A 230,686-nucleotide genomic window follows, 5' to 3' on the forward strand; every position below is an offset into this window, starting at 1 on the left:
TCAGCTACAAGATAACAGGCAAGAAGTGCAACCACACCATAGCCTTCGAAGGTCTCAACCTCTTGCAGAAAAAAGTGCCTTACGAGAACACTTACAACTACAAGAAGAACACTGTGGAGACATACGACTCAGGCATCTCACTGCCAAACGTGTACTACCGCATCAGCTTCTAATGGTGGGTTCTATTAATTCCCACCGTCAAAAGGCTTTAGGTGGGTTCTATTAATTCGCTTTGTCAGATTTTTGATTTATCTCTGAGTGCAGAGTGTCTGTTTTGAGGGAGCGATGCGGGCTATAATTTCAGGCTACGGCTGCTGCACACGTTACACCATCAGCGCCGACTATGTTTCGAATGGCTGGACTTTCCGAACAGAGTATATCCACTCCACCGGCAATGCTTTCGCAAAAACGTTAACAGACTCCGATGAAGCAAGTGCTACAGACTGCAATCTGTCGAAAAACGGCAATAAGGCTGACGGATTCTATGCATTGGGCATAGCACCGATCGTTGCAAACAAGATTAACGTAAAGGCAAGGTATGATCTGTATAGGAGCAATGGGGAATGGAACGCAGCAAAAACATTCTATGAAGTGGGTGCCGACTACTTGTTCACGAAGAATTTGAAGCTGTCTGTAGAGTATGCGCTCGTCAACGACCGTACGCTCGACAAGCATAATTACAGCTTGGCAAATGCAGAACTTTCCATAAAGTTCTAATGTATGACATGCCCGTCATGCAAATCGAGTAGGAGGAAAACGAAGCAGTTTTCTTCCTACTTTCGTTTTCCGACCTCTCACACCACCGTACGTGCCGTTCGGCATACGGCGGTTCTCTAATTGCTATGCAATTTGGTATAGATGCCAAGAAGTGAGGGATAACCTTGCCTAACAAGTCCATCGTTCGTTATGGCACACTTTAGAATAGGGCTCGTCGCTATGCGCCAATACCCCTTGCGGGTATTTGCCCATTGCCATGCCCTCCATCTGCCAATACCACATTTCATGAGGTTCGTGAAACGAGTATGGACTCGTTTCCAACATTTCCAGATATAACACCGTATGCGTCTATGATACCATTCCTCCGTTCTTTGGAGAAATGTTTTCATATCTGCCAGATAGTAATATCCTATCCAACCACGGATGTATTCCGTCAAGCGGTTCTTCAACCACGATAAACCTTTGCCGTTACTGCGCTTGGTAATGGATTTCAGTTCGCGAAGGAACTGCTCCTTACTCTTCTTGTGCACAGTGATCATCTGCGTAGCGGACAAAAGGATGTCCCCTACGCTCGAGTTCCTTATCAAGCTCATTCAGTATGACGTTGCTCAATATTGGGCTCAGTTGTCCACCTTGCGGGACTCCTTCGGTGGTTTCCTCGTACTTATGTCTTACCATCACTCCGGCATTCAAGTATTTATGGACAAGCGAAACTACTCGGCCGTCCTTTATCCTTTCCGATAATACTTGTATGAGTTTGCTATGGTTGACCGTATCAAAGAAACGTTCCAAATCCAAGTCCACGAAATAGCGGTAACCTTCTTCTGCATATTGCTGCACTCGTTGTATGGCATCTTGTGCGCTACAGTTGGGGCGGAAGCCGAAACTGTTGGGGCTGAACAGTGGTTCATATTCTTCCATCAGCACCTGGCTTATCGCCTGTTGAACAAAGCGGTCAACTACAATTGGATTAATAGCTGTTCTGTGAACAGAAGGTAAATGAAATGTGTATTAGATTTCGTTTAATGGCTTGGGATGTGATGCGACATCATGTTCCAGATCAAATTCACCCCTTGAGGTACAATGTTCAGTATCTCTTGGGGTGTTTTTTTGTCAATATAGTAACGTACGATCACTAACATATTTATGGTATTCCACTTTACCCTGCCCAGTCCTCGCGGTCGAGGTTGCGGTAGCCGATGGCTTCTGCCAGGTGGTGCGACTGAATCTGCTCGCTGCCCTCCAGGTCGGCTATGGTGCGAGCCACCTTGAGGATACGATCGTAGGCTCGGGCGGAGAGGTTGAGGCGGTGCATGGCGTTCTTTAGCAACTGGAGACCCCGTTCGTCGGGCTGGGCAAACTGGCGGAGCAGCTTGCTGTTCATCTGGGCATTGCAGTGTACACCAGGCATACCTGCATAGCGCTGCTCCTGAATCTGACGGGCACGGATCACTCGCTCACGAATCACGGCACTTGGCTCGCCAGGCTGCAAGTCGGCCATCTTCTCGAAAGGTACAGGGATAACTTCTATCTGCAGGTCGATACGGTCGAGTAGCGGACCGGAGATGCGGTTAAGGTATTTCTGCACCTGACCCGGACTGCAGACGCAGGCTTTGGTGGGATGGGTGTAATAGCCGCATGGGCAGGGATTCATCGAAGCTACAAGCATGAAGTTGGCTGGGTATTCTACGTTGAAACGGATGCGAGAGACGCTTATCTTGCGGTCTTCGAGCGGTATTCCTGCGCGTGGTCTCCAGCCACTTGTCAAGCTCATCCTGATACAAGATCCATCTTCTGCCAGGCTTGGTGGCTGGGATGGTGCCGTCCTCCAGTTTCATGTACATCGTTCCCCTGGGGATGTGCGTGTACTCGATGGCCTCTTCCACAGTCATTGGCTTATGGCGGTTCTCCTTTACGGGTTTACTACTCTCTACCTGCTGTCTGGTCAGCATGGCTCTCATGCCCATCACCTCATCCCGAAGCTGGGCGACGACCTGCGGGAGGTCGTTGAATGTCAGAATTTCTTTTTCCATAATTTATCACAGTTTTAGTGATTCGGCTGCAAAGGAACTCAATGATGCCATGCTGATTCCGATTATTCACGATAATCCACGAATAATCATATCAACATGAAATAATTGTGGAAAAAAGGGGTCACCAGTAAAAGTGTGTGGATTAGGCATAGATCTTCATTAGTCTGAAGAGAAAGAACTTACGGTCAATAATACCTCTGAGTTGTGCTCTGAAATGCTTGATCTTTGCATTGAGGGATTCAGCTGATGCATTGGTAGAGCGATTGACAAAATAGTTAAGGATCTCATCCTCACGGTCGTACATGGCGGCAGCAATATCATTGAACGCTTTGTTGCCGAACTCACCGACCTTCGAGTACCATGAATGCAGGCTGACAGCACCTTGCTCCTTAGTACACCTCTGCGAGAAAATCATTCGAAGAGAGTGGGTAAGCGAGAAAGCCGTCTTTATGTCCGGAAACTCACGGAACAGTATTTCTGCACGTTCCTTCTGTGTGTCTGTCCATTTCTCGGGTGACATCATAAGTAGCCCCTTACTGCGTGCAAGGAGTTCTGCACGAGTCTCTCCGTTCTCAAGTCTTTCGGGATAGTACCTTGCATTGCGCCTTATGGCATTGCCCTCCTCATCCACAAATGGACCATCGTTCTCCTGCAGCTGGCGCATCATCAGACGGTGCTCTTCCCTAGCATGGGCATCAAGTGTCATCTGCTCACGCCTATACTCTCTGCGTACCTCTTGCAAGGCTTCAAGACAAAACTGCTGATGATGGAACCGGTCGAGCGTACGCATAGCCTTCGGAAAGCATTTCTCTACTATGTTGTGCATACTCTCAGAGAAGTCGAGAGTAACCTCTTCCACGCTCATTCTCAACGCTTCTGGTATCTTCATCAATGCCTTTATGACATCCTTTGCCTTAGTGCCCTTGACTACAGCAATAAGGCATCCCTTGCGACCATGTGCATCCTTGTTCGAGGCTATTGTGTATACCTCTCCCGTGGACAAGCATGTCTCATCTATGCTGACGTGAGGACTTATGTTCTCTGGGAAGATGAGCCACTCGTCAGCATGGCCTAGTTCAGACCATTCACGATAGCCGCTTAGGTGGTCCTTGTAGGCTCTGCCATACTCATCACCGTCTATGTGATAGTCATCCTCAAACGAACGGGCCGTTATAGGGTGCGTCTCCAAACGCTTCTTTTAAAAAATCCGCCAACTCGGTTGAGCAGCGGGTGGACTCCTGAATGAGATTGCATTCGGTCATCACGTTGTGACCATCTGCATCAAGCCATCTGCGACGGCGCACGTGAAGCAGTACTTCATGACCTCTAATCGGAAAGTCGTGAAACACACTTTCGCGTGTAAATCCATTGGGGCGCAGGTCTTCTCCGTCGTCAGGTTTCTGCTCGTTCTCATCGAGATAAAGGTGAATCACCTGTGTGTCACCTTTCTTCTCGACACGTACAGTCTTCAAGTCAAACCAGTCAAGCATGCGGGCTGGCAACAGGCATTCCGCTAAGAGTCTATACTGTTCCATTTTGTTCTAACGTTTACTCTATAAACGTACACCTGCTTGCTTTTATTGTGCTATGCTATCCACACGCTTTTGCAAGTGACCCATTGATATTCTTCTTATTTTCTTTCTTCGATAAGATTATACTCTTTCTTCGATGAAGTATCGTGGGCGACGCTTCACCTCGGTATAAATCTTGCCGATATAAACACCCGTAATGCCCACACCCGTGGTGATGATGCCACCGATAAACCACATGGAAACAAGCATAGAGGTCCAGCCCTGAATGGTCTTGCCCTGGAAATATTCTACCAAGGCAAAGATTATCATGATGACTGCTACCAAAGTCATCGCCAAACCCAGGAAGGTGATAAACCTAAGAGGGGCTACGGAGAACGAGGTGATGCCATCTATACTGAAACTCAGCATCTTGGTAAACGGATACTTACTCTCACCCGCCTCACGAGCCTTGCGGTCGTAATAGACGAATCCCTCACGGAAACCCAACTGGCGTACAATGGCTCTAAGGAAGAGATTGCGCTCTGAATACTGCATCAGCGCCTTCAGGGTGCGGTTGGTCATCATGCGGAAATCGGCATGATTGTAAACCGTCTCCTTATCCACACTCTGCATCAACTTATAAAAAGCCTGGGCGGTAAAGCGCTTGAAGAAGGTATCGGTCTTGCGCTCCTTGCGCACACCATAGATGATATCCTTGCCTTCCTGCACCTGGCGCACCATATCCACGATAACATTCTCATCGTCCTGCAGGTCGGCATCGATACTTACCATCGCATCACAATGGTCTACCGCAGCTTCCATACCTGCCCAGAGCGCATTCTGATGGCCCCGGTTATGCGACAGTTTGATGCCATGCACATATCCATGTTCCTTGGCAACATCCGAAATCATCTGCCAAGTATGGTCACGACTGCCATCGTCGACAAGCAGCAGTTCTGTGTCGGCATCAGTCTCTTTCTTAATCTTTCTGATCAATGCCCCCAGCACATCTAAGGTCTTAGGCAGCACTTCTTCCTCGTTATAACAAGGGATAACTATCAATATCTTCATTTGTAAGCCAGTATTTATTTAGATGCAAAAGTAACTCATTTTTTCTATTTAAACAAGAAAAACGTTTAATATTTTTTATTCTTGATATATATTTCCCGTTTTTCTCCATTCTTTCTTACCATTTCCACTTTACCTGTATCTCCAGATCGGTTTGCGAAGAGCGGGAGATTTCCTGCAAACCAGAAGAGATGTGAGAACGGTCGAAATAATCGGTTGTACCCAATTTGGCGATAAGCAGCAGATGGGAACCTATCTCAGAGCGTGCCACCAAGGCGTAACGGATGCCCTCGCCGTAGTAGCTGCCGAAACTCATCTGATAGAGCAGACCAGGCTCATAAGCATAGATACGGGAGGCGAAATCGGAAGTATGGAAATAGCCCAGACAGCCTCTCAACGTTCCTTTCAACTGCTTCTTCCATTTCCATTCCCATCCTATATGCTCGCTCACCATATAGCCTTTACTAAGCTCATCGCCCTCATTCTTCATCGTGCTTTCCGCCTGGCTCATCGTATAGTCGAAACTGGTTTTGGCGCTCCATCGTTTTTGGACTATTGTGGTATAGAGGCGCAGACGGCCGATCGTGGTTCCCGCCTTATCCTTATAACGGAACCTTCCTCCTACCGTCAGGACTCTTGAGGGCTGGAAGAGAATATTCACCAGATTATCCCAACTCTGAGTGCTCTCCCTGGTCTGATACTTAGGCCAGGCAAAATAGGCGAAATCGCTATAGGCTGTGATGCTCCAATGATGGGCAGGAATCCAGGTAAAGCCCAGATATACGCCGTTTTCATCCTGCACATCGCTCCCCTCGGAAAAGCTGTTGCTGAAGAGAGAATAGTAACGGGCAGAATAGAACCTGTGAAGAGCCATGAGCGTGAAATGATCGGAACAGAGATAGGAGGCTGCATTGAGCGTGGCTATGGAACCGCAATCGCCCGTAGCCGTTTCGCCGGAGAGAGTGAGGCGATGGGAGATATAACCATAGCTGATGCTGGCATTCCAGAAGGCATTCCCCTCTGGAGCAAAACGCTTGTAAAGCTGGCTTTTATTGGGCGTGAGCGGCAGGGAGAAAGAGGTATAAAAGGCTGTACCTCCGATGTGCCAGCCCTGATGCCGGTAACTGATGTTGCCTCCCACAAGTGTATTGGATGCTACCTTCTGTTTGGCAATCTCATTCACCGTGCGATGCAAACCGGTCTTCAGGATGGTCTTGATGCCCCCGCCGCCAGCAGAAAGCGTAGCATCTATCTGGCGATAAGAAAGAAAGCCGGTCAGTTCGAGGCCCTTTAATAAGGTATAGGTGGCTGCTGCGCCTTGCAGATAATTGGCTGAAGAACGGGAAGAATGACCGCGGATGATGCAGGAAGATGATCTGCCCAAGGAGGTTAAGGCTGAGAGTTTGCCGAAGCCGAAATCATTATTGAGTATCAGTCCCAATCCTGCGTTCAGTCTGTATCTGCCCAGGGTGATATTCTTCCACCTGCCCAGGTTCTTTACCTGAAGATAAAAGGAATAGAAGTCGTAACCCATCGTGTTCCTGCCTCCGAAGAATGGTTCGCCGGCATCCTGAGAAGCTACGAATCCCAGTTTGACGGAATTGCCGTAGCGAAACTGGTAGCGCAGTACGTGCTTGTAAGGATAACCCAGATAGCCGTCGGTTCCGCTCGCATCGCCCTTGCGCTCATAAAAAGGAACCTTCAGCATGCCCATCACCTCGTGCTTGCCATACTGGGCGATGTTTTTAAGACTGGGGAAAGCCGGCTTGCTCCCGTCATCGGCCACATAGAAGAAACAACTCATCAGCTGGCGCTGGTACCAGCCGATACTGCTTATCAGGGTAAGCTCGCTCATACTCTTCAGCTGTCCATAGCGGTAGATATAGAACAGGATGTCTTCTACCTGCGATGCAGTAAGAAACGGCATACGCTCCAGTTCTTCTCTCGTTGCCGTATTCAGATTGACGGGATGCTGCGCCATCTCCTCCAAATCTTCTTCATAGTCCTGCCAGGCTACTTGCTCAAAATCTTCGGATGAAGAAAGGTCGGACAGCAGTTGCTGCCAAGGGGGCAAAGCGGAAAGAGAATCTTCGGGCACAGCGCCCAGTTCTGAAAGAGAGGAAGATTGGGCTTGAGCCCATGAGGCACAGAAGATTTGGGAGCTGCCTACAAGAAACAGTTTCAACAAGAGGGATGTTATGGAATGGGCATGCTTCATCTGCAGTAGGCACTTCATTTATTAAATTAAGACAAAGTTACTGCTAAAATATGAAAAAGAGAAAGAAAAAGCCAAGAATCTTTCTCAATTTGAGAAATAATCTGTAATTTTGCGGCGTAATTAGTAACACAAAGGGGCTTACACCTCTTTATATATAGAAGAAGCTCCACGAAGAAAAGGAGCTGGACAAAGAACTTTGAGGAGATTTACATGAAACAGAAAATATGCTTTTTACTGGCTATGCTCTTCTGCATCACCCTGCAAACCATGGCGCAGACCGATGGCGACAACCCTGAAGACAGGGAGGTGGACATGGATACTCCTACCTTTGAACCGATGGTGAAGGTAGGAAAAGTGCTCCTGGATCATGACAGCGTGCAATATGTTCAGGTGAACAACGTGTACGTTTATCCGCAGCCGGTATTCAAGAACGCCAAGGAACGAATGGCTTACAACCGTTTGGTATACAACATCAAGAAGGTGCTGCCGATAGCCAAAGAGGTAAGAAAGATTATCATCGAAACGGGTGATTATCTGGAAACGCTGCCTAACAAGAAGGCAAAGGATGCACACATGAAACTGGTGGAGAAAGGTATCAAACAGGAATATACCCCAAGAATGAAGAAACTCACCTATGCACAGGGTAAACTCTGCATCAAACTGGTGTATCGCGAATGCAATTCCTCATCCTATCACCTGATTCAAGCCTTCCTGGGTCCTATCCGTGCCGGATTCTATCAGGCATTTGCAAGCCTCTTCGGTGCCAGCCTCAACAAGAAGTACGACCCGAACGGCGTTGACAGATTAACAGAAAGAGTGGTAAGACAGGTAGAATCGGGGCAGATTTAACCAGCTCATCTTATTCAGAAAGCCCATACACTTAGGTATAAAAGCATTTCCAGTCAATAGGAATTGCTTTTATACCTAAGTTTTTTTGTTGATACAAGCAGAAGAAATCTCCGTTCATCGACATTGAACCGCCGTTCAAAGACATTGAATGTCGGTTCAAAGACACTGAACGGCGGTTCAACGTCTATGAACGAAGATTTAAACAGGCTGAAAAAAGAAATGTTCCTAAGAAAAGCAACAACTTTTCCTAGGAACATTTCCTTTTATATTCGAATGGGATGCCCACCTATTCCTCAGTATAAAGCACCTGAATCATGGTCTGACCAACCGCCTTAAGCACATTCTTATCCAGATGAGCCATATCATCGCTCACGGTGTGCCAGGTAGGACCGAAACTGCTCTGCTGGCAGTCTGGATAATAAGCTATCACATCTACAGTAGGAATCTTAGCCTTCTCGTTGACCGGAATATGATCATCAGTAATCATTCCGCCATCGCTCTTAGGGAAGTAAGAGCCAAAACCAGCCTGACGGGCTGCAGCCCAAACCTTCTTCACGATGCCACCCGCATACTGCATAGACATGCCTTCACGATAGAACTTGGCTCCCTGTCCGCCCACCATATCGAGGAGGATTCCGAAACGTGGATTATATCCCTCAGGCTTGTTCTCGCTCCAGTACTGGGCACCCAATGCCCAAGTATCGCCATCGTCCTGAACATCAGCCCACTGAGGTGTTCCCCAGTCTTCGGTATCGAAACATACGAAATCTACGCCGATGTTAGGATTCAGCTTCTTGTCAGCCTGCAGCTGGCGGGCAATCTCCAACATGACGGCTACTCCGCTGGCTCCATCGTTGGCAGCCATTACAGGCTTGCGCCAATTGGTACTGTCGGGATCGTTATCCGCCCAAGGACGGCTGTCCCAATGGGCACAGAGCAAGATGCGGGTTTCAGCCTTCGGGTTGTAATGGGCGATGATATTGGTATTCTTCAGGATGGTACCATCATAGCCCTTGAGGTCAGCCTTCTGGGTTTCTACCTCACAACCAAACTGCTTGAACTTGCTCACAATCCATTCGCCACACTTGTCGTGCGCCTCGCTGTTCATGACGCGAGGGCCGAAATCGCATTGTGCGGCACAATAAGCCAACGCCGAATCGGCATTAAAGGCAGGACCTACAGGATTCAGCTTCTCTGCTTCCTCTACCTCCTGGATTTCCGGCGAACTGGTGTTGGCATTCTTATAGCTGATAGCTCCAGCTACCACTCCGGCAGCAACTACCAAGCCTAAAATTATCTTCATTTTCTTCGTCATAACATTAATGTTTAAAGTTCTGCACCTGCGTCATCACTCTGAGCCAGTTGCCTCCCCAAATCTTGACAATATCCTGCTCGCTATATTTGCGGCGCAACAGCTGGAGGGTGAAATTGATGAGTTCAGAAGAGTCGGCGAGCCCCCGGATGCCGCCGTCTCCATCAAAGTCGGTACCCAGACCTACGTGGTCGATACCCATCACATCGATGGCATGCTCAAGATGGGCGATAGCGTCCATGATGTCGGCTTCACCCTCTTTACGCAGGAATCCGTGATAGAGCGTGGTATGAGCCACACCACCCTTTGCTGCGAGGGCACGCATCTGGTCATCGGTCAGATTACGAGGCACATCGCAGAGCGCACGGCTGCTGCTATGACTGCAGACAATAGGCGTCTGGCTGATATCAAGTGCATCGTAGAAACTCTTCTCGCCACCATGACTCAAATCTACCATGATGCCCAGACGGTTCATCTCATGAATCACCTTCTCGCCAAAACTGCTCACACCATTATGGGTATTGCAGCCGCGGGCACTATCGCAGATATCATTATCGCCATTATGGCAAAGCGTGATATAAACGATGCCGCGCTGGGCGAAATGCTTCACGTTACTGATATCGTGCTCCAGGGCGAGACCGTTCTCGATGCCGAGCATGATGCTCTTTCTGCCCTTCCGCTTATCGCTATAAAGATCGGCAGGAGTGCGGGCTATGCTGAGATACTGACTGTTCTTGCTCACAATCTCTTCTATCTTGTCGAAGATGAGGTCGGCATACTGCGCAGGTCCCTTTACATCGAAAGCCACCTTGCTGCTGAAGCTCTCGCCTATCTGAGGCTGTGGCAGGTAAGCTACCATCGTGGTAGCATCCTGATGACCGTCGGTCATCTTATGGAGATCAACCAGGATGCGGGAATCGCGATGATCAAACTTGATGCCCTGAGGGAAGAACATTGGAGTATCACAATGGGTATCGAGCGTAAGGATGCGCTTATGCAACTGCTTGGCTGCATAAAAGTTGTTAGCCTGATTAACCAGCCATTGGAAAATCTTCAATCCTTCTTCTTCCAGCCATTCCGGATGCCATTGCACACCGAGAATCTGCTTATATTCGCTACTCTCTACTGCCTCTATAATATGGTCAGAAGATTTGGCGATGGTGCGCAGATGAGTGCCTGGCTCGCTTACCGCCTGATGGTGGAACGAGTTGACAAAGATCTTCTCCTTATTATATATATTATATAAGGTGGAATCTTTCCTGATTTCTACGATGTGGGTAGGTTCGGTACGGTCGGCATCCTGGCTGTGCTTTACCAGTTGCTTGATATCCTGACACACCTTTCCGCCCAGTGCAATAGCGAGGGTCTGGATGCCCCGGCAGATGCCAAGCATCGGAATCTGGCGGTTGAAAGCCAATCGGGTAATCATCAGTTCGGCAGCATCACGTTCCTGATTGATGTTGTGAAGACGGGGAGAAGGCTCTTCGCCCATCCACAGCGGATTATGGTCACCGCCACCCGTCAGAATCAATCCATCAAGATGCTCCAGGGTATTGACGATGACCTGAGCATCGGCAACAGGAGGAATAATGACCGGCGTACCGCCAGCCGCTATTACCTGCTTATAATAACGGTCGCGAAGCGTAGCATCGATACCTTCATAATTGGCAGTAAGGCCAATTACAGGCTGATGCTTCGCTTCGGGAAATCTAGAGTATGCATCCTGGAGATGCGACTCTAAGTCAAATGTTTCCATTTGTTTATCTTTCAAAAAATAATGATTCAAGATCTTCTAAAAATCGTACTCAGGTATGGAGACTCTTATTAATCTTCATCGAGAAGTACAGGAATCTCACGCTTGATGCTCTGCTCAAGAGAGATAAGCGTTTCGGTAGAAACCACACCAGGGATAGCCTGAAGCTTATTGTTGAGCAGATCCATGAGCTGCTCGTTGTCGCGGGCATAAAGCTTGATCAGCATGGTGTATGAACCGGTTGTAAAGTGGCACTCTACGATTTCAGGAATGTTCTGCAAGCGCTCTACCACCTTTTTATACATATTACCGCGCTCCAAGTTCAAGCCTACATAAGTGCAGGTAGAATAGCCCAGGCTTTTAGGGTTTACATCAAAACCGCTACCGGTGATGAAACCATCCTCCATCAAGTGCTGAACACGCTGATGGATGGCAGCGCGAGACACGCCACATTCTGCGGCTACGTCTTTGAAAGGAATACGGGCATTCTTGGAAAGGATGCCGAGAATCTTTCTGTCTAGATTGTCTATTTTCTCCATTTCGTTTTGTTTTATATTATTCTATTTATAAGGTACTTTGCTATACCAGATAGCAAAATTAATAAAATCTATTGAAACTGCAAACAAAATGCACGAATATTTTGCAATATCCGTGCATTTTGTTGTTTTTTATACTGTTTTTAACCAAAAACCTTGGCATTTTGCTACTTTTAGTAGAAAAATCATACGCTTATCTGATAACCTCGGAAAAGTAATGATCACGCAAAGGTTTCACCACTTTATCACCCGTCAATACTATCTGCTGCTTAAGACGGATATCTTGAGAAGAGGCTCCAATCTTCAGTTCATACGTTCCTGGAGCTATGTTCCATTGACGATTGCCTCGATGAGAATAATAACCAAACTGATCAGTATAGAACTTGATGCATACTCTCTTGGTTTCGCCAGGATTGAGAGAGATGCGGGTAAAGCCCTGCAACTGAATAGGATGAATCTGCTGGTTGCTCTGAGTTGGCGACAGATATACCTGCGCTATCTCATCGGCACGAACCTTACCCGTATTGGTAACCTCAAAGTAGATATTGCTCGACTCTGAAGCCGTAGAGAGTTCCTTAACAGCCTGCAAGTTCTTATAGGCAAAGGTTGTATAGCTCAATCCATAACCGAAAGGCCACTCTACACGGGCATCCTGACGGGTGGAATAATTATAGCAGATAGGCTCATAAACCTCAGTATTAGGATAGCTGACACTCAGCTTGGCAGATGGTGAAATCTTGCCATAAAGAATGTCAGCCACAGCTGTACCACCCTCTTCACCAGGATACCAGGCCTGGATGACTGCTGCACAACGCTTGGCTATCTTGGAGATAACCTGCGCACGACCGCCGAAGACTACCAGGACTACAGGTTTACCCGTAGACAAGAGTTCCTCAACATATTCCTCTTGCTTACCAGGAAGCTTGAGACCATCTCGTTCACGGTTCTCACCACAGAGCATCACATTCTCGCCTACAGCAGCAACGATAACATCGCTTTCCTTTGCCATCGCCAAAGCTTCTGCCTTGTCTGCCTTCTCGCCAGAATCAACCTTGCGATGCAGGAGCTGATACTCCCAAGCACGCTTATCGCCAGACTCTTCAAACTTGGTCTCTATCTCCTCTGTCCAGTCACAACCACGAGAATACTTTATATTAATACCCTCAGGTTTACTTGCCTGCATTGCCTCTAGCAATTTAACGATATGTGGCAAGTGGCTATCATCCCACTTTTTCTTCCAACTCTGCCAGAAATAGAACATTGAAGGGAAAGAGTAGTCACCACACATCGCCCAGATAGAATTGGCATTAGGACCCGTAAGCAAGATATTCTTAACCTGCTTGGCGCTGTTAACATCAGCCTCCTTCACAAGAGGCAAAACACCATTATTCTCCAACAAGACGATAGACTGGCTGGCAATATCGTAAGCCGTCTGCCGTTCTTCCTTAGTATCAAGCTTTACATCCTCCGCACTATACAGATATGGATTCTTATCCATCAGTCCTGCACGAATCTTATAACGCAGAACATCCTTTACAGCACGCTCAAAGACTTCTTTCTTAACAAGTCCCTTATCCAAGGCTTCCTGTAAATACTGATAATTTTCACCTCTAGGGAAATCAACATCATTGCCACCATTGATAGCAGCCACAGCTTTCTGAAGAGGAGTATCTAGTCCCGGCAACTGGTCAATGGCAGTATAATCGCTCACCACCATTCCATCGAATCCGAGATAATCTCGCAAAATATCGTTGAGGATCTCACTATTTGCCACGCACTTGGTACCATGAACAGCATGATAACCCGGCATCAAAGCCTTGCTACCTGCCAGACGAATCATCGTCTCATGAGGCAAAAGGATATCTTCCATCATCTCCTTCTCATCAGCATCACCGCCACCACCATATCCCAGATAGTGTTTAGAGCAAGCTCCCACTCCCTTCTTGAGGTCGCCCTGCTGAAGACCCTTGACAAAAGCAGTACCCATAACGGCAGAAAGATAGCCATCCTCACCGTATGATTCTTCCAGACGATTAAAACTTGGAGTACGGCAGACGTCTACCATAGGGGAAAGCGACAATACGCCACCCATCTTGCGAAGAGCGGTACCTGTCTGCAAAGTCTTGAGCTCTGCCAACTCTGGATTGAATGAGCAAGCCTGACCTATCTGCTGTGGATAGACTGTTGCATCTTGCGTATTGATACCCGAAAGAACTTCCTCGTGAAAAAGAGCCGGGATACCATTTGGGGTATGATGTATCAACCAATCTTGTACAACAGCCACACGCTTTCGCAAGAAATTGGCATCAACCAATTCCTGACTGGCGTACTGAGAAAAATGTCCAATACCATAAGGAATGAGCTGCTTGCATTTGACGGTATCCAAATTGCCTTCCGCATCAAAAAGCTCATCCATATACCCACTTCTCAACTGAGCGATACGCTCTGGCTGTGACATTCTGTTGTAGAGTTCATCTACCTGTTGGTTCACTTGCTGCTCCGTATTGTTTATGTTACAGCAACTAGCCATCAGCACAGTTGCACATACGGTTGTTGTAATTTGTTTCATCATTATCTTTTAGGTTAAAAAAATGATTATTGAAGTTGTTTATTATCATGTGCAAAGATAATGCAAACGAGCGCAGAATATCAAGCTTGCTTGAATATTTTGCCGAGTGCAGTTTATCTTCTGCAAAGATAATGCAAATAAGGGAACTAACAGATTCGCTTTCCCGTTTTTTATGCAAAAGCAACAAACACAAACGTAAAAGAAACAAAAGAGCCAAAGATAACACTCTATCCTTGGCTCTTACCTTATTATATTTTAGTAGTAATTACTTGTTGACATGAATTCAGTAATTACTTTCTCTTCTTTGAATGCGCAACTTTCTTGGCTGCAGGTTTAACAACCTTCTTGTCGGCACTCTTTACTGCAGCTGCATCTTCTTTCTGTTCGCCAGCAGGCTCTGGCTTAACCTCTGGCTTTACGATGCTAACCAGCTCAAGATCGAACACCAAAGTAGAGTATGGAGGAATCTGACCAGCCTGACGCTCGCCGTAAGCCAACTCGTAAGGAATGTAAACCTGCCACTTACTGCCCACAGGCATCAGAGTAAGCGCCTCGGTCCAACCCTTGATCAAGCCATTGGCACGGAACTTATCTGTCTTGCTGCCACCATGCTTGGATGTAGCATCAAAAACGGTACCATCAATCAGACGACCCTCGTAGATAACCTCTACCTCATCGCTTGCCTTAGGCACCTCGCCATGACCTTCGGTAATCACCTTATACTGCAAACCGCTAGGCAACACCTTTACACCAGGTTTCTTGGCATTAGCAGCAAGGAACTTCTCGCCGGCACCAGCCAAAGCTTCCTTCTGGAAATCGGCAGCAGCCTTAGAGGTAAAGAATGTTGTATCATTAGCCAAAGCTGCGATAAAACCATTCTGGAACATAGCATGGCTGATAGAATCGCCTGTGCTCTTCAACTCTTCCTTTGTGCCAGGATATACGCGCTTCTCTACCAGTTTGGCAACCTCCATACCTGCAGAATAAGCTACGGTCTGAGGATTGATACCCATGGCAAGCGCATCCTTGTAACCACGAAGGAAATTCTCCATATAGGCAGTATCTACCTGAAAACTCTGCTGGATATAAGGAATCAGTCCACGAGTGGCATTCATACCAGCTACATAACTCAAAGAATCGGCTGATGATTTCAACTCAACAAGAGTAGCCGCCTTCTTAACCTTCTTCTTGCTTGCAGCACTAGCTGTAAACAAAGAAGCACCCGCCACGAGGACGAGTGCTGTCATTAATATTTTCTTCATTTATAAGTCCTCTATAAAAATGAGTTCCCACAAAAATTACTTGCCACCTACTGAAATCAACTCAATCTTGAAGATCAATACAGAGAATGGCTTGATCTGACCCTGCTCGCGCTCACCATAAGCCAACTGCTGAGGAATGTAAACCTCCCAAACAGAACCTGCTGGCATGTGAACCAAAGCCTCAGTCCAACCCTTGATAACCTGGTTAGCACGGAGATCTACGGCCTGACCACGCTTGAAAGAAGAATCGAATACCTTGCCGTCGATTGTCTTACCCTCGTAGTTAACCTTAACCATAGAAGTATCCTTTGGCATAGGGCCGTTACCCTCCTTGATTACCTTGTACTGAACACCTGAAGGCAGAGTAACAACTCCTGGCTTCTTCTTGTTGGCAGCGAGGAACTTCTCACCAGCAACCTTGTTTGGACCATATTCCTTCTCCATGTTCTTAGCCTTGATAGCCATCATCTTAGCCTGAGCTATCTGAGCAGCCTGCTCAACTGTCATCAAGCCCTTCTTGCCTGTAGTACCTGTGATGAAACCAGCCATGAAGTTCTTCAGAGAGATAGACTTTGTAGAATCCTCACCGAATACCTCGTGATTGATGCCCTTAACCATCTGGTTGCTGATCTGCTGACCAATCTGAATACCTGCATAGTAAGCAGCCTTCTTCTTGTCGTCACCAGCGTTGGCACCATCGTTAAGACCCTTGATGAAATCATCCATGTAAGCAGTATCAACGCCCATGCGCTCTACCATAAACTCCTTCAGACCCTGAGTCTGAGACATACCCATAGCATAGCTCATAGTATCTACATCAGTCTTGAGATCTGCCTTAGGAGTAGAATTGCCACAACCTACAAATGTAGCAGCAGCACAAGCCACGAGGGCTCCGAAAAATAACTTTTTCATTTCCTTATTTATATTTTAAATCTTTATTTTTATCTATTATATTCCAGGATTGCCTTTACTTCGTTTAAATATATCTACTAACAGATTACTTAACGGCAACGAGTTCTACATCGAAAATCAAGGCTGAGAATGGAGGGATAGATGCACCAGCACCACGCTCGCCATAACCCAACTGATAAGGGATGAAGAAACGGAACTTGGCACCCTCGGTCATGAGCTGAAGACCCTCTGTCCAACCAGCGATAACCTGGTTCAATGGGAAGGTAGCAGTCTGACCACGGTCGTAAGAACTGTCAAACTTAGTACCGTCGATAAGCGTTCCCTCATAGTGGCACTCAACCTGATCGGTAGCCTTAGGAGCCTTGCCATTACCTTCACGCAAAACCTGATACTGCAAACCGCTCTTAGTAGTGATGATACCATCCTTCTTGCCGTTCTCGGCGAGGAACTTCTCACCAGCTTCCTTAGCAACCTTGCCCTTCTCGGCAGCAGCAGCCTGAGCCTTAGCCTCCTGCTCAGCAAAGAAGTTCTGTACCAACTCCTGAGCCTCCTGCTCGCCGAGCTGAAGCTTACCTGCGATGGCATCCTTTACGGCCTGTGCAAAATCATCAATATTCAAACTCTCTGCACCCATAGAAGCCAACTGGCGACCGATGCCGATGCCCAAAGCATAACTTACTTTATCCATAAAATTTATTTATAATAATGTATTAATAATCTTAAAATGTACTTTTTGTCCTTAAAACGAGTGCAAAGATAACATTTTTCTCGCTTAAAACGATGTTATTTGCAGAAAAATTGCTAAATTTGTGCATTCTTAATAAAAAGATTAAGAAAATATGAATAATTAAAACGTGATAAGATGAAGAAACTCGTATTTTTAACCGGTGCAGGCATGTCTGTGGAGAGTGGTTTCAAAACTTTCCGTGGCAATGATGGATTATGGGAAAACTATCCTGTAGAACAGATAGCTACCCATGAGGGATGGGAAGCTGACCCTACCCTAGTAACAAACTTCTATAATATGTTGCGCCATAAACTCTATGCTGCGCAACCTAACGAGGGACATAAACTTATCAAGGAACTGGAAAAAGACTTCGATGTGACGGTAATCACCCAGAATGTAGATAATCTGCATGAGAAGGCAGGTTCCAAGAATGTAATCCATCTGCATGGCGAACTGTCAAAGGTTTGCTCTTCACGCGACCCTTACGACTATCGCTACATCAAGGAATTACCTGAGGATGACTGCGAGGTAAAACCGGGAACCGAAGCTGGAGATGGAAGCCTGTTGCGCCCATTTATCGTTTTCTTCGGCGAAAGCGTTCCTATGATTGAGCCGGCAGCCGAAGCTGTACAGCAAGCCGATATCTTCGTCATTATCGGAACCTCACTCAACGTTTATCCTGCTGCAGGTCTGATTTCTTATACCAAGCCTCACATTCCTATCTATCTGATAGACCCGGGTGCCGTAAACACCAATGGATATTACAAGATAGAGCACATCATGAAAGGGGCTTCAGATGGTATGAAGGAACTGAAGGAAATATTGGAAAAATAAAAACATTCAGAATATATAAACAACAAAAGCAAACGGGGAAGCATCCATTGATACTTCCCCGTTTGCTTTTATTACTTTTATTTTCTTTCTATCAATAACATTCTGTATTACACAGCCTCAGATGTTCTGACTCCCATGCGGGCCTCGGCTACATTAACCACATAATCACCCAGTTTTTCGCATTCCTGAATGATATCCATGTACAATGTACCTACACCATAGGTATAAAGATGGTTATCCACATCATCCAGGTTCTGGTTTCTCAACTGAGTACGATAATTATTAATCTCAGTCTCAATATTGTACGTATGGTTGAGACTGATAGAATGGCGTTCATGAGCAAACATATAGTTCATCTGAGTCAGCGCCTCATCTACCAACTTAAACATCTGATGAATGTTTTCACTCTGCTTGGCAGTAAACTCCTCCTTGTTTTCACCCTTGCGCTTAATGGTGCGGGCAAGATTAAAGCAACTGTCACCAATACTCTCGATTTCAGAAATCTCACGCAACATCGCACGGATCTTCGCCTTGGTATCATCACTCAGATGAGCATCGCTCACCTGATCAAGATACTTGGCAATCTCAATCTCCATATTATCAGAAATACCCTCATACTTCTCGATACGCTCATAGAGCTTGTCGAAAGTCTTGGAATCCTGAGTATCCAGCAACTCTCTCACCATACTAAACATACGATGGATACGCTCGCCGAAACTGCCGATTTCCTGCTGTGCCTCGAAGACAGAAAGTTCTGGGGTCTTCATGATGCCAGCCTGGATAAAGCGCAAACGGAAATCTTCATCCTCCTTATCTGCCTTAGGCTTGATAAGTTTGCAGACAACTTTTTCCAACTGTGGGATAAACCAAATCAGAACGCCCGTGTTGCAAACATTGAAACAGGTATGGAACATCGCCAAAACAATTGGCAACAACTTTGCCTTCTGTGCCGCAGACATACCACCATCAGGATCATACCCCACGATAGAGCAAACGAAATCTACAAATGGATAGAACAGGCAGAGAACCCAGATTACACCAAAGACATTGAATACCAGATGGGCCAAGGCTGCACGACGAGCCTGGGCATTGGCACCCAAAGCGGCAAGATTGGCTGTAGCGGTAGTTCCGATATTCTCACCCATCACCAAGGCAATACCCAGATAGATAGGGAGTACACCCGTAGAACAGAGTAAGATGGTAATGGCCATCACAGCTGCCGAACTCTGTACGATACAGGTTATAAGTGTACCGATCAGGAGGAAGACCACAATCGTAAAATGACTCTTCGTATCAAAAGATCCAAAGAAATCGATAACCGCCGGATTATGTTCCAGATCGAGAGCCTTACCCGCACTACTCAACAGAACGAGCGAGAAGAAGAGGAAGGCGATACCAAAAAGGAAATCTCCGAAATAACGGCGCTTCTTACTATAAATCAGCATAATGCCGAGGAAGAACGCAGGGAATACGACAATCGTTAAATCTACATTATAACCCAGCGACATAATCCAAGCCGTAAACGTGGTACCAATGTTGGCACCCATAATAACGGAAATTGCTTGGGCTAAGGTCAGCAAACCTGCATTTACAAAAGAAACCGTCATAACGGTAGTTGCAGAGGAACTCTGAACGGCACAGGTAATAAAGGTACCTGTAAGCATTCCCGTAAATCGGTTGGTTGTCATAGCACCCAAAATGTGGCGCAACTGAGATCCTGCCATCTTCTGCAAGGCCTCACTCATCACCTTCATACCATAGATGAGCAAAGCTAAAGAACCGAGAATCTGAAAAAAAATCACAAGATATTGACTTGTATCCATATTCATTTGTATTTGTGGAAATATTTGTTACGTTTCGGTTGCAAATATAATAAGAATTTCCGTTTTTACGAAATATTTGTTACCGATATTTCAAGTTGTAACAGTATTGTAACATCCAAGACCCCCTAAATACAATTTTGAAAGAACTACATTTACGAACAGACACAAAGAATCAATAAGCTATATTCTGCTCTGAAATACGAAAAATGAAGACATATTATGGTCTGTTTTGCCTCATATTTAATAAAAAACGAAAAAAGATGCCAAGAAACTTTGTTTTCTCCTTTTTTTTTTGTTTCTTTGCCTTATAAAACTAATAATAGTCATAATTTATGGGAAAAGGTAAAAAAGGTGGCAAAAGAATGAACAAAGCGCAGCTCACTGAGATGCTGCAGCAATTCTTTGCCGAAAGACCGGGCGAAACGCTCAGCTTTAAAGAGATATTCCGTTCCCTCCATCTTACGACGCATCCGCTCAAGATGCTGGCGATTGACATTATGGAGGAAATGGCATGGGATGACTACCTGGCTAAGGTAAGTGATAATTCTTATCGCCTGAATCAAAGCATACAGGTGATGGAAGGTAAATTCGTTAGAAAGGCAAATGGCAAAAACTCTGTTATCCCTGATGATAGCGAGAAGCCTATTTTCGTTTCTGAACGTAATTCGATGGGAGCACTTAATGGCGACAGGGTGGAATTCACCTTCCTGGCTCGTCGTAAGAATCACATCAAGGAGGCACAGGTCAACAAAATCCTTGAACGTGCCAAAGATACCTTTGTAGGGCGTCTGAAAGTGGATAAGGATCTGGCTTACCTCGTGACACCTGGCGATGTCTTTGCTCACAACATCATCATTCCTAGAAGAAAAGTAAAGGGAGGAAAGACCGATGACAAGGCAGTAGTCCGGATTATCGAGTGGCCGGATGGAGAAAACAAGAGTCCTATTGGCGAGGTTGTTGACATTCTTGGCCAGATGGGTGATAATGATGTTGAGATGAATTCTATTCTTGCTCAATATGGATTACCTTATAAGTATCCAAAGAATGTAGAAGATGCAGCCAACAAGATAAGCGGCGAAATCACAGAACAGGATTACAAAGAACGAGAGGACTTCCGCAAGGTATTCACTTGCACCATCGACCCGAAGGATGCCAAGGACTTTGATGATGCCCTCAGTATCCAGAGATTGGAGAATGGTAACTGGCAGGTAGGTGTTCATATCGCAGATGTGTCACATTACGTCACAGAGGGCAGTATCATCGACAAGGAAGCTGTGAAACGTGCAACATCTGTATATCTCGTAGACCGCACCATCCCAATGCTCCCAGAGCGTCTCTGTAACTTTGTCTGCTCGCTTCGTCCTAATGAGGAAAAACTTGCGTACAGCGTCATCTTCGAACTCGACAACAATGCCGAAGTCAAGAACTATCGCATCGTACATACCGTCATTGAGAGCGACCGCCGATATAAATATGAAGAGGTACAGGAACTCCTCGAAGCAAATGGTGTGATTGATGGTACTGGCGAACCTGCTCCAGCCGAAACCAAGGAACATCCTTATCAGGGAGAAAACGCACTTCAGCTCATTACGCTTGACAGACTGGCTAAGAAACTGCGTGCCGCAAGATTCAAAAATGGTGCTGTTAAGTTTGACCGCGAAGAGTTGCATTTCGACGTTGACGAAAAGGGGAAACCAGTAAGCTGCTACTACAAGCGCTCTAAGGATGCCAATAAACTCGTAGAGGAATTCATGCTACTCGCCAACCGTACGGTGGCTGAAAGTATCGGAAAGGTAAAGAAAGGAAAGAAGCCAAAGACGCTTCCTTATCGTATTCACGACAATCCTGACCCACAAAAGTTGGAAACCTTGCGTGAATTCGTTGTGAAGTTTGGTTATAAGTTGAAAACAGAGGGTACAAAAGGCGCTACAGCAAGAAGTCTCAACAAGTTGATGTCTGATTGCGAAGGCAAACCAGAGAACAATCTCATCCAGATGGTTGCACTCCGTGCCATGATGAAGGCAAAGTACTCCGTTCACAACATCGGACACTTTGGGCTGGCTTTCGAATACTATACCCACTTCACCTCACCTATCCGCCGTTATCCGGATACGATGGTTCATCGCTTGCTTACCAAGTACGCAGATGGCGGCAGAAGTGCCAACGAGAAACATTACGAAGAACTCTGTGAGCATTGCTCTGAAATGGAACAGATTGCACAGAATGCAGAACGTGACAGTATCAAATATAAGATGGTAGAATTCATGGGAGATAAACTCGGCGAGGAATTCGATGCCCATATAAGCGGTATTACTTCTTACGGAATTTATGCTACCATAGACGAAAACCATTGTGAAGGAATGATTCCAATGCGCGACATCGCTGACGATTATTACGACTTCGACGAAAAGAACTTCTGTTTGATTGGTCGTCGTCATCACAACAAGTACCAATTAGGTGATGCTATCCGCATCAAGGTGGCGCAAGCCAACCTGGAGAAGAAGCAGCTAGATTTCGCCCTAGCCGGCGATTCTGCTCCTGTACGCAAGGAAAAGCCTGCAGCCAATACTTCTTCCAGCAAAGCGAAAAAGTCAAAGCAGAAGACACGAAATCACCGTAAAAACAAATAATATCAAATTGGGCTGACCTTATTGGTCAGCCTTTTTTATTTTGAATCTACATTTACAAAATCCAAGACGGATATAAAGGTAAAAAAGTAAAAGGGTAAAAAAGTAAAAGAAGCTGCGCCCATTCTGCAAAATACCAGACCGAACAGGTCAAAAATCTGCGTCATCTGCGAAATCTGCGTGACCCAAAAACCATCTGCGTGACAAAGAACCAATCCGCGTGAAAACAAAAAAGCCTCAGAAATCTTTCGAAATCTGAGGCTTTGGTAAAAGGAGGCGGCTACCTACTCTCCCGCATTGCATTGCAGTACCATCGGCGCAAGTGAGCTTAACTTCTCTGTTCGGAATGGGAAGAGGTGGGACCTCACCGCAATAACCACCTGATAATGGGTTATGACGTATTTGCACACAAGCAAACTGTATTGATTAGTAAAGAACCACCGTCCCTCTCGATTCAATCGAGAGTCAACAGCTGAAACTATGAACTTTCATAAAGAAAGTGTTCGGGCAATTAGTAATGCTCGGCTTTGACATCGCTGTCTTTACACCTGCATCCTATCAACGTCATCGTCTCTGACGACCCTCAATGGAGTTCTCATCTTGCGGCTGGCTTCGCACTTAGATGCTTTCAGCGCTTATCCAATCCAGACTCAGATACCCAGCGGTGCGCCTGGCGGCACAACTGGTAAACCGGAGGTCTGTCCATCACGGTCCTCTCGTACTAGTGACGGCACCACTCAAAACTCCCACGCCCACGATAGATAGAGACCGAACTGTCTCACGACGTTCTGAACCCAGCTCGCGTGCCACTTTAATGGGCGAACAGCCCAACCCTTGGGACCTTCTCCAGCCCCAGGATGTGACGAGCCGACATCGAGGTGCCAAACCACCCCGTCGATATGAGCTCTTGGGGGGGATCAGCCTGTTATCCCCGGAGTACCTTTTATCCTTTGAGCGACGGAGTTTCCATACACATCCGCCGGATCACTATGCCCCAGTTTCCTGCCTGCTCGGCATGTCTGCCTCCCAGTCAAGCGCCCTTATGCCATTGCACTCTTTGAGGTCGGTTACCAATCGACCCGAGGGCACCTTTGGAAGCCTCCGTTACGCTTTTGGAGGCGACCACCCCAGTCAAACTACCCACCAAGCAGTGTCCGCGTTATCACGCGTTAGACCTCAGACAGCCAAAGGGCCGTATTTCAAGGATGGCTCCACGAAAGCTGGCGCTCCCGCTTCGAAGCCTCCGGCCTATCCTACACATCGGATGACCAAGGTCAATGCTAAGCTGTAGTAAAGGTTCACGGGGTCTTTTCGTCCCATCGCGGGTAATCGGCATCTTCACCGATACTACAATTTCACTGAGCTCATGGTTGAGACAGCGTCCGGATCATTACACCATTCGTGCAGGTCGGAACTTACCCGACAAGGAATTTCGCTACCTTAGGACCGTTATAGTTACGGCCGCCGTTTACCGGGGCTTCAATTCAATGCTTCCACATAAGTGTGACATCTCCTCTTAACCTTCCGGCACCGGGCAGGTGTCAGGCTGTATACGTCATCTTTCGAGTTTGCACAGCCCTGTGTTTTTGTTAAACAGTTGCCTGGACCTATTCTCTGCGCCTCGCTCATCACGAGGACCCTTTATCCCGAAGTTACAGGGTCAATTTGCCTAGTTCCTTAACCATGAATCTCTCAACGCCTTAGTATGTTCTACCCGACCACGTGTGTCCGTTTGCGGTACGGGTGCCGCATGGGTTAAGCTTAGCGGATTTTCTCGGGAGTATGATTACCCACACTATCAGATTCCTCCGAGGAGGACTCCGTACTCTCAAGTTCAGCTCGGACGGTGGATTTGCCTGCCATCCTCAACACCTACACTCTTCAACGGGGACTTCCGTCGCCCCGCGGTGGTTTCACTGCTCCGTCTCCACGTCGCCCCATGCGGCAGTGACGGAATATTAACCGTCTCTGCCATCGCCATCGCCGTTCGGCTTAGACTTAGGACCCGACTGACCCCGGGCTGATTGGCATTGCCCGGGAAACCTTGGTCTTACAGCGGGAGGGAATCTAACCCTCCTTATCGTTACTTATTCCTACATTTGCTTTACTCACCGCTCCAGGATAACTTACGTACACCATTCGACGCTGTGAGTATGCTCCCCTACCGATACTTTCTTAAATGCTATCCCGCGCCTTCGGTGTCTGCCTTATACCCGATTATTATCCATGCCCGGACCCTCGACTAGTGAGCTGTTACGCACTCTTTGAATGAATGGCTGCTTCCAAGCCAACATCCTAGCTGTCATAGGGACCAGACTTCGTTAGACTAACTCAGGCAGAACTCCGGGACCTTAGACGGCGGTCTGGATTCTTCTCCTCTCGGGGACGGACCTTAGCACCCGCCCCCTTACTGCCGGACTGCAGACCGTGAGCATTCGGAGTTCGTCAGGACTCGATAGGCGGTGAAGCCCTCTTGTCCTATCGGTCGCTCTACCTCTCACGGTGACCATCCGACGCGGCACCTAAATGCCTTTCGGGGAGTACGAGCTATCTCCAAGTTTGATTGGCCTTTCACTCCTACACTCGGCTCATCCAGAAGCTTTTCAACGCTTATTGGTGCGGACCTCCATCCCGTGTTACCGGGACTTCATCCTGGCCAAGTGTAGATCACTTGGTTTCGCGTCTACCCCCACTGACTGTGCGCCCTATTCAGGCTCGCTTTCACTGCGGCTACGTGTCTCGTGACACTCAACCTCGCCAGTGACGATAACTCGTAGGATCATTATGCAAAAGGCACGCCGTCACATCTTACGATGCTCCGACCGCTTGTAGGCGTATGGTTTCAGGAACTATTTCACTCCCCTGCTCGGGGTTCTTTTCACCTTTCCTTCACAGTACTCGTTCGCTATCGGTCTCACGGGAGTATTTAGCCTTACCGGATGGTCCCGGCAGATTCGCGCAGGATTCCTCGTGTCCCGCGTTACTCAGGATACCGCTATGCTGCATTTCGCTTCACATACTGGACTATCACCGTCTATGGTCACATTTTCCAAAGTGTTCTGTTCACGATTTGCATACAATGTCGCGGTCCTACAACCCCGCTGGCGCCTTGCGACGTCAACGGTTTGGGCTGTTCCCCGTTCGCTCGCCACTACTGGGGGAATCATTCATTTATTTTCTCTTCCTGCAGGTACTAAGATGTTTCAGTTCCCTGCGTTAGCTCTCTTACATTGGCAAGAGTAACCGTCCTTCAGACGGCTAGGTTGTCCCATTCGGAAATCTCCGGATCAAGGGTTATTTGCACCTACCCGAAGCTTATCGCAGCTTATCACGTCCTTCATCGCCTCCGTGAGCCTAGGCATCCGCCATACGCCCTTTCTTACTTTCTTTACGACTGTATTCTTGTTACTCGTTTCCGAATAACGAATAAGTAGCTCATACTTTCAGCTGTATTCTAACAAAGTGAAATCTCATCTTGCGATTTGATTTACTTTAGTCTGAACTAAAGTTCATTACTTACAGTTTTGCTTGTGTCAATATGTCAAAGATCTTTTCGTGGTGAAGTTTTTATGATTGGCTCCTTACTGTCGCCTATCCTAAAAATTCCCACTGTAGTGGAGAATAACGGATTCGAACCGTTGACCCCCTGCTTGCAAAGCAGGTGCTCTAGCCAACTGAGCTAATCCCCCAAATCGAGAAGTAAAGAATGAATCAAAGTTGAACTTTGATTACACATTGGCTGCGCCGATGTGTAGTCCCAGGCAGATTTGAACTGCCGACCTCCACATTATCAGTGTGGCGCTCTAACCAACTGAGCTATAGGACTGTGTTGGTAAAGAGTAGCATCTCTGCCGAACATTCTCTATCTCTTATTTAATTAAACAGATGGTGCGTACAAGAAGAGAAGCGAACTTTTAAGTCCTGTTCCTAAATCTTCTATAGGAAATTCGTCTCTCCAGAAAGGAGGTGTTCCAGCCGCACCTTCCGGTACGGCTACCTTGTTACGACTTAGCCCCAATTACCAGTTTCGCCCTAGGCCGCTCCTTACGGTCACGGACTTTAGGCGCCCCCGGCTTTCATGGCTTGACGGGCGGTGTGTACAAGGCCCGGGAACGTATTCACCGCGCCATGGCTGATGCGCGATTACTAGCGAATCCAGCTTCGTGGGGTCGGGTTGCAGACCCCAGTCCGAACTGAGACAGGCTTTAAGGATTTGATCGTACTTACGTACAACCGTCTCTCTGTACCTGCCATTGTAACACGTGTGTAGCCCCGGACGTAAGGGCCGTGCTGATTTGACGTCATCCCCACCTTCCTCACACCTTACGGTGGCAGTGTCCCCAGAGTGCCCAGCTTGACCTGATGGCAACTAAGGAGAGGGGTTGCGCTCGTTATGGCACTTAAGCCGACACCTCACGGCACGAGCTGACGACAACCATGCAGCACCTTCACAGAGGCCCCGAAGGGCGTCATTGTCTCCAAATCCTTCCTCTGCAATTCAAGCCCGGGTAAGGTTCCTCGCGTATCATCGAATTAAACCACATGTTCCTCCGCTTGTGCGGGCCCCCGTCAATTCCTTTGAGTTTCACCGTTGCCGGCGTACTCCCCAGGTGGGATGCTTAATGCTTTCGCTTGGCCGCTGACCTGTTCAGACCAACAGCGGGCATCCATCGTTTACCGTGCGGACTACCAGGGTATCTAATCCTGTTCGATACCCGCACTTTCGAGCTTCAGCGTCAGTTGCGCTCCAGTGAGCTGCCTTCGCAATCGGAGTTCTTCGTGATATCTAAGCATTTCACCGCTACACCACGAATTCCGCCCACTTTGTGCGTACTCAAGGAAACCAGTTCGCGCTGCAGTGCAGACGTTGAGCGTCTACATTTCACAACACGCTTAATCTCCGGCCTACGCTCCCTTTAAACCCAATAAATCCGGATAACGCCCGGACCTTCCGTATTACCGCGGCTGCTGGCACGGAATTAGCCGGTCCTTATTCATAAGGTACATGCAAAAAGTCTCACGAGACTAACTTTATTCCCTTATAAAAGCAGTTTACAACCCATAGGGCCGTCTTCCTGCACGCTACTTGGCTGGTTCAGGCTCTCGCCCATTGACCAATATTCCTCACTGCTGCCTCCCGTAGGAGTTTGGACCGTGTCTCAGTTCCAATGTGGGGGACCTTCCTCTCAGAACCCCTACTGATCGTCGCCTTGGTGGGCCGTTACCCCGCCAACAAGCTAATCAGACGCATCCCCATCCATCACCGATAAATCTTTAATCTCTTTCAGATGTCTTCTAGAGACGTCATTGGGTATTAGTCTTACTTTCGCAAGGTTATCCCCAAGTGGTGGGCAGGTTGGATACGCGTTACTCACCCGTGCGCCGGTCGACGCCCATCAAAAGCAAGCTTTCGATGTCGTTTCCCCTCGACTTGCATGTGTTAAGCCTGTAGCTAGCGTTCATCCTGAGCCAGGATCAAACTCTCCATTGTAAAATATCATTTTTACCTAGCCTTGCGGCTTGGTTTGTTTGTTGTCTGTACTTAGGACGAATATCCTTTTCGTTTATTGAAGCTTAGTAAACCTGACTTGTCAATTGCTTGACGGTTCGTTTCTTTTACCCAGTTTCTTCATATTCCCTGTATATAATAAGGTGTAATCCAAAACCGCTTCTTGTACTACTTGTCTGTTTATGTAAAATCTTTCAAAGAACTCTTTCTTCGCAAGTTAGGCTGCGCCTCAACAATTGAAATTAATTTCATTGTATTCGACTTGCACTAACTTTCTTTAATCGCTTGAGATATTGTATTTCTCAAAAGCGAGTGCAAAAGTACAAACATTTTCCGAAACCGCCAAACTTTTTCCGGAAAAAGTTTTGAAATTAACAGTGTTTTAACACTTTCGTCTTATTTTGTACTTCTTTTGGTGCCAAACACTTTATTATATACATACACGCGCTCGTATCTGCGTGTGGGCACACAAGCATGCGCATATACATAATGGTAACACTCCCGAAATCAAAAGAATTCCTAAAAGATAGTCCACTTTAAGAAATTCTTAGTATCTTTGCAATGTTATAGCTGATAACGATTTAGGTATAGTGGCTTGAATGCCCTATTTCTCAAAATCAGCAGAATGTGTAACGAAAAGATATATAGAGATATGAAACTAAAGATACATTTCAATCATAAAGAAGAACTTTGGAACTCATGGTCGCATGCAGGAGGAATCCTGATGGGCATTGTCGTGGGAGCCATCTTCTTATATTGGTGCTTTACGATGCATAACGGATGGGCTACGGCGGGAGTTATCCTCTATCTGTTCGGCATGCTGATGTCTTACATCGCCTCAACGGTTTACCATGCCGTTTCTGCCTGGAGTAAATGGAAGGAGCGACTGCGCAAATGGGACCATGCCGCCATCTACTGGCATATTGCCGGTTCTTACTCGCCAATCACGCTCATTGCGATGCGAGACCAGGGATATTGGGGATGGAGTCTTTTTATCTTTATTTGGGCTTGTGCCATTGCCGGAACCATCATGAGTTTTGCCAGACTCAAGGATCACAGCAACCTGGAGACCATCTGCTTTGTAGGCATGGGATTGTCGGTACTGGTTGCTTTCAAACCTTTGATTGACTCCGTATCCACCGCCACAGTCTGGTGGATTATTGCCGAAGGCGTCTGCTACATTACGGGCGCCGTATTCTACAGTATCAACAAGAAGAAATACATGCATTCCGTGTTCCATTTCTTCGTTTTAGCTGGTAGTATCTGCCACATCATTGCAGTTTGGGATATTCTCATGAAATATATCTAAACGACTTAATAAAAAGCATCAAGGCATCAGGAAGTTTTTGCTTTCCGATGCCTTTGTTTTTTTATAAAGTTCTATATTACAAGACATTTATCCATATCATACTCTTCTTATAATATAATAAGGTGGAATTGTTAACAATACGTTAAAGTATAAAAATAATTGCCCAAAAATTTGGAACTTATCGCAGAAAAGCATACCTTTGCAGTGTTCTATTGAAGTAGTACACTAAAACATTAAAGATTATGATACAGATTAAAGACATTGATTTCAGATACCCAGGTAGCAAGCACCTTGTATTTAGAGATTTCTCTTTGGAATTCAAGGAGAACAACATTTATGGCTTGCTTGCCAAGAACGGTACAGGCAAGAGCACCCTGCTCTACCTCATCAGCGGATTGCTCCGCCAGCAACAAGGTACCGTTCTCGTGGATGGCATTTCGGCACAAGATCGCAAAGCCGAGATGCTGAAGGACATCTTCATGGTGCCCGAGGAATTTGAACTGCCCAACGTTTCCCTCGCCACCTACGTGAAGATGAACCAGGGGTTCTATCCTAACTTCTCGCAGGAAGTGCTGGACCGTTGCCTCAAGGATTTTGATTTACCACTCTCTCTCAAGTTGAACGAACTCTCGATGGGACAGAAGAAGAAGGTATTCATGAGTTTCGCACTCGCCACGGGTACCCGTTTTCTTCTGATGGACGAGCCAACCAATGGTCTCGACATCCCATCGAAGAGCCAGTTCCGTAAGGTCATCGCCAACAACATGACGGAAGACCGCACCCTCATCATCTCAACTCATCAGGTGCACGATGTAGAGTCGCTGCTCGACCACATCATCATCATGAACCAGAGCCAACTGCTGCTCGACGCATCGGTTCCAGACATCTGCGAGAAATACACCTTCGAATATCGCAACCCACAGGAAATGGACGACACCGTGCTCTACGCCGAGCCAACCCTGCAGGGCAATGCCGCCATCTGCAAGCGTCAGGAGGGAAAACAGGAAACACAGATGAACCTGGAGTTGCTCTTCAATGCAGTAATTAATGGAAAATTAAACGATTAAAAATTAGACGATTATGAAAAAGAATCTCGATTTAAATAGATTAGGAATGGTTATCCGTTGGGATGTATTAAACAACTGGACCTATAATTTGGGAATCATTGCAGGACTCGCCATCTGTTTTTCAATTGCAAACATCATCCGGCTTTACAAAATTAGTGGCTTTATTGCAGCATCCCATGAACTAGATGCCCTGACCGACAGTTATAAGAAATCCGCATATATGTTCTTTGGATTCATTTCTTTTATGGTCATTTACATATTGGCATCTTGCATCTTCAGAAACATGAAGACCAAGTTACAGCGCAAAAGTTTCCTGATGCTTCCTGCCACTAACCTGGAAAAATATGTGGCTCGATTCCTGGTTGTTACCGTTGGTGGTCTTGTGACTTTGCTAGGAGCCTTGGTCATTTCAGATATTATCCAGCTCATCTTTAGCTTTTTCATCACTCCAGGCTTCCATATCAGCCTTACATGGCCAGTACTCAGCCACACCATTTTTGCCCTTTCACCAATAGACAATTCTTGGCAAACAATTCTGGCAGTCTACTCCTTCCTGATATTTGCCCATTCCTTCGCAACCCTGGGAGGAGCCTTCTACCGTAAGTTTCCTGTGCTTCTGACAGCATGTACGGGATTGGCACTTTGTCTGATTTTGGGTTATATTATCAACGAACTGGGTGAAGCCGGATGGCTTGATTTCGTAGGAACCTTGCACATCGAAGAGGGTTCTTCTGCTCAATATTGTGCTGTATTCACCTCGTCTGCAGTATTTCTTGCTTTGGCTGCCTTCAACTATTGGGCATCCTACAAGCTCTTCACCCGTATGCAGGTTATCTGCAACAAGTGGATCAACATCTAAGAATTAAAATTTGAAGATTATGAATTTCAGTAACGATAAAGCAATATACGTACAGATAGCCGAGCGACTGAGCGATGAGATTCTGGCGGGCAAGTACAAGGAAGACGAGCGAATACCAAGCGTCAGGGAATACGCCGTGCTGCTGGAGGTGAATGCCAACACAACCGTGAAGGCATACGACCTGCTTGCCACCGATGAGATTATCTACAACAAGCGAGGTCTGGGCTACTTTGTTTCCGCTGGAGCCAAGAAGCAGATTAAGAAAACCCGCAAAAAGGAGTTTATGAAAGAAAGACTCCCGGAACTCGCCCGACAGATGCAGCTTCTCGACATCTCCATCGATGAAGTGAAGGAAGAGTTGGAGAAGAATCTCAAAAAGATAAAGATATGATGACACTATTCATCCTCAAATATATATTTATAGCTTCTGTCTTTGCCTTATATATAATTAAGGTGTATGTAATAACGTTTTAAAAAATAGTTACGCTTGCAACTTTCAGAAAGTAGCAAGCGTCTAATGGTTTAAATTGATATCCATAAAACGAAAGTAATATGTCATTAATTCATCTAAAAGACGTCAACAAGACCTACCAGGGTGCTCAGCCACTCCATGTGCTGAAGGGCATCGACCTCGACATCGAACGTGGCGAGTTCGTCAGCATCATGGGTGCTTCCGGCTCGGGAAAATCCACCTTATTAAATATACTGGGTATTCTCGACAACTACGATACGGGCGAATACCGACTCAATGATGTGCTCATCAAAGACCTCTCGGAAACCCGTGCTGCCGAATACCGCAATAAGATGATAGGCTTCATCTTCCAGTCGTTCAACCTCATCTCGTTCAAGACGGCGGTGGAAAACGTAGAGCTTCCACTCTTCTACCAGGGCGTGAGCCGCAAGAAGCGCCACGAACTGGCGATGGAATATCTAGAAAAACTGGGCTTGAAGCAATGGGCCAACCATTATCCTAACGAGATGTCGGGAGGACAGAAGCAACGTGTAGCCATCGCCCGTGCCCTCATCACCAAACCCGAAATTATCCTTGCCGATGAGCCTACCGGAGCTCTCGACTCCAAAACGAGCGTGGAAGTGATGGACCTGCTGAAGGAACTGCACCAGAAAGAGGGAATGACCATCGTGGTAGTAACCCACGAAAGCGGTGTTGCCAACGAGACCGATAAGGTTATCCATATCAAGGACGGACTCATCGGAAGCATCGAAGACAACAGAGACCATCATCTCGTATCGAAAGACTACGTGAAGTAAGAAGTTTATAGTTTAAAGTTTATAGTTAATAGGGCAGAACTGCTGATGGCGCCAGCCCTCTATAAACTATCAACTATTAATTATTAACTAAAAATAATGAGAGAATTAATCAAAGAAATATGGAGCACGTCGAAGCGCAACAAGCTCCGCACTTCGCTCACGGGATTTGCCGTTGCCTGGGGAATCTTCATGCTGATATTCCTGCTGGGCGCCGGCAACGGACTGATTAATGCCCAGTTGCAGCAAAGCACCCGATTCCTTGCCAACTCCATGCGAGTATTCCCGGGCGAAACCTCCAAGGCTTACAAGGGACTGAAGGAAGGCAGAAGCATCATGCTCAACGACAAGGATATCCTCATCAGCAACAAGACCTACGGCCAGTACGTGGATGATGTGGGTGGAAGACTGGAACAGTATAACGTGAACATCAACTATGGTGATAATTATGTGGCAAGCCAGTCATTGGTGGGTGTGGCTCCTACACATCCCAAAATCGACAAGACGGAGCTGATAGCCGGACGATTCATCAACGAAATCGATATGAAGGAGCAGCGCAAGAATGTGGTGCTGAGCCGAAGCCAGGCCAAGGAACTCTGCAAAGACTACCGTTCGCTGGTGGGCAAGAACGTAAAGATCAGCAACCTCAACTTCCAGGTGGTGGGAATCTACAAGGATGATGAATCGCGCAATAATACCGAAGCCTTCATCGCCTACTCCACCATAAAGACCATCTACGCCAAGGGCGATGATGCGGGAAGTCTGGAGTTTACCATCAAGAACCTGAAGACCAAGGAAGATAACGAGCAGTTTGAGAAGAACTATCGTGCCAGCATCAACAACAACCATCAGGCAGCACCTGATGACGAGCGAACCATCTGGCTCTGGAACCGATACGTAGACAACATCCAGATGAACCAGGGAATCGCCATCATGCAGACGGCCCTATGGATTGTGGGTCTGTTCACTCTGCTGAGCGGAATCGTGGGCGTAAGCAACATCATGCTCATCACCGTGAAGGAGCGAACCCGAGAGTTTGGCGTAAGAAAAGCCATCGGAGCCAAGCCTTGGTCGATACTGAAGCTCATCATTACCGAGAGCATCATCATCACCTCGTTCTTCGGCTACATCGGAATGGTCTGCGGTGTGGCGGCAAACGAAATCATGGATGCAACCATCGGCCACACCACCGTAGATACCGGACTGTTTAAAGCCGCCATGTTTGTGAACCCTACGGTGGGCATCGGCACCTGTATCGGTGCCACCATCACCATCGTCATCGCAGGCACCATCGCCGGACTCATCCCAGCCATCAAGGCTGCAAGAATCCGACCGATAGAGGCGCTGAGAGCGGAATAATGCAAAATGTTGAATGTTAAGTGTTGAATGTTGAATTCATTCTTGCTTACACCTTAATTATATATATAGAATAGGCTATGCGATTAGATTTAGATACATATAAAGAGATTCTCGACACCATCACGAGGAACAAGAGCCGCAGTCTGCTTACGGGCTTCGGCGTGTTCTGGGGCGTGTTTATGCTCATCGCCCTGATGGGTGGCGGACAAGGACTGAAGGAGATGCTGCAAAACAACTTCACAGGCTTTGCCACCAACACCGCCATCATCTGGGCGCAGAACACCACCAAACCCTACAAGGGATTCAACAAGGGGCGCTCCTGGCAGATGGAAGAGAAAGACCTGGACAGATTGCGCCACCAGGTGCCCGAACTCGATGTCATTACCCCGCTGCTCTTCGGCGGCAACAAGTCGGTGGTGTTTGGAGACAAAAAATTCAGCGGCAGCACACAGGGCGTAAATCCTGACTACGCCAAAGTTTCTGCGCCACAGATGTTTTACGGCAGATACATCAACGAGATGGATGTGCGCCAGCAGCGCAAGGTTTGCGTCATCGGCAAACAGATTTACAAGAATCTCTTTCCTGGCGGCGGTGATCCGTGCGGCAAGAGCGTAAGAGTAGACTCTACCTATTATATGGTGATAGGCGTAGATTACCGTTCGGGCAACGGCATCAATTTCGGCGGTCGTGCCGATGAAACCATCACCCTGCCCCAATCGGTTTTGCGCAGCGCTTATAACCGGGGTAAGGCGGTAGACATCATAGCCACCACCGGCAAAACGGGCGTAGTGATGAGCAGCATTGCCCAACGGATGAGAGAAACCGTAGCAAGAGCCCACAGCATAGACCCTACCGACGAAAAGGGCATTATGGTGTTCAATACCGAAGTACTCTTCCAGATGCTCGACAACCTGTTCAAGGGCGTCAACTTCCTCATCTGGCTGGTAGGCATCGGCACCCTTCTCGCCGGCGCCATCGGAGTTTCCAACATCATGATGGTAACGGTAAAGGAGCGAACCACCGAGATAGGCATCCGCCGAGCCATCGGAGCCACGCCTAAGATGATTCTTTCGCAAATCATCTCCGAGAGTATTCTCCTCACCCTGGTAGCCGGCATGAGCGGCATTCTCTTCGGTGTTGCCATCCTGCAGATGCTGGAAGTAGGAAGTACCACGGACGGCATTCTTACCGCCCACTTTCAGGTAGATTTCTGGACGGCCATCTCTTCAGCCATCCTCATCTGCATTCTCGGCGGCCTAGCCGGACTCGCCCCTGCATGGCGAGCCATGAGCATCAAACCAGTAGATGCAATGAGAGACGAATAAAAGAAAATATAAGATATAAAAGATATGAAAAAGTATTCAAAGTTGATTGTTGCGGCGATTGTCGCCTTGATTTTCATCGGAACCTTCGTGTTCCTTTATGAGAAATCGCAGCCTAAGCCTGTAGAGTATACTGAGTTTACTCCCAAGATGGCTGATGTTTTGAAAACTACCGTCATCACGGGCAAGATTGAGCCTCGCAACGAGGTGAGCGTAAAGCCTCAGATTAGCGGTATCATCACCGAGATTTGCAAAGAAGCGGGTGATTATGTTCAGGCGGGCGAGGTTATCGCCAAGGTAAAGGTGATTCCAGATATGGGACAGCTCAGTTCGGCTCAGGCACGTGTGCGCCTTGCAGAAATCAACCTGAAACAGGCACAGGTGGATTACGGCCGCGAGGAACAGCTCTTCAAGAAACAGCTGGTCAGCGCCGATGAGTTTGATAAGGTAAAGCAGGCGATGAAACAGGCACGCGAGGAGGTTACCGCTGCCGAAGATGCTCTCCAGGTGGTGCGCGATGGTGTAAGCAAGAGCAATGCCAGCGCTTCTTCCACCCTCATCCGTTCTACCATCTCGGGCATTATCCTCGATATTCCGGTCAAGGTGGGTAACTCGGTAATTCTTGCCAACACTTTCAACGATGGTACTACCATCGCCAGTGTGGCCAACATGAACGACCTCATCTTCCGTGGCAATATCGATGAAACCGAAGTGGGAAGTCTCGTTACAGGAATGCCGATGAAGATTACCATCGGAGCCTTGCAGAACCTCAACTTCGAGGCAAACCTGGAATATATCTCACCTAAGGCTGTAGAAAACAATGGTGCCAACCAGTTTGAGGTAAAGGCAGCCATCCGCTCTACCAAGGGCGGCAAAATCCGTTCCGGTTACAGCGCCAATGCCGAGATTGTACTGGCAAAGGCTACCCATGTACTCACCGTTCCGGAGAGTGCCATCGAGTTTAGCGGCGATTCTACCTTTGTATATATCATAAAAGGTAGCGACAAGAAGAAGACTTATGAGCGCAAACAGGTAACCACCGGTTTGAGCGATGGAGTAAATATAGAAATCAAGAAAGGTCTGGGACTCAAGGACAAGGTTCGCGGTCCTCAGGTAATAGCAGAAAATAAGGATGATGACGAATAGTCATCATCCTTATTCTTTTTTATAGGCATCAGATAACTTAGATGTTATCTTTCTCGATATCCTTGAAGTAGCGGTAAGTACCCACCTTCAGTTCATCGCAGGCAATCTCATCACAAACGATGATGCCATGCTGGTGCTGCTGCAGAGCGCTGATGGTCCAAGCCTGAGTAACAGGACCTTCGATGGCAGCCTGCAGGGCGCGGGCCTTGTTATGACCGTTGCAGAGAATCATTACCTCTCGGGCAGCCATCACGGTACCCACACCTACGGTCAGAGCCAGACTAGGTACCTTCTCAGGATCATTATCGAAGAAACGGGAGTTGGCAATCTTGGTGTCTGTAGTGAGCGTCTTTACTCGTGTGCGTGAGGTTAGAGAAGAGAATGGCTCGTTGAAAGCGATATGGCCATCAGGACCGATACCACCGATAAAGAGGTCGATGCCACCCGCTTCTTCTATCATCTGCTCATAATGACGGCACTCCTCTTCCAGATTCTCGGCATTACCGTTCAGGATATGAATATTCTCCTTAGGACAGTCGATATGATTGAAGAGATTGGTAGCCATGAAAGAATGATAGCTCTCAGGATGAGATTCCGGCAAACCTACATATTCATCCATATTGAAGGTGATGACATGCTTGAACGAAACCTTGCCTTCTTTTACCGCCTTTACCAGATTGGCATACATGCCCTGAGGTGAAGAACCGGTTGGCAAACCCAGAACAAAAGGACGTTCAGCAGTTGGTTGAAATCTGTTAATTGTTTCAATTACATGATCAGCTGCCCACTTTGACAGCTTCTCATAATCTTTTTCGATAATAACACGCATAATCTATTTCTTATTGTTTAGTTGTAAAATTCAGGAAACAAAAATAATAAAAATCTGTTTCATTACCGCTAAAAGATGGAAAAAATTATATTTTTTTACAGTTTGCGGTATCTACTTCTTCATAGCCCTCCTGCTCTACATATTCATCAAAACCGATGCTGATATCGGCGCCATTCTGCTCGAAGAGACGCAGTAATTTCTGCTGCATATCGGGTGCGATGAGGATGGCGCCGCGCTTCGCCTTGCAATAGGTGCTTTCGCTGATATAGGGCGAAAAGTGCCAGAAATGAGGCGTATTGGCAGAAGGTATCGTACCGAACATGCGGCGGAATCCGCGTGCCATGCGTATGATCTTCTTCTGAAGACGATAGGCACAGCCCTGCTCGCTGCAGGCTATATGGTCCGGGTTCAGAATACTGAACACCTTCTCCGACTTACGCAACTTCTGATAACGCTCAAAACGAGCACAAAGATGATGTACCGGGCACGCCTCCTTGAGACATACCGTATCAATGGAATGGATTGAAATATTGTTCATGTTCTTTATTTTTTAAGTTGGATAAATAATTTTTTCTTCGAAAGATTGAGAGGCTGTTATCGGCAAATAGCCAACTGGCAAACCACAGACAGCCAACTAGCCGCTATGAGAACAGTGGGCTGTTCTAGTCAGACAGCTATCGGAAAAGCCTGAGAAAGAATATTAAGAAAGGAACTGCGAAAAACTCTTCACTCTTCACCTAACCCCCGGAAATGCCGATAAACAGAGGGGATTCGAGGGGTGAAGAGTTGTTTCTCACTCTTCACCCACTCTTCACCACTCTTCACCCATCTGCCGCTTAGCTATATTTTCAGATTCTTACAAGCAGATAGGCCTGACCCTTCTTGGTATGCTTCATCTTGCAACCCAGGAGTTTGAGCGACTGGCCGATGCGAATCTTGGTGCTCAGATTGCTGATCAGCATCGGAAATCTTTCGTGCAGAACCTCGAAAACATCCGAACAGATGAGCCATTCGCCCGTTTCATTATCTTCAGGAACACGGAAGCAGCTCTTCAGCATCGATTCAAAATCATCTACCTTGAAGAAAGGAAGATTGCACTTCTGAATGCGATCCACCTCGGCATTGGTAAACCAGTAAGGGGTCTTCTTATGGCAAAGCTCATACATAACTTGTGCATAGAGCTGGTCATAAATGATGGGTGAACCGTTGTCGATATATTCACCTGCCGGAATGTGCAGACAGACGAATCGGCGGCTACCCGTAGGGTCGCAGAGCGGATGCTCATCATTGGTGGTTGCCAGGAAGGAAGCGTAGCGCGGACGGTCATCCTGACTCTTGCCGAAGATAGGGCGCCCATTCACCTTCACCTTTGAAAGCATCTGCTTCAGCTTGCCCTGCTGCGATGGTCCCATATTCGCAAACTCATCTATGTTGACAAAGAGATTATGAGTGAGCGCCATCTCGGAGTCAAACTTATTGGCAAAGTTGATGTGGTCGAGGAAATACTGTCGCAGATGATCCGGCAGCAGGCGATAGGCAAAGGTACTCTTGCCGCAACCCTGCTTGCCGATAAGCACAGGAGTGGTTTCGTTGCCATGAAACATATCCATCTGCAACCAGTGGGCGACAGCAGAACGGAGCCAGGTGGCGCACCATCCCAACTGTTCACTTGTAAGCCCCGGAATTCTGCCAAAGAGTTCAGCCACATGGTTCTTACCATCCCATTCCGGCAGGTTTTCGAGATATTCCCTGATAGGGTCAAACTCCGGAACCTCTTCAGAACGTACGAACTCCTCAATATCCTGTCGGGGCGACTTCTTACCTCCTACACCCAACCGTTTGGCATGACGGACGATGGAATTGAAAGCCTCCGGAGTCAGCACCTTCCAGGTTGAGTCAGAAGATTCCTCCTCTTCCCCACCGGTTTCCGGTTCCTCTTCTACGGGCTCCTCAGTTTCGTCCTCATTCTTTGAGAGAGTGAGATACTCGGTTTTACCACTTAGCACATTTCTACGGAAGAGATAATACTCATCGAGAAAACTCTCAACAAGAGAGAGTGCTGAAATTTCGTTTGTCATCTTATCTGATGACGATAAGGTTTTTAAATTTTCCATTATGTGTAAATTTTAAGATTAATAATAATCATCCTTTTTGTCCTTATATATAATAAGGTGAAGAGTGGTGAAGAGTGGGTGAAGAGTTGTCTCTGACTCTTCACCTCTCGAAACCCCTCTGTTTATGGGCATTTCCGGGCTTCAGGTGAAGAGTGAAGAGTTTCAGCTCATTCATGGCTCAGCATTTCGCCGCTCTTTCGTTTTCGATGGCAAAGTTAATACTTCCCTTCGCCGATTCCAAATTTTCCCCGCCACCTTCCCGCTACTTTTCTGAAATCAGGGAAGAAACAAGGGGGCTACGGGGAAAAGTATGGGGAAAAAAGAGGAAAAACAAGCGCATATCCTTGCATAATCCGAAAATAAATCTTACCTTTGTGGCAAAACTTATTTTCTTAAAACAGACTGACAATGAATGAAGATAAAGATGAAATAGAATTCAGCTACGAAGTCTTCGACCGACAGCTCGACAACTTCTGCCGAATGCTCAGCATTCTGGTAGATGCATGGGAAGATTACAGTCCGCAGGAACTTACCTTCGATATCCGTTCGCTCTGCACCAAAGCCACCCGACTCTGCTATATGGCAGAGAAAGATATGGTACTGCAGCACAACGACATAGCCAAACAGCGAAAGGAGCAGAACGAAACCCACGAAGTAAGCATCAGCATCATCGTAATGCAGAAGTTTACACCCCTGATGGCGCATATCATGGAAGACATGAAAAAGGGAAAACAGATAGAAGGAAAACGGATGAAAGTGGCGCCGCTGGATATGACCCGCATCCTGCCGAAACTCAACGAATTTTTCGAAACCGATGAACTGGGCAAAGGAAGTACTATCGACGTAAACGAAGTAACCAAACTCCAGAAAGAACTGTTACGCCAGGTAAAACCCACTCATATCCCCGGCGTAAAACCCGTAGAGCGCCTCTGGAATCTCTTCCAGCTATACAGCATGGCATGTTATCTGATGCTCCACTTCCGCCAGCTGAGCCATTTCACCAACCTCGCCATGAGCGAAGAGCAGACCACCCGCCTCTTCGAAATGTCGCTACAGGAATATCAGGAAGAACCAAAGGGCATCAGCGACATAGACCGATACTTTACAACCCTGGAATATGATAACAACGGAAAGCAGCTCTCCGTCAGCCAATTGCTGGAAGTAAGAAAAACGCTAAAAGACGAGGTACCGGAAAATCTGCGCCTCGACTTTATGAAATATATAAGAGACACCCAACTGCTGGGCGCCCAGCTTGCCCACGTCAATTTTACAGCACAAGAATATCTCAAGCTGGTATCAGCCACCGTAAAATGGCACATCATAGAGCAGGAAATCTACGATTTGGAACATCCCGAAGGCATTCCGGAAACCCTTCCCAACGAGGTTTTCTACAAAGTAAAAGACGGCAAATACATCGACATGCAGAATCTGAAGGCTCAGATAGCCAATATGTTGAAATTTGTTACCCGCAAGAACCATTGGTTCTGCGTATGGTGTGTATTGAATCACAACTGCATGCTTCAGGACAATCAGAACTTCGAAGCCTTTGCCACCCAGATGATGACTCCCGAATGGTTTGGCGACATCGACGATTATCTCCATTTCTCAGGCGACAATCTCCGCGACTACCGCCGTTATTTCTCAGAGATAGATTATCCGCAATGGGATGAAAAGAAGTTTAAGGAAATCAAGGACCTTTACAACATGACGAAATGGTCAGACAAGCTCCTCAGCAAGTTCCAGCATCTCTGCATCACAATGAATGGTGTGTTTGATAAGAAAAGCCTCTGATTACGGCTTGTTTTATGCATAAAAAACAGCTTTTAAATACCTGATTTACAAAATAATATTAAAAGTTCACAAGTTTGTGGTCCACAACCTTGTGAACTTTCATTTTTTTACTTATCTTTGCATCCGTAATCAAGCAAAAAAACAATGGAAAAGGCATTCGTATATGGTATGTCGGTTGCCGGAAACAACTTCACCGACCGAATAGAAGAAACCAAGCGCATCAAGGCAGACTTTGAGCATGGCATCAACGTCATTCTCATCTCTCCCCGACGCATGGGCAAGACTTCGCTCGTCAAAAAGGTAATATCCGAAATTGATAATCCAGAGATAATAGTGGTGTATATGGACATCTACGATTGCCGAAGCGAATATGATTTCTATAATCGCTTCGCAGAAGCCATTATGAAATCTATGGGTAATAAACTGGAACAAGTCGTGGAAAACATTAAGCAGTTCTTGGTAAGAGTTTCACCAAAAATCTCTTTTAGTCCGGATCCTACATCCGAATATTCTTTATCCCTGGGAATTACTCCTAAGGACTATTCCCCAGAAGATATTCTGAATCTTCCGGAAAGAATAGCTCAGGAAAAGGGAATCCGCCTGGTAGTCTGCATCGACGAATTCCAGCAAATCGGAGAGTTTCCAGATTCGTTGACGGTGCAGAAACGCTTGCGTGGTGCCTGGCAGCATCATCAGAATGTATCATACTGCTTCTTTGGAAGCAAGAAGCATCTGATGGAAAACATTTTCCAAAACCGACGCATGCCTTTCTATATGTTTGGCGAGATGCTGCACTTGGATTGCATTCCTACAGAATATTGGGTACCTTTCATCTGCTCGCGATTCGAGAAATACGGCAAGAGCATATCTAAGGATTTTGCTACAAGAATCTGTGAAACCGTAAAGAACTATTCTTCTTATGTGCAACAGTTGGCATGGAACGTGATGGCTGAGACCGAGAAAGAGGTAAACGAAGAAACCTTGCAAAGCGGCATCAGCGCCTTGCTGCAACAATGTCATGGTCTCTTCGTACAGCAAACCGAGGGCTTAACCACCTATCAGCTCAACTTTCTGCGCCTCCTCTGCAGTGGCGTTCACTCCGGCTTCACCGCCCAGGCAGTAGCAGAAACCTATCCGCTGGGCAGCAAATCCAACATCGACCGCATCAAGAAAGCCCTCATCGACAAGGAATTGATCACCCTGGAGAAGGATGGCATCTTCATCGCCGACTGCGTGTTCGAGCTTTGGTTTAAGAAGGAAATGATGTAAAATAGTACAGAATATAATCCCAAAAGTACTTGCCATATCCAAAAGAAATTCTTATCTTAGCCTCTAACACCTATATGACAAAAGCTCACAAGCCTGCAATATTCTGCAAACTTGTGAGCTTTTTACTATATATTTTAGCTTATCTTACCAATACTTTCTTATGATTAATAATGTATACTTGACCAGGCTGTAAAGCGGCAGCCTTAGTACCATCAAGATGATAAGCCTGACTTATCTTAGAAGGTAGAGCCACCTGACTGATACCCGTATCCACATTATCTTGTCCTGGACCACTAGGGTCGGCAGGACTCTCAGGACTATACGCCACATGGGCAGTAATCCTAACGTCCTCGGTAGGCATGGTATAATAGAAACTCTGTTCCTTATTTATCAGTTCTTCACCCTTATACCATCCCAAGAACTTATACCCCATACTAAGATAGGCATTAAGCCATACGGACATACCCGCCTCTACTTTCTCGCCACTCGCCCGATTAAACGAACAGTTGCCACTGTCGTCACTATCCAGATAAAGGCGATATTTGTTCATTGGCGAAGGTTCGGCAGGGTTGACAGGCACATAATCGTATACAGCCTCAAACACTACGTTCTCATCGGTCATTGTGTATGAGAAATACTGCTGGTCGGTATATCTTTCACCATCCTTCTTCCAATAAGAAAACTGGTAGTTCTCATTGCTGGAAGACGTACTGATATAAACATTCTCCCCCTGCAGATACTTACCACTGCCCGAAGAATAGGCATAAGGAGAAGAAACGACTTCTACCTTAAACCTCACATTAGGCTCTGGTGGGCTAGAAGGGTTGAAATCATCGTCTGCGGGTAGCGATGCCATCAGCATGGTGCTGCCCAATAAGAGCAGCAACCATGTGATAAAACTATATCTTATAATACTTTTCATAGAAAATGTACTTATTTTACCATAACCTTAGTGGTCATACCGTCTACCTTTACGAGATATACGCCAGTAGAAAGATTGAGCATACCATCAAAGTCTCTTGTGGCGAGCAACATACCGTTGGTAGAATATACGGAAACAGTCTTGCCATTCAAGCCACTGAAGTTGATCCCCTGCTCTGTAGGCATTATATTAACACCAGTCTTGTTGATGATATCGGCTATGCCTGTAGTACCTCTTGTAGGAACTAGAACGAAACGGCTGTTATATGAACCTGCATCGGCAGCAAACTGATAGTCACCATCAGTTAAGTCGTAAGTTGCACCTGTCTCATTGTCTTGCAGCAACATAGGCTGGTCCATACGAGAAGCAGAGATGGAATAATTACCAGACTTCTTCACAGCGAAGCCAAGGTTTACACTACCCATTGGTCGCTCGTTGATAGCAAGGTTGCCTGCCTGGGCTTCAACAGAATAGAGTTGAGGAGCATCTGATACTGCCTCAAACTTAGCTGCATCACATTCCATTTCGTATGCCTGGCTCTTCTTGGCATTAAACACAACACGAGTTTTATCTGTATTCTTGCCATCCGTGATAGCGAGATTAATAAGCAAACGGTCTGGGGTTATACCCTTCTCCAGTCTTCTTGCTCTTGCCTTGCCCGACTTGGCAGTAGCTTCCTCCTTGGTCTGGCGGTCTTCAGCCTTAAACTCGATTTTGTCTACATCCGCAGGTTTCTGAACAAAGAATGCCTGGAAAGGATGCAATATCAGTTCATCATCACCTGGACGAGCTGCCTCATAGGTAGAACCATTCCAATAAGTGATAGGCGCATCATAACCCAAGTCAGCAACATCCATATAACTGGTCTGCACATTACCGATAAAGTTCCAGCTGGCATCCTGTACATTGCGAGCAGAGTAATTTCCTAACTTCTGAGAAATATCCTTAGCCTCCATGTTGCCAAATTGGTCTTTCTCTACGTTCAAGACAAATACACCTGCTGTAGATGTCTGGAAGATATAGCCTACACCTCGACGGAGAGAATCCTCGTTCTCAGCCAAGTCTACCCAACCGCCATAACCCTTGTTGGCACGTGCTTCGCCATCATATTTGCGGATAACATACTTGCCAGGAGCCTTGATGTTGGCAAACTTAATATTGAATGGGAAGCTCAGGAAGTACCACTGGTTGGCATTCATAGTGATTTCAAACTTCAGTTGCTTAGCATCCAAGTTGCCATCAGCGATGATAGTACCACCACCACCATTGCCTGAGTCTGAGCCTGTATTAGCTCCACCATTACTCTTTACTGTAACAAGGTTAGCCTCCTGTCTGTCTGTGCCTACAACCTTCAAGGCACCATTGTCCTTGATGTCGATGTTTGGGTCGCCCTCGAATCGTTTAGAGAGAACGAACACGTTGTCAAGATAGAAAAAGTCATAAGGCTCATCAAACTCCTTAATCTCACGGAACTGGCTCCACTGGGTATTCCAATAGTAGTTGTCAAAACTCTGTGTTGGCACCCAAAGAGTAGTAGCCTTGAAATTGGTAAACGTATTCTGGTCGATGTTGATAGGGAGAACGGTATAAGTATATACGTTGTTCAAATTGTTGCAATTATTGAAAGCCTTGTCACCGATACGCTCCAATGTGCTAGGTACTCTTACTTCCTGTAGTTTGCTACAACCATCGAAAGTACTCTCTTCAATAGTGGTTAAGCCTGGGAGACTGATACTCTCAAGATTTGAGCAAGACTGGAATGCATGATTAGCAATTGTTCGTAATGATGGAGGAAACTGAATAGACTTCAGATTAAAGCAATTATAGAATGCATAAGAACCTATTGATTCTACACTATCAGGAAGAATAACACTCTTTAATGAACTACAGTTCTCAAAAGTATTACTACCTATATGTTTGAGATTTTTAGGAAGAACAATTCCTTCTAAGGCATAACAGCCGAAGAATGTTTTATAACCTAAATTTTGACAAGAAGGCATAATGACCTCCTTAAGCATTGAGCAACCAGAAAAAGAGCCTTCTTCTCCCATAGGATGGTACATACCACCCATATTATAATCATTACCATAATAGTTCATAGAGATTAAACTTTCTGGAAGAACAACAGACTTAAGATTCCTACAATTAGCAAATGCGCAATTTATGTACCTTACACTATTAGGCAACTTAACAGTAAGCAGTTTACTGAGGTCTGCAAAAGAGTGAGGTCCAAGCACACTATCTTGTGAACAATAACCTGTATAGTATTCGTAAGGATTAGCTACAACATCTACCTCTGACAAATCCAAATAATGGAGATTATCCATCTTGTTACGCATAATCATAATGTCGTAACTATTAATGCTACCCTTTACTTTCAGAGAAACAACACTTCTCAGTTTATCTTGTGGAATAGCTTTCTGAATACCAGAGGTTGTTGCCTGTGCAGTCGCCTCAATATTATAATCGAATTGAGTTCCCATTGGGAATATCCTATCCTTTATGTCTTTCCAAACTTCTGCATTCTGATAACTAGAAAGCATTGCTTCAGGAACTATAACTAATACATTCTTGCCAAGAGACAATGTATCAGCCACCTCCTCACTAGACATAACATAATTATTACCCTTATCCTCTAATTCAGGAATCTCTGTAGAATTGAGAGTCAACAAAGTATTTCCATCAAAGCATCGATAACCAAGGCTCCTGATAGTAGCAGGAAGAGCCACTTCGTTCAAACTATTGCAAGAACCAAATGAGTAAACGCCTAATGATTGGCAAACAGGAATATTGAGGGATGCCAAGTTTGTACAATTTTGGAAAGCATATCCAGAAATATTTGTACACTTAGGCAAATCTAACTTCTGTAATTTGGTACAGTTTGCGAATGTACCATAAACGCTGCTCCATTGGTTAGTTTTCACTCCACCATTTATTGTAGTACAGATAGGCAAAGAAATTGATTCAAGTTTTGAGCAGTTATAGAAAGCACCATCACCAACAACTTCACAAAGAGGCAAATCCAAAGAAGTTATGGCAGTATTACTGAATGCAAAAGATGGAATTATAGTAAATTTATCTAAGCCTTTTATATCCTTAAGATTAGAGCAATTTTGGAAAGCATATTCTCCAAGATATTTACTACTAGAAATATCAATACTTTCTAGTTTCTTACATTCATAAAATGCATATTTATCAATTGCTGTACAATTAGACAGATTGACTGTTTTAAGATTAGAACAACCAGAAAAAGCATATTCACTTATTGAAGTAAGTAAAGATGTATTACCTACAGATGTAAGACTATTACAATCAGAAAAAGCATATTCTCCAAGAGTAGCACAACTACTAAGGTCCACTGATTTTAAAGAGTAACAACCATTAAAAGCGTAGGGATCAATATTCTTACATTTTGAAATATCTCCAACTGTAGTAAGAGAACTACATCCTTGAAAAGCATTTGAACCTATACTCTTACAATCTTTTAATGTAACAGTTTGAAGATTATTACATTGATAAAAAGTCATACTAGCAACATTCTCACAAGAACTTAAATCGATAGACTTAAGAGAGCTACAATTATAAAAAGCATTATAGCCGCAACTAGTTATTTGCTCAGTATTCTCAACCTCAGTAAGAGCACTACAATTCTGAAAAGTATCCCCCAAAAGAGTTTTCAAAGTCTTTGGTAAAGTAACTTTCTTCAAAGTCTTATTATCTCGAAAGATACTACCCATTTGTAATACAGGATAGTCTTTTCCTTGATAAGGAATATACGAAGGCACAAACACCTCATCCCCATATCCAGAAGCCCCATTAATTTGGACATTCGGGGCATTCACCCAAGTACCATCAGATAAGTTATACCCGGACGAGGCGTAACAGTTCCACGTTACTCCATTTTCGTCTGCATAATCAAAGTTTTGCGCCAAACTATGCAAAACTCCGATACAGAACATGACTGATAAAAGTAAAAATCGTTTCATATTCAAAAGTTTTAATTAATATTTTTTCAGTTATGGTAATCGTTGCGGTGGCTAATGCTATTCCGTTTTTAGGTGAAAAGTAAAAGGCGTGCAACCATTCCTTCAGTTTGTTACATCTATCGGTTACCACCAAGTGACTTACACAACAACAAACGACAGAACAGTTCACACCTATAAGCGTGGAACTCCAGTCTGCTTGTCCTTGTTGTCAGAATATTGGCGGTATTTATAGATGATGGGACAAGAGCCTAAAAGCTCAATACCTTATTGTAATATGTATATAGTCTCTAGCTTTCTTTTTCTTAACTATTTAAAATGTTCGACAATCTTGATTATCCGTTTTCTTGCCAAAGAAGACATATTCCGCTCCTCAGCAATACTCTATGCTGCAAAATTAATAAAAACTTTCGAAAGTATATATAAAAACAACGTAAAAAAACAACTTTTCCTCCAAAATATTTGGTTTTTCGGATAAAAACATTCCGCAATTTTGCCAAATCGTAGTATTTTAGCATAGATTTGACAGAATTATATCTCACTCATCCACCATTATCCAAATATTAGCCTTATCCTTGCACCTAAATAATTATAACTGAAGAAGAAGATATGACTATCAATATAATCCATTCATCGTGACGGGAAGCATCCTGCTGCCAATTTTTCTTACCGTGTAGAAGAATCAAAGACGCAGAATCAGGTTGTACCAACTTGGTAAATCGAAGAAACATTTAAAATATCATTAGCGCAAATTATCCGCGGATAATTTGCGCTAATGGTATGAAAAAAGCACGTTAGCGCTGATTATCTGCATACTATACCTATATAATTATCCAAATATTGCAGACACGGAATATAATGGATAATTGGCAAGCCAATCCTGCTCTCTATAAGGTGACATGGATAGGCGCATACCTTTCAATCCCTGATTGCGCTCTACAAACACCCTCAAACTCTTAGCCTGCAAATTCTCCTCAGCCTTTACTTCTATCGGAATGATTCTTTCTTCATCCTGCACTAGAAAATCTATTTCACCACGTGAATTTTCTGCCGACCAATAATAGATAGACAAGGAAGATTTCTCCTTAAGCTGCTGCAGGACATACTGCTCTGTCAGCGCCCCCTTAAAATCTGAAAACAGCACATTTCCTTCCAGCAAGCTTTGGGCAGGAATATTGCTCATGGCACCCATCAGTCCCACATCAGACAGGAATAATTTGAAAGCAGAGAAATCCTCGTATGCAGCCAATGGCAACAAGGCTTTCTTACAGCGGTTTACCTTATAGACCAACCCTGCATCTTTCAGCCATTCAATGGCGAGTTCAAAATCCTTTGCTCTGGCACCTTCCTTCACGGCACCATAGATGAATTTCTTGTTTTCCTTGGCAAGCTGGGATGGGATGGATTTCCAAACCATTCGGATACGTGGAACTTCTATAGCCGGGGCATGTTTGGAAAAATCACGCTCATACGCTTCAAGGATTCCTTTTTGAATGCTTCTGACTTTAGCCAGATTCCTCTCGCTGGCAAAAGACTGGACTACAGCCGGCATTCCCCCGACCAGATAATACTGTCGCAGGCATTCTTCGAATTTATTCCGGAACATAGTTATCATATTCCAATCCTTTGACATAAGCAGTTCTACCATACGGCTTTCACCGATTGCATCTAGAAATTCAAAGAATGTGAGGGGATATAAATGCATGAAATCTACCTTACCTACAGGAAAAGAGTCATTCTGATGCATCGCAATTCCGAGCAATGAACCTGCAGCTACGACATGATATTGAGGTGCTTTTTCTGCAAAATACTTTAATGCGGTGATACCCCTGGGTGCTTCTTGTATCTCATCAAGGATAATAAGCGTATTTTCATCAATAGAAACTCCTGTACTCCATTGTATGCTATTGATAATACGGGGAATATCAAAGTCATGTGCAAAAACTTCCCGGAGCATTTCATTGTCTTCGAAGTTTACATACGCACTACGGGTATAGGCCTCTTTGGCAAATTCCTGCATCAGCCAGGTTTTGCCAACCTGGCGGGCTCCAAGCATAATCAACGGCTTTCGGTCGTTGCTTGCTTTCCATTGATATAGGTATTTGATGGCATTTCTCTTCATAACTATCTGATTATTTGATATTTCTGAATGCAAAGATACATTTTTTATTTCAAAGAGCACAAAAAGTCGTCCTTAAAAATGTATAAAACTACAAAAAGTCGTCCTTAAAAGTGTAGAAAATCACAAAAAGTCGTCCTTAAAAGTGTATTTGTATCATACATCTAACAAAATCAAAGCGGACAAACTGTAGAATTACTTCTTTCTGATTGAAGCAGAACAAACATAGCGACACCGTACAGAAACAGATTACGATGAACGATTTGTTTAAAAGAAAGTCTCCCGACAGGTGTCAATAGAAAGTCTCCCGACAGGCGTCCCGGCGGATTTGAAATCGCCGAACGCGTAACGGGATAATCTGCGCTAATAAGCTTTTTTCATACCGTTAGCGCAGATTATCCAAGAATAATTTGCGCTAATGGGTATTTTTTTATATCTTTGCGCAGAAAATAAGCTGCACTCGCAATTTGAAAGCAAGCTTTCATTGCGCTCGCTTGCATTATTCTTTGCAAAAAGAAAATAACGAAAGATATGGAACAGAGACTGATAGGAAGAGAAGCAGAACTCAAACTGCTCAATGAATATATAAACTCCGATAGATCAGAGTTTATCGCCGTCTATGGAAGACGACGTGTAGGCAAGACTTTTCTCATCAGAAAAGCCGTAGAGGACCATTTTGCCTTCTTCATTACAGGAATGAACGGAGTTGCTAAAGGCGAACAGCTTGTCAACTTCAGCATTTCCCTGCAAAAATATACCCACTCCACCACTCTTCAGACATTCAAGAGCTGGCTGCTGGCATTCTATGCCCTGTCACAATACATAGAAACACTTCCGGAAGGCAAGAAAGTAATATTCATCGATGAATTGCCATGGATGGATACCGCCAAATCGGGATTCATACCAGCACTGGAAAACTTCTGGAACAGCTGGGCTGTACTGCGCAACGACATCAAACTCATCGTTTGCGGATCCGCCACCTCCTGGATGATCAACAACCTGATTCGCAACCGTGGTGGCTTGCACAACCGACTGACCCATCATCTGATTGTAAAACCATTCACCCTGCACGAATGCGAAGAATACTTCAAGGCTTACCACTTCGGCTACAGCCGAAAACAGATAGCAGAATGCTATATGGTTATGGGAGGAATACCTTATTATCTGTCTATGATGGATAAATCGAAAAGTCTGGCACAGAACATCGACCAGCTTTTTTTCGCAGACAATGCAGAACTGAAAGATGAGTTCAACGACTTATACAGAGCTTTGTTTAAGAAATCAGCCGACCATATCGCCGTGGTTACTGCCCTTGCTACCAAAGGAATGGGTATGACCCGACAGGAACTGGTCAAGGCATCGGGAGGAAAAGATAACGGAGCCTTCTCTACTGTACTGGAAGAATTGGAACAATGCGGATTCATCCGTCTGTATGAACCATTCAGTACAGCCAACAAGATGACTTCCGACATTCGCCAAAAGCGAAACACCTTATTCCAGTTAGTAGATTTCTATACGCTCTTCTACTTCCGTTTCATCAAGCACAACAAGTATCAGGATTCCTGTTTCTGGTCATCCTCCCAAAACAGTCAGCTATACCATACTTGGGCTGGCTTGTCTTTCGAGATGCTTTGTCTAAACCATATAGACAAAATCAAGCACGCCCTGGGAATTTCGGGAGTACAGACCTTGGTTTGCTCATGGCGAAGCAGCAATACAGAAAAGGGAACTCAAATTGACTTGCTGATAGACCGGAAAGATGAAACCATCAATATCTGTGAGATGAAATTCTACAAGAGCGAATTTGAAATCAGCAAGGAATATGAGGAGAAGTTGTCGGAGAAACTGCGTATCTTCACAGAAGAGACAAAGACTTCCAAATCGCTTCTCCTCACATTGATTACTTCTTTCGGATTGAAGCAGAACAAACATAGCGACATCGTACAGAAACAGATTACGATGGATGAATTGTTTATTTAATTGGCAAGCCAATTATATTGAATATTTTTATTAAAAGAATTTTCGAATGTGGTGAAGAGTGGGTGAAGAGTGGCTAAGAACTCTTCACCACGCCAAATACCTTGTTTATAGGCATTTACAAAGGAAAGGTGAAGAGTGAAGAGTTTTTGGCACAGGGACTCCTCACCGACCGCTATCTCAACAGAATACCGGCAGACAGCCGTATGACAAAAGAGCATTAAATTCATAAAAAACTTGCATTTTATTTTGTTATGTGCCAAAATAAATGTAATTTTGCACCTTGAATAGGGTTATACCTTATTATATTTAAGAAAAGAAACATAATTATTAGATAAAACAATGGAATACAACTTCAGAGAAATCGAGAAGAAATGGCACCAGAAATGGGTCGAGAACAAGACCTACAAGGTGACTGAGGATGAAAACAAGAAGAAATTCTATGTGCTCAACATGTTCCCTTATCCATCAGGAGCTGGTCTGCACGTAGGTCACCCACTTGGTTATATCGCTAGCGATATCTATGCACGCTACAAGCGTTTGAACGGATTTAACGTACTGAACCCTATGGGTTACGATGCGTACGGATTGCCTGCTGAGCAGTATGCTATCCAGACTGGTCAGCACCCAGAGGTAACTACCATAGCCAACATCAACCGCTATCGTGAGCAGCTCGACAAAATCGGCTTCTCTTTCGACTGGGTCCGCGAGGTTCGTACCTGCGACCCTAAGTATTACCATTGGACTCAGTGGGCTTTCCAGAAGATGTTCAACTCATTCTTCTGCAACAGCTGCCAGAAGGCTCAGCCTATCGAGAAGCTCATCAAGCGCTTCGAGGAGAAGGGTTCTGCTGACTTGAACGTAGCTCAGAACGAGCAGATTGACTTCACTGCCGAGGAGTGGAACAGCTACGACGACGTGAAGAAGCAGCAGATTCTGATGAACTACCGCATCGCTTACCTCGGTGAAACCATGGTAAACTGGTGCCCAGGTCTGGGTACTGTGCTTGCCAACGACGAGGTAGTAAACGGCGTAAGTGAGCGTGGCGGTTATCCTGTCATCCAGAAGAAGATGCAGCAGTGGTGCCTGAGAACATCAGCCTACTCTCAGCGTCTGCTCGATGGTTTGGAGACCATCCAGTGGAGCGACAGTATCAAGGAAACCCAGAAAAACTGGATTGGCCGTTCTGAGGGTACAGAGGTAGTATTCTCTGTAAAGGACAGCGACGTGAAGTTTACCATCTTTACCACCCGTGCCGATACTATGTTTGGTGTAACCTTCATGGTTCTGGCTCCAGAGAGCGAATATGTTCAGCAGGTAACTACAGCCGAGCAGAAGGAAGAGGTGGAGAAATATCTCGACTACGTGAAGAAGCGTACCGAGCTTGACCGTATGGCTAACCATAGTGTAACCGGTGTATTCTCAGGAAGTTATGCCATCAATCCATTCACTGGCGAGGCAATCCCAATATGGATTTCAGAATATGTATTGGCTGGATATGGTACAGGTGCCATTATGGCTGTGCCAGCTCACGATAGCCGTGACTATGCCTTTGCCAAGCACTTCAACCTGCCTATCATTCCTCTTATCGAGGGTGCTGATGTTTCAGAGGAGAGCTTCGATGCCAAGGAAGGTATCGTAACCAACTCACCTGTAGCAGGCAAGAGCAGCATGGATGGCTTCTCTCTGAACGGACTCACCGTGAAGGAGGCTATCGCAGCTACCAAGAAATTTGTTACCGAGAAGGGCATCGGCCGAGTAAAGGTAAACTATCGTCTCCGCGACGCCATCTTCTCACGCCAGCGCTACTGGGGTGAGCCATTCCCAGTATATTACAAGGACGGAATGCCACAGATGGTTCCTGAGGAGTGCCTGCCACTCGAATTGCCTGAGATTGAGACCTATAAGCCAACAGAAACTGGCGAGCCACCATTGGGCAGAGCCAAGAAGTGGGCTTGGGATGCCGAGAAAAAAGAGGTGGTTGACAAGAGCCTCGTAGATAACAAGACCGTATTCCCACTGGAGCTCAACACCATGCCAGGTTTCGCAGGTTCTTCTGCTTACTATCTGCGCTACATGGATCCTCACAACGATGAGGCACTCGTAAGCAAGGAGGCTGATGAGTACTGGCAGAATGTAGACCTCTACGTAGGTGGTTGCGAACATGCTACCGGTCACTTGATTTACTCTCGTTTCTGGAACAAGTTCCTCTTCGACCTCGGCGTAAGCTGCAAGGAAGAGCCATTCCAGAAGCTGGTGAACCAGGGTATGATTCAGGGCCGTTCTAACTTCGTTTACCGCATCAACAGCAATGACCACGACAAGGCTCCTGTATTCGTAAGCTTGAACCTGAAGAAGGATTACGACGTAACTCCTATCCACGTAGATGTAAACATCGTAAGCAACGATGTTTTGGATATCGAGGCATTCAAGGCTTGGCGCCCTGAGTATCAGAACGCTGAGTTCATCCTGGAGGATGGCAAGTACATCTGCGGATGGGCTATCGAGAAGATGTCTAAGAGTATGTTCAACGTAGTAAATCCAGATATGATTGTCGAGAAGTATGGTGCTGATACCCTACGTCTCTACGAAATGTTCCTGGGTCCTGTAGAGGCCAGCAAGCCTTGGGATACCAACGGTATCGACGGTTGCCACCGCTTCCTGAAGAAGTTCTGGGGTCTGTTCTACGAGAACCGTACCGACAACTTCCTTCCATCAGCCGACGAGGCAGCGAAGCCAGAGAGTCTGAAGAGCGTTCACAAGCTCATCAAGAAGGTAAGCGAGGATATCGAGAAGTTCTCTTACAACACATCTATCTCAGCCTTCATGATTGCCGTGAACGAACTCGGTCAGCAGAAGTGCCGCAACAAGGAACTCCTGACAGATCTCGTCATCCTCATTGCTCCATTCGCTCCACACATCGCAGAAGAGTTGTGGGCAGCACTTGGCGAGCAGGGCAGCGTTTGCGATGCAGCATGGCCTAAGTATGATGAGCAGTATCTGAAGGAGAACGATATGCAGCTCACTATTTCCTTCAATGGTAAAGCTCGTTTCCAGATGACTTTCCCTGTGGATACTCCTAACGAGGAAATCCAGAAGCAGGTATTGGAAGACGAGAAGAGCCAGAAGTACTTGGAAGGATTCAACGTGTTGAAGGTGATTATCGTACCAAAGAAGATCGTCAACGTAGTGTTGAAAAAGTAATTTATAGATAACAGGAAGTTAAGGAGTTAAGGAGTAAAAGGAGTTAAGACAATTGTATATCCTGTCAATAGAAGATATACGAAAAAAAAAACTGTTGTCTTAACTTCTTGACTCCCTTTAACTCCTTAACTACTTTTAAAATACGAGGAAAATATAATGCAAATAGCAATCAGTCAAACAATTAAGAATGAGTGCAAGGATTATTTCTACATTACCCTTGGACTCTTGCTTTACACATTTGGATGGACCATCTTTCTGCTTCCATACCAGATAGTAACGGGTGGCGTAACGGGTATCGCAGCCGTGATTTACTACGGCACGGGGATACCTATCTATTTGTCTTATTTTCTCATCAATGCAGCCTTGCTGCTTGCCGCGCTGAAGATACTGGGATTCAAGTTCATGGTGAAGACCATCTATGCCATCATCATGCTCTCCCTATTTTTGGCTCTGGCGCAAGACTGGATGATAGGTGAAGATGGCAAGATGGTACAGATATTGGGAGAGGGACAGGACTTCATGTCGCTCATCATCGGCTGTCTGTTTACGGGTTTATCACTCGCCATCGTCTTTCTGCATAATGGAAGTACAGGTGGAACGGATATCATTGCTGCCATCGTCAACAAATATCACAACATCTCGCTGGGCCGTGTGCTCATCTTCGTGGATCTCCTCATCGTGGGCAGTTCATTCTTCGTCTTCAATGCGAAACCAGAGTTTACCACGATAGACGCTGTTAGAAAGGTAGTATTCGGTCTCTGTACGATGGTGATAGAAAACCTGGTACTCGACTATGTGATGAATGCCAAGCGAGAAAGTGTGCAGTTTATGATATTCAGCAAGAAATATCAGGAGATAGCCAATGCCATCGGTATGCAGATGGATCATGGCGTAACCATTCTCGATGGCCATGGCTGGTACACGGGAAACGAGATGAAGGTGCTCTGTATTCTGGCAAAGAAGAACGAGAGCGTCACCATCTTCCGTATCGTCAAGATCATCGACCCAAATGCCTTTGTAAGTCAGAGTTCCGTTATCGGTGTGTATGGCGAGGGATTTGATGAGATGAAGGTGAAAATCAAAGATAAAGACATTAAAACAATTAAAAGTTAAAAGTTTATAGCGGCTTCGCCGTATAGCAAGAAGCACTATTGCAAGAATGCCCTATAAACTATTAACTATAAATTATAAACTTATGAAAAGGATAGTATTTGCAACCAATAACCAGCATAAACTCCAGGAGATTCGCGACATCCTGGGTAGCGACTACGAGGTAGTATCGCTGAAGGAGATAGAATGCGATGTGGATATTCCTGAAACAGGCAACACATTGGAAGAGAATGCCTTGCAGAAGGCGCAGTATGTTTATGACCATTACCACGTAAGTTGCTTTGCCGATGATACCGGTCTGGAGGTAGAGGCACTGGATGGTGCCCCTGGCGTTCACAGTGCCCGCTATGCCGAGGGTACCGACCACGACAGTGAGGCTAACATGGCTAAGCTGTTGAGAGAACTGGATGGTAAGGAAAACCGCCAGGCCCGCTTCCGCACCGTTATCTGCTACATCGAGAAGCAGGATGTATGTCCTTGCGGCTGCACCAGCATCAAGAAAATTCACCAGTTCGAGGGTATCGTAAACGGCCATATCGCCACCGAGAAGCGTGGTACCGAAGGCTTCGGCTACGACCCAATCTTCGTTCCTGAAGGATATGACCAGAGTTTTGCTGAGCTGGGTGAGGAAATCAAGAACGGCATCAGTCACAGAGCCAGAGCCGTGAAAAAACTCGTGGAATATCTGAAGAAATAATATGATCAATTCTCTTTCGATACTAATCCCTACATATAATAATGTATGCCTTGAGCTTGTAAAGTCCTTACAAGCTCAAGCCGCTGCATTGCCCGATTTCGAGTACGAAATCCTGGTGGCAGACGATGGCAGCACCGACCGCCTCACCATCTATGAAAACCGCGAGATACGCTCGCTACCCTACTGCCGCTATATCGAAAGAGAAAAGAACGTGGGCAGGGCGGCCATCCGCAACATTCTGGCAGAAGAAGCCCTGCATCCCTGGTTGCTGTTCATAGATAGCAATATGCAAGTAATTCATCCTCAATATCTTACCACATACCTGCAATCAGAAGAAAGCGACGTTATCTATGGTGGATACCAGATTAAGCGAAACGATGAGAAATACCAACACAATCTGCGCTACATCTTTGAGTGCATCGGTACCCAGAATGCTGACTACAAGCAGCGCCAAGCCAATCCATACGGAGATTTCCATACCTCCAACTTTATGGTAAGGCAAGACATTATGCTGCAATATCCACTGGATGAGCGATTTATCACCTATGGCTACGAAGACGTGCTATGGGGAAAAACGCTCCAAGAAAACCAGATCAAGATATTGCATATAGACAATACATTGGGATATGAGAATTTCATCGGCAACATGAGTTTCCTCTATAAGACAGAAGAGAGCCTGCGCACCCTCAACCAGTTTAAGGAAGAACTGCAGGGCTACTCCAAAGTACTGGATTATGCCCTGAAAATGAAACGCTGGCATCTCTATCCATTCTGCCAAAAACTATATCCCCTGCTCAGTTTGCCAATAAAAGCTAGGCTCACAGGCAATAAACCCAGCATTTTCTGGTTTAATATATATAAGTTATTATACTATATACATTTAGACAGAAACATATAAAAACGTAGCATAACCCAATATGAACAAGAAGATATCAGTCATCATCATAGCGCTGCTGCTTCAGGTAGTACAACTGCAAGCAGCCATAGGCGACTGGAAAGCCTACATGGCGTACCACAACGTACAGGAGATAGAACAAGCCGGAAACCTGGTATTTGTCCAGGCTTCCAACAACCTATATGTCTACAATCAGAACGACCAGAGCATCCAGACATTCAGCAAGATAGACTATCTGAGCGATTGCGACATCAAGCACATCGCCTACTGCCAAGCTGCCCATCGCCTGCTCATCCTCTATAGCGACTCCAACATCGACCTCATGAACACGAGTAATTATGAGGTTACCAATCTGGCAGATTACTATAATGCCTCTACCACAGGCGACAAGACCATCTATGATATCTATGTAAACGACAAATATGCCTACATGAGCAATGGTTTCGGCATCGTAAAAGTAAACGTGGCAGATGGAGAAATCAGCGATACATACAACTTAGGCTTCAAGGTAAACTGGTGCGAAATCAAGGATAATTGCATCTATGCCTATAGCCAAACAGATGGTCAATATCGCGCTCCCCTCTCAGTTAACTTGCTCGATAAGAACAACTGGAGCAAGGTGGGAGGCTATGCTGCAAAACAGCAAGCAGACAAGAGCGAACTCAAGCAGATGGTAAGCACGCTGAATCCTGGAGGACCAAAGTATAACTATTTTGGCTTCATGAAGTTTGCCAACAATCAACTGTATACTTGTGATGGTGGATTTGCAGTAGGCATCTCTAGAAAAGGCTGTATCCAGATGCTAAAGAATGAAGAATGGAACATCTATCCAGACGACAACATAAGCTCTAAGACAAATGTAACTTATGAAAATTTGGAATGTCTGGACTATGACCCTACTGATACAAGTCATATCTTTGTAGGAGGCAGAAATGGTCTCTACGAATACAAAAATGGAAACTTCGAAAAATATTATAACTACGAGAACTCTCCAATAGAAAGATATAATAACAGAAGCAAAGAATACGAGCTCATAACGGGAGTGAAATTTGACAAAGAGGGCAATCTTTGGATGCTGAATAGTCAAGCTCCGACTCAATCGCTTATAGAATTTACTAAAGATAAGCAATGGATAAGCCATCAGCTACCCGACTTGATGAAACTTGACGATGCAGGTTTTACCAATAAGAGTCTTGGCTTATTGGGAAATATGCTGATTGATAGCAGAGGCCTCTTATGGTTTGTCAATAACCACTGGATTGTACCTTCTCTCTATTGTTATCAGTTTTCTGAAGACAATTCGGAAGAAAGACTTAACGCTTTCACTAGTTTTGTAAATGAAGATGGAACAGAAGTATCAGTAGGTGCTGTGAGATGCGCAGCAGAAGACAAGGATGGCAATATCTGGATAGGCACCAGTGCTGGTCCTTTATTATTAGATCCTAACCAGATAACAGCATCTGCACCAACATTTACCCAAGTGAAAGTACCTAGAAATGATGGCACTAACTATGCAGACTATCTGCTGAGTGGAATAGACGTTTCTTGTATAGCTGTAGATGGAGCCAACCGCAAATGGTTTGGTACCAAAAAAAATGGCATATATCTTATCAGTGAGGATAATCTATCAGAAATACATCATTTCACCACACTTAATAGTCCTCTGCTTTCCAACGGAATAGAATCTATCGCCATCAATGAAAAAACGGGCGAAGTATTTATTGGAACAGACAAAGGTCTATGCTCATATATGTCTGACTCCAGTACTCCAAACGAAAGCATGACTTCTGATAATGTGTGGGCTTATCCTAATCCTGTAAAACCTGACTACACAGGACTTATAACCATAGTAGGACTGAGCCAAAACGCCGATGTCAAGATACTTACTTCGAATGGTAGGATAGTAAATGAAGGCAAGAGTAATGGCGGTACATACACCTGGAATGGTTGTGATGCTAATGGGAAAAAAGTAGCCAGTGGCATATATATGGTTGCTACTGCCACTAATGATGTGGAAAAAGGCACTGTCTGCAAAATAGCTATTATAAAGTAATAATGAGACAACTGACGTATGTAAGTTATATAAAAATATGGGCAATGATAATCGTGGTATTTTATCATTGCCTTTGCGGCTATAGCAATATATGGGGTGAAGAATATTCTTGGCAAACAGTACCCACATGGTATCATCTATCCCATATATTGGTATATTTCCACATACCCATTTTTACCCTAATGAGTGCATATTTATACGGACATTTAAGTTGCTCAGGCAGATACCAAAGTTCGTGTTCCTTTATCTGTAAAAAGACAAAACGCCTCCTTATACCATATATCGTGTGGGGCTTACTCATCTGTATCATTCAAAAATGGGACTTGACATATTTACTATGTGGAATATCCCATCTATGGTACTTATTCTTTTTATTTGAAGCCTTTATCATATTCCATTTCACCAATAAAATTCCTCATTGGAGCAAATACATTTTACTTATATCCTTATATTCAGCGTGTTGTATTATCAACTATTATAATCCGACTCCCTTTATGGGAATAGGTTATTTTGTTAGATATATGCCCTATTTCATCATAGGCTATTATATATACTTCATCTTAGAAAGAGACATCATAAAGAAAAAGGTTGCTTCTTATACAGCAATCGCATGCTCACTTCTATTTGCACTAGAGTATGTATTAGACAACAACAAATTCATACTCGCAGGATTGAGCCTCCTCCTCATTATCTGCATCACCATCCTAAGCAAACAAAATGAAACACAGCTGGTAGGCAGAAAAAGAATATTAAAACTGGATAAATATGCGATGGGTATATATATCATACACCATATCATCATACTGGAGACCAATAATTCCACCCTAGGACAGCAATCTATGGAGCATTACATCCTTTATCCCATCGTGCTATTCATTATGAGCCTTGGCATATCTTGGCTCATCACATACATCTTGCAAAAGTCAAAACTTGGAAATATTATAATCGGCTCTTAATAATTCACATAACAATGTATAATAACAAAAGATTCATAACATTTATCATCATAAGCGCACCAATCATCTTATTGGGAATTTTGCAGATATTACCAACATTTGATGATTGGACAACTTTGTCGGCTCCCAACAGAGATCCAAATTTCCTACAATATTTTCTTCCTTATGGAATGACTTGGCGACCAGGAGATGCCCTCATTGGCTATGTCAATGGATTAAGCCCTAAGTTTTTTCCTACCTTGAATCATATCCTTGTATTCACCTCACATATAGGAAGTATGATTATGGTATATCTTATCATACAAAAGCTAGGATTTAAGCCAATATCCAGAAATATCGCCACCATATTTTTCTATATATCCCCCTGTGTACTAGGAAATATCCTTAGTTGCGATGCTACCAACCAAAGTTTTGCACATTTCTTTGGAATCCTATCTGTATATCTATATTTAAGTATCAACAACAAATATAAATATATAGCATGGACCATTTGCGTCTATCTATCAGCAGCCTTCAAGGACAATGGCATAGCCTGGGCCATTATTCCCCCTATCGTAAGCTTTGCCTTCCTAAAAATAGAGAAAGAAACATTTAGGGAAGACTTGATGATAGGCTTAGCCATTGCCATCATATATGGCGTGATAAGACTCACCATTCCCCATAACCTATTTATCAATGCCAGCTATGCTGATGATGTAGTCAGCCTACACAGCCGTATTAAAGGATTTGTTACTTGGATAGGATATACATGGTTTTCTGCTGATTATATATGCATTGTACATCAGCCTAGCAGAAATCTTCTTGTGGCAACATTAACTCTATTCCTGTCTCTTCCACTTATGATAATATTGTGGAAAAACAAAAATATATGGCAAGGTAAGACCATCTTTTGCTTATTGGCAGCTTTCACTCTAGTAGTATCTCCTAATCTACTCATCAGCATGACCATCATGAACGCTTATGGCTCACTGGGCATAGCTGCTATTATTATGGCCTACTTAATAGAGAAAAGTCAGTTATCAAAGAAAAAGATATCTACCTTATTATATTTATATATTTTATCTGCAGCCATTGTAGATATTCACCATTGGTATAACGCATGGCAAACTTCTCTTCCTGAAAAGAGCATATCACAAGCCATCGTTCAAAAGACAGGAAAACCTGTGGATAAAGCATACTGCATATTGATAAAAGATGATTATCCCAAGTACTCATCCTTCTGCGTACCAAAAGATGAAACTATAGGTTGGGGAAGGTCTATTTGGCATGCCACAGGATACAAATGGCCCCAATACGTAAACGATACTACCATCGACAGAACTCATAAGGCTAAAGAAATAGCTTATAGCATAGCCAACCATAAAATAAAACATGGCTATAAAGCTGTTTGGATAGTAAACAAAGAAGAAGTAACAGTCATTAAATAATCATAAATTAAAAACATCATTATGAAAAGAATAATTAGTCTCTATACATTCTGCATGCTGACTATAACAATGCATGCCCAATTTATGGTGAATGGACACCAAGCAGTATATGACGCATCAACCAATACTTATCTCATCAGTATTGGGGAAGAAAGTTTTCAAACTGACTTTCAATCAGATATTACTCTAGAAAAAGATTCTCTCTGGACAGAAATATCTATAGATAATATTCCTGTGAATGACAGTTACACCTTTAAGAATATAGAAGGTGGCAAGAAATATTCACTGAATGGTAAAAGAAATGAAGTTACCTTTAGTTCATATATTACCTTTACATCTCTCCCTATCATCAACTTAGCGGGAGATTTTGGATATGATTATGCCAATGGTAGCATAGAAATCATGCTGCCCACATCAGCAAATAGTGAACATTCTCTCATCAAAGCAAAATGGAGAGGAGGATCCACAAACTATTATGACAGACATAAAAGAAACTATAAAATTAAGACACTAAACGAAAAAGGAAAAAGCAAGGATATATCATTCCTTGGACTAAGAGAAGACAACAACTGGATTTTAGATGCAGGACAAATAGACTTGTTCAGGCTGAGAAACAGAATAGCTACCGAGATATGGCAAGATATGAGCACCAAGCCTTATTATGTAGACAAGGAACCAAAGGCACAAAGTGCGGTTAATGGAAAAGTAGTAGAGGTGATTCTCAACCATCAATATGCAGGAATCTATTCGCTGACAGAAGCTATGGACAGAAAGCAAATGAAACTAAAAAAATATGATAGCAAAAATCAAGAGTTTCATGGTATGTTTTGGAAAGCCAGCGAATGGGGAAATGCTTTGTTCTGGGGAACAGAAGGTGAATATGACAACAACTCAGAAACATGGAATGCCTTCGAGGTAAAATATCCAGATATAGAAGATGTATGTCCTACCGACTACAGCCTACTATATCAGGCTATAGATTTTGTGGCAACTAGTGATGACGATACTTTCAAATCACAAGTTGCCCAATACTTCGACATTCCTGTTCTTATAGACTATTACATCTTCCTGCAATTTACCAATGCTGTAGATAATACTGGCAAGAATATATACTGGGCTATCTATGACCAAGCTCAAGACAAGAAAATGACACTGGCTGTATGGGATTTGGACGCAACAGTAGGCAGTAATTGGTCTACCAATCCACTTCATCCAGATTATGTTAAGCCAGATAATAACTTATCCATCATGAACTTTTATATCTATAACAGACTCTTATCACTTAATGTTGATGGATTTAAGGAAAAAGTAGCTCTCAGATATAAAGAGTTGAGACAAGACAAATTGAGTTTGAGCGCTTTACTAGATAGATATAATAGCTACTATCGGAAGTTAGCTCAAAGTGGCGCAGCCAAAAGAGAAGAAAATAGATGGAGCAAAGATACCGACCTGAATGGTAATGAACTAAACTTTGAGCAGGAAATATCATATATCAATCTATGGATAGAAGCTAGATTAGCCTATCTAGACCAATCTTTACTTCCTGCATCTACAGGTATCAATAATACAATTTTAGACTATCAAGCAAAACAATACATATACAATATACAAGGACAAAGACTAGACAAAATTCCATCACAAGGAGTTTACATCATAAATGGTAAAAAGTATATCAAATGAGCAATAATAGAATCATCAATATCGCAACCATAGCATACTTGGCTTTTCTGCTTATCATTCTAGCCATATTTGGCTATACTCCAACGAATGATACAGATGGATATTTGGAATATGCCCAAGTATGCCTGCATCAAGGAGAAGCATATCCATGTAGTACTCTTATTAAGGGCACTCCTTTTATATGGAACATTGGCTCCATCAACTTAATAGTATTTTCACTTTGGTTGTTTGGTAGTTTCTATCCGATACTTGTTTTGATGTGTATATGTAAAGCTCTGACAGCATGGCTGATAGCCAAAATTGCCCAATATATAAGCAATGACAAGATAGCCATTGCTACACTCTTTATATATATTCAATATCCCAACAACTGGGGGCAATCCACCACATTGCTTAGTGAAATACCCATGATATTCTTGGCTTTGCTTTCACTATATATTCTATTGAGCAAAAACAAAGTATACACACTCATCCTTTCGGGCGTTATCATGGCTTGGGCCAACTGGTTTCGCCCTATAGCAGTACTCTTCATCATTTCCCTATTCATCTATATCCTCCTATTTCAAAGAAAAGAGATATGGAAGAAAAACATTCCTTTCTTAATAGGATGTGGAAGTATGCTAATATTGTTTGGCACAGAATGCTATCACCGAACAGGCTACTTTGTATATCAATGTGACTCATTCTGGTATAATATGGCAGATGATGCCTATAGTGGCGCCACTCCTGATCCACATTTTGGTGAACCTCTCTTCAAAAAAGGCACACCTAGATATATAGACAATATGCAAGACAAAACTTGTTTTGAATGTCGTGAGATTTGGAAGCAAAGATGCATACCATGGCTATTGAACCATAAAATGGAATATCTTTCAAAGATTCCATATAGACTATATTATATGTATCAGAACGACATAGATAATATGGCAGCATTTTTACCCAATAAGCAAAAAGCTGAAGATAACTATATAGTATTACCCTACAGAAATATCATACAAGAAATAGGCAATCTGAGCAATGCTCAATACCTGGCATTATTATGTACTGTTTATTATTATCTTATCTTACTGACAGCTTTGCTTGGCGGAGTTTACGTCATCTATAAAAAGTTATGGCAACAGGGATTCCTGCCTTTATTTATACCCATATTTGGTACGCTCAGCCTAGTTTTGCTAGTACAGGGCGAAACAAGATTTAAGGCTCCCTATATGCCATTTGTCATGATGCTCTCAGCGTACTGTATTATGTGGATAAATAGCAAACTCAACAATTATAAGAAAAAACTATAGAAAATAGTATCTTTTTCAAAGAATTATAACTATCTTTGCATCTATGAAATTGAGCATCATCATACCAGTATATCAAACGCAAGACACTATTGATAGATGTATAGAGAGTATCTTGCAACAATCATTCACCGACTATGAGATAATCCTCGTAGACGATGGATCAGATGACGAATGCTCTCTGCTTTGCGACAAATATTCGCAAAAAGATAGGAGAATAACTACTATCCATAAGAAAAATGGCGGATTAAGCGATGCTAGAAATACAGGAATCAAGCATTCCAAAGGAAAGTATATCACCTTTATCGACAGCGATGATGCTATCCAAAACTACACATTGCAAGCATTGATGGACGAAATCAACAAATATCCAGAAACAGATGTTTTGGAATATCCCATTATGGAAAGAATAGGGCATCCATACAAAGAACAACTGCTGGCATTCACTCCTCGCAATTACAACAACTGCTGGGAATATTGGCTCAATGAACAAGGATACCTTCATACCTATGCTTGCAACAAAATATTCAGAAGATGCTTATTCAAGAACGTCTACTTTCCAAAAGGCAAAACCTTTGAGGATGTACAAACCATCCCCTTTCTAATAGGTCTAATCCCTACGGAAGGAACTTTCCAACAGAAAGTAAAGATAAGAGTTACCAACAAAGGCTGCTATCTATATTACTGGAACAATAAGGGAATAACAGCTAGCGCCAAATACGAAGATTTGCTAAGTCTATACATAGGACAGAGCATGGCACTTATCCACACATTCAAGACAATAGGTAATCGAGATGATATTATGCAGAAATATCAACTTTCTATCAACATTTATCTGACGCAGATATTAAATGTTTTGATGGATCTCTTCGAAGTATCGGGAAAATATGAGAATTGTGCTCCACTTATCAAATATACCAAGTTGATAAATAACAAAGGACTAATCAATTCTCTAAAACTCAAGTTATTATTAATTATAGGATATAAAAGATTATGCAAACTCAACAGACTTATACACAAGATATACAGGCACCACTAGTAAGTTTTATCATCACCACTTACAACCTGCCTATCCAATATCTCAAAGAATGCATTGACAGCATTCTCCAGCTCTCACTCAATGCCAAGGAGAGAGAAATCATCTTGGTAGATGATGGCAGCGACATCTGTCCGCTCAACGACTTACCAGAATATCTTGTCCATATCATCTATCTGCGCCAAGCTAACCAGGGAGTAAGCGTAGCACGCAACTATGGTATGATGATTGCAAAAGGAAGATACATACAGTTTGTAGATGGAGACGATTATCTCATACAATCGGCTTATGAACACTGCCTTGACATCGTGAGATACCACCAGCCAGACATCGTTACCTTTAAATTTTCCAAGGATGATTCTGCAGAAGCAACATACGAACTTCCTGTTCCTATATCTGGCACAGAATACCTGTCAAACAATAATTTGTATGGATCTGTTTGTTCATATATTTTCAGACGAAGCATTAAAGGTACCTTGGAATTCACACCAAATATTGTGTATGGCGAGGACGAGGAATTCACGCCACAATTGTTCTTACGTGCCGAACGCATCTTTAAGACAAATGCCGAAGCTTACTATTATCGGGTAAATACAAACTCAGTAAGTCATCAGCTAAACAAAGAAAAGATCAATCAGAGAATGGACAATAGTCTAGAGGTTATTTTGCATCTACAAAAGTTGCTTGATAAGATTCCTGTAGCCGACCGTCAGGCACTAAGCCGTCGCATAGCCCAACTGTCCATGGATTATCTCTACAATAATATTCGGCTCTATCATTCATTGATTTCTCTCAATCAAGCTATCAAGACATTGAAGAAATATGGCTTATATCCTCTTCCTGACAAGGATTACACCAAGAAATATACCATGTTCAGAAAAATTATAAGTACTTATGTAGGCAGAATAGCTCTATTGTTCTTTATAAAAAAATAAATATTCAAACTATCAAGAAGATAAGAAATGAAAATATTACTCATGGGAGAATATAGTAACGTGCATGCTACACTTGCCGAAGGACTTCACAAGTTGGGGCATCACGTTACCGTGCTCTCTAACGGCGACTTTTGGAAGAATTATCCACGAGATATTGACCTAGTAAGAAAGCCTGGAAAACTGGGCGGAATCATGTATATGATAAAGTTATACACAATAATACATAAGTTGAGAGGATACGATATTGTTCAACTCATCAATCCTATGTTTCTGGAGCTGAAGGCAGAACGCATCTTCCCAATTTACCAATATCTGAGAAAGCATAACAAGAAGGTAATCTTGGGTGGATTCGGAATGGATTACTATTGGGTAAATGTTTGCTGTAAAGACAAACCATTGAGGTACAGCGATTTTAATATGGGCAAAGAATTAAGGACTAATGCTGATGCCTTAAAGGAAAGAAAAGATTGGTTGGAAACAGAAAAAGGAAGACTCAACCTGATGATTGCCGAAGACTGCGACGGCATCGTAACGGGACTCTATGAATACTGGGCATGTTATCAACCTAGTTTTCCACAAAAAACAACATTTATTCCCTTCCCTATCAAACCGCAATTTATAACTTCAGAAAACAGCAACTCGTATATTCATGTGGATAATCATCAGGTCTTACCATTGGATACTCCCAAGAAGGTAAAACTCTTCATCGGTATCAACAAAAGCAGAAGCGAATATAAGGGCACCGATATCATGCTGAAGGCTGCACAAGCCATTGCAAAGAAATATCCAGACAAAACGGAACTCCAGATAGCCGAAAACATCCCTTTTGTAGAATATGTAAAAATAATGAATGGAAGCGATGCTATACTCGACCAACTCTACAGCTACACACCATCCATGAATCCACTGGAGGCAATGGCAAGAGGAATCATCTGCATAGGCGGCGGAGAACCTGAAAATTATGAGATTATACACGAGGATAAACTACGCCCTATCATCAATGTACTTCCTAACTACGAAAGCGTTTACCAAGAACTGGAGCACCTTGTATTGCATCCAGAACTTATTCCTTTACTCAAGCAGCAAAGCATCGAATACATCAACAAGCATCACGACTACATCAAGGTTGCTGAAAGATATGAAGCATTCTATCAAAAACTGCTTATCCAATAAGGGAAAATAAGAATATCATCAAAGGAAAATGTTGATAAACAAAAATAGAGCATTCAAATCACTTGAACGCTCTATCTTTATAATTAGATTAAATTTTCTAATATTATTTGTATAAGTAAAAGATGATGAAATGACGTTTCACAACGTCCGTTTGTTTTAACTGATGCAAAGATACGACGATATTTGTCTATAAAGTCGTAAATTATACATTTTATGGTAGCGAAATATGATTTTTCACCCATAAAAAAACAAATTTTACCACCAATCTTATAATTTTCACCACACTATTCTACGATAGTGATAACATCTTTTCTATTGGTTTGACCGCTTTTTTCGCTATTTCAGGAGCCACTTCAACTGTTGGCCAACCAAATTTCAATGCATTGTATATCTTCTTGAGCGTATTCATCTTCATATACTCACACTCGTTGCAGCTGCAACCTACTCCACCCTCGCTTACCTCTGGAGGTACGGGATAGAAAATTACGTTAGGACAATTACGCTCCAGCTCATGCAGGATACCAGCCTCTGTAGCGATAATATACTCCTTGATTTCAGGATGCTCTTGGGCATAATGCAACATGGTGGCTGTAGAGCCCTTTACATCGGCTACAGCAAGTACTGGTGCCTTACACTCCAGGTGAGCCATCACAACAGCCTCAGGATGCTTCTGCTTCAGTTTAACGATAGCCTCTACAGAGAATTTCTCATGTACATGGCAACCACCGTTCCAAAGCAACATATTGCGGCCTGTAACGCTGTTTATATAGTTACCGAGATTATAGTCTGGACCAAAGATGATTTTTTCGTCCTGTGGGAAACTGTCAATTACCTTCTTAGCATTACCGCTTGTCACTACACAATCAGTCAGCGCCTTCACTGCAGCCGTGGTGTTTACATAACTCACAACCTTATATCCTGGATGCTCTTCCTTGTACTTTATCAAATCCTCAGCCTTACAGCTGTCAGCAAGCGAGCAACCAGCCTTCAAGTCAGGACAGATTACGGTTTTGTCAGGACTCAAGAGTTTGCATGTCTCAGCCATGAAGTGCACGCCACACATAACCATTACCTGGGCATCGGTTTCAGCTGCTTTACGAGCCAAAGCCAGAGAGTCGCCCACGAAGTCAGCAATGTCCTGAATCTCACCTACCGTATAGTAGTGGGCGAGGATAATAGCATCTTTCTCCTTGCAAAGCTTTCTGATTTCAGCTTTCAAGTCCAAGGCTTCGTCAACGGGTTCGTCAACGCATCCTTTCTCAATCCATTCTTTTTTCACCATAACATTCATATTATATTTCTTATTTTTTATTTTTTTTAAAAGAGAATATAGAGATGATGATATCCCGTGGATAAGTGGATAACATTCTGCATAAAAACTTGCGTATTTCGTTATCCAAGTCTTATTCCAGTTTATCCGCAGAGGCCTTTGAAATCTTTTTCTTGTCTCTTAATGCATTAACCGGTTTATCAACATTTCCCCAATTCGGTGCAAAGTTAATAAGTTTATATCTTTTTTCGGTCAAAAACTGCGAAAAAGTTTCTAAAAACTTAATAATATCTATGTGGATATCCTCTTTTCGTTGGTTTGAGATAGCTATGTGTGGATATTTACAAACTTATTAAAAAGTTATTATTGGGGTTTTCCGTACACTTATCCACGCTTTTGTGGAAAACAAAAAAGATGGTGTGGCATTAAGTCTGGATAATAGTTGGCGCATAACAGTTGACCACCGCATGCACAACAGCTGTTGGACATGCGCATATCAGCTGTTATGCAAGTGCACAACAGCTGTTGTGCGACCGATGATACTGACTATCTCAACAACATATTCTGTCTCTTCCAACAACATATCCTGTCTCTTCCAACAACATGAAGAGGGTGAATCATAAACTTATGATACACCCTCCTGGTCTGAGTTATTTATATGGTAGTTTTTGGTTATAGGGTTTTCATCTGTTTCTTTCTATTCTATACCTATTTATATATAGGTTTCTGATATATTATTATATATAGAAGTTCTGATTCCCTATCTTTTGTTCAAAACAGAATCAATTTTTTCTGTTACCAGTTCAGGAGAGATATTCTTCATACATGCGAAGTCTCCCCTAGCGCAAGGCTTGTTACCATAGATACTGCAAGGGCGGCAAGGTAAGTCAAGCTGTACGGCATTGGCAGGATCCTGATGCCAGCCCATGAAACCTGCGTATGGATGTGTAGCTCCCCAGATGCTTACTACAGGAGTGTTTACAAGCGATGCCAAGTGCATATTGGCACTATCCATGCTCACCATAACGTGCAGATGACTCATCAGGATGAGTTCCTGTTTCAATCCGTTAAGATGAGAAGAAGCGTTAATGAGCTGTGGATACTTCTCAGCCCAGTCGTTCATCACTGGTGTTTCGTCTTTGCCTCCACCGAAAAGGAAGATATGAGCGTGTGGATGATTGTGGATAAGTCGCTGGATAACTTTTTCCATCAGTTGTATCGGATATATTTTTCCCTCGTGTGCAGCGAAGGGAGCAATACCAATCCACGGCTCTGTTATGTGCTTGTCTTCTAGTGAGATAGAATTCTCTCCTACTCCGAATACCTCCTGTGGTAAGATACTTAAATCTCCTTGTTTTCCATCCCCATAGATAGATGTGAAATCCATGTGGATAGGATATCCAAGTTGTGCAAAAACATCAGCATAGTTTTGGAACGATGTAGGTTGCTGCACAAGTTTTTTACCATTAGAAGCTACCAGCTTGCGTTTTCCCTTGCGATGTTTGTCAATATGTGCTACCTTGAAGTTATCCAGATTGAAGCGCATACGCAGATAATCGGAACGCAGCACGCTATGTAAATCGGCAATTGCTGTAAACTGTTTGGCTATCAATCGGCGATAGAGTGCGTTGAGTCCTTTCACCCCTTTGTATTCCCCCTTGATATCAGCTTCCATAAATCCAACGTTAGGAGCCAAGTCTTCAAAGAAAGGACGGGCAAAGGGACGACTGAGCACAGTAATTCTTACTTTCGGGTATTGTTTGGCCAAAGATTGAATTACAGGTACGGTCATGGCAACATCGCCCATGGCTGAAAATCTAATTACCAGGATATGCTCAGTTTTCATCGTTTTTTTCTTCTATATATAATATAAGGTGAAAAAAGAGAGCCATACCTCTTATTATATAATAAGGTATATGCGCTCTCCTATTCTTTTTTTTATTTCTTGTAGAGTACAGGATTGGTTGAAGGATCGTTGTACATCTTCATCTGTCGGTAAACCTTCATGTATTTGCGTCCAGCCTCGATATCTTCCAAGAGTTGGTCGATAGCTGTAGAAAGGTCTACCTGCTGTTCCAGGAGTACATCCAGTTTGGCTTGGCATTTTGCTTTGTGCTCAGCCGAAGCTTCCGGGCGTTCCACCTGCTCCTTCATGTGATAAATCTTGAGGGCAAGAATACTCAAGCGGTCAACAGCCCATGCAGGACTCTCAGTGTTGATGCGTGCATCATCCTGAACCTTCACGTCTTTGTATGTTTCGCGGAAGTAAGTATCGATTTGCTCAACGAGGTCTGTTCTGTCCTGGTTGCTCTTGTCGATTCTGCGCTTCAATACGAGTGCTTCAGCCGGGTCTATCTGAGGATCACGGATAATATCCTCGAAATGCCACTGTACTGTGTCAATCCAACACTTCAGATAAAGGCAGTTCTCGATGCTACCTTCCTGGTACGGATTATTGATTGGTGTATCAATGTTGTCTTTGATATGATAATCGGCTATCGCCTGATTAAATATCTTATTGGCTTTTTCTGTAAATGTCATAATGGATTTAAATGTTTAATTAATACCGTACAAAAGTAACAAAATAATCTGAAACGACCAACAAAAAAGGAAAAAAAAGCCAAAAATATGCACAATTAGGGGGTGTTTGTGCACAATAATGCACTTTTTTCGCCAAAATATTTGTTTATCTCAAAAAAAAAGTGTTCCTTTGCACCCAGATTTTTAATTAGAAATTTATTTATAAACATTTTAAAAGTTACAATTATGTCAGAAATTGAAAGCAAAGTAAAGGCAATTATCGTTGATAAACTCGGTGTTGATGAGGCTGAAGTTAAGCCAGAGGCAAGCTTCACAAATGATCTTGGTGCAGATTCTTTGGATACTGTAGAGTTGATCATGGAGTTCGAGAAGGAGTTCTCTATCTCTATCCCAGACGATAAGGCTGAGAAGATTGCTACTGTAGGTGACGCTATCTCTTACATTGAGGAGAACGCTAAGTAATTTAGCAGCTAAATTATACTAAATGGAATTAAAAAGAGTTGTTGTAACAGGTCTCGGTGCTGTGACTCCAGTTGGTAATACTCCTGAGGAAACTTGGGAGAGCCTCCTTGCTGGTAAGAGCGGTGCTGCGCCTATTACTCATTTCGATACAACCCTTTTCAAGACCAAGTTCGCTTGCGAGGTTAAAGGCCTAAACATCAATGATTGGATTGATCGTAAGGAAGCTCGCAAGCTTGACCGTTATACCCAGTTGGCTATGATTGCTGCCATGCAGGGTGTAAAGGATGCTAATATCGATCTTGAGAAGGAAGACTTGAACAACGTTGGCGTTGTATTCGGTGTAGGTATCGGTGGTATCAAGACTTTCGAGGATGAGGTGAAGTACTATGGTACTCACGAGGAGAATGGTCCTAAGTTTAATCCATTCTTCATCCCTAAGATGATTGCAGATATCGCTTCTGGTCAGATTTCCATCCACTTTGGATTCCACGGACCAAATTACACTACTACATCTGCATGTGCTTCTTCAAGCAATGCATTGGCTGATGCCTTCAACCTGATTCGTTTGGGTAAGGCAAACATCATCGTTAGCGGTGGTGCAGAGGCTGCTATCTGCGCTTGTGGCGTAGGTGGTTTCAATGCTATGCATGCATTGTCAACACGTAATGATGACCCAGAGCATGCTTCACGTCCGTTCAGCGCAAGCCGTGATGGATTTATCATGGGCGAGGGTGCAGGTTGCTTGATTCTCGAGGAACTTGAGCACGCTAAGGCTCGTGGTGCGAAGATTTATGCTGAGATGGTAGGTGAGGGCGAGAGTGCCGATGCTTATCACATCACAGCATCTCATCCTGAGGGTCTTGGTGCTAAGCTCGTTATGGAGCGTGCACTTGCTGATGCCAATCTGAAGCCAGAGGACATTGACTATATCAATGTTCACGGTACATCTACCCACGTAGGTGATATCTCAGAGGCTAAGGCTATCAAGGCTGTCTTCGGTGATGCAGCTTACAAACTCAACATCAGTTCTACCAAGTCAATGACTGGTCACCTCCTTGGTGCTGCTGGTGCAGTAGAGGCTATGGCTTGTGTTCTTAGTGTGAAGAACGATATCGTTCCTCCTACTATCAACCACGAAGAGGGTGATGATGATCCAGAGCTCGATTACAACTTGAACTTTACCTTCAACAAAGCTCAGAAGCGTGAGGTTCGTGCTGCATTGAGTAATACTTTCGGATTCGGCGGTCACAACTGCTGTGTAGTATTTAAGAAGTATGCTGAATAATTTTATAGATAGGATAAAGCTCTCTTTCCGCAAGGATAAAGAGCTTTATTTGTCTTTATATGAAATCCTCGGTTTTTATCCTCACGACATCAGCTACTACAAGATGGCGCTGTTGCACAAGAGCATCATGCACCGCAATTCTAAGGGAAAACCAGTGAACAACGAGCGGTTGGAGTTCTTGGGTGATGCGGTTTTGGATGCTGTAGTAGGAGATATCGTGTACCAGCATTTCCCTGGCAAGCGTGAGGGATTCCTTACCAATACCCGAAGCAAGTTAGTGCAGCGTGATACGCTGAATAAACTGGCACAGGAAATGGGCATCAACCAGCTGATTCTTTCTAATGGCCACAGTTCTTCTCATAACAGTTATATGGGAGGAAATGCGTTCGAAGCTTTGGTAGGTGCCATTTATCTGGACCGTGGTTACGATGCCTGCATGTATTTTATGCAGAAACGTATTCTGGCACAAATGATAAACATCGATAAGGTGGCTTATAAGGAGGTTAACTTCAAGAGCAAACTCATCGAATGGAGCCAGAAAAACCGCGTGAAGCTGGATTTCGTTATGCTAGACCAGCAAAAAGACAAGAATGGTAGCCCGATTTTCACCTATCAGGTTGTACTCGAAGGTGTTGATGGTGGAGTAGGAAAGGGCTATTCCAAGAAGGAAAGCCAGCAGGTGGCTTCTAAGACTAGCTTGGAAAAACTGCGCAAAGAACCACAGTATATTGATGCTGTGTTCACAGCTAAGGCTAACCGCACCAAGATGGAAGAGGAACCTGTTGAAAACGTGCCTAACACAGAAGTGAAAGACGATTTCATCATCTCGCAGGATGCTGATGCACAAAACGCACCGGTAGAGGAGAAGCACATCAATGTTTTCAAAGAGGAGGTTTTCACAGAGAAATCTGCCGAAACTGCCCAGGAAACTGAAGTGCAGGTCGAGGTGAAGGATGAAAAGAAGGAGAGTGATGAGTTCGATTTGAGCGACATCACGGCTCAGCCTAAGGAATTATCAAGAGAAGAGATTATTGCCGCTGCCGAAGCGGCTGCTTTCGGTAACGATGAGTAAACTGTATCTCTTTTCGGATAGGAAATACGATTTAACAGAAGACTCCCATAAGATGGTAAATATCGCCACTTATGGGAGTCTTTTGTGTTGTATATTTCCTTTTTGTATACTTTATCTTACCCTTTTGTATTAAAAAATAGTAAAAACTTTCTCTATATCAAAAGTTTGATTTACTTTTGCATCTACTTAAATGATATATATCTAGATATGAGTTTAACAACGATAGTAAGTAACGTCTTCAAACCTCGGCAGAAGGAGTTGGAGAAGTATGTCTATGATGCAGAACATTTGCAGCATAAAGTGCTTATGCACCTTATAAATAAAGGAAAAAATACTGAATATGGTGTCAAGCATTTATTAAATACCACTAACAGTTATGATAAATTTGCACAGAATATTCCTGTCAATACCTACGAGGAGTTGAAGGGGGATATCGACCGTATGCGCCATGGCGAAAAGGATATTCTATGGCCGGGACTGGTAAAATGGTACGCCAAGTCATCTGGCACCACCAACGATAAGAGTAAGTTTATCCCGGTTTCTCATGATGGCTTGCATGGCATTCATTATGCCGGAGGCTTTGATGCCGTAGCCTATTATCTGTGCAATAATCCGAAGAGCAGACTCTTTGATGGCAAGAGCCTTATTTTAGGTGGAAGCCATTCGCCTAACTATAATGTGTCGGATAGTCTGGTGGGTGACCTGAGCGCTATCCTCATCGAAAATATCAATCCGCTTGCCAATTTGGTGCGTGTTCCTAAGAAGTCAACTGCTCTCCTGAGCGATTTCGAAGTGAAACGCGACCTTATTGCCCGCGAAACGATGAATAAGAACGTAACCAATATCTCGGGTGTTCCTAGCTGGATGCTTAGTGTGCTGGTGCGTGTCATGGAACTTTCCGGCAAGAAGCATCTGGAAGAGGTATGGCCTAATCTGGAGGTATTCTTCCATGGCGGTATTGCCTTTACTCCTTACCGCAAGCAGTATGAACAGCTCATCACTTCGCCGAACATGCATTATATGGAGACTTATAATGCCAGCGAGGGATTCTTCGGGCTGCAGGATGATCCGGCAGACCCAGCTATGTCGCTTATGATAGATTATGATGTATTCTACGAGTTTATCCCTATGGACGAATTCGGCAGCGAGAATCCTACCGTTGTGCCTCTCTGGGGTGTTGAGGTAGGCAAGAACTACGCTATGATCATCACCACTTCCTGTGGTTTGTGGCGCTATCTCATCGGCGATACGGTTCAGTTTACCAGCAAAAATCCTTATAAGTTTGTCATTACCGGCCGTACCAAGTACTTTATTAATGCATTTGGCGAGGAACTGATCATGGATAATGCCGAGAAGGGATTGGCTTATGCCTGCGAGAAGACGGGTGCTCAGATTTCTGATTATACCGCTGCGCCGGTTTATATGGACAGTAATGCCAAGTGCCGTCACCAGTGGCTCATAGAGTTCTCTCAGGAGCCAGCCAGCCTCGATGAATTTGCCAGTCTGTTAGACCAGAAGCTGCAGGAAATCAACAGCGATTACGAGGCCAAGCGCTTTCACGACGTTACCCTCCAGCATCTGGAGATAGTGAAGGCCAAGCCGGGACTCTTCAATGAATGGCTGAAGAGCAAGGGCAAGTTAGGTGGACAGCATAAGATTCCACGCTTGAGCAACAGCCGCAAGAACATTGATGAGATGCTCATGATGAACAAATAAAACAAGCTGCATGCTTCTTTCGCCTGAAGTTGAAGTGATGCTGCGATATTAAGAAGATATAAAGAATGATTCAATTGAACGACATAAAGAGCAAGTTGAAGGCAAATTCACTGTTTCTGCCTTTCTACGTCTTAGCTTTCCTCATGTTGGCATCCTGTGCCAAGATGGGACAGCCGGATGGTGGTTGGTTCGACGAAACTCCTCCTAAGGTGATTGGAGCTTCGCCAGCCGATAAGGGCGTAAATGTGAAGCAGAAGAAGGTGAATATCTATTTCGACGAATATATCAAGGTAGATAATCCTACCGAGAAAGTGGTTGTTTCGCCTCCGCAGCTCGAAGTGCCTGAAATCAAGGCTTCGGGCAAGCATATTCAGATTTCTCTGGTAGATTCGCTTAAGCCGAATACTACCTATACCATCGACTTTTCCGATGCCATCAGCGATAATAACGAGGGCAATCCGATGGGAAACTATACCTACAGTTTCTCTACCGGCGAGGTCATCGATACGATGGAGGTGTCGGGATATGTGCTCGAATCAGAGAATCTGGAGCCTATCAAGGGTATTCTGGTAGGTCTTTACGCTGATCATGCCGATTCAGCCTTTAAGACCAAGCCTATGCTGCGTGTAAGCCGTACCGATAGCCGTGGTCGCTTCGTCATAAAAGGTGTGGCTCCTGGCTCTTACCGCATCTATGCCCTGCAGGATATGGATGGCAACTATATGTTCAGTCAGAAAAGCGAAAAACTCGCTTTTTCTCATGATATTATCGTGCCATCAAGCAAGCCGGATGTACGACAGGATACTACATGGATTGATTCCTTGCATATCAAGTCGATAGATCAGGTTAATTATACTCATTTCCTACCGGATAATGTAGTGCTCCGTGCCTTTACCGAACTGGTTTCCGACCGCTTCTTCCTCAAGGCAGAGCGTCAGAAGGCCAACTGCTTCTCTCTCTATTACAGTTATGGTGATTCTATCCTGCCACAGATCAAGGGCTTGAATTTTAATGAGAAAGATGCCTTTATTCTGGAAAAATCGGAGAAGAACGATACGCTTACCTATTGGCTCAAGGATACGGCGCTGGTCAACCAGGATACACTGAATATAGAGCTTACTTACCGTATGACAGACAGTACGGGCGTGCTCCGCAACCAGACTGATACGCTCGAAATTCTTTCGAAGGAACCTTACGAAAAGCGTATGAAGGCGCAGGCTAAGGAACTGGAGAAATGGACCAAGAAGCAGGAAAAACTGAAGAAGAAGGGTGAACCTTATGATAGCGTGATGGCTGTAAAACCGCTTGATGTTCAGATGAGTGTCTCTTCTCAGCTCGATCCTGACAAGAATGTTATCTTCACCTTCAATACGCCGCTTGCCAAGGCCGATACGGCAGGCATTCATCTCTATGCCAAGCATGATACGCTATGGTATAGGGCACCGATGGAGTTTAAGCCGCTGGGCAACCGCAAGTATATTCTAAGAGGCGAGTGGCGTCCGGACATAGAATATAGTCTGGAGGTTGATTCTGCCGCGTTCCAGGACATCTACGGACTTGTATCTAAACCTGTGAAACAGGGTTTCAAGGTCAATTCTCTGGATACTTACGGCACGCTGCTCATTAATGTAACGAACGATTTCGACAATCATCCGCTCCTCGTTCAGCTACTCAATGCGCAGGATCAGGTGGTGAAAGAAGTGAAGGCAGTGAACGGAGTAGCCGAATTCTATTATCTCAAGCCGGAGAAGTATTACATGCGTCTGATAGTAGACTGCAACGGCAACGGCAAGTGGGATACAGGCTGCTATGATAAGGATGAACAGGCAGAAGAGGTGTATTACTATCCAGACGTGATAGAATGCAAGGCTAAATGGGATTTAACCGAGAGTTGGGATCCTACGGCCCGTGAACTTTCCCGTCAGAAGCCTGGTGTCATTACCAAGCAGAAGCCTGATAAAGAAAAGAAAGTTAAGAACCAAAATGCGCAACGTGCCAAGAAACTTGGCATCGAGTACATTCCTAAATTATAAAGAGTTATGAAAACGATCAAATCATTTGGGATTGCATTATTGCTACTTCTGGTCAGCACTACGGTGTCTGCCCAGTGTACCTTCCGTAATACAGCCTTCAAGTCGGGTGAGTTCCTTACTTACAATCTGTATTACAATTGGAAGTTTGTTTGGGTAAAAGCTGGTAATGCCAGTATGTCTATCGTCCAAACCACCCGTCATGGTAAGCCTGCTTATCGCGGTTCTCTTGTTACAAGAGGCAATAAGCGTGTAGATGATATCTTTGTGCTTCGCGATACTCTGCTCTGCTACAGCGGCACCGATCTGGCGCCTATGTATTTCCGTAAGGGAGCTCACGAGGGCAAGCGCTATACGGTAGATGAGGTATTCTACAGCTATTCTGGCGGTAGGTGTAATCTCAAACAGCATCGTCAGCAGCATGATGGTAAGCATGTATGGAAGAATGCCACTTACGATGATTGTGTTTTTGACATGATGAACATCTTCCTGCGTGCCCGCAGTTTCAATCCTGCCAACTGGAAGAAGGGTTATACCGTAAAATTCCCTATTGCTGATGGAAAGAACCGCACTCCAGCTCAGATAAAGTTTGATGGTAAGGTTACCATCAAGGCAGATAATGGTGTGAAGTACCGTTGCCTGCGCCTTGCCTATATGGAGTATGAGAATCGCAAGTATAAGAGAATCGTAGATTTCTATGTAACCGATGATGATAATCATATTCCTATCCGTTTGGATATGTTCCTCAAGTTTGGTGCTGCCAAGGCATTCCTCGTAGGAATGAAGGGTGTGAGAAATCCGGTTTCTTCTATCGTGAAATAAGATAAAACAAAGCTCTCGGTGCATGATGCATCGGGAGCTTTGTTATTAATATGGCTGTGCAAGCTGATTATTTCGGCAGCGATATGGTGAACTCCGACCATTTGCCTTTTTCGCTCTTTACGCTTACTTTGCCGCCATGGGCATTGATAACCTGCAGCACGTAGTTCAGACCGATACCGAAGCCGCCACGGGTCTTCCGGGCGTCTCTTTCGTGCTCAGCAGCACGCTCAAAGCGGTTGAAGATTGTTTTCATCTCACTTCTGGCTATGCCGATACCCTCATCGTATATCTTGATATATACATTTCTTTCATTCTCGGAGGTGGAAATCTGAATGTTGATTTCTTCCTTCGAGTATTTGGTGGCGTTATCTACTATATTGCTGATAGCCTCCTTCAGATATTCCTCATCTGCCAGTGCCGAAGTGGCTCCGAATAGGGTGGTGATATGAATCGGTTTCGCCGATTTCGCCTTGTATTTATCCACCACATCCTCTATCATCGCCTCCAGATCTATTTTAGCCTTCTGGATACTCAGTTTACCATGTTCCAGTTTTGAGATGGTAAGCAGGCGGTTGATGAGAGCAAGCAGATGCTGTGCCTCGTCTTCTACGATACAGAAATATTTCTCCTTCATTTCCGGCTTCTTCTCCAGTACGCCGCTGTGCAGATATTTGGTTCCCATGATGATAGAGGTGAGCGGCGACTTCATGTCGTGAACCATTGCATAGGAGAAATCCTCGCGCAGCAGGCGAACCCTTTCCTGCTCATCAATATAGTTGATTTGGTCGATAAGGCTCAGAATAATGACCACCATGGTGAGTAGAGAAGTGATTAGGGTGATGCGACTCTGGTAGAGTGCCGAGAAAAAGGCATGCGCCCTCACATCGGCTGCCAGACTCCAGGGATTATCGTAGCCCATCTGGTGAACGCTCATCTGGAATGAGTTGTATATCCAGAAAAGTTGCATGCATAGTACGGCTACCAGCGCTATCGTACCGAGCATTTTGGTTCTGTTTGCCTTCATAATCAGGTGGTTTTAGTATTCTTTTTCTTCCTCATCCTCTTGTATCAGCAATGGTTCTATATTCTTCTTGAGAAGATAGAATCCATAGCCCATCATGCCCAGTCCCAGGATGCATACTAGGATGGTAACCCTGTTGCTGCCCAGGTTGATCGGAACCATATTGGATATGAGATAAACCGCGAATATAACGATGGAACTTCGGGTTTTGCAGTAAAGCCAGAAACCGTATAAGGTGCACGGGAGGGCTGCCAGGACGTAAAATATCCAGAGTGCCATTCCCTCGCCCGAACCTGCTGTCAGCGTAGTTGGCATAATCATGAGCAAGTATACAAGCAGAACGACCCATTTCTTCTTTCCGCTTTTCAGAAGTTCTTCCAGAATAGCACCATAGAAAACGTAGGCTGAGATAAATGTGCCTACCAGCATCAGTGGAAGAATCTGGAAAAAGCCGAACTGGCTCATTTCTTTAGGTATAAAATGAATGCCTAAGTAGCTCATCAGGGCATAATAGGCGATGGTAAAGCCCAGCATCGGCATAGAGCCGTAGAGCATGAGTTGCCATTTGCTCTCTGGCTTTACCTTGCCAAGCGTAAAACTCGAAAACTTGCCTTTATGAAAGGTAAACCAGATGATGAGTGTAGCTATCAGGGTGAAAGCTATGATGAAAGGAAACGTTTCTGTTATAGTCATATCTCCCTTGCTGTTGCCTGGCATGTGATCACTACCTATATAGGCATAATACAGGCCAAAGCAGAAACCGCTTATCAGGATAGTGATGAAAAATTCAGCTATCAGGAGAAAGAAGTATAGTATCGCTTTTAACATATATGTTTGTCTTTAATAATCTGTTTTCTTTTCTATCATTCCGTATAGAGATGATTCGTTTTACTGATATCCTGAGGCTTGAGATGCGTCTATTCTGCGATGAGTTTGAATCCCACACCTCTGATGGTTTTCAGTTCTACGCCCGGTTCGTCTTCCAGCGCTGTGCGGATTTTCTTGATGAATACATCCAAACTTCTGGAAGCAAAATAGTCTTTGTCTTCCACTCCCCAGAACCGGCTCAATACGGCTTCGCGGCGCACCACCTCGTTTTTGTTTACTGCCAGCAGTTCCAGAATCTTTGCCTCTCGTGCGGTGAGCATTTTCTGTTTACCATCTTGCGTATCTTTCAGAGTAGCATGGTCGGCTTCTAGAATGTATTTACCCAGTTTTATCTGGTTGCTGGAGTTTTCGCTGCGGGCTCCGGCTTTCAGTTGGAGCAGGCTATGTATATGAGCATCAAGTTCTTCCGGAATAAACGGTTTCTTCACATAGTTGTTGGCCCCGGCGGCATAACCTGCCTTCAGGTCTTTCGGCGAGGTGAGTCCGGTGGTAAACAGAATTATGGTTTTTCCGTCAACCTCGCGTATTTTCTTCACCATTTCTATTCCGTCCATGATGGGCATGTCGATATCAGATACGATAACATCGGGCTGAAAGTCTTGCCACACCTTCAGTCCTTCCTTGCCGTTTACGGCGGTTTTCACCTCATATCCTCCGATGATATCTTCGAAGCAACTTTTCTCCATATAGGCGAGGTTTTCATCATCCTCTACCAGGAGCAGTTTAGTATTTGCCATAATCTTTTCAGTTTTTGATGATTACAGTTGCAAAGATACATTTTTTTTGTGAAAGAGCCATATAAAGAGGTGGAGATTAACTTAAAGATAACATTCATTCCTGAACTTTTGAAGGTACTATGGATTAGGAACGGGGAGTGATTAGGGGCGGGTATAAATTAGGTACGGATTACGCGGATTACACGGATTTATGGCGCAACTGCTAATAAACCATATCATAATCTCTAATAAAGAGTCGTGTAATCTGTGTAATCCGTGCCTAAATAATTATTGCTTGTCCGAGTCGATGAGGGCGAGTAGATGCTCTACTGCCACCTCCTGCGGAATATTCTTTTCTACGCAAACCTGCTTGCGGTAGAGGCTTACTCGGTTAGGACCGGCACCTACGTAGCCGTAGTCGGCATCCGCCATTTCGCCTGGACCATTCACGATACAGCCCATAATACCTATCTTCAGACCCTTGAGATGCTTGGTTGCCTCCTTTATCTTGGCGATGGTTTCACGAAGATCGTAGAGGGTTCTGCCGCATCCCGGACAACTGATATACTCGGTCTTGCTGGTGCGCAGACGGGCTGCCTGAAGTATTCCGAAAGCGGTTTCATCTATTGTCTGGGCAGGGATGTCTCCATTGTTCATCAGCCAGATACCATCGGTCAGACCATCAATCATCAAGGCTCCCATATCAGCAGCAGCCTCCAGCTGGAAGTCGCTCTTCTCCTCCTTGCCGTGCTGGTACATCTCGGCGAAAACCACAGGGTTCTTCAAGCCGGCATTCATCATCTCGTGAACCAATGCACGCTGGTCGCCCAGGCGGTTCTGATGATTGCTTACGCAGATAACCACCACCTCAGGATGAGCCTTCAGACAGGCGATATATTCCTCGGCAGGAGTTCCAAACTGCAGGGTGAGGAACTTCACGTCTGCCTTGATGCTGGCGATGAGCGGCATTGCCATGGCAGGGAAGATAGGGTAGAGCTTGGCACCAGTCGTCTCTGGCTTGCTGTTCAGCGTCTCGTAAACGTTGTAATCTATGATGTAGCTCTGGCCAGCCACAAACTGCTTAGGCATCTTGCCGCCGATGTATATATAGTCTGGAGTAGCATCCTTGTTCTCACAAATGGTGCTCTCGCCGTTGATTCGGTTGCTGATGACTACAGGAACGTGGCTGCCGCCGATATTGCCTACAGCCACGGTTTCGCGGCGGGTAGGGCGCAGCCAGTCGAATGAAGGACAAGCTGCGGCAGGAATCATCAGATGCCCCTTCTTCTTGCCGATGTAATCTACCAGATGGCGTGCCACAGGAATCTCTGCAGCCGGTTCCTCGCTCAGGCTTACACGAACGGTATCGCCGATGCCATCAGCCAGGAGGGCACCGATACCTACGGCACTCTTGATTCTGCCATCTTCGCCTTCGCCGGCTTCGGTTACGCCGAGGTGGAGTGGGTAGTTCATGCCTTCCTTCTCCATTTCTTCTACCAGGAGGCGCATGGAGCGAACCATCACTACGGTGTTGGATGACTTGATGCTGATAACCACATCGTGGAATTTCTCCTTCTTGCAGATGCGCAGGAACTCGAGACAGCTCTCTACGATGCCCTCTGGCGTATCGCCATAGCGGTTGCGGATGCGGTCGGAGAGTGAACCATGATTCACACCGATGCGGATGGCAGTATGATGTTCCTTGCAGATGTTGAGGAAAGGTACGAAGCGATCCTCAATCTTCTGAAGTTCGTGGGCATACTCCTCGTCGGTATATTCCTGCTTGATGAACTTGCGGGCAGGATCCACGTAGTTGCCAGGATTGACGCGCACTTTCTCGCAATAGAGAGCAGCCACGTCGGCAACGTTAGGATTGAAGTGAACATCGGCTACGAGCGGAGTCTGATAGCCGTCGGCACGGATGCCGGCATTGATGTTTTTCATGTTCTCTGCCTCGCGGGAACCCTGAGTGGTGAAGCGCACCAGCTCGCCACCAGCCTTGATAATCTCTTCAGCCTGTTGAACGCAAGCCTCAGTATCATTGGTGTTGGTGGTGGTCATCGACTGGATGCGGATAGGATTATCGCCACCCAGGTCGATGGCTCCGATATGTGCCACAGAAGAGGCACGGCGGGTATAATTGAATAAATCTACCATAATATATAAGATAAGATATGCCCCAAAAGAATGGGGCATATCACATATTAGATTAATTACACTTGAAGTCGTATTTCACCTCAGCCAGGTCCTTGTTGGCCTTCTCGATCTTGGCACCGAGACCCGCCTTCCAAGCCTCTACCTTCTGAGCCACTTCCTCGTCGGCAAGAGCAATCATTTCAGCAGCGAGGATGGCAGCGTTCTGAGCCGCATTCACACCAACAGTAGCTACAGGAATGCCAGGAGGCATCTGGATGATGCTGAGCATGGCATCAAGACCATCGAGCATACCCTTGATAGGCACGCCGATTACTGGCAGAGGAGTAGATGCCGCGATAACACCAGGAAGGGCGGCAGCCATACCGGCAGCGGCGATGATAACCTTTACGCCACGCTCCTTGGCTCCCTTGGCGAATGACTCTACTGCATCTGGAGTGCGGTGAGCAGAGAGGGCATTAACCTCAAAAGGAATCTGGTTGTCGTTCAACCACTTACATGCTTTTTCCATAACAGGCAGATCGCTTGTACTGCCCATAATAATGCTTACTAATGGTTTCATTTCTTCTTATATTTTATTATAAACTTTATATTACCAATATAGCACAGGCGGTGCCTATCAGAAATCCTGCAACTACCTGTGACAGCGTATGTTGTCGGAGTATCATGCGGGCACTTCCTACTGCGCCTGCCATCATCAGCACAAGGCAGAGCCACCACAGCGGATTGAAATTGAAGGCTACAGAATAAGACACCAGAGCTCCTGCCACACCTCCGATGGCTGCCGTATGGGTGCTGATCTTCCACCATACATTGATGAAGGCGCAAATCATCTGTATCGCCAGCGCTACCACTACGATGATACTGATGACGCGAGGCGTATTGCGGTATTCCATCCAGAAAAAACAGCCGAAGTAACATACGATAGAGAGGATGTAAGGCACAATACGACGCTCCTTCTTGCCCAGCTCACGCGAGGTCCAGCCTTGAACCATGCGGTAGAGGTGGATGAGTAGCGATGGAGCTACGACGGTCAGGAGGTAGACCATGCCCAGCATCACCAGTTTGTATCCTATCGGTAACAGCGACATATAACTGAAGATGAACAGAGCAATCAGTCCTACCATCGGCAGATAGAAGGGCGTGAAGATCATGCTCATGATGCGTGCTGTCAATATGATATTCTTCTCTTTCATAACACTAATAACGTATATATTCTTTTTATCTCTCAAATATTTTGTGGTGGGCCCCGGTTTCTTCCTGACTCATACCACTATCTTATTTCCTGAGTCGTGCCACCGGTATGCCCAGTTGTTCCCTATATTTTGCCACCGTACGTCGTGCGATAGGGAATCCCTTCTCCTTCAGCAGTTTGGCGAGTGCATCATCGCTGATTGGCTTTTTCTTGTCTTCTTTCTCGATGATGTCGTGCAGGGCAATCTTGATTTTGCGGGTAGACATCTCTTCGCCGTCTTCAGTGGTGTAGCTGTCTGTGAAGAAGAACTTCAGCGGGAAGGTGCCCCATTTAGTCTGGGCATACTTCACGTTGCTCACTCTCGAGATGGTACTGATGTCCAGTCCCGTGCGTTCTGCTACATCCTTCAGGATCATCGGTTTCAGGTCAGCCTCGTCTCCATCCAGGAAGAACTGCCGCTGTATGTCGATAATTGCCTTCATGGTGACGATGAGGGTATGTCTTCTCTGCTTGATGGCTTCGATGAATCCCTGTGCCTTGTCCACCTTTTCCTTGGCGTAGAGCAGGGCTTCCTTGTCGCTCCGGCTCATCTTGTCTTTATGCTTCCTGTAGGTGTCAATCATGTCGGTGAATGATGGCGAAACCGTCAGTTGCGGAATGTTGCCACGGTTCAGCGAGAATGTAATCGTTCCGTCGTCATTGGTGTCGATGATGAAGTCGGGGGTAATCTGCTGCATGTTTCTTCCCTCTGTTTCGCCCATCGATGCGCCCGGTTTCGGGTTCAGCTTTCTGATTTCTGCCTGCAGGGTTTCTACCTGTGTATCGTTCAGTTCCAGTCCTGCCTTGATCTTGTCCCAATGTTTCTTGGTAAACTCGTCAAAATAGTCAGTAAACACCTCTTCCATCGTCTTGCGGAGCACACCTCTCGGCAGTCTCTTAACCTGCAGCAGGAGGCATTCCTGCAGACTTCTTCCTCCTACACCGGCTGGGTCGAAGGTCTGTAGAATGTGGAGCACGTGCTCGATGTCTTTTTCCGTAACATCGATGTTGTGATAGATAGCGAGTTCATCGCAGATGCTGTCCAGGTCCTTGCGGAGCAGTCCGTCGTCATCCAGTGAACCTATGAGATATTCCATTACTTCCTTCTCCTTGTCGCTGAGCGGCTGCATGTCCATCTGTTCCTTCAGCTTATCATAGAAAGAGGTGGTGTCACCGTAAACCATTTCTTCGTAGTCAGCGCTGTCCTGGTTGTTGTATCTGTCTGTATTGTAGTCAGGCATCTGGTCGTCTTTTCCGATGCTTTCCAGTGCCTGGTCCAGTTCGTCTTTTCTTTCTTCTTTTTCAGATTCAGCCTCGTAGGCATCCTCATCGCTGCTGTTGTCGTACTCATCATCTGCGGGCGAATCATCATTGGCGACATTCTCGTTGAGCATGTCGTCTGGGTTCTCGCTTTCCAGAGCGGGATTATCGTCCAGTTCTGCATTGATACTGTCTTCCAGTTCCGTGAGCGGCATTTCCAACAGTTTCACCTGCAGCATTTGCTGGGCTGAAAGTCTTTGAAGTTGCTGTAACTTCTGTGCCTGTGTCTGTATGAGTTTTTGAGCCATAATTACTTAAAATATTCTTTTAGTTCGTTGGCAAGCTGGTAAAGCTTGTCTGGATTTCCGTTTCCATATTGGTGCCAGATGTCGCTGCATGCTTCTAGCAGCGGGTGTATCAGCACATCTTCGCGGTTGAGATAGGGGTCGCAGTACATGAATACGCCCATCGCATCGGCAATGACCTTCGGTGATGTCCTGATGAGTTTTCCCAGGTCGATGATTTCCGGTGTTTCCGGCACCATGGTGATTGGCGTAAGCTGGAAGTAGAGATCGAGGATGATGATGAGTTTCACGGGGGTGAGCGATGGTTCACTTTCCAGTGGTTCCCAGTTTTTCTCGAATGTTTCCTTCACTTCCACTCCCTCGAAGAACTGTATGGCGTTTCCGCAGCCGTTCATCTGCCTGATGCGCTGTATATCGCGCTTCAGTTTCTGTGGCTTATCGGCATATTTCTCCCATAGTCGCTTGATTCTCGGAGTCACCATTCTGAGTTTGAACATCTGTTCGTGCAGAAACTCAGGTGGAATATGCAGTTCCAGGCTCAAGTCGACCATCCCTTTCGAATAGAGAGGTTTCACGCCCATGGGCTTCTTCTGGTACAGCTGCAACAGCAGGAGCCAGTATTCTTCGTTCCAGAGAGGATGTCTTGCCATAATTTCTTATCTTTATATATCTTCTGCAAAATTACGACTTTTCGTTGGTAAAACAAAATAATTTGGCGGTTATTTTTTCTCAAACTGAACTTTCTCCAGTCTAGGAGTAAATGAGTTAAGTACTTTAAGGAGTTATGGCTATAGTCTTTGGCAAAGTTTTTATGTAGTAATACATATGTCCTAGCTCCTTTACCTAGGGGATAAAATAATGAGCGCAACTTCGAATGATTTCGAAATTGCGCTCTTCTAATACGATATTCCCAAATTTTTCATAACTCAAGGGCTTTTTGTTACCCCTTCCATTACGAAGCCCGAAGCAGCAATTCTGCTCAGGCGTCATCTTTGGTTATCCCATACATTTGATCTTTTTACCTTCAACTCACCTGTTGAAATTATCCTGTTGTCCTTGAATAAACAATCTTTTCTTTACCTTTAAACTAAAACCTAATAAAAAAACAACTAACAATCTTAAACCTAAAAACCTAATAACCTAAACTTTTTGTTGTCCTTGAATAAACAATCTTTAATTTACCTTTAAACTAACTAATAACCTAAAACAACTAACAATCTTAACCTAAAAACCTAATAACCTTTTTGTCTTATTGACGATGCAAAGGTACGACGATTTTCCGAACCCACCAAATGTTTTAAGAGAAAATCACATAAAAAAGCCTCTTTTTTGATATAAATCAACTATGTGTGTGCGCACACACGTGCTATTTAACAGCTATTTGATGTATGTCAACCATTTTAACACATTTCTTATGTCTGAAGCCTGTTTGGGAGCTTATACCTTATTATATATGCCTCTTCATTATATATGCCTCTTCGCTCATGAACACGGCGATGGTCTTGAGGCGCAGATAGTCTTCCGATAGGTAGATGAGTCCCTTGTTGCCCCAGTTCTTGCCCCATGAATTGCGGCAGACGTAGAATCTCTGCTTGCCTTTCATGAAGGTACCTATGATTTCCATCACATGATCATCGGTGGTGCGAAGCTGTTCAAACTCCTTCTGTCGCGATGCCTGGGTCACGGGGCGTTCCATCGGCTGTATGTCTACACAGTTCTTCCTTGGTTCCTTGAAGCCAGGTTCGCTGATGTCACCTTCCCAGCATACCGGATATCCTTTTTCTACCGCCTTCCTGATGTGGAGCATCAGCTCGTCGAGCGGAAGGTTCAGATAGGCATCGTTCATCCGGTTATCGGGAATCTCGAGCGCAAAGTATTCTCTGTAAGGATGATGCGAGAAACTGGTGAGCGATACATACTCCTCGGGATAGCATACGCTGTGGGCAAACTCTTGAGGGGTATATTCGGCACCCAGCATGTGTACGGCCTTGGCAGGCATGTAGCCTATTTCTGCGTCAAACAGGTCGTCCAGTTCCTCCTTGAGCTGGCTGATGCCCACTTTCTTCGAGATGGCGCCATCGCACAGTTTCTGCACCTTGCGGCAGAGCACCTTGTAGTTCACATGCTTCGGATCTTCATAGCTGTCGTAAGGTTGTGCACCATACTTATCTATATAATGTATCAGCATCGGGGCAGTACCGCGCAGGCTGATGTTCTTCTTTCCCTGTGCAAAGTAATATTCCAGTGCCTGTTCTTCCAGCATCATGCGGGCTATGTAGGCGATGGAGAGATTCACGGAATCTCCCTTCATGATGTGCTCGCTTTCGATGGTGGCAAGCATGCCGTATGCCCAGCAGAGTTCGCTGTTGCCCTGGTCCTTGACGGGCGTAGTACTGATCAGGTGGATGCGCTCCGGAAGATAATCCTCGCCTTCACCTGTCTCTGGGATACCGGCTCGCTGATGTCTGTATCCGCAACCGGCGAATACAAGCAGAGCGAGTCCTATGGTTATAATATTCTTTCTTTCCATGCCGCAAAAATACAAAAAAGATTTTAATCTGTGGCATTAATCTTTCTTAAAACGCCATGGGTTATTAAAAATTCTTGTCATAGCCTGATGCAGGAATCTCCGTCTGGTTGACTGTGAACGACATATTGTTGGCAGGGTAGGTAAAAATCGGACCGGTATAGGTAGTCTTCTTTCCGATAACCAGGTGTACGTTGTCAAAGCTGATGGTCTTGATAACTTTTTCTTCCTTGTCTTTTGCCGTAGCTGTTATGTGGATGTCGGTTATATCTTTGTCGGTCAGAAGGGTGTAGAGTGTATAGTAAATGCTTCTTTCCTGGTGTTCTTTGGCTTCTAAAGAAAAGTTTCGGGTGATGGTAGCCTTTTCTTTGCAGAATCCGGTAGAAGGATTGAACACCGTGCCGCAGCTTCCGCTTATCGTGATTTCCTGAGTCTTGGTAGTCAGGGGCATGATGTCGGTAGCACGCAGTTCAAAACAGCTGACGGCACGTTTCAGCGAAACATTCTGTGTTACGGCTTTGCTGCTCGTTTCCACCTTGATATCCTGCAGGGTATACGCCATATCGCGTACGATGTTGTTGGCAAAGGTCATTTCATACCTTGATTTAACTTCGATTCGTTCTTCCTGCTGCAAATCAGTTTTTGCTGCTACGGCAACGAGCGTGTATTCTCCTGCCGGCACCTGCAGGCTAACGTTTCCGAATTCGTCATCCCAGTTTTCCTGTCTTACGGTATAGCCGGCAGTAGTTTCATCTCCTTTCGGAATGAGACATACTTGCAGATCTGTGTAGAGGTTTGCATCCTTGAGTGATTTCTCGCTCCCGTCGGCTCTCGTTCTGGCAAGATTGCTCTCTTCATTCTGACCGATAGGCACAATGGATTTTTCGAAGAAGCAGAATCTTACTTCTTGGTTCTTGACTTGTGGTGTTGTTTCAAGCATCACGTTTTCTTGTGTGCAACTAACCATTGTGGTCATTGCCAGGAACAGAATCATTCCTGAGGTAAAAGCTTTCTTCATACGCTTTCATTTTAATTAATAATACCAGCTGTAAAACTGGATTGGATTCATATAAAAAGAAGTATATCCTAGGGATATATTCTTATTTATAGGCAAATATAGACAAATAATCGTGATTGATTTGTCAATATAATAGAATTTATGTCATTTTTTCTCCATTTTTCTGTGTTTTGTCTTCATTTTGGTGTAACTTTGCACCTGAAATTAGAAAATTGCATTCATGAATACAAAGATAAACGAATTTGAAGTGATGGCACCAGTGGGCTCACGCGAGTCACTGGCTGCTGCCATACAGGCTGGTGCCGACTCCGTATACTTTGGTATCGGCAAGTTGAACATGCGTTCTCATTCAGCCAACCATTTTACCATCGATGATTTGCGTGAGATTGCTGCTACCTGCAACGAGCATGGTATCAAGACCTATCTCACCGTCAATACTGTCATCTACGATAACGACATCCCAACGATGAAGGAAATCATCGATGCTGCCAAGGAGGCAGGCATCTCTGCCGTTATCGCCAGCGATGTGGCTGTAATGAGCTATTGCAATGAAGTGGGCGAGGAGGTTCATTTATCCACACAGTTAAATATCTCAAACACAGAGGCTTTGAAGTTTTATGCACGCTTTGCTGATGTTTCCGTACTGGCACGTGAATTGAACATGGACCAGGTGAAGCACATCCATGAGCAGATAGAACAGCAGAACATCTGCGGACCTATGGGCAAGCAGATCCGCATCGAAATGTTCTGTCATGGTGCTCTGTGCATGGCTGTATCGGGCAAGTGCTACATGAGTCTCGCTAATGCCAACCGTTCTGCCAACCGTGGCGAGTGTGTGCAGATCTGCCGCCGCAGCTATACTGTTACAGATAACGAAACTGGCAACCAGCTTGAAATCGACAACAAGTATGTGATGAGTCCGAAGGACCTGAAGACCATCCGCTTCATCGACCGCATGATGGATGCCGGTGTGCGCGTCTTCAAGATTGAAGGCCGTGCCCGTGGTCCTGAATACGTATATACCGTAGTGAAATGTTATAAGGAGGCGATAGCTGCCGTGCTCGACGGAACCTTTACCGAGGAGAAGAAGGATGAGTGGGATGAGAAACTCGCCACCGTCTTCAACCGTGGTTTCTGGGATGGTTATTACCAGGGGCAGACTCTCGGTGAATGGAACAAGCATTACGGTTCCGTAGCTACCGAGAAGAAGGTGCTCGTGGGCAAGGTGATGAAATATTTCTCTAAGTTGGGTGTGGCAGAAGTAGCCGTAGAGGCATCTACCTTCGACAAGGGCGAGAAACTGCTGATTACGGGTAACACCACCGGTGTGATGTATCTCCATGCCGATGAAATCCGCTACGACCTGAAACCGGTAGAAACAGCGCAGCAGGGCTGGAGAGTTTCCATCCCTGTACCAGATAAGGTACGCCCTAACGACAAGCTCTATAAGTTGATTACAGTAAACGAAATTAAAGAAATAAAATAATGGCAACAATTAATGAATTGCAGGATGAAGTAGTAGAGGAGTTCCAGGATTTCACCGACTGGATGGACAAGTATCAGATGCTTATTGACTTGGGCAACGAGTTGGCTCCTCTCGATGAGAAATACAAGAACGAGCAGAACCTTATCGACGGCTGTCAGAGCCGCGTATGGTTGCAATGCGATTATGTAGACGGCAAGCTCGTATTCACTGCCGATAGCGATGCGCTCATCGTAAAGGGTATCATCGCCCTCCTCATCCGTGTGTTGAGCGGTCATACCCCCACCGAGATTATGGATGCCGACCTCTATTTCGTAGAGAAAATTGGTCTGAAAGACCATTTGAGTCCAACCCGCAGCAATGGTCTTCTGGCGATGATCAAGCAGATTCGTATGTACGCCCTTGCCTACAAGACCAAAGAGGCAGAGGCTTAACCGCCTCTGATTATATTATTATAATAAGGTATATTATAATGCGCAAATTAAGAACGATAGAGATGAACCGCCTCACCCTGGAGGAATTCAAGGGAGCCGAGAAGCTGCCCCTGATAGTGGTCCTGGATGATGTGCGTTCATTATATAATGTAGGAAGTGTTTTCCGTTCCTGCGATGCCTTCCGTGTAGAGGCGGTGTATCTCTGCGGAATCACCGCCACCCCTCCCAATGTCGAGATTCATAAGACGGCATTGGGTGGCGAAGACAGCGTGGATTGGGAATACTTCAAGACTACCGAAGAGGCAGTAGAGAAGCTGAAGCAGAAAGGCTACTTTGTATATAGCATCGAGCAGGTAGAAGGCTCCACCAAGCTCCAGAACCTGCCTGAGGCTCACCCTTCCCTCTCCAAAGGCTACGCCGTGATTTTCGGTAACGAGGTGAAGGGAGTCAAGCAGAATATCGTGGATATGAGCGATGGCTGTCTGGAGATTCCCCAGTTCGGTACCAAGCATTCTCTGAATGTCAGCGTAACCGCCGGCATCGTAGTCTGGGAGTTTGCCAAACTCCTGAAACTATAACTTGAGTTCGTGCCAAACTTGCGTTTTTTGCCAAGTTTGGCACGAACTCATTTGGTAATAACAATGTGTAAAAAATCCCTCAATGAGGGATAAAAATGATTAAATTCATCCCTCAATGAGGGAGCTTTTCAAAAGAATCCGTCCCTCATTGAGGGATTATTTATATCTTTGCTGCAGTTTTAAACGATATTCATCTAAAAGAGCAGCCTCGCTGGCTTAACATCCCGCTAGGCTCTTTTTTACCTTTTATTTACAGCACCCACTCCAACCAATTCTCTGGTGTTACGATGGCTTTTTCCTTCACATCGTATGCAGTAAGAAAGGTATTCGGAAATTGAGTGTTGGCTCTCTTGGGATTCCATTTCATCTCAAACAAAGAGAATTGTCCGTCACACTCCTCTATATAATCTATTTCCTGCTGCTGGTTGGTTCGCCAGAAATAACTGTTCAATGTATTTCTCCACCGTCTTGTTATCGGTTCCCACCGTTTGTGCCAACTCATTATAAGAAACCTCGCTCGTTACCTGTAAAGCCAAAGCTGTAAGCAACTTGCCCAGCAAAGCTGGACGACGAACGCTTTCTAAATTGAGTAAGTCTTTATAAAGATAACTGTTGGCGAGATGATAAAGCAGCTCCTTCGCATCTGCTGCATGATTAATGACATCAGGATAAGACCCATAAATAAGTCGATTTTCCAACGTCTGCTTAACACCCAACAGTCCCTGGGATTTGAGCAACTCTCCTGTAGAAACGGGGAAGAGATGGTACTCAAACTTACGTCCGGTGAACGGCTCGTTTAGTTTGTTCTGTAAATCAAACGAGGAAGAACCGGTTACCAGTAGCTGTACATCAGAAAAATTATCTGTGATTCTTTTCAACACGATTCCGATGTTCTCTACCCGTTGTGCTTCATCAATGACTACAATCCTATGCTGCCCGATGAGCAGTTTGAGTTCAGCAGAGTTAATCTGCGACTCTATCACATCTTGCAGTTGACGTTGTATCATATCATTAAACCCTTTCCGTTATTAATAAAGTTCTTTGTTTCAATTTCGGCACAAAGATAAGAAAAAAATCCTAATCCCAAAATTTATACTGATTTTTGGGATTGTAATCCCAAAATTCTATATGATTTTTGGGATTAGGGACCCAAAAGGCTCCAGAAGCAGCACGCCCTTTACCTTTGCTTTACTCATCGGCCAGCGATTTTCAATTCCGCTACGCGCCGGTGACCGTTATACTGGGGTACAAGAACCAGCGTGATGCCTGGTGGCAAAATAAAAGCCCCCGGTGCACCAGGCACCGGGGGCTTTAAATAAGCTATGGCTTTTACCTTTAAAAAGAGCAGCCTAGCTGGCTTAACATCCCGCTAGGCTTTTTTTTACCTTTTTACCTTTAAAGAGTACAGCTGGTAACTCCGAGCGTAGTAGCGATGGCTGTAAGGACGGAGATAGCAATCTGCAAAATCGTTTTCCAAGTGTTTGCTTTCATAATCTTTATTTTAATGTTGAATGTTGACTTTTTGAATGTTGAATGTTGAGTGTTGAATGTTGACTTGGTGGGGGATGCGCTGGCTTCCGCTAGGTGTTAGGGAGAGACGCACCCCCGTTAGGCGCTCCTGCAGGGCGGCCCTCAGGCGAGGGCTTTATTCAAGCCCATCGCCGCTATCCTGCGAGCCGCCTCCGCCGCCTTCTTGGGTTCCGCCACCGGTAGTACCTGAGCCGCCCTGGCTGGTGTCTGTGTCACCACCGCCTGTGGTGCCCTCCTCGTCGGTGCCGATATAGCCGCCGTACTCCTGAATCTTGCACTTCTTGCGCAGCTCGGCATTGCTCCAGCTCTTCGTGTTTCTCACAATCAGGTGTACGCCCTCTACGCTGGCAGCCGTCACCTTCTCCTTGGTATCCTCCGCCTTGGAGCTCATACCGATGGAGAACAATCCGAGGTCAGAGAGACGCACGCTCTTGCCGTCGAGAATCAACTCCTGCAAATGGTCGAGTGCATCCATCAGCACACCGTGGATAGTACCACGAGAGTAAGGCGAGCCGTGGTCGGAGATATGCGATACGAATCCCTCGAAGTCCACTTCGCGGTCGGTTACCGAAGTAGCATACCACTTCTTCTTACCTGCGTTTTCACCAGTCTGAGGTGTGCGCTGTACTTTACGATATTTCAATGTTCCTTTTACTTCCATAATCTTTAGTTTTAATGTTGAATGTTGAATGTTGAATGTTGACTTGGCGGGGTGCACAAGCCTTTCTTTGAACGACAGTGCAAAGATACGCCAATTTCCCGATACCACCAAATTTCAGCGTGTGATAAGGCGCGATTTTCAGCACGCTTTCAATCCGAAACCTGTTAAACAATCTAACTCGCCGTTTTGCACCCCGCAACTCATACTTTTTCATAAGAGAAAACATAGAGTTAAAGAGAAGAAAACACAGCAGCTTATTCAGTATTCAGTTATTCAGTTTTTTTTTAAGGGGTTACTTTTTACCCCTTAAAAAGTAAAGTTTATATACTATCTATATATCTATATATATAAATATATATAATATAATATAATAATAAAAAATACATTACAAAATAACCAATCCCTTTCTTCCGGGTTTTCAAACCCTTTATCCATGTAAGGGTTTAAAAAAAAACTGAATAACTGAATACTGAATACGGATGGTGTCATTTGATACTTTCTTCATAATTCTTTTCTTTTGATTCTATTTCGCGAAGATACAGAAGAATCCGAATAATCGGATACCATTTCATCTTTCTTATATTTTCGCGCACTTATAAACATTCTCCCTTTGCCAGCAACTTTTTCTAAACTTTTCCCCGATTTTCTTGCATGTTTCGAAATAAAAGTTTATCTTTGCGGCAGATTTACAGAATCTAAATTGATAATTTATGGGTAGATACATCAACCCCTTTACCGACTGGGGCTTCAAGCGTCTCTTCGGTCAAGAGTTCAGCAAGGACTTGCTGATTAATTTTTTGAACGACTTGTTTGAAGGTGAGTTTCAAATCAAGGACGTAACATTCAAGGATAAGGAACAGCTTGGAGATACTAATGATCTCCGTGGCTGCATCTTTGATATCTATTGTGTTACCGACGATGATAAGCATTTCATCGTTGAGATGCAGAACAGATGGGTACCTTTCTTTGTGAATCGTTCCATCTATTATGCTAGTAAGGCTTTTGTTGCCCAACGCAAGAAATTTGATGAAGCTGGTGTCCGCACAGCTATTTTATACCAGTTTGTACCGGTTTATGTGGTTTGCATCATGAATTTTATGCCAAGGGAGCATGAGGTAACAAAGTTTAGGACAGACGTTGCTTTGAGGGAGAAGTCTAGTGACTCGATGTTTTCTGACAAGCTTCGTTTCATCTATCTTTCTCTTCCTTTCTTTGATAAGAGTGAGGAAGAATGCGAGACAGGTTTTGAAAAATGGATTTATGTTTTGAAGTATATGGAAGTATTGGAAAGATTGCCTTTTACGGCACAGAAGAAGATATTCGATCATCTTGCTAAATTGGCGGATGTGCGTTGCTTGAGTAGTGAGGAGCAGGAAAAATACGATGAAAGTATTAAGGCTGTTGATGATTACTACTCCGGCCTTTATGGCTCTTATGTTGAAGGAGAGGAAAAGGGAATGGCTAAAGGAATGGCTAAAGAAAAGTTAGACACAGCTTACCGCCTTTTGTCAATGGGTCTTTCTGAAGCGCAAGTATCAACGGCCACCGAGCTTCCGCTGGAGGAAATTCAGAAAATGAGGAAATAAGAACTGGCATTGAAAAATTGATTTCTGTATTGAAGTATATGGAAATGGATGAAGTATTTAAGAATTTGCCTTTAGCGGAACAGAAGAAGATGCTCGATCATCTTGCAAAATTGCCAGATGTTCGTTTCTTGAGTAGTGAGGAGCGGGAAAAATACGATGAAAGTATTAAGGCTATTGACGATTACTACTCCGGCCTTTATGGCTCTTATGTTGAAGGAGAGAAAAAGGGAATAGCTAAAGGTATTGCTAAAGGTAGAGCAGAAGGTGAATTATCTAAAGGTTTGACAATAGCCCGTAACTTGTTGTCAATGGGTATGTCTTGGTCACAAATCATGCAGGCTACTGGATTGACAGAAGAAGAATTGAAGCCGCTTCAGGCGTAGTGTATATTTCGGCTGCACCCTTTCGGCTTGCCCCACACGCCCTGAAGGGGCAGAAGCTCCTAGCCCATGGCAACACCCTGGGTATTAATGAAATATAAACCAACGCCCTGTAAGGGCAAAAGCTTTAAAAATATTCGGATTTTAATCTATAGGCTTATGGCACATGTAAATGAAACGATAGTTATAAAGAGCTCTTCTCCCAAGCTGGCAGAATGGGTGAAGAGGCTGAAGGCTCATAAGGCTGAGCAACTGGAGAAGTTGCGCAACGTGGAGAAGTGTGACTTTGAATTTCAGTTCTGATGCGAGCCAATATATGATACCAGCCTCCCCTAATACTTCCTGATAACTTTTTCTAAAACTTTTCCCCGATTTTCTTGCATGTTTCGAAATATTGTTGTACTTTTGAAGGAGAATATAGAAAAGAAGAATCTTTGCCCGAAGAGACAAAATTTGAAGTCTTTCCTAAAATAGGGGAAGGATATTTCTAAAATGATATAGTAGTTGAGGCTTTGCCTCTTATATATAGAGAAAGTGTAATTTAATATATAAGATTATGAGAAATTTTACTTTAAGAAAAGGGTTCTTGGAATTAAATGTGGAACCCATAGCTCTTTTAAGGGCTTTGTCATGCTTGTTGTGATGATGCTTATGACGGCAAGTAGTGCTATGGCACAAGAAGCCAAATTTGAAGTGATTAGTGGGCTTCGTTATTTGTTAGATACTGGTGCTAAGACAGCAACTCTTATGCCTAAAACTGATAGTAAATATTCTGGTGATATCATTATTCCTGAGAAGGTTAAGGGTAATGATGGGGTAGAGTATGTTGTTACCTCATTGGGTGATGGTTGCTTTGGAAGTTGCAGTGCTTTAACTTCTATTACCATCCCTTCGTCTGTTACTTCGCTGGGAGAACGTTGCTTCTATGGTTGCAGTGGTCTTGAAACTGTTTCTTTTAAAGGTAAAGTGTCAAAGAATACATCTCAATCAGAAATACCAACTACAACTATTATCAAAGTCCCAATAGAATATCTTCAGGACTATAAGGATGCTATTGGATATTTCTGTTATGCAACAGCTGATGGCTATTCAGCATCTGATAAGGCGGAGGCAACTCTGTATTGGATCAATGCTAACCTGGATAATGGTACCAACATCAACCAGGTAAGAACACGGGGCGTGGTGGCATCGGCTCATGATGGCATCATCAGCCTCTCGGGTCTTGACGATGGCGAGGTGGTGAAGTTCTTCGCTGCTGACGGCAAGTATCTTGGCTCTACTGTTGCAGCCAACGGTGCTGCCTCTTATGCCGTTTCCGAGTCTTTGGTTATCGCCAAAGTGGGTAAGGATTCTATCAAGATTGCAATGAAATAAGGATTGTGCAGAGCGATGCACCTACCGTAAATTTATAAAAGCAAGGGGAAGAAGGCGAGTAACGTAAATTGCTCACTTTTTTTCCCTTTTTTTGTATACTTTTCTGAGAATCATTAAAAAATCGTATACATCGTGAAAATTAAGCATTTTCACGACTCTTGCAAATGTCGAAAATTAAGAGTAATTTAGCACTATATTTATACGTTATAAGCATATGTTTCTTGCACAACAGAAATGTCGCAGACACAAAATAGGAGATATAAATACCTATGATTAGTGTTTTCCTCCTACTCGGTATCGACTACTGATGATGATTTTGTGTTTAACTTATACTATACTTATATTTAAACTTGCTTTCTGTTACTAATTATGTTAAAATCATGTTAATGTTAAGTTTAGCTTACGTACATATTAATATTTTTTATATATTTGCATCCCGAAAAATAGGAGGAAGATAGTATTAACCGGCCATAGATACTAAAAAACGCATCTTTCGGTCATATTATTAACTTAAATTTTCAACGAAAGGAAAAAGATGTAGAATCGGTCCCACGTCTCACGATAAGAGACGATCACCAGCACTCCAGCCTGCTTACGCCCTCATAAATTGTTAGCGCAAACACTCATACTCTGCTATAATGAGGCAAGAAACTTTAAACAACTATAATAATAATACAATATGAAGAAAAACTTAAGTACGCGAATCAAGCGCAATCTGTCGAGGATAAAGTCTCTGTGTATTTTCATAACAGATGTCTATTTAAGTCTGGACAGTGAGTTTATTGTAAATTATATAGAATCTAAAAACATAGTAATTATGAGTGATAATAGAACTATTGAGTTGCACGACAATGCAACGTATATTGAAAATTATGGTGATGGACCTAAGAAGAAGGAAGAAAAGGCAAAGGCAGAAGAGAAATTCCGACCGCTGCCAGAATCTCTTGCTAATCCTCAGGGGTTAATGGTACTCTCCAGTTTGGCGATACATGGCTTTCTTGATGAGCATTTCCAGCCTAAGGGACTCTCTGTAGCTAAAACAGCAGTTCTTGCGTCCCAGATTTCTACCAAACTCGGCATACAGAATGTATGGGTGGTGTTTGGCACCTTTTGGAATATTGACAAGGAGAATCTTCGCTCTGCCTTTAATAAAGGGATGGAACAGCAACAGATGTCTGGATTTATCGGAGAAACTGCAAAATCGATAAATATCTGTTAGCCAGTCTGTTATATAACGTAAATAACGTTTCGCAAATTAATTCGTACCTGGTACGCGTACCAGGTACGTACCAGGTAGGTTTCAGCATCTTGTTGTACCTTTGCCCCCGGAATTCAGAACCGATATGGTCTGGGTTTCGGGGGCTTTTGTGTATAGGCACATCAACCGTTGTGGGAGCGCCCAACTGTTTTAAAAAGGAATTTATAAGATGAAAGCAATGAAACCTTTTTATTTTACTCATCCGCAGTACGGAAAACTGAGGGTGGTGGTGATTGGAGGCAAAATCTATTACTGCCTGATGGACGTGAAGAACATCTTCAAGAAGTCGGTTCAGAAACTCTATGAGACGATTGCTGACTCGGAGGGGGAACTGAAAAATCTGAACATCGTGATGATGAAGGATATGAAAATCAAGTATAACCTCTTCTTCGAGAACCAGGAAATGGGGAAGGAAGAAGCGGAGGCTGAGAACGTGAATGCGGATATCAACTTCTGCGATGAACAGCTGGTGAAGGACCTCGTAGACAGGCGTGTTGCCGCCGAGAAGATTGCGGCAAAATGGGTAATAGGCTTCGTCAAGAGCAGACTGAATGATGCCGAGAATGCTTCGCTCTTCGAGGCGAACGGGGTTGACGAGATTTCTGATAACTCGCTGATTCTGCCTATCAATGTAAGCTATGGCTCAGGGTATATCATGATTAACAGCGAAGTGTTCGATTAATAAAAATATGGAGGTAAAATGGAGACAGTACATGTAGTGGCAATTAATCCTTATCGCAAAGGTAATAAGGGAAAAGTTTTTTCTTACAATATCGATACTTATGATAAGGTCATCGGGTCGGAGGAAATCAAGAAGATGATTCAGCAGATTCGGGGTGAATTGCCGATTGACGGAGTGGATTTGAACGATGCGCAGGCGGTGAAGAAGGCGCAGGAGAGGCTGAAGAGCGAGCTGCCTTTCTTCTGCCCGCATTACGGCATGTTCAAAAATAATGTGCGCAGACAGGAGAATGCCTTGCCGGAAAGCTTTCTCTTCCAGACGATTATCGATGTGGATGATAAGGAGTATGTGGAGAGGGCGATTGAGAAGGCGCGCGAGCTGAACTGCTCTTCGGGGATATGGAACGGCTCGTTGCTGCATCTCTGTTATAGCGCTAGAAAGAAGCTGCATATCGGGATTAGAATGCCGGTGGGGATGACCATCGAAGAGACGCAGAAGGCGTATTGTGAGGCGCTCGGTGTGACTTATGATGAAAGCTGCATCACACCTGAAAGGATGATTTTCCTGACGGATAAGGACTCGGAAATCTACCGGTCTAAAATGTGGTGCGCAGTGATGCCGGAGAGCGAGATACAGGCTCGCAGACAGGCTTTTCTGGACCGTGGGCTGACGGTGGACGGAAGAGGAGTTGCAAAAGTTAATAGTTTACAGTTTACAGTTAATAGCAATAGTAATGACAAAGTTCAAAACAATAGACTTTCGGGCAATCATGGCTCTGGTGAACTGGGAGAGGCCAGTGAGAAGAATCTGATAGCCTTTGATCTGTTCGTGCAGTCGGCTGGGCTTGAAGGAATGGCGATTGATACCGTCGGGTCTCGGCACTCTTCGCTACTCGCCATCATGAGCGCAGGCGCTTCGAGGGTGATGAGCGAGGAGGAACTGATGAAGGTGGTGAGGACGAAAATGCCGAGCTACTATCAGGAGGATGACTGCCATCAGCTGATACATGATTTCTATGCGAAATATGCTGACAGCTGCAAGCCGATGTCGAGGGATGTGATAAGGGTGAATGCGCTGGCGGAAAAACAGGCCAGCCAACAAGTTAATAGTTTACAGTTAACAGTTAATAGCCCTAACGCAAATCATACAGTTCAAAGTTCATATCTCCAAGTTCAAAGTAGCGAGGAGGATTATCCTGACCCGCCAGCGATGCCAGAGAAACTGCCGAAACTGGTGGAACTGCTGTTATCTCGGACACCGGAGATTTATAAGCCGGCTGTGGCGCACGCTATCTTCCCACCGTTGGCTACGCACCTCTGGCAGACGAGCTTCCGATATATTGATAATGTAGTGCATGAGGCTACATTGTCTACGTGCTTGCTGGCTGGTACGGGCGCAGGTAAATCGTCCGTAAACAAGCCGATTAGCTATATTATGGAGGATATCCGGAAACGGGATGCGGAGAATCTGAAACGTGAGAAGGAATGGAAGGAGGAGATGACGCGCAAGGGCGCCAACAAGGACAAGCGTAAGCGACCGGACAACCTCGTTATACAGGAGATTGATGCCGATATGACCAATCCGGCATTCGTGATGCGAACCGCTGAGGCGCAGGGACGATTTCTTTACACTTCGCTCAATGAGCTGGACCAGTTTGATGCCCTGAAGGGAACCGGAAACCAGCATTTCCGTATCATGTGTCTTGCCTCAGATAGCGACAACCAGTACGGCCAGACTCGCGTGGGCATATCGAGCGTTACGGAGCGTGTAACCATCCGATTCAACTGGAACGCATCTACCACTATCCAGAAAGGACAGCGTTACTTCTCGAAAGTTTTGACAGATGGTCCGATAAGCCGTATCAATTTCTGTACCATTCCGGAGCGTGAAATCGGTGATGAAATGCCTGTCTTTGGTGATTACGATGATGCTTACCGAGAGGGGCTGAAGCCTTATATCGAGAATCTGAACAACGCCAGGGGGCTGATTGACTGTCCTGAGGCATTCCAGCTTGCCCTCCGGCTGAAGGATGAGAATGCTGAGTTTTCACGTCTGTCGCAGGATAGGGTTTATGAGAATCTTTCCTTCCGTGCCAACGTCATCGCCTACCTGAAGGCGTGTGTGCTGTATGTGGCGAACGGCTGTAAATGGGAGCCGGAGATAGATGAGTTCATCCGCTGGAGCGAGCGTTACGACCTCTACTGCAAGATGCGTTTCTTTGGTGATGCCATCAAGAGGGCGAACTTTTCGAACGAGAAATCGAGCAAGCGTGGACCGGCAAATCTGTTGCAGCAGTTGCCTGATGTCTTTAATTTCCAGCAGGCAGAATATCTCCGCTCGCAGTTGGGTATGGACAAGAAGGGCACTCCTTCGATGTTGCGTAATTGGGTGAACCGAAACTATATCCGGAAGATTCCGCCTAAGGGTGCAACGGGTGACGTAATCAGTATTCAGTTATTCAGTTTTGAAAAGCTACGTAACCGCAAGGATGGTAAAGAGGTAAAAATATTAGAATCTTAATGGAGTTTGAGTTATGGAAATAGTAGTAAAAAGAATAGCAAAAAAGAAGACTTATACGATAGGTCATCTTTATATCCTGAACGATAAGGATGTGAAACGTACTTGGCGTTCGGGGGTAAAAATAGGCGACAAGCGTATCTTTGAGCACAGCTTCGATAAGGAGAAGTTGGACAAGGAGCATTACTTCTGTGATACCCTGGAGCCTACGTGGAGAAACCTCCTGGGTGTCGAACTGAAACCGGAAGAGGAGGATGGACGGTACAGCAGGGTATCGGGCAAGAAAGCCCGCAAGATACCGGGTCATACGGCGATACCGGAAGGCTCGTATCCTGTGGTTATCTCGAAATCGCCAAGGTTTAAGAAGTGGCTTCCGCTGGTGCAGGGTGTTCCTGATTTTGAGGGCATCCGCATTCATGCCGGTAATTATCCCGATGATACGCAGGGGTGCATTCTGGTAGGTGAAAATAAATTACAGGGTGCCGTCTTTAATTCCCGCATCTGGCTGCATCGGCTCATGAATGCCATTACCGCAGCGAGGGAACGGGAGGAGAGCGTTTGGATTACGATCATTTAATGTTGAATGTTGAGTTATTAATTTTTAAAAACAAATTATTATGGTAAAGTCAGTTAATACAAATAAAGTAGAAATGGATAAGAAGGCAGCAATTGCTGTTGTGTTTGAAAACCCTGAATTCGGTAAGATTCGTACCTTGACCGATGAAAATGGAGAGCCTTTGTTCTGCGCAAAGGATCTCTGTGATATACTGGGGTATAAAAAATCAAGAAACGCTGTAAATCAGTTGGTTAACCACCTTGACGCCCTAAAACAGGGCGTCAAGGTATCGGGAAGCCTGCGTAAGGATGGTACTCCATCAAAACGCCGCCAACAGATGATCTTCGTCAACGAGAGCGGTTTCTATGCTTTGGTGCTCGGCTCCAAGCTTTCTACTGCCGTGAAGTTCAAGAACTGGGTTACGGCTGATGTGCTGCCACAGATTCGCAAGACGGGTGGTTATATCCCGGTGCAGCCGGGCGAGAGCGATGAGGAGACAATCCGACATGCTGAAGAAATTCTCCGTGCTACGCTCAAGGAGAAGGAGAATCTGCTGAAGAAACAGCGCCTGCAGATTGAGCAGCAGAAGAAGCTTATCGGCGAACAGGATACCGAAATTCGCCGTCTCAATGATGTAGTAGACGAGCAGGTGGTTCGCATCGCCAAGAGTGGTGATAATATCATCCAGTTGGAGAATCAGGTGGGTAATCTTTTGCCGAAAGCGCTCTATAGCGATAACGTGCTCGATTCTGTTTCTTGCTTCACCACCACGCAGATTGCGAAGGAACTCGGTATCACAGCCCAGGAGCTGAACCGCTCGCTCTGCGCCCTGCATATCCAGTATTACCAGAGCGGTCAGTACCTTCTCTATGCTGATTATGCCCACATGGGTTTAGCCAAGAGCCGCACCCGCTACAGCGCCTTCCTAGACCCGAAGAGCGATGGCAGACAGGAGAAGATGGGTAGAGCCTACACCCATACCTATCTCGTATGGACCGAACGAGGACGGAAGTTCATCCATGACCTTGCCCATCGATACTGGGAACTGTGTGAAAAGGTAAAAAAGTAAAAAGGTAAAAAGGTAAAAAGAGCCTTAACTCCCGTTCGTCCCCGTCCCCAGCGATTCCATCGCTGGTCCCCCGTAATATTATAGCCCCTGGTGTGTTTGCACCAGGGGCTTTTACCATTTTCTCACGGGAAGTAACAAGGGTCTATATGCCACGATGAACAGGTGGCGTATAGACCCTTGATTATATGGAGATATTCATCATCTACTTGGCATCAAACCAAAGTAGTCATTTTCAGAAAATCTCGCAGATGAATGTGCTTAATGCCATCAATATTGGTTTGACTGTAAAGCCTATCCATAGAAATCACGTATTTGGGATGACTGTCTTTTATCAATTTCAAATTGCCGAATTCACGCTCTACCGTTTCCTCAGAAGCCAGCAGATAGGTAACTTGCACATACGCCACACTATCCGCTTTCTCGGCAACAAAATCAATCTCAGCCTTATACATCTGACCAACATATACTTTATACCCCATCCTGCACAAATGGATATATACAGCGTTCTCCATCACCTTTTCGATATCAAAACGCCTGTTGCCACCTATAATATGATTCCTGATTCCCAGGTCTTCGAAATAGAACTTGTCGCCTAACTCGAAAAGTCGCTTGCCATGAATGTCGTATCTGTTAACTCGATCGATAATAAAAGCATTGCTTAAATACTCCAAATACGTGAGAATCATCTTGGCAGACGTTTCGGTGTTCTGGCTTTTCAGAAATTTTACAATACTCGTTGCTGAGAATTGTTTACCGATATTATCGCTCACAAACTTCAGCAGCGTTCGCAACAATGGTATGTTTCTGATGTTTTCTCGCTCTATGATATCACGAAGTACTATCGTATTATACACATTGTCAAGATAATCTTCTACCAAATCCGTATTTTCCAATCCTAAACTGCGCAACTGAGGGAGACCGCCATACTGCAGATACAGGTTCAAGGAAGCATCATCATCCTTCAGTTCATGGAACGTCAGGAACTCTTCATAGCAGAGTCCTCTAATGCGATAAGCAATATATCTGCCTCTCAGGCGAGTTGCCAGTTCGCCCGAAAGCATCTTGGCGTTGCTGCCGGTAATCATAATCTGGCAGGTATCATCCGATTGGATACTGAGGAGTGCTTTCTCGAAATCAGAAATCTCCTGCACCTCATCAATAAACAGATAGTTTTCCTTACCCTCAACGATGTTGGCTGCTACATAAGCCTCCAGATCCTGATAGTTGGCTATCATATCAAATGATGTTTTCTCCTTATCTATATAGATAATGTGATTTTCTTCATTCTCAGCGATGTGATTATAAATTCGCCGCATCACACAACTCTTGCCGACACGCCTCTGGCCCGTCAATGCAATCATCATTCCACGTCCAAACATGCGTTCGATACGATCGGAATACCCTAGTCTTTCTAATATTTTTTGTTTCATACGAGTAAAACTTTTCGCAAAGATACTCTTTTTGTTTCACATAAGTAATAAAAACGATAGATTTTTTGTTTTTATTACTTATAATTAACAGGTTTGGTTCACATTGCGCCTCACGGGAAACAGCAAGGGTCTATATGCCACGAAGAACAGGTGGCGTATAGACCCTTTCGGTCTTCTCTTATTTCAGATATTCTCCGAAATCAGTCAATCTCATATCTCCCTTCTTCAGGAAGGTATCGTGCATGGCGAGGGCAGCACGCATGCTCTGTGGCTCGTGGCCCTTCTCGGCAAACTTCAAGTATTCGCGGAGCATTGGGCGGTAATCTGGATGGGCACAGTTTTCGATAATCTCCTTGGCACGGCGTAACGGGCCTTTGCCACGGAGATCGGCTACTCCCTGTTCGGTAACAATCACATCCACATCGTGCTCGGTGCTGTCCACGTGACTGCACATCGGAACAATGGCAGAGATGCAACCGTTCTTGGTGGTACTCTGTGTGGTGAAGATAGAGATGTAACCATTGCGCTCGTAATCGCAGGAACCGCCGATACCATTCATCAGCTTGCTGCCGCAGATATGGCTGGAGTTCTCATTGCCGTAGATATCGCACTCGATGGCGGTATTCATGGCGATGACACCCAGACGGCGGATGACCTCTGGAGAGTTTGAAATCTCGCTCTGGCGGATGGTGAGATGCTTCTTGAAGTAATCAATATCATCATACACCTCTTTCAATGTATCGTTTGTTACGGTGAGCGAAGAGCAGGAAGCATCCTTGATTCTTCCCTCGCGCATGTATTTTACCACGGCATCCTGAACCACCTCGGTATAAACGCTGAATACCGGCACGTTAGGGTTCTGTCCTAATGCCTCAAGAACGGCATTGGAAGTTACGCCCACTCCGCTCTGTAAAGGCAGGAACTGAGGAGGAATATGTCCCTTCTTCAGGTCGCTGACCAGGAAATCAGCCACATTATGTCCCATCTGTTCGGTCACAGGGTCGAGCGGTTTGAAGGCACGTGCCTCCTCCGGAATGTTGCATTCTACCACACCCACAATCTTATGTGCATCAATCTCCACATACTCCTTACCGATTCTGTCGCCTACGTTCATGATAGGAATAGGAGTGCGGAACGGGCATTCTGCTATCTCATATACATCGTGCAGATAGCGGGAAGCTGGACTGTGGAAGGTATTCTTCTCGATGAGTACCTTCTTGGCAAGGCGGACGATGGTAGGAACGATGCCGCCGGCAGAGGTAAGGAATGCCTTGCAGGTAGTTTCGCCTTCTTCCAAATCAGAAACTTCGATGATGGCAAGGTCTATTTCGCCATAGAAACCACGGCGCAGGCGCTCAGCCATGTGGCCGAGGTGCATATCCTCATAATCAATCTCGCCCTGGTTGGTATGAGTTCTAAAGTCCTTGTTGGTAGAAAATGGCGCACGGAACTTGATGGCATGGGCTGCTGCCATGTCACCTTCGATACTCTGCGAGGTAGAAGCACCCGTGAGGATGCCCACCTGGAAAGGTCTGCCCGCCTCGTGCTCAGCCACGGCTCTCTTGGAGAGTTCGCGGAAGGTTGCCTTAGGCACGCCGTTTGGTGTGAAACCACTCAATCCGATTGTATCTTGATCGTTAATCATCGCTGCCGCTTCGGCAGCACTCAATCTTGTATATGCCATTTTCTTCTAACTTAATACTCATTAGCGGAACTTGTAGCCGCCTTCTTGATAATTGATAACTGTTTGCGGCTGCAAAGTTACACATTATTTTCGATATACGCTAATATTTTGATAATTTTATGCAATTAATTGGCAAAAAACTTACAAATAGTGAATAGATATACAAAAACTACTTATTTTATGCAAAAAGATAGCCGAATCAAAAAGCCTGATTGTGCTTCTCATCCCTTCCGCCACCCTCTACCACTTCGGCATCTTGGAGTCGAACGTCCACATGGCATGGATGCGAGCGGTGTGCGGTCGCCTGAAGAGCGACTATCGCTACAGCAAGGACGTGGTGTATAACAACTTCCCTTGGCCATCGCCCACTGCCGGGCAAAAGGAAAAGATAGAGCAGAGTGCCCAGGCTATACTCGATGCCCGCGCCCTATACCCCGACTCCTCGCTCGCCGACCTCTACGACCCTACGCTCATGCCGAAGGAGCTTTTACAAGCCCATCGCCAGAACGACCGAGCCGTGATGGCAGCCTACGGCTTCTCCACCAAGATGACGGAGAGCGAGTGCGTAGCTGAGCTGTTCAAAAGGTATGCGGAAATGGTTGAATAAAGAATTTGCAATATAAGCCAACAAGGGCATTTGCCGACATAATCTGCAAATGCCCTTGTTGCGATTAAGGCCCCAAGAGTATAGAAGAACAAGTTCATCATTCCCCACAATAATGTTCCCAATCTATCTCGTTCAGGTATTTCTCCACTTGAGCCTTGATTTCGGGAATATTCTCCTTTGCTGTTGCCCAAAGAATACGAGGCAACACCTGCGAATAACCATGCACCAAAACATGGCGCATACCTTCCACCTGTTTCCAAGGAATCTCTGGGTGACTTGCCTTGAATTCCTTGGTCAGCATATAAGCAGCCTCGCCTACTATCTCTACATTTTTCATCGTTGCAAAATAGACTAAAATATTTGAGGAAAACTCCTCAAAATCTATCCCATCAATGATTTTGAGTACGTTGGAAGAATACTCCACAATGTCTTCCAATCTTCCTTTATCCCTAACTAGCTCTCTCATATACCAAGATTTTATCTCGTTCCACACTCTCCTGAGCATACGGACGCAAAGAGCCATCAACTACCAAGTCAACTTCACGACCTAGCAGTTGCTTCAAATCCTCATACATTCCTCCATGGGTAAGCAAAGTAAACGAACCATGCTCAAAATCGGGGACAAAGAGAATATCTATATCGCTCTGAGCCTTTTCTTCACCACGAGCAAAAGACCCAAAGATCCATGCCTTCAGCACAGGCTTCCTAGACATATAGTCATGAATTATACGTATAATTTGAAATCTATCCATATTTACCTCCTCTTTTTAAATAGTAATCATGCTGCAAATATACACCTTTTATTTTTTATCTCCAAACATTCTTGCCTAAAAGTGTAAGCCTACCTAAAAAATATCATCTTAAATGGCTCTACTTTCGAATAAAAGTTGTACTCTTGCAATACCTTTTTGGCTTTAAGTATGTTAAAATTACCACTTAGAGCCACTTTCTTACCCATTCGTTTGGCTTTAAGTGGCATTTTTTGTATATTTGCAGCCAAAACAAGCAGCATCATACAGAGAGAATTGACCATGGAAGATCTGTTCCATTGATATTTTTGAGGAATTTAATAACATTTTGCGAATGATTTGTCGGATATATCAGAAAAATGAGTTAACTTTGCACTCAAAATATAAACAATATAAAATAAAGGTTCATACAAGATGGAACAGAAATTATTGATCTATAACACTCTCACACGTACGAAAGAGAGATTCACTCCGCTCCACGCTCCTAACGTGGGCATGTATGTTTGTGGCCCTACCGTGTATGGCGATCCGCATCTCGGTCATGCACGACCAGCCATCACATTCGATATACTCTTCCGCTATCTCAAGCACCTGGGCTATAAGGTTCGCTACGTTAGAAACATTACCGACGTGGGCCACCTGGAGCACGATGCAGATGAAGGCGATGACAAGATTGAGAAGAAGGCTCGCCTGGAGCAGTTGGAGCCAATGGAGATTGCGCAGTACTACACCAACCGCTACCACGATGCCATGGAGGCGCTGAACGTACTCCCTCCTAGCATTGAGCCTCATGCCACAGGCCATATCATCGAACAGGAGAAACTGGTTCAGGAAATCCTGGACAATGGCTATGCCTACGAGAGTAATGGCTCTATCTACTTCGACATCGAGAAGTATAACAAGGATCATAAGTATGGTATCCTCTCCGGACGTAACCTGGAGAACGTAATCAACGAGAGCCGCGAGCTGGCTGGTATCGGCGAGAAGAAGAACCAGGCTGACTTCGCCCTCTGGAAGAAGGCTTCACCTGAGCATATCATGCGCTGGCCTAGTCCTTGGAGTGATGGTTTCCCTGGCTGGCACTGCGAGTGTACTGCGATGGGACGCAAGTACTTGGGCAGCCACTTCGATATTCACGGTGGCGGCATGGATTTGATTTTCCCTCACCACGAGTGCGAGATTGCTCAGGCTGTGGCTTCTCAGGGCGACCAGATGGTTCATTACTGGATGCACAACAATATGATTACCATCAATGGCCAGAAGATGGGTAAGAGCTTGGGTAACTTCATTACCCTGGAGCAGTTCTTCACAGGCAATCACGACAGTCTGGAGCAGGCTTATTCGCCAATGACTATCCGTTTCTTCATCCTCTCTGCCCACTACCGCAGCACCGTAGATTTCTCTAACGATGCATTGAAGGCTAGCCAGAAGGGATTGGAGCGCCTGATGAATGGTTTGAACGACCTGGAGCGTGTGCCTGTGGCTAAGCAGAGCGATGAGCAGGTGAAGAAGTTTGTAAGCGAATTGCGCCAGCGCTGCTACGATGCGATGAACGATGACTTCCAGACTCAGCTCGTTATCAGCTACCTCTTCGAGGCTTGCCACGTAATCAACACAGCCCTCGACCACAAGGCAAACATCTCTGCCGAAGACCTGAAGGAACTTTCAGACACCATGCATCTCTTCACCTTCGACCTGCTCGGTCTGAAGAGTGAGAAGGGTGCCAACAATGATGCCCGTGAAGAGGCTTATGGCAAGGTAGTGGATATGGTTCTCAACCTGCGTGCCAAGGCTAAGGCTGATAAGGACTGGGCTACCAGCGACCAGATTCGCGATGCCCTGGCTGAAGCCGGCTTCGAGGTAAAGGACACCAAGGATGGTGTTACCTGGAAACTGAACAAATAAACTCCACGCCCTGAAAGGGCAGAAGCTCCTAGCCCAGGGCATCGCCCTGGGTAATTACATACACAAAACAGTCGCCCTGTAAGGGCAAAAGCTTTGTATATTTGAAGCTTTTGCCCTTACAGGGCGTCTTGTTTATTGCTATTGTACCCAGGGTGCTGCCCTGGGCTAGGAGCTTCTGCCCTTTCAGGGCGTGCTGCTTGCGTTCTATCTTTACTTTAGGCCTGTAACCATTGGTTCAGGGCATTTATGGCGTTTTCTTCCTTGCAGCAAGTGAATCTTTCTGTCTGCCAGATATAGAATCCCGCAACATCTTATCTTGCTTATTCTTATATTCCTTATACTCTTTTTCGTAATAATGGGCAAAGTTGGCGAAAGGCTCTGTCGTTACCTCATCGCTCGATGCCGTATAGGTATTTCCGTATGGATCGGATGCTTTGATGATGATTTTGGCATTCGGATTCCTAGGAGTATAATAATAAAGGTGGTTCATGATGAGATAACCATTCCCCTTGCTCACGAACCGGTAAGATACACTCTCGCTGTATTTATGATGATAGCCGGCGGCAAAGGCATCCTGCCCCTTTCCGCTGAGGCGCCCCATCAGATATTCTTTGCCATCCTCTACGGCTACAATACGCCAATGACTGGTAGCATTGAAGACATTGGCTACCAGGATATTCCTGTTGTTTGCCAACTGCCAATCCCTAGAGTATTTCTCGCCGTTGAAATCGGTCTGCGCACGGAACAAGGTCATCTGCTTGCTCTTATCCCAGAAAGTTCCTTTGTAATAGCAGTTGCTGATGCTGGTACCCACAAAACTGTATACATAATATCCGTTCGGGGTGCCGCAGATGTTGATATTCGACTGCCATATATTGCCACAGGCGGCAGCATGACAATGCTCCATCACATCCTCGCCCTGATAATTGATCTCGTGGTTGCAGGCAAAATGAGTATGGCCGCAGAAGAGTTCATATCCTCCCTTAAACTGTTTCAGCAAAGAAACCAGGAGCGAGAGACGGGAAGAAGAATAATGCCCCTGCTCATTGGCATTGGTCAGCGGCTTCGCCTTGCTGAAAGGCGCATTACCAAAGGTAAAAGGAATATGATAACAGAGTACCACCTTCATATCCTTTGGCGTGAGGGCGAGATCCTGCTTCAGCCACTTCACCTGGCGCTCACGTAATTCTCCTGGCGAATAATAGGACATGCCGCGATGGAAGAAGCAGTTGTTGATACAGACATAATGCACATCGCCACGATTGAAGGAAAAATCGGTAGGACCGAAATTCTCCTCCCATTTCCTGCGGTAGAGCGCCTTGCCATCCTGGTCGTGATTGCCGATGACGGAGAAGAGACGCATCTCAGAAGAGCCCAATGCCTGGCGTATCTGACGCTCCAGTTTGGCGTTGTAACCGCCATAATACTGTACATCATCGCCCATGCTGAGTCCATATACAGGAGTTCCGGCAGGCAGCGAACTGATGGTCTGCCTGATGTCCGCCATCGTCTGGGTAGTGAATCTTTCTACATCACTCTTCTTGATGGGATTATCATCCGGAGAAGTATAGTAAGGGCTGTAGGCATTGGTAACCTGCGGGTCGCCGATGACAATCATCTTATAGTGAATCTCCTTGCCGCCCGGTAGTCGGGTGAGGGTGAAGTTATAGGTTTTCTTCCCCTTGGATACCTTCTGGTAGAAGAAAGCCGTGCGATCGGTCTTAGAATGGGTAGGAACCTCGCAATCGGCTGGAACAGAATAGTATATGAATTTTGCCAGGCTGTCTCGCTTCATCTTATATCTGCCCTGTGCATCGGTTTTCACACAGTTGAATCCATCGCTTACGATGACGCCAGCCACTCCCTTTCCTTCCTTATCTCTTAAAGTTCCGGAGATATTGAAATCCATCTTCTTCACTGGTTTCTTCTTCAGCGTATCTGCAGGCTGTGGCTTGAGCCGGAGAACCGGTGGGGTTTTCACCAGGTTCTGTATCTGTTTCTTGGGGTAGAGCAGGTGCAAGGTGATGCCTATTGCTACGAGCGCGCAGCAAGCAACCGACAGAACCCCTATGTATACTTGTTTCTTTTTCATGAGTACAAAAGTACAGCTTTATTATGGTAATGCAGCATATATTCATTTAAAAAACTCTAAATATTACCTTAGGGTAACTTACCTTAGGGTAATATTTCGTAACTTTGTACCAAATTACTAGGCATATGGCAAAATATCTATCACCATTTCAATTTGGTACATTAGCTACCAATGAGAATTTTATCGACAGACAGGAAGACAGGGCTTTGCTCAAGCAATTACTGTCCTCCCATATCAACGTGATGCTGATTTCACCACGCCGATGGGGTAAATCATCGCTAGTGAAAAGGGCGATGAGCGAATTGGCTGATGAGGATAATAACGTAAGAATCTGTTATATTGATGCCTTCAGCATCGGCTCTGAATCTGAATTTTATCGCACTTTTGCCAGTCAGGTTATAGCTTGTGCTTCCTCTAAAATGGAACGATGGATAGAGGATGCAAAGAAATTCCTGACAGGCGTGATACCGCAGGTTGTAATCAACGACCAGGTGACCGACTTCATGGCTTTTGACCTGAAGTTTGTGCCACAGGAGCGTGATAAGATGGCGATTCTCCAACTGCCCGAGTTGCTGGCAAAGGAAAAGGGCATCAGGATTATCGTCTGCATAGACGAGTTCCAGCAGTTGGCTAACCTTCCTGAGTATAAGGATATGGAGGGAAAGATGCGCTCGGTATGGCAGCAACAGCAGCTTACCTCTTACTGCCTCTACGGCAGCAAGCGAAACATGATGCTCAATATCTTCAACAATTCCAATAGTCCTTTTTATCGCTTCGGACAAGTGATTTTCATGCAGAAGATAGCTAAGGAGCATTGGATTCCATTCATTCTGTCATCTTTCGAGAAGACAGGAAAGTCAATCTCTGCAGAGATGGCCGAGCGGATCTGTGATGCCGTGGCTTGCCATTCCTGGTATCTCCAGCAGTTGTGCTATTTTATCTGGAGTTTCACGGTTTCGGAAGTGACGGAAGATATATATCATCTGGGATTGAAACAGGTACTCAACATAAATACCCCGATGTTTCAGAATGATACGGAGAATCTCAGTTCCACCCAGATAGAGATGCTTAAGGCTATAGCCAATGGCGAACAGCATTTCTCTTCGCAAGCCGTGAAACAAATCTATAATCTTGGTAATCCAAATACGATTGTCAAGAACAGGAAAACGCTCCAGAACAAAGATATTATCGAAAAGCAAAACGATGCTTTTGTCTTTGTTGACCCGATATACCGGCTGTGGTTTAAGGAGGAGTATTGTAGATAGAAACTATGTAAATTAAAAGAAATAATATAAGGAGAAGAAAGATAATGGCAAACGATAATAAAGGTCTTACACCGATGATGAGACAGTTTTTCGAGATGAAATCGAAACATCCCGAAGCGCTGCTGCTCTTCCGTTGCGGTGACTTCTACGAAACTTACTGCGAAGATGCGGTGGAGGCATCCCGTATACTCGGCATTACGCTGACACGACGTAACAATGGCGGTTCTACGGGCACGACCGAGATGGCAGGATTCCCTCATCATGCTCTGGATACCTATCTGCCTAAACTCATCAGGGCGGGTAAGCGCGTAGCGGTATGCGACCAGCTGGAAGACCCGAAGAAGAAACGACTCGAAATAAAAGGTAAGAAGGGACTGAGCCAGATGGACAAGATGGTGAAGCGAGGTATTACCGAACTCGTTACGCCGGGTGTGGCGATGGGAGATAACGTACTGAACTACAAGGAGAACAACTTCCTGGCAGCCGTACACTTCGGCAAGACCGCCTGCGGTGTGAGCTTTCTGGATATCTCGACCGGAGAGTTTCTTACCGGCGAGGGAACCTACGACTATGTAGAAAAACTGATGGGCAACTTCATGCCGAAAGAGGTGCTCTACGACCGCGCCCGAAAGAATGACTTCGAGAAATATTTCGGCAGCAAATACTGTACCTTCGAACTGGATGACTGGGTTTTCACCGAACAGACAGCCCTGCAGAAACTCCTGGGACATTTCAAGACAAAATCTCTGAAAGGTTTCGGTGTAGAGCATCTCAAGAACGGCGTGATAGCCAGTGGTGCCATCATGCAGTATCTCGAGATTACCCAGCATACACAGATTAATCATATCACCGCCCTTTCACGTATCGAAGAAGATAAGTTCGTGCGTATGGATAGGTTTACCATCCGCAGTCTGGAGCTGGTTGCCCCTATGCAGGAAGACGGTTCTTCTCTCCTGAATGTCATCGACCGTACGGTAACGGCGATGGGCGGACGTATGCTCAGACGCTGGCTGGTCTTCCCGTTGAAAGATGTGAAACCTATCAACGAGCGTCTCGACATCGTGGAATATTTCTTCAAGGAACCGGAATTCCGACAGCTTCTCGATGACCAGCTGCATCGCATCAGCGACCTGGAGCGTATCATTTCCAAAGTGGCCGTGGGTAGAGTTTCGCCTCGCGAAGTGGTTCAGCTGAAGAATGCACTCGAAGCCATCAAGCCTATCAAGGTGGCATGCCAGCATGCTACGAACGAGGCTCTGAAGCGGGTAGGCGAGCAGCTGAACGTATGCGAGACCCTGAAAGACCGTATAGCCAGGGAAATACAGCCCGATCCGCCACAGCTGGTCAATAAGGGTGACGTGATAGCCGACGGATTCAATGCCGAACTTGACGACCTTCGTGCCATCAGCCGCCACGGCAAGGATTATCTGCTCAAGATACAGGAAAGGGAGATAGAAAAGACAGGAATTTCGAGTCTGAAGGTAGGTTACAATAATGTTTTCGGATACTATCTGGAGGTGAGAAATACCTTTAAGGATAAGGTGCCTGAGGAGTGGATACGCAAGCAGACGCTGGCTCAGGCAGAGCGTTATATCACCCAGGAACTGAAGGAATATGAGGAAAAGATTCTCGGTGCTGATGAGAAGATTCTGGTATTGGAAGCACAGCTCTTCAACGAACTGATAGCTGCCATGCAGGAGTATATTCCGCAGATACAGATCAATGCCAACCTCATCGCCCGTATGGACTGTCTTTTGTCATTTGCAAAGACATCTGACGAGAACCGCTACGTGCGCCCTATCGTCGATGATTCTGAGGTGCTAGACATCAAGCAGGGCAGGCATCCGGTGATTGAAACCCAACTGCCGCTGGGCGAACGCTATGTACCTAACGATGTGCTGCTCGATACTGAGAAACAGCAGATCATGATGATTACCGGTCCTAACATGGCTGGTAAATCGGCTCTGCTGCGCCAGACCGCCCTTATCGTGCTGCTGGCACAGGTAGGCTGTTTTGTGCCCGCAGAGAGCGCCCGAGTGGGACTGGTGGATAAAATCTTCACACGTGTAGGTGCAAGTGACAATATATCGCTCGGCGAATCGACCTTCATGGTAGAGATGACCGAGGCAGCAAACATCCTGAACAACGTTTCTCCGCGCTCGCTGGTGCTCTTTGATGAGCTGGGAAGAGGTACTTCTACCTACGATGGTATTTCCATTGCCTGGGCTATTGTAGAATATCTGCACGAACATAAGAAGGCGCAGGCACGTACGCTCTTTGCTACCCACTATCATGAGCTCAACGAGATGGAGAAGAACTTCCCTCGCATCAAGAACTTCAATGTGAGTGTGAGAGAGGTGGACGGAAAGGTAATCTTCCTGCGTAAACTGGAACCGGGAGGCAGTGAGCACTCTTTCGGTATCCATGTGGCAGAGATTGCCGGTATGCCTCGCAGCATAGTGAACCGTGCCAATGTGATTCTCAAACAGTTGGAGGATGACAATGCCGGGGTTGGCGGTGCCGGTAAACCGAACGTACAGCACATCGATGAACCTAAGGATGGTGTGCAGCTCAGTTTCTTCCAGCTCGATGATCCTGTACTGACGCAGATACGTGATGAAATACTCGGGCTGGATGTGAACAATCTCACTCCAGTAGAGGCATTGAACAAGCTCAATGACATCAAGAAGATTCTGCTGGGAAGATAAAAATATAAATCCCTCCCCGTGGCAGCAGATGCTGTTGCACGAGGAGGGATTGTTATAATCTGAAAATAAGTCGTCTAATATTATTTTGCCTCTACGTTCTTTTCTTTCGCTCTCTTTGTGCTGGAAGCAATGCTCCATACACCGGCGATGATGAGCGGAATGCTCAATATCTGTCCCATATCCATAGGCAGACCTGCCTCGAATGCCACCTGAATCTCCTTGGTATATTCGATGAAGAAACGGAAGGTGAAGATGAGAGTAAGGCAAAGACCGAAATAGAAACCGGTGCCTACGCTCTTAGGTCCTCTCTTCTTGTAGATGAAGAGGATGAGGAGGAAGAAGCAGAAATAAGCCAATGCCTCATAGAGCTGACCCGGATGGCGTGGATACTGGTCTTCGCGAACGAAGATAAATGCCCAAGGCACATCGGTTACCTTACCGATAATCTCTGAATTCATCAGATTGCCCAAACGGATAAAGGTGGCTGTAATGCCTGAGCAGATACCCATATTATCGAGCACAACCCAGCCGCTCACCTTCATGTTGCGGCAATAGAGCCAGATGCCGATGAACATTCCGAATACGCCTCCGTGGCTAGACAGTCCCTCATAACCCGTAAATTTCCAGCTGCCGTCAGGCATGTGGTGAACAGGTATCAGCATCTCGATGAAGTGATCCCACTGGGTGAGGAAATATTCCGGCTGATAGAAGATGCAATGTCCCAGACGGCCACCTATCAATACACCGATAAAGATGTAGAGAAACAGTGGAGAGAACTTCTCATCTGAAAGCCCCTGCTGCTTGTAGAGCTTGCTCATGAGCAGATAGCCCAGCAGCAGACCGATCATCCAGCAGGTGGAATAGTAGCGGATGGTCATAGGACCCAGATGAGCCAGGATTGGGTCTGGGTCCCATACGATATAGTTAAGCAGATTTGCTATCATAATCGTAGAAGAATAGGATTATACATTGAAGCGGAAGTGCATGATGTCACCATCCTGTACGACGTACTCCTTGCCCTCGATGCCGAGCTTACCTGCCTCACGTACAGCAGCTTCAGAGCCATACTTGATATAGTCATCATACTTGATAACCTCTGCACGGATGAATCCCTTCTCGAAGTCGGTATGGATGACGCCGGCACACTGAGGAGCCTTCCAGCCCTTGTGATAGGTCCATGCCTTGACCTCCATCTCACCTGCGGTGATGAATGTTTCGAGGTTCAGCAGGGCATATGCCTTCTTGATGAGTCGGTTTACGCCGCTCTCTTCCAATCCGAGTTCTTCGAGGAACATCAGTTTGTCCTCGTAGGTTTCGAGCGATGCGATGTCTTCCTCTGTCTTTGCAGCGATGACCATGCACTCAGCACCTTCTTCCTTGGCGATTTCCTCTACCTTCTTGCTATACTCGTTGCCGGTCTTGGCAGAAGCCTCGTCAACATTGGCTACGTAGAGCACAGGCTTGGTAGTGAGGAGGAAGAGGTCGTGAGCCACCTTCTGCTCTTCCTTGCTTTCGAAAGTAACGCCACGAGCGTTCTTTCCCTGCTCCAGTTCGGCCTTGTAAGCCTCCAGAACGGTAACCATCGTCTTAGCATCCTTGTTGCCTGCTGCAGCAGTCTTCTTCTGCTTGGTAAGCTGAGATTCGATAGTTTCCAGGTCCTTGAGCTGCAACTCTGTATCGATGACGCTCTTATCCTCCAAAGGATCAACCTTAGCGCCACCCTCGCGAACGATGTTGTCATCGTCGAAACAGCGGATTACGTGGATGATAGCATCGCACTCACGGATATTTCCCAAGAATTTATTACCAAGACCTTCGCCCTTGCTGGCACCCTTTACGAGACCTGCGATATCCACGATTTCGCAAGTAGCTGGGACGATGCGTCCTGGGTGAACAATCTCTGCCAACTTGTTGAGTCGCTCATCTGGTACGGTGATGACGCCCAAGTTTGGTTCGATAGTACAGAAAGGGAAGTTAGCTGCCTGTGCCTTTGCACTAGACAGACAATTGAACAGTGTAGACTTACCCACGTTTGGGAGGCCTACAATACCACATTTTAATGCCATTTTATCTTTAAACGTTTAAATTTCCGGTGCAAAGTTACACATTATAAATGAAAGATACAAAGAAATCGTGGAAAATTAACTAAAAATCATAGATCGCGAGTGAAATCCTTACATCTTCTCTAGTTATAGAATTATGATGGATATTATTTCTTTTTGCTATTCTTTTTGGTCAATGTCTTTTCGTCAGATTTTAATCTGCGTTCTACTTTCTTGACGTCTTCACCTGCAGGAAGATTTTCTGGTACAATGCCACGTTGGAGCATCATATTACGAACAGCCTTATTATTATCGACATGCTCTTGACAGATAGATTGCTGACCATGTAAATCCTTTTGCTGAACGTTGACAGAAGTCATTTCTGCAGCAAAATCTTTAGCTTTAATATTTAGTGTTGGAAGGAAATCGGCGAGAGGTCGGCTGTTAGGAGCACCCAATTTACGTTTGAGAAGAGCCGTGTCGAGATTAAACAACGCCTTGTCACCTAGTGAGCGAATGATGGCAAAGCCTTTGCTGTCCACTCCTCTTTCATACAGCACCCCAGAGAGACGCTTCTCTGTTTCTGCAAGTTTTGCACGTGCTTGTACACGTTCGTATTCCAGCAAACGCTTTTGCACCAATTCTGCTCGGCGAGTTTGTACGGCAAAGTAGTTTTGGGCAAAAGAGATTTGTGGCTTGCGTGGATCACCGTTTTGGGCAATGAGATAGCAAGCATAACGAGTCAGCATGTAGTCTTTGACTTCACGCTGAGCACCTTTAGCAAGAGGTATCATTTTCCCAACGCCGGGAAAATGATATTCTACCATTTCGCCAGCGTTGATACAAGCGTCTTTAGCTCGCTCGATGACTCCTTCAAATCTTTCCCATTTGGAATAACCCAACACTTGTGCAAGTTCTCTTGCACTCCAACATTCTACGCCTTCGTATTCGTTGGCGATAGCTTCGAATTGCTCGAACAATTCTTTGATTTCTTCTTCCTTCATAATTGCTTATTTTTATGATATTTCGGCAAAGTTACGCTTTTTATTTGGTTGTAGCAAGGAAAAGGTTATTTATTTCCTTCTTTGCTCATCAATAAATACTTGTATCTCTCCTAAATCTCCAATTTCTTTTGGTAGAACAAACATATTTTAAAAGTTAGTCTGCTACAAGAATATTCTGTGTAACTCATATCGTTTAATTTTGAAAAGACTTCTTGGCTTCTTTCAAACTGTTATATAGCTCATCGTCAAACTCTCGGATGTCTTCGTCAGTCAATACTCCGTCATAGTATAGGTCACATACGGTGATGTAATATCTACCTCCTGACATCCCATCGTATCGGCGAGCGATATGCTTGTCGAATTGGTATACCTTATCATATAGTTTGAGGTATGCATCGTGTGCATCCTCTGCTGATGCGTTCTTGTTCATGAAATCTTTGGTAGATTGCATGAACTTGGCGCACTCTCGCTGCAAGCCCAAATTAATGAGCTTGCGAGCTGTTTTCTTCTGAGACTTCGTTAATTCTATCATGTTCTAAACGTTTCTTTTCTTTTTTAGCCTTATTTCTTATTGATATACATTTCTTGCAGATGTGCAGTCTGTGTCCTTTACCACTGAACGACTCGTTGGATTTATACTCTCCACACATCTTGCAATAATGTCCTTGATGCTTATGTTTCTTTTTACCCATGACTTATTTTGCAAACAACTTTCCTATGAGATTTAAGAGATTAGAGACAGTCTCTTTGCTCTCCACAGGTATCTTGATGGAGGTTTCGCCTGTCTGCTCGTCTTTCTCAACGATGGAATCAACCAGCTGGGCTGTGGCTTCTGGCGACTTTAAGGTTTCGGCTAAGCCTGAGAGGAAAGATATTCCTTGGGCTACCAAATCCTTTGGCTGACTTGAGCGATTAGAGACAGATTCTCTGTTCGAAGATGAGTTCGTTTGCTGCTGGATGGAAACCTCTTCTTTATTCTCGTTAGATTTATGTTTGTTGCGAGCCTTCTCTGTTTCTTCGTCCTCTTCCACCATACCGCTCACTGTTTCCATCATCTTGCTGAACTTATCATCTGTGATGAATACAGAATCTTCACCGTCATCAAGAACGCCTTCAAACATGGAGGTCTTGAAACGCAACTTACCAAGCATTTCCTGCTCGATGGAATCAGGTGTTACGAGATTGATAACCTGGATGTTGTTCTGCTGACCAAGGCGATAGATGCGCCCGATACGCTGTTCGAGAACGGCAGGATTCCAAGGTAAGTCGATGTTGATGATGGTAGCGGCTGACTGCAGGTTCAAACCTGTGCTTCCGGCATCAGTAGAGAGGAAAACCCGGCTCGATGGTTCGTTCATGAAATTATCTACCAGGTTTTTGCGCTTTTCGGATGGCACGCCACCATGCAGATATTCAAAGCCTATTTCTTTTTTCTCCAGTTCCTTGGCGATGAGGCGGGTCATGCGTTCCCATTGACTGAATACCACAACCTTTTCACCTTCCTCGCTGATAATGTCGCTGATGATGTTCACGCATTCATCCACCTTGGTGTCGTATCTCGTCTTTTGGTCGAGGATATAACTGCTGTCACATACCATGCGCATCTGTGAGAGGAAGAGCAGGAGACGCTTGCGGTCTTTATCGGATAGGAAATGCATCCTGCGCCATTTCAGAACCAGGAGACGTACCTGGTTCTGCCACTCCTGATGCATCTCCATCTGCTCGTTGGTCATCGGAATGAAAAGGTTCTTGTCAGAACGCTCAGGCATCTGGAGTTTCACTTCCTTCTTGCGACGACGGATGAGAATATCGCCCAGCTTCTTGCCTATGTCGTTTAAGTTCTTATAACCCAGAACTTTTCCTGTTTCATCAGTAATGATATGCTTGTCTTTGAAGAGGTAGTAAGGGGCAAGGCGGAAATTATCAACAAACTCCACGATAGAGTAGAGTTCATCGAGCTTGTTCTCCAATGGGGTACCGGATAGAATTACGGAGTAATCTGATTCTATCTTTCTTGCCGCACGGGAAATCTGCGTGTTCCAGTTCTTCAGGCGCTGCACCTCGTCCATGATGAGCATATCGGTTTGCAAACAGCCGAGTATCTTGATGTCATTGGCGGCACTATTATAGGAAATAATCTTGTAAGGTTCCGGGCGATTGTACGCTTCCTTTCTCTTGAGATGACTTCCCTCTATGACGAAGACTTCGGCATCAGTAAACTTCTTGATTTCACTTCGCCATTGATATTTGAGCGAGGTAGGGCAGAGGATGAGTACAGAGCCAATAAGACCTTCCTTGCGTAGCAGTTCGGCAGTACCTATAGCTTGGATTGTCTTTCCGAGACCCATCTCGTCGGCAATGATAGCCTTTCCTGCCTTTGCAGCAAAGCGGATGCCCTCTTTCTGGTAAGGATAGAGGTTTACTTTCAAAAGATTGTTGAGTTTCTCGTCATCGTATGTCTTCACAATCTTCATTCTTTTCGCTTTTTCGCGAATATCGATGATAAAGTCAATGGCATCTTTATAGCATCTGAATGTATCGCTGATTTGGCGAGCTTGTTTCAAGAAAGAGCCAATGCGGGCATAGGCTGATTTCTTCAAGACATGGTTCTTGTCAAAGTAATCTTTGGCTAACTGTTCGTATGCCTCCTTGTTGTCTGAGCCGATACGAATCTTTACGCATCGCTCATCCCGATAGGAGAGATAGACAGAAGTATAAGGTGGCAATTCCCGATGTACATGTACGCCCCTCTTTCCGCCAAACCATTTCTTGACGGCTTCGATATGTTTGCAAGTGCCGAGTCTCGAAGTCTTGAAATCCATGCAGGAACAATAATTCCATTCGCTGTTGGCTCCACGATACACCACCTTGTACTCGTTGTTCTTTTCAGGGTTGCGAACGATATACTCTCCAGGGCAAAGGGCGTCATCAACACAACTGATATCGAAGTGCTCGATATCGGTCACCTGCTTGCGCAGTTTGATTTGCCATTCCTCTAAAGTCATGTTTTCTGGTTTCACGATATGCGAAACCTTGACTTTCTTCTTTTTCTTTGTAGTCTTCTTGGTGCTGCTACCGTCTTGGTTAGCTGCCTGCTTATTATTCTTTGCCATTGTTATGTTGCCTTATTTCAAACGTTTAAATATATTTAATGCAAAGATACACATTATGGATGAAAGATACAAAGAAATCGTGGAAAATTAACTAAAAATCATAGATGAGGGAAAATTGATGTTGGAAAAACAAGTGAAACGCTGAAACACTTGCGGATGCTGGAAGATATAGGAGAAGACGTTGAGGTATATAGGGATAGTTTTCGAAAGATATAGGAGAAGTACCTGGAAGGTATAACAGAAGTCTTTGAGACATATAATGGAAGTTTCTAGAAGATATAGGAGAAATTGTTGGAAGATATAGTATCTAAGGCCGCACATCAGCTGTTGTGCGCTTGCACATCACTTGATGTGCGGATGCATAACAGCTGATGTGCGAGTGTTGGACGGCTGATGTGCGGTGAAAAAGTTACCATTTTCCCAACGCTGGGAAAATGGTAAGAGATTAGAGATTTTTTTCGAATTGCTTCAATACATCACATCGCGTGGTGTATTGATCTACGATTTCCGGATGCTGATGGCTGAACTGGCTCCATTCCATCATCGCCTGATATTGAGCGGATTGTGGTTGTAGAAGCTTCTGCTCTTTCCAGTTGGCATCGTAGGTAATCTTAAACCATGGGTCGATGCCGATGGATGAGAGGGCATAGAGCGAATGATAGCGAAGCGTAAGATTGCTGCTTTGCTTGCTTATCTTGAGATAGTCTTGAGCGATAGCTGCGAAATCGGCTTCGCCTGTGCGGGCACTATCAGTTACGCTTTTGCCATAATGGGTAAGATACCAGCAGTCGCCATAGCAGGATGCCTGATAATAGCGGGTGGCAAGTTCATAGGCAAGTTTCTCTCTGGCTTCGCCTTCACGAGCCACATTGTATTGGCCGATGAGCTGGTTCATCTCCTGGCAGAATTTCCACTTCGGGTTCTCCTTTAGGTGGGCATAATTGCCCTGGATGCTCCACATGTCGGAATCATTCACCTTCTGGTGGTTGAACCAGTAAGGTACGGAGTAGCTTCGCTTTTCGGCGTAAAAACTGATGGCCTGGTTGTTGATGAACTTCAGGGATACATCTTTCTGCCAGCGGGCAGCTTCGCCAAAATTGCCTTCGGCAAGATACTTGGTGCCTATCATATCCTTGAAGAAATCGGCATTTCGATAGAGCGACTGGCAGACGTATTGCTGAAAGGCATCCTGATGTTGAGCGGTGATGAAGCGATAGTAATCAGCAAGCTGTTGCGCAGAGAGCGAGTCGAGACGAAGGGCGTATTCCGATGAATAAAGATAGCGGCTGATGTATTCTTCATTCTGCTGCTCCTTGTAGAAGGTTCGCATGTAGGCATCCATCATGCCATACATCGCCGTGGCCATGCTTTCGTAATCTCTGCCGGCTTCCTGCCGGTTTTCCTTTTTTGCCTTGTCTGCCATCGTCTTGAACCGGTTGTACAGGGCGCGGTAAGCCACACGCTCCTTCACCTCTACATAGTGGTTGTCTGGATTGGTGGAAGAATCTTTTCTTGGGTTTTCTTCCTTTGCCATCTCGTTGAGCCATTTGAATTCACCGACCAGATATTGCGGATAATCGCTATCCACCTGTGTGTTTCGGGTAGAAACCAAGAGGCGGATGGCTCTTGCATTATCCTTCATTCGCTGTGTTCCATCCAGGGCGACAGCTTCACTAATCTCCTTCCATGCTTCCTGCTGATATCCATAGAGATAATGGAGCATGGCGGTGGCAGAACGCCACAGACAAGGACTCTGTGTCTTGCCTTCTGCGATGACCTTATTGGCAAAGGTGATGAAGTTGAGGGCTTCTTTCTGATAGATAACCTTGGCGCCTATTTCCTCAATCCACTCTTTATCTAACTGTTCTTTGGAGCGACTGTCTATTGTCTGCTGACAGTTGTTCACGAAATCCTGCACCAGATAGGTGAGCATTGCAGAATTCGGATTCTTGAGATAAATGCTCTGAATGCCCGCAAGATTGCGATAGTTTCGGGCGAGCACTCTGATGCTTGCCATATCTCCCTGCTCGGCATAGATTTCGAGTGCCTGGTGATGTTTCCCTGTTTTCCACAAGGCTCGGGCATAAATGTTGCGCATCGCCTCCCGCCATGGTGATTTCGGAAATCGGGAGGCGATGGCATTCCAATAGGTGATGTTCTGCTGGTGGAATCCCTTCATCATATTGGTACGCATGCGGAGCAAGGCGTATTGGCTCTTGAGTTGGGTGCCTTTATAAATTTTGGAGGCATTGTTGAGCCGGGTCAGCGATTGCTGAATCTGTAGCCGTTCTTGCTTCGAGGCGTAGTTCCAGGCATTGGGATTCAACTTCTCGCAGGCATCCAGGTAGGCATTCAGGTTTCTTAAGTAAGAAAGCATTCCTGTATCCTTCTTGCTTTGGGCTACTTTCTTAATATCCTCCTTGTTCCATCTGTAGAAAGATAAGTTGATGGAGGATGTATTGCCGGCATACTTCTGCCAGTAGCTGGCGATGTCGTAGAGATACGCTGGCGAAGTCTGGTCGCGGTTGAACACGCTGAACATATAATAGTTATGATCCGAGTATTCGGCAACGCAGGCGTTGGCGTGGGTGCTAAATGCTGCTGCCATCACTCCTATGATTAAAAATCTTTTCATAATCTTCTGATTTAAATCGTTTGATATTATCGGTGTTGAGGTCGAAGAGAATAACCTCGTTGTTGATATTGCTATTTTGGTGGTTGATACTCTTGATGGCTTCCATAATGTCGGTCATCTCGGGCTTTCTTACCACGATGCTATCGCCTGGCAAAACAGGGAAGTCATCATCTGCATGCATGATGCCTACGAACTTACCTTCTCTGAAGAGGATGCGCCAGCTGAAGAGTGGATAGGCTACAGAGAGCGGCAACGGATAACTGCCCAGATGCTGGATGTAAGGAGCTACATCCTTCATGTTGAGTATCGGCTTTTGGCAACTTAACTGTTTTACATCGCCTGTATTATACATCATCAGGATGCCTCTATCCACAGGGGGTGGAGTCATCGAGAGCTGGTGTAACCGGATGGTAGCGGAAAGTTGCATCTTCTTGTCTTTGGCCTTCTCTTTTAAAATATGAAGGAATTCAAAATAAGCTTCTTGCGTTGAAGCAGTCCAGTCGCAGTCTATCTGAATCTCTTTCACGTTCCCGATGTCATTGGCTTCGTTTATCTGAAGGATGCGGTTCAGAATCTTATCTGCGAGTTGCCGGGGTGTTTCATCTGAAGATTTCCCGCCCGATTTGTCGCTGCTGATAGGATTCGTCTTGGTATTTGCTTTAAAACAGTGGTTCACGATATAGACAACGGGGATAATCTCCATTCCTTTCGGCATCAGAGATTCTTTCTCCTTTTCTTCAGTTGTCATATTTTCATCGGTTGTATCAAATTGCAGGGTAGCATTGGGCATGATTTCTCCATCCGCATCCCTTACCACATCAAAGAATCTAACGTAGAGTCGTTTGATATGGTATTTCTGGATGAAGTTCATCTTGCTGCTGTCCATCTGCCAGGTTGTACTCCAATAGTAGGCGGAGCGCTGGTTTCCTGTTGTTGTATCTTGTGAACAGGAAATCAGACAGATGCAGGTGAATAATGCTGGCAGCAAGCGCATTGATGTAAGATCATTCCATATTCTTCTCATCATCTATAGCGTTTTGTCGGCAAAGATAGATATTTCCTGGCGAATGTGGTAAGAAACGAGATGTAAATAAAGTTAAAAAGGTCTCACGTCATATTCCCTACATTGGGAAGACAACATGAGACCTTTTGTTGGTATGATGTTTTTTATCCTTCGATTACTCCTTTCCACAACCCGTGAAGGTTGCAGTATTCGCGAGCCGTAACATCCTTGGCTTCTGCGTTGGTCAGGAAGATAGCTTCAGGCTTTTCGCCTGGCTTCAACTCGTGACGAAGCACATCGGTAGGGGTGAGCAATTCTATCCATTGGATGTAATGCTCTGGTAGCATCGGATGCTCCACACTTCCTACTGTTACGCGATAGCCGCCCTCAATAGGTTCTATCACAGGCACGTGCTTCTCTTTGGCGCCATCGCTGGTGTTTTCCTTCATCAGTTTCATCGGCTCGCCACAGCAACTGAGCACGGCTCCTGGGTTTACAACTTCTACTACATTGCCACAAATCTGGCAGCGGTAGATTTCTCTAACTTTTGTCATAATGGTTCCTCCTATTATTTTATGAATGTGTTGCCTGAATATCAGGCATTTCATTCAGATGATTCCTTTGTGAGGATATCCTTCGGGTGTTTCCCCCAAAAGAGACTTATTCCTCTACAGGGCTGAAATCTTCCTTGCCTACTCCGCAAAGAGGGCAAACCCAATCATCTGGGATGTCTTCGAATGCTGTACCTGAAGCGATGCCGCCCTCTGGATCACCTACTTCTGGATCATAAATCCAACCACACACGTCGCAAACATATTTCTTCATAATGTTCCTTTCTTTCTTAATTTGATTGATTACTGTTATCTATTCACTTTTAATCAGACAGGTGCGTTTGCATATCTTTCTGATTTTATTATGCAAATATACACTTTGTTTCTGTAAGAACCAAATAAATTGTAAAATATTATAATTTTATTATCCTTTTTAATCTAAATAAACAAAGATTTCTAAATGTACTTGTGAATAGAGGAGTTATTTGTCTTTTTAGTGGTGTTTTGATAGAAGGTTTGATTGTTTCATGTGAAACATCTCGAAAAAGAAAAGCTCGCAAGATGAACGTTTGGTATCTTGCGAGCTTCTTTGTATTTAAGTTGCCTTGCGGTTTCTGCGGCCGCCTTCTGGTTTTTCTAATGTGCTTCTAGCCAGTTGTTTCCCCATCCGGCATCAGCAACCAAAGGTACACTGAGCTGGTAGGCATTCTGCATCTCTTCTACCACAATCTTCTCTACCTTTTCCTTCTCTTCCGGATATACTGAGAAATTGAGTTCGTCATGCACCTGGATAATCATCTTGCTCCTGATGCCTTCTGCTCTGAATCGGTTGAAGATGCGGATCATAGCCACTTTGATGATGTCTGCCTCAGAGCCCTGGATAGGGGCATTGATGGCATTGCGCTCGGCAAATCCTCTTACAGTACCATTCTTGCTGTTGATGTCTGGCAGGTAGCGACGGCGGTGGAAGAGGGTTTCGGCATAGCCTTTCTCTCTTGCCATTTCCTTTGCCTTCTCCATGTAAGCCTGAACACCAGGGAAGGTGCGGAAGTAGTCTTCTATGATCTGCTTTGCCTCTCGGTTTTCGATGTTCATGCGCTGGGCAAGACCGAAGGTCGTGATGCCGTAGATGATGCCGAAGTTGGCAGTTTTTGCCTTCTTGCGCTGTGCATCTGTTACTTCTTTGATGTCTTCGTGCCAAATCTTGGCAGCTGTAGCTGCATGAATATCAGAGCCTTCACGGAATGCTTCTACCATGTTTGGATCCTGGCTCAGGTGTGCCATGATGCGTAGTTCTATCTGTGAATAGTCGGCAGAGAAGAACAGGCAGCCTGGTTCTGGGATGAAGCATCTGCGTATCTCCTTGCCATCGTCATCGCGTACAGGAATATTCTGCAGGTTTGGATCACTTGAAGAAAGACGTCCTGTGGCTGTGATGGCTTGGTTGAAAGAGGCATGAATGTGACCGGTGCGAGAGTTGATAAGCTTTGGAAGGGCATCTATATAGGTTCCCAAAAGTTTCTTTAAACCTCTGTAGTTCAGTATCTCATCGATGATTGGACTCTTGCTGCGCAGCTGCTGAAGAACTTCTTCACTTGTTACGTACTGGCCCGTCTTCGTCTTCTTAGGCTTCTCCACAATCTTCATCTTTCCGAAGAGTATTTCTCCAACCTGGCGTGGGGAAGCGATATTGAACGATTCGCCTGCCAACTCATAGATATGATGTTCTATCTCATTGAGGCGGTTGGTGAGATTCTCCGATGTTTCCTTCAGGGTGTCGGTGTCGATGCATACTCCCGTCATCTCCATGTGGGCTAAAACAGGTACAAGCGGCATTTCTACATTCCAGAACAGATCTTCACAATCTATCTCTTTGAGTTTTGATTCGAGCACATTTTTCAATCTCAAGGTGATGTCGGCATCTTCGGCAGCATATTCGTAAATGTCTGATGGGGCGAGATCGCGCATCGACTTCTGATTCTTTCCCTTCGGACCAATCAGTTCTTCGATGTGGATGGTCTGATAGTTGAGGAATACTTCTGCCAAGTAATCCATGTTGTGGTAAAGTTCTGGCTGGATGAGATAGTGGGCGAGCATCGTATCGAACATCTTGCCCTGAATCTCTATGCCGTAGTTTATCAACACCTCGTAATCGTATTTGATGTTCTGCCCCACTTTCAAGATTTCCGGATTCTCGTAGAGAGGTTTGAAGATGTTTACGATTTTTAAGGCTTCTTCACGATTTGCCGGAATTGCTACGTAGAAAGCCTCTTTTTCCTTCACGGCAAAGCTCAAACCCACCAATTCTGCATCAATAGCAGTGGTAGATGTGGTCTCTGTGTCTAGACTGAGAATATTGAATGTCAATAAATAGTCATAAAGTTTCTTTGCATCTACTTCTGTATCAATAAGTTTATATGAATGAGAGGTCGTTTTAATAGTCTCAAAACTCGCGTTTTTTGGCTCTTCCTTACTATCTGCCAGCTGTACGCCAAATAAATCGAGTTCTCCTATAGCCTTTGTTTGCACCTTTTTAGGTTTGTTAAGAACTCGATTAGCAAACGACTTAAATTCTAACTCGGTGAAGATTTCATCCAATTTTGTATTGTCTGGCTCTACCCGTTTCAAATCTTCCATCCTGATCTCTACCGGAACATCGGTTCGTATGGTTGCCAGGAACTTTGACATCCTGATATCTTCTACTGCACCCTCCACTTTTTCGCGGAGCTTGCCTTTCACTTGAGAAGAGTTCTCGATAAGACCTTCTACACTACCGAACTCGTTGATAAGTTTGATGGCTGTCTTTTCTCCCACGCCCGGACAGCCTGGGAAGTTATCAGCTGAGTCGCCCATCAGGGCAAGGAGGTCGATAACCTGGAGTGGGGAAGTGATGCTGTATTTCTCTTCAATTTCCTGTACGCCCAACTTTTCGTATCCACCGCCATGACGAGGACGGAACATGAAAACATTGTTACGAACCAGTTGTGCGTAATCCTTATCGGGTGTGAGCATGTAGGTTTCCATCCCCTTTTCACCTGCCTTCAAGGCAACTGTTCCAATGATATCATCCGCCTCGAAACCATCTACCTGAAGGATAGGGATATGATATGCCTCCAGGATATTTTTGATGATAGGCACAGAGAGTTTGATGTCTTCCGGTGTCTCTTCTCGTTGAGCTTTATATGCAGGGAAAGCCTCATGACGGAAGGTCTTGCCATGGTCGAAAGCCACCGCAATATGGGTAGGTTTCTCCTTGGTAAGTATCTCGTTGAGGGTATTGCAGAACCCCATTACACACGAAGTATTGAGTCCCTTCGAATTGATTCGAGGGGCTTTCATAAAGGCGTAATACGACCTATAAATGAGCGCATACGCGTCTAAAAGGAACAATTTATCCATAATATTCATTTTTGTGGTGTAAAATTACTAAAAAAATGCGATATTTCAAGAAGAATTGATTAATTTTGTAACAAATTTCAGAAATTAAGTAGATTTACTCACATATAATGGACTATTTATCACTTATCAAGCTGCCTATAGAGGCAGAATTAGCAGATTTTATAGATTTGTTCAACAAGTCTCTTATGCATAGCGATGGCCTCCTTTCCCAGGTGCTCGACCACATCCGTCAGCGCGCTGGAAAACGTATGCGCCCTATACTCATCTTGTTGATGGCACGTAATTTTGGGAAGGTTTCCAATGTTACCCAGCATTCTGCTGTAGGTCTGGAACTTCTTCATACCGCTTCGCTGGTACATGATGATGTGGTTGACGAGAGTGTGGAGCGACGCGGACAGGCTAGCGTGAATGCTACTTATAATAATAAGGTGGCTGTGCTTGTGGGCGATTTCATTCTTTCCACCGCCTTGCTTCATGTATCTTATTCGCATTCAGAGGAAATCGTGCGTTATCTTGCAGAGTTGGGACGTATCCTGTCTAATGGTGAGATTCTTCAGCTCAACAGTATCAGTAATGAAGAGATATCGGAAGATATTTATTATCAGGTGATTAAGCAGAAGACGGCTGCTCTCTTTGAGGCTTGCGCCGGTATCGGAGCGATGTCTGCCAATGCTTCAGAACTGCAGATTGAAGAGGCGAAGCGTTTCGGACAGAACTTGGGCATCATCTTCCAGATCCGTGATGATATCTTTGATTATTATGATTCCAAGGAGATAGGTAAACCTACTGGTAATGATATGGTTGAAGGAAAACTGACTTTGCCTGTAATATATGCTTTGAAGTCTACCGGTGATGAGGAGATGATGAAGCTTGCCAGAAAGGTAAAGGCTCATACTGTGACGGCTGATGAAATAGCTCAGTTAGTGGCATTTACAAAGGAAAACGGAGGTATTGAATATGCGGATAAGCGCATGTGGGATTTCCATGCCGAAGCCATGAATTTCCTCGATACTTATGTGGAGGATAAGGATATTTACAATGCCTTGAAGGCTTACTTGGATTTTGTGATTGAAAGAAAAGCTTAATATAAAAATTGAAGAAAAACATAATATAAAAAGGGTTGGTTCTCAGAGAGAATCAACCCTTCGTTTTTTGTATTCTATTGATAATCAGTTACTTTTCTTTAGATTTTTCTTTTAAACAATACTCTAGAATTCTCTTTAGAAGTATCTTAAATGGTACTTTAAAACTATCTCTCTAAGTATGTTTAATGGTATTTTGAAATTATCTTTAGAAGTACTTGATTTCCTTGCCCAGAATTTCGCTCAAGAGGAGGTTAGTCAGGCGTGATGTGCCGAGGCGCAACCACTGGTTGGTCAGCCATTTCTCGCCCAAAACTTCCTTCACGATGGTGTAGTAAACTACGGCATCATGAACGGTATTGATACCACCTGCAGGCTTGAAACCAATCTGAATGCCAGTCTTTTCGTAATATGCCTTGATAGCCTGGCACATAACGTATGCTGCCTCAGGGGTAGCTGAGACCTTCTCCTTGCCTGTTGAGGTTTTGATATAGTCAGAACCTGAGTACATTGCGAGGATAGAAGCCTTCATGATGTTGCTGCAATTCTTCAGATCGCCTGTCTCCAGAATGCACTTCATCTTATGCTCTCCGCATGTCTCCTTGAGTTCCTGAATATCATCGCAGAGACCCTCGTAATCTTCGCTGAAGAACTTGCCAACAGGCATTACGATATCCACCTCTGTAGCACCATCCTTGATAGCCATAGCGGTTTCTGCAATCTTTACCTCGATAAAGGTCTGAGATGATGGGAAATTGCCACTTACTACAGCGATTTCTACGCCGTCAACCTCCAGACTCTGGCTGATAAGGCCGGCAAAGTTAGGGTAGGTACATACGGTTGCTACGTGAGGAAGCTGAGGATAATCCTTGGCAAACTGGTTCACCTTTTCAATCATCTTCAGGATGCTTTCTTCTGTATCTTCAGTATGGAGAGAGGTCAACTCGATGCTACCGAAGAGGAACTTCTTGACCTCCATGGTCTCATTCTCTGCTACCTTTTCATCGAGAATCTTCTTTACTGCAGCAGCTACTTCCTCATCGTTGAGGTTGCAGTTGTACTGCTTCAAGACTGATAAATACTTGTCGTCTGGCTCTTTATACTGTCCCTGCTGTGCAAGAACCTGTTCTTTAATACTGCTCATACTTAATGTTATTTATATAATTATTAAAGTTAAGTTTTTATATGAATAGCAATTTTAATTCTTGTTATCTTGTTCTTTATCTTCCTGATGCTCAGATAGTTTCGGGTTGTTTTTATGTCTTTCAGAATCCCTTTTGGTCTTCTTGTCAAAACTCTTTTGGAGTTCTTCTGTCAAGTCAACCCCTGTCTGATTTGCCAGGCAGATAAGCACCCAAAGAACATCGGCCATTTCTTCGCCTAAGTTAGGTTTCTCGCCTTTCTTAAAACTCTGGTCGCCGTATGTTCGGGCAATGACGCGTGCCAATTCGCCCACTTCTTCTGTGAGGCAAGCCATATTGGTCAGTTCGCTGAAATAGCGTACGCCATATTCTTTAATCCACTGATCTACAGTTTCTTGTGCTTCTTTTATTGTCATCTTCCAAATTCTTTTGTGGGGAAAGATGCCTTTCTTTCAGGGTAGGGCATTATTCCTTGTTGTGAGTATCCATCATGATGGTTACCGGTCCATCGTTCAGTAATTCTACTTTCATATCGGCACCAAATTCGCCTGTTCCTACTGGCTTTCCGAGTGCATCGGATAGCTTTTTGCAGAACTCCTCATAGAGTGGAATGCTGATTTCGTGCTTGGCTGCTCTGAGCCAGCTTGGGCGATTTCCTTTTTTGTAGCTGGCGAATAGGGTGAACTGGCTGATGACCAGAATCTCACCATTGATATCCATGATGGAGCGGTTCATAACATGGTTTTCGTCGTCGAAAACACGGAGTCCGATTACCTTTCTGACCAGCCAGTCTACATCTTCTGATGTGTCGCTTTCCTCTATTCCCAAAAGGATCAGATAGCCTTGTCTGATGGCAGATTTAACCTCTCCTTCGATGGTAACTGAGGCGTGAGAGACACGCTGTATTACGATTCTCATATTACTACTTTGAACTTTGAATGTTGAACATAGAACTTTATGAATAGCATTTGTGGAATGCTTGCTTCGGTTCTGTTCTTCTTCTTATTATTAATATATATAGTATAGTTTGAACTGCAAATATACAACTTTTATTTCATATTCTCGCCTTTTTCTGCAAAATATTTTGCAAGAATTTCCGCCTTATGTGGGCCTAATACCTCTGAAAGTTGTTCCAAGGATGCTTCTTTCATCTTTTTCACGCTCTTAAACTTGCTCAGAAGGGCTTCTTTAGCCTTCGGACCGATGCCTTTGATATCGTCTAATTCTGAGTGAAGAGCATGCTTGCTGCGCTTGTCGCGATGAAAGGTGATGGCGTATCTGTGCACCTCATCCTGTATCTGCGTCAGTACCTTGAACAGTTCACTTTCGGGTGTTAGGGCGATGGTTTTAGGTGGGAATCCGAAGAGAAGTTCGTTGGTCCGATGGCGGTCGTCTTTGGCAAGACCTGCGATAGGAATATCCAGGTGTAATTCGTCAACAATAACCTCTCTTACTACGTCCATCTGCCCCTTTCCGCCATCGGTAATAATGAGGTCTGGAAGTGCAGTTTCTTCCTCTATCATTCGACTGTACCGGCGTCTTACCACTTCTTGCATGGATGCGTAATCATCCGGCCCTTCTACTGTCTTAATGTTGTATTTCCTATAGTCTTTTCTGGATGGTTTCATACCTTTATATACGATGCAACCTGCCACGGCATCAGTACCGGATATGTTGGAATTATCGAAACATTCTATCTGATAAGGCAGCTTTGGAAGCTTCAGTTTTGCTTGTAATTCCTTCATCAATCGGGTCTGTTTCTGCTCCGGATTGAGCTTTTCTGCCTGCTTCAGACGGTCGAATTTATACTGCTTGCAGTTCATTTCCGACAGCTCCAGAAGGTGCTTTTTGTCACCTCTCTGGGGTACGAAGAAGGTGGCATCTTTCAGCTTCCATTCCATTTCGAAGGGCACGATTATCTCCTTCGATGTGGAGTGGAAACGCTCTCTGATTTCCGGAATGGCAGTAATCAGAAGTTCCTCATCGCTCTCCTCCAGTTTACGTTTATATTCGTAGGTGAAGCTCTGGTTGATGGTGCCGTTTTTTACGTGAATATAGTTGATGAAGGCGTTTTTGTTGGCGTCATCATTTACTATTGTAAAGACATCTACATCCGTAATTGTATGGCTTACCACCTCGCTTTTTGCCTCAAATTCATCCAGTAATTGGTACTTTTTCTTATATTCTTCGGCTATTTCAAAACGTAGAAGTTCTGCATTTTTCATCATCAAATCGTAGAGATATTTGCTTACTTCCCGCGTGTTTCCCTTCAGAATTTCACGTGCTTGGCGCATGTTTTCCTGATATTCCTCATAGCTCTGCTTGTTGATGCAGGGTGCTCCGCAGTTGTGGATATGATACTCCAGACACGGCTTGTATCTACCTTCAGCAACGCCTTCTCTGGTGATTGGCATTCTGCAGGTGCGGGGCTTATAAAGCTTCTTGATGACCTCTAAAACGGCATACATGCTGCCGATATGAGGGTAAGGACCGAAGAAGGTTCCCACTTTTTTATTGATATGACGAGTCTTGAAAATGCGTGGAAAATACTCGTTTGTTACGCATATAGATGGGTATGTCTTGCCGTCTTTCAGCAGGACATTGTATCTTGGATTATACTTTTTGATCAGGCTGTTTTCGAGCAAAAGTGCGTCTTCTTCAGTGTTTACTACCGTATAAGATATGTCGTGAATCTTAGAAACAAGCACCTTTGTCTTGTATCTGTCTACCTCTTTATGGAAGTAGGAAGATACTCTTCTCTTCAGGTTTTTCGCCTTTCCCACATATATAATCGTATGATTTTCGTCGTAATATTGGTAGCTTCCTGGCTTTTCCGGCATACTTAAAACGATGTTTTTAAGCCTAGCCAAGCGCTCCTCATTCTCTTGTTTCGTCATATTTTTACTTGTTTTTTAAGGGAAAACGAGCGTTACTGTTTCACGTGAAACGGCAACGCTCTAGTGTCTTTTACTGCTTCCTTGCTGCATTCTCGCAGTATTTCTTGCAGTATTTTTGCTGCTTATAACTGCAATAAAGTAGTTACTTCAACGTCTGGATCAAAGGAATTTCTGCCTTCGAAATTCTCGTTTACGAGCTCGATGATGAAGTTGGCATATACCTTTTTCGGATGGAATTTCTTTACCAGGTTGCATGCTGCTTTCATGGTTCCACCGGTGGCAAGGAGGTCGTCGTGGAGGAGTACGATGTCGTCCTCATTGATGGCATCTTCGTGGATTTCGATGGTATCGATGCCATATTCCTTAGCATAACTTTCCTGTACGGTTTTGCATGGAAGTTTGCCCGGTTTACGGCATAAAACTACGCCGGCTCCGAGACGAATAGCAAGGGCAGAAGACATTACGAAACCGCGTGATTCGATGCCTACAATCTTGGTGATTCCTTTGTCTTTGTAGAGTTCATACATCTCATCGCTGATCTCTTTTAAAGATGCAGGATTCTTGAAAAGGGTTGATACATCGCGGAAGTTTACACCCTTGATTGGCCAATCTGGAATGCAACGCAGATTGTCTAATAATAGCTGATTGTTCATTACTTTTTATGCTTTAAATTGATACTTATTTTGTTCTCTTTTCTTGTTCCTTTTTATGGGCTTTTTGCCCGTTTGTTTTTGCCTTTTACTCGATTTTATCCGCTTTTGTTTCACTAATTGCTGAAGTTTTACTTTAATCGCAAAACACTTGATGCAACCTTTCTTAAACGGTTGAGCATCAAATGTTTTGTTGATAGTCTGTTTCACGTGAAACATTGAGGATTCCCTTGTTTTTCGCTGTGAAACGGCTTATCTTCCGAGTAATACAAGCATCACGTTGATATCGCTTGGTGATACGCCCGGAATTCGGCTTGCCTGTGCCAAAGTTTCCGGGTCAATGCGCTCGAGTTTCTGGCGTCCTTCTGTGGAGATTTCGTGGAGCTCGGAATAGTTGAAACGGCCCTTGATTTTGATGTCCTCCAATCGGTGCATCTTATCGGCGATGAGACGCTCTCGTTCGATGTAACCTTTGTACTTCATCTTGATTTCTGCAGCTTCCGCTATCTCTTCCTTTCGGTTAGCTGGTATTTCCAGTGCAGTCTTCAGGTCCGGAATAATCTCCGAAAGATTCGTGAGGTTCAGATGCGGACGAGCTATGAGGTCGATGAGCTTACAGCCGGCGCGAAGTGGAGTAGTGCCGAGCGCCTCCAGTTTTGGATTTATCTCATCCTTCTTGATAGGATAGTTGGCGCAAAATTCGATGATTCTTCCGATGGCTTCTTTTTTCTCTATCCACCAGTCGTAACGGTCGCGCTTGGCAATTCCGAGTTCGTATGCTTTTTCGGTGAGTCGGGCATCGGCATCGTCCTGACGGAGCAGAATGCGGTATTCGGCTCTGGAAGTAAACATACGGTATGGTTCGTCAACTCCCTTTGTGGTGAGATCATCGATGAGTACGCCGATATAACTCTCATCGCGGTTCATCTCGAATGTTTTGTCGCCAACACAATGCAAGGCTGCGTTGATTCCTGCCACGGTTCCCTGTCCTCCTGCTTCCTCATAACCTGTGGTTCCGTTCACCTGTCCGGCAAAGAAGAGACCTTTGATGATTTTCGACTCCAGTGAATGTTTGAGTTGGGTAGGGTCGAAGTAATCGTATTCGATGGCGTATCCCGGTCTGTAAATCTTGGCATCTCTCAAAGCAGGAATCTCGTGAAGTGCATTCAGCTGGATATCCATCGGCATGCTCGAAGAAAAACCGTTCAGATACATCTCGTTCGTATCTTCGCCTTCCGGTTCCAGGAAGAGCGGATGCTGATCCTTGTCGGGGAAGGTGACGAGCTTTGTTTCTATACTCGGACAGTAACGTGGACCGGTACTCTGAATCTGACCATTATATAAAGGTGAGTCAGCGAGACCGCTTTTTAAAGTTTCGTGTACCTTCTTGTTGGTGTAGCAAGTCCAGCAAGGCAATTGTTTCAGAACCCGATGTTCTCCCATGTAAGAGAACTGGTGGAAATCGCTGTCGCCCGGCTGTTCTTCCATATCTTCGAAATGAACACTTCTCTTGTCAATTCTGACCGGAGTTCCGGTTTTCATTCTGGCAGTAGTGATACCCCATCGGGTGATGCTCTCCGTAAAGTTGTGTACGGCAGGTTCGGCGCATCTTCCGCCTTCTACCATCTTTCTTCCTACATGCATCAGTCCGTTGAGGAATGTTCCAGCGGTGATGATGATGCTCTTGGCATAGAATTCGGCTCCCCAGATGGTTTTTACGCCGATGGCTTCTCCGTCAGCTACGAGCAGTTCGTCAGCCTGGTCTTGCCAGATGTCGAGGTTGTCGGTATGGTCGAGGATGGTTCTCCATTCCCAGATAAACTTTCCTCTGTCGCATTGGGCACGGGGGCTCCATACGGCAGGACCCTTGCCGATGTTGAGCATTCGGAACTGGATGGCGGTTTTATCCGTTACGATACCCATCTGTCCTCCCAATGCGTCGATTTCGCGCACAATCTGTCCCTTGGCAATACCTCCGATGGCGGGGTTGCAACTCATCTGACCAATCTTGTTCATATCCATCGTTATCAAACAGGTTTTGGCACCCATGTTTGCAGAGGCTGCTGCAGCCTCACATCCGGCATGTCCTCCACCGATAACGAGCACGTCATAATTGAATTTCATACTTCGTTTAATCTATATTTTTTCTAATTTTCGGCAAAAGTAAGAAATAAAATCGAAATTTTGGCAAAAATACTTTGATAAATCATTAAAATATAGTAATTTTGCAGCAGACTTGCGAAAATATACCTAGAAATGAGGATTGCAGAATGCCAAAAAATAGGTATTGCAGGGACGAAAAGTGTGGAATATAAATTAGTTTCAAACAGTTAAATAATTAAATTTCAATCATTTATGTGGTTAATCAATTCATCTATTGGTAGAAAGGTAGTGATGTCAGTAACTGGTATCGCTCTTATTCTATTCTTGACATTCCACGGTTGCATGAATGTTGTTGCTCTCTTCTCAGGAGATGCTTACAACATGATTTGCGAATTGTTGGGTGCTAACTGGTACGCCGTAGTTGCAACATTAGGTTTGGCAGCTTTGGCAGTTTGTCACATCGTTTACGCTTTCATCCTGACAGCACAGAACCGTCGTGCTCGCGGTAACCAGCGTTACGAGGTAACAGCAAAGCCAGAGAAAGTAGAGTGGGCTAGCCAGAACATGTTGGTGCTCGGTATCATCATCGTTCTCGGTTTGTTGCTTCACCTCTTCAACTTCTGGTACAACATGATGTTTGCAGAGCTTTTGGGTACAAGCTTCGGCCACTGCCCATCAGACGGCTTCGCATTCATTCAGGACACCTTCGCTAACCCTGTGTTCGTAGTTCTCTACATCATCTGGTTGGTAGCTCTTTGGTTCCACCTCACTCACGGTTTCTGGAGTGCTATTCAGACTCTCGGTTGGAGCGGTAAGACTTGGTTCTGCCGTTGGAAGATGATTGGTATGATTTATTCAACCATCCTGCTTCTCCTCTTCATCGTAGTTGTATTGGCATTCGCTTTCGGTTGCGCTCCATCTTTGTGCTGCGCATAATTCGTGTAATCATTTAAGTATTAAAAAAGATTATGGCAAAAACATTAAATTCTAGAATACCTGAAGGACCAGTTGCTGAGAAGTGGACCAACTATAAGGCTCACCAGCGTTTGGTTAACCCAAAGAATAAGTTAAAGCTCGACGTTATCGTTGTAGGTACAGGTTTGGCAGGTGCTTCTGCTGCTGCTTCTCTCGGCGAGATGGGCTTCAATATCTTGAACTTCTGCATTCAGGACTCTCCACGTCGTGCTCACTCTATTGCAGCACAGGGTGGTATCAATGCAGCTAAGAATTATCAGAATGATGGTGACTCTGTTTACCGTCTGTTCTACGATACTGTAAAGGGTGGTGACTACCGTGCTCGTGAGGCTAACGTTTACCGTTTGGCTGAGGTGAGCAACGATATCATCGACCAGTGCGTAGCTCAGGGCGTTCCTTTCGCTCGTGAGTACGGTGGTATGCTGGCTAACCGTTCTTTCGGTGGTGCTCAGGTATCTCGTACATTCTATGCTAAGGGTCAGACAGGTCAGCAGCTCCTCCTCGGTGCTTACTCTTCTTTGAGCCGCATGATTGAGGCAGGTAAGGTTAAGCTCTTCACCCGTTACGAGATGGAGGATATAGTTATCGTTGACGGTCACGCTCGTGGTATCATCGCTAAGAATTTGATTACAGGTAAGTTGGAGCGTTTCTCTGCCAACGCCGTAGTTATCGCTACCGGTGGTTATGGTAACGCTTACTTCCTTTCTACAAACGCTATGGGTTGTAACTGTACAGCAGCTATCCAGTGCTACCGCAAGGGTGCTGACTTCGCTAACCCATCTTACGTTCAGATTCACCCTACATGTATCCCTGTTCACGGTACAAACCAGAGTAAGTTGACTTTGATGTCAGAGTCACTCCGTAACGATGGTCGTATCTGGGTTCCTAAGAAGATTGAGGATGCCAAGGCATTGCAGGCTGGTACAAAGAAGGGTTCTGATATTCCTGAGGAAGACCGCGACTACTACTTGGAGCGCCGTTACCCAGCATTCGGTAACCTGGTTCCTCGTGACGTGGCTTCTCGTGCAGCTAAGGAGCGTTGCGACAAGGGCTTCGGTGTTAACAACACAGGTCTTGCCGTATTCCTCGACTTCTCTGAGTCTATCAACCGTCTCGGTATCGACGTTATCCTGCAGCGTTATGGCAACCTCTTCGATATGTATGAGGAGATTACTGACGTTAACCCAGGTGAGTTGGCTAACGAGATTAACGGCGTGAAGTACTACAACCCAATGATGATCTTCCCTGCTATCCACTATACAATGGGTGGTATCTGGGTTGACTACGAGTTGATGACCACTATCCCAGGTCTCTTCGCTATTGGTGAGTGTAACTTCTCTGACCACGGTGCTAACCGTCTTGGTGCATCTGCTTTGATGCAGGGTTTGGCTGACGGTTACTTCGTATTGCCATACACTATCCAGAACTACTTGGCCGACCAGGCATTGTGGCCAAAGCTCTCTACCGATCTCCCAGAGTTCGCAGAGGCAGAGGCAGGTGTCCAGAAGGAAATCGACCGCCTGATGGGTATCCAGGGCAAGCGCTCTGTAGATTCTATCCACAAGGAGTTGGGTCACATCCTTTGGGAGCATGTAGGTATGGGTCGTACCAAGGAAGGTCTTGAGGAAGGCTTGAAGAAGATGAAGGCTCTCCGCGAGGAATTCAACAAGAACCTCTTTATCCCTGGCAAGAAGGAAGGCTTGAACGTAGAGTTGGATAAGGCTATCCACTTGCGTGACTTCATCTTGATGGGCGAGTTGATCGCTTACGATGCATTGCACCGCAACGAGAGCTGTGGTGGTCACTTCCGTGAGGAGTACCAGACAGAGGAAGGCGAGGCAAAGCGTGATGACGAGCACTTCTTCTACGTAGGTTGCTGGGAGTATCAGGGCAACGATACAACTGCTCCAGTGCTCAACAAGGAACCTCTCGAGTATGAGGCAATTAAGGTACAGACAAGAAATTACAAGAATTAAAAAGCGAACAAGACAATGGCAAGAAATATAAGTTTCACAGTTAAGTATTGGAAGCAGGACGGTCCTACAGCACAGGGTCACTTCGATACACATGAGATGAAGAACATCCCAGATGATACTTCATTCCTCGAGATGCTCGACATCTTGAACGAGGAGCTCATCGAGTCAGGTCAGGAGCCTTTCGTCTTCGACCACGACTGCCGCGAGGGTATCTGCGGTATGTGCTCTCTCTATATTAATGGTACACCTCACGGTAAGACTGAGCGTGGTGCTACAACATGTCAGCTCTACATGCGTCGTTTCAATGATGGCGATGTTATCACCGTTGAGCCTTGGCGTTCTGCTGGTTTCCCTATCATCAAGGATTGTATGGTAGACCGTTCAGCATTCGACAAGATTATCCAGGCAGGTGGTTACACCAGCATTCGTACAGGTCAGGCTCAGGATGCCAACGCTATCCTGATTCCTAAGGAGAATGCAGACGAGGCAATGGATTGCGCTACATGTATCGGTTGCGGTGCTTGTGTTGCTGCATGTAAGAATGGTTCTGCTATGCTCTTCGTCAGCTCAAAGGTTAGCCAGCTGGCACTTCTCCCACAGGGTCGTGTAGAGGCTGTTGCCCGTGCTAAGAAGATGATTGCACGCATGGATGAGCTCGGATTCGGTAACTGTACAAACACTCGTGCTTGCGAGGCTGTTTGTCCTAAGAACGAGTCTATCGCTAACATCGCCCGCTTGAACCGTGAGTTCTTGAAGGCTAAGTTGGCAGACTAATCCATCGTTTCTTTTGAGACACCGGAATTTTCTCTCTGCATCTTTACGGATGCGAGAGAATTTTCCCAACAACTCTTCACTCTTCACCTTTTGGGTGTAAGTAGTTGAAGGATAGGAAGTTGGGCGGGTGAAGAGTGCTTTTTAACTCTTCACCCGCCCTTCACCTTTTTAGGCTGTTGACAGCTAAGCGGCTCTGCGTTTATACCTTTCCCAAAATCGTAAAAGGTGAAGAGTGGTGAAGAGTGGGTGAAGAGTGCCGAAAATCTATTCACCTATGTAATGTATTGTGTTTCAGTTCTTTATGTTGGAAAGGTGAAGAGTGAAGAGCTGATTGCGATATTCCTGCCAACCGTGCTTCTCTTGAAATAAGAGAAAGGATGTTTGGCAAACTGTTATACAGGAACAGCCGACTAGCCTCTGTTGCGCTAGTCGGCTGTTTGCCTTTTGCCAGTATGCTGTTTTTCTTCTGCCAGCCTTCTGTTTTTCCTAGTCAGTTGTTCTATCTCCGATAGTTATGTACTGAGCCCACTTTAAAAAGGGACATATTTTGAATCCAGTCTGACCAGTGTGGTCATTCAGAGTGAAACATAGCAATCGGCTCCGCTGGTGAATATCTTTCGAGAACTTGCCATGAAAGAGCCGAAAGCTTCTCTGATAGGCCCGAAAAGGGCAAATATCGATCTTTGAAATGTTGAAATCTGGAATATTACCATCCTTCGGAGGTTCATCCACATACATCTGCTATATGCATGCATACGATGTTTGAGCAAGCCCCTATATCGGGTCTTGCCATTACGTGTATGAAAACTGTATTGGAACATGGCTGCTTCAACGTTATTCCGTTTATGCTGCTCCTCCAAAGGAAGGCTTTCTATCTGCTTCCTTAGCTGATAGGCTTTAATGTCTTTGTCTTCAAAGTAACGCCAACCGGTTTTGTTGTTCCATGGGATTCTCCATCGTTTTCTGGAGCCCTGCTTTGTGACGGCTTTGACGGCCTCATAGGTATTGCCAGTAGCAATTTCCCTGACGGTCAGACCATCCTCGTCATGTGGTATCAGTTCCCATCTGCATCCACCTTGCATCTTGCCAGTCTTGAGCTGCATGGCATTGTGGTTCTTTGCAAACTCTCGATTGTCTGGACTTTGATAGGCACCATCTGCATACAGGTCTTCAATCGTAGAATCCGTGACACGTTCACTGTTTTCCACAGCCTCCTGAAGGAAATGGCAGTCTGCAAATACTGCAGTTTCAACCTGAACGGAAGTGATGATGTTAGGCTTGCCTTCCTCTACAGTCTCTGTGATGTTGGTCACATAGCCTTGCACCTTCTGGTCGTTCTTGGCACGATAGGTTGCATCAGGATCATTAGGATTCTGAAGACTGTCTGCCTTTACCTCCTTCTTGTCTCGAAGTACAGCCTTTCCGTCCATTACGACATACTGTTCTTCAAACAGACGCAGAAGAAGATCATGTGCAGGAGAAGTAGCTGGAAAAACTGCCAGCATCTCCATGATGAAATTACCAATTCTGGCAAGATTGCTCTGAAGCGTATCAGAGTCAGAGCGATAAACTGTCTTGGAGGAATCCTCTTTCAAGTATTCCTTTGCCCGCTCTTCCTGCTCTGGGGAGAGATCGAAAAGCGTGCATGTCTTGAGGAACTTGACCAGAGTTGTATGTATCAGTTCATAGCGAGACTGGCGAGCGATATTGCTACCGATAAGCTTACTGTCCATACGGACGCATTTGCCTGATATCTTGAGAAGGTGTACATGCTTGCCAGCAAGCTGCTCAAAGCAGAGCTGCATCAGGTCAATGCCAGTTCTTTCCTGATATTCGCAGATGCGGCGGCGAAACAGATAATAGGTATCTATTGATGGGGTTACATCAGTCAGAAGTTCCATGCCGAGAGCCTTTCTGGTAAGAAGGTCAAACTCGCACTTCTCAAACAGATCCTCGTCGCTGCAACCGAATCCCTCCTTCAAGACAGACATAGCCACGAGTATGCGGATGGAAGCATTTGGGCGGCCGCTCTTCTTGCCTTCTGGAAACAAAGGCTTGAATATCTCCTCATCAATCTTGGTCGTCACGAGACTATAAAACTGGTTATGCCATGCGTTGGGGTCAGAATACTTCTTTGAAGCACGAATTCCTAACTGCATTGAGGGAGCCGTGAATATATCTAACTGCGGATTCGGATCTGTCTTTTTAAACATAGTCATTCTGTTTGATTGATGGTGTAAAGATACGAAAAATATTCCAGATAACGGCATAAATCAGAGATTATTTTCGTGAAATATAAACATTTTAAACAGGCCTTACTTTTTAAAGTGGGCTCTGTACTGAGCTTTCGCAAGTTTTGCCCTTTACCTTTCCGCTACGCACCGGTGACCGTTGGTTCAGGGCGTGGGAGTTTACATGCGAAATTTGAGTAAATTATCATATATTCTGAGAAATATTTTGTAATCTCATCAGAATATCGTAAATTTGCGGTTATTAAGAATAAGTAATGTAATGACGAATCACTCAACAGAAATAATGAACCAAGCAACGCTCGATTTTATCCGCCAGCATCAGGACGATGATGTTCGCCAGTTGGCTTTCCTCGGCAGCAAGTATCCTGAGGTAGATATGCCTTTCGCTCTCGACCAGATTCGCGGGCGAAAGATGGCTCGTGTGAAACTGCCCCGTTGGGCAAGCATCGATGGCATCATCTATCCCCCTCATATTTCGATGGAGCAATGTTCGTCAGAGCAAACGGCACTTTATAAGGCTGAACTCGCTGCCCGACTGCTCGGTTTGTCTCCTTCATCATCCGAAAACGGAGAAGAAAAGGAGAAGGAGAGCGAAAACGCCTCAAATCTTCATCTTTCTGAAATTTGCGAATATGCGGGCAAAGGGGCGGTTGATTCTGAATTCGCCAAAAATGAAGCTACTTGCGAAAAGCAACAGATATTAACAGAATCAGAAGAGAATGTTAATGAAATAAAAGAAGAACCTCATGAAGGAGATTTTTCTGAAGAAACCGGGTTTGTTGACCTGACCGGCGGCTTCGGAGTAGACTTCTCTTACATCGCTTCCCGATTGGGCGTGAAGTCTATGTATGTGGAGCGTCAGACTCATCTCTGTGAGGCAGCAAAGGAGAACTTTGGGCGGTTGGGCTTGAAGAATGCCATCGTGAAGAATGGAGACGGAATAGAGGTTCTGCATTCTTTTGCTTCAAAGAAAGAGGCTGCTGCATCAGAATCTTTAGGCATAACTGAAGACCAGCCGCAGTCATTACTTAAGACCAACCTTGGTCTTAAGCTAATCTTCATCGACCCAGCCCGTAGAGACGATGCGGGCAACAAGGTAGTATCCTTGAAAGATTGTACGCCCGATGTAACCCTTTTGCAGGAAGAAATGCTTTCGAAGGCAGATTACGTCATCATCAAACTCTCTCCGATGCTCGACTGGCACCGCGCCATAAGCGAATTAAGCCACGTAAGAGAGGTTCATATCATCTCCGTGAACAATGAGTGCAAGGAGCTCCTTTTAGTGCTGTCAGCGCGAAGTATGGACGAAAATCTCCACATTTATTGCATCAATGATGCGCAATCCTTCGTTTGTGATGAGTTGGATATGGAGTCTTCTTCGGTGAAGATAGCCCCATCCACCCTTGAAGAGGTGCAGTATCTTTACGAGCCGAATGCCTCTCTGATGAAAGCCGGCTGTTTCGGTGTTCTTTCCGAGCGGTATGGAGCCAGAATGCTTTCCAAGAACAGCCATCTCTTCGTGAATCGTGATCTTATCGCCGCTTTCCCAGGCAGAAGTTTCCGCATCATCGCCATCTCCTCTTTCAATAAGAAGGAGTTGAAGCGTCATCTCTCAGGCATCACCAAGGCAAACATCTCCACCCGCAACTTCCCCCTTTCCGTAGCAGAATTGCGCAAGCGATTGAAGCTGAAGGATGGTGGCGAAACCTATATCTTCGCCACCACATTGAGCGACGAAAGTCATGTGCTGATGATAACGGAGAAAGCGTAGAAAACCTCGAAAATGTGTAAAAGGTAAAGGTCTGAAAAGAAAAATATATCAGCAACAGCTTGATAGAGAAAAAAATAGGTGAGGTGTGCTGCCACAGTGGCGTTTTATCTCTTTAATGAAAAAGTTCCAAGTGGGAGGAATGCCACTTGGAACTTGACGTATTATTTCCTTTTTTCCTTGAAGAACTTCTCGAAGAAGTCCATTTGCTTTTGATTTTGAACAGGACCCAAATGCAGTCCTTCCTTCATAATCATCACCGTTGGTTTACCTTCCTGGTAGGTAGTCCAGAAAGGAAGGCTATCCCCATTTGGATTGCCAGTCTTGGTAAAGTTGATCCAGTAGCGTGACATGATTTGTTCCATGTGCTGCTCCGTCTCGGTCATCTTTCCAGAGCCAAACTTATAGCCATAGATGAATGGCATCTCTGCCACATGGCTGGCTCCTCCCTTGCGGCTTTTCACGATGGTGTTCTCAGAGTCTTGGTCAAAGTAATACATATACACCTTGCCCTTGCCGGTCTTGCTCTGCAGGTTAGCCCAGGCATACGTTCCCCATGCAAAGGAGCCATCACGGAAAATGTCGGATTGAGCGAAGTAGGTTTCTTCCTCTGTCCTGGCAGGATAGAGACTGAGAACCTGGTCTGCCCAACTTCCATATATCTCATGGATTCTTTTCTCATAGTCACTTACACTGACAGGGCGGCTAAACATACTTCCTTCGTCGCTGTTGGTTCCTATGATGACATTTACATCATTGTAGCTTCCCTTTTCATAGAGCTTATACTGGTCATCGGTGATGGAGTAGCCGTCAACGTTTGGCCAAAAGGACTCAAAGGCGGTATTCTTCACGATGTCCATAGCCGGAACTTTTCTTAGCTGCTTCAAGTTCTTAGCCTTGAGTCTCTTTTGAAGGAGAAGTCCACCTGCTTCTGCCGCTTTGGAGGTGAGCATGGCTGTGTTACCATTTCTGCTTTCACCCACAGGCCAGAAGGAGCTACCACTTTCGCTGATGGCTCCTCGGAAGAGTCCCTTGGCAAGGGGAGAGGCGCATAGTATACTTACCGAGATACCACCGGCAGATTCTCCAGCAATGGTAATCTTGTCTGGGTCTCCACCGAAGGCAGCGATATTGTCGTGAATCCATTTTAAGGCCATCACTTGATCAAGGATGCCATAGTTACCAGATATGTTCTTGCCTGATTCCTTACTCAGCTCTGGATGTGCCATGAATCCCAAGGCTCCCAAGCGGTATTCTATGCTGCAATAGATGATGCCTTCCTTGACAAAGCTTTCCTGAGTTCCACTGTAGGAGCCAGTAAGAAAGGCTCCTCCATGAATCATCACAAATACAGGGAGTTTGTCATTCTTACTCTTGGCTGGCGTTTCCACACTGAGGTATAGGCAGTCCTCGCTCATGCCCTGCTCTCCACCATTTTGGTTAGGGTCGATGGGCTGTGGTGGACGGTCTCCCCATTTATCTGCTTTGAATACTCCCTTCCAAGGCTTCTTGCTCACTGGGGCTTTCCATCTGAGGTTGCCCACTGGTGCTTCAGCGTATGGGATTCCCTTGTATAGGGCGAATCCTTCATGTTCCACACCTTCAATTTCTCCTTGTTCCACTGTTGTTCTTAGCAGTTGAGCGTTAGCTGCCGATAGGCAAAAGAGTGTCAGGGCGGCTGTCAGTAGATGTCTTTTCAATTTCATTTCTGGTTATTCCATTAATTCCGCAACACTATTATCAATTAAACATTTTAAGCACCTGAGCAACAAAAAGTTACTTCGGATTTTGCTATGTCAGAATTTTCACTTATCTTAGTGTTGCAAAAGAAAATAAGCAAAACTCTGATATGACATGGCAAAGATACAAATTAAATCTGAGAAACTCACTCCTTTTGGAGGAATATTTTCGGGTCATGGAGCAATTTGACTCCATATTGTCTTCTGTAATCGACTCCACCCTCATAATTTCACTACTCATTTGATGAACCATCTCTCGCTTCATCCGACACTTCGCACTTCTCGCCAGTGTTGGAGAGAATAGATGATCGAGCTTTTTCTTATTGTGATTCCTTGGAGAATGTTAGTTTTCCGCCAGTGCTTAAAACTATCGGGAAGGATATTTGTTTGTTCAAGATGCCTATTGAGGGTATCTTGAACAAAAATATCCTTGAAATCATTTTGTTATCTCAATGGAATGTTGTACTTTTGCGCTCATATATGATAGTTGAATATTATAATTTAAAAACAAACTATAAAATTATGAACAGATTAAGGACAATCTATTTATCGCTTCTGTTTATCCTGGCGATGAACATGACGAGTGTGTTAAGTGTGAAGGCGGAGAACTATCCCTATCGCAGTGATTATCTCTGGCTAACCGTGCCTGACCATGCCGACTGGCTCTATAAGACGGGCGAACAGGCTAAGGTGGAAGTAAGTTTCTATAAGTATGGAATTCCCCGTGACGGCGAGGTAAATTATGAAATAGGCGATGACATGCTGAAGGCTGACAAGAAAGGAAGCTTCAAGCTGAAGAATGGGCGCGCCATCGTGAACATGGGAACCCGAAAGACACCGGGCTTCCGCGATTTGAGATTATTCTATAAACTCGATGGTAAGACCTATCAGCATCATATCAAAGTAGGATTCTCGGTAGATAAGATTCAGCCTTATACCCAGGAGCCTAAGGATTTCGATGCTTTCTGGCAGCAGGCAAAGGACGAACTGAAGAACGTGCCGATGAGCTATACCAAGGAACTCGCCAAGGAATATTGTACAGATAAGATAGATTGCTATCTTGTAAAGCTTCAGATAGATAAGAAAGGTCATGCGATGTACGGCTACCTCTTCTATCCCAAGAATGCCAAGCAGGGTAGCCATCCTGTGGTTCTCACACCTCCTGGAGCCGGCATCAAGACCATCAAGGAGCCTATGCGCAATAAATATTACGCCGAGAACGGATTCATCCGCTTCGAGATAGAGATTCATGGTCTCGACCCACGTCTCCCAGCCGAAACATTCCAGGAGATAAGCAAGGGATTCAACGATGCAAACGGTGGTTATCTTGCCAATGGATTGGAAGATAAGAACCGTTATTATATGAGGCATGTTTATCAGGGACTGGTGCGCTGCATAGATTTCCTAACCTCTCTCCCAGAATGGGACGGAAAGAATGTGGCTGTGCAGGGCGGAAGTCAGGGTGGAGCCTTGGCTATTATTGCAGCCGGTTTAGATAAGCGCGTAACCCAGTGTGTTGCCAATCATCCGGCGCTCAGCGATATGGCTGCTTATGCCGAGAAGGGAAGAACGGGCGGTTATCCTCACTTCAATAAATATCATGAGATATTGAAGAACAAGGATTGTCTCAACACGATGGCTTATTATGATGTGGTGAATTTTGCCCGCAAGGTAAAGGCCCCAACTTATCTTACATGGGGATATAACGATAATACCTGTCCGCCAACTACCAGCTATGCTGTTTGGAATACGTTGAAATGTAAGAAGGAAGCTTTGCTCACTCCAATCAATGAGCATTGGACTACACCCGATACAAATTATCAGCAGATGGTTTGGATAAAAGAGCATCTCGTTAAGTAAATTGATTCCGCCAAAACCACCACTAAATGGGTGATATAGGCTAGTTTGGGGGTTGTAATTAAATTTTAACCCCTAAAAAACTGAAAATAAAGATAGCAATATTTGGTAATTTGCCAAAATATTGCTACTTTTGCATTTATAATATTGCAAACTAGTTTGAAAATCATGTCATTAATAGAAATTAAAAAGGTCGAAACAAAGAAGGACTTGAAGACGTTCATCGACTTCCATTACGACCTCTACGAAGGCAACGAATATGATGTGCCTAATCTTTTCAGCGACGACATGAATACTCTGAGCAAGGACAAGAACGCAGCGTTCGAGTTCTGCGAAGCTGAGTATTATCTTGCCTATAAGGACGGCAAGCTGGCAGGTCGCGTCGCTGCCATTATCAATCATAAGGCAAATAATAAATGGGGCAGGAAGTCGGTCCGTTTCGGCTGGATTGATTTCATTGACGACCGCGAGGTTTCCAAGGCTCTTCTCGATGCTGTAGAGAAATACGGTAAGGAGAAGGGAATGGAAGATATTGTAGGGCCGCTGGGTTTTACCGATATGGATCCAGAAGGCATGCTTACCTGGGGCTTTGACCAGCTAGGCACCATGCCTACCATTTATAATTATTCATATTATCCGGAGCACATTGAGGCTCTGGAGGGCTTTACCGTAGATAATAAGTATGTAGAGTATAAACTGATGGTGCCAGATACCATTCCGGAGAAATATTCCAAGATAGCGGCGATGATAGAGAAAAGATACAATCTCCATGTCCGCAAACTTACCCGTAAGGATATTTATCAGGGCGGATACGGACAGAAGATTTTCGACCTCATCAATGATACATACAAGAATCTCTATGGTTATTCCGAACTTTCACAGAAGCAGATAGACCAGTACATCAAGATGTATCTGTCTTTGCTCGACCTGAACTTTGTAACAGCCATAGAAGACTGGACTACCGAGGATCATAAGATGATAGGTATCGGTATTACGATGCCTTCCCTTTCCAGAGCTCTGCAGAAGTGTCATAGGGGCAGGCTGCTTCCTTTTGGCTGGTGGCATCTGCTGCGCGCCATCAAGTTCCATAAAACCAAGATTGTCGACCTTCTGCTCATCGGAATCCAGCCGGAATACCGTGCTAAGGGTGCCAATGCGCTGCTCTTTGCCGACCTGATTCCTATCTATCAGAAGTATGGAATCGAGTGGGGAGAAACACAGGTGGAAATGGAAGATAATGCTGCCGTGCAGGGACAATGGGGCGTCTTGGATCCAGTCCTTCACAAGCGCCGAAACTGCTATATTAAGAGTATCAGGTAAATAGCAATTGTTGGGTTGGCAATTATCTGATAAACAGAATATTGCAACATCATTTGCTATGTTATAAGAAAATAAATAAGAATAACTAAGGAGGAAATCATGTCTGAAGAAAAAAACTTAGGTAACAGCGAATTGAATGCCGCTGATGAGCTTACCAATGCCCCTCAGGAGCAGCAGCCGGTAGAATATACCGATGATAACATCCGCCACTTGAGCGATATGGAGCATGTGCGTACCCGTCCGGGTATGTACATCGGCCGTCTGGGAGATGGAAATCTGCCGGAAGATGGTATTTATGTGCTCTTGAAGGAGGTGGTAGACAACTCTATCGATGAATTCAAGATGGGTGCAGGTGCCCGTCTGGAAATCGATATCGAGGACAATCTGCGTGTCAGCGTGCGCGACTATGGCCGTGGTATTCCTCAGGGCAAGCTCGTTGAGGCTGTAAGTGTGCTGAATACCGGCGGTAAGTACGACAGCAAGGCGTTCAAGAAGAGCGTCGGTCTGAATGGTGTGGGTGTGAAGGCGGTCAATGCCCTCAGTTCCCATTTCGAAGTAAAGTCGTACCGCGATGGAAAGGTGCGCCATCTGAAGTTTGAGAAAGGTATTCTGAAGAGCGACACGATGGAAGATACTGAGGACGAGAACGGTACCTTTATCTTCTTCGAGCCGGATAATACACTCTTCAAGAACTATTCCTTCCACGATGATTTCGTGGAAACGATGCTCCGCAACTATACTTATCTGAACACCGGACTCACCATCATGCACAATGGCCGCCGTATCTTGAGCCGCCATGGTCTGCAGGATTTGCTGAGCGATAATATGACCAACGAAGGTCTCTACGACATCGTCCACATGAAGGGCGAGGACATCGAGATTGCCTTCACCCATACCAACCAGTATGGCGAGGAGTATTATTCCTTCGTCAACGGTCAGCACACCACCCAGGGAGGTACGCATCAGAGTGCCTTCAAGGAGCATATTGCCAAGACTATCAAGGAGTTCTACGGCAAGTATGAGTATGCTGACATCCGAAACGGACTGGTGGCTGCCATTGCCATCAACGTAGAAGAACCGGTCTTCGAGAGTCAGACCAAGATTAAGCTCGGAAGTACTACGATGACGCCGAATGGTGGCGAAACCATCAATAAGTATGTGGGCGATTTCCTGAAGAAGGAAGTAGACAACTATCTCCATATCCACAAGGATGTAGCTGAGGTTCTGGAGAATAAGATTAAGGAGAGCGAACGTGAGCGCAAGGCGATGGCGGGCGTTACCAAACTCGCCCGTGAGCGTGCCAAGAAGGCGAATCTCCACAACCGCAAGCTCCGCGACTGCCGCATCCATTTCAGCGACGCCAAGAACGAGCGCAAGGAGGAGAGTTCCATCTTCATCACCGAGGGCGATTCTGCCAGCGGAAGCATCACCAAGAGCCGCGATGTGAATACCCAGGCGGTGTTCTCTCTGCGTGGTAAACCGCTCAACAGCTTCGGTCTTACCAAGAAGGTGGTTTATGAGAACGAGGAGTTCAATCTGCTTCAGGCAGCTCTCGATATAGAAGATGGCTTGGATTCTTTGCGTTACAACAAGGTGATTGTGGCAACCGATGCGGATGTCGACGGAATGCACATCCGCCTGCTCATCATCACCTTCTTCCTTCAGTTCTTCCCAGATCTCATCAAGAAGGGCCATGTCTACGTGCTTCAGACCCCATTGTTCCGAGTGCGCAACAAGCGAACCAAGATCAAGAACAAGCAGGCGGTGGCTGATGCGGATGCGAAACTGGGAAGTAAGGAGAAAAAGAGCGATTTCATCACGCATTACTGTTACAGCGATGAGGAGCGCCAGCAGGCGATTCGCGATTTGGGCCCTGATCCTGAAATCACCCGATTCAAAGGATTGGGAGAGATTTCGCCTGATGAATTCGCCCATTTCATCGGTCCCGACATGCGGTTGGAGCAGGTTACGCTGCATAAAACCGACCAGGTGCAGAAGCTGTTGGAATATTATATGGGTAAGAACACGATGGAGCGCCAGAACTTCATCATCGAAAATCTGGTGATAGAAGAGGATATTCCGGAGGAAGACTCTGAGCCGCTGGATTAGAATTGATAGTCACGGGTTAACAAAAGGCTCGGATTTTTTAGGCACGGATTTTATTTTAGGCACGGATTACACGGATTACACGGAGGCTTGCGCCCTTGTATTCTTTTAGAAAAAATCCGTGTAATCTGTGTAATCCGTGCCTAAATTTATTCCTGGAAGTTAAATTTATTCCTGGGGCTTAAAATTATCCCTGTGCCTAAAATATAAAATAAGAATTTATGAAGAAATATCTATTTATTGCGCTCATGGCATTCCTGGCAGTAACTTCTGCCAGTGCCCAGCTGCGCATCAAGATGGGCAAGAACAGCCCGATAGAGAAGTTGGGAAGGGCTGAAATCGCCATTACCAACCTTTATGTGGATAGTGTGGATGAGAATAAGCTCGTAGAGGACGCCATCCGAGGCATGCTCGAAAAGCTCGACCCTCATTCTTCTTACGCTACAGCCAAGGAAACCAAGGCGATGAACGAGCCGCTGAACGGCAGTTTTGATGGCATTGGCGTGCAGTTTAACATGGTAGATGATACGCTGCTCGTTATCCAGCCGGTTACGAACGGACCTTCTGAGAAGGTGGGAATCATTGCCGGCGACCGCATTGTGGCTGTAAACGATACTGCCATTTCGGGCGTCAAGATGAGCAAGGAGGAAATCATGAAGCGCCTTCGTGGTCCTAAGGGAACAACGGTGAACCTTACCATTGTGCGCCGTGGCATCAAGGATAAACTCATCTTCAAGGTAAAGCGCGATAAAATTCCGGTAACAACGATGGATGCAGCTTATATGATTCGTCCGGGCATCGGATACATCCGATTGGGAAGCTTCGGTCTTACCAGTCATAAAGAGGTAACAATAGCGATGGATTCGCTGAAAAAGAAGGGAATGAAGGACCTTATCTTCGACCTTGAGGATAATGGCGGAGGCTATCTTCAGGCTGCGGCTCAGATTGCCAACGAGTTCCTGCAGAAGGGCGATCTCATCGTTTATACCAGCGGTCGTGCTGCGCCTCGTCAGGAATATAAGGCGCAGGCTAACGGCAGATGGCGCAAGGGCAAGGTGGTGGTGCTCACCAATGAGTTTACCGCTTCTGCCGCCGAGATTGTTTCCGGAGCCATCCAGGATCAGGACCGTGGCGTAGTGGTTGGTCGCAGAACCTTCGGCAAGGGATTGGTGCAGCGTCCGCTGACCTTTGATGATGGTAGCGAGATTCGTCTCACCATCGCCCATTACTATACGCCTAGCGGCAGATGCATCCAGAAGCCATATAAGAAAGGTGACAGATTGGATTATGCGATGGATCTGGACAAGCGTTACAAGCATGGCGAGTTCACCAATCAGGACAGCATCCATCTTTCAGACAGTCTGAAGTATTATACCTTGCGCAAGCATCGTGTAGTTTATGGTGGTGGTGGAATCATGCCAGATTATTTCGTGCCGCTAGATACAACCAAGTACACCAAGATGCACCGTCAGTTGGCAGCCAAGAGTATCGTTATCAACCACAGTCTGAAGTTCATCGATGCGCATCGTAAGGAGCTGAAGAGCCAGTATAAGGATTTCGATAAGTTCCTCGCCACCTACGAGGTTCCTTCTTCGCTGATAGATGGCATTATCGCCGAGGGCAAGAAGGAGAAGATAGAGCCAAAGGATGAGGCTGAATTAATTCAGACGAAGAAATACCTCGCCCTGCAGCTGAAAGCCCTTGTAGCACGAGATATCTGGGATATGAGCCAATACTTCCAGGTCTGGAACGAGACCAACGAGATAGTTCAGCGAGCCGTGCAGCTGCTGACTACGGGGAAGTAACTATAGAAGAATCGGCTGTTAACTGTTAACCTGTTAACCCCGTGAGGTGAGTTTAAGCAATACGCCCTGAAAGGGCAGAAGCTCCTAGCCCAGGGTAACACCCTGGGTTAAACATACAACCAACAAAACGCCCTGTAAGGGCAAAAGCTTCGTATTTGAAAGCTTTTGCCCTTACAGGGCGACTTCGTTATATCCCCATTATACCCAGGGCGCTGCCCTGGGCTAGGAGCTTCTGCCCTTTCAGGGCGTGCTGCTCAATCTTTGCTTCTGTTAGAATTCATAAATTCTTTTCCGAAGTCATTTACTTCTTCTCATGCAGATGGTCCCATTTCAGATAGATTCCTGCAAGGATGGTGCCGGAAATACTGTGCCAGGCGCAGCTGATGGCGCAAGGCAATACGGCGAGAGGCTGGGCTGCGAAGAAGTTGCCGGCAAGTACCGTAGCAAGACCGGCGTTCTGCATGCCGACCTCAATACTGATGGTACGCTTCTTGGCGGTATTGAATCCGGCACATTTGCCGGCAAGCCAACCCAGAAGGTAACCCAGCGTATTGTGGCAGAAAACCACGGCGAAAGTCCAGAGGAAAAGCGATAAGCCGCGGGCTACGAGGTCATCGTGAACCGTAGAAATCACGCCGCCTACGATGATTGCCAGACACGTAACGCTGATGCCCGGCATCAGACTCTGGATGGTAGGGAAGCAGTCTTTCTTGCCGTAAATATAGTTGAGGGCGCAGCCGATGGCTACAGGAATAATCGTTACGATGAGGATGTTGATGAACATTCCCACAGCATCTACATGGATAATCTCGCCTGCTGTAATCTTCATCAGCAGCGGAGTCATCACTGGTGCAAGAATGGTAGAGGCGCAGGTCATTCCTACGGAGAAAGCTACGTCGCCATGACACAGATAACTCATGATGTTGCTCGAAACGCCGCCCGGACAGCAACCTACCAGCAGGATTCCGAGTGCCAGGGCTGGGTCAAGATGCCACACATGAACCAGGGTGTAAGCCACACCCGGCATGATGATAAACTGGGCACAGGCTCCGATGAAGACATCCAGCGGGCGCTGAGCCAGAATCTTGAAGTCGTTGGTGGTCAAGGTCAGACCCATTGTGAGCATGATGATGCCGAGAATGACGGTTTGAGTAGTTCCGCGCACCCAGTCGAAGGTATGTGGGAAGAAGAATGTGAACACTGCAACACCTATCACGAAGATAGATGTGTAATTGGCCAGCAGCTTGCTGAGCCCTTGAAATAACTTAAGCATAATTCTATTTCTTTTAAAATCCTGATATTTCTCTCTTATTTATTTCTTTCCTCGCTTTCAATATCGAGTGCAAAAGTACGTCTTTTCTATCGGATAAACAAATTATTCTGCAAGAAAATGATAAATTATAACATTTTTGTAGGGTAACGCTTGCAAATCTGCACGAATCTTTTGGGATTGTGCAAAATCATGGGCAAAATAATTCGGCTTTTCTTCTTTAATTCCGCAACAAATGTGTAACTTTGCACCCATATTATCGATAATAGTCATAGAATGAACGAAGATTTTGATATAAGACAAGAAATAGTTTCGCCTGCCGAAAAGGAATTCGAGAAGGCGCTGCGCCCGCTGAAGTTTTCTGATTTCAGCGGACAGAATGGCGTGGTGGAAAATCTCGAGGTCTTTGTTGAGGCTGCCAAATATCGTGGCGAACCGCTCGACCATACGCTCCTCCATGGTCCGCCGGGATTGGGTAAGACCACGCTGAGCAACATCATCGCCAACGAACTGGGCGTAGGATTCAAGATTACATCGGGTCCTGTGCTTGATAAGCCGGGCGATCTGGCGGGAATCCTTACCTCGCTGGAGCCCAACGATGTGCTCTTTATCGATGAAATCCACCGACTTTCGCCTGTGGTAGAGGAGTATCTCTATTCGGCGATGGAGGATTACCGCATCGATATCATGATAGACAAGGGTCCTTCGGCTCGCAGCATCCAGATAGACTTGAATCCGTTTACCCTCGTGGGAGCAACAACGAGAAGCGGTCTGCTTACAGCTCCTCTCCGTGCCCGTTTCGGAATCAATCTGCATCTGGAATATTACGACCCGGCTACGCTTCAGAAGATTATCAAGCGAAGTGCGATGCTCCTGAAGGTGCCGATAGAGGATGAGGCGGCAGTGGAAATCTCCCGCCGTTCGCGCGGAACTCCTCGTATCGCCAATTCCCTGCTCAGAAGAGTGCGTGATTTTGCCCAGGTAAAGGGCAACGGAACCATCACTTACGGTATTGCCCAGATGGCTCTCAAGGCGCTCAACATCGACCAGTATGGCTTGGACGAGATAGATAATAAGATTCTCACCACCATCATCGACAAGTTCCGTGGTGGTCCGGTAGGCGTAAGCACCATTGCCACGGCAATAGGCGAGGATGGTGGCACCGTAGAGGAGGTTTACGAGCCGTTCCTCATCATGGAGGGTTTCATCAAGCGCACGCCGCGAGGCAGAATGGCAACGCCGCTTGCCTACGAGCATCTCGGCAGAAATCCGTATACAAGCAATATTATGCAGGGAGACTTGTTTGAGTAATGTTGAATGTTAAATGTTGAATGTTGGATTAGGGCTAGCGCCGTAAAAGGATAAACATTTATGAAGATTGGGATTTTTACGGGTACATTCGACCCATTTACGATAGGACATCAGAACATTGCCGAGCGTGCCTTGCCGATGTTCGACAAGCTCGTGATTGCAGTGGCGGTGAGCAAGCTGAAGCACGCCAGCGAGGAAATCTCGAAGCGTGTGGAGGATATCAAGGCTGTTTTCCCGAAGGAATGTTCGGAACTGGTAGATGCGGAGGATGCATCTAAGGGTTATCGCCTGGAGGTGGTTTCTTACGATGATCTCACCATCGATTTGGCGCATCGCCTGGGAGCCAGGTTTCTGGTTCGTGGCGTCCGTTCTGCCAAGGATTTCGAGTACGAAAGAGAGCAGGCTGACATCAATAAGCAGTTGGGCGGCGTAGAAACCATCCTGCTGTTTTCAGACCCAAGATACAGCAGCATCAGCTCAACGCTGGTTAGGGAGCTGAGATTCTTCGGAAGAGAAGTAGATGAATTTTTACCAAAAATAAAATAAAAATAGGAGGAAGAAGCGTATGATAACATACAATGTAGATGGCGTGAAAATGCCAAAGATAAAGAAGCGTGATACGAGTGCCTGGATTCGCAAGGTCGCTGCCTCTCATGGCCGCAAGGTGGGTGAGATTGGCTATATGTTTGTAGATGACGAGAAGATTCTCGAAGTAAACAACGAGTATCTGGGTCATGATTACTATACCGATGTCATCACCTTCGATTATGATGAGGATGATGTGATTAACGGCGACATCGTGATTTCGCTCGATACGGTCCGCACCAATGCCGAGCAGTTTGGCAAGACCTACGATGATGAGCTCCATCGCGTCATCATCCATGGCATCCTGCACCTCTGCGGAATCAACGACAAGGGTCCGGGAGAGCGTGAAATCATGGAGGAGAACGAGAACAAGGCACTCGCCCTGCTCGAAGGTGCTTCGATATTGAAGAAGTAAAGCCATTCTCTATAATTTGAGGAAGTTAGGTTTCTTCAGTTTCAGGTAGAAGTATAGAAAATACAGCTGTTAACTGTTAACCTGTTAACTTTGTTACAGGTTGGCAGTTGACATAATGATTAGTAGGAGATAAGATTATGGCAACAGCAATCAAAGCAATACCAACATTGCATGGTAAAGAAGCAAAAGAGTTTTTGCGCCATGCAGAAGAGGCCGAGCGCAACTTTAAGGGATTCAAAAATATCGAAGAACATCCCTTTTGTGTAATGGCTCGCAGCATTTTGGAAAAGGCAGGTATGAGATAATTTTGTTGTCATATAAAAAATAAATTAAAAGGGAGATTCCAACCATCATCGTTGGAATCTCCCTTTACTTATATACTTTTATTATTCTATTGCCTTGATTCTCTCCCTACATTCTTTCAGAATCCCAGTTAGTTCCTCCACGGTCGTGGCTCTCAGCATGGCGATTCTCGTCTGGCGAAAATCGGGAATGCCCTTGAAGATAGGGGAGGCGGCAAGGTGGCGACGGGTGTGGAGAATGCCTCTGTACTCGTCGATGCGCTCCACGTTGATGCGGAGCTGCTCTTCCAAGAGGTCGATTTTCTCATCTACGGTTAATGGAGCAGCGCCCGTATTATCCAGATAATCACGAATTTCCTTGAAAATCCAAGGCCTGCCGAAGGTGGCGCGCCCAATCATCACCGCATCTACGCCGTATCTTTCGAAGGCAAGCTTGGCTTCCTCAGGGGTCGTAATATCGCCGTTGCCGATGATCGGAATATGGATGCGGGGATTGTTCTTCACCTCTCCGATGAGGCTCCAGTCAGCTTCTCCGGTGTACATCTGGCTACGGGTTCTGCCGTGGATGGTGAGCGCCTGGATTCCGCAATCCTGTAACTGCTCGGCAAGGTCGGTGATGATGAGGTTCTCGCAATCCCATCCCAGTCGGGTTTTCACAGTTACCGGCACGTTTACCGCCTTTACCACTTCTCTTGTAATATCCAGCATCAATGGGATATTTCGGAGCATTCCGGCTCCTGCACCCTTTCCTGCAACCTTCTTCACTGGGCAGCCGAAGTTAATATCAATCACATCCGGCTTCGCCTGTTCTACGATTTTGGCAGCTTCCACCATATCCTCTGTGGTGCGACCATAAATCTGAATGCCCACAGGGCGCTCTTCATCACTTATCGTAAGCTTGCTGACGGTGCTCTTGATGCTTCTCACCAAGGCTTCCGCCGATACGAACTCAGTATAAACCATGGCAGCTCCGAATCGCTTGCAGAGCATGCGAAAGCCAATATCTGTTACGTCTTCCATCGGAGCGAGGAAGAGGGGCTGAGGCCCAAATTCTATATTACCTATTTTCATCGTTTTATGAGGAGTTAAAGGAGTTAAGGAGTTAAAGGAGTTAAGACAAATGCTTCGAAAATGATAATCCTTGATATTCCTTCTCCAAAATTTCGGTTGCAAAGTTACACTTTTTTTATGAGAATTTGCCATGATATACAAAAAAACATGAGTATCTCATAACTGTTGTCTTAACTCCTTAACTCCCTTTAACTCCTTAACTCCTCCTTTGCTTCACTTTAAAAGATGATACATTCCCCCTGCCAGGGTGCGGATGATTCCTTTCATTTCCATCTGGAAGAGGAGGGAGGTGAGGCGGGAGATGTCGATGTTCGACTTCACGCTGATGATGTTGATCTGCAGGTCGTTTGTCTTTGAGAGGATGCTGACGATGAGCTCTTCTTCTGTTGATAACTCGGGGAAGAGGCTGCGCTCGATGCCTTGCTGCTTGGCTCGCATCAGGGTGGCGTCATCCTGCCAGCGCATGTCCTTCGCAAAGTCCTCGGCACTGGTGATGAGCGTGGCGCCGTTGTTGCGTATCAGGTTGTTGCAGCCCTCGCTGTAGTAATCACCTATTCTGCCCGGGAAGGCGAAGACGTCTCTGCCGTAGGATTGCGAAATATCGCAGGTGATGAGACCGCCGCCGTGAGCTGCGCTCTCTATCAGGATGCAGGCATCCGACATTCCCGCTACGATGCGGTTGCGGCGCACGAAGTTTATCTTATCAGCGTTTGTACGGGTAAGGAATTCGGTGAGCAGTCCGCCCTGTTCTATCATTCTTGCCGCCGTTTCCCGGTGCTGACGGGGATAGAGGTCATCCAGACCGTGAGCCAGCACGCCTATGGTTTCGTAGCCGTTGGCGAGTGCCTGGCGGTGCGCCACGATGTCCACTCCGTAGGCAAGTCCGCTTATGATGAGCACGTTGGGCGAGAGCTGTTTCAGGTCGGTGATGAAGCGGCGGATGAGGTCTTCGCCGTAAGGCGTGCAGTGGCGGGTTCCTACGATGTTGATGACGCGCTGCTGGTTGAGGTTGGCGTTGCCTTTATAGAAGAGGATGAGGGGTGCGTCATCGCAGTCTTTGAGGCGTTGCGGATAGCGGTCGTCGTTCATCGGAATGGGTTCTATTCCGTAGCGTATGTCGTACTCCAGCTCTTCCTCAGCGCGTTTTCGGGCTTCTTCGCAGTTCTGTATAGCGCTCACGAGTTTATCCGAGGCATCGGGGAGGATGTCTCTGAGGTTGTTCTTATGCTCCAGGATGAGCGTGGCGGAGCCTACCGTTCTGTATAGCTCCAGCATTCCTGCCAGGCTGAAGTAATTGAGCCTTGTCAGGAGGATGGTGTTCAGTATTTCCTGTTGATCAGCCATAATCTTTATCTTTTCAAGTATTCGTAACCTATCCTGCACCTCAGGCATTCCTTCCTGTCGCAGTATTCCTTCTTCAGCTGTATGAGTGCCTGGCTATCCCCGGCGTTCTCTACCGGCAGGCCGCATTCCTTCCACATCCTTACTATGTGGTTATTCTCGGCCTTCAGCTCCTCCAGGAAGTCGAAGGCGCGGTCGCAGTATTTCTCCTCGCCCCGGTGCCTGCCGTAGGCAAAGAGGATGGGAACCACGGTGTTGATGATGAGCAGATTGAGCGAGAAAGGGGAGAGGTGCTTCTCGTTACGGATGCTCGTGCTGCCGAAGGTATAATGGGTTTCCCAATACTCCGTAACGCTGGTTGAGAGCACCTGCTTCGCCTCCTTCACCGTGCTTGCCTCGAGCAGCTGGCTCAGTCCCGCACGGCGGTTATAATAAAGATTGGCTAACTGCGAGATGCGGATGTGAGGGAAGTTCTGCGGACGCAGACGCAGGAAGCGCCACTGCTTGTAATCCATCGGCTGCAGCGAGAATTTATGCGAGAGATAGAGATATTCGTTCCTCAATCGGGAGAAATAGCCGTCGTTCAGCGCGTCTTTCTGATATCTTTCGGGAATGGTGTTCAGTTCCAGCAGTCCGGCTTGCCCCAGGAAGATGGCTTCTATCTGGAAGAGGTCGTCGCGATGATGGTCTACGGCTCTCAGCGGCAGATGGTAGGCCCACTGCTCGAAGGCGTCGCCGTTGATTCCGAACCCGTAGTTGCGCGCCAGGGTCACGAAGTAGGCGTTTTCCCAATCGCCGTTACATTGCTTCACGCGCGCCTCTATCGCATCGGTTTTCTGCGATAAGCGCTCGGTTTGCAGGGCGCTCATCCAACTGTGTACGGTGAGGCGGGTGAGCGATGGGATAATCTGGTAGCAGGGAGGATACTGGTCGATGTTCAGCAGCTCCTGATAATGTTTCGATACGTTGTCGGGGATGTCGAGCTGCAACTGCACGAGGGGCTCGCCTTTCGAGTTCTTTGCCTCTACATCGATGGTTCCGCAAACGTGCAGGATAACGTTGTCGTAGCGTTCATCCTTATCATGTCCGTGCACATACCAGTCGCTTGCCTTGTCGTGAATCTCCACGTTTCCCACCCATAGGGTTCCGTTGAGTTTGATTTTGGCATTGAAGAAATCGGGCCCTGCATTGCGGTTGTGCAGTCCGGGGTCAATTACTTCCACATCCTGGTGCCAGGTGGTGGTGAGTGGAGAGAGTGGGAAGAGCTTGTGCTTCCACACATAATGAAGGAGTTGCTCCATAATGTTTCGGCTTTTATGGTTTATAGGATTGCCTCTTTCGGAACGCAAGTTCTTCGCTCGTGTGCGGAAGGGGTATTGAAAAATCAGCTGTTAACTGTTAACCTGTTAACTCTGAGGAGAGAAGTATTTCTCGAATGCCTTGTCGTAGTCCTCGCTGTTGCCCAGCTTTCCGTTGATGAGGCAGACGAGTTCTACGGTTGCCTTGAGGCAGAGTTTCTCGTCCTTGGCACGGAAGATGTCCTGATGGAAAACATATCTCACGCCCTGCTTCTCCAGCCACAGACGTGAGAAGAATTCATCATCGCATTGCAGCGGAACCTTATACTGAAGGTTCATTCTCGCCACCACAGCATCCACGCCCTTGTTGTGCATTTCGGCAAAGCTGAGGCCGCATTCCTTCAGAAAGAGATGGCGGGTATGTTCCATGTAGTGCAGATAATTGGCATTGTTCACGATGCCCTCAATATCGCACTCATAATCTCTTACTTCCATCTTTGTCTCAAATATATATCTGCTCATAATTTTCTCTTTTTTAGTTACTAAATGAGGCTAAAAGCCTTAAATCACTGCAAAAATAACCAAAATTTTCTATTTATTATTATAATAACAAGGATTTTTCAAGGTTTTTCGAAGAAAAATGTGTATTTTTGCATAAAAAAAGCTGCACTCGGCAATTTGAAAGCAAGCTTTCATTGCGCTCATTTGCATTTTTTTTGCCGAATAGAACAAAAAGTAAGAACAAATAAAAAATAGATAAAGATGAAAATTGCTTTGATCGGCTACGGAAAGATGGGACACATGATCGAGGAGATCGCCCTGCAGCGTGGCCACGAAATCGTTTGTAAGATTGACGTGAATAACCCTCAAGACATCGACAGCCCGGAGTTCTGCTCTGCTGATGTAGCCATTGAGTTTACCAACCCTACTGCCGCCTACGGCAACTATCTGAAGGCTTTCTCTCACAACGTGAAGGTGGTTTCAGGTTCTACAGGTTGGATGAAAGACCATAAGGAAGACGTGGAGAAACTCTGCGCCGACGGTAAGCAGACCCTCTTCTGGGCGTCTAACTTCAGCATCGGTGTGGCAATCTTCTCTGCCGTAAACCGCTATCTGGCCAAGATCATGAACGGATTCCCACAGTACTCTGTATGCATGCAGGAAACCCACCACGTTCATAAGCTTGATGCGCCATCAGGTACAGCCATCACCCTTGCCGAGGAAATCATCGACAACATCGACAGAAAGAAGGACTGGAAGCGTGGCGTTACTTACTGGACTGAGGATGGTCATCACGATGAGGGCGATGCAAACATTACCGATGAGGATTTGGTTATTAACTGCGTACGCGATGGTGAGGTTCCTGGAATCCACGCCGTGATGTATGACAGCGATGCTGATATGATTACCATCGAGCACAGCGCCCATTCTCGCAAGGGTTTCGCCCTGGGAGCCGTTCTCGCAGCTGAGTTCACAGCCAACCATTCCGGCTTGCTCACCACATCAGATTTATTTAAGTTCTAAGCAGAAGTTATGATAGACAAGCAGAAACAAAAACTCAATATGAAGGTACAGTGGGCGAAGTTCGCAGTGGTTCTCGCCCTCTATCTCCTCTTTCTGGTTTGGGTAGAAAGCTGGTTGGGACTCATTGTGGTTCCGTTCATCTTCGACGTTTACATCACCAAGAAGATTCACTGGCAGTGGTGGAAGGATGAGGAAGGCCCTGTGCGCTTCATCATGAGCTGGGTAGATGCGCTCGTGTTCGCTCTCGTAGCGGTTTATTTCATCAACCTCTTCTTCTTCCAGAACTATGTGATTCCGTCTTCCTCTCTCGAAAAGAGTCTCCTCACGGGCGATTATCTCTTCGTGAGCAAGGTAAGCTACGGTCCTCGCATTCCTGAAACTCCGCTCACCATGCCGCTCACCCAGCACACCATGCCGCTGGTCAACGTGAAGAGCTACATTGAGTGGCCTCACTGGGATTACCGCCGCGTGAAGGGATTGGGCAACGTGAAGCTCAACGACATCGTTGTGTTCAACTATCCTGCAGGCGATACGCTCGTCAATGAGGAGCGCTATCAGGCGAATGATTACTACCAGATGGTTTACAGCATCGGCGACCAGCTGATGCAGCAGAACGGACAGGAAAGGGATGTGCGCGCGATGAACCCATTGCAGCAGCGCCACTATTTTGAGCAGGTTTATGCTACTGGCCGCAACTACATCAGCAGCATGCCGGGCGAATATGGCGACATCATCAGCCGTCCTACCGACCGCCGAGAGAACTATGTAAAGCGATGCGTAGGCTTGCCTGGACAGACCCTGCAGATCAAGAACCGCATCGTTTATCTGAACGGAAAGGCAAACAAGGAGCCTGATAACGTGCAGTATACTTATAAGATGAAGCTCAAGGGCGAGTTCCCAATCGACCTTGCCGATGAGTTGGGAATCACCAACGAAGACCTGCTGATGTATAATCAGAGTGGCGTGATTCCGCTTACCAAGAAGGCTTACATGGCGCTGAAGGCGAACAGAAAACTCGTAGAGAGCATCTCTATCAATACGGATGCAACCTATGGCGACCTCTACCCGCTCAACATCTATACCGGCTGGACAAGAGATAATTACGGTCCGGTTTGGATTCCGAAGAAGGGCGAGAGCATCGCTCTTACGCTGAAGAATCTGCCTGTATACGAGCGCTGCATCAAGGTTTACGAGGGCAACGACCTGAAGGTAGACTACGCTGGCCGCATCTTCATCAACGGCAAGCAGGCGAAGAGCTATACCTTCAAGCTCGACTACTACTGGATGATGGGCGACAACCGCCACAACTCAGCCGACAGCCGCTACTGGGGTTTCGTGCCTGAGGATCACATCGTGGGCAAGCCTATCTTCATCTGGTGGAGCCACAGCCCAGATCATCCGGGCTTCTCGGGCATCCGTTGGAATCGCCTCTTCACTTTTGTAGACAATATTAAGTAAGAAAAAGAAATAAGAATTGAAGACTGCCGTCAAATTCCTAATAGCATTGGTGTTGTCGCTGCTTCTGGCTTGGGCAGTGCGCACCTATGTTTTCACTATCTTCTCGGTGCCTCAGGGTGGGCTTCCGCCCCAGCTGAAGGCAGGCAACCGGGTGATAGTGAACAGGATTGACTGCGAAAATTTCGGGCGTGGCGATGTGGTTGTATTCACCGATACGGTGGTTTACCAGCCCAAGAACCAGCACCGCAAGCGCGTCTTCGAGTCTCATTTCATAGGCAGGATAGAGAAGCTTCCTGGCGATACGCTGCGCATCGACACCGTGCAGTTCGTCATTCCAACCATCTGCTGCAAGCGCTGCGGCTGTAAGGATTGCCGTTTCTATCTCTTGAAGACGCCAACCGGCCAGCAGCTCGTTCATAAGCATCAGATGATAGGTAAAGCCTTTAAGCTGTTCTAGCTCCCTCGCTCCGCTGCTCCTCTCTCTCTCTCTTGCTCCTCGCCGCTGCTTAGAGCCCCGCCGGAAGCTTGTCTCCCGTCTGCCCCCGTTCCGAGCGATTCCATCGCTCGTCCCCCTCTTCATCATTAACCCTTCATAACAAAGCAGAAATTGAAAGCCCTTCTTTCTTCCACATATTTCGGCCCCATCCAGTGGTACCAGAAGCTGAACCGCTACGATGAATGCCTGATAGAGCGCCACGAGAGCTTTATCAAGCAAACCTATCGTAACCGTATGATCATCCCTACCACCAACGGCCCCCTCTCGCTCACCATCCCCACCAATCACGACATCTCTCTGTCGATGAAGGACATACGCATCTCCGACCACGCCAACTGGCGCCACGTGCACTGGAATGCGCTCCTTTCCGCCTATGGCGAGAGCCCTTTCTTCGAGTATTATCAGGACGACATCCGCCCCTTCTACGAGAAGAAATACGAGTTCCTCTTCGATTTCAACATGGAGACAACCGCGAAGATGATAGAGCTCCTCGACATCCGTCCGAAGATTTCAATCACCGAAGCCTATATTCAGAGTAAAGAACTGAAAGAAGAGAATGAAATCAAGGATTTCCGCGATGCGATTCGCCCCAAGAAACCTCTTCTTGACCCCGAATTCGAGTCGAAGCGCTATTACCAGGTTTACGAGCAGAAATACGGTTTTCAGCCCAATATGAGCATCCTTGACCTCCTTTTTAATGAAGGCAACGAGGCGATATTCTTCCTATAAGAGAAGAGTATCGCCTTGTTGTTTTCCCTCCCGTTAACAAAACTTACTCATAGTTTTCTGCCCCGCAACTCATGGTTTTCCGCTCTAAAAAGCCCTTTTTTCTGCATCGCGATGCATTCCCTGTTCCGTCGCGACGCAACATTTCTTCCCTCGCGATGCATGATCCATCCCCTCGTGAGGCTTCATTTAGCCCCCTTTCCAGCCATCATTTAAGCCTCGTATCAGTCATCATTTATGCCTCTCTCCAGTCATCATATAAGCCCGTAAAACGGGCTGTAGCAGGGCGTTTGAGCTTTTTTCTGACAAGGCTCAGCCAGCCATCTTTAACAAGTATCGGGAGAGAACGCATTTCTGATGGAAGAAGGGCGCTCTGAGAGCAAAAGGTTAACAGGTTAACAGTTAACACCCCAATAATGCATACTTCCATCCACACACTTATATAAAAATAAGTATATATATATTATTATATAATAAGGTACGCGAGGGGGCCATGCAAAAAACGGCTGTTAACTGTTAACCCTGTTAACCCCCTCGGCTTCTCTGTCCCCTCTTTTAGGAAATTTAAACAAGAATGCTTGGTGGTTTCATCGAAAAACCTTACTTTTGTAACCTGACTGCAAACAAACGTAAAAACAATAATAACAACATAAAATGAAGAATCTCACATTCCATATCGTAGGACTCACCCATAATGACGTGAAAGGCCATGAGGTAGAGTATGCTAAAGAAGCAGAGGGGAGAACCATCTGCCTCGTGCCCGATGACGCCAACACCTTCGACATGCTGGCGGTGAAAGCTTATGACAAACAGCAGCTCATAGGCTATGTTTCAGCCCTGGAAGGCGAGGACGTACGCGCCCTTATCATCGCCCGTAAGGAGCGGAACCTGCGCACCCGCTGCATAGGCTGCAACAGCAAGAACGAGGGCGATAAGGCTGGATTGCAGCTCATGGTGAGGGCGCTCTCTGATGTTTCTGATGAGGAGATGGAGCAGGCGCGCCGCGAAATATATGATGATAAGATTTATGATGACTGGCAATACTCCGGTCCTGTGCTGCCCATCGAACAGCTCACCCGCTTCAGCGACTGCACTATGATGCTCGAAGGCGTCATCAACAGCATCATCCGTCTCCAGAATACGCTCTCTGAAGGCGCTTCCGATAAAGGTTCTTCTGCATCCGATAACTCCTCTTCTGCATCCGATAAAACCTCTTCTGTGGCAGAGAACCGTTTTCTTGATGCAGAAACTGAGGTGATACTGCGCGAGGACCTTGCTGATTGCCTTTCTGAGGCAAGAGAGCGGCTCAGCAGTTTCCTCGAAATCCAGCGCAGCGATTATTCCCGCGAAATGACGCAGGCCAGAAGCCGCATTCTTCATAAGCTGGAGCAGATAGACGATGAGGAACTGCAGCGACTCCGGGCCGTTTTGCTTACCGAGATGGGATTCATCACCAGTTCGGCTTACCGCGAGCGTGCGGCCTATTCTTTCTTCGTAGAAGCCCCGAATGCCATCAAGAAGAAGCAGACGGGCACCTACGATTATAAAGACCAGCTGGACGCCATAGAACAGCAGCTGCACGCCTTCCCCCACAATCTCTACCCAACATTCAAGGCCGACCCTGTAGATTTCCTCCGTCAGGTGTTCTATAAGCGTGTGCCAAGAAAGAAGATGCTCCAGTTGCTCTCGGGCATCGTGCTGATGATTATGAACGGCAGGGTGGACGATGTGAAGCAGTGGGGCAAGCACGGCGATGAGGAGTCGATGAAGGCGATGAAGGCGGTGGGTGCCAAGCCTTCAAACGAAGTGAAGAAAGAAAAATTCATGGAACTGGTTGATTTGGTAATTCCGAAGATAGCGGTTTATAAGAAAAAAGGCTGTCCTGAATTGCTGGTGAAAAAGCAATCCGACTGGTTCCCTGTGTTCCGACTCTTAAACGGGTGGGGGCTATTCGATATGGGAGCTCCTACAGCCTTCTGCAAACATCTGGCCCACCTGTATGAAAAACTACCTCCGGAGAATACGGAGCGTGCTCCGCTCTGCAAATGGAAGGATCTTACGCAGGCGAAATCTGCACCTTTCGAATATGCGGCTCTGGAATGGTGGAAACTTGATTCAGGTGAGTTGGGCTCGGTAAGCAAGGAAAGATTCAATCGTTATTGTGATATTGTGAATGCTTTCAAGATGATTATGGGAACAACAGCCAGTTCGGAGAATGTGAACTTGAGGGAAATCTTGCCGAAACTGGTGGATGAGAAAGTGCCAACCTCGAACACCATGAAAGATGACGAGATGATGGCGAGTGATGGTAGCTAGCGGGGTATTAATATACCCCTCTTATACCCTTTGTTTATACTTTTATACCTTTTTATACCCCTCTTTATACCCCTGCTTTTTTAACCCAGAAAAAACTTGCAAACGGCTTTTTTTTTGTTTATCTTTGCACCGCTTTTCAGAATGGAAGGCGGCAGGTTTCTGCAAAAAGAGCCTGTCTATTACAACTAAAAAAAATATAGATTTATGACACAAAAATCATTAACCTTTGATGAATGCAAGCAGCTCAGCAGTCGCATCATCGCAATGAACCCTAACCGCAGAGCGAACATGGGACAGATTTCATCCCATCTCCTCGATTACTACACCGAACTCACCAAGCAGCCTTGGCTCGCACAGCTCGTTGGTCAGATCCGTGACCTCACCGCCCAGCAGAACCAGATGATGCAGGAGGAGATGAAGGCGGGAGAGACTTACCAGCAGCTCGACCGCAAGATTTCTGACCTCAAGAAGCAGCTGCCTTTCCGCTCACCTCACTACTTCCACTTCCTCGATGACCATCGCGCCCAGAAATTCATCGACCCGGAGGCTTTCACCTTCCAGACAACCGTAGACATTGATAATCCTGAGGAGGTTGAGCCAGCGGTGAAGAACGCCCTTCTGCTGAACGGAATGTTTGATGAGCCTACAGAGAAGCTCTTCAGAGAGAAAATCTTCTCAGCCGAAGACATTGAACTCTGGAAGGGAAAGGTGCTCCACATCGAGCGCTCAGCCCGCAACAAGGCCCACATCGACATCCGCATCCCGGTAGGAATGACCATTGCTGAGGCTCAGAGTGCCTTCTGCAAACTCATCCACGCCACCGAAGACCCTAGCTGCGTAACCCCGGAGCGCATCATCTTCATCACCGATGCGGCAAGCCAGATTTATACTGCCGACGACTGGTACAAGCGCCTGGATAAGGAAGCCGTGGCTGAATATAGTGAGGCTTACCGCAAGAGAGGACTGGATATTGACGGCCGTCCGCTGGATGTAGATTCAGCCCGGTCAGGAGCCTCTCAGAGCTCAGCCTCTCAGAATGCATCTTCTCTGAGCCAGGCATTTCAGAATGCATCTTCTGCTCCAACCGTAGATTTCGAACCCATCGAGAGCGAGGAGGAGAAGGCGAGACGGGCTGCCAATGCCGTGCAGTATGAGCAGACTTACGACGGCGTTCCTTACGGGGAGATTGTGAAGGCGCTGGTAGAGCTGATGGGCGGCGCTCCTGTCCACGGCAACCGCAACAACTTCATCTATCGTGAAGCCTGCCTGCTAAGATACATCTGTAATAGTGAGGCGGCTTGGATCAAGCAGGTAATAGAAACCTTTGGCGAAGACGAGGCGAAGGCGTTCGCCACCGTAGAGAATGCCTGCAAGGTGGCGCAATCTACCGCGATTCCGGATTTGGTAAAGCAGGCTGTAGAGACTGCCCGCAAGAATCATCTTGCCAAGCAGGCCACCGAGAAGGCGGGAATCTATGCCGATGTTCCTCCTCAGTTGCCAGCCAAGCTGCCTAAGCTCATCAAGCTGCTCACCAGCAAGGTGCCTGCCGATTTCAAGGCGGCTGTGGCAATGGCGGTCTTCCCTGCGCTTGCCGCTCATCTTAAGGGCGTAACCTTCCGCTACACGGATAATCAGGTGCACGAGGCGGCGATGATGAATCTGCTCATTGCAGCCATGTCGTCAGGCAAATCGCTCGTCAACGGACCTATCGACTGCATCATCGAAGACCTGGTTCAGATGGATAAGGTGAACCGCCAGAAGGAGCAGGACTGGAAGGACGAGGTGAATACCATGGGCGACAACAAGAAGAAGCCTGTGCGCCCGGAAGACATCTGCATCCGCATCGTTTCGCCCGACCTTACCCGCGCTGCCTACATCCAGCGTCTCGACGATGTACAGAAGGCTGGCGATGCTTATCTCTATTGCAAGATGGACGAGGTAGACATGCTCAGGAAGTTTAATGACCCTAGCCAGCTGATTCGCCTCTGCTGGGACAATTCAGAGGACGGCCAGGAGCGAGTAGGAACCAAGAGCGTTACAGCCCGCGTAAAGACCCGTTTCAACTGGAATGCTTCGAGCACCATTGCCGTTACGCAGAAGTTCTTCTCGGTTCGTGAGGTGGCTGATGGAGCCGTGAGCCGCCTGTCGCTCGCCACCATCATCCGTCCCGATTTCGCTCCGCGTCCGGAGGTGGGCAGTTATGATGCGCAGTTCAAGTCGCAGCTTTCTCCTTACATCCAGCAGCTGAACGCAGCCAGAGGTTTCAAGGAGTGCCGTAAGGCTCGCCAGCTTATCGAGCGCCTGGAGAATGAGATTATGGAGATGGCTCAGCTGGCTTACAACAAGCCTTACGCCGAGTTTGCCAAGCGTGGCCTGGCGAATGGTTTCCGCCGCGCGATGGTGCTTTATCTGGCGAATGGCGAGAAGTGGGAGAAGGCGATAGAGGATTTTATCGTATGGAGCGTGAAGTATGATTTGTGGTGCAAGATGCGTTTCTTCGGCAATCAGATGCAGGAGGCGATAGATGCAGACAGCCGCTCTGTGTGTCATACTCCCGGTGTGAGCAATCTTCTTCTCTACGTTCATGACACCTTTGACAAGACTGAGATTCAGAACATCTGTCAGGTTCATGGCACCAAGACGAAACTTGCCATCCTGCTGTGCAACTGGAAGAAGCGTGGCTTCATCATGAAGAACGAGGACGGCACCTTCACCAAGACCGCCCGTTTCATCGCCAAGTATGGGCACTACGGAACGCCAGGAGTGGCTGCGTAGCGGTGATAAAGGAGTGGGCGTGGTGAAATGCCACGCCCCTCACGTTTTAGCAGCACGCCCTGAAAGGGCAGAAGCTCCTAGCCCAGGGCACCGCCCTGGGTAATAATGGCAGCACGCCTGTCGCCCTGAAAGGGCAAAAGCTTTAAAATAGCCCGTTTTTGTAATGAGAATGTAAATGTTCTTGACCTTAATCAAGAAAAAAGGGCTTTTTGAAACTTTTCTCCTAAAATATTTGTGTGCGCACACAAAAAGTTGTACCTTTGCACCAGAAAAAGAAAAAAGGATAAAAGATTGATTCAGTAAGGATAACTTACGAAATCGATTCGAGACAAGTTTGAGACCGGTTCGGAACCTGGTTCTGAGATTCGGACGAGGACTTCTGGAAAATCTCGAAGAGACTGATTAAGAGGTTAAAAGAAAGGAAAAAGATTATGGCAATGTTCGGGATAATGACAGTAGCAGTAGCAGCATTCGCAGTAGTAGCTTGCGCAGGTATGAACCTCGGAATGAACTGCGGCAAATAAGCTACGAAGCTAAGAGAGCATAGAAATCCTCCTCCGGGAGGTAAGAAATAAAGAGAGTTAAGATTTTGTTAGGTAAAACTACAAGATTGTATATTTAAGATAACAAATTTAAGAAAGGAAAAGATTATGTTAGTATTAGGAATGATTTTCGCAGTAGTTGTTGCATGTGTAGCTGAAGTTGGTGCTATTAGCAACAAGTTGGCTTAATCGGAGATTAGCCATGCGAAGGGCTCCAAAAGAGCCGAGATTAAAAAATGGCTGGCAGCAATGCACAGCTGAGTAAAAAACAGTAGGGAGCCGAAGGGGCTTCCGAAATCAGAGAGGAGAGTAAAAACTCCTTTTCATTTGAAATTCATACTGTCCCCTGAGAGTTTTCGTGATAAATTCTGATTGGGGATTTCATATATAGATTGTTAAGAATTCGTTTTAGGTTTTATAGATTTTCATTTTAGGTTTTTAGGTTTAAGTTTTTAGGTTAATTGTTAGTTGTTTTTAAGAAAAAAGCAGTTTTTAATTCATTAAATTACGAAGGCAACAACGAGGGAAGTCGCATGACGACCCAAGTTGTTGCCTTCTTTATTTTCTTATTACTTGAGCTATTTGTCTGAAAATCAACATTATCTGAAAATCAGCGTGGTGAGCCTGTCTTTATCAAACAACTCCTGAGCCACGGCCTGTATCTGTTCGGCAGTAATCTCATCCACCTGCTCGTAGAGTCGGTCTACATTCTTCTCCCAGCCATAGTGAAGGAAGCTCTTGCCGAAGTCGAGGGCAAAGTTCTCGCGGTTGTCGCAAGCCACGCCTACCTGTCCCTTTATCTGCTTCTTGGCGGCCTTGAGCTGCGCCTCGCTCAGCGGTTTCTGCATGAACTTATCCAGTTCCTTGCGAACCAGGCGGAGGCAGCGCTTCACGTCGTGCTCATCGCAGCCGAAATAAATGCTCCAAATGCCCGTATCGCCATAAGCCACCATCGTACTCTCTACGGTGTAAACCAGTCCGTTGTGCTCGCGCAGGGCTAGGTTCAGCTTGGCGTTCATTCCCGGTCCGCCCAGCATATTGTTGAGCAGATAGAGCGGCATTCTGCGGCTGTCGTTTACATCGTAGGCGCGGGTTCCAATCATCACATGAGCCTGATGCGTATTCTTCTGCATCACAATCGTCTGCCCGGCAATCTCTTTCCCTACAGATGGATAATTTTCAGGTCCCACAGATGGATATTTTTCAGGTCCCACAGATTTCACAGATGACACAGATTTTTCTGTAGTAATAGAATTCTCATCCCCTGAAATCTGTGTCATCTGTGAAATCTGTGGGAGCTTTTCCTCAGCAAGCTTGCCCACTGAATTCGCTGCATTTTCAGCAACCTTGCCCGAATCATCATCTGCGAGCGCCTTCCTGATAAGCTTCACCAGCTTCTTGAAGTCAATGTCTCCGTAAGCGAAGAATATCGCATTATCCGGCCGGTAAAGCTTTCTTGTAAAGCGCAGCGCATCTTCTGTCTTGAACGAGCGAACCTGCTCGGCTGTGCCCAGAATATTGTGACCCAGCGGCGAACCCTTGAAGATGATATTTTCGAATTCATCATAAATCAGTTCGGCAGGAGAATCGTTGTAACTCTCTATCTCATCGCAGATTACCTCTACCTCCTTGTCGATTTCCGCTTGCGGATAAACCGAATGGAAAACGATGTCGGTGAGCAGATCTACGGCTCTTGCGATGTGCTCCTTGAGGATGGCGGAGTAATAAACAGTGCCCTCCTTGTTGGTGTAGGCGTTCAGGTCGCCTCCCACGCTCTCCAGACAGTTGAGAATGTGCCACGCCTTGCGGCGCTCTGTGCCCTTGAAAGTAACGTGCTCACAGAAGTGGGCAAGTCCTTCTTCGCCCGGCTCCTCGTTTCGGGTGCCGGCGTTAATCTGGTAACCGCAATACACCACCTTGCTGTCTGAAGGCAGGTGGATGATGCGGAGTCCATTATCGAGTGTATAAGTATTGTATTTCATTTCAAGGTGCAAAGTTACACTGAAAATGTAATTTATCCAAAAAAATGGTCATTTATTTTGCATTATCGCCAAAAAGACTTATCTTTGCCACCAAAAAATAAAATATAGACAACAAAAACAATGCGCAAAGTAATAGGAATAGGAGAAACCGTGCTTGACATCATCTTCAAGGGCGGCAAGCCGATAGAGGCAGTACCGGGTGGCTCATCATTCAATGCAGTCATCTCGTTGGGTCGTGCGGGCGTAAATGCTTCGTTTATCAGCGAGGCGGGCAACGACCGCATAGGAGAGTATGTGATTCAGTTTTTGAGAGATAATGGGGTGAATGCTGACAATGTGAGCATCTTTCCGGAATCGAAGTCGCCGCTCTCGCTGGCTTTCCTCGACGAGAACAACAATGCCGACTACATTTTCTACAAGGATCATCCTCACGACCAGCTGGAGTTTGCCACACCGGAAATCAATCCTGGCGACATCGTGCTCTTCGGTTCGTTCTTCGCTCTGAATCCTGTGGTCCGTCCTCAGGTTGCCGGCTTCCTGGAGTATGCGAAGGAGCACGGCGCCATTCTTTATTACGACATCAACTTCCGTGCTTCTCATCAGAACGAAATCATGAAGATTACGCCTAATCTGATAGAGAACCTGGAAATGGCTGATTTCGTACGCGGAAGCCACGAGGACTTTGGAATCCTCTACAAGAAACCGGAGGCGGATAAGGTTTATAATGCCGAAATCAGTTTCTACTGCAAGAAGTTTATCTGCACTCAGGGCGCTGAGCCTGTAGAGGTTCGTGCCGAGAACGGCTTTGCCAAGAGTTATCCTTCGGAGAAGATGAAGCCGGTGAGCACTATCGGAGCCGGCGATAATTTCAATGCCGGTTTTGTTTTCGGACTGATCAAGGATGGAATCACCCGCGAGGACATCGACCGCGGCTTATCTGAGGCGCAATGGGACAGTCTCCTTGTTTCGGCTCAAGAATTCTCCACCGAATGCTGCAAGGACATCTACAATTATGTTTCCAAGGAATTCGGAGAAGAAAAGAAGAAGGAATTATAAAAATATAAAAGATATGACAGAAATAACAAACAAAATTTATTACGTAGGCGTTAACGACCGCAACAAGCATCGTTTTGAGGGCCTCTGGCCTTTGCCTAACGGAGTGAGCTACAACTCTTATATCATTGACGATGAGAAGGTCGCGCTGGTAGATACTGTAGAGGTTGATTTCTTCACCCAGTTCCTCGAGAACATCCACGAGGTGATTGGCGACCGAGAAATCGATTATCTCATCATCAACCACATGGAACCTGACCACAGCGGCTCCATCGCCCTCATCAAGAAATATTACCCTAACATCAAGATCGTGGGCAACAAGAAAACCTTGGGAATGCTCGAAGGCTTCTACGGCGTAACTGATGATGTGGTAGAAGTGAAGAATGGCGAAACCCTCTCTCTGGGCAACCACGAGCTGAGTTTCGTTCTCATCCCTATGGTTCACTGGCCAGAGACCATGGTTACCCTGGATGCAAAGAACAAGGTGCTCTTCTCGGGCGATGCGTTCGGCTGCTTCGGCGCGCTGAACGGTGGAATCATCGATACGGAAATTAACTGCGAGACTTTCTGGCTGGAGATGGTTCGCTACTACTCAAACATTGTGGGTAAGTATGGAATCCCTGTTCAGAATGCCTTGAAGAAGTTGGCTGGCGTGGAGCTGGATTACATCTGCTCAACCCATGGTCCGGTTTGGCACGAGCATATTGAGAAGGTTATCGGTATGTATGATAAGATGTCGAAGTACGAGACGGAGCCAGGCTTGGTTATCTGCTACGGCACCATGTATGGCAACACCGAGCGTATGGCAGAAATCATCGCCCGTGCGGCAAGCAAGGCTGGCGTGAAGAACATCGTAATGTATAACATCTCGAAGACTCACCACAGCTACATCCTGCGCGACATCTTCCGCTACAAGGGTCTCATCGTGGGTGCTCCAACCTACAATGCCGGTCTTTATCACGAGATGGAGGTTCTCCTCTCCGAGCTTGCCAATAAGGACGTCAAGAACCACCTCCTCGGTTGGTATGGTTCTCATTGCTGGGCAAGCAAGGCAGTAGCAAAGATTCAGGAGTGGAACGAAACCAAGCTCCACTACGAGCCAGTGGGCGAGCCTGTAGATATGAAGCAGGCGATTACTCCAGAGGTAAAGGCGCAGTGCGAGGCTCTGGGTAAGGCTATGGCAGAGAAGCTGCTGGCAGAATAAAAGATTTCTTGTTAGAGATTATTATAAAAGAGCGGAAAGGCAACTGGGGTTAACAGAGTTAACAGTTAACAGTTGTTTTTCCGCTCTTTCTTTTGTTTTTTAAGGAACTAATCGAAAACTATTCATTCTAAATGAAAGGTTTTAGCTGAAAGTATTCATTCAAAATGAAAGATTTCTGAAAAATTATTCATTCAGAATGAAAGATTTTTGTTTTTCTCTTGCTACTTTCAGATATTTTTCTTATTTTTGCCCACGAATCATAAAATAGTAGAGCAATGAAAGAACTGTTGAAACAAATAATATTTGAGCAGCAGGACAACTGCAGGCATCTTATGCAGGCTGCCATCCCTCGACACATAGAAGAGGAATGGCTTACCACCTCGGAAATCCTTATCATAACTGGTGTAAGACGATGTGGAAAGTCGGTGTTGCTGCAGCAACTGCGTGATAAGTTGGAGGAGAAAGATTTCTTCTTCAATTTTGACGATGAGCGTCTCGTAAACTTTAAGCTTGAAGATTTTGCAACCTTGCAGGAATGCTTCTTTGAGCTTTTCGGCGAGCAGCACACCTATTACTTTGATGAGATTCAAAACATTGCGGGTTGGGAAACCTTTGTGAGGCGCCTTTACAATGAAGGCAATAAGGTGGTGGTGACAGGCTCAAATGCCCGGATGCTGAGCAAGGAGATGGGCACTCATCTCACAGGGCGTTATATCTCTGTGGAGGTTTATCCTTTCTCTTTTGCCGAATACTTGCAGCTGGAGCATATTGAGCCTTCGCAGAAAGATTTCTATCTGATGGCGAGCCGTTCCAAACTGCTGGGTCATTTCCGTGATTTCTTGGAGAGGGGTGGTTTCCCGAAATATCTTCAGACGGGTTCCGTCAGTTACCTGTCCTCACTTTATGAGAGCATTATCTTCCGGGATGTGATGGCTCGCAATGGTCTTACAAACGACAAGGAAATTAAAGAACTTGCATTTTATCTTGCCAGCAATGCCACCCAGCGTGTTACCTATAACTCGCTGGGAAAGATAGTGGGCATTCGCCATCCCGAAACCATCAAGAACTATCTGGAATATATTCAGCAAACCTACATGATATTCCAGTTATTGAAGTATGCTCCATCGGTAAAGACCCAGATGTTGAGCCCGAAGAAGGTGTATTTTATAGATAATGCCATCATCAGCAGGATGGGTTTCAATGTCACGGATAACAATGGTGTAAAACTGGAGAATGCCGTTTTCATCGAATTGCTGCGAAGGGGTTACGACTTGTTCTACCATGCCGACAAGAAAGAGTGCGACTTTGTGGTGAGAGAAGGTGTAAGGATTACCCAGGCTTACCAGGTTACGGTGAAGATGGATGATGAGAAGACTCGCAAGCGTGAGATAGAGGGTCTGCAAGAGGCGATGGAAATCTATGATTTGTCTGAGGGTTACATCATTACGCTGAATGAGAAAGAGGAACTCACCGTGGATGGGAAGGCGGTGCACATAATTCCTGCTTGGGAATGGATGCTGAAGTAACTTTCTTTTTGAGCGGGAAGGTGATAAGAATAAAAGTTTAAGGGCGGAAGAACAACTGGGGTTAACATAGTTAACAGTTAACAGTTGTTTTTCCGCTCTTTCTTTGTTTTCGAGCATTCATTTTCCTTTCTTGTGTGCCCCCACATCTATCTTTTTTGCTTTTCTCTCTAAAAAAGTTCCTGGAAAAGGAGTGGCATTTCAAATATTTTATATACCTTTGCACTCGGATACCCATTCTGCTCACGCCGAGTTGATGCTTTCTTTCTCAAAAAGAGAGATTGTTGAGACGAGGACTTGGGAGGGTAGAGGTATCGTGACATAATATAGAGCGTTTACTTGGCGCTTTGTTCTTGACGTTCTGAAACTTCGCAACTTTCTTACACAGTCACGAACAACGCAACGGTAGATGCCCTCGGGATGTGTTTATCCACATCCCTTTACTGGTATGGCATATTGTGTAATGCAATGTGTCTTATACTTGTATAGGGATAAGTGTATTCATATCGGCGTGGGCTTCGACGTTGCTCGTTCAACTGTGTAGGGCAATGCGAAGGCCTCAGAACGTGGGATGAGCAGCAAGGAGATCTCACGCTTTCTGTTTTTTTAGCTGCTAGCCTTGGGTGATTGGGTTGGTTTAGAAAGGAAACGATATGGATTTTTTTAAAGCAGAAGAACTTCGTAAATTATGGGGAACAAACCTTGTTCACATCCTAAATTTGAGAAAGAAACTCATTTGGGGTGGGGCTATGTAGAGGAGAAAACTGGTGATTATGTTTGCACGCAATGTGGACAGGATTTTACTAAAAATGAATACAATAAAATCATCGCAGAGCGCAATAAAAATCAATAAACTTTTTGTGTATGGGACAATTTAAAACTTCTTTGAAGCCTGATGACCTCAAGCTTTTTTATGACGTTCTGTATCAAAATGAAAAAGAGGGAAGGGTAATCATAAGGGTTATTTCTATAAGAAAGTGCCACTTGAGATTAAAAACAAAGTTTCTTTGATTCATGATACAGACAAAAATAAAATAGAGTTGAGCTTTCCTGAAACACCAAATACTCTGTGTTACAAGGGGAAGGAGGTTGTGGGCCGTTGCTTAAGCATTTGCGCAATAGCTTTGCTCATGCTTGTATTGAGCGTGAAGGTGACTATTATGTCATAAATTCACAGATGAATCCTAAATGTCAGATTTGTGGAAAAGTAAAAAGAAAAGATTTTAAGGATTTTGTTACAGCAATATTAGCAACAAAAGAATAATAATTTAAGAAAAGATATATATGAGAACATTTACATTAAAAGGTCTGTTTGTAACAGCAATATTTATGCTGTTGGGTTGCTTGGCAATCCATGCAGCTGATGGTGATTTGATAACAAAGCAAATCACTATCAAATTGGAAGAGGCAGGAACTTTGCCAAGTAAGATTGGGGATACAAAGAAATATAAGATTACCAATCTTAAGATTATGGGTGAGATTAATGGCACTGATCTTCGTTTCATACGCGAAATGGCGGGGTGTGACTATAAGGGAAAGGGCACTGAGGGAAAGTTGGCGACTTTGGATCTCTCAGAGGCTAAAATAGTGAAGGGAGGAGATTATTATTATAATTATTATGGTTGTTATACATTGGATGATGTCATCGGTAATCAAGCATTTGATGGTTGCAGCAGCTTGACCAGCCTCACCCTTCCTTCCAGTGTCACCTCGATAGGTAGTTCTGCTTTTTCTGGTTGCAGCGGCTTGACCAGCCTCACCCTTCCTTCCAGTGTTACTTCGATAGAATGGTCTGCTTTTTCTGGTTGCAGCGGCTTGACCAGCCTCACCCTTCCTTCCAGTGTCACCTCGATAGGTGGTTCTGCTTTTTCTGGTTGCAGCGGCTTGACCAGCCTCACACTTCCTTCCAGTGTCACCTCGATAGGTGAGTCTGCTTTTTCTGGTTGCAGCGGCTTGACTAGCCTCACCCTTCCTTCCAGTGTCACCTCGATAGGTAGTTCTGCTTTTTCTGGTTGCAGCGGCTTGACCAGCCTCACCCTTCCTTCCAGTGTCACCAAGATAGGTTGGTATGCTTTTAGAGGCTGCAGCGGCTTGACCAGCCTCTCCCTTCCTTCCAGTGTCACCGAGATAGGTTGGTATGCTTTTTATGGCTGTAGCGGCTTGACCAGCCTCACTCTTCCTTCCAGTGTCTCCTCGATAGGTAGTTTTGCTTTTTCTGGTTGCAGCGGCTTGACCAGCCTCACCCTTCCTTCCAGTGTCACCTCGATAGGTGAGTCTGCTTTTTCTGGTTGCAGCGGCTTGACCAGCCTCACCCTTCCTTCCAGTGTATCCTCGATAGGTGAGTCTGCTTTTTCTGGTTGCAGCGGCTTGTCCAGCATATATGTAAATTGGGAATCTCCTTTATCAATTGATGCTTCTACTTTTGAGGATGCAAATACGGGAAAATGCATCTTGTATGTTCCAAAAGGGACTTATGATGATTATTGGATTTCAAATTGGGGTATATTTGAAAATATCGTAGAGTATGATCCAACTGGCATCGATCATATTACGACATCTGGCGAAGCTAAGGAAATCTCTCGCTATGCAGCAGATGGTCAGCGATTGGAGGTGCCTGCCAAGGGCTTGAATATCGTGAAGTATAGTGATGGCTGTGTGAAGAAAGTTGTTGTTCAATAGCATTGTTTATAGATGCAATATAATATTTTTGGGGTTCGCTACTACTCAAGCATTGTGGGTAAGTTGCTTATTGGAGAATTCTTATTGGAGAATTCTTATTGGAGATAATAGATAAGATTTTAGAATGATCAAGAGCGGAAGAACAACTGGGGTTAACAGAGTTAACAGTTAACAGTTGTTTTTCCGCTCTTTCTTTGTTTAAATACCTTTAAATATTTCGTGTAAATTACGATAAAACTTGGTGAAGTCGTGTAAAAAGTGTACTTTTGCTGCAAAAATATGTGTCTTGACACGAAAATTTTCAGTGAAATGATGTATTTTGAGCGCAAGGAATATCTAGATAAGCTTATCTCTGCCGAAGGCAATGGGATGATAAAGATTATCACTGGCATCCGCCGATGTGGTAAATCTTTTCTTCTTTTCAACATCTTTTGCAAGCATTTGCTTGAAAGAGGTGTTGCGGAAGACCATATCATACCTCAGTTCGGGATAAGAAATAGTGCCTAAAAAAGTTGGTAATCTCCGATATTTTTTGTATCTTTGTAGTTGAAATCCAATTAGTTACAAACATAAAAAGATATCATTATGGAGATTACCAAGGACAAAGTTACAGAATTATTTTGTATTATTGATGAATTTTACAAAGTTTTTGATGCTGAAAATGCAGGAAAATTGCTTTTGAGTGAAGATGGAGTAAAGCGCAGACGACGTAAAGCCTCTTTATCTGATAGTGAAATCATGACGATTTTGCTGTATTTCCATTTCGGCTCATTCCGAAACTTCAAGCATTATTACCTATTCTTTATTAGAGGAACATTGAAGTCATATTTTCCAAATGCAGTGTCTTATAACCGTTTTGTAGAACTTGAAAGTCGCGTATTCTTCCCTCTCATGTTCTTCCTGAATCTCCGTGCTTTTGGCAGATGTACAGGTATAACCTTTGTTGATTCAACCATGATACCAATATGCCACAATCTCAGGCGTTATGCCAACAAAGTGTTCAAAGGCATTGCCACAGACGGAAAGGGAACAATGGGATGGTGTCATGGGTTCAAGCTACATCTGGCTTGTAATGATAGAGGTGAGATAATTGCTTTTGTTCTCACTGGTGCAAACGTTAGCGACAAAGATCCAGCGGTATTCGATGTATTGGCTAAACGTCTGTATGGCAAGCTGTTTGCAGATAAAGGCTATATCTCGCAAAAACTCTTCGATTCGCTTTTTGAGGAAGGCATCCAGTTGGTTACAGGACTGAGAGTGAACATGAAGAACAAACTAATGCCGTTCTATGACAAGATGATGCTACGCAAAAGATACATCATTGAAACGATTAATGACCTGTTGAAAAATACGGCTCAGATAGTACATTCACGTCATAGGTCTGTTTCGAATTTCATCATAAATATTATTTCTGCATTAGGGGCATACTGTTTCTTTGACAACAAGCCCAAGGCACTTACTGGATACGTTATCGAAGATACGAAACAGCTGAGTCTTTTCTAACATTGCATATTTTACAGGAGGATTTTGTCTCAGCAACCATCCAAGATATATAGATGGTTGCCAAGCCTCTGTGTCCCTTATATAAAAACATTATAAAGCCTTTAGATAGAGCTCGTTATCCCGAACTGAGGTATATCATACAAGTAAATCTTGAAGACCGTAGAAACAAGAAACTCCGTGACCCGGATGCACTCTTAGAGTATATTGATGCTCAGATGGTTGACAAGGAGAAGTATTACATTCTTCTTGATGAGGTTCAGATGGTAAAGGAGTTTGAGGATGTGCTCAATTCTTATCTCCATGTAGAGAATGCTGAGGTGTACGTAACTGGTTCCAATGCCCGGTTCTTGTCAAAGGATGTAATCACAGAGTTCAGAGGGCGAGGATGGGAAATCCGAATCCATCCGCTGAGTTTTTCTGAATACTACGAGGTTGTGGGAGGAGAGATGCGTCAAGCCCTGGAAATCTATTATCTTTATGGTGGATTGCCTGCTGTGGTGCAGATGGAAAGTCCTGAAGCCAAGCAAAACTATCTTCGAGAGATTTATGAGACCGTTTATCTGAAAGATGTATTGGACCGAAATCGCTTGAAGAATCCAGAGGGAATGAAAGAGCTGGTACGGCTCCTTGCATCTACGATAGGTTCTTGTACCAATGTCTTGAAAATCTCCAATACGTTTAAATCGGCTGGTGGAATAGAGATAAGTGGCAATACTATCAGCAAGTATTTGGAATACCTGCAGGATTCCTTCATCATCAGCGAGGCTTTGCGCTATGATGTGAAAGGTCGCAAGTACATAGGTGCTGGTACCAAGTATTACTTCGAGGACTTAGGTATTCGAAATGCCGTGCTTGATTTCCGACAGATAGAATACACTCATATTATGGAGAATGTTATCTATAACGAGCTTCGCAAACAAGGCTATGGTGTGGATGTCGGTGTAGTGGAGAGTTTCAAGCGGGATGAGAATGGCAAGCTGCAGCGTAGGAACCTTGAGATAGATTTCGTGGTGAACCGTCATGATGAACGCCTCTATATCCAGTCTGCTTATGCCTTGCCTGATAAGGAGAAGGAAGATCAGGAGCAGGCTTCTCTTTTGAATGTAAACGATGGCTTTCGCAAACTGATAATCGTAGGGGATAGGTATCGTTCGGGTTATAATGAAGAAGGCATTCTGATTATGAGTCTCTCCGATTTCCTTTTGGGGAAAGAAAATAAGGGATAGATGGTCTTGAAGAAAATATCAAAGGCGGAAGAACAACTGGGGTTAACAGAGTTAACAGTTAACAGTTGTTTTTCCGCCCTTTCTTTTGTTTCTGAGTATTTCGTTTATAGGTTTCTATTCCTTCCTTAATATCAAAAATGTACAAGTTTGCCGAAAAATCATATTAATGGGAATTTTCAACTATCGCCTTTAACTCTTCCAGGTTATCCGCTACTTCTATCACATCTCGCCAAGTGCCACGAATCATCCTTTTCTCTGCCATATCGTCCAAAAGGGCGATGGTGGAGTTCCAGAAGCCTTTCATGTTGTAGAGAATCACCATCTTGTGATGGTAGCCGATGGTGTGGGCGGCAGCGATGGTGAAGATTTCATCCAGGGTGCCGACGCCGCCAGGAAGGGCTACGAAGATGTCGCTCTGGGCAAGCATCAGGTCCTTGCGGTCGCTGAGATTATCACACGGAATCTCGATGTCGAGGTCTGGGAAGGTTCTGCCTCCTCGCTCTACAAGCGTAGGAACCACACCGATGGTTCTGCCGCCATTCGTCTTCACTGCCTTGCCGATGCAATCCATCAGACCGGAGTTGCAGCCGCCGAAAACCAGGTCGTGGCCGTTCTCAGCCATCCACTTTCCCATCTCTTCAGTCAATGTGAAGAAGTCGGGGTCGATATTCTTATTTGCTGAACAAAAAACTGCTATTTTCATATTGCTTTATCTTCTATTTGATGATGTTTTATCTGTTGTTATGAATGTTTTATCCGTTATTTATAAATGTTTTAGGCAAAGGTACGCAAAAATATCGAGATTATTGGGCTCTTTTTGCGGATAATTTCTTAATTTTGCAAACAATAACTAATCTTATAAACAAGACAAGAGAATGAAAAGGATTATTACATATAGTATCATCGCATTGTTGCAGGCGTCGGTGGCGTTTGCTCAGACCTCTCCGAAGCCGAAGCTTCAGAAGCGGGAGAAGTATGAATGGCAGGGAGAGATTCCTACCTATGTAGAAACGCTGAAGAAGGAACTGATCTATCCGATGGCTTGGGGAAACAGTCCGATTAAGAATTTCAAGAAGTGGAAGAAGGCGGCAAGGGCGAAGGTGTTTGAATGTATGATGACGCCTCCGAAAGCGGCTGCGGCTTGGGATATGGAAGTGCTCGGTGAGGAACAGAGAGACGGATATAAGGCGCAGAAAATCGCCTTTAATATCAACGCCTATTCCCGTATTACGGCTTATCTCCTGATTCCGGATGGCAAGGGACCATTCCCAACAGTCAATGCGCTTCATGATCATGGTGCCCATCTCTTTATCGGAAAGGAGAAGATGATTCGCCCTTTCTTTACTCCGGAAGAAAAAGATTCCCCTACGAAGCAGGCGCTCTGCCAGGAGATTCTGGATGATGCGGATGCGTGGGCAAAGCAACTTTACGATAATCAGTACGTGGGCGATTATCTGGCGAAACATGGCTACGTGGTCTTTTCGGCAGATGCTCCGATGTGGGGAGAACGGGGACGAAAGGAGGGCGTGGATAGAAACAAATACGACCTGATAGCCGGCAACATGATGATGCTGGGTAGAGACCTCTCTGCCTTCATGACTTACGATGATATTTCCAGCACCGAGTTCCTGGCTTCGCTGCCGATGGTAGATGCGAAGCGTATCGGATGCGTGGGCTGTTCGATGGGAGCCTATCGCTCGTGGATGCTCTCTGCATTATCGGATAGAATCAAGGCGGGTGCTTCCATCTGCTGGATGATAACTACGGACGCTCAGCTTACCCGGAGATTCGGAAGAAAGGAGAATGGCGGCTTTGCGAATTGCATTCCGGGTCTTCGCCAGTATCTCGACTATCCTCACATCGCCTCTCTCGCCTGTCCGAAGCCGATGCTTTTCATCAATGGCACAAAAGATAAGCTCTTCCCTGTACCTGGTGTAAAAGATGCTTTCGCCGAAATGCACAAGGTTTGGAAGAGTCAGGGCGCAGATAATCTACTGGATACGGAGCTTTGGGAAATCCCTCATTCCTGCGGCTTGAAGGCACAGGAGAAAATGCTGGAGTTTCTGGATAAGAATTTGAAATAAGAAATAAATAAAGAGCGGAAGAGCAGCTGGGGTTAACAGAGTTAACAGTTAACAGCTGATTTTCCGCTCTTCCTACGCTATAGTCTATTTTTATGTCTGTTGTGTGCCCTCACACAGCAGAATTTTTATGTTCTTGAAAAATATTGATCGGAAATGATGCAACTTTCCGATTATTTTCATTACCTTTGCACACAGATACCCGTTCGCTCACGCCGAATTGAGGCTTTTCTTCCTTTTAAGAGGGTAGATGGCTGAGACGAGGACTTGGGAGGGGAGAGGTATCATACATAATATTAAAGTGCGTTTACTATGCGCTTAGTTCTTGACGAACTGAAACCTGGCAGTTTCTAACTCATGTCAAAGACTATGCAACGGTAGATGCTCTCGGGATGTGTATATTCACATCTCTGTACTGATGTGGCACCCTACGCAAGTAGGGTGTCCAATTCGGTATAGGGATAAGTGTATCATATCGGCGTGGGCTTCGAAGTTGTTCGTTTCGACATGATGGGCTTGCCAGGGCCTCAGTTCGTGAAGCGAGCAACGGGCAAGTTCACGCTTTCTTTTTGTTGTGTAGTTAACAGATTGTTTCACATTAAAAAGTACGATTATGGTACGACCAAAGTTATCATTTGAAGTTAAAGCGGATAAAATGAAAGCGATAGCTGACTATGTCCGTACACATGTTTCTTCAATTTCATTCTTGGGGAATGCGAAAGGATTAAAGGTAAAGAGTGCAATTTTAGAACCGGGAACTATCCAACTACCTTCTGAGACCGACTCACATTGGAATGTAAGTGGTCATATTAAATTGGGTATTGAAAAGGAGGATGGAGTTCTGGAAAACAACTTCTTTTTTACCTGCGATTGTGAATTAAACAAAGGTGATGAAGGAGAGCCAATAGTAACTGGACTAACAAGAATTCAAGTAGGAGAAAGAATATAAACTTAAAAATTGAGATATGAGAAATTTTACTTTTAAACGACAACTTTTGTTTGTCATGTTTATGTTATTGGGTTGTCTTTCAATCCAAGCTGCTAATGATGGCTTGATTACCAAACAAATAACAATCAAGTTGGATGAGGCTGGTACTTTACCTGATAGGATTAGTGAAAGCAAGAAGAATCTGATTACTAACTTGAAGATTGTTGGTGAAGTTAATGGTACGGATTGGAAATTTATCCGTGAGATGGCTGGTCGTGATTATGATATGAATATAACCGACGGAAAACTATCTATATTAGATTTGTCTGATGCTAAAATTGTAGAAGGTGGATCTGATTACTGGGAAGGCAGTTATACCTCTAATGATAATTTGGGAGATCATGCTTTTTATGGATGCAATGGTTTGACTAGCTTGACCATCCCTTCCAGTGTTACTTCGATAGGCATTTGCGCTTTTGAAGGTTGCAGTGGATTGACTAGCTTGACCATCCCTTCCAGTGTTACTTCGATAGGTTATAAAGTTTTTAGTGGTTGCAGTGGTTTGACTAGCTTGACCATCCCTTCCAGTGTTACTTCGATAGGCTCGGATGCTTTTTATGGTTGCAGTGGTTTGACTAGCTTGACCATCCCTTCCAGTGTTACTTCGATAGGCTCGGATGCTTTTTATGGTTGCAGTGGTTTGACTAGCTTGACCATCCCTTCCAGTGTTACTTCGATAGGCTCGGATGCTTTTTATGGTTGCAGTGGTTTGACTAGCTTGACTATCCCTTCCAGTGTTACTTATATAGGTAAATCAGCTTTTGAAGGTTGCAGTGGCTTGACAAATCTATATTATATAATAGATGATGAATTTGAAACTTATTTGTCGAAAGGTCATCCTTATATAGACGTAAAATGTGGAATTGAGTATTATCTGAATGATAAGAAAATAACATCAGTAGTAATACCTTCAACTATTACAGAGATGGGAAAATATGCCTTTCAGAATTGTAGAGATTTGACCTCTGTTTATGTTAGTTGGCAATTCCCTATTTCAACTGGTTCTGCTTTCTATGGAGTAGATATAAGTAAATGTACTCTATATGTTCCACAAGGAACAGAACAAGACTATTGGCTTTCTCCTGGATGGGGCGATTTTGGAAAGATAGTAGAGTTCGATGCAACTGGCATTGATAAGGTTACAACCTCTACCGATGCCAAGGAACTCTCTCGCTATTCTGTAAATGGTCAGCGATTGTCTGCTCCAGCCAAGGGCTTGAACATCGTGAAGTATAGTGATGGTAGTGTGAAGAAAGTTGCTGTTCAATAGTTTCGGCTAACGAACGCAATATAATGATAGATTCAAGTAATTTTGTAGATGAGTAAATTAATTAAAAATTTTAGCAAGTATGTGGAGTACCATGTTTTTGTTATTTGTGATTTGTTGTGTACGCGTGCACATCAACGTCAATCTTTAAGCGAAAGTTTGCCTTTCCCTCTTTGGATATTCTAGAACACTCAGAGAGGAAAGAATTATTAGATCAATCATCATTGGGAGTGAAGCCTGCTAACTCCCTCTTATCAGATTAGTAGGTAAAGAATTCTTTTGGGCACGAGTAATCGTGCCCTTTTTGATTTCTAATCTGTCTTATATCTTAACTTTTTGCCTTTAAATCCCCCAAAAGTATGTTTTTTTTCGAGATTTGGGGATTTTGACGACAAATATTGTATCTTTGCACTGCTTATTTAACGCACATTAATTTAACGGCTGTTACATTATGAAGTTTTTCTTCTCTTATTCACAGCAAGCAAGTTTTAATCATAACCTTAACTAACCATAGTTTAGATAAGCATCAATGATGCAGTAAACTTGCCACTTCATCTGGCAATATCACCTTGCAAGGCTGAGGACCAGGTAGGGGCTTTTCTCTTAGGAAAAGGAGGTATATTACATTCTTTCCCTGGGCAAATGGGGCGAGAGCCACCTTTCTCTTCAGCTTTTCCAAGAGCCGGTCGGCATAATCAGGGGCTGTCCATTTACATTCTCCTACAAGTATTGTGTTCTTGTCAAAGAGGTCTTCTGCAACAACATCAAATTCAAGTTCTTCGTTGCCGACAGGGGTTCTCTTTCCTTCTTCAAAGATAGGAACCTTTCCCCACCAGCGTGAGGCTTCACCCCATGTGTGACCTTCTATGTTGTTACCGCTGACAGCCAACTGACACAGTCTTTCCCAAACTTCGGCAACATGACCGTTGAAACCGTCATTGATGAATTTCTTTGCAATGTTGCCACGCCCCAAGGCAATCATAGACTTGTTTGGTTCGATGAATCTGTAGTAGAAAGCCATGAAGGGGTCATCTATCCGATAAAGAATCTTCTTTGTCTTCTGCGGATTTTCGCCAAATGGTACTTCCTTTCTGAGGAAAGCCATTTCAGTCAGAATTTTTATAGGTTTGGCAAGCTCTGCCGTAGTCTTGCCAAGAGCATCAGAAATGCTGGAATACTTCTGCTTTCCACTACCCACCGCAAGCATGATTGACGAATAGGGTGCGATATCTGATACCTCATCCCTAAACAGACGTGCAGGCTCGTCATAGAGATTTCCCATATCGTCTAATATCAGTTCTTGAATGGCTTCATCCAAAGATCCGAATCTTTCTCGTTGACTCCAGTACTGGGGCACTCCACCCCATATAGAGTACTCTTCTACAAGTTCCTTGGCTGAGGTGTTGATGATTTCTTGCCACCAAGGCAGCTTGACAGGACGCAGGATGAAAATACGGTCGGCTCTGCCATAAAGAGGTTCTGAACCTTGTAAGAGTCCGTGCATCATTCTCTGTGAAGAGCCGCAGATGATGATGTTGCAGCGCAATTCATTTACTCCGGTAATACGCCTATCGAGGATTCGTTGTAGAGTAGAAGGTAAGGCAGAATCTTTCTGAACTAGATATGGGAACTCGTCCAAGACAAGTGTTGCGTTTTCTTTGCAACGGTAGTTGAAAGCCATGATGATGTCTTCCCAAGAAGAATACACAGGGCTGTCGAAGCCCGGATATTCCGTGCCTATGGTGCGTGCCAACAGACTTAGCTGGGTAGTTTTCTCGCTTAGGTTGGCTTCAAAGTAAATGTCTCCATTTTTCAACACTCTTCTGATGAGAGTTGATTTTCCAAGTCGCCTTCGTCCGTATATCACGATGAAGTTTGACGCTTTAGACTTCAAAGCTGTCTGTAAAACAGCTTGTTCCCTGATTCTATCTACGAATTTCATAATTAGTGATTTTAGAATTACTAACTGCGAAATTACTAAAAAATAATGAAGAGATTGTACTTTGTTACATATTTATATGGAAAATTACGTATATTTAATAATTGCTGCAAGTTGATAGCTCTTTAATAATTGTTTGAAGACATCAAAAGAATGTCTGTCAACATTTATAATAAAAAAGAGCGGAAGAACAGCTTGGGGTTAACAGAGTTAACAGCTGATTTTCCGCTCTTTCTTCTATAAATCTGTAAAAGTCCACTACGCTAACCCCTTAAAAAATGGAGTTAGCGTAGTGAACTTTTTGAGTATGCTGAATGCATCTTTACCACAATTCCTTAGGCGACAGGTCTTTATCCTTTCTGCCCATCAAGTAGTAATCGGCAAGGAACTGGAGGTTTGCCTGCGTAATCTTCAAGCCCTCTTCCTTTACATACTGGCTTGTAAAGATGTTTGCGTCAGGAATCAGGTTGTTTTCTATCAGTTTGCAGACAATTTCGTAAGGGAATGGGAGACCATTGCCGCTGATAATGCCAAAGCTGTCGGTCTCTGCACGATCCTGTACATAGTATGGGTTCTCAGGCGATGCGATGCAATGAGCCAGACCGAAACTGATGTTGATGCCTGTATATGGACTTCCGCTTAAGATGATGCCTTTCTCGTATTTCTGAGGGAATCGGATGTCCTTTGGCAACTCGAATTCAATCTCCTTGAGAAATTCCTTCAGCGTCTTCACATCTTCCAGGAAGATGAACTTGTCTTCGTATCCCTTCGCCTTGAGCAGATTGTAGTCGTGAATCGCCTTCTCATGATCCACCTTTTCATATTGCTCTGTAGCCTTCTTCCTGAACTCCTCATCCTCCCAGAGCTTGTGGGTAGGCATGTTCCTGCAAATCTTGCAGAGCCATTCGTAAGAAGTGAGCGCCAGGAGATTGTTTCTGCCGGCGATGGTCATTTCCATCTGCACAGAATAAGCGAGCGGTTCGGTGAGACCCTGAGGCGAGTTTGCCATCTGCTGGAGGGTAAACTGCAGGCGCTTCTGGTTGCCTACGTTGAAATAGCAGCCATAATGGAACCACGCCAAGGTGTCGCGACGGTGAATCTCATCCAACTCCTTGTTTTTCTCGATTTCCTCTTCGGTCGTTTCAGCTTTGCCCTCTATCTCTGGCATTTCGCTGAGATAAGTCAGAAGACGCTCGTTTTCCGGAGCCGTTTCATACTCTCTGTCGAGAATGTTGTAGGCAAGTTTGGCAGCCAGTTCCAGGGTTCCGAAGAGGAAAGGAACGGCTTCCTGTACGAAACTGCTCTGCTGGTAATGGTGCCAGAGCAGGAACTTGACATCAGCGATGTTGATTTCCTCAGGGTCGTAAGCCGGGTCATCTTCGTTGAGCGTACTCTTGATGAATTCGCTTTCTTTCTCATAGAAAGGAATGTAGGTGCCGTAGCGCTGCTTGCATTCTTCCGTGAAAGTCTTCCAGATGCCTGTGCCCGAAATCACATCTTCGAAATAACCGGCAATGCTGAGTGCCAGCTGCTTGGCTTCATCCATATTCTTGAAGTTATGGGTGTAGCACGCCTCGTCAAGAGCGTGGTATATTTCGTTGGCGAGTTCTGTATAATACAGATCTGTTTCGTCTGCTTTTTCGTATGGATGCAAAGCAATCCATTCTTGGGTGAAAATAATTTTTTTCATATATTTCAAGTTTTCTTGGTTATCTGTTTGTTGTAACTTTCATGCAAAGGTAATAAAATATTGCAGAAATCTGCAAGAAACTCACATTTTTTTCGTATCTTTGCACCCGAATTTAGGCAATCTTAATAAATGCGTGGGATTGCCGCAAGCGTTTCGGAAGGATTTTGCACCCTAATTCATGGCTGGGAGGGTGAATTCGGCCTTCCATTTAGATTATAATGAATTAAGGTTAAAAAGATTTGAAGACATTTGAAGAATTAGGCGTGAGCGAGGAGATTCGCCGTGCTATTGAAGAGCTTGGATTTGAGAATCCAATGCCAGTTCAGGAAGAAGTTATCCCATATTTGCTTGGTAATAAGAACGACGTGATTGCGTTGGCGCAGACCGGTACGGGTAAGACTGCATCTTACGGTATTCCGGTAATCCAGAAAACTGATGCCAGCAGCAAGCAGACACAGGCTGTCATCCTCAGTCCTACACGTGAGCTCTGCCTCCAGATAGCAGACGATTTGAACAGCTTTGCCAAGTACATTGACGGTTTGCATATTGCCGCAGTTTATGGCGGTACCGACATCGGAAGCCAGATTCGCACCCTGAAGCATGGTGTGCAGATTATCGTGGCTACCCCTGGTCGTCTGCTCGATTTGATTAATCGTGGCGTGGCTCAGTTGGAGAACGTAAACAACGTGGTGCTTGATGAGGCTGACGAGATGCTGAACATGGGCTTCTCTGAGAGCATCAATGCCATCTTCGAGAACGTTCCGGAAGATAGAAACACTCTGCTCTTCTCGGCTACCATGAGCAAGGACATCGAGAAGATCGCCCTCAACTACCTGCACGACCACAAGGAAATCGTAGTGGGTTCGCGCAACGAGGGTGCTGAGCATGTAAACCATATCTACTATCTGGTAAATGCCAAGGACAAGTATCTCGCCCTGAAGCGCGTGGTGGATTTCTATCCACGCATCTTTGCGATTATCTTCTGCCGCACCAAGCTGGAGACTCAGGATATTGCAGATAAGCTGATTAAGGATGGTTATAATGCAGAGGCGCTGCACGGCGACTTGAGTCAGCAGCAGCGTGACCTCACCATGCAGAAGTTCCGCAACCATACCGTTCAGTTCCTGGTGGCTACCGATGTGGCTGCCCGTGGTCTGGACGTAGATGATCTGACTCACGTTATCAACTATGGTTTGCCTGATGATGTGGCAAGCTACACCCACCGAAGCGGTCGTACCGGTCGTGCCGGAAAGAAGGGAACATCCATCTCTATCATCCATACCAGAGAGAAGTTCAAGGTTCGCCAGATTGAGAAGCAGATTGGTAAGGAGTTCGTGGACGGCGTATTGCCTACCCCAGAGGAAATCTGCAAGAAGCAGCTCTTCAAGACGATGGACGACATCATGAAGACCGATGTGGACGAGGATCAGATTGAACCATACATGGCAGAAATCAACCGCCAGTTTGAGTACATCGATAAGGAGGACATCATCAAGAAGATGGTAACCATCACCTTCGGTAAGTTCCTCGATTACTACAAGAACGCTCCTGAGATTATCAAGCCTGAAACAGGCAAAGGCTCCCGTGGTGGCGAAGGTCGTGGAAGCCGTGGCGAGGGCCGTGGCAAGGTTTCTAATGGTCGCAGGAAGCATGAGACTGAGGCTGGTTTCAAGAGACTGTTCATCAACCTGGGTAAGGCGGATGGTTTCTATCCGGGCGAAATCATGCAGTATCTGAACAAGCACGTGAAGGGTCGTCAGGAGGTGGGTCACATCGACCTGCTGAGTAAGTTTGCCTACATCGAGGTGCCTGAGGAGGATGCGAAGCGCGTGATGAAGGCTTTGAACGGTACTGAGTATAAGGGCAGAACCGTGAGATGTAACGATGCTGATGAGGAAGGTCATGGCAGAGCAGCCCGTGGCGGACGCAGTTCTGAGGGCAGAGGCGGCCGTGGTTCAGAAAGAGGCGGACGCAGCTCGGAAGGTCGTGGTCGCAGAGGTTCTTCTGATGATGCAAGAGACTCTCGTGATGCTCGTGGAAAGGGAGGACGTGGAAGCCGTGGTGAATCTCGTGGCGGCAGAAAGTCTCGCTCTCAGGAGGATACAGGCGATTGGCGCCAGTTCTTCCAGAACAACGACAACGTGAAGCTCAAGGGTGAGGAGCCAAACTTCGAGGAAGAAGGTTGGGCTCGTCGCAGACCTAAAAAGAAGTAGTTTAGGCAGCGATTTTAATAAGATGAAAGTCTGCATCAAATGGGATAATTCTCCCAGTTTGATGCAGGCTTTTGCTATTTTATAATGTATGCCTAATACCACACATGTAGACGATATAGCCAGTTGGTGCACTCAGTGATAGTACACATTTTAGCTAACATTCCAAGTTTTTTTCATGAAATTCTAAACTTTTCTACAAAAGTTATTGTGTTTTCAAATATCTTTTGTATCTTTGAGGCGGATTTGGTGAAAATCATCTCCAGACATGTTAGAAATTAATAAGAAGCGTTATGCTTATCTTGTGAATTGGAAACCTAGGAAATTTCTCAAACGCACAAGGGTGGCATAGTGGTTCTCACGCATAGCGTGGGCTGCTATTACACATTCGTGCGTTAAGGTTTTCCTAGGACCTCCAATTCAGAACGTGGCATAGTCAGTACCACGCTTCACGTTTAATTAGAGGTTTAAGGACTGTAAACCTATAAGTGTGTGAATTATGAAAATAGTATTCTTATTTTTCTGTTTTTGTTGCGTTGTCCAACTAAGTTCAGCTCAATATGTTCAAAAACGAACTCCAGTTAGAAGTAATCTTGATGCTTTTGGACAAGCATTGAATGGTATCGATGAACAAGCTGATGTTGCAATGTCTTATAGAAGTGGCATAGAGAAATATTATAGTGAATTGATTACAAAAAATGAACTTTCTTCCGATGCTTTAGGAAAATTGAAAAAAATGAAGGATGAAAGTCTAAAACGTATAGATGACAATGCGGAGTATGGCGATTATTCTAGAGCAACAGAAACTGCTGAATACGAGTTCAGAACAGTGATAGTAGCAATGTCAGACGTAGCAAAGAAAGATATAGAAGAACAAAACGACTATATACGTAGAGAGCAATTACGTATATATAGTTATACTCATCCATTTGACAACATGACTTATGCAAAATATTCAAGAGTTATACAAAATCCGACATATGAAACTTTATGCAATGTACAAATAACCAAAATTGCCTTATCTCCTCAGGAAACTCGCATAGAATGTAAAGTTAATAATAGAATCGATAATGGTTATGTAGGTTGGGTAAGTATTGATCCTTGTACATATATTTATATTCCGGATAGAAAACAAAAACTGAAAATGTGTGATGCGATAAACATTGCAGTTGCGCCATTGAAAACGGAATTCCATTTCCAAGAAGAGGAGTTAGTGTTTGCGTTAATTTTTCCTGCTTTACCTTCAAATGTCAGAACGTTTTCAATTATAGAATCTGTAGATAGCAATTGGAAGTTTCAGAATATTAGGATTAAGTAGGGATTGTAAAATGTCTATTGTTATTAAATATTACGATTATGAAACAATACTGCGTTAAATTAATATTTAATCGTCTGTAAATCAATAACTTATATTAAGAAATGCTTATAAAAACTTAACTATAAAAAGTTGGTCAAGTCGCTGATTTTCAGTAACTTTGCAAATCACGACAAACGCAAAATTATATGAATACAGGACTTGACCAATATATGGATATCTTTAAAGATGCAGTTGAAGATTCGGTTGCAAAGTTAACAAAAAGTTGGCTCAGGTGCGGAAGTCCGTGGATAGCCCAGCAGGCATGTTAACCGAAGATCATCATACGGTACATGAAGAAAGTCAAGTCTGCTACTCCTCTCACCTGCGCCCGAAATCCCTTCATCTTTGAGTTGAGAGATTCTGCAGAAGCATTGGTTGAACGATTGTTGAAGTAATTCAATACATACTCCTCCTTCTCCTTTATAGTGTCACGTACTGCGATTAGCTCTCTGATGTGGCTTCTGCCTATATTCTTGTACCACGCATGTAATGCCTTCTTGGCCTTCTTGCGGCTCTGCTTCTTCTTGAAGATGTTTCTCAATGCGCAGACCAAACCATAGCCGGTCTTGATTCGGTTATCCAGTTCGAAGAGAATCTTCATGCCTTTCTTCTGCCAGTCCGTCCAGTCATTGCCGCTCTTGAGCAGAGGGTAGCGTACATGAGTCAACAGTTCCACCTTAGTCTCACCATTGGCAAGTATCTCCTCGCTGAAACTTCTCATTCTTGCGCTTTCGCGGCCTTCCAAGGGTTTTGCCGTTCTTGCTCTTCTTTGGTTTGTGGTTCTTCGCATAGTATGCCCTCGCCTTGCGTCTTGCCTGCACAAGTTTCTTGAACTTGCTTTCCTGCATATTCCTCTCCGTGACGGCAGCACGCTTGAGTTTCATGCGCATCTCCTCAAGACCTTTGCCTGCAAGCTGCATGATATGAAAGCAGTCTATGACAATCTCCGCATTGGGGAATACCTGCTTGATGATGCCCATCATGCTGTCGGAGAAATCCATCGTGACTTCCTTCACTGCAAGACGTTTCTCTTCCGGTATAGCCATGAGTCGCATTGCCACTTCTGCAATGGTAGTCCCCTTGACAGCTGCGATGAGCGTACCACGCTTACCATGGCCTTCCTTGTTGGAGAGGAATGTAAAGAGGTCATTGTGCAGCATACTCTCATCTATGCTTAGGTGCGTGCCCATATTCGGGCGAAGAGCACCCACTCTGCGGCATGATCCTTCCGGTCCCAGTCTTCAAAGTCACTCAGGTGCTCCTTGTAGACACGGTTCAGGTACTTACCGTCAGTCCGGAAGAATCGCGCCACGCATTGGGCCGTCACTGGGTAGGTATCCAACCATTTCTTTTAAAAAAGCAGCGAACTCAATTGAGTAGCTGGTGCCGTCTGCAATAAGTGCAGGAGTATCTAACAGTTGGTTCTTCCCATCCTCCGTAAGCCATCTGCGACGGCGCACATGAAGGGCAACCTTGTGCTCACGCACAGGGAAGTCATTGAACACCCGGGGCTCAGTAAAGCCATTCGGCTTCAAATCATGCCACATATCATCGCGCAGGTCACGTTCGTCAAGATAGATATGAAGAATGCGGATTTCCGTATTCGTCTCATCGTATAGACCAGTGCACTCTTCATCGACATTGGTAACTTCAAAGGTGTCAAGCATCCCTTTTGGAAGCATGTAGCGTACGAGTATCTCGTAGTCAAATTGGGTAGTCTTCTTTGCCATGATGCAAAGGTACTACTTTTTATTGGAAAACATGTACCGTGCGATGATAATCTTTTGGTTTACATGTCTGCTGGGCTATCCACGGACTTCCGCACCTGAGCCAAAAAGTTTCGAGAAAATACTCATCGAGGTGATAATTTTGTTCATGGTAATACCAAGAAAGATAAATTTCACCCAAATGGGGAGGTATGGCTCGCATGTTGAGCAAACCTATCGCAACGCATTCGGCTTAAAAAAGTCGAAAAGCATTGACTGGCTCAAACTTAATGTCTCACTTGCCAAGCGCTTCTTTGGTAAACAGGGAAGATGGGCTATTGCCATTGATCCCAGCTACATCAGCAAAGCTGGCAAGAAGACTCCACATATCGGTCGTTTTTGGTCGGGATGTGCACAGTCTGTTAAACATGGTCTCGAAATCATGGGTATTGGCCTCATTGATATTGATGCCAAAGACTGCATGATGTTAAAAGCACACCAGTCGCTAAGTAATAAAGAACTGAGTCTTAGAAACAAGACTATGGTAGATTTCTATATCAGCGTCATTAAGCGTTACCGCAAGGAACTTCTCAAACTCTCAACCCTCATAGTTGCAGATGCTTACTTCTCTACAAGTACATTTGTTAATGGGATAAAGAAAGAAGGGTTCTCTTTGATAAGCCGCTTTCGTGACAATGCTTGTCTCTTTTATGTCTATGCTGGTCCACGTACTGGAAAACGTGGTCGCCCCAAGACCAAGGATGGCAAGATTGATATGAAGAATCTTGACCTCACTCGAATGGAGAAGATGGAGATGAAAGATATAGAAGGAACAGCTTATACTTTGATAGCCTATTCCAAGGCACTCAGGTGTAAAGTTAGACTTGTCATCTGGCAGATGCCGAATGGCAAGAAGAAACTATTCTTCTCTACAGACCCCTCACTTTCGGGTGAAGAGGTACTTCTTTATTATAGAACCAGGTTCCATATCGAATTTTGCTTTCGTGACGCCAAAGGCTATACTGGTCTTATGGACTGCCAGGCTCGCGATAAGTGGAAACTCGATTTTGCTTTCAATGCTTCGTTCACATCACTAAATGTTGCCAAGGTAACTATGAAGGAGATGGGAATGGAATATTCTATGTCTTCATTCAAGTCACTAATGACCAATATTTATCTGGTGAAACGAATTTTTAAAGCAAGTGGGTACACCCCGAACCGAACTTTAATTAGCAAGATTTTCAAAGATCTCTCGTGCTTACAGCGTATAGCTGCTTAGCACATTATTGAATTATTAACGAACTATTGATGAAAAATAAAGTGTTTATTTTGATTTGTCTATTGGTAGGAATTGCTTTTAATTCTTGTAACTGTAATAAAACGACTTCTAGTAAAGAACAATTAGATACTGTATGGAATGAAAAAGTGCAGGATACCTTCTATGGGCTAGTTTTGGGCAATACAATTCCACTTGCTGTCATAGTGAAAACACTAGAAAATCAAGGCTTTTATTATCAAAGGCAATATAGTTCTGAAGAGAATTTATGCTTCAGAGCACAGCAAAGTCGATATTTTACATTTGGTGGTTTAACTTGGGAAATGTTGAATATTGAAAGACATGGTGATGTTCTTAACAGTGTTTGTTTTATGAATAGTAGTATTGATAAAGCCTCTTCCTTAGGCATTTATAATAATATAAAGGCTGCTGTAGAGGCAAAGTATTCTCCATCAACTATTATAACAACCGACACTACAGTTTATGCACGGACTTATTATTTGGGTAGAAATAGGGTTTGTGCTACACTTTCTTGTTTTAGGTATGAAACTATTGGAAGGAAAATTATGATAGGAACGAGTTTGGTCTATTGGACAAAAAAAGGAAAGAAAGCATCTAACGATGAGCTGTAAAGGTAAGTATTGCGTGGGACTTTTGGCTCTATTGCTATGTTTTATCATTGGTGCAGTTTACAGCTGATCAATGAAGCACTTTGTCCAAAACAAGGATGTCATGAAATATTATGATACAAAAAGGGCTCAACACCTTCGTCTGCATTGCAACTTGTGGCGTGATTATAGAGTGCATTAAGACATGGCAATGTATGCTTAGATAATTAGAAATTCATGTTTTGCGGTAAAAATACAGCAATTTCTTTGGTAAATTGCGGTATTTTTACCGCAATTTTTGTATATTTGCAGCCGTAAACATCAAATAAGGCAAGAAATATGGAATTATTGAAGCAACTTTCAGACAATCTTATCAAGCGTACCGATACTCGATACCTACGATATATGTATCATCAGATTCCTTGGTCGAATCGGATGACGGCTCTTGTCGGACCTCGTGGAGTCGGCAAGACAACACTTCTTTTGCAGTATATCAAATTGAATCTTCAGATGAAAGACACACTCTACGTGAGTGCGGAATCCATCTATTTCGCTAATCATACTCTCTTTGAAACAGCAATGAAGTTTAGCCAACTTGGAGGCAAGCATCTTTTTATCGATGAAATACATAAATATAAGGGATGGGCTACAGAACTTAAAATGATATACGATAATCTGCCAACTCTGCAAGTGATATTTACCGGTTCTTCTGTGCTTGATATTTATAAAGGTACAGCAGATTTAAGTCGACGAGTACTGGTCTTTACGATGCAAGGTTTGTCTTTTCGCGAATACATCGGTATGGAAAAGGGCCTAGATATTCCTGTTTCTACATTGGAACAAATCGTAAATAATGAAGTCGTTTTGCCGGAGGAGATTGAGCATCCGTTGGCATTGTTTAATGAATATCTGCGCAAGGGCTACTATCCTTTTTCTAAGGATGAGGGCTATAGGATGCGACTGAATCAAGTGGTGAGTATGACTTTGGAGACGGATATTCCACAATATGCCAATTATACGGTGATGGTGTCCAGAAAATTGAAGGAACTGATGCAGGTAATAGCTGATAGTGTGCCTTTCAAGCCAAACATGAGTACCATTGCTACAACTATCAAGGTGGATCGCAATAATCTGCCCGATTACTTCGAACTGATGGAGCGTGCAGGTTTGATAGCCCAGCTTCACGAGTCCACAGGAGGTGTGCGTGGTTTGGGCAAGGTAGAAAAGGTGTATCTTGATAATACCAACCTCTCCTTTGCTCTCTCTTCTTCGGTACCTGATATTGGCAATCAACGAGAGACTTTCTTTTTTAATCAGATGCGTGTGAATCATGCTGTCTTCAATTCTCCAATCTCTGATTTCCAGATAGAAGACAAGACATTTGAAATTGGTGGTAAAAAGAAAGGTCAGAAGCAGATTTCTGAGGCTAAAGAGGGATATGTTGTGAAGGATGATATAGAGGCTGGTATGGGCAATATTATTCCTCTTTGGACTTTTGGTATGAACTATTAGACAATTATACGTAAATGAAGAAATCTATTCTTATCGCTTGTCTGGGACTGGTAAGTCTGGGCTTGCAAGCACAGAGCATTTCGCTCGCTGGTGAATGGAATGTGGAGTTGGGAAAGAGCGGTAGTGCTTTTGCCAAGAGTAAGCGTGTCTTGCAGGGTGAGGTGAAGCGTGCCATTCTTCCCGGTACCATCGATACGAACCGTCTGGGATTCGCTCCGAAAGATACGATGGAAACAACGCATCTTACGAGACTCTATGCCTATAAAGGAGCTGCAAGATATTCCAGAACCATCAATATCCCGAAGGACTGGAAGAAGAAGCCGGTAGAACTCTTCCTGGAGCGTACCCGACCGACATGGGTGTATGTGGATGGAGAACTGGTGGATTCCTGTAACTTCATCTCTACTCCCCAGCGCTATCTTCTGCCAAAGAAGGTGAAGCCGGGCAAGCATCTCCTGGAAATCGTGGTGGATAATGGAAGAGGTGTGCCTGATCAGGTTTACGGCTCCAGCCATGCTTATACGGAAGATACGCAGACCAACTGGAATGGAATTATCGGAAGGATAGAACTCCAGCTAGCCAGCTCTGTAGAGAGCAAATCTGCAGAAACTCTAACAGGAGCAATCCCTAGCCGTTCTGTAGCTTCTCCTTCCGCCCTTCAGATGCCTGATTTCGCCAAGGATTTTCATATCAAGGGCGCTCACTTTTACGCCAATGGTCATAGGATATTCCTCCGTGGCAAGCACGATGCGGCTGTATGGCCGCTGACGGGACATGTGGAAATGAGCGTGGAAGGCTGGATGAAGTATCTCGGAACCTGCAAGAAGTATGGAATCAACCATGTGCGCTTTCATTCCTGGTGCCCACCGGAGGCGGCTTTCGTGGCAGCGGACAACCTGGGAATCTATCTCCAGCCGGAACTTCCTTTCTGGGGGGCTTTTGATAAGAAGGATGAAAGGCTGATGGCGTTCCTGCATCAGGAAGGCGAGAACATCCTCAGAGAATACGGTCATCATCCTTCTTTCAGAATGATGGCGCTGGGTAATGAACTCTGGGGCGACATCGACAAGATGAAGGAGTTTGTGGATGATTTCCGCAAGATTGCGCCAGATAAATACTATACCTTCGGAAGCAATTACTATCTCGGTTATCAGGGAATAAAAGAAGGAATGGATTACTTCACCACTTGCCGCATCGGAGGCGAGGGATGGGGCAAATACAATACTCATACCCGTGGTTCCTTCTCGTTTGCCGATGCCTACGATGGAGGAATGATCAATCATTTCCATCCTAATTCAACGATGAATTTTGATGAGGCTTGCGATAAGGCAGGAATCCCAATCATCTCTCACGAAACAGGCCAGTTTCAGACCTATCCTGACTATTGGGAAATAAAGAAATACATCGGAGTGCTTCATCCTTATAACTTTGAAGTATTCCGCCGCAGGCTGGCTGCTGCCGGAATGCTCTCGCAGGCAGATGATTTCCACAAGGCTTCGGGCTTATGGAGCGTGAAACTCTATAAAGCCGATATAGAGATGGATTTGAGAACCCGGAATATGGCGGGCTTCCAACTGCTAGATATTCAAGATTATCCCGGTCAGGGAAGTGCTTTCGTAGGCATCCTGGATGCGTTTATGGAGAGTAAGGGAATCACTACGCCCGAGGAATGGCGTCAGTGGTGTTCGCCTGTGGTTCCTCTGCTGGAAATGAAGAAGTTCTGCTTCGAGGATGGCGAGAAGATTCAGGCTAAGGTAAAGGTAGCCAATTATGGCGGTTCTTCGCTGAAGGGCAAGAAACTGAAATGGCATCTGGCTGCCGAGAACGGATTGTTCTGTATGGATGATGGAACTTTCAGCACCAAGGATGGTGAAGTGAGAAAGAATGTGAGTGACTTGATGGCTGAGGATGAGGGAGTATTGAACATCTTTTCATACGATGAAGGTTTGGTGGATGTCGGTGAACTGAATGGTGTTTTTCACGTGCAGAAACCTACCAAGCTGCTTCTTACATTAAACATTGAAGGAACAGAGGCGAGAAACTCCTACGAACTTTGGGTTTATCCGAAGAAGGCTTTGGAAAAGAAGGGCGTTATCATAGCCAAGGATTTGAATCAGGAAGTGGTGAAAGTCTTGGAAAAGGGCGGAAAGGTGCTTTGGATGCCTACGGCTTCCAGTCATTTCGTGGCTGCCGATGATAAGGCTTTGCAGTCAGATAATTCGGTTTTGCAGTCAGATAATTCGGTTTCGCAGTCAGATAATGCCACACCTTATACCGTGGGTGGACTCTTCCAGACTGATTACTGGAACTATCGCATGTTCAAGACCATCTGCGAGAACAATAAGAAGAAGGTTTCTCCAGGAACTCTGGGCATTCTGACGAACCCAGAGCATCCGATATTCAAGGGCTTCCCAACGGAGATGCACACCAACTGGCAATGGTTCCCGGTAATCAAGGAATCGCATCCGTTGGTGCTTGACAACTTCGCCAAGGATTATCGCCCGATTGTTCAGGTGATCGATAATATCGAGCGGAATCATAAGTTGGGTTTGGTGATGGAATGGAAGGTGGGAGCCGGAAAGTTCCTCGTCTGCATGAGCGATTTGGAGAAGGCTGCCAAATACCCGGAAGGCAAGGCTTTCTATCAGAGTGTACTTGATTACATGCGCTCTGCCGATTTCAATCCATCTGCAGAAATAACGGTGGATGAATTGAAGAAGAAACTTGCCGAGAAGCCTAGTCAGGTTTCATTGAAGGAGCTGAATAATATCTCGCAATATTAGTTGCGAACCTATACGAAAAAACAAGAGCGGAAAGCCAGGAGTTAACAGGTTAACAGTTAACAGCTGATTTTCCGCTCTTTTTTTATATCATCCTGAGACTAATCTTTAGCCCAGGATAAACCATTCTATCATCTCTGTTGATTCAGAGATAGGATTTACTTCGCATTGATCTCCTTCAAGAGGCGGTCTGCGTGTCCCCACTTATCCATCAGGTAGAGCACGTAGCGAATATCCACACCAATGCAGCGAGCCAGGCGCTTGTCGAAGTTGATGTCAGAGCTGAGGCTGTCCCAGTTGCCATCGAAGGCAAGACCAATCAACTCACCCTTGCCGTTGAACATAGGGCTACCAGAGTTACCACCGGTAATATCGTTGTTGGTGAGGAAGCAGAGCTGCATCTTGCCAGTCGTCTTATCCTGATACTTGCCGAAATCCTTCTCAGAGAGAAGCTCGTGCATGATAGGCTCAGCGTAGTAATCGATAACCTTATCGCCCTTCTTCATCTTCTCAACGAGGCTCTCGGCTGTGGTGTAGTAGCCAGATGGCTTACCACCGAGGTCGAAACCGCCTACCTGACCGTAGCTCAATCGCATGGTGAAGTTGGCGTCGCTGTAGTGAGGCATGTCCTCCTCCATACGGAGCTTGGCAGCACAGAGATACTTCTCCTGCTCGGCGATGCTATCGTTGATGCTGCCCATCTGAGCTGCGAAATCTGCAAATACATCGTTCAAATCCATACCGAAGCTTACGCCTGGATCCTTCTCATATCCCTTCTTATTGAAATAGAGCTTGGCGCCCTTCTTCATGATGAGCGACTTCTCCCAGAGATAATCCACATACTTGGCGTAGTCGCCGCTAAACTCAGCGTCGATGGTCTTGTAGAACTTAGGCAACCACTTGCTGTCTACGTGCTCCTTGTAGTTCTTCAAGAGGGTAGCGAGCACTTCCTTATCGAGCGCCATATCCCATTCTGCAGAGTTATCTTCAAACTCATGATACTGCTTCTTCTTGTTCTTCTCTGGACCCTTTACCTCCATGTTGGTCTGGAGCTTGATGGCACGGGTAGAGAACTCGATATTGCTTCTTCTTGTGAAAGATTCAGCGAAGTTGGTCCAGGCGTACTTCACGTCTGCGCTCTCCTTGTAGAGCTTGGCGAGCTTATCGAAATCTACCTTGTGGGCAAGATCGTTGGCTGCCTTGGCTGTATCCTGCCAAGCACGGAGACGGGTTTCGTACTCACGCTTCAGATTCACGATGCCGATAGAATCGATACACTTGTTCATACCGATGGCATTCTTCCAGTAGTTGGAGCTCTGGGCGTACTTGCTGTCATACTTGATGCGGACAGCCTCGTCGGCACGCATGTGCTTCTGCATCACCTCCTGCTTTACGCCACGAACCTGGGCACGAGGCGCATTCTCTGCATCGCGCATGGTCTGGATTCCGTAGCTTGAAAGATAGCGCTCTGTGCTGCCTGGGTAACCCATGGTCATTGCGTAGTCGCCATCCTTGTAACCCTGGAGAGAAACCTGAGCCCAACGCTTAGGATGATAAGGCACATTGTCCTTGCTGTAGGCAGCAGGACCGTTGGTCTTAGGGTCGGCATAGATGCGGAATACAGAGAAGTCGCAGGTCTGGCGAGGCCACATCCAGTTGTCTGTATCGCCACCAAACTTACCCATAGACTTTGGTACGGTGAAAACCAGACGCAGGTCGGTGAAGTCGCGATAAGTAGTAGCGTACCACTTGTTGCCCTCGTAGAAAGGTTGAACGGTGATATGGAGGGTAGAATCGTTCTTCTTAGCCTCTTTGGTCATCTCGTTCTCCAGAGAATCGATGAGTTCATCGCGCTTCTTGTTGTCGAGTTTCTCGTATCCGAGGCTCATCACCTTATCGGTTACATCCTTCTGGTCAACCATAAAGCTGACGAACATATTCTCGTTAGGCAATTCCTCTGCGTAAGATTTTGCAAAGAAACCGTTGAGCATATAGTCGTGCTCCACGGTAGAGTGGCTTCTGATAGCCTCGAAACCGCAATGGTGGTTGGTAAATACCAGACCGTCTGGGGAAACGACTACGCCTGAGCAATAGCCAGAGAAGTTAACCACAGCATTCTTCAAGGCGTTCTCGCCGTTGTAGAGCTGGTCGTAAGTCATACTGAAGCCTTCGCGCTGCATCATCTCATATACAGCGTTAGGCAAGTTGTAAATCGTCCACATTCCCTCGTCAGCGTGAGCGGTATTGATTCCGCAGAACGCCATGATAGAGGCGATAAGGACCGTTGCTTTTTTCTTCATTACTTGTTTTTGTTTTCTATTTTTATTATGATGTTATTTATTCTTTTTCTCATACCATTCTTTCCAAGTCTTTGCCTGTTCTGTCATCCGATATTGCTGGCGTGGATGTCTTGGGGTGTTTGGGTATTTCCTTTCAATAGCTTTTTCTGAGAGGGCAGCGTTTAAATATAGTTCACTAAAACTTTTTCTGTCCTTTAGTCCGATTGCACCCATAATTTCCGCAGAAGTCATATATTCATCGTTAAAGGATAGAATAAGAGTCTCCACATGTTGACTGAACTTGTGGGGTACTTGTGGGGTACTTGAGGATAGCTTGCGGGGTACTTGTGGGATACCTATTCTTGGCTGCTCTTTCCAATCATCAGTCGGCCGAATATGCAAGTATCTGTTTTTGAGAACCCAGCTATCTTTTAGGAGTAAGTTTCTGAAGAAACGAACCAGGTAGATAGGAGAGTAATCAATGCCTTTCTGAATGTTTCGATAGTTGGCACGAACCAGGGCATTGCGGAAATACCAGGAGTGTTTGGCAAACATTTCATGGTTCACTTCATATCCTAACGAACGGAGATATTGGATGGTGAAAATCGCCGTGGTTCGGGTGTTTCCCTCTCTGAAAGCGTGGATTTGCCAGATGCCTGAAATGAATTTGGCAATATGCTCAATCTTCTCATCATCCGTCAGACCTTTATATGAGAAGTTCTTCTCCTGCTCAATATCCCAATCCAATGCTCTTCGCAAATCTTCCCAATTCAGGTAGTTTACGGAATCTCCTTCGAGCACCCATTCTTTCTTGGAAATGTCGTATTGGCGGATTTCTCCTGCGTGCTTGAATACTCCCTGGAAAATTCTTCGATGCAGGGAGACATAACCGTTGGTATTGAAGGCAAAGGTCTTGCTGGCGAGAATCTTCGCGATGTTGGCTGAAACCTTATCTGCCTCTTCCTCGTCTTCATCCTTAGGTGTACGGACCGTTTTGCTCTGATAGTAAGAGTCAATCAGTTTTCTGGTTTCATCCAGAGAGATTTCTCCTTCGATGTTTCGCTTAGCCACATCTATGAGATACGCCGATGGTTGCAGTCCATCTACAGCCTGCAATCCGATAGCCGTCTTCCAGTTCTCGGCGCTTTCCTTCTGCGAAGGTTCTCCTTGTCGGAGATACTCATCGAAGGATGCGAACTCGTTGATATTATCTTTATTCATAGATGTAATGCTTGATATTTAACTTTGCAATTTGGACTCCCTTGCAAGCCGTTGTTCCCGCAAGCGCTTGAATTGAGCTAAGCACTCCTCCAGAGAAAGCGGATGCTCTCGCCAATAAGCCATGGAAGCCATCTTCTGGGCATTGACTTTCTTGTGATAATCGTTCAGTTGTATCTCCATCCATTTATGTATTATATTGTTAGAATATTACGTTTGCAAAGTTACGACTATTTCCCGAATTTTCCAAGGCTTCGCTTGATTTTCTTCATAATTTGCCTTTTTGTCGATAACATTCCTGGTGATAGAACCTCCTGTTCCAGCATATCCAGAGCCATTCTTAACTCTTCGAGGAGTTCGGGATAGTACTTCATCTGCTCGTAGGCGAGTTTCATGCAGTAGCTGCGGATGGAGTAGGGCTGGGAAGAGGCGGTAATCTTGGCGATGCAGAAATCGATGAAATCAGAACGGAGTGATTCTTCCTCGAAAGGTTGATGGAGAAGGAGATGGAGCATCAGGCGGCGCTTGGTCTCATTCTTCTCTACGAGAACCCTATTTATCAGTTCGTCATGTTTCTGAAAGAGCCATAGGTTGTTGGCTTCATCGAAATGGGTTAAAGCCCAAAGCGCATTGAACGATACACGGTCGTTTTCATCGAAGGTGAGCTGATAAAGCTCTTCCTTCCGGTGGTCGTTCTCCTTACCTTGTATCATGATGCATATCTTGTTGATATCGTTCATATTGATCTTGTCCTGTAGTATCTTTCTCATGCTCTTTATTTTTATGAGGGAATAATCGTTGCAAAGATATACTTTTATGAGGGAATAACGAAAAGGAAGATTACTTTTTTTGAGAATTCTCGGACTATTTCTTGTTTTTGATGTATAAAATGGGAGAAAAAGTCAAGTTGAACAATCGATGGATTCATAGTTGTACGTCTAAAGGTTTATAGTTGTACAACTGAAGGGTGTGTAGTTGTACAACTAAAAGGTGTACAGTCGTACAACTAAAGGGGGTATAGTTGTACGATTAAAAGGTGTTGTCACTAGGCTCGGCAGACCTGCTGACTGCAGTGAGCAGACCTGCTGACTAGGCTCAGCAAAGCTGCTGAGCCTAGTGGCAACTTTCCAGAAGCAGTCTCCTTGAACTCCATATTCTATCTCTTTGAACATGATCAGACGTCTTCTTTCACTTGCGGAGTCGTATTCTTCAGCTTGCGGAGCCGTATCCTTCGGTTAACGGAGCCGTATCCTTCAGCTTGCATAGCCGTATCCTTCAAAATACTCAGTCGTTTCGTTTCGTTCACTCAGCCGTTTGCTTTAGCTCTTACAGGGCGCCTTGCTGGCTGCTATTATATCCTGAGTATTGCTCGGGACCAGGAACATTGGGTCCTTTTGTCTATTCTTGAACCGCATGCGAAGGTTCTGTATAATATAAACAAAAGAAGTCCGTGGACTTACACATTGTCCACGGACTTCTTGGAATATAATCTCATTGATTGGAATCTCTTACTTTCTAAAGTATTTACCCACCACCGGCAGACTCTTCAATGGGAAATCCTTCTTCACGAGATAAGCGGCGAAGATGAGGATGAGCACCGTGTTGATGAGGCAGGCAATTCCACTGGAGAAGTATCTGTTAGCCTCGGTCATTCCTGCGAAGAGGATGAGGGCGAGAACCACATAAATCATAATCTCCTTCACCGGATAGTTGATTGGATACTTCTTCTGACCCACGAAGTAGGAGAGAAGCATGGCTGTTCCATATCCAGCGAAACCAGCCCAGGCACAGGCAATGTAACCATAAACTGGTACGAAGATAACGTTGATGGCAATCAATACCGCACAACCGATGCCTGAGAAGTAAGCTCCCCAGATGGTCTTGTCGATGAGCTTGTACCAAAAACTGAGGTTGAAGTAAACTCCCATCATGATTTCGGCAGCCATTACGATAGGCACTACCTTCAAACCATCCCAGTAGTCGCGACCGATGATATGGCGCAATACATCCAGATAACCTACTACTACCAGGAAAGCGAGCAGGGTGAAGATGACGAAATACTTCATCGCCGAAGCGTAAGTCTGTCGGTTGTCCTTATCCTTCGCCTTGCCGAATACGAATGGCTCGTAAGCATAGCGGAAAGCCTGTGTAATCATCGCCATGATCATCGCAATCTTGCTGGCTGCTCCGTAGATTCCGAGCTGCGCATGCGCATCGCCCTTCTCATAGATGTAAGGGAAAAGAATCTTATCGGCTGTCTGGTTCAGAATACCGGCAATACCGAGCACGAGGATTGGCCAGCTGTAGCCCATCATCTTCCTGACGAGCACCTTACATTCGCTCCAGGAGCATTTCTCGCCCATGAATCCTTCCTTCAGTTCCTTATAGAAACAGAAGGTGATGGAGGCGGTACAAACCAGGTTGATGTAGAAAGCATAACCCACATCGTGACCATCCATGATGACGTAGTAAACCAGATTGAGCGCAATGTTCAGACCGATGAAGAGCAACTTGAAGGCGGCAAACTTCAATGGGCGCTTCCTGTATCTGAGGTAAGCGAACGGGATGCACTGGAAGGCATCAATGGCCACGGTTACGAACATGGTCCATACATAAGCCGGATGGTCGGCGTAGCCCATCGCATCGCTCAAAGGCGTGATGAAGAGGAATACTAGGGCGATGAAGAGTAGGGAAGTGAAGCCCACCATGCTCAATACCGTGTGATAAACCTTTTCTGAGTTTTCTCCCTCCTTGTTGACGAAACGGAAGAAGGTGGTCTCCATTCCGTAGGTCAGGATAACGAGGAGTAACGCCGTATAGGCGTACATGTTGGTGATGACACCATAACCACCACTTGCAGCGCTGATCTTAGCCGTATAGAGTGGTACAAGCAGGTAGTTCAGGAATCTGCCGATGATACTGCTCAAGCCATAGATGGCGGTATCCTTTGCGAGTGATTTTAAACTTGCCATTATCTTAATGTTGAATGTTAAGTGTTAAATGTTAAATTGGGCTTGCGCCGTCATTCAAAGATTATCTGTGTAAATCTGTGAAATCTGTGGGAGACTCTTATCCGAAGAATAAATAAGCTATAGCGATTGCTGCGATGACTCCTGCCAAATCGGCAAGCAAGCCGCAAGCCACGGCGTGGCGGGTATTCCTGATGCTTACGCTTCCGAAATATACAGCCAATATATAGAAGGTGGTATCGGTGGAACCCTGGAAGATGCAACTCAATCTGCCCACAAACGAATCAGGACCATAGTTCTTCATCGCCTCCAGCATCATGCCTCGTGCACCACTTCCCGACAGCGGTTTCATGATGGCGGTAGGTAGGGCGCCTACGAAATCGGCATTCAAGCCGCATTGTTCTACCGACCACGAAATGCCCTGAATCACCATATCCATCGCTCCTGAAGCACGGAACACGCCGATGCCCACAAGGATAGCTACGAGGTAAGGGATAATCTTCACCGCAGTAGTAAAACCTTCCTTCGCTCCCTCGATAAATGCATCATAAACATTCACTTTCTTCCAGAAACCAGCCAGGATAAAGCAGAGGATGATGCCCAGGAGAATCATGTTAGAAGCCAGGGTGGTAACCGTGTTCATCGTATCCTTGTCCATCTGTCCGAATCCCCAGATGATGATGCCTACGAAGGCGCACATTCCCAACAGAGTAGCGAGCAATACCGGCTGCAGGATGTTGATGCGCTGCCAGAGCGAAGTGATGATGATTCCGGCAAGCGTAGCCACGAGCGTAGCCATCAGGATAGGGATGAAGACATCCGTAGGCTGGGCTGCTCCGTAGGAGGCACGGAAGGCAAGGATGGTGGTAGGGATGATGGTGAGTCCTGAGGTATTCAGAACCAGGAACATAATCATCGGGTTCGTTGCCGTATCCTTCTTCGTATTGAGCTCCTGCATCTGCTGCATCGCCTTCAATCCTGTAGGTGTTGCCGCGTTATCGAGTCCCAGCATATTCGAAGCGATATTCATGAAGATGCTTCCCATCACCGGATGGTTCTTCGGAATATCGGGGAAGAGACGGGTGAAGACCGGGCTGAGCGCTCGGGCCAACACATTCACTACTCCCGCCTTCTCTCCAATCTTCATGATGCCAAGCCAGAGGGCGAGCACGCCCGTCAGTCCGAGAGAAATCTCGAAGGCATTCTTGGATGAGTCGAAGGTGGAATCTACAATCTTCTGGAAGATAGTCGTATCTCCCATTGCCAATTCGATGAGTGCGAAGATGAACGCAATCACGAAAAATGCTATCCAAATGTAATTTAAAACCATATTCTGTTTATGTTTGCTTAATCGTTGTTATTGCTAATGGAATTCTTTGCGGATTGCTCTTTCAAATCGGAGAGCCACTTCACATAGTTGCTATCCGCCATAATAGATTCGCTATTCACGAATTGGGGTATGCTATTCTTTTCTGCCATATCGTTTACTCTTCTGTTTTATTTGTTGCTTTTCCAAGCACGGGTGCAAAAGTACAATAAAAATTTCGCATAGCGTGGTTAAATACAGAAAAATCTCTCAGAGAAGGAGGATTTTGATGAATTTTATCCCTCAATGAGGATTTTTTGCTAACAACTTTTGTTCTTTCAAACATTATTCGTATATTTGCCGATGATTCTGAGTAAGGATCACGACATAATGGAAAAGGCGCATACTTAGCGCTTTGTTCTTGACGGATTGAAACTTCGCAAACTTCATGCACTGTCAATGAACATAGCAACGGTAGGTGCTCTCGGGATGTGTTAATTCACATCCCTTTATTTAGAAAAGAGAGTGTGTCATAAGGCTGGATATTAGTTGGCGCATAACAGTTGACCACCGCATGCACATCTCTTGTTGTGCATGCGCATATCAGCTGCTATGCAAGCGCACAACAGCTGTTGTGCGACCGAAGATACTAACTTTCTCAACAACATATACTATGTTTTTCAACAACATATCAGTAATATTCCAATAAAAAGAGGGTGAATCATTAACTTATGACACACCCTCCTTTTTTATTTAAGTTTTCATATAGAATCTTTATCCAACAAGAAATCAAATACGTCCATAAATACGATGCCGTCATCGTTTTGGTATTTCTTGATGAGGTCGCCTGTTATCACATACTTCATAAAACTATCGTCTATACGTAGCAAAGAGGCAAGTTCTTGTTTCGTCTTCTCCTTGTCTGGTAAACTGAGAGCCGACTGGATGTAGCAGCGTTTGTAGCCTTGGTTGCAAACAAAGTCAACTTCAAGCATCCTTCTCACTTTGGTTCCTTTTTCGTCCACGCCGTTGATTTTTACGTTGCCAATGTCCACACTATATCCACGGTAGCGAAGTTCATTATAGATGGCATTCTCCATCAGATGGGTTTTCTCTTGTTGGCGAAAGCCGAGAAGTGCATTGCGAATGCCTAAGTCAGAAAAATAATATTTCAATGGCGTTCCGATATACTTACGGCCTTTTACGTCATAGCGATTGCATGGCTCAAGCAAGAACGCATCTGCAAGATATTCGATGTATTTCTTGATGGTTGCAGAGCTTATAGAGACATTCTTTACAGATTGGAAAGTATTGGCAAGTCGTTGCGGATTGGTAAGTCCGCCAATTCCCGATGCGAGAATCTTGAATAAATCGTTGAGTTCTGCATTGTTCTTTATCTTGTTTCTGTTGATGACATCTATCATGTAAGTCTCAGTCAAGAGGCTGTTCAGAAGTCTCACTTTTTCTTCTTCTGTCTTTTGTAAAACAACAGGCGGAAGACCACCATAAAGCAAATATTCGTTCCAACCATCCTGCTTGTCGCCATCATATACGGTCATAAATTCAGCAAAGCTGAGTGGTGAAACGTGTATTTGGTATCCTCGTCCACGAAATTCGGTTATTATATCCTTGGATAGGAAGCGTGCATTGCTTCCCGTCACATAAACATCAGCATTGGGAATATGCAATAATCCATTTAATACATCTTCAAACTCGTCAAGCATCTGTACCTCATCAAGCAGAATGTAATAAGGTTGGTCGTCATTAATCTTCTCTTTTACGTACTTATAAAACTTGTCAGGATTGCGAAACTCCTTGAATGCATAGTCATCGAATGCCATTTCTATGATGTGGTCGGGCATGACTCCATCGTCTTCAAGGAAACGCTTGAAGAGACGAAACAGCAGAAAGGATTTTCCGCAACGGCGCATACCGGTAATGATTTTTACCAGTCCATTATGGCGTGAACTAACCAATTCTTGTAGATATTTGTCTCTATTTACAATCATAACAGGAAAGATTTTCGCGGATTTCCGCATTTTTCTTTTGCAAAAATAATACTTTTATTAATTCTATGTAGAATTTTTGCGGATTTCCGCAGTTTTCTTTTGCAGAATTAACGGTTACGGCTTGATATTTTAAGTTCGTTAACTTATAATGGTAAATACAGAATCATAAAACTATCGTCTATACGTAGCAAAGGTAGATATTAGTCTCTATATTTACAATCATAACAGAAAAGATTTTTGCGGATTTCCGCAGTTTTCTTTCGCAGAATTAACGGTTACGGCTTGATATTTTAAGTTCGGTGATTTGTCGAATTCCATGCTTTTCTCTCTTCGCTATCACATTATTCCCTATTCGTTATACTTTTTTAATCTCTCTTTTTATCCGATTTCAGAAAAAAGATGTACTTTTGCCGCTCAATTAATGAAAGACAGGAATTTGGTTATACAAAAACATTATTAAGGAAGCAAAGGACTTCTGTTATATTTTATAGTATGGACAAGAATGAGAGAATAAATAACGAGCAAGAGATGCCCACTGAAACGAAAAAGAATCATTCCGCTGATGCGGATAGAGTAAAGGAAGTATATAAGGTGACGATAGCGGGAAGCATCATCAATGTGGTGCTGCTCGTGCTGAAGTTTGCTGCAGGTCTTCTCGGACATTCGGCAGCCATGATAGCGGATGCCATTCACTCGCTTACCGATTTTGCCACCGATGTGGTGGTACTGGTATTCGTAAAACTGAGCAATAAGCCGAAGGATAAGGACCATGATTATGGGCATGGCAAATACGAGACGCTTGCCACAGCGATCATCGGTATTTCGCTCTTCGTGGTGGGTGTGATGATCTGTTATTCTGGCGTTACCAAGACCTATCGTGCCATCTGCGGCGAGACACTCCAGCAGCCGGGCATTGTAGCCTTGATTGCTGCCATCGTAAGTATCGTGATGAAGGAGTGGGCTTATCAGTTTACGGTTAAAGCCGGAAAGAAATATCATTCCGAGGCTGTAGTGGCGAATGCCTGGCATCATCGCAGCGATGCTTTATCGAGTCTCGGAACGATGTTCGGTATTGGTGGCGCCATCATCCTGGGAGAAAAGTGGGCGGTGCTCGATCCGCTGGCAGCCATCATCGTGAGTGCCTTCATCATCAAGGCTGCCTGGGGACTGGTGATGCAGTCTGTGAAAGAACTGACGGATGCCAGTCTTCCAGAAACTGAGGAAGATGAAATCCTGAAGATTGCAAATGAAGAAGAGGGAGTGGGAGAGATTCATAACCTGCGTACCCGTCGCATCGGAAACAAGATTGCGATAGAAATGCATGTCCGCATGCCGGGTTCTCTTTCGCTTTATGAGGCGCATGAGCATGCTACTCATATAGAAACAAAACTGAAGCAGCACTTCGGCACAGATACCCATGTGGGAATCCATCTCGAACCGATTAAAGTGAACGGAAAATATCAGAAACCGGAATAACTGAAATAAAAGGAAATAGCCGGAATAAAAGGAAACGAGCCTTGACGGTAGGATGAATCTTCCATCAAGGCTCGTTCTTTTATTTGATATCCGAATCGTGTTTCGGATATTTATCATCTTTTGGGATGATTATTATCTGATTATATTATCGGCCGAGATTTACGCTGGCTCCTGCCATAATCCACAAACCTGGCTGCTTAACAGCTGTGAGGTCATAGTAGCGGTGGCAAGTGATGTTGTCGGCTTTCACGAAGATATTGTATTTCTTCTCGTCCCACATCAGTTTGCAATCTACCTTGGTATATGGATGATAGCCATTCATCCTCTGCTGCCATCTTACGCTCCAGGAAGCTGAAAGCTTGTTCCAGATCTGATGATCCAGACCGAATACAGCCTTGTGCTTGAGATACTCCAATGCATAGAGTGATTTCAGAATGTTTGTCTCGGTCTTATGATCCTGATAGATGTAAGCATAACCCAACTTGATGCGGGTGATGAAACTGTTTGGTACCAATTCTCTCATGTAGATAGTAGCATCTACGTTGTAGCCCATGTTGTTGAGCTTTCCGATGTTCATCACATGATACTTGCTGTCATTCTGCTCGGTCACGGATGTCTGAACCCAGTCAATCATGTTGGTGCCGTGTGCGTAGAATCCGCTAACGGTTGCTGCAAAACCAGTCTGGCGATATTGAGTTCCCACCTTGAAGGTTGAGTTCTTTTCCGGGTTCAGGTTGATGTCGCCCTGCTGCACCACATTATTTATGTATAAGTCGGTGTAGGTAGGCATTCTCAATGCCTTGTTCCAGGAAGCGTAGAACTTCCAGTTGTCGTTAGGACGATAACTCATATCCACACCAGGATAGAAACGGAAGTCGTTGTCCAAACCGGTATTCTTGTTAGCCAAGATACCTGCCGACAAGGTGAAGCCGCCGAAGATGAAGTTGTGCTCCAGCATGATGTTGGTATTGGTGCGCTCGCCCTTTCGGGTATATTGACGGTCAGAACCCGAGATGTCCTTATAGTCTTTCTCTGCGAGTTCCTCGCCCAATGCAGTAGAGTAGATGCACTCCTTGCTGATATCGAAACCCACTGCGGTCTTACCCAAAGCCCAAGCCACGTTAGCATTCAGTCCACCACCATAAACATCGAGGTCGTGATAGTTCTCGCCTGCTGCAGCTCCAGCCTTTCCACGAATCAGCTGATAGTGATCCTTGAATTTGTTATAATAGAATTGAGGCGCAATCTCCCAGGTCTTCTCCTGGTTGTGCAGACTCAGGTTGAGCGAAGCCAGACCGTGCTCTGTCTTCTCATATTGGTTGTTATATTTGGCGCTGTAGAAAGTATTGGCACCATAGCTCTGACTAGCAATACCCAACTGGGCGATGATGTCGAAACGCTGGTCGTAAGAGAACGAGAGATTGCCGTAGCCCTGTCCCTTCTCGAAGTCGCTGTTCTCCGTGCCGCCATCCGAGCGCTTGTAGCCTCCGCTTACGGAATAAGCCTGAGTCCACTTGCCCGTTTCAAAAGCTGTTTGAATGTGTCCCTGTGCTTCGAAGCTTCCAAAGCTTCCGCCTTCTACACTTGCAGATACTCCATCATTCTTTGCCTTCTTGGTCACGATATTGATGGCACCATTGAAGGCTGAAGTTCCGAATAAGCGCGATGCAGCCCCCTCGAGCACTTCGATGTGGTCGATGTCAGCAAGAGCTACAGGAAAATCAGAAGCATTGTGACCAGTCTGAGGATTGGAAATGTTGACGCCATTCAAGAGAATGGTAATCTGGTCAAAGGTTCCACCATTGATGGAGATATCCGTCTGAACACCAAAGCCACCACGCTGACGGACATCCACGCCGGTAGCTAATTTCAATACATCGTTGATAGTCTGCGCAGCCGCACGATGAATATCGTCGCGGGTAATGACAGACACAATCTTAGGTGACTGCTCTACAGTCATCGGCGCACGAGATCCGTTAACGTTCACCGCATCTAGCTCGTAAGCCTTTCCGCCCTTGTAGAGGGTAGAATCAACCTTGGCTCCCTCTGTGCTTACGCCTGCTGCCTTAGCATGGCTCAGGGTAGCAACGCTGAGTGCACCAACAAGTACCTCTCTTCCCAAAACTGCGAAGAGTGAGTAGTTCTTGTTAGAGAATCGGTTGAACTTCAAGCTGTTGCGCTTGTTGAAAATTGTTTTGTACATTAAATAAAATGTTTATAAATGATTAATAATTCGAAGCCTTTTGCCTTCCCGGCTTTCGGCATTCGGGGTGCAAAGGTACTGCCTTTTAGGCAACTGACAAAATAAAATGTGATTTTTTTTTTCAACTGCCGATGCAAAGTTAATGTAAATCAAGGTCGGTTTCCTACCTCACAAATCGTATTCAATTCAGCCTTCTCGTGGCATAAAAAAGTATTAATTAGGCATAATCCTCAATAGGGTGATGCGATTTTCTTAAAGAAACATTCGCTTTTTCAGATTATTCTTGTATCTTTGCAGTTGATATGGGCAGCATTCTGCAATCAGAATATTGCTGTCGCAATTTTATGGTAATTAGAAATTAAAAAGAAAGGAACAGATAAGATGGAAAAGATCAACGTAAAAGAATTGAATGACAACGTCTTCGAGACTATTGGTAAGGAGTGGATGCTGGTATGTGCCGGCAACAAGGATCATTTCAATATGATGACCGCCTCTTGGGGCTGTTTGGGATGGCTTTGGAACAAGCCGGTGGCTGTGGTCTTTATCCGTCCGGAGCGTTTCACCCACGGCATCATCGAGGAGAATGAATTCATGACTCTCTCTTTCCTCGGCAACAGCGAGGAGGCTCGGAAGATTTATAACTTCTGCGGCTCTAAGAGCGGACGCGATTTGGATAAGGTGAAGGAAACAGGACTGATTCCTGTAGAAACTGATAACGGCAGCATCGCCTTCGAGCAGTCACGACTCACCCTGGAATGTCGCAAACTTTACAAGGACAGTATGACCGCCGAGAAGTTCCTCGACAAGGACCTGCTCCAGTGGTATGGTGCCAAGGGTGGATTCCACGATGTTTATGTTGTGGAGATTACCAATGCTTATAAAAAGTAAGAATTAAAATATGGCTCAAGAACAAACAGCAATTCGTGAACGCCAGAAAACCAGGCTCAAGGAGCCGGGGCGTTACGTGGTAATGATGTTCAACGACGACTTCACACCGATGGACTTCGTGGTAGAAATCCTCGAATCCATCTTCTTCAAGTCGCAGGCTGAGGCTGAAGCAATCATGCTCAAGGTTCATCACGAAGAGAAAGCCGTGGTGGGCACCTACAGCTACGACATCGCCAAGAGTAAAGTGGAGAAAGCGATGGAGAAAGCCCGTACGCAGAAGTTTCCGCTTAAACTCACTTATATGCCGGAATAGGCGTTGATTTCGGGGAAATATCCCCAATATATGCTAAGAAAAAGAAAGGAAAAAATAGAATGGACAGTATGGGATTGACCAGATATATGAGTGTTCTGATGGACGATGCCATGAAGCAAGCTCGGTTCTTCGACCACGAGTTCGTGATGCCCGAGCACATGCTGCTGGCGTTGCTCAGGCAGTATGCATTCTGTCAGGCGCTGCAGGAAGAAGGCGTAGACAGCTTCAAGATGCACGAAGACTTGGTGGGATGGCTCGCCAAGCAGGAGCGTGTGCCTGAAACCATCAAGTATCTGCCAGAGCCGTCATCGCTCTTCAAAACCATGTTTGGAACGGCGTGCGCCCTGGCTGCTGCTGCCGACAGACAGCTGGTGAATGTACCCCATTTTGTGCAGGCGATGTTTGGCTTGCAGAATTCAGAAGCCGCCTTCCTGCTGTGCAAGAATGTGGGCGACCGGCAGGGCGAGTTCCTGGCGAGCGTTGACAGTTATTATCCTATTGGAGAAGATACTGGAGAGGCTGGCATGGGCATGGGAGCAGACTTTGATGATGACGATTATGCCAACGAGTATGATGACGACGAGGAAGAAGGCAGAAGACAGGTTGTACAGGATTGGCATCAGCTGGTTACCTGTATTTCTGACAAGGTAGAAGAGCACAATCCGCTCATCGGAAGAGAACAGGAACTGGACAGAACCATCCAGGTGCTCTGCCGTGCCGAGAAGAACAATCCGCTCCACATCGGAGAAGCCGGAGTCGGCAAGACAGCTCTGGTCTATGGTCTTGCCAAACTCATCAACGAAAACCAGGTTCCTGAACGCCTCAAGGGGGCTCGCATCTATGGCATGGACATGGGACAGATGCTTGCCGGTGCCCAATATCGCGGCGACTTTGAGAAACGCATCAAGATGGTGATGGAGGGAGCCGTGAAGGAAGGCAATACCATTATCTACATCGATGAGATTCATAATATGATAGGTGCCGGTCGTGGCTCAGATGGCGGACCTGATGCATCCAATATGCTGAAGCAATATCTGGAGGCAGGCGATATCCGTTTCATCGGCTCTACCACCTACGAGGAATATAACCGTTACATGGCCCAGAGCAAGGGCATCGTGCGCCGGTTCCAGCAGATTGATATCAAGGAACCTACCGAGGAGGAGGCTATCAAGATATTGGAGGGCTTGCAGTATAAATACAACAAGTTCCACAATGTAACCTATCGCAAGGACGCCCTGGAATATGCCGTCCGTGCCAGCGCCAAATATATCAGCAACCGCTGTCTGCCAGACAAGGCCATCGACCTGATGGATGAGGCGGGTGCTTATCTGGAGGTGCATCCGGTAGAATCTCGCCAGCGCTCTTATGTTACCAAGTCTATCATCCAGCAGATTCTGATTAAAGTCTGCAAGATTGATGCGGCTGCGATGAAAGATGAGAATAACGATGCTTTGGCTACGCTCCGCCAGCGCATTCTCGACAAGATTTACGGTCAGGACAAGGCTGTAGACAAGGTGGTTGAGGCTGTGATGATGGCAAAGGCGGGATTGACAGATGATGACAAACCATTGGCTTCGCTCCTCTTCGTGGGACCTACCGGAGTAGGAAAAACCGAGGTGGCACGACAGTTGGCCAAGGAACTCGGCATCGAACTGGTACGCTTCGATATGAGTGAATATACCGAGAAGCATACCGTGGCAAAACTCATCGGTTCGCCAGCCGGATACGTGGGTTATGAGGATGGAGGACTTCTGACCGATGCCATCCGCAAGACGCCAAACTGTGTACTCCTGCTCGATGAGATAGAGAAGGCGCATAGCGATATCTACAACATCCTGCTCCAGGTAATGGACTATGCCCGTCTGACTGATAACAAGGGCCAGAAGGCTGATTTCCGTAACGTGATTCTCATCATGACCTCAAATGCCGGAGCGCAATATGCTTCACGGGCTAGCGTAGGTTTCAATGGAAACGTAAGTCGTGGCGAAGCGATGCTGGCACAGGTGAAGAAGACTTTCAAGCCTGAGTTTATCAACCGACTTTCCGACATGGTGGTGTTCAACGATATGGATAAGCACATGGCTGAGTTGATTCTTGCCAAGAAACTTCGTCAACTCGATGCGAAACTGGCAGCAAAGGGAGTTACCGTAACGTTAACCGATGCTGCGCGCGAACAGTTGCTGAAATGGGGCTTTACCAAGGAATATGGTGCCCGCGAGATGGACCGTGCCATCGGTAACCGCCTGAAACCGATCCTGATGAAGGCGCTGCTCTTCGGCAAACTCAAGAAGGGTGGCAAGGCGCATGTCGATTTTGACGGAAAGGAACTGGTGGTTAATTATTAGAATGAAAGTCTAGTCAAGAATATTCTTGATAAAAGATAAGCGTATGATATTACAGATAGATGATACTGCGGACGAGATTTACTTTCCCGATCCGCATTATGGCGATGAGGATGGATGCTTTGCGATTGGTGGCGATTTGAGTATCGACCGCCTGTTGCTGGCTTATAGCAATGGCATTTTTCCCTGGTATAGTTTCCGTGACCAGCCTGAAATACTCTGGTTCTGTCCGATGAAGCGTTTCGTCATCTTCCCAGATGAAATCCACATCAGTCATTCCATGCGTACCCTGATGAGGAAGAACCGATACAGCGTAGGAATCAACGAAGATTTCGATGGCGTGATACGGGGATGCAGCAAGAACAACGGACGGTATTGGGAAGATGGCGCATGGCTGGGCGAGAACATCATCCAGGCATTTACTGCCCTCCATAAGCAGGGCTTTGCGGCGAGCGTAGAGGTATGGGATAATGAAACCGATGAACTGGTGGGGGGACTTTATGGTGTCACCATCGGCAAGGTTTTTATCGGAGAAAGCATGTTCTCCAGGGTTCCTTCAGCTTCTAAGATTGCCCTCATCTTCCTTGCCAGATACTTGCAGGAGCATGGTGGCAAGATGATAGATTGTCAGTTGGAGACTCCTCATCTCAAATCGATGGGTGGCAGATATATTTCTTACGAGGAATATATGAAGATTATGAACGAAGAATAAGAGATGTTCTTCTCGGAATAGAAGAACATCTTCTTTTGAATAAAAAATAAAGGCTAGGTTCCCAGAATCGTGAACCTAGCCTTTGTTATTATCTGGCTTTTTGCTTTTTATTAGAATATCGGTGTGCCGATGCAGCCATTAGGTGCCTGAATATGCAGCATCGCACAAACGGTAGCGGCAATATCTGTCATATAGTGAGGCTGGGCACTCTCGCCGTGCTGGATGCCCCAACCCATAAACAGGCAAGGAATATGGATATCGTATGGATTCCATACTCCGTGGGTAGTTCCCTTGCTGCTGTAATAATCGTAGTGACCTGGTTTCAGTACAATCTGAACACCTCCGCTGCGCTCGCGGTTATAACCGTTAATAGCGCGGAACTTCAGCTCTTCAGGGATGCTCTCGATAGAGGTCTTCTCCATGTCGAAGGCATAGTGCACGTCCTTGTCTTTCTTCAGTCTGTCTACTACCACCTGCTTGATGGCTGTGTAATCCAGACCGAGTTCCTCGATGATGTCTGTATTGAAGAATACCTGATAGTTCATGATGGTCTTCACGAGGTCCTTGTCGGTGTTGAACTTTGTCTTCAGACTCTTGTTCAATTCATCTACCAGTCCCTTCTTGTTCCAGATGCCGGCAGGGATTCGTTGATCCTGCAGGAAGGTTGCGTTGTTTACGCCTCCATGGTCGGCGGTGAGGAAGGTGAGATAATTTCCCTTGCCTATGGTCTGGTCGAGATAAGCGAAGAAATCTGCCAATGCCTTATCTAATCTGAGATAGCAATCCTCTGTTTCGATGGCGTTCACGCCCACCTGATGTCCGATGTAGTCGGTGCTGGAGCAGCTGATGGTCAGCAAATCAGTATCTGTGTTTCTACCCAGATTTTCTCCCTCAATGGCAGCCTTGGCAATATCGAAAGTCAGGTTGCAGCCGAATGGGGTACTGCGGAGAATCTTGTAACCATGCTTTTTATATAAGGTAGGCAGGTCGAGTGGCAATACTGCCTTTTCGCCTTCAACAATTCCATTCTCGTAGTTGTTGTCATCGCTGGTGCTTTCCTTGTAGGAATCGATAGGGTAGAGCGTCTCCCATTTCTTGGAAAGATACTTGTTTGGGAGTTTCTGCTTGTTGAACTTGTTCACCCACTCTGGCAACTTATCCATATAGAAAGTACTGGTGATGAACTTGCCCGACTTGTCATCAAACCAGAAAGCGCCATTGGCGTGATGGCCCGCAGGGAGGATGGATGCTCTGTCTTTCAAGGCTACACCAATCACCTTAGAGCGGTTGTTGGTAGCCAGACGGAGTTCATCGCCGATGGTGGTTACCCACAGATTGCAAGGCGACATCTTGCCAGCCTTGCTGTCGGAACCTACAGGGTTGACGGTATCGTCGGCAGTACAATTCACTACCTTTCCATCTTTCACGAAGTTATTTCCTGCAATTCCGTGGATGGAAGGAACGGAACCGGTCCAGATAGAAGAGTGGCCGATGGCTGTAACCGAAGGAATGTAAGGAATCTTGCAGTTTTCTACGCTGAATCCTTCTCCGAGCATTCTCTTGAATCCGCCTTCGCCGTAGCGGGCGTAGTAGCGATAGAGATAATCCCATCGCATCTGGTCGATAACGATGCCTACAACGAGCTTAGGACGTTGAGGCTGAGCCTGTGCAATGCCGCAGAAGCAGCAGAGCACGAAGATGAGTTTGATAATCTTATTCATAGTCAAAATGTCTTTTTTTATACATAACCATTCAGTATTGTATATTAAAATTCGGTTGCAAAGATACAACTTATTTTGGTATTTAACGATAAAAAAGACGATTTTTACCCAAACTTCTCATGGCGTTCAATACAGCCAGTACCGTAACACCTACATCGGCAAAGACTGCCATCCACATGGTGCCGAGACCAATGGTGGCGAGAATCAGTACGGCAACCTTCACTCCGATGGCAAATATCACGTTCTCGTGAGCGATATGAATGGTTCTTCTGGCTATCTTTACGGCAAGGTCAATCTTTCTAGGGTCATCATCCATCAGTACTACATCGGCAGCTTCGATGGCAGCATCGCTACCCAGTCCACCCATGGCAATGCCCACATCGGCACGCTTCAATACAGGGGCATCGTTGATGCCATCGCCTACATAAGCGAGCGTCTTGCCTGCTGGTTTTGTCTTCAGCAGTTGTTCTACATGCGAAACCTTATCGGTTGGCAGCAGTTCTGCGCGGCACTCGTCCAGTCCCAGTTTGTGGGCAACATCTTCTCCCACTTCTCTGCGGTCACCCGTCAGCATTACCGTTTTCTCTACTCCCAGTTCTTTCAGCTCTCTGATGGCATGGGCGCTTCCTCCCTTATGGGTGTCGTTGATCACAATATGTCCCGCATACTTGCCATCAATGGCGACGTGGATGATGGTTCCCACCTGATTGCAGTCGTGCCATTGGGCGCCGATGCTTTCCATCATCTTCTTGTTGCCCACGCAAACCACCTTGCCGTTCACTTTGGCACGGATACCCTGTCCGGCAATTTCCTCTACATTGGTCACCTCGCAGCCATCTGTTGCTTCTTGCGGGAAGGCAGTACGCAGGGCTGCGCCGATAGGATGAGTGGTGAAATGCTCGGCATGAGCTGCCAGATGAAGCAGGATTTTCTCCTTGTCAGAATATTCGCCAATATGCACATTATCTGCATCATGGGATGAATGGTCTGGGCAGGAAGTGTCTGCATGAACAGCTGCTACGGCAAACTCTCCGTGGGTCAAGGTACCCGTCTTGTCGAACACAACGGTTCCCACCTTGGCTAAAGCATCCATATAGTTGCTGCCCTTGATGAGAATACCATTCCGGGATGCTCCGCCGATGCCGCCAAAGAAGGTGAGGGGCACGCTGATGACCAGGGCGCAAGGACAGGAAACTACCAGGAATATCAAGGCGCGGTTGAGCCATAATGGGAAGTTCTCGCCAAAGGTTCCTTCACCTACGATTCCCGTAGCTGCCAGGAATGGAGGAATAACCGCCAGGGCAATGGCTGCGAAAACAACGATAGGAGTATAGACTCGGGCGAAACGGGTGATGAAAGCCTCGCTCTTCGACTTGTTCTTGTCTGCACTCTCTACCAGAGAAATAATCTTGGATACGGTACTCTCGCCAAAACTCTTGGTGGTGCGTACACGAACTACTCCTGAAAGGTTGATGCAACCGGACATGATAGTATCGCCTTCATTCAAATCCCGTGGCATACTCTCACCTGTCAGTGCAACGGTATTCAAGGCTGAGCTTCCCTCAACAACAATACCATCCAATGGAACTTTCTCTCCCGGACGGATTACGATAGTTTCTCCTATCTTGACGTCTTCCGGCGAAACCGACTCTACTTTTCCGTTTCTTTCAACATTCGCTACATCCGGTCGGATATTCATCAGATGCGAGATGCTGTCGCGGCTCTTTCCTTCTGCATATCCTTCGAAGAGTTCGCCCACCTGATAGAAGAGCATCACAAAGACTGCCTCCGGGAATTCTGTATCTGATCCTGGGAAGAATCCGATGCAAAGTGCTCCGATGGTTGCAATAGCCATCAGAAAGTTTTCGTTAAACATATCGCCCTTGGCAATACCTTCTGCAGCTTCGCCTAGCGTCTCGTGTCCTATTAATAAATAAGGAATGAGATAGACGAGGAGCAACTGCCAGGTAGCCAGACTGTATTCCTTTTCGATGAAAACAGCGATAATCAGGAGGATGATGGTTGCTCCTATCAGAAAGAGTTTGGATTTCAAACCGCCTTCTTCATGGTGATGATGGTGGTGGCAACCGCACCCCTGGTGCTCATGTTCTTCTGTGCCGCATGAGCAATCATGATTGTGCTCATGATGATGTTCGTGAGATTTTTCACAATGGCATTCATGATGATGTTCGTGAGAATGTTTCATTTCTTCCATAATTTTGCAATACTTTTAGTTCTATATAACTCGGAACATTCAGTTCCTTTTTCTATTTCGGTTGCAAAATTACGAAAAGGTTTCTGCAACTTGGTTGCAAAAGCTCCAGTTGCCCTCTTTTTTTCTGTCGGATACGTTTTGTGAAAAAAGAAAAACAGCGGCCTACGATTGCTCGTAAGTCGCTGTAATAGAAGCGTGGACCAGCTAGGGCTTGAACCTAGGACCTCCAGATTATGAGTCTGTTTGCAATATATTTCACGAAATTATAAATAATCATAAAACACTGATATTCAACGCCTGTTTTATTTTGTAGATTTCAGAAAATTGCCTAACTTTGCATCAGTTTTCATTTCAGAAGGTCACCTGAAGGTCACCAAAAGGTCACCGAGACCTTCAATAAATACGGAGGTTTAAGGCAATATGAAGTCACAAAAAGCGGAACAAACCACAAAAGATGCTATAAAGAAGCAGAAAACCAACAAGAGGGGAGACAAGTGCCTTGTCAAATTCACGTCTTCCAACGGTAGTGTATATGGGTCTTTGACTCTTGACATTCGTAAGGCTGGCGATTATAGTCAGCCTATTCCTGTTGCCGTGCGTGTTTGTCATGGAGGACAGAAAGCTTTCCTTAGGCTGGGAAGGGCTTATACTTTGCAAGAGTGGTTGGATATTTGTGAATACGAGAAAACTGGGCGACGTGTCCAGATGGCGGAACGTGACGAGATGAAGAATCAAATGGAGAAGATTCGCCAGCTTATAAACGAATTGATTGACACCAATACCTTCTCGCTTCGCAAACTTCAAGACATATACCAGGGCAAGAAGGATGAGAATACAACCATCTATTCCATTTGGGAAGAGTACATGCAGGGCAAACTCAACGAAGGCAAAGCTGGCTCTGCAAGATGCAACAAGGACGTGTACAGACGCTTCGTCAAGGATATGGGTACCGATGTTGCTTTTGCAGATATTGATAAGGCTTTTGTGCAGGAATGGGGGAGGCGAATGAAAAAGTCCGGCCTTGGCATAACAACCATTGCCATCGGTTTGCGTAGCTTCAGGACTATCGTCAATATCTGCATATCAAGAGGACTTGTAAAGGGCGACACAAAGGAAATGTTCAAAGATTCTGGCTACAACAAGTCCCAAAGTCGCAAGCACGAATTTCTTGATACGGCAACCATGCGTATGCTGTATGACTTTTGGAAGAAGGATGAAGCCGTTGATGAAAATGGGCATGAGTTGTATATGCCACGAGAGAAGCAAGCTATTTTCCGTGACCTTGGACTCTTCCTGTTCATGTATCTTGGCGATGGGCAGAACCTTGCCGATACACTCCGCCTGACATATGATGATTGGTACTATTCAACCCACGGAAAGCAGATGCGATTTCTCCGCCACAAGACACGCGACAGAAACGAAAGCGCCAGTGAGGTAATCTTCCCAATAACTCCGGAGCTAAAAGCCATTCTTGACAAGTATGGAAACGAACCTCGCTTGGGTAGAAGAGTGTTTCCGATAATGAGTGATGAGATAACGCCTGAACAGGAAGTGTGGGTTATTCAGAGATACAACCGCTACATTCGGGAACACATGAAGAAAGTCGCTGATATGCTTGGAATGGAGCAAAAGCCTTCACCAACATGGGCAAGACATAGTTTTGCAACCAACCTTAATAATTCGGGTGTGGTTCCTTACAAGTACATAAGCGACAGCATGGGGCATAGTGGCGGTGGTGACATCACTTCAAACTATATTGGTGCTTATCCTCTGGCCAAAATGCTGGAGTACAACCACTACTTGCTTAACTCCAACCCTCCAAAAGTAAAGACAAAGAAGGCAGACAACAAGCAGCTGATTGAAATGCTGATGGGGTTGAGCGAGGAAGAGAAGAAAGCAATAGTCGCTGCTTTGTCGTAATGACACACATAGTGGCGAATAACACCATAACTTAATGAATTATACAATCATGGCTAACGAATCTACAACATACCTCCACGATGGCATGGAACTGCCTGTCGAGGATTGGAGTCAGAATACCCATTCTTTTGATGAACTGACCAAGATTATTCGAGACACTCATGATGCAGCCCAAACCACTGCAGTTAAAGCGATAAACCGTATGCAGACAATGCGGAACTGGCTATATGGCTATTACATTATTGAATTTGAACAACATGGTAAAGATCGGGCTGAGTACGGAACTCAATTGTTGAAGAGACTGGAAGAAAGAGTGAACAGGAAAGGACTGACAGAAACCCTTTTCAAGAATTCAAGAAAGTTTTACCGACTTTATCCTCAAATGGTTGAGAACATCATTGGTGTAATAAGTCCGACAGTGTCGGACAAATTGTTGGAGACCAAAGATGCATCAGGGTTGTGCGATACTCAAATGACCGAAAATGAACACATAGAAAATAGTCCGACAGTGTCGGACGGATTCAGAACGACTGGCCAGATGATTATTTCTAGGCTATCATTTTCGCATATTGTCGAGATTATGACTGTTGATGATCCACTTGCACGTTACTTCTACGAACAGGAGTGCATCAAGTGTACATGGTCTGTGCGTGAGTTGCGCCGTCAAATAAGCACAAATCTCTATGTGCGTACAGGTATCAGCAGTAACCCTGAGAAGATGCTCTCGCTCCCTTCTTTACAAGGTCATGACAATAACGAATTACAGATACGCCAGCCATTCACATTTGAGTTCCTTGGTTTGAAGGCGAATGAGGTGGTTGGCGAGAAAGACATTGAGAATGCTCTTATCGACCACCTACAAGACTTTCTCCTTGAACTGGGCAAAGGATTCTGTTTTGAGTCACGCCAGAAGCGCATTATCATTGATGACGACTATTATTACCCTGACTTGGTGTTCTATAATAGAATCCTGCATTGTGGCGTAATTATTGAACTGAAGGACGAGGAGTTCTCACATCAGAACCTTGGTCAGCTCAATGCCTACGTTTCTCATTATAAGGAGCACGAGATGCAACCTGGCGACAATCCTCCTATTGGCATTCTTCTATGTACAAGAAAAGGCAAGAAGATGGTGGAATACGCTCTCGCCGGCATGGACAACCAACTCTTTGTATCAACCTACATGCTTCAGTTGCCAGACAAGAAAACGCTTGAAGAATTCCTGTTAAAACAGTTGGAAAAGTAAGTGGTCGAGATTATTTCTTGGCTATAAATAGCTATATAAATCTACACATTATTATATATGGAAGAAGGAAACGCAGAAATAACTCCAGTAGATAAGGAGGTTTTATCTACATGGTTAGCAAATAACCATGAAGAGTATGCAGAGTTCAAGGAGTTGTGTCATGCACTTGCTACCGAAACTGACATAACCAAAATATCCAAGACATTTGATGTTGACATAGAGTCGCTAATAAATCTCTTGACTGTTTTTATGTGTCTGCAAGAGGAAAATGTGACCATTAATGAGCTTTATACTGAAGCCATAGCAGAAAACGATGTTTTTTTGTATGCCCTTTGTTGTTATTTGTATTTTGATAATGGACAGGAACAGGCATTCAAAAGCATAGAGATACGCAAAGATGTATTACGGAGGTTTGGCATGTTGGAGATGGTGGAGAGTATAGTGGAGCAAAAGGAGGTGGAGGAGAATGAAGAACTTTCAACCATTGAGAAGGACTTGAACCTTCTGACTCTACGACGTTGGCATTATGACCATCCCCAAAAGTATGCGGAGTTCCTTGACAGTGTGAATAAAGCTTGCGATGGTGACATGACTTTTGCGACGAAAGGATTCAATAGTCTGATGGACATATTATCACTTGGAGGTGTCAAGGATATGATGGCACTAATATCATGCTTTGTACCTGATACCGATGGATACACGAAGAACATAGTGTCATCGGAAAACTTGTCATTCCATGACAAACTGGGTAGTATTTTGGACTCGTCTTTGAATAATGAGGCAACCAGGCAGAAAATCCTGAGCAATAATCCACATTTTAATAGCACCCTTTACTGGTTGGCTTTTGATAACGGCTTCTCAAATGCGGTTGAAATCATTTCAAAGAATCTTTTGAGTGATGGCAATCTTGGCTTTATAAAGACGCTTGGAATAGAGGCAATACAAAGTCTGGTATATGCAAGTTTTGAGAAGGCAGGATATACAAAAGGCCAATGGAAGAATATAGAGAAGGGCCCTACAAAAAAAATTGTAGCCTCTGCACTTATGGACTTGAAAGGCAGAAGAGGACGCAGAGACACCTGTCTGCTTCTTGAAGAAATGATATGCCCAGAATATCGTGACCAGATAATCATGGAGATGGATTAGATGATAGCAGAAGATAAACAGTTTAATGATACAGATTCCATCTTTGCGTACATCTTTGCGGCTTTGGACAAATGCCAACTGCTCAATGACAAGTATTCCTATCGCAGTTACCATAATGCTTTGAGAGAAAAGTTTCCTCAGTATGTGATAAAGATGGGCTTTGATCATGCAGAGGCATTGTATCACGCCTTGACAAATAGAAATGACTATAACATTAGTATAACGGGTAAACAGGTTAAGCAAGCAGAGAAGCACGTGCGTGATATAGTTGTTCGTTTCCGAATGCTTATGTCACCTGACATTATTCAATAGTGCTACAGATGTAGCGGTTTTCATTAATCTACTTTTATTCCCCTTTCGTTTTGAATGATGGCAAAACGGAGGGAATTTCTAGTTTTTATCCGGATGTTTTGAGGACATGTGTTAAATATTCTCCTCTTTTTGTTAATATCACCTCGGCAGAAATCGTAGTATTTTTTGCCGAGGTTTTATGTTTTGCAATCTCACTAATTTTGCAGCAGAAATCAAAACATAGAACTATATGACAGGAAATTTTATAATGTTACAGGATGGCGAGCTTAAAGCCTTCATAACAGAAATTGTACAAGAGATCTTAAACGGACAAAAGCCCGTAGAACAGGCATCGCTTGAAGAAGAGTATTACACACGTGACCAGGTATGTGACCATCTACATGTTTCCACCACCAAACTCTGGCGTATGGAGAAAAATGGTGACATCACTGCTCATAAACTTGGACGACGTAGCTTGTATTCAAAGAAGGCTGTTGATGAACTTATCAAGTCCAAGAATGTTAACGCTAAAAAATAACAAAGAAGAGTTTATGAACATGTTTAATTTGGTAGCAAGGTTCTGGCGCATGGCAGAAGATTCTGGTTCTACCACCAGCGAAGCTGCGTTATACTTCTACTTGCTTAACAGAGCCAACACGCAGATGTGGAGAATGCCAATACGTTGTCCCACTGCGATAGTCTGTGTCTATCTCAATACAAGCAAACAAAATGTGATGAAGGCACGTGAGGGGTTGAGACGAAAGGGGCTCATAACTTTTACTCCTGGTTCTGGCATTAACGACAATCCTCTTTACACCTTAACGGAATCAAATGAACAGTTGTTTGGTCAGATGTCGGGCGAGTTGTCGGATAAGTTGCCGTCTCAATTCTCGGGTCAGTTGTCGGAGTCGTTGTCACCTTTAAAAGACAAAGAAAAAGACAAAGAAAGCTCAATAACAAACGCACGTATGAAAACAGTTTTGGGATTGGATGATTTGGAAAGAATGTTTCTTGCTGATCAAGAGTGGATAGAATCGGTATTCAGACTTCTTCTATCAAAAGGCATGACGGACGCAAGTATAGAGATGGTGAAGGAAAAAGTCAGTATGTTCTTTCAGTACCTGAGAGCAACTGGGCAGTCAGAAAGAGAACAGAATGACTGCAAGAATCATTTCGTAAATTGGCTGGTCAAACAGCCGTTAAACAACAAATTCTACAATGGAAGTAACAAGCAAGGACATCATGACAAGTGTAGAGCGGTTGAAGCAATACCTACTAAGTCGTCGGACTACGAAGGCTCGTTTTAGGCTTG

The 230,686-nt window shown here is 45.3% G+C and carries 174 protein-coding genes, 2 tRNA genes, 3 rRNA genes and 6 pseudogenes (1 of these 185 running past the window's edge); 97 read left to right on the plus strand and 88 right to left on the minus strand.

The genetic code is table 11. The annotated features are described in order from the left end of the window. Positions 1–173, plus strand: the 3' end of a protein-coding gene (locus NQ544_RS11355; RefSeq protein ID WP_006848137.1) for a TonB-dependent receptor. It extends 2,236 nt beyond the left edge of the window; 173 of the gene's 2,409 nt are visible here — the last part of the coding sequence; its start codon lies beyond the left edge, outside the window; it ends in the stop codon at positions 171–173. Between the two features lie 112 nt (positions 174–285). Beyond that, the gene (locus NQ544_RS11360; protein ID WP_006848138.1) at positions 286–717 is read left to right on the plus strand and encodes a hypothetical protein; all 432 of its coding nucleotides are present in this window, start codon (positions 286–288) and stop codon (positions 715–717) included. Positions 718–833: 116 nt separating this feature from the next. On the opposite strand, the pseudogene NQ544_RS14035 reads toward NQ544_RS11360, so the two are convergent. From NQ544_RS14035 to NQ544_RS11395, 7 genes and pseudogenes are all read right to left on the minus strand, one after another. Continuing rightward, positions 834–1,686, minus strand: a pseudogene (locus tag NQ544_RS14035) (reverse transcriptase domain-containing protein); the annotation flags it as partial. A gap of 190 nt (positions 1,687–1,876) precedes the next feature. Further along, positions 1,877–2,452, minus strand: a pseudogene (locus NQ544_RS11375) (magnesium chelatase subunit ChlI family protein); the annotation flags it as partial. Between the two features lies 1 nt (position 2,453). Continuing rightward, a pseudogene (locus NQ544_RS13995) lies at positions 2,454–2,750 on the minus strand (helix-turn-helix domain-containing protein); the annotation flags it as partial. Positions 2,751–2,892: 142 nt separating this feature from the next. Beyond that, a complete protein-coding gene (locus NQ544_RS11380) occupies positions 2,893–3,939 on the minus strand; it encodes an ISAon1 family transposase (RefSeq protein ID WP_153088815.1) in 1,047 nt (348 codons plus the stop codon). Next, positions 3,905–4,285: an ISAon1 family transposase N-terminal region protein gene (locus NQ544_RS11385; RefSeq protein ID WP_006848144.1), complete on the minus strand. Its 381-nt coding sequence runs from the start codon at positions 4,283–4,285 to the stop codon at positions 3,905–3,907. The genes NQ544_RS11380 and NQ544_RS11385 overlap by 35 nt, the downstream gene beginning before the upstream one ends. Positions 4,286–4,402: 117 nt before the next feature. Continuing rightward, a complete protein-coding gene (locus NQ544_RS11390; RefSeq protein ID WP_006848145.1) occupies positions 4,403–5,332 on the minus strand; it encodes a glycosyltransferase family 2 protein in 930 nt (309 codons plus the stop codon). A 115-nt stretch (positions 5,333–5,447) separates the two neighbouring features. Continuing rightward, positions 5,448–7,565 (minus strand): helix-hairpin-helix domain-containing protein, encoded by a 2,118-nt coding sequence (locus NQ544_RS11395; protein ID WP_006848147.1) that lies wholly within the window; start codon positions 7,563–7,565, stop codon positions 5,448–5,450. 192 nt (positions 7,566–7,757) lie between these two features. Between NQ544_RS11395 and NQ544_RS11400 the strand changes: the two genes are divergently transcribed. After that, positions 7,758–8,396 carry a DUF4294 domain-containing protein gene (locus NQ544_RS11400; RefSeq protein WP_006848148.1) on the plus strand — a complete coding sequence of 213 codons (639 nt, stop codon included), beginning with the start codon at positions 7,758–7,760 and terminating at the stop codon, positions 8,394–8,396. Positions 8,397–8,682: 286 nt separating this feature from the next. Here the strand turns inward: NQ544_RS11400 and NQ544_RS11405 are convergent, their stop codons facing one another. From NQ544_RS11405 to bamJ (NQ544_RS11435), 7 genes are all read right to left on the minus strand, one after another. Further along, positions 8,683–9,711 carry a M28 family peptidase gene (locus tag NQ544_RS11405; protein WP_006848149.1) on the minus strand — a complete coding sequence of 343 codons (1,029 nt, stop codon included), beginning with the start codon at positions 9,709–9,711 and terminating at the stop codon, positions 8,683–8,685. 4 nt (positions 9,712–9,715) lie between these two features. After that, positions 9,716–11,464, minus strand: coding sequence for a fused gamma-glutamyl-gamma-aminobutyrate hydrolase/peptidase (locus NQ544_RS11410; protein ID WP_006848150.1), 1,749 nt, complete (start codon positions 11,462–11,464; stop codon positions 9,716–9,718). Between the two features lie 68 nt (positions 11,465–11,532). Further along, complete coding sequence (locus NQ544_RS11415; RefSeq protein ID WP_006848151.1) at positions 11,533–12,000, minus strand: Lrp/AsnC family transcriptional regulator; 468 nt, start codon at positions 11,998–12,000, stop codon at positions 11,533–11,535. 190 nt (positions 12,001–12,190) lie between these two features. Continuing rightward, entirely contained in the window at positions 12,191–14,569 is a 2,379-nt protein-coding gene (locus NQ544_RS11420) for a glycoside hydrolase family 3 C-terminal domain-containing protein (protein ID WP_006848152.1), read from the minus strand. Between the two features lie 287 nt (positions 14,570–14,856). Next, the gene (gene bamJ / locus NQ544_RS11425) at positions 14,857–15,828 is read right to left on the minus strand and encodes a BamJ family beta-barrel-assembly machinery protein (RefSeq protein WP_006848154.1); all 972 of its coding nucleotides are present in this window, start codon (positions 15,826–15,828) and stop codon (positions 14,857–14,859) included. Between the two features lie 36 nt (positions 15,829–15,864). Further along, positions 15,865–16,740 carry a BamJ family beta-barrel-assembly machinery protein gene (bamJ, locus tag NQ544_RS11430; RefSeq protein WP_006848155.1) on the minus strand — a complete coding sequence of 292 codons (876 nt, stop codon included), beginning with the start codon at positions 16,738–16,740 and terminating at the stop codon, positions 15,865–15,867. Between the two features lie 85 nt (positions 16,741–16,825). Further along, a complete protein-coding gene (gene bamJ, locus NQ544_RS11435) occupies positions 16,826–17,428 on the minus strand; it encodes a BamJ family beta-barrel-assembly machinery protein (protein WP_006848156.1) in 603 nt (200 codons plus the stop codon). A gap of 174 nt (positions 17,429–17,602) precedes the next feature. Here bamJ (NQ544_RS11435) and NQ544_RS11440 point away from each other — a divergent pair, with 174 nt between their 5' ends. After that, complete coding sequence (locus NQ544_RS11440) at positions 17,603–18,301, plus strand: SIR2 family NAD-dependent protein deacylase (RefSeq protein ID WP_006848157.1); 699 nt, start codon at positions 17,603–17,605, stop codon at positions 18,299–18,301. Between the two features lie 107 nt (positions 18,302–18,408). Here the strand turns inward: NQ544_RS11440 and NQ544_RS11445 are convergent, their stop codons facing one another. Beyond that, a complete protein-coding gene (locus tag NQ544_RS11445) occupies positions 18,409–20,124 on the minus strand; it encodes a Na/Pi cotransporter family protein (protein ID WP_040553370.1) in 1,716 nt (571 codons plus the stop codon). Between the two features lie 332 nt (positions 20,125–20,456). Between NQ544_RS11445 and rnr the strand changes: the two genes are divergently transcribed. Further along, positions 20,457–22,754: a ribonuclease R gene (gene rnr, locus NQ544_RS11450; RefSeq protein ID WP_006848159.1), complete on the plus strand. Its 2,298-nt coding sequence runs from the start codon at positions 20,457–20,459 to the stop codon at positions 22,752–22,754. A 268-nt stretch (positions 22,755–23,022) separates the two neighbouring features. On the opposite strand, the gene rrf is transcribed toward rnr, so the two are convergent. The 5 genes from rrf to NQ544_RS11475 form a co-directional block, all read right to left on the minus strand. Then, positions 23,023–23,135: ribosomal RNA gene (gene rrf, locus NQ544_RS11455) — 5S ribosomal RNA — on the minus strand. Positions 23,136–23,242: 107 nt separating this feature from the next. Further along, positions 23,243–26,140, minus strand: a 23S ribosomal RNA gene (locus tag NQ544_RS11460). 226 nt (positions 26,141–26,366) lie between these two features. After that, positions 26,367–26,440 (minus strand) — tRNA-Ala (locus tag NQ544_RS11465). A 63-nt stretch (positions 26,441–26,503) separates the two neighbouring features. Next, positions 26,504–26,577, minus strand: a tRNA-Ile gene (locus NQ544_RS11470). A gap of 133 nt (positions 26,578–26,710) precedes the next feature. Next, positions 26,711–28,242: ribosomal RNA gene (locus NQ544_RS11475) — 16S ribosomal RNA — on the minus strand. The 16S, 23S and 5S rRNA genes sit together here with 2 tRNA genes alongside, the layout of an rRNA operon. A gap of 670 nt (positions 28,243–28,912) precedes the next feature. On the opposite strand from NQ544_RS11475, the gene trhA reads away from it, so the two are divergent. The 8 genes from trhA to NQ544_RS11515 all read left to right on the plus strand — a co-directional run bounded on the left by trhA (position 28,913) and on the right by NQ544_RS11515 (position 36,588). Further along, the gene (gene trhA / locus NQ544_RS11480) at positions 28,913–29,569 is read left to right on the plus strand and encodes a PAQR family membrane homeostasis protein TrhA (RefSeq protein ID WP_040553414.1); all 657 of its coding nucleotides are present in this window, start codon (positions 28,913–28,915) and stop codon (positions 29,567–29,569) included. Between the two features lie 242 nt (positions 29,570–29,811). Next, entirely contained in the window at positions 29,812–30,636 is an 825-nt protein-coding gene (locus tag NQ544_RS11485; RefSeq protein WP_006848203.1) for an ABC transporter ATP-binding protein, read from the plus strand. A gap of 13 nt (positions 30,637–30,649) precedes the next feature. Continuing rightward, positions 30,650–31,495, plus strand: a complete 846-nt coding sequence (locus NQ544_RS11490) for a hypothetical protein (RefSeq protein ID WP_006848204.1) — start codon at positions 30,650–30,652, stop codon at positions 31,493–31,495. Between the two features lie 19 nt (positions 31,496–31,514). Then, positions 31,515–31,886 carry a GntR family transcriptional regulator gene (locus tag NQ544_RS11495; RefSeq protein WP_006848205.1) on the plus strand — a complete coding sequence of 124 codons (372 nt, stop codon included), beginning with the start codon at positions 31,515–31,517 and terminating at the stop codon, positions 31,884–31,886. A 161-nt stretch (positions 31,887–32,047) separates the two neighbouring features. Continuing rightward, positions 32,048–32,764, plus strand: a complete 717-nt coding sequence (locus tag NQ544_RS11500; protein WP_006848206.1) for an ABC transporter ATP-binding protein — start codon at positions 32,048–32,050, stop codon at positions 32,762–32,764. 96 nt (positions 32,765–32,860) lie between these two features. Further along, positions 32,861–34,120, plus strand: a complete 1,260-nt coding sequence (locus tag NQ544_RS11505) for an ABC transporter permease (RefSeq protein WP_006848207.1) — start codon at positions 32,861–32,863, stop codon at positions 34,118–34,120. A gap of 77 nt (positions 34,121–34,197) precedes the next feature. Continuing rightward, positions 34,198–35,445 carry an ABC transporter permease gene (locus NQ544_RS11510; RefSeq protein WP_006848208.1) on the plus strand — a complete coding sequence of 416 codons (1,248 nt, stop codon included), beginning with the start codon at positions 34,198–34,200 and terminating at the stop codon, positions 35,443–35,445. A gap of 24 nt (positions 35,446–35,469) precedes the next feature. Next, on the plus strand, positions 35,470–36,588 hold the full coding sequence (locus tag NQ544_RS11515) for an efflux RND transporter periplasmic adaptor subunit (protein WP_006848209.1): 1,119 nt from the start codon (positions 35,470–35,472) through the stop codon (positions 36,586–36,588). Between the two features lie 37 nt (positions 36,589–36,625). Here NQ544_RS11515 and nagB read toward each other — a convergent pair whose 3' ends face one another. The 3 genes from nagB to NQ544_RS11530 all read right to left on the minus strand — a co-directional run bounded on the left by nagB (position 36,626) and on the right by NQ544_RS11530 (position 39,531). Continuing rightward, positions 36,626–37,417, minus strand: a complete 792-nt coding sequence (gene nagB / locus NQ544_RS11520) for a glucosamine-6-phosphate deaminase (protein ID WP_006848210.1) — start codon at positions 37,415–37,417, stop codon at positions 36,626–36,628. An 85-nt stretch (positions 37,418–37,502) separates the two neighbouring features. Further along, positions 37,503–37,955 (minus strand): DUF6078 family protein, encoded by a 453-nt coding sequence (locus NQ544_RS11525; RefSeq protein WP_006848211.1) that lies wholly within the window; start codon positions 37,953–37,955, stop codon positions 37,503–37,505. Between the two features lie 310 nt (positions 37,956–38,265). Beyond that, positions 38,266–39,531 carry a VapE domain-containing protein gene (locus NQ544_RS11530; RefSeq protein ID WP_006848212.1) on the minus strand — a complete coding sequence of 422 codons (1,266 nt, stop codon included), beginning with the start codon at positions 39,529–39,531 and terminating at the stop codon, positions 38,266–38,268. A gap of 408 nt (positions 39,532–39,939) precedes the next feature. Between NQ544_RS11530 and NQ544_RS11535 the strand changes: the two genes are divergently transcribed. Further along, on the plus strand, positions 39,940–41,322 hold the full coding sequence (locus tag NQ544_RS11535; RefSeq protein WP_006848214.1) for a hypothetical protein: 1,383 nt from the start codon (positions 39,940–39,942) through the stop codon (positions 41,320–41,322). Positions 41,323–41,466: 144 nt separating this feature from the next. Further along, on the plus strand, positions 41,467–42,591 hold the full coding sequence (locus NQ544_RS11540) for an AAA family ATPase (RefSeq protein ID WP_006848215.1): 1,125 nt from the start codon (positions 41,467–41,469) through the stop codon (positions 42,589–42,591). 139 nt (positions 42,592–42,730) lie between these two features. Here the strand turns inward: NQ544_RS11540 and NQ544_RS11545 are convergent, their stop codons facing one another. The 3 genes from NQ544_RS11545 to NQ544_RS11555 all read right to left on the minus strand — a co-directional run bounded on the left by NQ544_RS11545 (position 42,731) and on the right by NQ544_RS11555 (position 49,618). Beyond that, a complete protein-coding gene (locus NQ544_RS11545; RefSeq protein ID WP_006848216.1) occupies positions 42,731–43,513 on the minus strand; it encodes an InlB B-repeat-containing protein in 783 nt (260 codons plus the stop codon). Between the two features lie 11 nt (positions 43,514–43,524). Continuing rightward, entirely contained in the window at positions 43,525–47,499 is a 3,975-nt protein-coding gene (locus tag NQ544_RS11550; protein ID WP_082231248.1) for a leucine-rich repeat domain-containing protein, read from the minus strand. A gap of 826 nt (positions 47,500–48,325) precedes the next feature. Beyond that, the gene (locus NQ544_RS11555) at positions 48,326–49,618 is read right to left on the minus strand and encodes an ATP-binding protein (RefSeq protein WP_006848220.1); all 1,293 of its coding nucleotides are present in this window, start codon (positions 49,616–49,618) and stop codon (positions 48,326–48,328) included. Between the two features lie 528 nt (positions 49,619–50,146). On the opposite strand from NQ544_RS11555, the gene NQ544_RS11560 reads away from it, so the two are divergent. The 13 genes from NQ544_RS11560 (at position 50,147) to NQ544_RS11615 (ending at position 68,044) form a co-directional block, all read left to right on the plus strand. Further along, the gene (locus NQ544_RS11560) at positions 50,147–51,595 is read left to right on the plus strand and encodes an AAA family ATPase (RefSeq protein WP_006848221.1); all 1,449 of its coding nucleotides are present in this window, start codon (positions 50,147–50,149) and stop codon (positions 51,593–51,595) included. A 339-nt stretch (positions 51,596–51,934) separates the two neighbouring features. Next, positions 51,935–54,796 carry a leucine--tRNA ligase gene (leuS, locus tag NQ544_RS11565; protein ID WP_006848223.1) on the plus strand — a complete coding sequence of 954 codons (2,862 nt, stop codon included), beginning with the start codon at positions 51,935–51,937 and terminating at the stop codon, positions 54,794–54,796. 156 nt (positions 54,797–54,952) lie between these two features. Further along, entirely contained in the window at positions 54,953–55,909 is a 957-nt protein-coding gene (locus NQ544_RS11570) for a YitT family protein (RefSeq protein ID WP_006848224.1), read from the plus strand. 82 nt (positions 55,910–55,991) lie between these two features. Continuing rightward, complete coding sequence (locus NQ544_RS11575) at positions 55,992–56,603, plus strand: non-canonical purine NTP diphosphatase (RefSeq protein ID WP_040553392.1); 612 nt, start codon at positions 55,992–55,994, stop codon at positions 56,601–56,603. Between the two features lies 1 nt (position 56,604). Beyond that, positions 56,605–57,501 carry a glycosyltransferase family 2 protein gene (locus NQ544_RS11580; RefSeq protein WP_006848226.1) on the plus strand — a complete coding sequence of 299 codons (897 nt, stop codon included), beginning with the start codon at positions 56,605–56,607 and terminating at the stop codon, positions 57,499–57,501. 19 nt (positions 57,502–57,520) lie between these two features. After that, positions 57,521–59,551 (plus strand): type IX secretion system anionic LPS delivery protein PorZ, encoded by a 2,031-nt coding sequence (gene porZ, locus NQ544_RS11585; RefSeq protein ID WP_006848227.1) that lies wholly within the window; start codon positions 57,521–57,523, stop codon positions 59,549–59,551. A gap of 44 nt (positions 59,552–59,595) precedes the next feature. Further along, on the plus strand, positions 59,596–60,507 hold the full coding sequence (locus NQ544_RS14000) for an acyltransferase family protein (RefSeq protein ID WP_368389034.1): 912 nt from the start codon (positions 59,596–59,598) through the stop codon (positions 60,505–60,507). A 14-nt stretch (positions 60,508–60,521) separates the two neighbouring features. Next, positions 60,522–61,934, plus strand: a complete 1,413-nt coding sequence (locus NQ544_RS11590; protein WP_006848230.1) for a hypothetical protein — start codon at positions 60,522–60,524, stop codon at positions 61,932–61,934. Positions 61,935–61,955: 21 nt separating this feature from the next. Beyond that, complete coding sequence (locus tag NQ544_RS11595) at positions 61,956–63,614, plus strand: CotH kinase family protein (RefSeq protein WP_082231250.1); 1,659 nt, start codon at positions 61,956–61,958, stop codon at positions 63,612–63,614. Continuing rightward, positions 63,611–64,903: a glycosyltransferase family 39 protein gene (locus NQ544_RS11600; protein ID WP_006848232.1), complete on the plus strand. Its 1,293-nt coding sequence runs from the start codon at positions 63,611–63,613 to the stop codon at positions 64,901–64,903. The genes NQ544_RS11595 and NQ544_RS11600 overlap by 4 nt, the downstream gene beginning before the upstream one ends. Before the next feature lie 43 nt (positions 64,904–64,946). Further along, on the plus strand, positions 64,947–65,939 hold the full coding sequence (locus tag NQ544_RS11605; protein ID WP_006848233.1) for a glycosyltransferase family 2 protein: 993 nt from the start codon (positions 64,947–64,949) through the stop codon (positions 65,937–65,939). After that, positions 65,894–66,871, plus strand: coding sequence for a glycosyltransferase (locus NQ544_RS11610; protein WP_006848234.1), 978 nt, complete (start codon positions 65,894–65,896; stop codon positions 66,869–66,871). The genes NQ544_RS11605 and NQ544_RS11610 overlap by 46 nt, the downstream gene beginning before the upstream one ends. A gap of 27 nt (positions 66,872–66,898) precedes the next feature. Further along, the gene (locus NQ544_RS11615; RefSeq protein WP_006848235.1) at positions 66,899–68,044 is read left to right on the plus strand and encodes a glycosyltransferase family protein; all 1,146 of its coding nucleotides are present in this window, start codon (positions 66,899–66,901) and stop codon (positions 68,042–68,044) included. 289 nt (positions 68,045–68,333) lie between these two features. Here the strand turns inward: NQ544_RS11615 and nadA are convergent, their stop codons facing one another. The 3 genes from nadA to NQ544_RS11630 form a co-directional block, all read right to left on the minus strand. Then, positions 68,334–69,326, minus strand: a complete 993-nt coding sequence (gene nadA, locus NQ544_RS11620) for a quinolinate synthase NadA (RefSeq protein ID WP_040553419.1) — start codon at positions 69,324–69,326, stop codon at positions 68,334–68,336. A gap of 748 nt (positions 69,327–70,074) precedes the next feature. After that, entirely contained in the window at positions 70,075–71,160 is a 1,086-nt protein-coding gene (locus NQ544_RS11625; RefSeq protein ID WP_006848238.1) for a glycosyltransferase family 9 protein, read from the minus strand. A 92-nt stretch (positions 71,161–71,252) separates the two neighbouring features. Next, positions 71,253–71,855: a DUF4254 domain-containing protein gene (locus NQ544_RS11630; RefSeq protein WP_006848239.1), complete on the minus strand. Its 603-nt coding sequence runs from the start codon at positions 71,853–71,855 to the stop codon at positions 71,253–71,255. 225 nt (positions 71,856–72,080) lie between these two features. Between NQ544_RS11630 and NQ544_RS11635 the strand changes: the two genes are divergently transcribed. From NQ544_RS11635 to NQ544_RS11660, 6 genes are all read left to right on the plus strand, one after another. Continuing rightward, entirely contained in the window at positions 72,081–72,317 is a 237-nt protein-coding gene (locus NQ544_RS11635; RefSeq protein ID WP_006848240.1) for an acyl carrier protein, read from the plus strand. Positions 72,318–72,339: 22 nt separating this feature from the next. Continuing rightward, complete coding sequence (fabF, locus tag NQ544_RS11640; protein WP_006848241.1) at positions 72,340–73,602, plus strand: beta-ketoacyl-ACP synthase II; 1,263 nt, start codon at positions 72,340–72,342, stop codon at positions 73,600–73,602. Beyond that, positions 73,592–74,674 carry a ribonuclease III gene (gene rnc / locus NQ544_RS11645; RefSeq protein ID WP_006848242.1) on the plus strand — a complete coding sequence of 361 codons (1,083 nt, stop codon included), beginning with the start codon at positions 73,592–73,594 and terminating at the stop codon, positions 74,672–74,674. The genes fabF and rnc overlap by 11 nt, the downstream gene beginning before the upstream one ends. Positions 74,675–74,881: 207 nt before the next feature. Continuing rightward, positions 74,882–76,390 carry a GH3 auxin-responsive promoter family protein gene (locus tag NQ544_RS11650; RefSeq protein ID WP_006848243.1) on the plus strand — a complete coding sequence of 503 codons (1,509 nt, stop codon included), beginning with the start codon at positions 74,882–74,884 and terminating at the stop codon, positions 76,388–76,390. Between the two features lie 65 nt (positions 76,391–76,455). Further along, on the plus strand, positions 76,456–78,423 hold the full coding sequence (locus NQ544_RS11655) for an Ig-like domain-containing domain (RefSeq protein WP_006848244.1): 1,968 nt from the start codon (positions 76,456–76,458) through the stop codon (positions 78,421–78,423). Between the two features lie 6 nt (positions 78,424–78,429). Further along, complete coding sequence (locus tag NQ544_RS11660; protein ID WP_006848245.1) at positions 78,430–79,242, plus strand: DUF3108 domain-containing protein; 813 nt, start codon at positions 78,430–78,432, stop codon at positions 79,240–79,242. A gap of 67 nt (positions 79,243–79,309) precedes the next feature. On the opposite strand, the gene NQ544_RS11665 is transcribed toward NQ544_RS11660, so the two are convergent. From NQ544_RS11665 to NQ544_RS11710, 10 genes are all read right to left on the minus strand, one after another. Next, positions 79,310–80,266 carry a sensor histidine kinase gene (locus NQ544_RS11665; protein ID WP_006848246.1) on the minus strand — a complete coding sequence of 319 codons (957 nt, stop codon included), beginning with the start codon at positions 80,264–80,266 and terminating at the stop codon, positions 79,310–79,312. A 12-nt stretch (positions 80,267–80,278) separates the two neighbouring features. Beyond that, positions 80,279–81,091 (minus strand): hypothetical protein, encoded by an 813-nt coding sequence (locus NQ544_RS11670; RefSeq protein WP_006848247.1) that lies wholly within the window; start codon positions 81,089–81,091, stop codon positions 80,279–80,281. Positions 81,092–81,180: 89 nt separating this feature from the next. Beyond that, complete coding sequence (locus tag NQ544_RS11675; RefSeq protein ID WP_006848248.1) at positions 81,181–81,888, minus strand: response regulator transcription factor; 708 nt, start codon at positions 81,886–81,888, stop codon at positions 81,181–81,183. Between the two features lie 267 nt (positions 81,889–82,155). Beyond that, a complete protein-coding gene (locus tag NQ544_RS11680; protein WP_040553395.1) occupies positions 82,156–84,024 on the minus strand; it encodes a 4-hydroxy-3-methylbut-2-en-1-yl diphosphate synthase in 1,869 nt (622 codons plus the stop codon). 52 nt (positions 84,025–84,076) lie between these two features. After that, positions 84,077–84,583, minus strand: a complete 507-nt coding sequence (gene purE / locus NQ544_RS11685) for a 5-(carboxyamino)imidazole ribonucleotide mutase (RefSeq protein ID WP_006848250.1) — start codon at positions 84,581–84,583, stop codon at positions 84,077–84,079. Positions 84,584–84,608: 25 nt separating this feature from the next. Next, entirely contained in the window at positions 84,609–85,217 is a 609-nt protein-coding gene (locus NQ544_RS11690) for a phosphatase PAP2 family protein (protein WP_006848251.1), read from the minus strand. An 82-nt stretch (positions 85,218–85,299) separates the two neighbouring features. Then, positions 85,300–86,823 (minus strand): RNA polymerase factor sigma-54, encoded by a 1,524-nt coding sequence (gene rpoN, locus NQ544_RS11695; RefSeq protein WP_006848252.1) that lies wholly within the window; start codon positions 86,821–86,823, stop codon positions 85,300–85,302. A gap of 2 nt (positions 86,824–86,825) precedes the next feature. Continuing rightward, on the minus strand, positions 86,826–87,470 hold the full coding sequence (locus NQ544_RS11700) for a hypothetical protein (protein ID WP_006848253.1): 645 nt from the start codon (positions 87,468–87,470) through the stop codon (positions 86,826–86,828). Positions 87,471–88,267: 797 nt separating this feature from the next. Then, complete coding sequence (locus tag NQ544_RS11705; RefSeq protein WP_006848254.1) at positions 88,268–89,350, minus strand: C1 family peptidase; 1,083 nt, start codon at positions 89,348–89,350, stop codon at positions 88,268–88,270. Between the two features lie 64 nt (positions 89,351–89,414). Next, positions 89,415–90,365: a DUF6562 domain-containing protein gene (locus NQ544_RS11710; protein ID WP_006848255.1), complete on the minus strand. Its 951-nt coding sequence runs from the start codon at positions 90,363–90,365 to the stop codon at positions 89,415–89,417. Positions 90,366–90,585: 220 nt separating this feature from the next. Here NQ544_RS11710 and NQ544_RS11715 point away from each other — a divergent pair, with 220 nt between their 5' ends. Genes NQ544_RS11715 through NQ544_RS11725 form a run of 3 tightly spaced genes read left to right on the plus strand, consistent with a single transcriptional unit; the run spans position 90,586 to position 92,860 of the window. Beyond that, positions 90,586–91,851 carry a peptidase U32 family protein gene (locus NQ544_RS11715; RefSeq protein ID WP_006848256.1) on the plus strand — a complete coding sequence of 422 codons (1,266 nt, stop codon included), beginning with the start codon at positions 90,586–90,588 and terminating at the stop codon, positions 91,849–91,851. Next, positions 91,851–92,282 (plus strand): SufE family protein, encoded by a 432-nt coding sequence (locus tag NQ544_RS11720; protein ID WP_006848257.1) that lies wholly within the window; start codon positions 91,851–91,853, stop codon positions 92,280–92,282. The genes NQ544_RS11715 and NQ544_RS11720 overlap by 1 nt, the downstream gene beginning before the upstream one ends. A gap of 38 nt (positions 92,283–92,320) precedes the next feature. Beyond that, complete coding sequence (locus NQ544_RS11725) at positions 92,321–92,860, plus strand: RNA methyltransferase (RefSeq protein ID WP_006848258.1); 540 nt, start codon at positions 92,321–92,323, stop codon at positions 92,858–92,860. A gap of 250 nt (positions 92,861–93,110) precedes the next feature. On the opposite strand, the gene NQ544_RS11730 is transcribed toward NQ544_RS11725, so the two are convergent. The 4 genes from NQ544_RS11730 to NQ544_RS11745 form a co-directional block, all read right to left on the minus strand. Beyond that, positions 93,111–93,311, minus strand: coding sequence for a DUF4143 domain-containing protein (locus NQ544_RS11730; RefSeq protein WP_228023652.1), 201 nt, complete (start codon positions 93,309–93,311; stop codon positions 93,111–93,113). Then, entirely contained in the window at positions 93,250–93,867 is a 618-nt protein-coding gene (locus NQ544_RS11735; RefSeq protein ID WP_006848259.1) for an ATP-binding protein, read from the minus strand. Before NQ544_RS11735 ends, NQ544_RS11730 begins: the two co-directional genes overlap by 62 nt. Before the next feature lie 388 nt (positions 93,868–94,255). Then, positions 94,256–94,351 carry a smalltalk protein gene (locus NQ544_RS11740; RefSeq protein WP_153083965.1) on the minus strand — a complete coding sequence of 32 codons (96 nt, stop codon included), beginning with the start codon at positions 94,349–94,351 and terminating at the stop codon, positions 94,256–94,258. Positions 94,352–94,505: 154 nt separating this feature from the next. Then, a complete protein-coding gene (locus tag NQ544_RS11745) occupies positions 94,506–95,051 on the minus strand; it encodes an HU family DNA-binding protein (RefSeq protein ID WP_006848261.1) in 546 nt (181 codons plus the stop codon). 710 nt (positions 95,052–95,761) lie between these two features. Here NQ544_RS11745 and NQ544_RS11750 point away from each other — a divergent pair. The 9 genes from NQ544_RS11750 (at position 95,762) to NQ544_RS11790 (ending at position 104,473) form a co-directional block, all read left to right on the plus strand. Continuing rightward, positions 95,762–96,637 (plus strand): Rpn family recombination-promoting nuclease/putative transposase, encoded by an 876-nt coding sequence (locus NQ544_RS11750; RefSeq protein ID WP_006849091.1) that lies wholly within the window; start codon positions 95,762–95,764, stop codon positions 96,635–96,637. Between the two features lie 38 nt (positions 96,638–96,675). After that, complete coding sequence (locus NQ544_RS11755) at positions 96,676–97,020, plus strand: Rpn/YhgA-type helix-turn-helix domain-containing protein (RefSeq protein ID WP_006848876.1); 345 nt, start codon at positions 96,676–96,678, stop codon at positions 97,018–97,020. Between the two features lie 156 nt (positions 97,021–97,176). Further along, on the plus strand, positions 97,177–97,320 hold the full coding sequence (locus NQ544_RS11760; RefSeq protein ID WP_153134055.1) for a hypothetical protein: 144 nt from the start codon (positions 97,177–97,179) through the stop codon (positions 97,318–97,320). 444 nt (positions 97,321–97,764) lie between these two features. Further along, on the plus strand, positions 97,765–98,391 hold the full coding sequence (locus tag NQ544_RS11765) for a leucine-rich repeat protein (RefSeq protein ID WP_170269821.1): 627 nt from the start codon (positions 97,765–97,767) through the stop codon (positions 98,389–98,391). A gap of 817 nt (positions 98,392–99,208) precedes the next feature. Further along, positions 99,209–99,610: a hypothetical protein gene (locus NQ544_RS11770; RefSeq protein WP_147380800.1), complete on the plus strand. Its 402-nt coding sequence runs from the start codon at positions 99,209–99,211 to the stop codon at positions 99,608–99,610. Between the two features lie 217 nt (positions 99,611–99,827). After that, a complete protein-coding gene (locus NQ544_RS11775) occupies positions 99,828–100,331 on the plus strand; it encodes a spore coat protein (RefSeq protein WP_244263583.1) in 504 nt (167 codons plus the stop codon). A gap of 18 nt (positions 100,332–100,349) precedes the next feature. Further along, complete coding sequence (locus NQ544_RS11780) at positions 100,350–102,851, plus strand: hypothetical protein (RefSeq protein ID WP_006848881.1); 2,502 nt, start codon at positions 100,350–100,352, stop codon at positions 102,849–102,851. A gap of 13 nt (positions 102,852–102,864) precedes the next feature. Further along, positions 102,865–103,425: a DUF5675 family protein gene (locus tag NQ544_RS11785; protein ID WP_006848882.1), complete on the plus strand. Its 561-nt coding sequence runs from the start codon at positions 102,865–102,867 to the stop codon at positions 103,423–103,425. A gap of 40 nt (positions 103,426–103,465) precedes the next feature. Continuing rightward, positions 103,466–104,473, plus strand: coding sequence for a phage antirepressor (locus NQ544_RS11790; RefSeq protein WP_006848883.1), 1,008 nt, complete (start codon positions 103,466–103,468; stop codon positions 104,471–104,473). 212 nt (positions 104,474–104,685) lie between these two features. On the opposite strand, the gene NQ544_RS11795 is transcribed toward NQ544_RS11790, so the two are convergent. Both NQ544_RS11795 and NQ544_RS11800 read right to left on the minus strand, forming a co-directional pair. After that, positions 104,686–105,903 carry an ATP-binding protein gene (locus tag NQ544_RS11795; RefSeq protein ID WP_006848884.1) on the minus strand — a complete coding sequence of 406 codons (1,218 nt, stop codon included), beginning with the start codon at positions 105,901–105,903 and terminating at the stop codon, positions 104,686–104,688. Between the two features lie 178 nt (positions 105,904–106,081). Continuing rightward, entirely contained in the window at positions 106,082–107,587 is a 1,506-nt protein-coding gene (locus NQ544_RS11800) for a butyryl-CoA:acetate CoA transferase (protein WP_006848885.1), read from the minus strand. Positions 107,588–107,861: 274 nt separating this feature from the next. Here NQ544_RS11800 and NQ544_RS11805 point away from each other — a divergent pair, with 274 nt between their 5' ends. Then, on the plus strand, positions 107,862–108,194 hold the full coding sequence (locus NQ544_RS11805; RefSeq protein WP_006848886.1) for a type IIL restriction-modification enzyme MmeI: 333 nt from the start codon (positions 107,862–107,864) through the stop codon (positions 108,192–108,194). A 97-nt stretch (positions 108,195–108,291) separates the two neighbouring features. On the opposite strand, the gene NQ544_RS11810 is transcribed toward NQ544_RS11805, so the two are convergent. Both NQ544_RS11810 and NQ544_RS11815 read right to left on the minus strand, forming a co-directional pair. Then, complete coding sequence (locus tag NQ544_RS11810; RefSeq protein ID WP_006848887.1) at positions 108,292–108,660, minus strand: HepT-like ribonuclease domain-containing protein; 369 nt, start codon at positions 108,658–108,660, stop codon at positions 108,292–108,294. Then, positions 108,644–108,946, minus strand: a complete 303-nt coding sequence (locus tag NQ544_RS11815) for a nucleotidyltransferase family protein (protein ID WP_006848888.1) — start codon at positions 108,944–108,946, stop codon at positions 108,644–108,646. Before NQ544_RS11815 ends, NQ544_RS11810 begins: the two co-directional genes overlap by 17 nt. Positions 108,947–109,357: 411 nt before the next feature. Here NQ544_RS11815 and cysS point away from each other — a divergent pair, with 411 nt between their 5' ends. Further along, the gene (gene cysS / locus NQ544_RS11820; protein ID WP_006848890.1) at positions 109,358–110,848 is read left to right on the plus strand and encodes a cysteine--tRNA ligase; all 1,491 of its coding nucleotides are present in this window, start codon (positions 109,358–109,360) and stop codon (positions 110,846–110,848) included. A gap of 244 nt (positions 110,849–111,092) precedes the next feature. Here cysS and NQ544_RS11825 read toward each other — a convergent pair whose 3' ends face one another. Continuing rightward, entirely contained in the window at positions 111,093–112,940 is a 1,848-nt protein-coding gene (locus NQ544_RS11825; RefSeq protein WP_006848891.1) for a calcineurin-like phosphoesterase C-terminal domain-containing protein, read from the minus strand. Positions 112,941–113,065: 125 nt separating this feature from the next. On the opposite strand from NQ544_RS11825, the gene NQ544_RS11830 reads away from it, so the two are divergent. Beyond that, positions 113,066–114,205, plus strand: coding sequence for an AAA family ATPase (locus tag NQ544_RS11830; protein ID WP_006848892.1), 1,140 nt, complete (start codon positions 113,066–113,068; stop codon positions 114,203–114,205). A 44-nt stretch (positions 114,206–114,249) separates the two neighbouring features. Next, positions 114,250–116,913 (plus strand): DNA mismatch repair protein MutS, encoded by a 2,664-nt coding sequence (gene mutS, locus NQ544_RS11835; RefSeq protein WP_006848893.1) that lies wholly within the window; start codon positions 114,250–114,252, stop codon positions 116,911–116,913. An 80-nt stretch (positions 116,914–116,993) separates the two neighbouring features. On the opposite strand, the gene lgt is transcribed toward mutS, so the two are convergent. The 10 genes from lgt to polA form a co-directional block, all read right to left on the minus strand. Then, positions 116,994–117,857, minus strand: coding sequence for a prolipoprotein diacylglyceryl transferase (gene lgt / locus NQ544_RS11840; RefSeq protein ID WP_006848894.1), 864 nt, complete (start codon positions 117,855–117,857; stop codon positions 116,994–116,996). 18 nt (positions 117,858–117,875) lie between these two features. After that, complete coding sequence (gene ychF / locus NQ544_RS11845; RefSeq protein ID WP_006848895.1) at positions 117,876–118,979, minus strand: redox-regulated ATPase YchF; 1,104 nt, start codon at positions 118,977–118,979, stop codon at positions 117,876–117,878. A gap of 143 nt (positions 118,980–119,122) precedes the next feature. Continuing rightward, on the minus strand, positions 119,123–119,959 hold the full coding sequence (dinD, locus tag NQ544_RS11850) for a DNA damage-inducible protein D (RefSeq protein WP_006848896.1): 837 nt from the start codon (positions 119,957–119,959) through the stop codon (positions 119,123–119,125). A gap of 193 nt (positions 119,960–120,152) precedes the next feature. Then, entirely contained in the window at positions 120,153–120,491 is a 339-nt protein-coding gene (locus tag NQ544_RS11855; protein ID WP_006848898.1) for a hypothetical protein, read from the minus strand. Between the two features lie 163 nt (positions 120,492–120,654). Beyond that, positions 120,655–123,072, minus strand: coding sequence for a DEAD/DEAH box helicase (locus tag NQ544_RS11860; RefSeq protein ID WP_006848900.1), 2,418 nt, complete (start codon positions 123,070–123,072; stop codon positions 120,655–120,657). A gap of 445 nt (positions 123,073–123,517) precedes the next feature. Next, a complete protein-coding gene (locus NQ544_RS11865; protein WP_153134056.1) occupies positions 123,518–125,707 on the minus strand; it encodes a hypothetical protein in 2,190 nt (729 codons plus the stop codon). Next, entirely contained in the window at positions 125,664–126,734 is a 1,071-nt protein-coding gene (locus NQ544_RS11870; protein ID WP_228023649.1) for a hypothetical protein, read from the minus strand. The genes NQ544_RS11865 and NQ544_RS11870 overlap by 44 nt, the downstream gene beginning before the upstream one ends. A 140-nt stretch (positions 126,735–126,874) precedes the next feature. Continuing rightward, complete coding sequence (locus NQ544_RS11875; protein ID WP_022120121.1) at positions 126,875–127,264, minus strand: desulfoferrodoxin; 390 nt, start codon at positions 127,262–127,264, stop codon at positions 126,875–126,877. A 106-nt stretch (positions 127,265–127,370) separates the two neighbouring features. Beyond that, positions 127,371–127,535, minus strand: coding sequence for a rubredoxin (gene rd / locus NQ544_RS11880; protein ID WP_006848904.1), 165 nt, complete (start codon positions 127,533–127,535; stop codon positions 127,371–127,373). A 362-nt stretch (positions 127,536–127,897) separates the two neighbouring features. Continuing rightward, positions 127,898–130,660 (minus strand): DNA polymerase I, encoded by a 2,763-nt coding sequence (polA, locus tag NQ544_RS11885; protein ID WP_040553671.1) that lies wholly within the window; start codon positions 130,658–130,660, stop codon positions 127,898–127,900. Between the two features lie 107 nt (positions 130,661–130,767). Here polA and NQ544_RS11890 point away from each other — a divergent pair, with 107 nt between their 5' ends. Then, entirely contained in the window at positions 130,768–131,745 is a 978-nt protein-coding gene (locus tag NQ544_RS11890) for a polyprenyl synthetase family protein (protein WP_006848907.1), read from the plus strand. A gap of 205 nt (positions 131,746–131,950) precedes the next feature. Here the strand turns inward: NQ544_RS11890 and deoC are convergent, their stop codons facing one another. The 6 genes from deoC to mnmG form a co-directional block, all read right to left on the minus strand. Next, positions 131,951–132,886, minus strand: a complete 936-nt coding sequence (gene deoC, locus NQ544_RS11895) for a deoxyribose-phosphate aldolase (protein ID WP_006848908.1) — start codon at positions 132,884–132,886, stop codon at positions 131,951–131,953. Between the two features lie 54 nt (positions 132,887–132,940). Next, positions 132,941–133,300, minus strand: a complete 360-nt coding sequence (locus tag NQ544_RS11900) for a nucleotide pyrophosphohydrolase (RefSeq protein WP_006848909.1) — start codon at positions 133,298–133,300, stop codon at positions 132,941–132,943. Between the two features lie 49 nt (positions 133,301–133,349). Further along, a complete protein-coding gene (gene dtd, locus NQ544_RS11905) occupies positions 133,350–133,802 on the minus strand; it encodes a D-aminoacyl-tRNA deacylase (RefSeq protein WP_006848910.1) in 453 nt (150 codons plus the stop codon). A 131-nt stretch (positions 133,803–133,933) separates the two neighbouring features. After that, positions 133,934–135,781: an excinuclease ABC subunit UvrC gene (gene uvrC / locus NQ544_RS11910; RefSeq protein ID WP_006848912.1), complete on the minus strand. Its 1,848-nt coding sequence runs from the start codon at positions 135,779–135,781 to the stop codon at positions 133,934–133,936. Between the two features lie 122 nt (positions 135,782–135,903). Continuing rightward, the gene (locus NQ544_RS11915; protein WP_006848913.1) at positions 135,904–136,434 is read right to left on the minus strand and encodes an adenine phosphoribosyltransferase; all 531 of its coding nucleotides are present in this window, start codon (positions 136,432–136,434) and stop codon (positions 135,904–135,906) included. A gap of 249 nt (positions 136,435–136,683) precedes the next feature. Beyond that, complete coding sequence (mnmG, locus tag NQ544_RS11920) at positions 136,684–138,555, minus strand: tRNA uridine-5-carboxymethylaminomethyl(34) synthesis enzyme MnmG (protein ID WP_006848915.1); 1,872 nt, start codon at positions 138,553–138,555, stop codon at positions 136,684–136,686. Positions 138,556–138,786: 231 nt separating this feature from the next. Between mnmG and NQ544_RS11925 the strand changes: the two genes are divergently transcribed. The 4 genes from NQ544_RS11925 to NQ544_RS11940 all read left to right on the plus strand — a co-directional run bounded on the left by NQ544_RS11925 (position 138,787) and on the right by NQ544_RS11940 (position 142,628). Then, positions 138,787–139,470, plus strand: a complete 684-nt coding sequence (locus NQ544_RS11925) for a succinate dehydrogenase/fumarate reductase cytochrome b subunit (RefSeq protein WP_006848916.1) — start codon at positions 138,787–138,789, stop codon at positions 139,468–139,470. Between the two features lie 32 nt (positions 139,471–139,502). Further along, on the plus strand, positions 139,503–141,485 hold the full coding sequence (locus tag NQ544_RS11930) for a fumarate reductase/succinate dehydrogenase flavoprotein subunit (protein WP_006848917.1): 1,983 nt from the start codon (positions 139,503–139,505) through the stop codon (positions 141,483–141,485). A 15-nt stretch (positions 141,486–141,500) separates the two neighbouring features. Further along, a complete protein-coding gene (locus NQ544_RS11935) occupies positions 141,501–142,259 on the plus strand; it encodes a succinate dehydrogenase/fumarate reductase iron-sulfur subunit (protein ID WP_006848918.1) in 759 nt (252 codons plus the stop codon). 225 nt (positions 142,260–142,484) lie between these two features. Beyond that, the gene (locus NQ544_RS11940; protein WP_006848919.1) at positions 142,485–142,628 is read left to right on the plus strand and encodes a hypothetical protein; all 144 of its coding nucleotides are present in this window, start codon (positions 142,485–142,487) and stop codon (positions 142,626–142,628) included. Between the two features lie 206 nt (positions 142,629–142,834). On the opposite strand, the gene NQ544_RS11945 is transcribed toward NQ544_RS11940, so the two are convergent. Then, a complete protein-coding gene (locus NQ544_RS11945; RefSeq protein WP_228023647.1) occupies positions 142,835–144,472 on the minus strand; it encodes a transposase in 1,638 nt (545 codons plus the stop codon). A gap of 322 nt (positions 144,473–144,794) precedes the next feature. On the opposite strand from NQ544_RS11945, the gene NQ544_RS11950 reads away from it, so the two are divergent. Further along, on the plus strand, positions 144,795–146,282 hold the full coding sequence (locus tag NQ544_RS11950; protein WP_006848922.1) for a THUMP-like domain-containing protein: 1,488 nt from the start codon (positions 144,795–144,797) through the stop codon (positions 146,280–146,282). Positions 146,283–146,443: 161 nt separating this feature from the next. Here the strand turns inward: NQ544_RS11950 and NQ544_RS11955 are convergent, their stop codons facing one another. Continuing rightward, entirely contained in the window at positions 146,444–147,901 is a 1,458-nt protein-coding gene (locus NQ544_RS11955) for a carboxylesterase/lipase family protein (RefSeq protein WP_244263585.1), read from the minus strand. A 232-nt stretch (positions 147,902–148,133) separates the two neighbouring features. On the opposite strand from NQ544_RS11955, the pseudogene NQ544_RS11960 reads away from it, so the two are divergent. The 5 genes and pseudogenes from NQ544_RS11960 to NQ544_RS11980 form a co-directional block, all read left to right on the plus strand. Next, a pseudogene (locus tag NQ544_RS11960) lies at positions 148,134–148,298 on the plus strand (IS1380 family transposase); the annotation flags it as partial. 290 nt (positions 148,299–148,588) lie between these two features. After that, on the plus strand, positions 148,589–149,878 hold the full coding sequence (locus NQ544_RS11965) for an acetylxylan esterase (protein ID WP_153080732.1): 1,290 nt from the start codon (positions 148,589–148,591) through the stop codon (positions 149,876–149,878). A gap of 165 nt (positions 149,879–150,043) precedes the next feature. Beyond that, the gene (locus tag NQ544_RS11970) at positions 150,044–151,195 is read left to right on the plus strand and encodes a hypothetical protein (RefSeq protein WP_006848926.1); all 1,152 of its coding nucleotides are present in this window, start codon (positions 150,044–150,046) and stop codon (positions 151,193–151,195) included. A gap of 99 nt (positions 151,196–151,294) precedes the next feature. Continuing rightward, a complete protein-coding gene (locus NQ544_RS11975) occupies positions 151,295–153,304 on the plus strand; it encodes a DNA topoisomerase IV subunit B (protein ID WP_006848927.1) in 2,010 nt (669 codons plus the stop codon). Between the two features lie 218 nt (positions 153,305–153,522). Then, a complete protein-coding gene (locus NQ544_RS11980) occupies positions 153,523–155,106 on the plus strand; it encodes a S41 family peptidase (RefSeq protein WP_006848928.1) in 1,584 nt (527 codons plus the stop codon). A gap of 301 nt (positions 155,107–155,407) precedes the next feature. Here the strand turns inward: NQ544_RS11980 and NQ544_RS11985 are convergent, their stop codons facing one another. Next, the gene (locus tag NQ544_RS11985) at positions 155,408–156,379 is read right to left on the minus strand and encodes a bile acid:sodium symporter family protein (RefSeq protein ID WP_006848929.1); all 972 of its coding nucleotides are present in this window, start codon (positions 156,377–156,379) and stop codon (positions 155,408–155,410) included. A 273-nt stretch (positions 156,380–156,652) separates the two neighbouring features. On the opposite strand from NQ544_RS11985, the gene ruvB reads away from it, so the two are divergent. From ruvB to NQ544_RS12005, 4 genes are all read left to right on the plus strand, one after another. Continuing rightward, on the plus strand, positions 156,653–157,687 hold the full coding sequence (gene ruvB, locus NQ544_RS11990) for a Holliday junction branch migration DNA helicase RuvB (RefSeq protein ID WP_006848931.1): 1,035 nt from the start codon (positions 156,653–156,655) through the stop codon (positions 157,685–157,687). A gap of 60 nt (positions 157,688–157,747) precedes the next feature. Continuing rightward, positions 157,748–158,233 (plus strand): pantetheine-phosphate adenylyltransferase, encoded by a 486-nt coding sequence (gene coaD / locus NQ544_RS11995; RefSeq protein WP_006848932.1) that lies wholly within the window; start codon positions 157,748–157,750, stop codon positions 158,231–158,233. A 19-nt stretch (positions 158,234–158,252) separates the two neighbouring features. Next, positions 158,253–158,687, plus strand: a complete 435-nt coding sequence (gene ybeY / locus NQ544_RS12000) for an rRNA maturation RNase YbeY (protein ID WP_006848933.1) — start codon at positions 158,253–158,255, stop codon at positions 158,685–158,687. A gap of 137 nt (positions 158,688–158,824) precedes the next feature. Beyond that, a complete protein-coding gene (locus tag NQ544_RS12005) occupies positions 158,825–158,992 on the plus strand; it encodes a hypothetical protein (RefSeq protein WP_006848934.1) in 168 nt (55 codons plus the stop codon). 81 nt (positions 158,993–159,073) lie between these two features. Here NQ544_RS12005 and dusB read toward each other — a convergent pair whose 3' ends face one another. The 4 genes from dusB to NQ544_RS12025 all read right to left on the minus strand — a co-directional run bounded on the left by dusB (position 159,074) and on the right by NQ544_RS12025 (position 163,221). Then, entirely contained in the window at positions 159,074–160,060 is a 987-nt protein-coding gene (gene dusB, locus NQ544_RS12010) for a tRNA dihydrouridine synthase DusB (RefSeq protein WP_006848935.1), read from the minus strand. Positions 160,061–160,273: 213 nt separating this feature from the next. Further along, the gene (dprA, locus tag NQ544_RS12015) at positions 160,274–161,404 is read right to left on the minus strand and encodes a DNA-processing protein DprA (RefSeq protein ID WP_040553655.1); all 1,131 of its coding nucleotides are present in this window, start codon (positions 161,402–161,404) and stop codon (positions 160,274–160,276) included. Positions 161,405–161,409: 5 nt separating this feature from the next. Next, positions 161,410–162,702 (minus strand): DUF2851 family protein, encoded by a 1,293-nt coding sequence (locus tag NQ544_RS12020; RefSeq protein ID WP_006848937.1) that lies wholly within the window; start codon positions 162,700–162,702, stop codon positions 161,410–161,412. A gap of 105 nt (positions 162,703–162,807) precedes the next feature. Next, entirely contained in the window at positions 162,808–163,221 is a 414-nt protein-coding gene (locus NQ544_RS12025; protein ID WP_006848938.1) for an acyl-CoA thioesterase, read from the minus strand. A 240-nt stretch (positions 163,222–163,461) separates the two neighbouring features. Between NQ544_RS12025 and dapB the strand changes: the two genes are divergently transcribed. From dapB to NQ544_RS12055, 6 genes are all read left to right on the plus strand, one after another. Then, entirely contained in the window at positions 163,462–164,223 is a 762-nt protein-coding gene (gene dapB, locus NQ544_RS12030) for a 4-hydroxy-tetrahydrodipicolinate reductase (RefSeq protein ID WP_006848940.1), read from the plus strand. A 9-nt stretch (positions 164,224–164,232) separates the two neighbouring features. Next, positions 164,233–165,681, plus strand: coding sequence for a signal peptidase I (gene lepB, locus NQ544_RS12035; protein WP_006848941.1), 1,449 nt, complete (start codon positions 164,233–164,235; stop codon positions 165,679–165,681). Positions 165,682–165,697: 16 nt separating this feature from the next. Next, positions 165,698–166,138: a S26 family signal peptidase gene (locus tag NQ544_RS12040; RefSeq protein ID WP_040553657.1), complete on the plus strand. Its 441-nt coding sequence runs from the start codon at positions 165,698–165,700 to the stop codon at positions 166,136–166,138. Between the two features lie 150 nt (positions 166,139–166,288). Continuing rightward, positions 166,289–166,906, plus strand: a complete 618-nt coding sequence (locus tag NQ544_RS12045) for a WbqC family protein (RefSeq protein WP_040553659.1) — start codon at positions 166,289–166,291, stop codon at positions 166,904–166,906. Positions 166,907–167,557: 651 nt separating this feature from the next. Then, positions 167,558–169,219: a histone H3 family protein gene (locus NQ544_RS12050; RefSeq protein WP_006848944.1), complete on the plus strand. Its 1,662-nt coding sequence runs from the start codon at positions 167,558–167,560 to the stop codon at positions 169,217–169,219. A gap of 204 nt (positions 169,220–169,423) precedes the next feature. Next, on the plus strand, positions 169,424–171,994 hold the full coding sequence (locus tag NQ544_RS12055) for a hypothetical protein (protein ID WP_006848946.1): 2,571 nt from the start codon (positions 169,424–169,426) through the stop codon (positions 171,992–171,994). Positions 171,995–173,135: 1,141 nt separating this feature from the next. On the opposite strand, the gene NQ544_RS12060 is transcribed toward NQ544_RS12055, so the two are convergent. Continuing rightward, positions 173,136–174,518: a M16 family metallopeptidase gene (locus NQ544_RS12060; protein ID WP_006848948.1), complete on the minus strand. Its 1,383-nt coding sequence runs from the start codon at positions 174,516–174,518 to the stop codon at positions 173,136–173,138. 120 nt (positions 174,519–174,638) lie between these two features. Between NQ544_RS12060 and NQ544_RS12065 the strand changes: the two genes are divergently transcribed. From NQ544_RS12065 to NQ544_RS12095, 7 genes and pseudogenes are all read left to right on the plus strand, one after another. Then, the gene (locus tag NQ544_RS12065; protein ID WP_006848949.1) at positions 174,639–175,574 is read left to right on the plus strand and encodes a PfkB family carbohydrate kinase; all 936 of its coding nucleotides are present in this window, start codon (positions 174,639–174,641) and stop codon (positions 175,572–175,574) included. A gap of 13 nt (positions 175,575–175,587) precedes the next feature. Next, positions 175,588–176,775 carry an FprA family A-type flavoprotein gene (locus NQ544_RS12070; RefSeq protein ID WP_040553662.1) on the plus strand — a complete coding sequence of 396 codons (1,188 nt, stop codon included), beginning with the start codon at positions 175,588–175,590 and terminating at the stop codon, positions 176,773–176,775. Between the two features lie 275 nt (positions 176,776–177,050). Then, the gene (locus NQ544_RS12075; RefSeq protein ID WP_006848951.1) at positions 177,051–178,301 is read left to right on the plus strand and encodes an ATP-binding protein; all 1,251 of its coding nucleotides are present in this window, start codon (positions 177,051–177,053) and stop codon (positions 178,299–178,301) included. Between the two features lie 1,281 nt (positions 178,302–179,582). Then, entirely contained in the window at positions 179,583–180,977 is a 1,395-nt protein-coding gene (locus tag NQ544_RS13930; RefSeq protein WP_082231267.1) for a leucine-rich repeat domain-containing protein, read from the plus strand. 312 nt (positions 180,978–181,289) lie between these two features. Next, a pseudogene (locus NQ544_RS12085) lies at positions 181,290–181,454 on the plus strand (ATP-binding protein); the annotation flags it as partial. Between the two features lie 108 nt (positions 181,455–181,562). Beyond that, positions 181,563–182,480, plus strand: a complete 918-nt coding sequence (locus tag NQ544_RS12090; protein WP_006847996.1) for an IS982 family transposase — start codon at positions 181,563–181,565, stop codon at positions 182,478–182,480. Positions 182,481–182,533: 53 nt separating this feature from the next. Next, the gene (locus NQ544_RS12095) at positions 182,534–183,706 is read left to right on the plus strand and encodes an ATP-binding protein (RefSeq protein WP_006848961.1); all 1,173 of its coding nucleotides are present in this window, start codon (positions 182,534–182,536) and stop codon (positions 183,704–183,706) included. 163 nt (positions 183,707–183,869) lie between these two features. On the opposite strand, the gene NQ544_RS12100 is transcribed toward NQ544_RS12095, so the two are convergent. Continuing rightward, on the minus strand, positions 183,870–184,409 hold the full coding sequence (locus tag NQ544_RS12100) for an LOG family protein (protein ID WP_006848963.1): 540 nt from the start codon (positions 184,407–184,409) through the stop codon (positions 183,870–183,872). A gap of 172 nt (positions 184,410–184,581) precedes the next feature. Here NQ544_RS12100 and NQ544_RS12105 point away from each other — a divergent pair, with 172 nt between their 5' ends. From NQ544_RS12105 to NQ544_RS12115, 3 genes are all read left to right on the plus strand, one after another. Further along, positions 184,582–185,790 carry an alpha/beta hydrolase family protein gene (locus NQ544_RS12105; protein WP_006848965.1) on the plus strand — a complete coding sequence of 403 codons (1,209 nt, stop codon included), beginning with the start codon at positions 184,582–184,584 and terminating at the stop codon, positions 185,788–185,790. Positions 185,791–186,400: 610 nt separating this feature from the next. Then, positions 186,401–186,736 (plus strand): hypothetical protein, encoded by a 336-nt coding sequence (locus tag NQ544_RS12110; RefSeq protein WP_006848967.1) that lies wholly within the window; start codon positions 186,401–186,403, stop codon positions 186,734–186,736. Between the two features lie 16 nt (positions 186,737–186,752). Then, the gene (locus NQ544_RS12115; protein WP_006848968.1) at positions 186,753–188,045 is read left to right on the plus strand and encodes a leucine-rich repeat domain-containing protein; all 1,293 of its coding nucleotides are present in this window, start codon (positions 186,753–186,755) and stop codon (positions 188,043–188,045) included. A 523-nt stretch (positions 188,046–188,568) separates the two neighbouring features. Here the strand turns inward: NQ544_RS12115 and NQ544_RS12120 are convergent. Together NQ544_RS12120 and NQ544_RS12125 are read right to left on the minus strand one after the other, a co-directional pair. Continuing rightward, positions 188,569–189,984 (minus strand): ATP-binding protein, encoded by a 1,416-nt coding sequence (locus tag NQ544_RS12120; protein ID WP_006848969.1) that lies wholly within the window; start codon positions 189,982–189,984, stop codon positions 188,569–188,571. A 319-nt stretch (positions 189,985–190,303) separates the two neighbouring features. Next, a complete protein-coding gene (locus tag NQ544_RS12125) occupies positions 190,304–191,671 on the minus strand; it encodes a DUF3843 family protein (protein ID WP_006848970.1) in 1,368 nt (455 codons plus the stop codon). Between the two features lie 239 nt (positions 191,672–191,910). Between NQ544_RS12125 and NQ544_RS12130 the strand changes: the two genes are divergently transcribed. Continuing rightward, a complete protein-coding gene (locus tag NQ544_RS12130; RefSeq protein WP_006848971.1) occupies positions 191,911–193,884 on the plus strand; it encodes a DEAD/DEAH box helicase in 1,974 nt (657 codons plus the stop codon). A 496-nt stretch (positions 193,885–194,380) separates the two neighbouring features. Beyond that, entirely contained in the window at positions 194,381–195,199 is an 819-nt protein-coding gene (locus NQ544_RS12135) for a hypothetical protein (RefSeq protein WP_006848972.1), read from the plus strand. A gap of 304 nt (positions 195,200–195,503) precedes the next feature. Here NQ544_RS12135 and NQ544_RS12140 read toward each other — a convergent pair whose 3' ends face one another. Genes NQ544_RS12140 through NQ544_RS12155 form a run of 4 tightly spaced genes read right to left on the minus strand, consistent with a single transcriptional unit; the run spans position 195,504 to position 196,968 of the window. Next, entirely contained in the window at positions 195,504–195,959 is a 456-nt protein-coding gene (locus NQ544_RS12140) for a transposase (protein WP_260113656.1), read from the minus strand. After that, complete coding sequence (locus tag NQ544_RS12145) at positions 195,922–196,428, minus strand: transposase (protein WP_260113657.1); 507 nt, start codon at positions 196,426–196,428, stop codon at positions 195,922–195,924. Before NQ544_RS12145 ends, NQ544_RS12140 begins: the two co-directional genes overlap by 38 nt. After that, a complete protein-coding gene (locus tag NQ544_RS12150; protein WP_260113658.1) occupies positions 196,413–196,550 on the minus strand; it encodes a hypothetical protein in 138 nt (45 codons plus the stop codon). Before NQ544_RS12150 ends, NQ544_RS12145 begins: the two co-directional genes overlap by 16 nt. Next, a complete protein-coding gene (locus NQ544_RS12155; RefSeq protein WP_006848975.1) occupies positions 196,528–196,968 on the minus strand; it encodes an ISAon1 family transposase N-terminal region protein in 441 nt (146 codons plus the stop codon). Before NQ544_RS12155 ends, NQ544_RS12150 begins: the two co-directional genes overlap by 23 nt. A gap of 145 nt (positions 196,969–197,113) precedes the next feature. Here NQ544_RS12155 and NQ544_RS12160 point away from each other — a divergent pair, with 145 nt between their 5' ends. The 4 genes from NQ544_RS12160 to NQ544_RS12175 all read left to right on the plus strand — a co-directional run bounded on the left by NQ544_RS12160 (position 197,114) and on the right by NQ544_RS12175 (position 203,123). Next, positions 197,114–198,223, plus strand: coding sequence for a transposase (locus NQ544_RS12160; protein WP_228023643.1), 1,110 nt, complete (start codon positions 197,114–197,116; stop codon positions 198,221–198,223). A 29-nt stretch (positions 198,224–198,252) separates the two neighbouring features. Beyond that, positions 198,253–198,852 (plus strand): hypothetical protein, encoded by a 600-nt coding sequence (locus NQ544_RS12165; RefSeq protein ID WP_006849259.1) that lies wholly within the window; start codon positions 198,253–198,255, stop codon positions 198,850–198,852. Between the two features lie 315 nt (positions 198,853–199,167). Further along, positions 199,168–200,340 (plus strand): ATP-binding protein, encoded by a 1,173-nt coding sequence (locus tag NQ544_RS12170; RefSeq protein WP_006849258.1) that lies wholly within the window; start codon positions 199,168–199,170, stop codon positions 200,338–200,340. A 14-nt stretch (positions 200,341–200,354) separates the two neighbouring features. Further along, positions 200,355–203,123, plus strand: coding sequence for a DUF8487 domain-containing protein (locus NQ544_RS12175; RefSeq protein ID WP_006849257.1), 2,769 nt, complete (start codon positions 200,355–200,357; stop codon positions 203,121–203,123). Positions 203,124–203,278: 155 nt separating this feature from the next. Here NQ544_RS12175 and NQ544_RS12180 read toward each other — a convergent pair whose 3' ends face one another. The 6 genes from NQ544_RS12180 to NQ544_RS12205 all read right to left on the minus strand — a co-directional run bounded on the left by NQ544_RS12180 (position 203,279) and on the right by NQ544_RS12205 (position 212,901). Further along, positions 203,279–205,420, minus strand: a complete 2,142-nt coding sequence (locus tag NQ544_RS12180; RefSeq protein ID WP_006849256.1) for a S46 family peptidase — start codon at positions 205,418–205,420, stop codon at positions 203,279–203,281. Between the two features lie 33 nt (positions 205,421–205,453). Next, a complete protein-coding gene (locus NQ544_RS12185) occupies positions 205,454–206,620 on the minus strand; it encodes a Fic family protein (protein WP_153134024.1) in 1,167 nt (388 codons plus the stop codon). Between the two features lie 227 nt (positions 206,621–206,847). Beyond that, on the minus strand, positions 206,848–207,387 hold the full coding sequence (locus tag NQ544_RS12190; RefSeq protein WP_006849253.1) for a HEAT-like fold family protein: 540 nt from the start codon (positions 207,385–207,387) through the stop codon (positions 206,848–206,850). 738 nt (positions 207,388–208,125) lie between these two features. Then, positions 208,126–209,589, minus strand: a complete 1,464-nt coding sequence (locus tag NQ544_RS12195; protein WP_006849251.1) for an oligosaccharide flippase family protein — start codon at positions 209,587–209,589, stop codon at positions 208,126–208,128. Between the two features lie 97 nt (positions 209,590–209,686). Further along, positions 209,687–210,916 (minus strand): nucleoside recognition domain-containing protein, encoded by a 1,230-nt coding sequence (locus NQ544_RS12200; RefSeq protein WP_006849250.1) that lies wholly within the window; start codon positions 210,914–210,916, stop codon positions 209,687–209,689. Between the two features lie 737 nt (positions 210,917–211,653). Further along, positions 211,654–212,901, minus strand: a complete 1,248-nt coding sequence (locus NQ544_RS12205; RefSeq protein WP_040553801.1) for an ATP-binding protein — start codon at positions 212,899–212,901, stop codon at positions 211,654–211,656. Positions 212,902–213,393: 492 nt separating this feature from the next. On the opposite strand from NQ544_RS12205, the gene NQ544_RS12210 reads away from it, so the two are divergent. Beyond that, a complete protein-coding gene (locus tag NQ544_RS12210; RefSeq protein ID WP_006849245.1) occupies positions 213,394–214,377 on the plus strand; it encodes a cation diffusion facilitator family transporter in 984 nt (327 codons plus the stop codon). Positions 214,378–214,522: 145 nt separating this feature from the next. Here NQ544_RS12210 and NQ544_RS12215 read toward each other — a convergent pair whose 3' ends face one another. Then, complete coding sequence (locus tag NQ544_RS12215) at positions 214,523–216,580, minus strand: TonB-dependent receptor plug domain-containing protein (RefSeq protein ID WP_006849244.1); 2,058 nt, start codon at positions 216,578–216,580, stop codon at positions 214,523–214,525. Positions 216,581–216,961: 381 nt separating this feature from the next. Between NQ544_RS12215 and NQ544_RS12220 the strand changes: the two genes are divergently transcribed. From NQ544_RS12220 to aat, 4 genes are all read left to right on the plus strand, one after another. Continuing rightward, positions 216,962–217,468 carry a flavin reductase gene (locus NQ544_RS12220; RefSeq protein ID WP_006849242.1) on the plus strand — a complete coding sequence of 169 codons (507 nt, stop codon included), beginning with the start codon at positions 216,962–216,964 and terminating at the stop codon, positions 217,466–217,468. A 10-nt stretch (positions 217,469–217,478) separates the two neighbouring features. Beyond that, a complete protein-coding gene (locus NQ544_RS12225) occupies positions 217,479–217,781 on the plus strand; it encodes an ATP-dependent Clp protease adaptor ClpS (RefSeq protein WP_006849241.1) in 303 nt (100 codons plus the stop codon). A 110-nt stretch (positions 217,782–217,891) separates the two neighbouring features. Next, positions 217,892–220,126 (plus strand): AAA family ATPase, encoded by a 2,235-nt coding sequence (locus NQ544_RS12230; protein ID WP_422784789.1) that lies wholly within the window; start codon positions 217,892–217,894, stop codon positions 220,124–220,126. Between the two features lie 43 nt (positions 220,127–220,169). Continuing rightward, on the plus strand, positions 220,170–220,835 hold the full coding sequence (aat, locus tag NQ544_RS12235; protein WP_006849239.1) for a leucyl/phenylalanyl-tRNA--protein transferase: 666 nt from the start codon (positions 220,170–220,172) through the stop codon (positions 220,833–220,835). Between the two features lie 110 nt (positions 220,836–220,945). Here aat and pafA read toward each other — a convergent pair whose 3' ends face one another. Further along, positions 220,946–222,556, minus strand: a complete 1,611-nt coding sequence (pafA, locus tag NQ544_RS12240) for an alkaline phosphatase PafA (RefSeq protein ID WP_006849238.1) — start codon at positions 222,554–222,556, stop codon at positions 220,946–220,948. Positions 222,557–222,638: 82 nt separating this feature from the next. Continuing rightward, positions 222,639–224,609: a heavy metal translocating P-type ATPase gene (locus NQ544_RS12245; protein WP_006849237.1), complete on the minus strand. Its 1,971-nt coding sequence runs from the start codon at positions 224,607–224,609 to the stop codon at positions 222,639–222,641. 582 nt (positions 224,610–225,191) lie between these two features. Between NQ544_RS12245 and NQ544_RS12250 the strand changes: the two genes are divergently transcribed. From NQ544_RS12250 to NQ544_RS12275, 5 genes and pseudogenes are all read left to right on the plus strand, one after another. After that, a complete protein-coding gene (locus NQ544_RS12250) occupies positions 225,192–226,691 on the plus strand; it encodes a tyrosine-type recombinase/integrase (protein WP_006849234.1) in 1,500 nt (499 codons plus the stop codon). A gap of 34 nt (positions 226,692–226,725) precedes the next feature. Then, positions 226,726–227,937 carry a PDDEXK nuclease domain-containing protein gene (locus NQ544_RS12255; RefSeq protein WP_006849233.1) on the plus strand — a complete coding sequence of 404 codons (1,212 nt, stop codon included), beginning with the start codon at positions 226,726–226,728 and terminating at the stop codon, positions 227,935–227,937. A gap of 426 nt (positions 227,938–228,363) precedes the next feature. Further along, positions 228,364–229,395 (plus strand): annotated as a pseudogene (locus NQ544_RS14055) (DUF6043 family protein). Between the two features lie 229 nt (positions 229,396–229,624). Next, complete coding sequence (locus tag NQ544_RS12270) at positions 229,625–229,912, plus strand: helix-turn-helix transcriptional regulator (protein ID WP_006849230.1); 288 nt, start codon at positions 229,625–229,627, stop codon at positions 229,910–229,912. A gap of 13 nt (positions 229,913–229,925) precedes the next feature. Next, the gene (locus NQ544_RS12275) at positions 229,926–230,681 is read left to right on the plus strand and encodes a DUF7833 domain-containing protein (protein ID WP_153134025.1); all 756 of its coding nucleotides are present in this window, start codon (positions 229,926–229,928) and stop codon (positions 230,679–230,681) included. Positions 230,682–230,686 lie beyond the last annotated feature (5 nt).

The sequence above is a fragment of the Segatella copri DSM 18205 genome (assembly GCF_025151535.1).
Taxonomy (GTDB): Bacteria; Bacteroidota; Bacteroidia; order Bacteroidales; family Bacteroidaceae; genus Prevotella; species Prevotella copri.

Coding starts and splice junctions, on each gene's coding strand:
- NQ544_RS11360 (WP_006848138.1), top strand. CDS start 286: ATGCGGGCTATAATTTCAGGCTACGGCTGCTGCACACGTTACACCATC.
- NQ544_RS11385 (WP_006848144.1), bottom strand. CDS start 4,285: ATGGAACAGTATAGACTCTTAGCGGAATGCCTGTTGCCAGCCCGCATG.
- NQ544_RS11390 (WP_006848145.1), bottom strand. CDS start 5,332: ATGAAGATATTGATAGTTATCCCTTGTTATAACGAGGAAGAAGTGCTG.
- NQ544_RS11395 (WP_006848147.1), bottom strand. CDS start 7,565: ATGAAGTGCCTACTGCAGATGAAGCATGCCCATTCCATAACATCCCTC.
- NQ544_RS11400 (WP_006848148.1), top strand. CDS start 7,758: ATGAAACAGAAAATATGCTTTTTACTGGCTATGCTCTTCTGCATCACC.
- NQ544_RS11405 (WP_006848149.1), bottom strand. CDS start 9,711: ATGACGAAGAAAATGAAGATAATTTTAGGCTTGGTAGTTGCTGCCGGA.
- NQ544_RS11410 (WP_006848150.1), bottom strand. CDS start 11,464: ATGGAAACATTTGACTTAGAGTCGCATCTCCAGGATGCATACTCTAGA.
- NQ544_RS11415 (WP_006848151.1), bottom strand. CDS start 12,000: ATGGAGAAAATAGACAATCTAGACAGAAAGATTCTCGGCATCCTTTCC.
- NQ544_RS11420 (WP_006848152.1), bottom strand. CDS start 14,569: ATGATGAAACAAATTACAACAACCGTATGTGCAACTGTGCTGATGGCT.
- bamJ (WP_006848154.1), bottom strand. CDS start 15,828: ATGAAGAAAATATTAATGACAGCACTCGTCCTCGTGGCGGGTGCTTCT.
- bamJ (WP_006848155.1), bottom strand. CDS start 16,740: ATGAAAAAGTTATTTTTCGGAGCCCTCGTGGCTTGTGCTGCTGCTACA.
- bamJ (WP_006848156.1), bottom strand. CDS start 17,428: ATGGATAAAGTAAGTTATGCTTTGGGCATCGGCATCGGTCGCCAGTTG.
- NQ544_RS11440 (WP_006848157.1), top strand. CDS start 17,603: ATGAAGAAACTCGTATTTTTAACCGGTGCAGGCATGTCTGTGGAGAGT.
- NQ544_RS11445 (WP_040553370.1), bottom strand. CDS start 20,124: ATGGATACAAGTCAATATCTTGTGATTTTTTTTCAGATTCTCGGTTCT.
- rnr (WP_006848159.1), top strand. CDS start 20,457: ATGGGAAAAGGTAAAAAAGGTGGCAAAAGAATGAACAAAGCGCAGCTC.
- trhA (WP_040553414.1), top strand. CDS start 28,913: ATGAAACTAAAGATACATTTCAATCATAAAGAAGAACTTTGGAACTCA.
- NQ544_RS11485 (WP_006848203.1), top strand. CDS start 29,812: ATGATACAGATTAAAGACATTGATTTCAGATACCCAGGTAGCAAGCAC.
- NQ544_RS11490 (WP_006848204.1), top strand. CDS start 30,650: ATGAAAAAGAATCTCGATTTAAATAGATTAGGAATGGTTATCCGTTGG.
- NQ544_RS11495 (WP_006848205.1), top strand. CDS start 31,515: ATGAATTTCAGTAACGATAAAGCAATATACGTACAGATAGCCGAGCGA.
- NQ544_RS11500 (WP_006848206.1), top strand. CDS start 32,048: ATGTCATTAATTCATCTAAAAGACGTCAACAAGACCTACCAGGGTGCT.
- NQ544_RS11505 (WP_006848207.1), top strand. CDS start 32,861: ATGAGAGAATTAATCAAAGAAATATGGAGCACGTCGAAGCGCAACAAG.
- NQ544_RS11510 (WP_006848208.1), top strand. CDS start 34,198: ATGCGATTAGATTTAGATACATATAAAGAGATTCTCGACACCATCACG.
- NQ544_RS11515 (WP_006848209.1), top strand. CDS start 35,470: ATGAAAAAGTATTCAAAGTTGATTGTTGCGGCGATTGTCGCCTTGATT.
- nagB (WP_006848210.1), bottom strand. CDS start 37,417: ATGCGTGTTATTATCGAAAAAGATTATGAGAAGCTGTCAAAGTGGGCA.
- NQ544_RS11525 (WP_006848211.1), bottom strand. CDS start 37,955: ATGAACAATATTTCAATCCATTCCATTGATACGGTATGTCTCAAGGAG.
- NQ544_RS11530 (WP_006848212.1), bottom strand. CDS start 39,531: ATGGAAAATTTAAAAACCTTATCGTCATCAGATAAGATGACAAACGAA.
- NQ544_RS11535 (WP_006848214.1), top strand. CDS start 39,940: ATGAATGAAGATAAAGATGAAATAGAATTCAGCTACGAAGTCTTCGAC.
- NQ544_RS11540 (WP_006848215.1), top strand. CDS start 41,467: ATGGAAAAGGCATTCGTATATGGTATGTCGGTTGCCGGAAACAACTTC.
- NQ544_RS11545 (WP_006848216.1), bottom strand. CDS start 43,513: ATGAAAAGTATTATAAGATATAGTTTTATCACATGGTTGCTGCTCTTA.
- NQ544_RS11550 (WP_082231248.1), bottom strand. CDS start 47,499: ATGAAACGATTTTTACTTTTATCAGTCATGTTCTGTATCGGAGTTTTG.
- NQ544_RS11555 (WP_006848220.1), bottom strand. CDS start 49,618: ATGAAGAGAAATGCCATCAAATACCTATATCAATGGAAAGCAAGCAAC.
- NQ544_RS11560 (WP_006848221.1), top strand. CDS start 50,147: ATGGAACAGAGACTGATAGGAAGAGAAGCAGAACTCAAACTGCTCAAT.
- leuS (WP_006848223.1), top strand. CDS start 51,935: ATGGAATACAACTTCAGAGAAATCGAGAAGAAATGGCACCAGAAATGG.
- NQ544_RS11570 (WP_006848224.1), top strand. CDS start 54,953: ATGCAAATAGCAATCAGTCAAACAATTAAGAATGAGTGCAAGGATTAT.
- NQ544_RS11575 (WP_040553392.1), top strand. CDS start 55,992: ATGAAAAGGATAGTATTTGCAACCAATAACCAGCATAAACTCCAGGAG.
- NQ544_RS11580 (WP_006848226.1), top strand. CDS start 56,605: ATGATCAATTCTCTTTCGATACTAATCCCTACATATAATAATGTATGC.
- porZ (WP_006848227.1), top strand. CDS start 57,521: ATGAACAAGAAGATATCAGTCATCATCATAGCGCTGCTGCTTCAGGTA.
- NQ544_RS14000 (WP_368389034.1), top strand. CDS start 59,596: ATGATAATCGTGGTATTTTATCATTGCCTTTGCGGCTATAGCAATATA.
- NQ544_RS11590 (WP_006848230.1), top strand. CDS start 60,522: ATGTATAATAACAAAAGATTCATAACATTTATCATCATAAGCGCACCA.
- NQ544_RS11595 (WP_082231250.1), top strand. CDS start 61,956: ATGAAAAGAATAATTAGTCTCTATACATTCTGCATGCTGACTATAACA.
- NQ544_RS11600 (WP_006848232.1), top strand. CDS start 63,611: ATGAGCAATAATAGAATCATCAATATCGCAACCATAGCATACTTGGCT.
- NQ544_RS11605 (WP_006848233.1), top strand. CDS start 64,947: ATGAAATTGAGCATCATCATACCAGTATATCAAACGCAAGACACTATT.
- NQ544_RS11610 (WP_006848234.1), top strand. CDS start 65,894: ATGCAAACTCAACAGACTTATACACAAGATATACAGGCACCACTAGTA.
- NQ544_RS11615 (WP_006848235.1), top strand. CDS start 66,899: ATGAAAATATTACTCATGGGAGAATATAGTAACGTGCATGCTACACTT.
- nadA (WP_040553419.1), bottom strand. CDS start 69,326: ATGGTGAAAAAAGAATGGATTGAGAAAGGATGCGTTGACGAACCCGTT.
- NQ544_RS11625 (WP_006848238.1), bottom strand. CDS start 71,160: ATGAAAACTGAGCATATCCTGGTAATTAGATTTTCAGCCATGGGCGAT.
- NQ544_RS11630 (WP_006848239.1), bottom strand. CDS start 71,855: ATGACATTTACAGAAAAAGCCAATAAGATATTTAATCAGGCGATAGCC.
- NQ544_RS11635 (WP_006848240.1), top strand. CDS start 72,081: ATGTCAGAAATTGAAAGCAAAGTAAAGGCAATTATCGTTGATAAACTC.
- fabF (WP_006848241.1), top strand. CDS start 72,340: ATGGAATTAAAAAGAGTTGTTGTAACAGGTCTCGGTGCTGTGACTCCA.
- rnc (WP_006848242.1), top strand. CDS start 73,592: ATGCTGAATAATTTTATAGATAGGATAAAGCTCTCTTTCCGCAAGGAT.
- NQ544_RS11650 (WP_006848243.1), top strand. CDS start 74,882: ATGAGTTTAACAACGATAGTAAGTAACGTCTTCAAACCTCGGCAGAAG.
- NQ544_RS11655 (WP_006848244.1), top strand. CDS start 76,456: ATGATTCAATTGAACGACATAAAGAGCAAGTTGAAGGCAAATTCACTG.
- NQ544_RS11660 (WP_006848245.1), top strand. CDS start 78,430: ATGAAAACGATCAAATCATTTGGGATTGCATTATTGCTACTTCTGGTC.
- NQ544_RS11665 (WP_006848246.1), bottom strand. CDS start 80,266: ATGAAGGCAAACAGAACCAAAATGCTCGGTACGATAGCGCTGGTAGCC.
- NQ544_RS11670 (WP_006848247.1), bottom strand. CDS start 81,091: ATGTTAAAAGCGATACTATACTTCTTTCTCCTGATAGCTGAATTTTTC.
- NQ544_RS11675 (WP_006848248.1), bottom strand. CDS start 81,888: ATGGCAAATACTAAACTGCTCCTGGTAGAGGATGATGAAAACCTCGCC.
- NQ544_RS11680 (WP_040553395.1), bottom strand. CDS start 84,024: ATGGTAGATTTATTCAATTATACCCGCCGTGCCTCTTCTGTGGCACAT.
- purE (WP_006848250.1), bottom strand. CDS start 84,583: ATGAAACCATTAGTAAGCATTATTATGGGCAGTACAAGCGATCTGCCT.
- NQ544_RS11690 (WP_006848251.1), bottom strand. CDS start 85,217: ATGAAAGAGAAGAATATCATATTGACAGCACGCATCATGAGCATGATC.
- rpoN (WP_006848252.1), bottom strand. CDS start 86,823: ATGGCTCAAAAACTCATACAGACACAGGCACAGAAGTTACAGCAACTT.
- NQ544_RS11700 (WP_006848253.1), bottom strand. CDS start 87,470: ATGGCAAGACATCCTCTCTGGAACGAAGAATACTGGCTCCTGCTGTTG.
- NQ544_RS11705 (WP_006848254.1), bottom strand. CDS start 89,350: ATGGAAAGAAAGAATATTATAACCATAGGACTCGCTCTGCTTGTATTC.
- NQ544_RS11710 (WP_006848255.1), bottom strand. CDS start 90,365: ATGAAGAAAGCTTTTACCTCAGGAATGATTCTGTTCCTGGCAATGACC.
- NQ544_RS11715 (WP_006848256.1), top strand. CDS start 90,586: ATGAATACAAAGATAAACGAATTTGAAGTGATGGCACCAGTGGGCTCA.
- NQ544_RS11720 (WP_006848257.1), top strand. CDS start 91,851: ATGGCAACAATTAATGAATTGCAGGATGAAGTAGTAGAGGAGTTCCAG.
- NQ544_RS11725 (WP_006848258.1), top strand. CDS start 92,321: ATGCGCAAATTAAGAACGATAGAGATGAACCGCCTCACCCTGGAGGAA.
- NQ544_RS11735 (WP_006848259.1), bottom strand. CDS start 93,867: ATGATACAACGTCAACTGCAAGATGTGATAGAGTCGCAGATTAACTCT.
- NQ544_RS11740 (WP_153083965.1), bottom strand. CDS start 94,351: ATGAAAGCAAACACTTGGAAAACGATTTTGCAGATTGCTATCTCCGTC.
- NQ544_RS11745 (WP_006848261.1), bottom strand. CDS start 95,051: ATGGAAGTAAAAGGAACATTGAAATATCGTAAAGTACAGCGCACACCT.
- NQ544_RS11750 (WP_006849091.1), top strand. CDS start 95,762: ATGGGTAGATACATCAACCCCTTTACCGACTGGGGCTTCAAGCGTCTC.
- NQ544_RS11755 (WP_006848876.1), top strand. CDS start 96,676: ATGGAAATGGATGAAGTATTTAAGAATTTGCCTTTAGCGGAACAGAAG.
- NQ544_RS11760 (WP_153134055.1), top strand. CDS start 97,177: ATGGCACATGTAAATGAAACGATAGTTATAAAGAGCTCTTCTCCCAAG.
- NQ544_RS11765 (WP_170269821.1), top strand. CDS start 97,765: ATGCCTAAAACTGATAGTAAATATTCTGGTGATATCATTATTCCTGAG.
- NQ544_RS11770 (WP_147380800.1), top strand. CDS start 99,209: ATGAGTGATAATAGAACTATTGAGTTGCACGACAATGCAACGTATATT.
- NQ544_RS11775 (WP_244263583.1), top strand. CDS start 99,828: ATGAAACCTTTTTATTTTACTCATCCGCAGTACGGAAAACTGAGGGTG.
- NQ544_RS11780 (WP_006848881.1), top strand. CDS start 100,350: ATGGAGACAGTACATGTAGTGGCAATTAATCCTTATCGCAAAGGTAAT.
- NQ544_RS11785 (WP_006848882.1), top strand. CDS start 102,865: ATGGAAATAGTAGTAAAAAGAATAGCAAAAAAGAAGACTTATACGATA.
- NQ544_RS11790 (WP_006848883.1), top strand. CDS start 103,466: ATGGTAAAGTCAGTTAATACAAATAAAGTAGAAATGGATAAGAAGGCA.
- NQ544_RS11795 (WP_006848884.1), bottom strand. CDS start 105,903: ATGAAACAAAAAATATTAGAAAGACTAGGGTATTCCGATCGTATCGAA.
- NQ544_RS11800 (WP_006848885.1), bottom strand. CDS start 107,587: ATGGCATATACAAGATTGAGTGCTGCCGAAGCGGCAGCGATGATTAAC.
- NQ544_RS11805 (WP_006848886.1), top strand. CDS start 107,862: ATGGCATGGATGCGAGCGGTGTGCGGTCGCCTGAAGAGCGACTATCGC.
- NQ544_RS11810 (WP_006848887.1), bottom strand. CDS start 108,660: ATGAGAGAGCTAGTTAGGGATAAAGGAAGATTGGAAGACATTGTGGAG.
- NQ544_RS11815 (WP_006848888.1), bottom strand. CDS start 108,946: ATGGATAGATTTCAAATTATACGTATAATTCATGACTATATGTCTAGG.
- cysS (WP_006848890.1), top strand. CDS start 109,358: ATGGAACAGAAATTATTGATCTATAACACTCTCACACGTACGAAAGAG.
- NQ544_RS11825 (WP_006848891.1), bottom strand. CDS start 112,940: ATGAAAAAGAAACAAGTATACATAGGGGTTCTGTCGGTTGCTTGCTGC.
- NQ544_RS11830 (WP_006848892.1), top strand. CDS start 113,066: ATGGCAAAATATCTATCACCATTTCAATTTGGTACATTAGCTACCAAT.
- mutS (WP_006848893.1), top strand. CDS start 114,250: ATGGCAAACGATAATAAAGGTCTTACACCGATGATGAGACAGTTTTTC.
- lgt (WP_006848894.1), bottom strand. CDS start 117,857: ATGATAGCAAATCTGCTTAACTATATCGTATGGGACCCAGACCCAATC.
- ychF (WP_006848895.1), bottom strand. CDS start 118,979: ATGGCATTAAAATGTGGTATTGTAGGCCTCCCAAACGTGGGTAAGTCT.
- dinD (WP_006848896.1), bottom strand. CDS start 119,959: ATGAAGGAAGAAGAAATCAAAGAATTGTTCGAGCAATTCGAAGCTATC.
- NQ544_RS11855 (WP_006848898.1), bottom strand. CDS start 120,491: ATGATAGAATTAACGAAGTCTCAGAAGAAAACAGCTCGCAAGCTCATT.
- NQ544_RS11860 (WP_006848900.1), bottom strand. CDS start 123,072: ATGGCAAAGAATAATAAGCAGGCAGCTAACCAAGACGGTAGCAGCACC.
- NQ544_RS11865 (WP_153134056.1), bottom strand. CDS start 125,707: ATGAAAAGATTTTTAATCATAGGAGTGATGGCAGCAGCATTTAGCACC.
- NQ544_RS11870 (WP_228023649.1), bottom strand. CDS start 126,734: ATGATGAGAAGAATATGGAATGATCTTACATCAATGCGCTTGCTGCCA.
- NQ544_RS11875 (WP_022120121.1), bottom strand. CDS start 127,264: ATGACAAAAGTTAGAGAAATCTACCGCTGCCAGATTTGTGGCAATGTA.
- rd (WP_006848904.1), bottom strand. CDS start 127,535: ATGAAGAAATATGTTTGCGACGTGTGTGGTTGGATTTATGATCCAGAA.
- polA (WP_040553671.1), bottom strand. CDS start 130,660: ATGGATAAATTGTTCCTTTTAGACGCGTATGCGCTCATTTATAGGTCG.
- NQ544_RS11890 (WP_006848907.1), top strand. CDS start 130,768: ATGGACTATTTATCACTTATCAAGCTGCCTATAGAGGCAGAATTAGCA.
- deoC (WP_006848908.1), bottom strand. CDS start 132,886: ATGAGCAGTATTAAAGAACAGGTTCTTGCACAGCAGGGACAGTATAAA.
- NQ544_RS11900 (WP_006848909.1), bottom strand. CDS start 133,300: ATGACAATAAAAGAAGCACAAGAAACTGTAGATCAGTGGATTAAAGAA.
- dtd (WP_006848910.1), bottom strand. CDS start 133,802: ATGAGAATCGTAATACAGCGTGTCTCTCACGCCTCAGTTACCATCGAA.
- uvrC (WP_006848912.1), bottom strand. CDS start 135,781: ATGACGAAACAAGAGAATGAGGAGCGCTTGGCTAGGCTTAAAAACATC.
- NQ544_RS11915 (WP_006848913.1), bottom strand. CDS start 136,434: ATGAACAATCAGCTATTATTAGACAATCTGCGTTGCATTCCAGATTGG.
- mnmG (WP_006848915.1), bottom strand. CDS start 138,555: ATGAAATTCAATTATGACGTGCTCGTTATCGGTGGAGGACATGCCGGA.
- NQ544_RS11925 (WP_006848916.1), top strand. CDS start 138,787: ATGTGGTTAATCAATTCATCTATTGGTAGAAAGGTAGTGATGTCAGTA.
- NQ544_RS11930 (WP_006848917.1), top strand. CDS start 139,503: ATGGCAAAAACATTAAATTCTAGAATACCTGAAGGACCAGTTGCTGAG.
- NQ544_RS11935 (WP_006848918.1), top strand. CDS start 141,501: ATGGCAAGAAATATAAGTTTCACAGTTAAGTATTGGAAGCAGGACGGT.
- NQ544_RS11945 (WP_228023647.1), bottom strand. CDS start 144,472: ATGTTTAAAAAGACAGATCCGAATCCGCAGTTAGATATATTCACGGCT.
- NQ544_RS11950 (WP_006848922.1), top strand. CDS start 144,795: ATGAACCAAGCAACGCTCGATTTTATCCGCCAGCATCAGGACGATGAT.
- NQ544_RS11965 (WP_153080732.1), top strand. CDS start 148,589: ATGAACATGACGAGTGTGTTAAGTGTGAAGGCGGAGAACTATCCCTAT.
- NQ544_RS11970 (WP_006848926.1), top strand. CDS start 150,044: ATGTCATTAATAGAAATTAAAAAGGTCGAAACAAAGAAGGACTTGAAG.
- NQ544_RS11975 (WP_006848927.1), top strand. CDS start 151,295: ATGTCTGAAGAAAAAAACTTAGGTAACAGCGAATTGAATGCCGCTGAT.
- NQ544_RS11980 (WP_006848928.1), top strand. CDS start 153,523: ATGAAGAAATATCTATTTATTGCGCTCATGGCATTCCTGGCAGTAACT.
- NQ544_RS11985 (WP_006848929.1), bottom strand. CDS start 156,379: ATGCTTAAGTTATTTCAAGGGCTCAGCAAGCTGCTGGCCAATTACACA.
- ruvB (WP_006848931.1), top strand. CDS start 156,653: ATGAACGAAGATTTTGATATAAGACAAGAAATAGTTTCGCCTGCCGAA.
- coaD (WP_006848932.1), top strand. CDS start 157,748: ATGAAGATTGGGATTTTTACGGGTACATTCGACCCATTTACGATAGGA.
- ybeY (WP_006848933.1), top strand. CDS start 158,253: ATGATAACATACAATGTAGATGGCGTGAAAATGCCAAAGATAAAGAAG.
- NQ544_RS12005 (WP_006848934.1), top strand. CDS start 158,825: ATGGCAACAGCAATCAAAGCAATACCAACATTGCATGGTAAAGAAGCA.
- dusB (WP_006848935.1), bottom strand. CDS start 160,060: ATGAAAATAGGTAATATAGAATTTGGGCCTCAGCCCCTCTTCCTCGCT.
- dprA (WP_040553655.1), bottom strand. CDS start 161,404: ATGGCTGATCAACAGGAAATACTGAACACCATCCTCCTGACAAGGCTC.
- NQ544_RS12020 (WP_006848937.1), bottom strand. CDS start 162,702: ATGGAGCAACTCCTTCATTATGTGTGGAAGCACAAGCTCTTCCCACTC.
- NQ544_RS12025 (WP_006848938.1), bottom strand. CDS start 163,221: ATGAGCAGATATATATTTGAGACAAAGATGGAAGTAAGAGATTATGAG.
- dapB (WP_006848940.1), top strand. CDS start 163,462: ATGAAAATTGCTTTGATCGGCTACGGAAAGATGGGACACATGATCGAG.
- lepB (WP_006848941.1), top strand. CDS start 164,233: ATGATAGACAAGCAGAAACAAAAACTCAATATGAAGGTACAGTGGGCG.
- NQ544_RS12050 (WP_006848944.1), top strand. CDS start 167,558: ATGAAGAATCTCACATTCCATATCGTAGGACTCACCCATAATGACGTG.
- NQ544_RS12055 (WP_006848946.1), top strand. CDS start 169,424: ATGACACAAAAATCATTAACCTTTGATGAATGCAAGCAGCTCAGCAGT.
- NQ544_RS12060 (WP_006848948.1), bottom strand. CDS start 174,518: ATGAAATACAATACTTATACACTCGATAATGGACTCCGCATCATCCAC.
- NQ544_RS12065 (WP_006848949.1), top strand. CDS start 174,639: ATGCGCAAAGTAATAGGAATAGGAGAAACCGTGCTTGACATCATCTTC.
- NQ544_RS12070 (WP_040553662.1), top strand. CDS start 175,588: ATGACAGAAATAACAAACAAAATTTATTACGTAGGCGTTAACGACCGC.
- NQ544_RS12075 (WP_006848951.1), top strand. CDS start 177,051: ATGAAAGAACTGTTGAAACAAATAATATTTGAGCAGCAGGACAACTGC.
- NQ544_RS13930 (WP_082231267.1), top strand. CDS start 179,583: ATGAGAACATTTACATTAAAAGGTCTGTTTGTAACAGCAATATTTATG.
- NQ544_RS12090 (WP_006847996.1), top strand. CDS start 181,563: ATGGAGATTACCAAGGACAAAGTTACAGAATTATTTTGTATTATTGAT.
- NQ544_RS12095 (WP_006848961.1), top strand. CDS start 182,534: ATGGTTGCCAAGCCTCTGTGTCCCTTATATAAAAACATTATAAAGCCT.
- NQ544_RS12100 (WP_006848963.1), bottom strand. CDS start 184,409: ATGAAAATAGCAGTTTTTTGTTCAGCAAATAAGAATATCGACCCCGAC.
- NQ544_RS12105 (WP_006848965.1), top strand. CDS start 184,582: ATGAAAAGGATTATTACATATAGTATCATCGCATTGTTGCAGGCGTCG.
- NQ544_RS12110 (WP_006848967.1), top strand. CDS start 186,401: ATGGTACGACCAAAGTTATCATTTGAAGTTAAAGCGGATAAAATGAAA.
- NQ544_RS12115 (WP_006848968.1), top strand. CDS start 186,753: ATGAGAAATTTTACTTTTAAACGACAACTTTTGTTTGTCATGTTTATG.
- NQ544_RS12120 (WP_006848969.1), bottom strand. CDS start 189,984: ATGAAATTCGTAGATAGAATCAGGGAACAAGCTGTTTTACAGACAGCT.
- NQ544_RS12125 (WP_006848970.1), bottom strand. CDS start 191,671: ATGAAAAAAATTATTTTCACCCAAGAATGGATTGCTTTGCATCCATAC.
- NQ544_RS12135 (WP_006848972.1), top strand. CDS start 194,381: ATGAAAATAGTATTCTTATTTTTCTGTTTTTGTTGCGTTGTCCAACTA.
- NQ544_RS12140 (WP_260113656.1), bottom strand. CDS start 195,959: ATGAGAAGTTTCAGCGAGGAGATACTTGCCAATGGTGAGACTAAGGTG.
- NQ544_RS12145 (WP_260113657.1), bottom strand. CDS start 196,428: ATGGGCACGCACCTAAGCATAGATGAGAGTATGCTGCACAATGACCTC.
- NQ544_RS12155 (WP_006848975.1), bottom strand. CDS start 196,968: ATGGCAAAGAAGACTACCCAATTTGACTACGAGATACTCGTACGCTAC.
- NQ544_RS12160 (WP_228023643.1), top strand. CDS start 197,114: ATGGTAATACCAAGAAAGATAAATTTCACCCAAATGGGGAGGTATGGC.
- NQ544_RS12165 (WP_006849259.1), top strand. CDS start 198,253: ATGAAAAATAAAGTGTTTATTTTGATTTGTCTATTGGTAGGAATTGCT.
- NQ544_RS12170 (WP_006849258.1), top strand. CDS start 199,168: ATGGAATTATTGAAGCAACTTTCAGACAATCTTATCAAGCGTACCGAT.
- NQ544_RS12175 (WP_006849257.1), top strand. CDS start 200,355: ATGAAGAAATCTATTCTTATCGCTTGTCTGGGACTGGTAAGTCTGGGC.
- NQ544_RS12180 (WP_006849256.1), bottom strand. CDS start 205,420: ATGAAGAAAAAAGCAACGGTCCTTATCGCCTCTATCATGGCGTTCTGC.
- NQ544_RS12185 (WP_153134024.1), bottom strand. CDS start 206,620: ATGAATAAAGATAATATCAACGAGTTCGCATCCTTCGATGAGTATCTC.
- NQ544_RS12190 (WP_006849253.1), bottom strand. CDS start 207,387: ATGAGAAAGATACTACAGGACAAGATCAATATGAACGATATCAACAAG.
- NQ544_RS12195 (WP_006849251.1), bottom strand. CDS start 209,589: ATGGCAAGTTTAAAATCACTCGCAAAGGATACCGCCATCTATGGCTTG.
- NQ544_RS12200 (WP_006849250.1), bottom strand. CDS start 210,916: ATGGTTTTAAATTACATTTGGATAGCATTTTTCGTGATTGCGTTCATC.
- NQ544_RS12205 (WP_040553801.1), bottom strand. CDS start 212,901: ATGATTGTAAATAGAGACAAATATCTACAAGAATTGGTTAGTTCACGC.
- NQ544_RS12210 (WP_006849245.1), top strand. CDS start 213,394: ATGGACAAGAATGAGAGAATAAATAACGAGCAAGAGATGCCCACTGAA.
- NQ544_RS12215 (WP_006849244.1), bottom strand. CDS start 216,580: ATGTACAAAACAATTTTCAACAAGCGCAACAGCTTGAAGTTCAACCGA.
- NQ544_RS12220 (WP_006849242.1), top strand. CDS start 216,962: ATGGAAAAGATCAACGTAAAAGAATTGAATGACAACGTCTTCGAGACT.
- NQ544_RS12225 (WP_006849241.1), top strand. CDS start 217,479: ATGGCTCAAGAACAAACAGCAATTCGTGAACGCCAGAAAACCAGGCTC.
- NQ544_RS12230 (WP_422784789.1), top strand. CDS start 217,892: ATGAAGCAAGCTCGGTTCTTCGACCACGAGTTCGTGATGCCCGAGCAC.
- aat (WP_006849239.1), top strand. CDS start 220,170: ATGATATTACAGATAGATGATACTGCGGACGAGATTTACTTTCCCGAT.
- pafA (WP_006849238.1), bottom strand. CDS start 222,556: ATGAATAAGATTATCAAACTCATCTTCGTGCTCTGCTGCTTCTGCGGC.
- NQ544_RS12250 (WP_006849234.1), top strand. CDS start 225,192: ATGAAGTCACAAAAAGCGGAACAAACCACAAAAGATGCTATAAAGAAG.
- NQ544_RS12255 (WP_006849233.1), top strand. CDS start 226,726: ATGAATTATACAATCATGGCTAACGAATCTACAACATACCTCCACGAT.
- NQ544_RS12270 (WP_006849230.1), top strand. CDS start 229,625: ATGACAGGAAATTTTATAATGTTACAGGATGGCGAGCTTAAAGCCTTC.
- NQ544_RS12275 (WP_153134025.1), top strand. CDS start 229,926: ATGAACATGTTTAATTTGGTAGCAAGGTTCTGGCGCATGGCAGAAGAT.